Here is a 224,042-nt window from a genome sequence, read left to right on the forward strand (position 1 = left end):
ACCCATCTTACTTCCTCTTCGCCTTCTTGTCCGCCGCGTGGCCGTGGAAAGTGCGGGTCGGCGAGAACTCGCCGAACTTGTGACCCACCATTTCCTCGCTCACGAGAACGGGAATGTGCTTCTGACCATTGTAGACCCCGAACGTGAGGCCCACGAATTGCGGGAGGATCGTGGAGCGACGGCTCCAGATCTTGATGACCTCGTTGCGGCCCGAAGAACGGGCAGCCTCGGCCTTCTTGAGGAGGTAACCGTCGACGAACGGACCCTTCCAAAGCGAACGTGCCATGACGTGCCTCTATCCTTACTTCTTCCGAGCGTGACGGCTCGACACGATGAACTTGTCGGTCCGCTTGTTCGAACGGGTTTTCTTGCCCTTGGTGGGAACGCCCCAGGGCGTCACCGGATGACGACCACCGGAGGTACGGCCTTCACCACCACCGTGCGGGTGGTCGATCGGGTTCATGGAAACGCCGCGGTTATGCGGACGCTTGCCAAGCCAGCGGTTGCGACCGGCCTTGCCGACCGAGGTGTTCATGTGGTCGGGGTTGGACACTGCGCCGACGCTGGCGAAGCACAGGCCGTGGACCAGGCGCTGCTCGCCGGAGTTCAGACGGACCGTCACGTAGCCCTGGTCACGACCCACGATCTGAGCGTAGGTGCCGGCAGAGCGGGCGAGAGCGCCACCCTTGCCGATCTTCAGCTCGATGTTGTGGATGATCGTTCCCACCGGCATGTTGCCGATCGGCATCGCGTTGCCCGGCTTAATGTCGACCTGCTCGCCGGCCGACACCTGGTCGCCGGCAGCCAGACGCTGCGGAGCCAGGATGTAGGACAGCTCGCCATCGGCGTAGCGGATGAGCGCGATGAAGGCGCTGCGGTTCGGATCGTACTCGATCCGCTCCACGGTCGCCACATCGCCCATACGGCCGCGACGCTTGAAGTCGACCAGGCGCAGGGTGCGCTTGTGACCACCGCCACGGAAGCGGACGGTCACGCGACCCGTGTTGTTACGGCCGCCGGAGGAGCTCTTGCCCTCCGTCAGCGTCTTGACCGGCTTGCCCTTGTAGAGCTCGCTGCGGTCGACGATCACCAGCTGGCGCAGGCCGGGGGTGATTGGTTTGAAGGTTTTCAAAGCCATCGGATCACTCTCTCAACCGATCAGAGGCCCGTCGTGACATCGATGGTCTGGCCCTCTTCGAGGGTCACAACCGCCTTCTTCACGTCCGACCGCTGGCCGCGGGTGCCGCGGAACATCTTCACTTTGCCCTTGGTGACGAGCGTGTTGACGCTCTTCACCTTGACATCGAACAGCTTCTCAACCGCTTCCTTGATCTGCGGCTTCGTCGCTTCCGGGCGCACCTTGAACACGACCTTGTTCTGTTCGGACAGAGCAGTCGCCTTCTCGGTGATGACCGGGCTTACGATCACATCGTAATGGCGCGGGTCCAGGCTCATTTGAAGCGCGCCTCCAGCGCATCGACAGCTGCCTTCGTGAGAACGAGCTTCTCGCGACGCAGAATGTCATAGACGTTGATGCCCTGCACCGGCAGGACGTCGATGTTCGGGATGTTGCGAGCAGCCCGCTGGAAGTTGACCTCGATCTCGGCGCCCCCGATGATGAGGGCATTGCCGAGGCCGAGCTTGCCGAAGCGCTCGACGAGAGCCTTCGTCTTGGGCTCCGACAGCGTCGCGTCGTCGAGAACGACGAGCGAGGCGCCCTTGGCCTTGGACGAGAGCGCATGCTTCAGGGCAAGCGCGCGGACCTTCTTGGGCAGGTCGTGAGCATGGCTGCGAACCTGCGGGCCGAAGGCACGACCGCCGCCCCGGAACTGGGGAGCGCTCGCGGCGCCGTGACGGGCGCTGCCGGTGCCCTTCTGCTTGTAGACCTTCTTCGTCGTCCGGTCGATATCCGAACGGTTCTTGACGGCGTGCGTGCCGGCCTGGCGCTTTGCGAGCTGCCAGCGGACGCAACGGGCAAGAAGGTCGGCGCGCGGCTCGAGGCCGAAAATGGCCTCGTTCAGCTCGACGGAACCCGACGTGTTGCCCTCAAGCGTGGTGACATCAAGCTTCATCACGCATTCTCCTCTTGGGCCTGCTCAGCCTGGGGGGCCGGTGCAGCATCGTTGGCCGAGCGGAACGCGCCGGGCATCGGCACTTCCTTCGGCAGCTTGCGCTTCACCGCGTCGCGGACGAAGATCCAGCCGCCGGCAACGCCCGGAACGGCGCCTTCGACGAGGATCAGACCGCGCTCGACATCGGTCGACACGACACGCAGGTTCTGCGTGGTGACGCGCTCGACGCCCAGGTGACCCGGCATCTTCTTGTTCTTGAACGTTTTGCCCGGATCCTGGCGGCCACCGGTCGAACCGATCGAACGGTGGGAGATCGACACGCCGTGCGAGGCGCGCAGACCGCCGAAGTTCCAGCGCTTCATACCGCCCGCGAAGCCCTTACCCGTCGTGATGCCCGTGACGTCCACGAACTGACCGGCAACGAAGTGATCGGCGGTGATCTCGGCGCCCACCGGGATGACAGCATCCTCGGAGACGCGGAATTCCGCGAGCTTGCGCTTCGGCTCGACCTGGGCGACGGAGAAACGTCCGCGCTCGGCCTTCGAAACGTTCTTTACCTTGGCCTTGCCGACGCCGACCTGCAGCGCGGTGTAGCCGTTCTTTTCCATGGTCCGGTGGGCAACGACCTGACAGTTGTCGACCTTCAGAACCGTGACCGGGACATGTTCACCGGCATCCGTGAAGATGCGGGTCATCCCGACTTTCTGTGCAATGACGCCTGAGCGCATGTGCGTATCCTCTCGGCGTGTCTACCGAAAGCTCCAAGCCTAACGGCTCAGAGCTTGATTTCCACGTCCACACCAGCAGCGAGATCGAGCTTCATCAGAGCGTCAACCGTCTGCGGGGTGGGGTCCACGATATCGAGAACACGCTTATGAGTGCGCATCTCGAACTGCTCGCGCGACTTCTTGTCGATGTGCGGCGAGCGAAGCACCGTAAAGCGCTCGATGCGCGTCGGCAGCGGGATGGGCCCGCGCACCTGGGCGCCGGTCCGCTTCGCGGTCGACACGATTTCGCGTGTCGAAGCGTCGAGGATCCGGTGGTCGAACGCCTTAAGGCGAATACGAATGTTTTGACCGTTCATGGCTTATCCATTCAACAAGGGAAGCGGCCGAGCCGAAACCCGGCCGCTGTCCTTTGATCCTCTCTTGTTAGTCCATCACGGCGGCGACGACGCCGGCCCCGACGGTACGGCCGCCCTCACGGATGGCGAAGCGCAGCTTCTCCTCCATGGCGATCGGCGCGATCAGCTCGACTTCCATCGTGATGTTGTCGCCCGGCATCACCATCTCGGTGCCCTCGGGCAGCTTCACCACGCCCGTCACGTCGGTCGTGCGGAAGTAGAACTGCGGACGGTAGTTGCCGAAGAACGGCGTGTGACGGCCACCCTCTTCCTTGGTCAGGATGTAGGCCTCGGCCTTGAACTTCGTGTGCGGCTTGATCGAGCCCGGCTTGCACAGCACCTGGCCGCGCTCGACGTCCTCGCGCTTCGTGCCGCGCAGCAGCACGCCCACGTTGTCGCCCGCCTGGCCCTGATCGAGCAGCTTGCGGAACATCTCGACGCCGGTCACCGTCGTCTTCACCGTCGCCTTCAGGCCGACGATCTCGACTTCCTCGCCGACCTTCACGATGCCGCGCTCGACGCGGCCCGTCACCACCGTGCCGCGGCCCGAGATCGAGAACACGTCTTCGATCGGCATCAGGAACGGCTGGTCCACCGGACGCTCCGGCTGCGGGATGTAGCGGTCAACCTCGGCCATCAGCTCGAGCACGCGGTCGCGGCCGATCTCCGGCTGACGGTCCTCCAGCGCGCACAGCGCCGAGCCCTTCACGATCGGAATGTCGTCGCCGGGGAAGTCGTACTTCGACAGAAGCTCGCGCACTTCCAGCTCAACCAGGTCGAGCAGCTCCGGATCGTCGACCATGTCGACCTTGTTCATGAACACCACCAGCGCCGGAACGCCGACCTGACGCGCCAGCAGGATGTGCTCGCGGGTCTGCGGCATCGGGCCGTCGGCCGACGACACCACCAGGATCGCGCCGTCCATCTGCGCCGCACCCGTGATCATGTTCTTCACGTAGTCGGCGTGGCCAGGGCAGTCCACGTGCGCATAGTGCCGGTTCGTGGTCTCGTATTCCACGTGCGCGGTCGAGATCGTGATGCCGCGCGCCTTCTCTTCCGGCGCCTTGTCGATCTGGTCGTAGGCCGTGAACGTCGCTCCGCCCGACTCCGCCAGAACCTTCGTGATCGCCGCCGTCAGAGACGTCTTGCCGTGGTCGACGTGACCAATCGTCCCGATGTTGCAGTGCGGCTTATTCCGCTCAAACTTTTCCTTCGCCATCGTGGCACCCGTTCCTTTGATATTCCAATATTCGCTTTAGTGGGTTCAGGCGTATTTCGCCTGAACCTCGGCAGCCACGTTCGACGGCACCTGCTCGTAGTGGTCGAACTGCATGGTGTAGTTGGCCCGGCCCTGGCTCATGGAGCGCAGGGTGTTCACGTAGCCGAACATGTTGGCGAGCGGGACCATGGCGTTGATCACCACGGCGTTGCCGCGCATGTCCTGACCCTGGATCTGGCCACGACGGGAGTTCAGGTCACCGATGACCGAGCCCGTGTAGTCCTCAGGGGTCACGACCTCGACCTTCATCACCGGCTCGAGCAGGACCGAGGCGCCCTTCTGGAGGGCCTCTCGGAGAGCTGCGCGAGAAGCGATTTCGAAGGCCAGAGCCGACGAGTCGACTTCGTGGAAGGCGCCGTCGATGAGCTCGACCTTGAGGTCGACCACCGGGAAGCCAGCGATGACGCCGGCACCCACGACGGACTGAAGGCCCTTTTCGACGCCCGGGATGTATTCCTTCGGAACAGCACCGCCGACGATCTTCGACTCGAACGAGAAACCGGCACCCGGCTCGTTCGGCTGAACGACCAGCTTCACACGAGCGAACTGGCCAGTACCGCCGGTCTGCTTCTTGTGGGTGTAGTCGATCTCGGTCTTCTTCGTGATCGTCTCACGGTAGGCCACCTGAGGTGCGCCCACATTCGCGTCGACCTTGTAGGTACGCCGCAGAATGTCGACTTTGATGTCGAGGTGAAGCTCACCCATGCCCTTCAGGATCGTCTGTCCCGACTCCTGGTCGGTGGAGACGCGGAAGGACGGATCTTCAGCGGCGAGCTTGGCGAGAGCCAGGCCCAGCTTCTCCTGGTCGGCCTTCGACTTCGGCTCGATCGCGATCTCGATGACGGGTTCGGGGAACTCCATCTTCTCGAGGATCACGGACTTGATCGGGTCGCAGAGCGTGTCGCCGGTGCGGACTTCCTTGAGGCCGGCGAGAGCGACGATGTCGCCCGCAAAGGCCTCTTTGATGTCTTCGCGGTTGTTCGCATGCATGAGCAGCATGCGGCCGACGCGCTCCTTCTTGTCGCGGGTCGAGTTCAGGATCGAGGAACCGGCCTCGACCTTGCCCGAATACACGCGGCAGAAGGTGATCGTGCCCACGAAGGGATCGTCCATGATCTTGAAGGCGAGCATGGAGAACGGATCTTCGTCGAGCGGCTTGCGGACGATCTCTTCCTCGGTCTTGAAGTCGATGCCCTTGATCGCGCCACGGTCAACCGGGGACGGCAGGAAGTCGACGACTGCGTCGAGGAGCGGCTGAACGCCCTTGTTCTTGAACGCGGAACCGCAGAGAACCGGGTGGAACGCGCGGCGCTGCACGGCCGTGCGAACCAGGCGGCGGAGCGTCTCGTCGTCCGGCTCCTGTCCGTCCAGGTAAGCCACCATGGCGTCGTCGTCCATCTCGACGGCGGCCTCGACGAGCTTGCCACGATATTCCTTGGCCTGGTCGAGCAGGTCGGCAGGGATTTCCTCTTCGCCGAAGGGAGCGCCGGGGCCTTCACCGGACCAGACGATCGCCTTCATCTTCACGAGGTCGATCACGCCCTTGAAGTCCGACTCGGCGCCGATGGGCAGCTGGAGGCAGACGGGCTTGCCGGCGACGCGGTCGATGATGTCGGCGACGCACTTGAAGAAGTTCGCGCCGATCTTGTCCATCTTGTTGACGAACACGACACGCGGAACGTCATACTTGTCGGCCTGGCGCCAGACGGTCTCGGTCTGGGGCTCGACGCCCTGGTTGCCGTCGAGAACGCAGACGGCGCCGTCGAGGACACGCAGCGAACGCTCCACCTCGATGGTGAAGTCGACGTGGCCGGGGGTGTCGATGATGTTCAGACGCTTGCCGTTCCAGAAGCAGGTGGTGGCAGCGGACGTGATCGTGATGCCACGCTCCTGCTCCTGTTCCATCCAGTCCATGGTGGCGGAACCCTCGTGGGTCTCGCCGACCTTGTGGGACTTGCCGGTGTAGTACAGGATGCGCTCGGTCGTCGTCGTCTTGCCGGCATCGATGTGAGCCATGATGCCGAAGTTACGGTAGTCCTCAATCGCGTGCGTGCGGGGCATCGCTTAAGCTCCTTACCGTTACCAGCGATAGTGCGAGAACGCACGGTTGGCTTCCGCCATCCGGTGGGTGTCTTCGCGCTTCTTCACGGCGTTGCCGCGGTTGTTCGAGGCATCGAGCAGCTCGGCGGAGAGACGCTCGACCATGGTCTTGTCGTTGCGGCCGCGGGCAGCCTGGATGATCCAGCGGATCGCGAGGGCCTGACGGCGCTCGGTGCGGACTTCGACCGGGACCTGGTAGGTCGCACCGCCGACGCGGCGGGAACGGACCTCGATCGCCGGAGCGACGTTGTCGAGGGCCTGTTTGAAGACCTCGAGCGGATTGGCCTTGGCGCGGGTTTCGACGATATCGAGCGCACCGTAGACGATGCGCTCGGCAGCCGACTTCTTGCCGTCGTACATGATGGAGTTCATGAACTTCGTGACGACGATATCCCCGAACTTGGGATCCGGGATGATCTCACGCTTTTCGGCGCTATGGCGGCGGGACATGAGCTAGCTCCGACCTGAAATGATGTTGACGGCTTACTTCGGCCGCTTCGCGCCGTACTTCGAACGACGCTGCTTACGATTCTTCACGCCCTGGGTGTCGAGAACACCGCGGAGAACGTGGTAGCGAACACCGGGAAGGTCCTTCACGCGGCCGCCGCGGATCATAACCACGGAGTGCTCTTGAAGGTTGTGTCCCTCGCCCGGGATGTAACCGATGACTTCGAAGCCATTGGTCAGGCGAACCTTGGCAACCTTACGGAGAGCCGAGTTCGGCTTCTTCGGGGTCGTGGTGTAAACGCGCGTGCACACGCCGCGCTTCTGCGGGCAGGCCTCAAGCGCGGGGACCTTATTCCGGCTCTTTTGCGCCGTCCGCGGCTTGCGGATCAGCTGAGAGATCGTTGGCATCCTGTGCCCTCTTTCACCAGCCACCGATCCGGTGGCCTTTGAGTGTCTTCAACGGTTCAACGCCGCACATGACGCTTCGTGCGAACCAGCGGCTGCACAAAACGAAGCCACGCCATTGGCTTGGAAAAGCCCTTGGCGCGGTGCGATTGCAGAGGACCACGATGATCTGGCACCGCGGTCTTGCCCTAAATCTGACTTGTGTCAGTCAAGGTTGAGTTCGGCAGCGTTTAGGTGGCATCGGTCGAAGCTAGGCGCTTCGACTGGCGGAAACCTACGGCCAGCCGGAAAGTCCGGTTTCTGTAGCGTCCGAGTCGCCGAAAGTCAACAGGTTTCCGCTAACGAACCGGAAAGGAACGATGCCGGAGGCGTGATAGGGGCTTCGTTTCCGGCCTCGCTTCCTATCTGGGAGCGCTTTCGGGTTTCGCAAGGGCGGGGCGCGGCTGAAGCCACGCTTGCCCCTGCCCTTCGCCGTGCAATGGCCAGGCTTGGCGCGTCTCGTGCCGGCAAATGAAAAGGCCGCCCGAAGGCGGCCTTTCCGATTCTCTGTCTGGCAAACCCGCTTATTCGGCTGCCGGCGGGAGTTCGCCGACCTGGGCGGCCGACTCGGACCGCTTCTGCTGAAGGATCAGCTCGTCGCGGTGGCTTGCCACGGCCTTGATCTGAGCCGTGAGAGCGCCCGTGCCGGCCGGGATGAGGCTGCCGACGATGACGTTCTCCTTGAGGCCCTCCAGGGTATCGACCTTCCCGTTGACGGCCGCCTCGGTGAGGACGCGGGTGGTCTCCTGGAAGGACGCCGCCGAGATGAAGGACCGGGTCTGCAGCGAGGCCTTCGTGATACCGAGGAGAACCGGCACGCCTTCGGCGGGCTTCTTCCTCTCGGCAGCCAGACGCTCGTTGGCCTCCTCGAACTCGAGACGGTCGACCTGCTCGCCCGTGAGGAACTCGCTGTCGCCGCCGTCCGTGATCTCGACCTTCTGCAGCATCTGGCGAACGATCACCTCGATGTGCTTGTCGTTGATCAGCACGCCCTGGAGGCGATAGACCTCCTGGATCTCGTTCACGAGGTAGGCTGCCAGCTCCTCGACGCCCTTGATCGCAAGGATGTCGTGCGGGGCCGGGTTGCCGTCGACGATGAAGTCGCCGATCTCGACCACGTCGCCGTCCTGCAGGTGGATGTGCTTGCCCTTCGGGATCAGGTACTCCACCGACTCGGAGCCGTCATGCGGGATCAGCGTCAGGCGACGCTTGCTCTTGTAGTCGCGGCCGAACTGGATCGTGCCGGACTTCTCCGCGATGATGGCGGCATCCTTCGGACGACGAGCCTCGAACAGCTCCGCAACGCGCGGCAGACCGCCCGTGATGTCGCGGGTCTTGGCGCTCTCGGTCGAGACACGCACGAGAACGTCACCGGCCTTCACCTTCGAGCCGGGATCGACCGCAAGGATCGCATCCACGGGCAGGAGGTAACGGGCGTCGCCGCCACGGGCCAGCTTGGCGATCTTGCCGCCCTTGCCCTCGATGATGACGGCCGGGCGAAGATCGGCCGTGCGGACCGAACCGCGCCAGTCGATGACCACGCGCTTGGCGATGCCGGTCGACTCGTCCATGGACTCGATCATCGACGCGCCGTCCACGAGGTCCTCGTAGCCGACGGTGCCTTCGACTTCGGTCAGGATCGGACGGGAATAGGGATCCCATTCCGCGATGCGCTGACCGCGCTTGATCGTGTCGCCCTCGTCGACCTTCAGGCGGGAGCCGTATTGCAGGCGATGGACCGCCCGCTCCGCGCCGTCGGGACCGGTGATCACAACAGCCACGTTGCGGCCCATGACGACGAGATCGCCGTCTGAGTTGCGCGCAATGTTCTTGTTGCGGAAGCCGATCGTGCCCTCGAAGCTCGACTCGATGAAGGACGAGTCGGCGATCTGAGCCGCGCCGCCGATGTGGAAGGTACGCATCGTGAGCTGGGTGCCCGGCTCGCCGATGGACTGCGCGGCGATGACGCCGACAGCCTCGCCGTGGTTGACCGGAGTACCGCGGGCCAGGTCACGACCGTAGCAGGTGGCGCAGACGCCGTTCTTGGACTCGCAGACGAGCACCGAACGGATCTTCACCTCCTGGATGCCGGCGGCGCCGATGGCTTCGAGATGGTGCTCTTCGATCATCGTGCCCTTCGGAACGATCACGGTGCCGTCCTGAGCCAGCAGGTCCTCGGCCGTGGAACGGCCCAGGATGCGGGACGCCAGCGACGCGACCACCTGGCCGGCATCGATGATGGCGCGCATCTTGATGCCCTTGTCGGTGCCGCAATCCGGCTCACGGATGACCGCGTCCTGCGCCACGTCCACGAGACGGCGGGTCAGGTAACCCGAGTTCGCGGTCTTGAGCGCGGTGTCGGCGAGGCCCTTACGGGCGCCGTGGGTCGAGTTGAAGTACTCGAGAACGTCCAGGCCTTCCTTGAAGTTCGAGATGATCGGCGTCTCGATGATCTCGCCCGACGGCTTGGCCATGAGGCCACGCATGGCGGCGAGCTGCTTCATCTGGGCCGGCGAACCACGAGCGCCCGAGTGGGACATCATGTAGATCGAGTTGACCTGCTTGTCGCGACCCTGATCGTCCTTCTGAACGGTCGAGATGCGGTTCATCATCTCGGCCGCGAGACGGTCCGAGCACTTTGCCCAGGCGTCGACGACCTTGTTGTACTTTTCGCCCTGGGTGATGAGGCCGTCCTGGTACTGCTGCTCGTAGTCCTTGGCGAGGGCGCGGGTCTCCTCGACGATCTGCCACTTGTTCTCCGGGATCACCATGTCGTCCTTGCCGAACGAAATGCCGGCACGGAACGCATTGTAGAAGCCGAGGCCCATGATGCGATCGCAGAAGATGACCGATTCCTTCTGACCGCAATGGCGGTAGACGGCGTCGATCATGCCCGAGATCTCCTTCTTGGTCATGAGCTTGTTCACGACGTCGAAGGACAGGGCCGGGTGCTTCGGCAGGAGACGCGAGAGCATGACGCGACCGGGCGTCGTCTCCACGATCTTGGTGTAGGGCTTGCCGTCCTCACCCACGCCTTCCCAGCGGTAGCGGATCTTGGAGTGAAGCGTGATGACCTTCTCGTTGAGGGCGTGCTCGATCTCGCCCATGTCGGCGAAGGCCTTGCCCTGGCCGGGCTGCCCGTCGGACACGATGGAGAGATAGTAGAGGCCCAGAACGATGTCCTGTGACGGCACGATGATCGGCTGACCGTTGGCCGGGTGCAGGATGTTGTTGGTGGACATCATCAGCACGCGGGCTTCGAGCTGCGCCTCGAGCGAGAGCGGCACGTGGACGGCCATCTGGTCGCCGTCGAAGTCCGCGTTGAACGCGGCGCAGACGAGCGGGTGCAGCTGGATCGCCTTGCCCTCGATCAGGGTGGGCTCGAAGGCCTGGATGCCGAGGCGGTGGAGCGTCGGAGCGCGGTTGAGCAGCACCGGGTGCTCGCGGATGACCTCATCCAGGATGTCCCAAACCTCGGGCTTCTCCTTCTCGACGAGCTTCTTCGCCTGCTTGACGGTGGCAGAGAGGCCGCGCGCGTCGAGCTTGGCGTAGATGAACGGCTTGAAGAGCTCGAGAGCCATCTTCTTGGGCAGGCCGCACTGGTGCAGCTTGAGCTCCGGACCGACCACGATGACCGAACGGCCCGAATAGTCGACGCGCTTGCCGAGCAGGTTCTGACGGAAGCGGCCCTGCTTGCCCTTCAGCATGTCGGCGAGCGACTTCAACGGACGCTTGTTGGCGCCGGTGATGACGCGGCCGCGGCGGCCGTTGTCGAACAGGGCGTCGACCGCCTCCTGCAGCATGCGCTTCTCGTTGCGGACGATGATGTCCGGAGCGCGCAGCTCCATGAGCCGCTTCAGGCGGTTGTTGCGGTTGATGACGCGGCGATAGAGGTCGTTCAGGTCGGAGGTCGCGAAGCGGCCGCCGTCGAGCGGCACCAGCGGACGAAGGTCCGGCGGGATTACGGGAACGACCGTCATGATCATCCATTCGGGCTTGTTGCCCGACTGGACGAAGGCCTCGATGATCTTGAGGCGCTTCATGAGCTTCTTTGGCTTCAGCTCCGACGTGGTGACCGCAATTTCCTCGCGGATGTCCTGAGCGGTCTTCTCAAGGTCGAGCTCCTGCAGGATGCGGCGGATGGCCTCCGCGCCGATCATGGCGGTGAAGCTGTCCTCGCCGTACTCGTCCTGAGCGCGGATGTACTCTTCCTCGGTCAGCAGCTGACGGTCCTTGAGGGGCGTCAGGCCGCCATCGACGACGATGTAGGATTCGAAATAGAGGATGCGCTCCAGATCCTTCAGGGTCATGTCGAGCAGCAGACCGATGCGGCTCGGCAGGGACTTGAGGAACCAGATATGCGCGACGGGAGCCGCGAGCTCGATATGGCCCATGCGGTCGCGACGGACGCGGGCGAGCGTCACTTCGACGCCGCACTTCTCGCAGATCACGCCCTTGTACTTCATGCGCTTGTACTTGCCGCACAAGCACTCGTAGTCCTTGATCGGGCCGAAGATGCGCGCGCAGAACAAGCCGTCGCGCTCGGGCTTGAAGGTGCGGTAGTTGATGGTCTCGGGCTTCTTGATCTCGCCGTAGGACCAGGACAGAATCTTCTCAGGGCTCGCGATCGAGATCTTGATCTGATCGAAGCTCTGCGGCTGAGCCGTCTGGTTGAAGAGATTCATGACCTCTTGATTCATCGCCGTCTCCTGGGCTGAAGGGCGCTCACATAAGCACCCTCACCGGCAATTGCATGGGGCCGCGGCGTTTTAGCCGCGGCCTGATGTCATATTCAGAGGCGCTTTCGCGCCTTACTCGGCGGCCTCGGACGGAGGCAGCTGCTCCGCCTCGTTGGCCGCCTTCTTGGAGTTGGTCAGTTCGACGTTCAGACCGAGGGAGCGCATTTCCTTCACGAGAACGTTGAAGCTCTCCGGAATGCCCGACTCGAAGGTGTCGTCGCCACGAACGATGGCTTCGTAGACCTTCGTGCGGCCGGCCACGTCGTCCGACTTGACCGTGAGCATTTCCTGAAGGGTGTACGCGGCGCCGTAAGCCTCGAGCGCCCAGACCTCCATTTCGCCGAAGCGCTGGCCGCCGAACTGGGCCTTTCCGCCCAGCGGCTGCTGGGTGACGAGGCTGTAGGGGCCAATGGAGCGAGCGTGGATCTTGTCGTCCACGAGGTGGTGGAGCTTCAGCATGTAGATGTAGCCCACCGTGACCTTGCGGTCGAAAGCCTCGCCGGTCTTGCCGTCGTACAGCGTGACCTGACCCGACGGGTCGAGGCCGGCCTTCTGGAGCATGGCTTCGATATCCGCCTCCTTCGCTCCGTCGAAGACGGGCGTGGCGAAGGGGACGCCGCGGCGCAGCTTGTTGCCGAGTTCCGCCAGCTCTTCGTCGGAAGCCTGCTCGATCTCGGGCAGGTTGCCGTAGATCGAGACCAGCTGCTCCCGCAGAGCCTGGGACTGACCGCTCCTCATATAGGCGTCGACCGCCTGGGCGACCTGCTTGCCGAGACCGGCAGCAGCCCAGCCGAGATGGGTCTCGAGGATCTGTCCAACGTTCATGCGGCTCGGCACGCCCAACGGATTGAGCACGATGTCGGCATGGGTGCCGTCTTCGAGGAACGGCATGTCCTCGATCGGAACGATGCGCGACACGACGCCCTTGTTGCCGTGACGGCCGGCCATCTTGTCGCCGGGTTGGATCTTGCGCTTCACCGCCACGAAGACCTTGACCATCTTCATGACGCCGGGCGGAAGCTCGTCGCCGCGCTGAAGCTTCTCGACCTTGTCGAGGAAGCGCTGCTCGAGACGCTTCTTCGACTCGTCGTACTGCTTCTGCATGGCCTCGATCTCGGTCATCAGAGCATCGTCTTCGACCGCGAACTGCCACCATTGCGACCGCGGATACTCGCTGAGCAGCTCGCGGGTGATCGGCATGTCCTTCTTGTAGCCCTTCGGCCCGGCCATGCCCTTCTTGCCGCTCAGGATCTCCGCCAGACGCGCATAGGTGTTGCGGTCCAGGATCGCCTGTTCGTCGTCGCGGTCCTTGGCGAGACGCTCGATCTCCTCACGCTCGATCGCCTGGGCGCGCTCGTCCTTGTCGACGCCGTGACGGTTGAAGACGCGGACTTCCACGATGGTGCCGGTCACGCCCGGGGGCACGCGCAGGCTGGTATCGCGAACGTCGGAAGCCTTCTCGCCGAAGATGGCGCGCAGAAGCTTCTCTTCGGGAGTCATCGGGCTCTCGCCCTTGGGCGTGATCTTGCCGACCAGGATGTCACCGGCATGGACCTCGGCGCCGATATAGACGATGCCGGCCTCGTCGAGGTTCTTCAGCGCCTCTTCCGACACGTTCGGAATGTCGCGCGTGATCTCCTCGGGACCGAGCTTCGTGTCGCGGGCCATGACTTCGAACTCCTCGATGTGGATCGAGGTGAAGACGTCCTCCTTCACGATCCGCTCGGAAAGCAGGATCGAGTCTTCGAAGTTGTAGCCGTTCCAGGGCATGAACGCGACGAGCACGTTCCGGCCGAGCGCGAGCTCGCCGTACTCGGTCGACGGACCGTCGGCGATGATGTCGCCCTTGCGGACCACGTCGCCGGCGCGCACCAGCGGCTTCTGCGTGATGCAGGTCGACTGGTTGGAGCGCTGGAACTTCTGCAGCCGGTAGATGTCGACGCCCGGACGGGTCGGATCCGTGTTTTCCGTCGCGCGGATAACGATACGGGTCGCGTCCACCTGGTCGACGATGCCGGTGCGGCGGGCCGCGATGGCGGCGCCGGAGTCGCGGGCCACGACCGCTTCCATGCCGGTGCCGACGAACGGGGCGTCCGCCTGAACCAGAGGCACGGCCTGGCGCTGCATGTTCGAGCCCATGAGGGCGCGGTTCGCGTCGTCGTTCTCGAGGAACGGGATGAGCGCGGCCGCGACGGACACGAGCTGCTTCGGCGACACTTCCATCAGGTCCACGCGATCGGGCGCGGCCACGATGTTTTCACCGGCGCGGCGGCAGATCACCAGCTCTTCGGTGAGCGTGCCGTTGGAGTCCAGCGTCGAGTTCGCCTGGGCGATGTTGTACTTCGCCTCTTCCATCGCGGAGAGGTACACGACCTCGTCCGTCACCCTGCTGTCGCGCACGCGGCGGAACGGCGTCTCGATGAAGCCGTACTTGTTCACGCGGGCGAAGGTGGCCAGCGAGTTGATCAGGCCGATATTCGGGCCTTCCGGCGTTTCGATCGGGCAGATGCGGCCGTAATGCGTCGGGTGCACGTCGCGCACCTCGAAGCCGGCGCGCTCGCGGGTCAGACCGCCCGGGCCAAGCGCCGAGAGACGACGCTTGTGCGTGACCTCGGAAAGCGGGTTGGTCTGGTCCATGAACTGCGAGAGCTGCGACGAACCGAAGAACTCGCGCACGGCGGCGGCGGCAGGCTTCGCGTTGATCAGGTCCTGCGGCATGACGGTGTCGATATCGACCGACGACATGCGCTCCTTGATCGCGCGCTCCATGCGCAGCAGGCCGAGGCGGTACTGGTTCTCCATGAGCTCGCCGACCGAGCGCACGCGGCGGTTGCCGAGGTGGTCGATGTCGTCGATCTCGCCCTTGCCGTCGCGCAGGTCCACGAGCGCCTTCGTGACCGCGAGAATGTCCTCGCGGCGCAGAGTGCGCACGGTGTCCTCGGCGTCGAGGTCGAGACGCATGTTCATCTTCACGCGGCCCACGGCCGAGAGATCATAGCGTTCGGCATCGAAGAACAGCGAGTTGAACATGGCTTCGGCCGTTTCGAGGATCGGCGGCTCGCCCGGGCGCATGACGCGGTAGATGTCGAACAGCGCATCCTCGCGGGAGGACGCCTTGTCGATGGCCAGCGTGTTGCGGATGTACGGACCCACGGTCACGTGGTCGATGTCGAGGACCGGGATTTCCGTGTAGCCCATGTCGATGAGCTCGGCCAGCTTGCCCTTGCGGTCGCCGGACTTGGCATCGATCGACAGATCGAGCTCGTCGCCGGCCTCTGCATAGATTTCGCCGGTCTGCGGATTGACGAGGTCCTCGGCGACGTACTGGCCGACGAGATCCTCGTCCGTCACGCGAAGGTGCGTGAGGCCCTTCTCGGCGAGTTGGCGGGCCGCACGGGCGGTCAGCTTCTTGCCGGCCTCCAGCACCACTTCGCCGGTCTTGGCGTCGATGAGATCGACGCTCGCCTTGAAGCCCTTCATGCGCTCGGCATCGTAAGGAATGGTCCAGCCATCCTTGGCCTTGGTGTAGACGATGCGGTTGAAGAAGGTATTGAGGATCTCCTCGCCGTCGAGGCCGAGGGCGTAGAGCAGCGACGTGACCGGGAGCTTACGCTTACGATCGATACGAGCGTAGACGATGTCCTTGGCATCGAACTCGATGTCAAGCCAGGAACCGCGATACGGAATGATGCGGGCTGCGAAGAGCAGCTTGCCGGAGGAGTGCGTCTTGCCCTTGTCGTGGTCGAAGAACACGCCCGGCGAACGGTGCATCTGCGATACGATGACGCGCTCGGTGCCGTTGACGATGAAGGTGCCGTTGTCGGTCATGAGCGGCATGTCGCCCATGTAGACGTCCTGCTCCTTGATGTCCTTCACGGAGCGGGCGCCGGTATCGGGGTCCACATCGAACACGATGAGGCGCAGCGTCACCTTGAGCGGCGCAGCAAACGTCATGCCGCGCTGACGGCACTCGTCGACATCGTATTTCGGGGGCTCGAACGTGTACTTCACGAATTCGAGCAAAGCAGTGTTCGAAAAGTCCGAAATCGGAAAAACCGATTTGAAGACGGCTTGCAAGCCCTCTTCCGGCCGGCCGCCCTTTGGTTCTTCGACCATCAGGAACTGGTCGTAGGATGCCTTCTGAACCTCGATCAGGTTCGGCATCTCCGCCACTTCCTTGATTTTCCCGAAGAACTTGCGAATGCGCTTCCGGCCGATCAGTGTATTGGCCATCTGGACCTCGTTCCTCATACACGCCTAATCAAGAACCCCGGGGATCGGGACCCTGGATTAGCCGCCCGGCGAATGCGCCGGCTTTGGACAAATCCGGACTCGTTGCGAGCCCTTCGAAAGGCCGTCAAAGAAGCCCGGCCTCTTTGACGACACAACGGCCCCAAGCGAAAATGCCTGGGACCGCGTGTTCTTGTGCCCCGATCTCTCGGGGGTAACCCTGCGGCCCGTAGGCCGCAAAATTACTTAAGCTCGACCTTGGCGCCGACCTTCTCGAGGGTCGCCTTGATCTTCTCGGCTTCGTCCTTGGAAACGCCTTCCTTGACGGGCTTCGGCGCACCTTCGACGAGGTCCTTGGCTTCCTTCAGGCCCAGGCCCGTGATGCCACGGACTTCCTTGATGACCTCGATCTTCTTGTCGCCGGCCGCAGCGAGAACGACCGTGAACTCGGTCTGCTCTTCAGCCGGAGCGGCGGCAGCGCCGGCGCCCGGAGCAGCAGCAACGGCAACGGCCGCAGCAGCGGAAACGCCCCACTTCTCTTCGAGCATCTTCGAGAGCTCGGCAGCCTCGAGAACGGTCAGCGACGACAGATCGTCAACGAGCTTGGCAAGATCAGCCATTTTGTACTTCCTTAAGTTCGGTTCGAACGATTTGATGGTTGAGGTACGGCCTCACGCCGCTTCGCCTGTCTTGGCATAGGCCCCGAATACGCGGGCGAGCTTTGCCGCCGGCGCAGTGCTGAGCTGAGCGATCTTCGTAGCCGGGGCCTGGATGAGGCCGACCAGCTTGCCGCGCAGTTCGTCGAGGGACGGGAGAGTGGCAAGTGCCTTCACTCCGTCCACGTTCAGGGCGGTCGTGCCCATCGCGCCACCGAGGATAACGAGCTTGTCGTTAGCCTTGGCGAAATCGACAGCGACCTTGGGAGCCGCGACCGGATCGCTCGAGTAAGCGATCAGGGTCGGACCTTTCATAAGGCCCGAGATGGACGCGACGTCCTTGCCTTCGAGAGCGATTTTGGCGAGGCTGTTTTTTGCGACCTTCACGGTGGCGCCGGCCTGCTTCATCTGCGCGCGCAGCTTCTGCATGTCGGCGACCGTGAGGCCAGCATAGTGGGCAACGACGACAACGCTCGTGCTGGAGAACACGTCGTTGAGAGTCGAGACGAGCTCGCGCTTTGCTGCTCTTTCCACTGGGCTCTCTCCGGTTGGCGGAAAAGTCCGCCGGTTGCATTTGCCGCTCAAGGCCCGGACTTGCATCCGAGGCATCTTGAACGACGCTCTCGCAAGCCCTGTCCCCCAGATGCGCCGGGCGGCGCAAAGGGTAAGATGGTTCGAACCGAAACTCGCTGCCTGCGTTGAACAGGCATGAAACTCGGCTTCCCCGTCTATGCAGGCCCTCACGAATTAAGCTGGACAAGCCAGCGCCTGCAGTCTCGGACAGGACATAGCCGGAACGCGCCAAAGGTTGCCCTTTGACCCGCCGGCCTGTCACCGCCCCGTTTCCGGGGCGGATTCGCAGCCAGAAGCACGCGCAAAAGCGCAGCTTCGGCATATGTTGGAATCTCAACGCGTTCTAATAAGCCTTCGCGACCCGCTTGCCAAGGGGCAGATGGAAGGATTTTGACGATTTATTCGTAATCCGATATAACAGTTCTTTTCAACCCGGGGCCGCCGCCGCTCCCGGGGAGAATGACCCTGGGCGTTCATTTCCGGCGGGATGCCCGGTTTCCCCTTCCCGTGTGGCGGGCCGACCTCGAGGGCGTCGAGCCGCTGCCGGGACATTCCCACAAAGACGGACAACCGGGGCTTCCCATAACAAAAAGCCCGGCGACAGGCGCCGGGCTCTCTGTATTCCATTCAAGTGGTCGATCAGCCGTTGAGGACCGAAGACGGGTCCACCTTCACGCCGGGGCCCATCGTCGAAGACACGGCGATGCGCTGGATGTAGGTGCCCTTGGCGCCCGAGGGCTTTGCCTTGGAGACGGCGTCGGCAAAGGCCCTGATGTTCTCGACGAGCTTGCCCTCGTCGAAGGAGGCCTTGCCGATGCCGGCATGAACGATACCGGCCTTCTCGACGCGGAACTCGACGGCGCCGCCCTTGGCGGCCTCGACGGCGTTCTTGACGTCCATGGTGACCGTGCCGACGCGCGGGTTCGGCATCAGGCCGCGCGGGCCCAGCACCTTACCGAGACGGCCGACGAGGCCCATCATGTCCGGAGTGGCGATGCAGCGGTCGAATTCGATCGTGCCGCCGTTGACGGCCTCGAACAGATCCTCCGCGCCCACGATGTCGGCACCGGCAGCCTTGGCCTCGTCGGCCTTGGGCCCACGGGCGAACACGGCCACGCGAACCGTCCGGCCAGAGCCGTTCGGCAGGTTGCAGACGCCGCGGACCATCTGGTCGGCGTGCCGGGGATCAACGCCGAGATTCATCGAGATCTCGATGGTCTCGTCGAACTTCGCCTTGGCGCGGTCCTTGATCAGCTTCACCGCATCCTGGATCGGATACAGCTTGTTGGCATCGATGCCCTCGCGGGCGCCGCGGATGCGCTTACCTTCCTTAGCCATCGTGCCCTCCTTACGCCACTTCCATGCCCATCGAGCGCGCGGAGCCCTCGATCATGGCCATGGCGGATTCAACGGTGTCGCAGTTGAGATCGACCATCTTCTTCTCGGCGATCTCGCGGATCTGGTCGCGGGTGACGCGGCCGACGTTTCCGCCCTTGCCGGGGGTCTGCGACCCCTTGTCGATCTTCGCGGCCTTCTTGAGGAAGTACGAGACCGGGGGCTGCTTCATCTCGAAGGTGAAGGAACGATCCTGGTAGGCGGTGATGATCACCGGGATCGGGGTGCCCTTCTCCATCTGCGCGGTCTTCGCGTTGAAGGCCTTGCAGAATTCCATGATGTTCAGACCGCGCTGACCCAGCGCGGGACCGATCGGCGGCGACGGGTTGGCCGCGCCGGCGGGCACTTGAAGCTTTACGTAGCCCGCAATTTTCTTTGCCATAGGACTGCTCCCAATGGACCACCCGCCCGGAGCCAACCGAACAAGGTGGAAGTTGCAGATCGCGGTCCAGCCCATCGCTCCCGGCTGGCGACCGGGTGGACCTCCCGCGGATGAAGGCTCTCAAAAGAGGGCCAAAAGGGGGCGCCCGCGAGGCGCCCTCAGACGGTTCAGACCTTCTCGACCTGACCGTATTCGAGCTCGACCGGGGTTGCGCGGCCGAAAATGGACACCGCCACCTTGAGGCGGGCCCGGGCATGGTCGACTTCCTCGACGACGCCGTTGAAGGATGCGAACGGCCCGTCGGAGACGCGCACCTGCTCGCCGACTTCGAAGCTGACGGACGGCTTGGGGTGATCGACACCTTCAGCGACCTGCCCCTTGATCCGCTCGGCCTCGCGGTCCGGGATCGGAACGGGCTTGGCCTTGTCGGCGCCCAGGAAGCCCGTCACCTTCGGGGTATTCTTGATGAGGTGGTAGACCTCGTCGGTCAGATCGCACTTCACCAGGACATAGCCCGGGAAGAACTTGCGCTCGGCGTCGACCTTACGGCCGCGGCGCACTTCGACGACCTTCTCGGTCGGCACCATGACTTCGTCGAACTTGTCCTCCAGGCCGCGCTGCGCCGCCTGGTCCTTGATCGACTGAGCCACCTTGTTTTCGAAATTCGAGTAGGCGTGGACGATATACCAACGCTTCGTCATGCCATCCACCCCTTAACCGCCAAGTCCGAGGATTACCGAGCGAACGCCCCAGCCGATCGCCTGGTCGACGACAAGAAAGAACACGCTTGCCAGTACGACCATCACGAAGACCATCGCGGTCGTGATCATGGTTTCCTTGCGCGTCGGCCAGGTCACCTTCGAGGCTTCCGAGCGGACCTGCTGTATGAAATCGAACGGGTTCGTCTTCGCCATTTCGCTTACGTCCACGGGCGTTGAGAGGGACTGCAAGCGTCCCCTAACGGCACGCTTGAGCCCAAATTGAAGGGGCGCGAGGCTGTTTCGCAAGCCTCGCGCCACCTGATTAAACCATCTTGAGGACGCCTCTTAATCGAAAACGTCCGTCTTGTCGACCCGCTGGCAGGAGTGGAGGGACTCGAACCCCCAACCCCCGGTTTTGGAGACCGGTGCTCTAGCCGATTGAGCTACACTCCTACGAGCGGGTCGACAGGTGGCGGCGAACCGCCACCCGATCGTCTTAGTCCATCACGGCGGCGACGACGCCGGCCCCGACGGTACGGCCGCCCTCACGGATGGCGAAGCGCAGCTTCTCCTCCATGGCGATCGGCGCGATCAGCTCGACTTCCATCGTGATGTTGTCGCCCGGCATCACCATCTCGGTGCCCTCGGGCAGCTTCACCACGCCCGTCACGTCGGTCGTGCGGAAGTAGAACTGCGGACGGTAGTTGCCGAAGAACGGCGTGTGACGGCCACCCTCTTCCTTGGTCAGGATGTAGGCCTCGGCCTTGAACTTCGTGTGCGGCTTGATCGAGCCCGGCTTGCACAGCACCTGGCCGCGCTCGACGTCCTCGCGCTTCGTGCCGCGCAGCAGCACGCCCACGTTGTCGCCCGCCTGGCCCTGATCGAGCAGCTTGCGGAACATCTCGACGCCGGTCACCGTCGTCTTCACCGTCGCCTTCAGGCCGACGATCTCGACTTCCTCGCCGACCTTCACGATGCCGCGCTCGACGCGGCCCGTCACCACCGTGCCGCGGCCCGAGATCGAGAACACGTCTTCGATCGGCATCAGGAACGGCTGGTCCACCGGACGCTCCGGCTGCGGGATGTAGCGGTCAACCTCGGCCATCAGCTCGAGCACGCGGTCGCGGCCGATCTCCGGCTGACGGTCCTCCAGCGCGCACAGCGCCGAGCCCTTCACGATCGGAATGTCGTCGCCGGGGAAGTCGTACTTCGACAGAAGCTCGCGCACTTCCAGCTCAACCAGGTCGAGCAGCTCCGGATCGTCGACCATGTCGACCTTGTTCATGAACACCACCAGCGCCGGAACGCCGACCTGACGCGCCAGCAGGATGTGCTCGCGGGTCTGCGGCATCGGGCCGTCGGCCGACGACACCACCAGGATCGCGCCGTCCATCTGCGCCGCACCCGTGATCATGTTCTTCACGTAGTCGGCGTGGCCAGGGCAGTCCACGTGCGCATAGTGCCGGTTCGTGGTCTCGTATTCCACGTGCGCGGTCGAGATCGTGATGCCGCGCGCCTTCTCTTCCGGCGCCTTGTCGATCTGGTCGTAGGCCGTGAACGTCGCTCCGCCCGACTCCGCCAGAACCTTCGTGATCGCCGCCGTCAGAGACGTCTTGCCGTGGTCGACGTGACCAATCGTCCCGATGTTGCAGTGCGGCTTATTCCGCTCAAACTTTTCCTTCGCCATTGATCTCTACCTTACATAGGCCAGGAACAAAAAACCTAGGGCGTCCGATATTGTGGTTGCGCCAAATGCGCAAGGGGCAATTTCAGTCTTGCAGAACGTAATTATCGGCCCAGCCATTCAAAAGTCCCGTCGAGAGGGGTCCTCGAGACTTGCCTGACCGCGGATCGGCGCCCTTAAAGCCAACCTTTGCGCCCAAAGCAACATAAAACTTTCGATCCCGTCAGGGACGAGCGAGACGATGGGGCGGGAGCGGGGCGGGTGAAGGGAACCGAAGCCCGGATTCAGCCTGGAAGACCGATGAGGCGGGGCCAGGCCCACGGCCGCGGCGACTTGCCGCCTTAAAGTCTGATAAAGCCTCGACTTTTTCCTCTCGACATGGATGCATCCCCTTTCGGCATCTGGAACGGGTACTGGACCGGCATGGATCAAGGGAAACGGCGTCGATCCACGCCCGGCAAGCCGAATGCCGGGCCCATTGGGCCCCGAACCCGCCTGACGGCCGCATCAACCCGAAGGGCCGTGACCCCGATTCCCGCTCGCCAGATCCCGGGAGCGGGCTCGGGTGGGCCGGCCTCGCGCTGCGCCCGACCCGGCGCCCCGGGACACGGTCCCTCCGTCTGCGCGGGCGAATCATGCGAATCGGCAGCATCGAAACCAAGTCCCTTGCAGCGTCCCTTGCACCCGCCCACGCCACCGTCCGGACGGCGTCCGACGAGAAGCGCGGACGCAACGGGCCCTGGGAAGGACCCGCCCCCTCGACGCATTCCTCGAAGAGAAGAAAGCCAGGCTGGGTCCGCGGCCCCTCCCCGACCATGGGCATTGTCTGGGGCATTGTCTGGGGCATTGTCTGGGGCAGCCGGCCTTTGCCCCCATCGTCTGCTGCCCGCCGCCCTCCTCACCATCGAGTATCTGGAGCCGGTCCGCGGAGATTTGCTCGCGTGCTGCGTTCCTCCCCCGGCCGAGCAGCTCGTCGGCCAGCCGAAGGCCGCCCTGACCTACGCGCCTCGCCGTGGCTGTTTCCGACGGTTCGCGGTGGCCCCGTCTCCGCCAGGTCCGCACGGTTCCTGATGCTCTTATAGACGAATGAGATTGAGGCCGGTCTCCGGGTCCTTTCTCCGCTGGAGATGGATCGGCGACTCGGTGATGATGACCTCGAGGGTCGGTCGTACATGTCCTCTGGCCAGATGCCCGGCTATGGCGCTGCAATCACGCTTGCCCAGAACCAGGTGAATGTGAAGGGCAGGCTTGCCTGCCTCGTCAAGGCCGATATCGCCATTCAGAGAAGCGACCTCGACCTGCTCGGCAATCGGGATTTCCAGATATTTCTTGGTCTCCCAATCGAAATAGGACACCACCGCATCGCTGAGAGCGCCGATGGCGGTGATCTGGGCGGCGGACAGGCTCTGTTCGCGGGCCAGGGCGTTGAGGCTGGCCACGATTTCGTCCCCGGTTTCGAGAACAGCCACGAAGGTTCTCTGGCCCTCGTCCTCATGAAGGAGCTTGCTCTTCATCGGTCTTGCTCGCTGCCAAGGCCGGGACATTCTCTCCCGACCCTTCGGCATCCTCAACCGGATGAGCGCCCTTCCGTTCCAGGGAGCGCCGCGGGAAGCGCCTGGATCCTGCAATCCGCCCCAGAGCGGGTCGGGTTCGGAGCTCGACCTGATGAAGCCGCACGGCGGCGCGTCGCCGCTCGTGAGCGGGCCGTCGTTCGGAGGAGCCTTTCACGGCATGACGAGTCATTCAGGTGTCCAGGTCACGACGACCTTGAATGCTGTCGATAGGGGCCCGCTCGTCCTGGAGAACGGCTTCGCCGGGGATGACCGTGGTTTCTCCAAGTGTCTCGCGCACGTAGAGCTTCTTGACGAATACGAAGACCACGACCGTGAGGGGCGCGGCAAACAATATGCCCGTTGCCCCGTAGACCGTTCCGAACGCCACGAAGGTAAAGACCAACAGCGCCGGCGGCAGCGAGACGGCCGCCCGGGTGATCAAGGGTTGGATCAGATGCGCTTCGATCTGCTGGATGACGACGAACGCGATGGCAACCCATAGAGCCTTTGCCGGGCCCAGGGTGAGGGCAATTAGAAGCGCCGGAACGGCGCCTAAAAATGGCCCGAGCAGCGGGATGAACTCCGTGACGCCGGCGATCAGACCCAGTCCGGCCGCCGAAGGCAGGCCCAGCAGCCACATGATGAACCAGGTCAGCGTTCCGGTCGTGAGCATCGAAAAGAACTGGCCGAAGAGCCACAGCCTGAGAGCGCTCCCTGACGTGTTCAGGGCATCGGCGATCAGCGGGCGAGCCGCGCGTGGAAACAGCATCACGACCCCGTCCCGGTACAAATCGGGGCTGATCGCCAGATAGATCCCGGCAATGATCACGAGGACGATGTTGGCGACGACCTCTATGGCCGTATAGCCGACGCCGAATGCCCGTTCGGTGTCGAACGCCTGCCGTAAAGCCGTAGCGACATACTCCGAGAGCCCCGTAATCCCGATTGCGTCGCCGACAGCCGGAATCGCGTTCTCGGCCTGCTGGAGCGCTTCCGAGATCTGGGTGCCGACCTGGGCCGCGAAGAGCCATGCCGTGCCGCCGATCACCGCAAGCACGATCAAACCGGCAACAAGCAGGGCCCAATTTCGAGACAGGGCGGTTCTTCTGGCGATCGGGTCTCCGATCGCGTGCAGGATGGTGGCGATCAGGACCGATCCGAACACCATCAGAAGTACGCCCGACAGGCGCCAGATCAAAGCTGCCAGAGCCAGCAAAGCGATCGCGACCAGCACCATCACCATGGTGCGGCGCGCCAGAACGATGTCGGACGACCGGCCCAGGTTCATGTCTCACCTTTGCAACGAGACATTCCTGAAGCGAGGCATCAGGGAGGCTCCTCAGATGGCCGCTTCCCCCTTCTTTGCCTGGATCAATGCAACTGCACTCCAAAAGTGCCGCGCATTACGGTGGCCACCTTCTCCGGAGCTGTTCCGGCACTTGTCCGGCACTTGTCCGGCACTTGCCATCAAACCTTTCCGATCCGTGGCGGCCGTGTCGGTCTGGTGGTTGGACGCGCCCGCCGCTCCCGAATGAGGGCCATCCCCGGCGGTCCTCGCCGCGCCCGCCGTTTACCGCCGGGGCTCGGCCTACTTCGAAAGCAGGATGCGGGCGTCGCCCGCACGCTTCAGCACATTGAGCGTCACGTCTCGCCCATGTGGATGCAATTTCAGATCAAGCTCCGACCGCCCCAGACGCAGCTCTTGGATCACAACCTCATTCAGGAAGTCCGGGAGGATGGGATGATGAAAGCGAACCTCATTGTGTTCCCGGTCAAGGGCCAACCCCAAGGTCGCCGCGAGGGTGGCAAAGGGCGTTGCAGCGGCCCAGGCCTGCGGCGAGCAGGCGGCTGGATAGGTCGTCGGCGCCCGATGGCGACGGCGCGTGAATCGGTTTCCCGATAGTACTCGACGAAACCATCGCCATCGCGATCGCCCAACTCATCGCACCAGCGCAGAGCAGCTTCGATGTTGGGCCCAATCACCTCGAAGCCTTGGCCTGGGCCTGACCCTTGACACGGCTCGCCGCTTCGGAAACGGGAAGTGCTGAAGCAAGCAAGGCGGTCTTTATTTGCCTCTTCGGCGCTGTCATGTCTGGATGGCGAAGCCGCATGCTACCGCCAGACAGGTGGTTGGCGCATGTCCTCGAGCAGGACATTTCGGTTCGGCGGGGATTCGGTCCGGAACTTGAACATCGTCCGAACAGGAAAGAGCCGGTCCGCGTCCGGGAAGGCGTGATGGAAAACCTCGCGGACCCGCGCTCGCACGATTTCCTCATCGACCCCGTAGTGGCTTTTGAGGACACCCGCAACGTAATCGAAGAAGTGGTGGCCGATGAATTGGTCATAGACGAGGCTGTAATGCTGCCTGACGGCCTCGTCCGTGTCGGCCGCCATGCCGCGTCCGAGGAACGGCATCCCGAGACCTGCCCGACGCCTCGCGCCGGGGTCGACCCACACGTCGAAGTCCCGATGGACCACTCTGCGCGGGACGCAGTCCCGGTCGATCTCGAGAAGCGTGTTTTGCGCATGCGACTCAAGGAGGATGCCTCGCTCGCGGGCGGCCCTGGCCCAGCATTCGACGACGGGAGCCAATATCCGGTCGACGACGAACGACACGGGTTCCGCGGCCATCCGGTCGATCATCTGCACGAGCAGGGGCGACGCATCGGGATGGTTCAGGTCGCCCGCGTACAAGGCGAAGCACGGAATGAGAAACCTGCCTGCCGCGAAGGGACGGGCCCGCGTCTCCCTTACCAGAAAGCCCCACGATTTTTCGTTCACACGGAACGCGACGCCGAGTGTGTCGGGCAGATACGCGAATTTCTCGAACTGCAGATTCGCGAGATCGCGAGATACCGCGACGCTGTTGTGAATGTTCTTGAGCCGTAGCTCCCGGTTGAAGCGGGAGATCCGAACCGGGTAGTGAAGCTTGAGGAAGTATCCGGGGACATTCTCCGGGTGCTCCAATGCCAGTACGGTTCTGGTCGAGGCGGTCGGGGCGACCCGGATGGGCATGGTCCGCGGGAGTGCGCGGATGTCACCGAGACCCTCGACGGCATCGTTCGCCCATGTTTCCGGATGTACCGCAAACAGCACTCCTTGCGGCCTGACGAAATGTTGCAGAAGTCCAGGAGACGGATCGGCCCGGAAAACCGAGACGCGATCCCGTGGGGCATCGACGGCCACGAGTTCGAAAGCCGGCGTGTCGCGTTCTGGCCGATAGCGCGGTGCCGCCTCGGTCTGGCCCGCAAGCGAGCTGTAGGTCCTGGCGCCCTCGTCCACATATCTCTCCATGTAAAGGAGCGCCTGTTTTCCCTGGAAGACGGCTGCAAGATCCAAGCGATGTCTCCCCGTCTCGTGTGCCATGTCCCACATCCCGTCGCGTGACGGACACGCGCCGGGGCGCCCCTGTTCCGCTCAGGGATCCGGCCTGTAGACCCAGATCGCCGCCGGCTCGTGAGCGCTCGCACGCACAGCGAGGAACAGGCGGTCGAGTTCGGGGACGAACAGCGCCGTCCGCGCTCCGGAGGCAGTGGGGATGCGAGCCAGCCGGCGGAACGTGCCCGCATCCTGGAACACGTCCAGATGGCCGTCACCGCAGCTCACGTAGACCCGGTGCCGTTTCGCATCCACGAACACGTCGTCGGCGTCCCCGCATGTTCTGGCGCTCGCGACGGGAACCCCATCCTGCATGGAATACGCCGTCAGCATCGCCGGGTTCCGGAACACCACGAGGACCTGCCGGGACGTCTCGTCGAGCGCCATCGGAAAGTTCGCGCTCGACCGGACCGTCGGCCATCGGGCAGTTACCGTCCCGCTCCCGCCGTCCGCCACCTCGACTGCGTGCGCATCGGGGACGTTCACGAAGATCCGGCTCCCGCCGCTCTCGAGCCTGAAGCTCTCGGGATGACCATGCAATGCGATCTGGGCGACCGTTCGGTTTTCCCGGGCGTCGGTGATGGCGAAGGAGCCTTGGCCATAACCGACGATCACCCGGTTGCCGACGCTGTCGACGCGGATGTTGTCCGCGTCTTGGCCGAGTTCCAGGCGTCTTTCCTCCTCGAGATTCTCTCCGTGGAACAGCCGCACCGATCCGTCGCCCGCGCAGGCGACATAAAGGGTGTCGGTCGAAGGGACATAACCGACACCCTGCGGCTCCTTGAATCCTTATCCGACCCGACACCCGCGAGGCGTTCAGGTCGACAATGCCGACGCTGTCGTTGCCGAGTTCCGCCACGAAGAGGCGCTGCCTGGCAAGGTCAATCGCCATATGGTCGATCCGACCTTCGACGTCGCCGAGCGGGATCTTCGTCGCGAGCTGGAGGGGGACGGCCTCCCCTGCGCCTGCGGGCGAGGCCGTCGCGCCCGCCGCCGACAGGGCAGCTCCCACGAGGAGGCTCAAGGCCGGCAGGGAGCACGCTCTCATCGGTTCCTCCTAGTCCTTCGCGGTCTCCACCTGGTCGAGCGCGGCCCGCAGCCCGTTGGCGAGCTTATGGGCATCGTTGTTGGCCCAGAAGTGCATGAAGAACAGGCGCGGCTCATCCATGAGCATGTGGTTGTGCACTGCCGCCACCTCGATCCCGTTCGATTGCAGGGCCTTGATGACCGGATTCACCTCGTTGGCGGTGAGCACGAAATCGCCCGCAATAGCGGCTTTGCCGGATCCGGTCGGCTGGAAGTTGATCGCAATGGCCGAACCCATGGCTGCGGGCACCTCCATGCCATTGTCGCGAACCGCCTCTGCCCGGGACACGCTGACCTGATAGACGCCGCCATTCATCTTGCCCTTGCGCCCGAGGGCCCGGTCGATGGCGGCCGTGTCAAGGTCGAGTGCCGATCCGGTGGATGCCGTTGTGCTCGCCTGCGCGGCCGCCTGGGGCGAGATGCCGGCGGTCTCCGCCCCGAACGGCGTCCTGCTGGCGTTGAGCGCCTCCCGCAGGATCGCGGCAAGCTTCGCGGGTTCGCCCTGGCCGTGGACGTGCATGTACATCGTGGCCGGCGAGGAGCGCAGGAGGTGGCTGTGAAGCGCCGTGATCTCCACCCCGCCCTGCTCCAGCCGCGTCAGCACCGGATTGATCTCCTCCTGCGTCAGGACGAGGTCACCCATGACCGTGACCTCGTTCCCCATCGGCTTGAACGCGAGCCAGGAGCCGAGGGCCAGGGCCGGCTTGATCGCCACGCCGTCGAGGGTGACGTTGAGATCGGTCCGGGGCAGGCCGATCCGATAGACGCCGCCGGGCATTTCCGTGCCCTGCTTGCCGAGGCCGCCGGCAATCTGCTGCTGCCAACCTTCGGCGCCCAAGATTCGGCGCCCAAGACGGGTGTTCCGACAAGGAGCCCAAGGACTGCAAAGCTGGTCAGGATCCGCATGTCACTCTCCTGTGTCGCCCCCGTTCTCCCGCTCTTGGTCAGGCTCTCATTGCCGTTTCTGCGGCTTTTGCGGATGGGCCTCCTCGGGCAGGGAGGTCCCGCATAGAATCTGGACCTTCCGGCCGGACGCCCATACCCCATGGCAACGCGGATCGCCGGGCCGCCGATTCAGACAGAGGTCGTCCGCTTCGATCTTGCAGGATCCCTGGCCCGCCTTGCCCATCGAAAAGGATCGGACGTGACATCGACCCCACATCCGATGCCGTCAGTCGAGGTCTTCGAGCGCCTTTTCACGCGAAACGGGTTCCCGCTGTCGCGTTCGATGCTCTCAGCCGGAGGCAACAGGCGGCGCTCCCGCGTGAACGGAGCCGGACCTCGGGCGTTGGACAGCGGAGACTTGATCCCGTCCCCTGAGCTTGCGAGGCACAATGGACCCACAGGCGATCGATCAGACATTGCGAGATTTTGTCCGGGGCTCGCGCTTTATCCAGGAAGGGGCCGTCGTCACCGACCTCGACGGCACGGCCGTGCACGAATTCGAGGGACGCATCGTTATCCCCGATGCCGTCTCCCATAGCCTCAAGCGCCTGCGAGATCATGGCCGACCCGTGATCCTGAACTCGCTGCGCTTTCCCCTGAACGTCATCCGCACCTTCGGGCGCGAGTGGTACGCGATCTCGAACGCCCCGCTGCCGCTCGTCTCCCTGAACGGCGGCCTCATGGGCCGCCTCGTCGAGACGCGCGAGGGCGAGATTGCGTTCGAGGAGATCCATGCCTTTCCGCTGACGGCAGCCGAGCTCGACGAGGTGCTGGTCGGGGTGCAGGGTCTCGTCGACGGCGGAATCGACGACCTTGTCCTGTTCTACTACCCCCGCGATTGGACCCAAGGCGAACTCATCTGGACGCCGGTACCGGAGAAGGTCGGGGAGATCCGGGCCAAGTACCTTAGCGCCACCCGGGTCACATCCTCTCCGGTCGGAGCCCTGAGGAATGACCTTCACGCGCACGAGATCTGCATGATCTTCCTGCTGATCAACGCGGAGGAGGATCAGCTCATGGCGTACCAGCACGCCAAGCGCTCCAATTTCGTCACGCATGACGGAATCGACAAGCTGTCGGGCCTGGAGGCGCTGGCCGGGCAGCTCGGGCTCGATCTCGCGCAGGCGGTCGGCGCCGGCGACACCCCGATGGACAGCTTTCTCAAGGGCGTCGGCCTTGCCGTCCACGTCGGCGATCTCGCCCTCGAGTACAAGGGCCTGACCGCGACGGTAAAGGTCCGGGGCTCCCGGGAGCTCGGAGGCCTTTTCACCCGGCTCGCCACCCTGCTCGAAGGAGGATTTCGTTGAACGAGATGATGCCGCAGCCGCCGACCGTCAGCGAGCGCCAGGCCCGAGCCATGGCCCGGGCGATCATCATCCACCATTTCGGCTCCAAGCCCAGGCGGGTCAGTCAGAAGGGCGGCGGCCTCACCAACTTCGTCTACGAAGCCAACCACGCGGAAGGCGATTTCATCGTCCGGATGAGCCCGCAGCCGTCCAAGGTGAAGGAGTACCTGAAGGAGCAATGGGCCATGGCCCGAGCGCACGAGGTGGGCGTTCCGGTGCCCGAGGTGCTGGAGGTCGGCGCCGACGTGGTGCCGGTCCCGTACATGGTCTCACGCAAGGTCGCGGGCCGCGAGGCGACGCATCATCCTGAGCGGATGGCGGTGCTGCGGGAGATGGGGCGCCTGACGGCCTTGATCCACACCATTCCGACCAGCGGATTCGGCCATACCTTCGACTGGTCGAGCAACCAGCTCTCGCGCAAGGAGACCTGGGCCGAGTACCTCAAGCGCGAACTCCACATCGAGCAGCGGCTGAAGGTTCTGGAAGCGAACAGGATGCTGTCGAAGCCCCAGCTCACGGCCCTTCGCGCGACGCTGCACGAGATCGAGAGCCTCGAGGAGGACACGGTCCTGAACCACGGTGACATGCGACTGAAGAACGTAATGGTGAACGACACGGGGAACATCACGGCGGTGATCGATTGGGAGTTCTGCTCCTCCAACGTGGCGCCGCACTGGGACCTGGCGCTGGCGCTGCATGACCTCTCCGTCGACGCCAAGCAGGCCTTTCTCGGTGGCTATGGCGTGAGCGAGAAGGAGGTGCGCGCCATGGCGCCTATCCTCAAGGCGCTCAACGTTATCAACTACGCTCCCTTTGTCGAACGGGCCGCGGAAGAACAGGACGAGCCACGGCTGGAGCAATACCGGACCCGGTTCAGCGGCGCCCTGGACCTCTATTCGCTCTGAAAGGTGGGGCTCGGCACCGACATCGACCTCCTGGACCGCAACCCAGCGCATCGTGCGGACCCTGCGGGCCGCGCCAGCGAATAATGGACCGGTTTCCGCTCAAGCGGCGGGCTCTTTCCAAGAAGAGAGCATCGAATTGATCCCATAAGTGGATTCCACCTTTGACGTCCGATGCTCCAGCGCGGTGATCCCCTTTCGGGCTGATCCGATGTTCGCTCGCGTGGATGCGGTCAGAGGTATCCGAATTGTTATCGAACCTGTCGTCCCCTGATGCATTGCCTCCTCGACGCCAGTGCCGGACGCAGGTCGCGCGCCGAGCCCAGAATGAGAGGAGGCGATGTGGTTGCCGTATCAAGCCCAGGTCCTCTGAGGCCGCTCCATCCCCTTCACGCCATCCTTCTCGCATTTCCATTTCCGCTCTTCCTCGCTGCGCTGCTTAGCGATCTTGCCTACCGGTCGAGCTTCCATGTGCAGTGGGCGAATTTCTCGTCCTGGCTTATTGCCGGCGGGCTGCTGGTCGGCGCCTTCGCCGTGCTCTGGGCGCTGGTCGATCTCTTTCGCCGAGCGACAGCCCGCAAGGGGCGAGCGATCGCCTATTTCGTTGTGCTGCTCGCCATGTGGGTGCTCGGGCTCGTCAACGCCCTAGTCCATGCGAAGGATGCCTGGGCGACCATGCCGGAGGGCCTCTACCTGTCCGCGGCCACCGCCCTCCTGGCCCTTGTCGCGGCCTGGATCGGCTATTCCGGATTCAGAACCGGAGAGGTCGCATGATCCGCCCGTTCCTCCTGATCGGAGCCCTCGCCATCACCCTGGCCGCCTGTAATGGCGACCCCGGGCCGGAGCAATACGGCCCTAATCCGACTCTGCCCGAACCGCAGCGCGGCCTCTTGCCCTCCATGAAGATCCCTCGGCCGGCCAACTGGGGCAACGATCTTCCGAAGGTGCCGCAGGGCTTCAAGATCCAGCCCATCGCCACGGACCTCAAGATCCCGCGTCAGACCCTGGTCCTCCCCAACGGCGACATCCTGGTTGCGGAGGGGTCCGGCGGCAACGCGCCGACCCTGCGCCCGAAGGACGTGATCGCGGGCTTCATCAAGAGTCTCGGTAAGAGTTCCGTGAAAGGTGGCGATCGGTTGACGCTGCTGCGCGATGCCGATGGCGACGGCACCTACGAGATGCAGGGCGTCTTCGCCGACAACCTCAATGCACCCTACGGCCTCGCGTTCGTCAACGGCGCCATTTACGTCGCCAACCAGGATGCGCTGGTGCGCTTCGACTATCGGGACGGACAGACCCAGGCGAGCGGGCCGCCGACCAAGGTGACGGATCTGCCCGCAGTGATCAATCATCACTGGACGAAGGCGATGACCGCCAGCGCCGATGGACGCTTTCTCTATGTCGGCATCGGCTCCAACAGCAACATCACCGAGCGCGGGATGGACGCCGAGGAAGATCGGGCGATGGTCTGGCAGATCGATGTCCAGACGGGAATGCACAAGCCTTATGCCACCGGCCTTCGCAACCCCACCGCTCTCGCCGTCCAGCCGGGAACGGGCCAGCTTTGGGCAGTGGTGAACGAACGGGACGAGATCGGCCCCAACCTCGTTCCGGACTACCTGACCTCCGTGCGGGAAGGCGGCTTCTACGGCTGGCCCTATAGCTATTGGGGCCAGAACGTCGATCCGCGCGCCCAACCGCAGGATCCGGAGAAGGTCGCCGCGGCGATCCGTCCGGACTACAGCCTGGGATCGCATGTGGCGGCGCTCGGCCTGGCATTCTCGACCCCGGCCATGGGCGCGGACTTCGCCGAGGGTGTGTTCGTCGGACAGCATGGCAGTTGGAACCGCAGCGTGCCCGTGGGCTACAAGGTGATCTTCGTGCCGTTCCGCGACGGCCGGCCCGCCGGTGAGCCGGTGGACGTCGTCTCCGGCTTCCTCGTCGACGACGGCAACACACGGGGACGGCCCGTCGGGGTGACGGTGGATCCGCGCGGCGCCGTGATCATTGCCGACGACCTGTCGAACACGGTCTGGAGAGTCACGAGAGACTAGAGCATCGGACGCAAAAGTGGGAACCGGTTTTGCGTGAAAAGCTGCTCGAAACATAGGCTTAGCGCATCGTGCGGACCCGGCAGGTCCACTTTTCGCACGATGCGCTAGACATTCAAGGCACGACAGTCCGGACCTCTCGGACATGCGCGATGGAGCGATCACGCAGGGCCGCTCGTGCGGGATTCGCGTCAAGCGAGTGTTCAGCCCTCATGGCCTCAGCCAGCGTCTTGATCAAAGCGTCATCCAGGGCACCGCTCGCGTTTCGCTCCTTTGCGACCTTTTCAAAGATGCCGCCATAACGTGAAAGATAATCGGCAATACCGCCGGGAGCATTGAGGTCCATGGCGGCGAACGGCCCCATGCACGCCCAGCGCAGTCCAAACCCCTGTGTGATGATCGTGTCCACATCCTGCGGCCGGATGACCTCCTCCCGCACAAGGTGGAAGAACTCATTGAGCATGGCACCCAGGACCCTGTTTGCGACGAAACCCGGCGTTTCACGGAGCAGCCGGACCGGCGTCTGGCCGACTTCCGTCATGAACGCGCAGGCGTGCTCGACCACCTCTTCCGACGTGAACGGGCTCGGGACGACTTCCGTCAGCGGCAGGAGATGTGGTGGCGTCAGGGGGTGAACGACGAGGAAACGCTCCCTCGCTGCCACACCATCGGCGAGCTCCGAGGGACGAAGGCCGGACGTGCTGCTTGCAATAATGGTTCCTGGATCCGCCGCATCGGCGATCTGACGAAGCAGCTCACGCTTGAGTGCGAGGACTTCCGGAGCCGACTCTTGCACGTAGCGTGCCCCACGCAGAACGTTCCTCAGTTCACGATGGACCCGTATGCGATCAAACGCCTCCGGAGGCACTGCGCAGTTCGTGCCGATCAGGCTTGTCGCCGATGCCTGCAAGTCCGAAATGATCTTTGCTTCACCGAGGCCAGCTCTGTCCCAGATCGAGACGCCGAGTCCCGCCCGGGCAAACACGAGAGCCCACGAAGTCCCGATGATGCCTCTTCCGACAATAGCGACACCGTCCATTTGTCTCTTCCTCGGTGGTGTGTAGGCCGCCCAGAGATGCCTTCCGATGGTAGAGCCGTTTCTGTTCAAATCACAGACCAGGGCATGCAGGCGAACGCAGCTTTCCACGACAACCCATGGAACGTATCACTCCGGCAAGGTCTCGATCAGGTATCCAAGCTGACCTCTGGAGCGTCGGACGCGGATCATGGGGAAGCAACAGTGATATCGGCCTTGAAGCCGAACAACTTCTGAGGCACCGCCCACTCGACCGACAACCATCGGAAACGTTGATGAAACGGTCTGTCCTGATGACAAGGACGAGCCGCCGCTCTTCGTTATCCGTTGCCGAAGCGCTCAGAACTTCCACATGAAGTTGCCCTTGAGGGCGTGCTTCTGCGCCTGCAATCCGATCTGGCCCGCATAGGCGGCACCGAGCAGCATGTCCGGAGCGATCTGCTAGAGCATCGGACGTGAAAAGTGGACCCGGTTTTCGCTAGCGCGGCCCGCCGGGTCCGCACGATGCGCTAGTCGAGACCAGCTTCCGCCACCAGCGCATTCCGGCCGATCGGCGTGCCGGCCGTTGTGAAGGCCGGCGCGCCACCGCTGAGGGCGAGCAGCGCCCGGGGCGCGACATCGCCATAAGCATAGCGCCAGCCGACTTGCCCCAGGAGCCGAAGCCTTCCCCCACGGGGTGAAGCGGCGCGGATCGGGCATGAACAGGTTGATCGCGACCGGCTCAGGTGCCGCCCCAGGGGCATCGGGTGCATAAATCGCCGGATAGGGACCCTGCACCTGAGCAAAGCCGGATCTTGCCTGTTGCCGATCGCTTCCGGTTCAAGTCTTGCCCCTTCGCCGGTGACGGCGCTGCCTGTTCAGCGCCGGTTCGAGCATTGTTCGCTGTCGCTGCTCGGCAACGGAGAGGCGACGAACGGCTCATTGCCGTATTGCATAGGTTCCTTGTCGGCTATTGCCTGACCGTCTCATCCCGCCTGCCCCAGTGTCCTGATCTTCAATCCATGGGGGCAAAGCCGAACGGGGTTGCGTTGAGGCCATCCATGTCCGGATCGATACGGCCCTTGGTTCCCGTCGCGCTCCTGCCTTGCTTCATGGCAACTCACCTCGGTGACCTGCCTCGCAACGGAATATGCCCCCCCCGGCTCCAGCATCGGACGTGACATCGAACGCACATGCGGTGCTGTCAGCCTGTGGTCTTGAGCATCTTTTCCCGCAAACCCGGTACCCGCTTTTGCATTCGATGCTCCACGAGGGGGCATCGGACGGAATCCCAAAGGGGATTCCACTTCTCACGTCCGAAGCTCTGGCCCATTGTATCGAGGTTGCACCGCCCGAAACGAATGCTCCGCCTGGCCCTGATGGCCGCCTCAGAATACCTTGATCTCGAAGGGAAGAAGAGTTGGAGCGGGTGAAGGGAATCGAACCCTCGTATTCAGCTTGGAAGGCTGCTGCTCTACCATTGAGCTACACCCGCGTGCTCTGCCGGTTGGATGGTGGGGGAAGTAGGACTCGAACCTACGAAGGCATAGCCAGCGGATTTACAGTCCGCCCCCTTTGCCGCTCGGGACATTCCCCCTTGCCAACCCTGACGCAGCGCGCCGAGGTCTTCACCCGAAGCGTCCCACAGGGTGGGGCCGCTCGGTGGCGCTCTTATGGTGACCTGGATGCCTGGTGTCAACAGCAAAGAGCAATCTTTGTGAGAGAGATCGTGTCTGCGCTCCGCCTGTGGTATGGGCGTGCCTCCATCAGACGAGATCGAGACCCATGAGCGACCGCCCCTTCAATTCCCGCAAGCCCCGTTTCCAGCGCCCGCAGGGCAAGAAGCAGGGTCGTCGGGACGCCCAGAGCTGGCGGCCCGCCCATGAGATCGACACGACGGTTCTGTACGGCTGGCATCCGGTCGTCGAGGCGCTGCGCAACAACCGGCGCAAAATTCGTCGGCTCCTGGCCACCGAGAATTCGCTGCGCCGCCTGCAGGAGGAATTGGGAGCGCCCCTGCCCCTGGAGCCCGAAATGGTGCGCCCGGACGAGATCAATCGCCTCCTTGAGCCCGATGCGGTCCACCAGGGCCTCTATGCGGAGGCGGATCCCCTGCCCTCGCCGTCCGTGGAGACCTTGAGCGGCCAGCGTGTGGTTCTGGCCCTCGATCAGATCACCGATCCCCACAATGTGGGCGCCATTGTCCGCACGGCGGCCGCCTTCAACGTGGAGGCCATCATCACGACCGCCCGCCACAGCCCGGCCGCCACCGGCGTGCTGGCCAAGTCCGCCTCCGGCGGCCTGGAGCATGTTCCCTTCATGATCGTGAAGAACCTGGGCGATACCCTGACGGCCCTGGGAGAACGCGGCTTCCAGCGAATCGGCCTCGATTCGGAGGGTGGGGCCAATATCGACGAGCTACAGCTCAGGTTGCCCCTGGTTCTCGTCCTCGGCTCGGAGGGGAAAGGCCTGCGCCAGAGAACCCGTGAATGTTGCGATGCGATCGGCCGGCTCGACATGCCCGGGGAAATCAAGAGCCTCAATGTCTCCAATGCCGCTGCCATCTCGCTTTTCGCAGTAACGAAAGCGGTTTCGAAAACCTCGTGATCCGCACCGGTATAATACAAGTATCTGAAATATCTATTCTTTCTAATTCAATTCGGAATTCTTAGACGGAAGTCGAAAATACGAATTGGCAATTGTGGAGAGTCGCGGCGGCGCTAGCCTCATCTTCCATGGGATTCCTGGCCATCCACCATGGCCACGACGCCTCAGCTCAACCGAGCAGCCCTCGGCTTGATGCGACAGACCCGGACCACCGGGCTGACCAAAAATGGAAGGGAACGCTATGGCAACAGCAGCCACCACAGCGCGTTCGGCCGCCGCAAGCCGGCCGATGACGCGCGAAGAGCGGAAGGTGATTCTCGCCTCCTCGCTCGGTACCGTCTTCGAATGGTACGACTTCTATCTCTACGGATCTCTCGCCACCATCATCGGCGCGCAGTTCTTCTCCGCGTTCGACGTGACGACCCGTAACGTCTTCGCGCTCCTCGCCTTCGCGGCGGGATTCCTGGTGCGCCCCTTCGGGGCCATTGTGTTCGGCCGGATCGGCGACCTCGTCGGCCGCAAATACACCTTCCTCGTCACCATTCTGATCATGGGCTGCTCGACCTTCTTCGTCGGCCTTCTGCCCAGCTACAGCCAGATCGGCTGGGTCGCGCCGGTGGTCCTGATCGCGCTCCGCATGCTCCAGGGCCTCGCCCTCGGCGGCGAATACGGTGGCGCGGCCGTGTACGTGGCCGAGCACGCCCCCGTCGGGCGGCGCGGCTTCTACACCAGCTTCATCCAGATCACGGCCACCTTCGGCCTCCTCCTCTCGCTCGTGGTCATTCTCGTGCTTCGCACCTGGATGGGCGAGAAGGGCTTCCAGACCGGCGAAGGCTTTGCCATCGCGGGCTGGCGCATTCCGTTCCTCCTCTCCGTCGTGCTTCTCGGCATCTCGGTCTGGATCCGGATGCAGATGCAGGAATCGCCTGCCTTCAAGAAGATGAAGGAGGAAGGCACCCAGTCGAAGGCTCCGCTGAAGGAGGCTTTCGGCCAGTGGCGCAACATGAAGATGGTGCTCATCGCCCTTATCGGCCTTGCCATCGGTCAGGCCGTGGTGTGGTACACGGGCCAGTTCTACGCCCTGTTCTTCATCCAGAGTATCCTCAAGGTCGACCTGCTCACCTCGAACGTGCTCATCGCGTGGTCGCTGATCATCGGCACCGCGGGCTTCGTGATCTTCGGCGCCCTCTCGGACAAGATCGGCCGCAAGCCGGTCATCCTCGGCGGCTGCCTCCTCGCGGCGATCACCTACTTCCCGCTCTTCCACAGCCTCACCAGCGTCGTCAGCCCGAATCTCGAGCAGGCTCTGGAGACCGCGAAGGTCCAGGTCGTGGCCGATCCCGCCACCTGCGGCTCGGTGTTCGACCCGGTGGGCATCCGCAGCTTCACGGCTCCCTGCGATGTCGCACGCGTGGCTCTCGCCCGCGCCGCCATCAAGTACGAGCTCGTTCCGGCGGCCGCCGGAACGCCCATGAAGGTGACCTTCAACGGCAAGGAAGCCCCGGTGGCCGCGGACGTTCCCGGCAGCATCGCGGCCTTCACGAGCGCCGCCGCCGAGGTCGGATATCCCAAGGCCGGCGACCCGAGCATCGTGAAGGTCGGCGGCTTCTTCGAAGCTCTCGGCAACACCCAGGCTCTCAAGGCGATCGGCATTCTGACCATCTTCGTGATCTACGTCACGATGGTGTACGGCCCCATCGCGGCGGCCCTGGTCGAATTCTTCCCGACCCGCATCCGCTACACCGCAATGTCGCTGCCCTACCACATCGCCAACGGCTGGTTCGGCGGCCTGCTGCCTCCGACCGCCTTCGCGATGGTGGCGGCGACCGGCGATATCTATTACGGCCTGTGGTATCCGATCGTGATCGCCCTGGTGACCTTCGTGGTCGGCCTGCTCCTGGTGCCGGAAACGAAGGACCGCGACATCATGACCTATGAGGGCGCCCGGTAAGCGCGCCTGAACGGCTCAAGAATGGAAAGCCCCGCCTCAGGCGGGGCTTTTCGTATCTGCGGTGCTCACGATCGGCGGTCAGTAGCAGGTCGTGACCCGCCGCACGATCCAGCCTTCGCCCTTGACGAAGAGCCGCTTGCGGGAACGATCGCAGGTCGAGGTGTCGACCGACCCCGTCTGGAGGGAACCGGTCTCCTCGATATCCTTGGCGGCCACGGTCGCCCCTTTGGCCTTCACGGATTGGGCGACAGGGGCCTCGCGTGACGCGCGCGCAGCTTCCGCAGGCAGAGGCGCCAAGGCAAACCCAACCGCGATCCCGAGAGCAGCGGCGAATACAATCCTGCTCTCAAGAAGAGACTTACCGCTTTCAAATGAAGCACTTAGACGTTTCACAGCACCGTCTCCTTAGCCATCCTTTCCCAGACAATTCCACAATCCGGGGATGGTTGCGGTGCGCTGGAACACTTAATTTTTCCCACGTGATGGAACTTGCGTCCCGGGCAGGCTGCTGCTACCTCACGGACGACACCAGAGCCGGTGTAGCACAGCGGTAGTGCAGCGGTTTTGTAAACCGAAGGTCGGGAGTTCGATCCTCTCCACCGGCACCATTTTCCTTCCACCACACAGATGCACCGCGAAGGATCTGCCCAAACCTCGGCAGGTCCGCTCCTTGCCCCAATTCTCGCGGCCCCAATTCTCATGCGCGCCGCGCGAGCGATACAGCACGGAAAGGACGACCGATGCCGATTGCCATTTCCGATCCGGACGATCCTCGGATCGAACCGTATCGCGCCGTGCGCGAACGGGATCTGGTAGGGCGGCAGCACCGTTTCATCGCCGAGGGCGAGGTGGTCCTGCGCGTGCTGCTGAAGCAGCGGCGCTTCGTGATCGAATCCCTGCTGCTCGCCGAGAACCGGCTCGAGAGCTTAGGCGACGCGGTCGAGGGCCTGCCTGAGACCGTGCCGGTCTATACGGCCGGCCGTCAGGTCATGGACGCCATCGTGGGCTTTCCGATTCATCGCGGGGTCCTGGCCGTCGCGCGTCGCGAGCCGCTTCCCTCCATCGAGAATTTCCTGGCCGGGATGCCGCCGGACGCGCTCGTCGTCGGCCTCGTCGGATTGGCCAATCACGACAATGTCGGGGGCATTTTCCGCAATGCCGCCGCCTTCGGAGCGCAGGGCGTTCTGCTCGACCCGGAAAGCTGCGATCCGCTTTACCGGAAGGCGATTCGCGTGTCCGTCGGCGGCGCCCTCGTGGTGCCCTTCGCCCGCGCGGCCTCGGCCGATGCGATGGTGCGGGCCCTCCAATCGGCCTCCTTCGAGATTCTCGCCCTCTCTCCCTCCGGCAAGGAGATTCTCTCCCAGGTGAAGCCCTCGTGCCGGACGGCGCTGCTGCTGGGCGCCGAAGGCCCGGGCCTTCCGCCCGATCTCCTGGATCGGACGCGCACCGTCTCCATTCCGATGAGCGGCGGCTTCGATTCGCTGAACGTCGCCACCACGAGCGGCATCGCCCTGCATCATCTTACCTCCAGGCTTCCCTGAGGGGCCTGGACCCACCCTCGGGAGGCTGCAGGAACCCTTGCCCGCTCGCCGAGTTGTGAAGAACCGTTCTCTTGCCCGGAACCTTGGCCGTTCTACGCTTAAAGGGTCTCTGTCGAGAGGACCCGACTCCATGACCATCACGCGCCGCACCATTCTGGCCGGCACTGCTCTTGCCGCCGCTCCGATCGGAGGATCCATCGCCTTGGCCCAGACCAACACCGCCACGCCCGCCACTCCGCCCTCCACTCCCACGACGGGTCCGCGTCAGGCCCCCGGCTTTTATCGTTACAAGGTCGGCGACATCGAGGTGACGGCCGTCAATGACGGCTTCGCGCAACGCCCGCTCGAAGGGTTCGTCAAGAATGCGGAGCTCAAGGACGTTCAGGCCGCTATGCAGGAAGCCTTCCTGCCAGGCGATGCCCTGCCGATCACCTTCAACACACTCGTCCTGAACCGGGGCGGACGGCTGACCCTGATCGACACGGGCAACGGCGACATGGGCGCCCCGACCTCCGGCCGCTGGATGGAGAACTTCCGCGCCGCGGGCTTCGATCCCTCCCAGGTGGATACGGTCGTGATCAGCCATTTCCACGGCGATCACATCAACGGCCTCCGTCTGAAGGACGGCACGGCGGTATTCCCCAACGCCGAGGTGATGGTGCCCGAGCCGGAATGGGCCTTCTGGATGGACGATACCCGCATGAACCAGGCCCCGGAGGGCATGAAGGGCGCCTTCCAGGGCGTGCGCCGGGTCTTCGGCCCCATCGCGGAAAGCGTCAAACGCTACGGCATGGACAAGGAGATCGTGCCGGGCCTCACGAGCGTCGCCGCTCCTGGCCATACGCCGGGTCACACCGCGTATATTCTGTCCTCGGGCTCCGGGCGGCTGATGATCATGTCGGACATCACGAATCACCCGGCCCTGTTCGTGCGCCATCCGGACTGGTCCGCCGTCTTCGACATGGATGCGGATCAGGCTCGCGCCACACGCCACCGCATGCTCGACATGGCGGCTTCCGAGCGCGCGCAGGTCGCATTCTATCACGCCCCCTTCCCGTCGACCGGCCATATCGCCAAGGAAGGGAACGGCTATCGCTTCGTGCCGGTTCAGTGGAGCCCGGCGGTCTGATCCGCCGCGCGGGTGGCTTCAGCCGCCCGCCGTCTCGGCCAGAAGCCAGCCGAGGGTGGCCGCGTCGGCCCCCGCAGGCTCGATGAAGAAGATGACCGGCGTCTCGTAGGGATGCCGGTCCTTCAGGGCCTCATGAACCCGATCCCGCAGGCCGGTGCGGGTCTTGAGGATCCCCACGGCCTCCTCTCCCCGCTCGACGGCACCCTTCCAGGCGTAGACCGAGCGCATTCCCGGCAGCATGTTGATGCAGGCGACCAGGCCGTCGCGCACGAGGCTTTCCCCGATCGCGAGCCCGGTATCCACATCCGGAAACGTCGTATAGACGAGAAGTGGGCGTTCCATGGTATGCCTGTGCCTCGTAGCCCTTTTCACGAGCAGCGAGGGTATCTGGGCATGGCCCGTCGTTTCAACAAGATTGCATTCGTGGCCAGCTCGGCACCGGAAGCGCGGAGCGCGCTCGCGGCTCTGGCGGGCAGCTACGAGAACGTCGTCCCCGAGGAGGCGGACGTGATCGTGGCTCTGGGCGGCGACGGGCTGATGCTGCAGACGCTCCATGCCACCATGGGCTCGTCCAAGCCCATCTACGGCATGAACAAGGGCACTGTCGGCTTCCTGATGAACGAATTCCGGGAGGACGAGTTGTTCGATCGCCTGGAGAATGCCGAGCGCAGCGTCGTTCACCCGCTTCTCATGGTGACCTGGGATGTGCACGGCGTGGCTCACACGGCCCGCGCCATCAACGAAGTCGCGATGTTCCGGCAGACCTACCAGGCTTCCAAGCTGCGCATCAGCATCGACGGCAAGGTGCGGATTCTGGAGCTCATCGCCGATGGCATTCTGGTCGCCACGCCGGCCGGATCGACAGCCTATAACCTCTCCGTGGGCGGCCCGATCCTGCCCCTGAACTCGCCCCTGCTCGCATTGACTCCGATCTCCGCATTCCGCCCGCGCCGCTGGCGCGGCGCGCTGCTGCCGGACTACGCCAAGATCGAGATCGAAGTTCTGGAGGCCGAAAACCGCCCTGTGAGCGCGGTGGCCGACCACACTGAGTACCGCAACGTCTCTCGCGTGCATGTCTCCATGGACAGGAGCGTCGATCTCGTGATGCTGCACGATCCCGGACACAGCCTGGACGAACGCATTCTGCGGGAGCAGTTCGGCTATTGATGTCGACGAGCGTGATCACCCTGCCCTTTCCGGCTAAAAGAGGATGGCATGATGAACGATGAAAACAGGCACCCGCGCGGCGGCCTCTATTACGAGGATTTCGTGGTCGGCGCCATCATCAAGCACCGTCTGACCCGGACGGTGACACAGATGGACAACATGCTGTTCTCCAACATGACGCTGAACCCGCAGCCGCTCCACATCGACGCGCATTTCTGCGCGACCGAGACGGAGTGGGGCCAACCGCTCATGAACTCCCTGTTCACGCTCGGATTGATGATCGGGATCTCCGTCAACGACACGACCGTGGGCACGACGATCGCCAATCTGGGCATGACGGACGTGAAGTTTCCCGCCCCCCTCTTCGAGGGCGACACCGTCAGCGCGACGACCGAAATCGCCGACAAGCGCACGTCGAAATCGCGCCCGAACGCAGGAATCGTCGAGTTCATTCATCGCGCCTACAAGCAGGACGGCACTCTCGTGGCCGAGTGCCGCCGCCAGGCCTTCATGCGCAGGAGGAGCGCCTGATGCGCTCGCTTCTCTTCGTTCCCGGCGACAGTTACAGAAAGCTCGGCAAGGCACTCGGATCGGGCGCCGATGCCCTCCTGGTCGACCTTGAGGATTCCGTCGCCCTCGACGCCAAGGACGAGGCACGGCGCGTCACGGCCGAGTTCGTCGCGGAGCATCGTTCGGATAGCCGCCGTCCCCGCCTCTACGTGCGCGTGAACGGCCTCACCACCGGCATGATCGACGCCGATCTCGACCATGTCATGAAGGCCGCGCCTGACGGCATCGTCCTGCCGAAGGCCGTGGGCGGCTCGGACGTGGCGCATCTCGGCGCGAAGCTCGCCGTGCGCGAGGCCGAGTTTGGGCTGGGCGACGGGGCCACCCGCATCCTCGCCATCGCGACGGAAAACGCCGCGGGCGTCTTCGCGCTCGGCACGTTCGGCGGCGCGAGCCATCGCCTCATGGGGCTGACCTGGGGCGGCGAGGATTTGTCCGCCGACCTCGGAGCGGAAACCAATCGCGACGAAAGCGGCGCGTACACCGATCCCTACCGTCTCGCCCGCTCGCTGACCCTTTTCGGCGCGGCCGCCGCAGGCGTCGACGCCGTCGATTCGGTCTTTACCAACTTCCGCGACATGGCGGGTTTGGCGGAGGAATGCCGCGCGGCCCGCCGCGACGGTTTCGTGGCCAAGATGGCGATCCACCCGGCACAGGTGCCCGTGATCAACGAGGCCTTCACGCCGTCGCCGGAAGCGGTGGCGCGCGCGCAGGCCGTGATCGACGCCTTCAGGGCCAATCCGGGCTCGGGCGTCGTCGGCGTGAACGGCGAGATGCTCGACCGCCCGCATCTCCTGCGCGCGGAGCGGCTCTTGAAGCGGGCCGGGACGCTCCCTTCTTAGACGAGCGCATCGTTCTGGCGAAAAACCGGAGCCACTTTTTCGCACGATGCTCCCTTCCTAGGCGAGCGCATCGTTCTTGCGAAAAACCGGGGCCACTTTTTCGCACGATGCGCTAAAACCAGACAATGCGGGAGGGGTCGACAATGAAGACGTCAACGGCGGGAGCAACGGGTTTCGACGCGCAGCCGAGGCTCGTCTCGCCTGTGCTGGAACTCAGGCCGTTGAGACGGGACGACTTCGACGGGCTGTTCGCGGCAGCGGCCCATCCGGAGGTCTGGGCGGGCCATCCCGCGAAGGACCGCCATCGGAGGGACGTCTTCGAGAAATACTTCGAATTCCTCATCGGGACGCGAAGCACGCTGGCCATCATCGATCGCCCATCCGGAAAGATCATCGGCTGCTCGCGCTACTACACGTCTCCGGACCGGCCGGACGACATCGCGATCGGCTTTACCTTCCTGAACCATGCCTATTGGGGCGGTGAAGTGAATTTCGAGCTGAAGCGCCTGATGCTCGACCACGCTTTCGAAACCTATCCCGAGGTGTGGTTCCACATCGGCCCCGACAACGTTCGCTCTCAGAAAGCGACGGCCAAGCTCGGCGCGGAGTTTGTTGCCGAGGCGACGTTGGACCTGTCCGGCACCGCTGCGCCCTATCTGTGCTTTCGGCTGACCCGGGATGCCTGGAGGCGCATGCCCGAAGCAAGGGGCGCCCCGAGCATGGATACAGAAGCCTAGCGCATCGTGCGGAAAAGTGGATCCGGTTTTTCGCCAGAACGATGCGCTCTTTCCAGGAAGAGAGCATCGGACGCGGGAAGTGGATCTGCGCTTCCGGGATCAATGCGATGCTCTCACGAAAGAACAGCGCATCGCACGACGCGCTAGCCGCCCGGCCGCGTCATCGAGAACTTCGTCTCCGGCGTGGCGACGAAATAGTCGCGGTAGCCCGCCCGGGCGATGGGATGCATGGCCGCCGTATCGACCAGTCCGTCCACGATGTAGCGGTCGTCGATATAGACCCCGACCACTTGGCCGATCACCATGAAGTAGGACGGCTCGCCCCCTCCGAGCGGCACCAGCGGCACGGTCTGCAGCCACCTGCATTCGAGGGCCGCCGGGGCCTCGGCCACGCGTGGGGGCCGCACGAGGCGGGAGGGCGCGGCCGTGAGCCCCGCATGATCGAGCTCGCTTTCCCCGCGCGGCAGAACCTTCGAGGTCGCATTCACCTGCTCGCGCAGGTCGAAAGCCGCGAGATTGCAGACGAACTCCTTCGTCTCCTCGATGAAGGTGAGCGCATCCTTCCTTCCCGCCGACGAGAACATGACCATCGGTGGGCGCTCGGACACCGCGTTGAAGAAGGAATAGGGCGAGAGGTTGATCTCGCCCTTCCCGCTCATCGCCGTGATCCAGCCGACGGGACGGGGCGACACGATGGCCTTGAAGGGATCGTGCGGCAGGCCATGGGCGTTGCCGGCGGTTTCGTAATGCATGCGCTTAGAACCGGGTTACGATATCGGCGAGGTTCGGGCGATCGCGATCCGTGGGCTTTTCCTTGGCCGTTCCGATATGGACGTACCCAGCCATGCGCTCCGTGGGGGCGAGGCCCAGCGCATCGAGCACCCGTCGGTCGAAGCAGGCCCAGCCCGACAGCCAGGACGCGCCATAGCCCAGAGCCGTCGCCGCGTTCAGGAGATTCATGCACACGGCACCGGCGGAGAGAACCTGCTCCCATTCGGGGATCTTCGCATGAGGCGCTGCCCGGGACACCACCCCGACCACGAGCGGCGCCTTGGCGAACCTCTCCCGCTCGGCGGCAATCTTCTCCGGATCGGCGTCCGGATTGTCTGCCTGGAAAGCCTGCGCGAGAAGGTCGCCCATCCGCTGCCGGGCGTCCCCTTCGATCAGGATGAAGCGCCAGGGCACCAGCTTGCCATGGTCCGGCACCCGCGCCGCCGCGGTCAACATGGCCTCGATCTCCTGAGCGCTCGGCCCCGGCTCCCCCAGCCAGCGCGGCGGAACGGAACGGCGGCTCAACAGACGGGAAAGGCTTTCATTCATGGGATCTTCATCCAAGCTGAATATTGTGGAACAATGCTTGCGAATGTCCGTGAAGGATAGGGCGGACGGTGTGGGCCTGCCTTGGTCTCGCCGCCTTGCTGCTGTTGAGAACACGGGCGTTCCGAGACGCGATCCGTTGCACAGCCAACAATCGGCAACGGATGTATAGGGGGAGTGCGACGATACGCCAAGCCGGTTTCCGTCCTGCGGCAGCTCAGGGAAGCTGGCTGAGGATGGAACTGCCGCTTACGCGCAGCGCCGCTTGTAAAACATGCAGACATCCGTACCCGGATCTCACACTTCCATACCGACCCTGGAATGGTCCAGGCGCCAGACCTTTCTGGCCCTTGGTCTCATTCTCGCGGTCTGGGCCCTGGCGGCCGCCATCTGGCCCCTGACCGGCTCCGTCGTTCCCTGGGATTCCAAGAACCAGTTCTACCCGACGCTGCGCTATCTCGGAGCCGCGCTCTCCAACGGCGAACTGCCCCTCTGGAATCCATACCATTTCGGCGGCCACCCCTCGGCGGCCGACCCTCAATCGCTGCTGTTCACCCCGACCATGCTGCTGTTCGGATGGCTCGTGCCCGAGCCCTCCATGCAGCTGTTCGACCTCGTGATCTTCGCCCATTTCCTCCCCGGCGCCCTGGCCTTCATTCCTCTTTTCCGGCGGCGCGGATGGCATTGGTCCGGTGCCGTGGTGGCGGCCATCGTGTTCATGCTCGGCGGCTCGGCCAGCGCTCGGCTGCAGCATACGGGCATCATCCTCAGCTACGGCTATTTCCCCCTGGCTCTCTGGCTTCTCGAAGAGGCCATGGACCGGCGGTCCTATCGCTATGGCGTGCTCTTTGCGGTCTCGGCCATCCTGATGGTGATCGGCCGCGATCAGGTGGCCTTCCTCTGCGCCCTTACCCTGATCGGAGTGGCCGTCCATCGCATCTGGTCGGCTCCCCGTCGGCTCGCCTATCTGCGCTCGCGTTTCGGCCTCCTTATCGTCATGGGCCTGATCGGCGCTGCGCTTCTGGCGGTTCCGGTCATCCTGACCATGCAGTTTCTCGCCACCTCGACGAGGCCCTCCTTCGGCTTCGGCGTCGCCGCCATGGGGTCCCTGCCGCCGGAGAGCCTGGCGACGGTCCTGTTCGGCAACATTTTCGGCTCCCTGCGCTGGACCTACGATTACTGGGGGCCGGACTGGCACAGCCTGGCCGAAGGGACCTGGACGGACAGGGCGACGAACTATCTCTTCATCGGCACGATCCCGGCCCTGTTCCTTCTCTGGCACGGCATAGCGGGCGGCAGGCTCTTCGCCCGGGAGTTCCGGTTCTTCCTGATCCTGGGCCTGCTGGCGCTGTTCTACGCGCTCGGCCGGTACACTCCCGGCTTCGAGATGATCTTCGATCATCTGCCGGGCGTGAACCTCTATCGCCGCCCGGCGGACGCCACCTTCCTCATCAATATCGTGCTCGCCTTCTCGTCGGGCTACCTCGTTCATCGCTACGCGGCCGAGGGCATGCCGAGCTGGAGTAATGCCGTGCTCGGCCAGGGCCGCATCGCCCTGACGGCTCTGGCATTCGCACTGGTGATGGCCGCCATCGCCAGCGGCATCGCCTTTTCCATCGAGGGCGGCCATGTTCTCTCGTCCCTGACCGAGGCGGGAGGCGGACTGCTCGCGGCGGCGCTCGTCATGGCGCTCGTCGCGAGGTTCGGCGCCAGTCCACACCGCCGCGAAGCCCTGGTGCTCGCTCTCATCGTTCTGACGGGCGCGGAACTGGTCGGCCGTCACGCCGCCTCGGCGCTCAATGCCGAGCCTGCGGAGCGGTACACGGTGTTCGCCAAGCTGCCGCCGGAACAGCTTCAGGGATTGCAGATCCTCAAGCGCGAACTGGCGGAGCGACACAACGAGGGAGAGTACCCGCGCGTGGAAATTCTCGGCTTGGCGGGCTCCTGGCAGAACGCTTCCATGGTGCTCGAGATCGAGGACATCATCGGCTACAACCCCTTGCGCCTCGCCGATTACGAGCGGGCCATCGGCCCCGGGGAGAATGCCGAGGATCCGAACCTGCGCCAATTCCCCGCCTCGTTCCGGGGCTATGAATGCGAACTGGCGGGCCTGCTCGGGCTCGACTACCTCGTCCTGGACCGTCCGGTCCAGAAGCTTCCCCGCCATTTCCCTCATCTGGCGGACGCGGAGGTCGTCTACGGAACGGGCAAGATGTGGATCTACCGCCTCAACACCAGCGGCCGGCGCGCCTATGTGGCCCATCATGTCCAGGCCGTGGACTCGGAAGAGTTCATAGGGGCCGACGAGCTGCCCGATTTCGACCGCGAGACGGAGGTCCTGATCGACCAGGCGAGCATGCGCCTGCTCAAGGCCCATTATGCTCCGGTCCGTCCCGGCGCCGAGAAGCCCGTGGACAAGGTCAAGATCGTCAGCTACCGACGCAACTCGGTAACGCTCGACGTCGAGAGCGCGGAGCATGGCGTGCTCGTGCTGCACGACATCTACTATCCGGGCTGGGAGGCGCGCGTCGACGGAGAGCGCCGCCCGGTGCTGCGCGCCAACCTGCTGTTCCGGGGCGTGGAAGTCCCGGCCGGGACGCACCGCGTGGAATTCTCCTTCCGTCCCCTGTCCATCGAGAATTTGGTTGCCGCGGCTTCCGATCTCGTGGAAACCGAGGAAGCGCCGATCCAGACCGCCATCGCGGCTCCCGTGCGATAGCGGGATTTTTGAACCTATTTCGATGATGACGTTCCTGAACTCCCGCCTCTCCTTTGTGAGCCTTCTGATGGGGCTGACGGTTTCGGCCGCCTCGGCTCAAACCTTGCCCCAGCCCCAAACCTTGCCGCAGCCGTTCGGGCCGGCCGTTCCCGGCGTGCCCTCTCTCTCCCAGAGCCCTCCCCCTTCGGTCGTGGCGAAGCAGGTGGCGGTCAATACGCGGGCAGTCTTTTCCGAGACCAACGAGCCGATCCGCTCGGGTCTCGTCTGGCGTGTCTTCGAGGATCGGGGCGATACCTCTCAACCGAATATCGTCGCCCGCTCCAACAGTCCTGTCCCGAGCTTTACCCTGTCTCCGGGCAACTACATCGTGCATGTGGCCTACGGCTTCGCCAGCGCCTCCAAGCACATCAGCGTGCAGGCCGGCAATCTGAACGAGCGTCTCGTGGTCAGCGCGGGAGCGCTCAAGCTGAAGGGCGCGGTCGGCGACACCCCGATCCCCGCCAGCCGCGTGACCTTCTCGGTCTATGTGCCGGAGGCACAGAACTCCGAAGGCCGCCTCGTGATCGCCAATGCCAAGCCCGACGAGGTCATCCGCCTGCCCGAGGGCACCTATCACGTGGTGTCGACCTATGGGGACGCCAACGCCATCATGCGCAGCGACCTGAAGGTGGAAACCGGAAAGGTGACGGAAGCGACACTCAATCACCGCGCCGCCACGGTGACGCTCAAGCTCGTGGCCTCCGAAGGGGGCGAGGCATTCGCGGGAACCGCGTTCAGCGTCCTGACCCCCGGCGGCGACGTCATCCGGGAAGCCATCGGCGCATTCCCCTCCGTGACCTTGGCGGAAGGCGAGTACGTCCTGATCGCCCGCCATGAAGGCAAGGTCCACACGAAGGACTTCAAGGTCGAGAGCGGGCTCGACCGGGACATCGAGGTCCTCGTCACCGACAATCCCTGAACCTTTTTCACTCTCGCGGCATTGACCGGACACCAATTCGGTCGCGCCGGGCATGCGCCCGCACCTCCCGTGCATCGTGGATTCCCCTTCCGGATCCGGTGCCGGGGCGTGACCCTGCGAGGGATGAAGCTCATGAGAATTTCAGACATCATGACCCGCAACGTGCGCGTGGTCTCGCCCGACAGAACCGTCCAGGAAGCCGCCCGGCTGATGGACGAGATGAATGTCGGCGTGCTGCCCGTCTGCGATGGGCGCCGCCTGCGCGGCATGATCACGGACAGGGACATCACCGTCCGGGCGACGGCGGCGGGTCTTCCGCCCGATACGACACGCGTGCGCGACGTCATGTCGGATAACGTCTGGTGGTGCTTCGACGACGATGATGTCGGCCACATCGTGCAGCTGATGAGCGAGCACCAGATCCGCCGCCTGCCCGTCGTCGATCACGACAAGCACCTCGTCGGCATCGTCGCGCTGGGCGACCTCGCAACCGACAGCGAGGGCGACGCTTCCCGCGCCCTGAACCGCATCTCCACCCCGTCCGAACCCGACCGCACGGGCACTCCGACCTCGGCCCGCGCCGATCAGACCCGTCAGGGCGGCCAGGCGCGATTGAGCAGCGACGAGCGGCGGGAGCTCGATCAACGCCTGAGACACGGGGACGACGACTGGCGCCACCGTCCTCACGATTACCATGATGCCGGCACCCGATATCCGGAGCGCGACAGACGGCGCGGCGGCGTCGAATTCCGGTACCGCGACGAGGACGATGTGCGCGCCGCCTTCGGCAGCTTCGGCTATCCCGGCGAGGAAGGCATGCGCGATGCGCGGATGCGCGGCGGGTTCGGCGGCGAGGGCTACCAGAACTACGGCGACGAGTATGCGGGTCGCGGCTCCGCCGGGCGCGGCTATCGTCCGAAGCGCTACGGCGCCTCCACCATCACGGGCGAGCGCGCACGTCCCGGCGACGACAGCAGCGATGAGGACCGCCGCATGCAGGATCGCGAGCGCGCCTGGAGCCTCGTGAACGAGCGGCGCGACCACAGCAATTACGGCGTCGGCCCCGGCAACACGCGCTTCGACAACGACGCCACCGCGAGCCGGGGCGAAGTGCGCCGCGAGGACCATCGCGGGCGCGGACCCCGCAACTACCAGCGCTCGGATGACCGCATCCGCGAGGACGTGAACGAGCGCCTCAGCGACGATGCGCGCCTCGATGCATCGGAAATCGAGGTCACGGTGCAGAACCGGGAGGTCACCCTTACCGGCACCGTGCGGGACCGGAACGAGAAGCGCTGGGCCGAGGACATCGCCGAATCCGTCTCGGGCGTCACGCATGTGCAGAACAACCTGCGCGCCGGCCAGCGGCAGGGCGAGCACAGGACGGGCACGGAATCAGGCGATGCCGCCGCGATGAGCCACAATCCCGGCAGCGGCACGGCGGGAACGACGGCCGGCACGGCTCCGGGCGGACGCAAGAGCGGGCGCCAGCGGCAGACGACGTGACCCCAGGCATGAAAAAGGCGGCGCCTCCCTTGGGGAGGCGCCGCCTTCGCTTGTACTAATCAATGTTATGCCACGGTGCGTGCGACCACGTGATGGCCGTCGAGGGTGGCATGCGCATCGGGCTCCGCGACGGCCTCGGCGGCCCGTCTGCGGTCTGGCGTGATCGCCTCCATGGCGAGCGCTCTCAAGGCATCGTCGAGCGTCATGGTCTGCTGATTGGGGCTGCCGAGCCGGCGGATCGACACCGTGCGCTCGGCGGCCTCCTTCTTGCCGACCACGAGAAGCACCGGCACCTTCACCAGCGAGTGCTCGCGGACCTTGTAGTTGATCTTCTCGTTACGAAGATCGGGCTCGACCCGCAGGCCCATGGCCTCCGCCGCCCGCACCACTTCCATGGCGTATTCGTCGCCCTCGGACGTGATGGTGGCGACGACCGCCTGCACGGGCGCGAGCCAGAGCGGGAAGTGACCGGCGAAGTGCTCGATCAGGATGCCGGTAAAGCGCTCCATCGAACCGCAGATCGCGCGATGCACCATGACGGGCGTCTTCTTCTGGCCGTCCGCGTCGACATAAAACGCGCCGAACCGCTCCGGCAGGTTGAAGTCGACCTGCGTGGTGCCGCATTGCCAGTCGCGGCCGATGGCGTCGCGCAGGACATACTCGAATTTGGGTCCGTAGAAGGCGCCTTCGCCCGGGTTGATCGCGGTCTTGATGCGTCCGCCCGACTGCTCCTCGATCTGCTTCAGAACGCGGGTCATCACCTCCTCGGCGTGGTCCCACATCTCGTCCGTGCCGACACGCTTCTCAGGACGTGTCGAGAGCTTCACGACGATCTCGTCGAAGCCGAAATCGGCATAGGTCGAGAGAATCAGGTCGTTGATCTTCAGGCACTCGGCGGCGAGCTGATCCTCCGTGCAGAAGATATGCGCATCGTCCTGCGTGAAGCCGCGCACCCGCATGAGGCCGTGGAGCGCGCCCGACGGCTCGTAGCGGTGCACGTTGCCGAACTCGGCGAGGCGCAGCGGCAGGTCGCGGTAGGACTTCAGTCCATGCTTGAAGATCTGCACGTGGCCCGGGCAGTTCATGGGCTTGATCGCGAAGACCCGGTCGTCCTCGGTCTGCGTGGCGAACATGTTCTCGCGATACCAGCCCCAGTGCCCGGAGGTCTCCCACAGGGCCTTGTCGAGGATCTGCGGCGCGTTGACCTCCTTGTATTCGCCCTTCAGGCGGCGGCGCATGTAGGAGATCAGCTCCTGGAACACCGTCCAGCCCTTCGGGTGCCAGAAGACGACGCCCGGCCCCTCCTCCTGGAAGTGGAACAGGTCCATCTCGCGGCCCAGGCGGCGGTGATCGCGCTTCTCTGCCTCCTCGAGTTGCCGGATGTAGTTGTCGAGGTCCTCCTGGTTCACCCAGGCGGTCGCGTAGATGCGGGTGAGCATCGCGTTCTTCGAGTCGCCGCGCCAATAGGCGCCGGCCACCTTCATGAGCTTGAAGGCATTGCCGATCTTGCCCGTGGAGGTCATGTGCGGACCACGGCAGAGATCGAACCAATCGCCCTGGAAGTAGATCTTGAGGTCCTGGCCTTCCGGGATCGCGTCGACGAGCTCGACCTTGTAGGCCTCGCCTTTCTCCTTGAAGACCTGCTTGGCCTTGTCGCGGCTCCAGACCTCCTTCGTGAAGGGTTTGTCGCGCGCGATGATCTCGCGCATCTTCGCCTCGATGGCCGGGAAATCCTCCGGCGTGAACGGCTCGTTGCGGGCGAAATCGTAGTAGAACCCGTTCTCGATCACGGGACCGATGGTCACCTGCGTCCCCGGGAAAAGCTCCTGTACGGCCTCCGCGAGCACGTGCGCGCAATCGTGCCGGATCAGCTCGAGCGAACGGGGATCCTCACGATTGAGGAATTCGATCCTGGCGTCCTTCGCGATCGGATCGGCGAGATCCGTCACGGTGCCGTCGAGAGCCATCGCGACGGTGCGCTTGGCGAGCGACTTGGCAATGCCTTCCACGATCTCGCGGCCAGTGGTGCCGGGGGCATATTGGCGCTGGGCGCCATCGGGAAATGTCAGGGTGATCATCGTCAAATTATCTCCTGGCTCACTCCTGCCAACGGAGCAGGTAAGCGGGGGCCGACGGATTGTTGGACAGGGGCGGGATCAGTCGCCGTCAGGTTCGGCTGCCTCGCAGGTGATCGCAGAGGGATTTTCCGGCGCGTTCACGCCCCGCCAGCGACCATAGGTCCACGGCTTATACCAGCCGGAGCCTTCGGGCAATGTTTCGGGAACATTGTCGATGCCCCGGGTGCCGAAGGGGCCGCAGCGGCAGATGCGGGCGAAACCCATCCAGCCCCCGGGCCAGAAGCCATGCCGCTGGATCGCCTCGTCGGTATATTCCGAGCAAGACGGCAAATGGCGGCACTGACGGCCGACGAGGCCCGAGAGGCTGAGCTGATAGCCCCGGATCGCCCAATGGGCCGCCTGCTGGACGGGATTGGGCATCAATCCTCGCCCCGGGAACGGCGCGCCTCGATCCGGTCGAGGGCATCGACCACCGCGTCGAAGGTGAGAAGAATCGACGCATGGCGGGCCTTGTAGTCGCGCAGAGGCTCGAGGACCTTCAGGTCCTCCCACTTGCCCTGCGGCGTCTCGCCGCCCGCCTTGAGGAGCCGGGTGGCCGCCTCCCGCACCTGCCGCAGCTCGCCGGCGGTCGAGCCGATCACATGCCGCCCCATGATGGCGGAGGAGGCCTGGCCGAGCGCACAGGCCTTCACGTCATGGGCGAAGGCCGTCACGACGTCCCCATCGAGCTTCAGATCGACGGTCACGGTCGAGCCGCACAGCCTGGAATGAGCCGTCGCGGACCCATCCGGCTCGGGCAGCCGCCCGAGATGTGGAATATTTGCCGCAAGCTCCAGGATGCGGCGGCTATAGATATCATTCAGCATTCCGGTCTATTGAGTTCCTGATGGGAATGTGCTCCGCTCTTCCTGTCTACCTATATAGAGATCATGACCGAACTCCGCGATAGGGCTGCGTGTTGGCTCCAGGACGGAAGACGGAAATGGAAACGCCGGAAGCACACCTCGCTTCCATAAAGTTCTAGAGTGAGAAAGAGGCTCCACGTGAGTGATGTGGTTAAGTCCTTGTCCCCGCGCCTGAATCCAGTCGCCGACAAGCCCAAGGAACGGCCTACCCGCGAAGAGGCCGAAGCGGCTGTTCGCACCCTGATCCGCTGGGCCGGGGACGATCCGCAGCGGGAGGGCCTCCTCGAGACCCCCAAACGCGTCGCGAAGGCATTCAAGGAATTCTACGCGGGCTACGACGACGATCCCAAGGATGTTCTGAACAAGATCTTTGCCGAGGTCGAAGGCTACGACGATATCGTTCTCGTGCGCGACATCCCCTTCTACTCGCATTGCGAGCACCACATGGTGCCGTTCTACGGCATGGCGCACATCGCCTATTATCCCACAAAGGGTGTGGTCGGCCTGTCCAAGCTCGCGCGCCTCGTCGAGGTCTATGCCCGTCGCCTCCAGACCCAGGAGACCATGACGTCGCAGATCGCGACCGCCATGGAGCAGGCCCTCGAACCGCGTGGCGTGGCCGTGATGATCGAGGCCGAGCATATGTGCATGTCCATGCGCGGGGTGCAGAAGGCCGGGGCCATGACGCTCACGACGCAGTTCACGGGCGCCTTCAAGGACGATCCCGCGGAGCAGGTCCGCTTCCTCACGCTCGTGCGGCACGGTAAGGCTTGAGGCAATCTCCTCAGCCCTAAAGAGACTTTTGCCATGTGCGCGTCCTCACCCAGCTCGTTCCCGGCTCCAGGCCCGAAGGCCGACCTCGAGGAGGGAGCCGCCCTCACGCCCCGCTTCAACGCGGACGGGCTCGTCACCTGCGTCACGACGGATGCGGAGACGGGAGAACTGCTGATGGTCGCGCACATGAACGCAGAGGCGCTCGCCAGGACCCTCGGGACCGGCGAGGCCTGGTACTGGTCGCGCTCGCGCGGCGAGCTCTGGCACAAGGGCGCCACCAGCGGGCAGGTTCAGACCGTGGTCGAGATGCGGGTCGATTGCGACCAGGACGCCCTCTGGCTCAAGGTGCAGGTCGCGGGCGACGGCGGCTGCTGTCATACCGGCCGCCACTCCTGCTTCTACCGCAAGGTGGAAACGGCGGACGGGAAACCCGTGCTGGTTCGGGCCTAGCGCATCGTGCGAAAAAGTGGATTCCACTTTGGATCCGATGCGCCAGGCACCCAGCCATAGGCCAGCCCTGCAGGATTGAAGGCCTCGCCCAAGGCTTTCGGCGGGTTTCAAATCACCCGATACCCGCTAAAAGCCCAGGAATGACACGACGCGAACTCATTCCAGCCCGCGCGGCCGCCAGCGCTGCCTTCTTCGGTAACGGTTTCGGCATTGGCATCTGGGCGGCGCAGCTGCCCCGGTTCAAGGCGGCGCTCGGCCTGTCGGACGGACAGCTCAGCCTCGGCCTGCTCGCCTTCTCCATCGGGGCGGTCGCCCTCATGCCCATCGTCGGTTGGGCCGTCACGATCGTCGGGAGCCGGGCTGCGACCCTCGCGTCGGCCTTCGCGTTCACGCTCACCCTCCTGCTGATCGGACTGGCGCCCTCGCTTCCCCTCTTCATTGCCGCCGCTCTCCTGGCCGGAGGCTGCAACGGCACCATGGATATTTCCATGAACACCAACGCCACGGTGGTCGAAAAGGCCTGGGGATCGGCGATCATGTCCTCGTTCCATGCCTTTTTCAGCCTCGGCGGCTTGGCGGGGGCGGCCATTTCGGGGCTTCTGATCGCGCTCGGCCTCTCGATCTCCGGAACATTGCTCGTCGCCTGCCTCGGCATGGCCGCGCTCTTCGCCGCCACGGCCTTCGGAATGATGAGCGAGGCGAAACCGACGCACGGTGGCGAAGGCCACGGCTTCGCCCTGCCACGGGGGCCCGTCGTCCTCGTCGCCGTGCTGGCCATGTTCTGCTTCGTCGTCGAGGGCGCGATGGTCGATTGGACCGCCATCTACCTTCAGACCGTCACGGGCGCGGACCTTCAGGCCGCAGTGACGGGTTTCGCAGCCTTCTCCCTGACGATGACCATATGCCGCTTCCTCGGGGATGCCGTGGTGCGCGCCCTGGGTCGCACGCGAACGGTGCAGCTCGGCGGCCTGCTCGCCGCCGCCGGCCTGTCCCTCGCGATCCTGGTGCCGCAGCCGGTCCCGGCCACGGTCGGGTTCGCCCTGGTGGGCTTCGGCCTCGCCAATGTCGTGCCGGTGCTCTTCAGCACCGCCGCGCAGATGGAAGGAATCCCGCCGAGCGTGGGCGTGGCGATGGTCGCCACGCTCGGCTATGGCGGCTATCTCACGGGTCCACCGCTCATCGGCTTCGGCGGCGACCTGTTCGGACTGCGCGCTATGCTGGGCGTTCTGATCGTCTTTTCCATCACCATCATCATCTTGTCGCAGCGGGCCCTGCGCCCTTCGGCTGTTCAGTTTTCGGCAACGCGACCTAAGTGAAACTTAAGGGCAGCATTCATGCGCTTTTCACGAGCTCGGCGCATGATCGGGCAAAGCGGCCTTGGAGTTGAGCGATGTTGTGGGATGGAATAGCCCGGCGTAACGCCGGTGGGGGCAGCGGGAGCGACGTGGAGGTCAGGCCGCCCGTGGAGCGTATGCCGCGCACCAAGGTCAGGATCGGCCTGGCTCTCGGGGGCGGCGCAGCCAGGGGCTGGTCCCATATCGGTGTGCTGCGGGCTCTCGACGACGCCGGAATCGTTCCGGACGTGATCGCCGGATGCTCCATCGGGGCGGTCGTCGGCGGCTGCTACGCGGCCGGCAAGCTCGACGAGCTCGAGGCTTTCGCCCTGTCTCTCACGAAGCGACGCGTCATGGGGCTGCTCGATTTCCATTTCAGCGGAGCGGGCCTGATCGCGGGCGGGCGCCTGCAGCGCCTCCTGGACCAGGACCTCACCGACCGGCGCGTCGAGACGCTGCCGATCCGGTTCTGCACCATCGCCACCGAACTCACGAGCGGGCACGAGATCTGGCTGACTCGGGGACCGCTCGTCCAGGCCATGCGGGCCTCCTACGCCCTTCCCGGCGTGTTCGACCCCGTCCTCGTGGGCGGCCGGTGGCTCATGGACGGAGCCCTGGTGAACCCGATCCCCATCACGGCGGCGCGCGCCCTCGGGGCGGATCTCGTGATCTGCGTGAACCTCAACGGCGAAGTGCGCGTCCGGGGAACGGTGATCCAGTCCTACGATGCGGATACGAGCGACGAGAAGGAGATCGAAGAGGTCATCGAGGAGGCGCCGCGCAGATGGGCCCTCTTCTCGGGAACGCGCGCGGACCGGTCCCGGAAGCCCAACGCGCCGGGCATGGCGACCGTCATGGTCGATGCCTTCAACATCACCCAGGACCGGATCGCGCGCTCGCGCCTCGCGGGCGACCCGCCGGACGTCATGATCGCGCCGAAGCTCGCCAAGATGGGCCTGTTCGAGTTCCACCGCGCGCAGGAATGCATCGGTCTCGGACGGCAGGCCACCGAGCGCGCCCTGCCGGATATCCTGGAGCTCATCCAGGAATCGCAAGGCGCCTGATCAGGCGGTCGCGATGTATTCCTTGATCGCCTGACTTTCCGCCTCGACCGCCTCGACGTGCTGCTTCACCACGTCTCCGATGGAGATGATGCCGACAAGCTGCCCGCCCTCGACGACGGGCACATGCCGGAATTTCTGCTGCGTCATCAGCTCCATCAGCTCGTTGACGGAGTGCAGGCACGTGCAGGTCACGACCTCTCCGGTCATGAAGCGCGACACGGGTTCGTCGAGAGCCCGCGCGCCCTGCGCGGCGATCGCGCGGACGATATCGCGCTCCGAGAGAATGCCGGAAACGGGCTGCCGGCCGTCCACCACCACGACAGCGCCGATCCTCCGCTCGGAGAGAAGCCGCGCCGCTTCGCCCAAGGAGCGGTCCGCTTCGATGGAGACGACATTGCGTCCTTTCAGCAAAAGGATCTGATCGACATTCATGCTTTTCCTCCCGTTACGCGGAGGCAAGGACCATCGGCCCTCGCGACCGCCAAGCTGGCGGGAAAGCCTCCCAGGCTGGAGACATGCCCGCCATCAGCCAAAAGGATGATTGGGCGGAAAAGGGCGCTTTCAAGCCGAAAGACGATTTCGGCGCGCCGGCAGCGGGTCGAGCCATGGAAAAACGACAAGGCCCACCAGGAAGCCACCCACATGAGCCTCCCAGGCGATGGTGCCCTCTCCGATCCCGATCGGCTGAGCAAAGGCGAACAGGTAATTGGTGGCGAACCACACGCCGAGAAAGATCAGGAAGGACCGGTTGCGGATGAGGTCGGCCAGACCCTGGCGGGGTCTCTCGTGCGGTTCGGAGAGCCGCCCCTCCCACAGCCATGCCGCCGGCGCGAACATGAACCACGAAGCGGCCGCCATGAGGCCGGACACCGCCCCCGAGGCGCCGATCAGCGGAAAGACCTGCATCGGGTTCATCGCCGCGTAGAGCACGGCCCCGCCAACCGCCGCCAGCGCCGAGAGCAGGTAGAACCGGCCGGCCCCGCATCGCCGGGCGATGGGCGTGCCGAAAGCCGCGAGCCAGATGCTGTTGATGAGCACATGGGCCCAGGACCCGTGGAGCAGCGTATAGGTCAGCGCGGTCCAGGGACGTCCCTCGCTGTCGCCGAGGACGTATTGGGCGTAAGCCGCGATCGGCCCCATGGCATCCGCCGGGGCGCCGTCCTGCAGCATCCGGACGATCTCCTGGCCCTCCACCCCGCCATAGGCGACGGCCCAGCGGGCGGGTATCACGGCCCAGTCGATCACCACCTGAAAATCGGTCTCCTCCGAAAGGAGGAACATGCGCAAGGCATGGATCGCCACGAGAGCGACAATGCTGGCGGTCACGACCGACGGAAGGTTGAAAATCGGCTCGCGCGCACGGGGCTGAGGCAGGGGCATGGACAACTTTTTCTTGAGCTGGCAGCATGAAGGAATCGGGGCAGTCAGCCGCGGTGACGTTTCACGTACAGCATCGGACGTGAAATCGAACCCACATCCGATGCTTTGACAGTTTGGTTTTGAGCATCTTTCCACGCAAAACCGGTTCCCACTTCCCGCGTTCGATGCTCTAAGCCTTCTATGTGGCCTGCAGCGCAAGCAAAACCAAGCGCTTAGCGCATCGTGCGGAAAAGTGGTCCCGGTTTTTCGCAAGAACGATGCGCTCTCTCCAAGAAGGGAGCATCGGATGGATCCCGGAAGTGGATCCCACTTCCCGCGTCCGGTGCCCGAGCTCGACGCTACGCTCCGTTGAGGAAGCTTTTCCTCTTGCCGCCCGGCACTCCACTTTTTTGTTAACCATGAAGGAACCGTTTTAGGGCGCGACGCGTTAACTCACCTTTTACTTTCTGCTTGAGCCCGTAATCCAACCATGTCAGTTTGGTTAAAAGAACATTAACCGGCTGGTGGGGCATGCGGCAGGCTTCTTTCAAAAACGGCTTTTTCAACGGTCTGACCGGGACGTTTTCCGTCTCACGCACTGTCATCACAGCAGCTTTCGTCTCGACCCTCCTGACCTTCGCAGGACAGGCAGCCCAGGCTCAGACCCTTGCGTCCCTTCCCACCTCGAGCAACCCGCTCGTGAGCATGGGCTCGGCAAAGCCCCTTCAGGCCTGGACGAAGTTCTGCGACAGCAATCCCACCGAATGCGCCGTCGATGTGGCGGAGCCGGAAGTGATCGAGCTGACCCCGCAGATCTGGAAGACCATCGTTTCGGTCAACCAGCGCGTGAACTCCACGATCCAGGCCGTCACGGATGCGGATCACTGGGGCGTCGTGGACGTCTGGGATTTCGCCGAGGACGGCCGCGGCGACTGCGAAGACTTCCAGCTTCTGAAGCGCCGCATTCTCGCCGAGAGCGGCCTGCCCCGCCGCGCCATGCGCATGACCGTCGTGATCGACGAGCTCGGCGAAGGCCATGCGGTGCTGCTGGTACGCACCAATCGCGGCGATTACGTGCTCGACAACAAGACGTCGTCGGTCCTCCCATGGACCCGCACCGGCTACGTGTACATCAAGCGCGAGAGCCAATATCAGGTGGGCTGGGTCTCGCTGGGCGGCATCGCCACCTCGCCGACCACGACCGCGAACCGCTAAAACGAAGCCGGCGCCTAGAGCATCGTGCGAAGAAGTGGGAACCGGTTCTTCGCGAAAAGCGATGCTTCGCCAAAGAGAAAGAGCAAGCATTCTGATCCCGGCAGAATGCAATTTGCTCTAGGGCGCCGGTCCGTATCGTCCAAATCAATCGGAGGCGGGTCAGTCGATCCGCCTCATTCCTTTTGAAAAGCGTTTCCAGTTCGCGACATAAATCTGCGCCGACCAGCGCAGTGTCTCGATCATGTCCTCGTCGAGCACACGGACCACCCTGGCCGGGGCGCCGACGATGAGGGAATTGTCCGGAAATGCCTTGCCTTCCGTCACGAGCGAATTGGCGCCCACGAGGCAGTTCCTGCCGATCCGCGCATAATTGAGCACCGTGGCCCCCATGCCGATCAGGGAATTCTCCCCGATGGTGCAGCCATGCAGGATCGCGCCGTGGCCGATGGTGCAGCCGGAACCGACGCTGAGCGGCGCCCCCATGTCCGTATGGAGCACGGCCCTTTCCTGGATGTTGCTGCCTTCGCCGATGTCGATCAATTCGTTGTCGCCGCGCAGAACGGCCCCGAACCAGATGCCCACATCGGGCCCCAGCCGCACCTTGCCGATCACATGGGCATCCGGGGCGACCCAGAGCCTGCCCTCTTCGGGAAGAATGGGCGCAACATCGTCGAGGCTGTAGATCGGCATCGCTGGTTCCGGACATGAAAGCGGCAGAACCTGCGAGAGCTCTGCCGTGAGGAGTACCCTAGCGCATCGTGCGGACCCAGAGGGCCGCGCTCGCGAAAAGTGGATCCGGTATTCGCTGACGCGGCCCTTCGGGTCCGCTTGCAACGACGCGCCACTGAAGGCGTGGAGCATCGGATTGGATCCCAAAAGTGGGTCCACTTTTCACGTCCGATGCTCTAGTCTTCGAGATCCGTATCGAGGATCGCCATCGTGAAGTTGAACGAGCGGTCCCCGTCCTCGTCGTCGACGAAGAGCACGCCGACGAATTCCTCACCGATGTAAACTTCCGCCGAGTCGGTCTTCTTCGGGCGACCGACCACCCGGATCGAGTGGTTCGCAAAGGTCTGGCGCAGGTAGCGCTCGACTTTCGCCATCTCCGTTTTGTCCACTACAGGTCCTTTCTGAATATGTCCGGCCTCAGCCATTGCCATGCCGTGGCAACGCGAGCAAGCGGGGTTGGGTCCGTGCTCCCCCTTTTCTCCCCGTCAGATCCCGTCAGCTTCCGAGATCAGATGATCCATGGCCCGGGCGGGCTCGTCGCATCCGGCCGTTCCGACCACCTTGGCCGGAACGCCGGCGACGGTCGCGTTGTGCGGCACCGGCTTGAGAACCACGGAACCCGCGGCGATTCTCGCGCAATGGCCGACCTCGATATTGCCCAGGATCTTGGCTCCGGCTCCGATCAGCACGCCGTGCCGGATCTTCGGATGGCGGTCGCCGCGCTCCTTGCCGGTGCCGCCGAGGGTCACGTCCTGGAGCATCGAGACGTTGTCCTCGATAACGGCGGTCGCGCCGACGACGAGGCCGGTGGCGTGATCGAGGAAGATGCCGCGCCCGATCCGGGCCGCCGGATGGATGTCCGTCTGGAACGTGTCGGAGGACCGGCTCTGGAGATAGAGCGCCAGATCCTGCCGCCCGCGGTTCCACAGCCAATGGGCGAGGCGATGTGTCTGAATGGCGTGGAAGCCCTTGAAATAGAGCACGGGCTCGATGGCCCGGGTCACGACGGGGTCGCGATCAAGCACGGCGCTGATGTCGGCGCGGAAACCCTGGCCAATGCCTTTGTCCTGCTCCACGGCCTCGAGAAACACCTGTTCGATGATATCGGCCGGCAAGGCCGCATGGCCGAGGCGCGAGGCGACGCGATGGATCACCGCCGCTTCCAGGCTCGGCTGATGCAGGACGGCGCTCAGCACGAATCCCGCCAGGACGGGCTCGCTCTGGACGATCGCCTCGGCCTCGGAACGGAGGCGGCTCCAGATCGGGTCGACCTTGCCGGCGAGGAAATCCGGGCCCCCGGACTTCAAGCGGGTCTGTGTCATGATAATCTCCTGCCGGCTCGCCCTTTCAAAGGGCATACATAAGAAGTCCCCGCCCCTTACCATAGATCCCGGGATGCCATGAACGCCTCTTTTTCGCCTAGCAGCTCCAAGCTCCATGCATCCGTCGACGGTCCCGTTGCGACGCTCTCGGTCGACAATCCGGCGAAGCACAACGCCCTCGATCTCGGCATGTGGCAGGCCCTGCCGGGCCTTATCGCGGATCTGGAGCGGGACAAGCGCGTGCGCGTGATCATCCTGCGCGGGGGTGGAAAAGGCTCCTTTGCCTCGGGCGCCGATATCGCGGAATTCGAGACCGTGCGGGCGGATGCCGAAGGCGGGCGGCGTTATGAGGCCGACAACGAGGCGGCCTTCTGGGCCGTGGCCCATTGCGCGAAGCCGGTGATCGCCATGATCCGGCGCTTCTGCCTCGGGGGCGGGTTCGGGCTCGCTCTCTCCTGCGATCTGCGCATCGCCTCCGAGAACGCCACATTCGGCGTGCCCGCCGCACGGCTCGGCATCGGCTATCCCCCGGGAGCCGTGAAGCTGGTGACGGCCGCAGTCGGCGCACCGGCAGCCAAGGACCTGTTCTATACGGCGCGCCGCATCGGGGCCGAAGAAGCGCAACGCCTCGGCATCGTTCAGAGAATCGTGCCCGACGGCGCGCTGGAGGAGACCGCGCTTGCGCTTGCGCACGACATTGCGGCCAATGCGCCCCTGACGATCCGCGCCGCGAAGGCCGCCATCGACGCAGCCGTGGGCCTTGCGCATCCCGACATCGATCCGGCCGGGCTCGCCGATCGTTGCTTCGACAGCGCGGACGCCGTGGAAGGACGCAAAGCCTTTCTCGAGAAACGCAGGCCCGTCTTCACCGGGCGGTGAGTTTCAGCGCCGGCAGACGAAGTAGCGGCCTTCTGCGATGCCGGTCCGGGACGAGATGTCCGTGCATGAGGGAAGGTCGAAGGCGCGGTCCGCGAGGAGTAGGCCACCCGGCTGGAGAAGCGTTTCGATAAGCGGCGACAGGCGTTTCGCAAGGCTTCTGTTGGCCTCTTCGTCGCCGGTTCCGATGTCGCTGTGAATCAGCGCGGCGGAGCCTGCCCCGAAGCGCTCCGTGAACAGGGGCAGGGTCTCGAAGATGTTGCCGACGATCAGGTGCCCGTCCGGAGGAATGCAATCGGGATGGGCGGCGGGCGAACGCTCGAACACGTAGATCTCGCGCCCGGGCAGACGGGTCCGCAAGTGATCGTATGTGCGTCCGTTGCCGAGGCCGAGTTCGAGCACGAGCCCCTGCGCGGAAATTTCGCGTGCGGCCCAGTCCAACAGATCGCGCTGTGCCGTCAGGCGCCTGATCACGCTATCGAGTCTTGTCATCCATGCCTCCTGCCGGAGCGAACATGGAGGAAGCGGACGCGAAATCAACGAAACAGGTCGCCGATTCACGACGGCGCATCGGGCGCCGGAGGTTTGACATCCGGCCCTCTCGATCGGGAGAGCGCAGCACTCAGGGACGTTTGGCGAGAAATTCCAGTACGCCCTGCTTGTGAACCTTGTCGCCGACCGCAAGATTGTGGTCGCGCCCGGGGATGTCGAGCGCGATTGCGTTCGGCATCAGCTTCACGAGTTCCGGACCCGACCCCGCGACGTCGTCATTGGTGCCGACCGCGACGAGCGTCGGCAACGAGATCGAGGCCACCTCCTCTTTCGTCAGGGCCTGACGGGATCCGCGAATGCAGGCGGCAAGCGCCTTCAGGTCGCTTCCGGTCTGTTCCGCGAAGGCACGGAACATGCGCTGCATGGGATCGGTCAACTCGTCGAGCGAGCGCACTTCCATGGCATCGGCGATGCCGAGCGGAAGACCGACGCCCTCGACGAGATGGATGCCAAGCCCTCCGAGAATCGCGGAACGCATGCGCCCGGGAGACGCCAGCGCCATATGGGCCGTAATGCGCGCGCCCATGGAATAGCCCATCACGTCCGCGCGCTCGATGCCGAGATGATCGAGCAGGCGGCATCCATCCTCCGCCATGCGATAGGAGTGATAGCTTTCTGGATCGTAGAGCTTCTCGCTCTCGCCATGTCCGCGATTGTCGAGCGCGATCACGCGGTAGCCCTCGCGCGTCAGCGTCTTCACCCACAAGGTGTTGACCCAGTTCACGGCATGGTTCGAGGCGAAGCCGTGAATGAGCAGAACCGGCTCGCCTTGGCCCTCATGAGGAGGAACGTCGATATAGGCGATGCTCACGCCGTCGGAATTGAAATAGCGCATGGACAGACCGGAAAGCTGGGATCGGTTGCGGCGCAACCTAGCGCATCGCGCGAAAAAGTGGACCCGGTTTTTCGCAAGAGCGATACGCTCTTTCCAAGAAGGGAGCATCGGATGGAACCCCAAGTGGGCAAGTCCACTTCCCGCGCCCGATGCTCTCAGCACCCGCCCTCTCCAATAGGGTCGCCTTGGAACATCCGGTGACGCCCCCCACCTTGGCCGGACCTTTCGGGCCCCCTTATCCCAGCGCAGGCATGACGGTGAGGGGCCTGGCCTCCAGGCCTGGGGCGGCAGGCGGAACAAGGGTTATTTTTGCTCTAGGCGCATGGCCGTTCGGCCATTATGGTGCGCGAAAATTTCACCGTTTCAGGCAAGGGCAATGGCTGACAAAGGCACACCCCATTTTCACAACGATCCGGGCGTTCCCGTCATTCATGTGGGCTCCAAGGAGTTCATGTGCATCGGAGCCACGCCGCCGTTCGATCATCCCCATATCTTCATCGACATGGGTTACGATACCGAGACGATCTGCTCCTATTGCTCGACCCTGTTCAAGTACGACCCGTCCCTGAAGGCCGACGAGGCCCGCCCGGCCGAATGCGTCTGGGAGCCGGATTTCGCAACCGATCCGTCTTCACGTTAAGGTGCCCCACCTCTCCATCGCCATCGTCGGCGCGGGAATCGGCGGCCTGACGGCCGCCTTGAGCTTCGCCCGCCAGGGCCATTCGGTGACGCTGATCGAGCGCCGCACGGGGTTCAGCGAGGTCGGCGCGGGGCTTCAGCTCTCGCCCAATGCCAGCCGGATCCTGATCAAGCTGGGGCTCGCCCCTGCCCTGCGCCGGGTCGCCACGGTGCCCGAGCGCGTGGTCGTGCGCGGCATTTCGTCCGGTCAGCCCATCGGAGAGGTTGCCCTCGGCGCCTATGTGCTGCAGCGCTACGGCGCTCCCTATTGGGTCATTCACCGGGCCGATCTGCAGACGATCCTGCTCGACGCCGTACGGTCGGAATCCTCGATCCGCATCATGACCGGGCGGAAGGTCGAGGAGGTCCGGGACGGCCCAGAAGGCGTGGAACTCGCCTGGACCTCCTCCAACGGGACGCGGGAGACGCTGAGGGCGGATGCCGTGATCGGCGCGGACGGGATCTGGTCCAAGGTCCGCCAGGTCATCGGCGATAGAGCCCTTCCGACGTTCCACGGCTATGTGGCCTGGCGCGCGACCTTCGAGCGCAAGCTCGCTCCGCCGGAGCTGGCCCGCAATGAGACCGGCCTTTGGCTCGGCGCCAAGGGCCATGTCGTTCACTACCCGATCTTCAGCGGCAACCTGATCAACGTGGTTGCCATCGAGAGAGCCCGGGACCCTGTCGAGGGCTGGGCCGCCCCGGGACGTCCGGACGAACTGCTCTCTCACTATACCAGGGCGGCTCCCGCCCTGCGCGAGCTTCTAGGCAGGCCGCAGGAATGGCTGCGCTGGTCCCTGTTCCGGCATCCCATCAAGCGTCTGGCGCAGGGCCGCATGGCCCTGATCGGCGACGCCGCTCACCCGGTTCTGCCGTTTCTGGCGCAGGGCGCGGCGCTCGCCATCGAGGACGCGGCGACGCTCTCGGCCGTCCTGGCCCGTCATCCTGGAGACATCCCTCAGGCCATGTCCGCCTATGAGAGCCAGCGTCTCGAGCGGGTAAGCCGCATTCAGGCCGAAGGCCGCCGGAACGGACGAATCTATCATTCCGGCGCCCTCGTCGCATTCGGCCGGGACAAGATCATGCAATTGATCGGACCCGAGAGCATGTCGAACCGCTACGACTGGATCTACGGCTTCCGCACACCCGAATGAGCTTTCGTGACATGCAGCGGACTTGCGCTGCAGGCCCGAGACCGATAACCCTCATCACAGCGCGGACGTGGCGAAACCGGTAGACGCAAGGGACTTAAAATCCCTCGGGCACTGCCCGTGCGGGTTCGACCCCCGCCGTCCGCACCAGATTCGACGGCCGTCGCGATATGCCGTTTATTCCTAGCCGTCCGATTCCGGTTCGCGCGGCTCCGATAGCCTCCGACGATTTTGGATGAGGGGCATCGGCGGACCGGACGGATTACATGCCGTGTCTCCACACCTCCTTGAAATCGAGAGCGCATTCCAAGATGCGTTTTCGGTCATAGGCCGTTTGGTCTAATTGCCCGACTCACGAGGCCTCCGTAAACAGATTCTATTCGTGAAGCTGTTGATCTTTGTAAGCATATAGTAATTATTCATCGAGACCTGCCGTAATTTTCCATATGCACGGCAATAGCCGCGATCAGCCCAAATTCTGATCGCGGCTATTCTTTTAATAACGATGCCTATCGAGAATAATAAGAGCCGCGTTCGTTTATTTTTATTAAGATACGAAGCGCGGCTCTTCTGACGGAGATGCCCCTGACGGCAAGCTAAGCACTAGCTGATCCGACTTCGTGCGATCAACACTGAAAAAGTGCGAAGCACCACTTAAGGATAGGACCCTTGGAGGTAATGCTTATGAACCTGCAAGGCAGGATGGCATTTTTGGAAAGAATCAATACCTAGGAGGAACGATCCTTTATTTGCCCCTACGGATCGCAACTCGAGCGCCCCACCGGGCGCTCTTTTCTTATCACCTCCGGTTACCGTTCAGGGCGTGCCGGAAGCCCTCGACAAGGCCCGTGGCGGAGAATGGCCGGCAATGGAATCCGACCGCGGTCCCCTTCCGCAGCACGCTTTGGATCGAGGCCGAAGAACATGGCAAAGGCTTCGTTGGCATAGATCCGGTTGTCGACGACATCCCAATCCAGTTGCCGACCCCGCCTCCGGCTTCGAAGACGAACCGGAAGCGCTCGCGGCTCTCGCGCAGAGCCGTCTTGGCCCAGTCGCGCGCCTGCTCGCGTTCGCGCAGGCTCGAGGAAGCAGCGGCCAGGGCATTGCCGATCTTCGCCATCTCCCGCGAAGGCGTCTTCAAGTAAACCCCACTCTCGCCCCGCCCAAGAGCGGCCGCCCGCGCCGCGAGCCGTTCCATCGGTGTGGTGCTGTGCCGTCCGAAGAGCCGTGCGAGCATGGCCGAGAGGACAGCGAGGCAAGCCGAGGGCGCAGCCGGCCGCTCAGCGGCTGCTCCAGGCTTTCAGCGCGAGAATCGATGTGAAGATCGGCCACCCGAAGGCGGCGATAATGATGTGATCGAATCCGACCCGCTCGTCACCGTCGATTGTGGTGCAGACGGCCAGAACCAGAATGACCCCGCACAGATAGACCCCCAAGACTTCACGCATTTCACACTGCCCCCGCCGTCATCGGCAAAGTCGAGCTTGTGAACGAGAGACTGCGCGAAACCAATGCGACCGGCAGTCGCCTTCCGCCGCTTTCAGGAGGCGGCCGCACTTCGTCGCCGCTGGAGCATCGGAAGTGGGAACCGGCTTTGCGTTCGATGCTCAAAAACCGAGACGTACAGCATCGGATGTGGGTTCGGTGTCACGTCCGATGCTCTGGCTCATCGTGCGAAAAAGTGGCCCCGGTTTCTCGCAAGAACGATGCGCTCTTTCCAAGAAGAGAGGCATCGGAGGTGAGACGTGCAAGCCTGCTGCCCACGTCCGATGCTCTAGGAGTCTTGTCTCTTCAGATGACCAACTACCTCCGAGTAGTCAAAAAGTTAATTTTCTCCAGAAACTTAACTGAAACCGAAAGCGGCCTGCCCCGTTCTTAGGCTCAGGACAGGTCAATGGAGGAGGTATGAATGCCGAAGCGGTTCCACCAAGCCGATGGACCGCCCTTTTCCGCGAACAAGCACGCGGCTTGGAGCGTCGGCTCCAATCGACTGACGGCGGCTGGCCAGAACGAATTGCTGAAGCAAATCGGGCGTCGCCTCCAAGCCGATTACCAGGGAATCTTGAAAGAGCCCGCTCCGGACAGCATCAAAGTTCTACTGGAGAAGCTGGAAGCTCGCACCACTCCGCCGGAGCCTGGGCCGGACGACGAGGAATTTTGAGCGCCTTCTCCTCCCCCAACACCTGCCTTAACGAACACCTGCCTCAACGGTGGGCGCCGCGCGTGTTGCGTCCCGAGCGTGTAGCCGGTTGCCTGCGTTGCGGGGATTCCTGCGAGGCGGAGCGTGGAATCAGATTGTAGAGAACGAAGCCTGCGAGAAGTCCGGCCCCCAGCATGACGAGGGGATGCGCTCGTGCGCTCTGCACGGCTCCGGAGGCGGCGCGCCCCATATTCACGGCGGACAAGGGCGAAGAGGCATTGATGAGCCGCTTGGCGCGACGGACGTTTTCCGGCCGGGTCCGAATCTCGAGATCGTAGCCGTCGTCGTCCTCATGACGGTGAAGTTCGATGCTGTTGCGGGCAAACCCGCTGGAGACAAGGCGTTGAACCGCCTGGCTGGCCTCCTTGCGGGACGGGAAGGTTCCAGTGGCAACATTCGTGTGCGGCATCGGTGAGTTCCTTTCTGCTGACGCCAATTCCCAGCAAGCGCCAAGGTTCCCTGAACCGGGAATGCAGAAAGAGGAACGGGCCGCACATCCGCGTCAATGATGGCGATAGCCTTGCGCCGCGGCCCTCTCGGCCTCCATCAGAACTTCCAGGGCTCGCCAGGGCTTCGGCATGAAGCGCACATCCCGTGGCATGTCGCCCAGGCCGTCTTCCGGAGAAAGGCCCGATGTCAGGACGGTGCGGACCCAGGGCCACTTGATGCGCACGGTCCGGGCCAGATCGACCCCGGACATGAGGCACGGCAGTCGAACGTCCGCGAACAGGAAGGCCACCTCCTCCGCGTGTCCACGAAGGAAGTCCAGAGCCTCTTCGGCACTGGACGTCTCCACGACCCGCAGATCGGTCTCTTCCAGGAGAGCGGCCGCCAGTCCCCTGACCTCAAAATCATCCTCGACGATCAATGCAATGCGGCGTGCCTCAACATTCTGTCCCATGCGGCATCTCCATCTACCCGCCCTCTCCTTCGGCAACCGCAGCACCTGGCGTCTCATTTGCCCAAATCGCGGACGATTGCGAAACCTGACGGCCGCGGGGCCGCGCAACGCAACCGTCCGGCTACAGTTGATTGCAGCTTCACGGTCCTACGCATCACTCATGGAAGCAGCACACAAGACCCCAGGCGGGGCCGTTGATGAGATCCCCGCGCTGCAGGCCATTGATCACAGAACGGTAAGGAGAGTGAACTGTTTCAGCTTGGCCGTCGAGAAAAGTGCTTCCTTTGCGTCTTTTATGCCTGGAGGAACCGGGCCGACCCATGTAGTTTTAGCTCAAGGGCCTGCTTCGCATACGGGATTCAATGGTGTTCAAGGAGAGCCAGCTACATCAGGAATTCCTGGACCTGGAGCGGACCATGCGGCTCCTGGACATGCAGTTGGCCGATGCCCTTCAGCGAATCCGCCATGGCTCGTCCGAAGACCTCATCGAGAAAGCCAGGCAGGACGAACAGGTTCTTCTCAGGGAGCTGGATCGCCTGATGACCCGCATGCGCGCGATCGAGGGGCAGCTTCTGCAGATTCAGAAAACCGCGACACGGCATTAGCGCATCGGTCTTGCGACAAACCGGGACCACTTTTCGCTAGCGCGGCCCGCCGGGTCCGCACGATGCGCGAATAGCCTGAAATCAAGGAAATTGGGCTGCGAGGTGCGAAAACGCACCTCCCTTCCGCGCGAGCAGGCTCAAGGTACGAACGCTCTCCCGGAGAGCTGTTTGTGGAGATGAGCAATGGTGAACCAGCGCTCTCGTCTTTCGTCTCATGTCGGACATGTGGAGGACGAAGACCGGCAGCCACAATTGCGGATTCCGGTCATACCAACTCTCGTCGGAGCGTTGGCGCTCGTGAACATCGCCGCCACGATCCTGGCCCTCATCGAGTGAGGTAGGACAATTCCGAGCAATGCCCCCCCTGGTGCAGGAAAGGCTGCAGGGCAGCCCTGGGCTGCCCTTCCAGCAAACGAGCGGCGCCTGAGCGCATGGTGCGGCCCCGAAGGGACCGCATCGATGAATAGTTGACCTGCCGCATCTTTAGGTGAAGTGGCTCCGGTTCACCGTCAGAAATGCGCGCGGGCCATAGGAAAGAGCCGATTCCATGCAAGGGGAAACAGCTCCCGTTGACCGCCCTCCACGACGTGCAGTCCGGGGATTGGTACGTCGGGTGCCTCCCAGATAATGCAGCCCACTTTTCGCGCGTCGTGCGGACCCGGCGGGCCGCGCTAGCGAAAAGTGGACCCGGTTTTCACGAACGTGGCCCTTCGGGTCCGCTTAAACGATGCGCTGATCTAAGAAGGGAGCATCGGATTCAATCCCAAAAGTGCAGGTCCACTTTTCACGTTCGATGCTCTAGCGCAGCCCCAGGAAGGAGAGAATTGCAAGGACGACCACGATAGCGCCGATCAGCCAAATGATGTTGTTCATGATGATGTTCTCCTGACGAAGCATTGACGCTATGCCAACTGCCACGGTGGGCGTTCGTTCCCTCACCGTGCGAGCGCTCGCCCGGGCGCCATGCCCCTCTCCAGGGGACGAGGTGGCTCATCACGTCTCGGAGGAATCGTCTTGTCCGGACTGCCTCGATTGGGTCCCGGGCGCCGCCCTCCGGATCGCGCAGGGCGATGCTCAGGCCGTCAGGCGGCGCGTCGTTCGCATCCGAGAAGCAGGCCGGGTTCTTCGTAACGATGCGCAGGCGCACTGTGCGGATTGGGTGGGCCGCTTCGGCGGAAACAGGACCTTCCTTTTTACATCATGCGCTGCAGCATCGGACGTGGAATCGCACCTACCTCCGATGCTTTCCTCCGATGCTTTGACATTCTGGTTTTGAGAATCCTTACACGCGAAAGGGCTCCCACTTTTGGGATCCAATTCGCTGCTCCCTTCTTGGAAGGAGCGCATCGTTTGGACGAAAAACCGGGGCCACTTTCTCGCACGATACGCTAGTCGCAAACGGTCTCTTCCGCAGAGGATAGCCTTCCGAACGCATCGGCCTGCCGGTGCATCACCGTACGGCAGTTCTCGGCCCCGAATCCTTGCTGTGTATCTCCGTAGACGCGGCTTTCATAGACACGACCGGATTGGTAGCCCGGTCCAAACTGATAGGAACCGTAGGAGACATCGGCCGAGGTCGAACAGCCTGCGAGGGCTGTGCCGATGATGCTCCCAAGGACCGCCACGACGAGGCGAGCTTCCGAACGCCGGTTCCTCTGCCACTGCATCAATTCCCTCCCGGTTGCCATGGGGTACGGAACGCCGCCCGTACCGTTCGAGGAGACATATAGAGCAGCGCGCGAAGAAGTGGGAACCGGTTCTTCGCGAAGAACGGGGGCCACATTTTCGCGCGCTGCGCTAGAGCATCGGACCTGAAATGTGGGAATCGGTTTTGCGTGAAAAGATGCTCGAAAGCGGTGGCTTACAGCGCCGGTTGTGCGTTCGATTCCACGTCCGGTGCTGTAGTCTGCTGCGCGGTTTCCTTTCCAGAAAAACGAAAACCCCGGCGTTCGCCGGGGTTTCCTTTCAACAGGTGGAATGAGCCGATCAGAAGTCGCGCTGCACGCGCAGACGGCCTTCCCAAGCGTCGGACGTACGCTCGCCGGGAGCGCGCGGGTTGACGTTGGCGTAGAGCACCTCGACGCCGAGGTCGAGGCCTGCAACCGGCGACCAGATCACGTTCGAGCCTGCGCGCCACTCGGTGAAGTCGCTGCCGGGAATGCCGGCGCCCAGCTCGACGCGAGCGTACGAACCGAACAGGTTCTGGCGGATCTCGGGGGTCCAATAGTGACGCAGACCGCCGGCGACCGACCATGCACGGGTCTTGTCGATATTCCCGTTGACGTCATAGCCGGCATCCGCAACGCCCTCGCCATCGCCATAACCGACATAGCCGGGAGCACCGTTCGCGTAGGTCGCGGCAATCCACAGCGCGTCGCCCGGAGCGAGCATGGGCAGTTCCAGATTGAGCTGACCGGTCACGGCGAAGCCATACTCGGTATCAGGAGTGACAGTGGTGAGAACGCCGCCGACCGTCGCCAGGATCGGCATGCCGCGGAGCTGGTGAAGAGCGCCAGCCACGGTCGCCGATCCCCAGGTGCCGGTATAGGTCAGGTTTCCGACGACGTCGGGAGCGCGCTGACCGGCCACGAAGCCGGCGCCTTCACCGGGGATGGTGCCGGCGAGAGGGAAGCGATCCGTGAAGCGGCCTTCTTCGAGCGACAGGGTGGCCGCGAAGCCGTTGCCGAACGTGAAGGTGTAGGCCAGCATGTTGACGTTCGGCTGATCCGACCAGCGGAGCGTGCCGAAGGCCTGGGAGTCGATGTCGCCGTTGTCGAAGAAGGTCTGGGCGCGACCGGCGGTCAGGCCGCCGAATTGCACGAACGCCTGGTCGACGTCAGGCGACGTGGTGACAATGCCGGGAACGCTGTTGAAGGCGCCGGTGTTGCGGGTGATCTCGAAGCGGACGAACGTGCGCAGCAGGCCGTAGGCCGTAGCGGTACGAGCGTCGAGCTGGATGCGGCCACGGGCGCGGAAGCCGATCGCATCGTCGGCGCGGTCGCTCGGCTCGACATAGATGTAGTCAGCGCGGACGCGGCCGCCGACGCGGAGGCAGGTTTCCGTGCCGGGGATGTAGAAGAAGCCCGCGCCATAGGTGGAGCAGACGCGAACGTATTCGACAGGCGCGGCCTTCGCGACGGGAAGGTCAGCAGCCTGAGCCCCTGCAACCGCGGCGAAACCAGCAACCGATCCGAGGAGAAGGCTCTTTGCGAGCTTCATGATTGATCTCCGAACTTCAAAACGTCTGAGTCCCAGGACCCATATGCAATCGCGACAATACTCAGCTCGCGGCCTCAGGCAACAATCCGCCGTGCCGGTTTTGCCTAGTAAGTATCCACAATGCACAATAGATAGGCAATTTTCGAGGTACCTCGAAGGTTTCTCGCTCGGTGTGTCATATTCTCCACATATCGGAGCGCCTTCGAACCGCCGACGGCACGGTAGAGGCCCCACCCGTTCCAGGCGAGGCTGCGGAACCCGGCGCTGCGGGACCCGGCCAAGAGTATCGGACGCGGCAAGTGGATCTGCACTTTTGGGATCCATCCGATACCCCTTCTTCGAAAGAGCGCATCGTTCTTGCGAAATCCGGGTCCGCTTGTCGCGCGATGCGCTAGAGCATCGGACGCAAAAGCGGGAACTGGTTTTGCGTGAAAAGATGCTTAAGACCATAGACTTACAGCGTCGGACGTGAGTTCGATTTCACGTCCGATACGCTAGTCGTCGAACCAATTGCTCTGGGTCTTGCATCGATACCCGATCGGGCATTGCGGCGTGTCTCGGGTCGGCACCCATGCGAGTTCGAGAAACTCGTCGAACTGGCAGAAGCTCCGGTCGACGACGAAGCGATCATAGGTATAGGTGCCGGTGCTCAGCACGGCGGCGCCTCTCGAACGGATGACCTGCTGGGCCTGGCCGCAGGTGAGATTGAGCGTCGATAGACGCTGCTGTGCGTGCACGCCCGAGGCCAGGGCGAAGAAGGCCAAAGCGAACGCGAGCCGTTTCATCGTGCCACCCATCCGTGTTGCGCTGCCCCTGGGCAGCCCTGGTGACGGGATAACGCGAAAGCGGCGGCTTTGTTACGTTCTCTGGGAGATCGGTCCTAGGACCGATACCTCAGAGCATGGCCTGCAGGCGGCGCGCCATCTCCACCGTGGCGGGGTAATCGGTCTTGCCGGAACCCAGGACGGGAATGGCGGAGACCAGGATCGCTTTCGGGATCCAGAGCTCGGGGAAGCCCTGCCCGCGGGCATGGGCCAGCAGCACGTCACGATCGGCATCGGGCTTGTCGGTCACCAGCACGAGCTGCTCGCCTTTGCGGGGGTCCGGCAGGGAGACGACCACATGGTTGAAGTCGGGCCAAAGGGCCTGGATCATCGCCTCGATGGCCGCGAGGGACACCATCTCGCCGCCGATCTTGGCGAAGCGCTTCGCCCGGCCGCGGATGGTGACGATGCCGTCGTCCAGCGTGACGATGTCGCCCGTGTCGTGCCAGCCGCCGGGAGGCGGAACGATCTGTCCGGGGACGGCAGGATCGAGATACCCCCTCATCACGTTCGGGCCGCGCACATGAAGGCGGCCGCCTTCATGGATGCCCTCGACCGGATCGAGACGGCTTTCGATTCCCGGCAGGAGCGGCCCGACTGAACCCGGGCGATTGCGGCCCGGCAGGCTGACGCTGATCACCGGCGAGCATTCGGTCGCGCCGTATCCCTCGAGAATGACGGCACCGTGCTTGGCCCAGAGCGCGCGCGTCTCGTCCTTGACCCGTTCGGCCCCGGAGATCACGTAGCGGACGCTCGAAAGGTCGTTCTCGCCCGCCGCGCGGGCATAGCCCTGGAGGAAGGTGTCTGTTCCCAACATGAAGGTCGCGCGCGTGCCGGCGACGAGCTTCGGAATCTGCCGGTAATGGAGAGGGCTCGGATAGAGCACCGATTTCATGCCGTTGAGGATTGCCGTCAGGAGCCCCGCCGTCAGACCGAAGGAATGGAAGATCGGCAGCGGATCGAAGAACACGTCGTCCGGGGTCAGGATGTCGCCCGCCAGCGCTTTGACCTGATAGGCGTTCGCCACCAGATTGGCGTTCGACAGCACCACGCCCTTAGGGACCCCTTCGGTGCCCGACGTGAACAGCACGACGGCCGGATCGTCCGGGGCGACCTGCGCCCGGGAGTGAACCCCGCGCGCCCTCCATGAATCCCAGACACCCCGCAGCTTGTCGAAGCTCGTCAGCGTGGCGCGCACGTCCTCGAGCCAGAGGATCCGCCTCCCCTCGCCCAGCGACGCGACGATCTCGTCGAGCTTGCCCTGCTCCACGAAGCGGCGGGACGTGACGATGGTCCTGATCCCGGCGATTTCGCAGGCGGCCTTCAGGTTCTTGAGACCGGACGTGAAGTTCAGGAAGGCCGGAACGCGCCCGAAGGCGTTCAGGCCGAACAGCGTCACCACGATGGCCTGGACGTTCGGCAGCAGCACGCCGATCGTTTCCCGGGGCTCCGTCAGGCCCGCGAGCTTGCGTCCGAGAACCAGCGACCCGAGGGCGAGCCGCCCGAAGGTGACGGGCTGCCGCTCCAGATCCTCCAGAGCGACCTTGTTCCGCCCGAACCGGTCGCGGGCATCGAGCAACGCTCCGAACAGGCTTTTGCGCGTCCGCGCGATGTCGAATTCCGCCACGGGCGCTCCTTCTCTGCCTCAGCCTGCGGAACCTTCGCGGATCGGCGCCTGATAGGCGAGGCCCATGTCCCAGGGGAAATAGATCCAGGTGTCCTGGCTGACCTCCGTCACGAAGGTGTCGATCAGCGGGCGCCCGGCCGGCTTGGCGTAGACGGCCGCGAAATGGGCGTTCGGCAGCATGTCGCGAACGATCTTGGCGGTCTTGCCGGTATCGGTGAGGTCGTCGATCACGAGCACGCCCTTCCCTTGGCCGTCGCCGATCGCCTTGACGGAGGGCGCGATGTCCTTGAGCACCCTCAGCTCGCCCTGGTTCTTGTAGTCGTGATAGCTGGCGATGCAGACGCTCTCGATCAGGCGCAGATCCAGCTCGCGGGCTACGATGGCGGCCGGCACGAGGCCGCCGCGGGTGATGCAGATGATCGCCTCGAACGGACCGGCCGAGGCGAGGCGCCAGGCGAGCGCGCGGCAATCGCGGTGAAACTGGTCCCAGGAAACGGGGAAGGCTTTCGGTGAGGTGGGAGACATCGGTTCGCTCGTGTGGCTGTCGTGATGAAGTCGGGTTACAGGGGAGCCCGGTCGCCTTTCAGACGGCCGAGCAGATCGTGAATGGCGGCGGTGGCGGAGGCAACGGCGGCGGGTTCCTTGCCCCGCACGACGATCTGGTTGCGAAAGCCGCTCGCGGAGAACGAGGGATAGGAGCCGATGGAGAGGTCCGGATGCGCGGCCGCGATCCGGCTCAGGCCTTCGGCATAGAGGCCCTCGGCCAGGCCCTCGGCCTCGATGGTTTCGATGATCATGCGGGCCCCGGCCTGAAGCGTCGGCGCGACGATGTCGAGCATGGCCTGCATGATCGCGGGCACGCCCGCCATGACGTACACATTGCCGATCCGGAAGCCCGGGGCCTTGGAAATCGGGTTCTCGATGAGATCGGCTCCGTCGGGGATGCGGGCCATGCGCATCCTCGCCTCGTTCAGCTCGCCCGGCGCATAGCGCTCCTGCAGCATGGCGACGGCGCGCGGATCGTGGCCGATGCCGACGCCGAAGGCCCTGGCCATGGAATCGGCCGTGATGTCGTCATGGGTCGGGCCGATGCCGCCCGTGGTGAAGAGATAGCTATAGCGGCTCCGCAGAGCGTTCACCGCCGAGACGATCTCCTCCTCCACATCCGGAACGATGCGGACCTCGCGCAGGTCGATGCCGATCCCGGTCAGGTACTCGGCAATATAACCGATGTTCTTATCCTTGGTGCGGCCCGTGAGGATCTCATCGCCGATGATGAGGAGGGCGGCTGTGACGGAGACGGCCATGTGCATCGATCCCTTTTGAGGGCCTTTAACTTCAGAAACGGCAATTCTCAAGCAAGGGTTCAGTTGAAGACGGCGCTTCTCCCCTGCTACGGGGATCTTCTTCAGCAACGATGGATGTCAATGCGTTTTCAGGAAACCCTGCTCGAAGGCCGCCTCATCGAGCGCTACAAGCGATTTCTGGCCGATGTGGAACTCGAGACCGGCGAGGTGGTGACGGCCCATTGCGCCAATCCGGGCGCGATGATGGGTCTCAAGGAGCCCGGCAGCCGGGTGTTCCTCTCCAGGGCCTCCAACCCGGCCCGCAAGCTCAAGTACAACTGGGAATTCGTCGAGGTCGCCGCCGGCGGCGGACCCCTTCAGCTCATCGGCATCAACACCTCCCGCCCCAACCTGCTCGTGGCGGAGGCCCTGCGCGAGGGCCGTCTCGCCCCGTTCGCCCAATACGACCGGGTCCGGCCGGAGGTGAAATACGGCCGGAACAGCCGGGTCGATTTTCTCCTGGAGACGGACGGGCAGCCCCCCTGCTATCTCGAAGTCAAGAACTGCCACCTGATGCGGGAGGCGGGCTTCGCGGAGTTCCCGGATTGCGTGGCGGCCCGCAGCGCCAAGCATCTCTATGAGCTGGCCGATATGGTCGCGGCCGGAGCCAGGGCCGCCCTCGTCTACGTGATCCAGATGGATGCCGCCCGCTTCGACGTGGCCCGCGACATCGACCCGGCCTACGACAAGGCCTTTCGCCACGCCCTCGCGTCGGGTGTCGAGTCCTACGCCTATGTCTGCCGGATCACGCCGGAGGAAGTCGTGATCGACCGGCCGGTGGAGATCGTCACGCCGCGGTAGCGCCGGCGCTCATCCCGGAGTCCGTTTCCCCGCAGTCGCCCCGGGGCCGCGCAGGAGAGCGCCGCCTGCGCAGGGATGACAAAGAGGGCGGGGATGGCGACAGGACGACGGCGACCTTACGCCCGCTCGAAAACGAGGTTCATGCGGGTCTGAAGGATCTTCCGATAGCCCTTTTCCTTCAGCAGCTGCGGCACATCCACCTGCCAGCGGTCCGGCACGTCGGGAATGATGAGGAGCGCGGGATGGAGCGAGGCCGGAGCGTCGCGGAAGAAGGGATCGAGGATCAGGTCCTCGGCTCCCTCCACGTCGAGCTTGACCGCGTCGAGATGGGCGAATCCTTCCTGCCTCACGAGATCGAGCAGGGTCACGGCGGGCACCCGAATCGCGTCCGTCTGGCTCGAATTCACGATCTTGAGGCTCGCCTCCCCCTTGTTCAGGGGGTCGAGGAAGAGCGTCAGCTCGCCGGTCTTGTCGGCGATGGCGCAGGCGACCGCCTTGACCGTTCCGAAGGGGTTCAGGCGGATATTGTGGATGAGCCGGTCGAAGATCTCGGGCTGCGGCTCGACGGCCAGGATCCGGGATGACGCGTCCACCTTCCGGGCCACGAGGAGCGAATACCAGCCCACATTCGAGCCGACATCCACGAAGGTGAAGCCCTGCCTGTCGAGGGCGGCGATGTGTTTGATTTCCTCGAGGTCGAAAAGCTGCGGGGTGAAGAGAATCCGCCGCTCGCAGACGTTCTTGTGGGGAACGAGCCGCATGCGCACCCCGAAGGTCTCCAGATCGAGGGGCCGGTCCTTGAGGGACCGCATGACCACCCGGCGCAGCATCATGGCGATGCGCCGCCCCACCCAGCCGCCCGGCAGACCGCGCGTGCGATCGATCACCCAACGGGTGAGGCCCAAAGGCGCAAATGTCCCGAAGGGACGGGGGTCATTCATTACGGAAGTATCCAAAGCCCAAACCGGATGAACAGGGTTGCTCATGACACCCCTGAGGCTTATTCGCAAGCCATCGAAGCAGGATCCTTGCTTGCGCCGGGCGAGATGATCCTTACATTCTGGCTTGAAAGCAAGGATCGAGAATGACCGAGACCGAGATTGCCGAGCGCAGGCGCTCAGGCGATATTCCGCTTCATGGATCTGAGGATTTCGAGGGAATGCGGCGCGCCGGACGAATGGTGGCCGAATGCCTGGACATGCTCGGCTCGCACGTGCAGCCCGGCGTGACGACCGAATATCTCGACCGGCTCGCCTTCGACTTCATCCGCGACAACGGCGCCTACCCGGCCTGCCTGCACTATCGCGGCTATACCAAGACGATCTGCACCTCGATCAACCACGTCGTCTGCCACGGCATCCCCAACGACAAGCCGTTGCGGGATGGCGACATCATGAATATCGACGTCACCCTGATCCTGGACGGGTGGCACGGTGATTCGAGCCGCATGTACTACGTGGGCGAGGTGCCCCGCCGGGCGCAGCGCCTCTGCGAGATCACCTATGAGTGCCTGCTGCGCGGGATCGCGGCCGTGAAGCCCGGCGCCACCACCAACGACATCGGGGCCGCCATCCAGGCCTATGCGGAAGACGAGCGCTGCTCCGTCGTGCGGGATTTCTGCGGCCACGGTATCGGCAAGACCTTCCACGCCTCCCCGACGATCCTTCATTATGTGGAGCCGGCCTACAACGTGGTGCTGGAACCCGGCATGTTCTTCACGATCGAGCCCATGATCAATCTGGGCCGTCCGCAGGTGAAAGTGCTCTCCGACGGCTGGACCGCCGTGACCCGCGACCGCTCCCTCTCGGCGCAGTTCGAGCACATGGTGGGCGTGACGGAAACCGGGGTGGAGGTCTTCACCTACTCGCCCAAGGGGCTGGACAAGCCGCCGTACAATCTCGCCTGAGGGCGGGGCGGAAAAAGCTACTTTGTATCTTTTCCGCCGCTGAGCTAAAGCTTCTTCGTTCCTTTGTCCGAGAGCGAAGATTCATGCCAGCATGAGCGGCGACGACACTCCCCATTATCACGGCCATCGCGACCGCCTGCGCGCCCGTTTCATGGAAATGGGCGGGGATTCCCTGCCGGATTACGAACTCCTGGAGCTCGTGCTCTTCCGCTCCATTCCCCGCCGGGACGTGAAGCCGCTGGCCAAGGACCTCATCCGGCGCTTCGGCACCTTCGCCGAGGTTCTGGCAGCCGTCCCTGCGCGGCTTCTGGAGGTCGAGGGCATCAGCGAGAAGGTCGTCGCCGACCTGAAGATCGTCGAGGCCTCGGCCCGGCGCCTCGCCAAGGGCGAGGTGGCGAAGCGGACGGTCCTGTCCTCCTGGGCATCGGTGCTCGATTACTGCCGGACGGCCATGGCCTTCATGGACAAGGAGCAGTTCCGCCTGCTCTTCCTCGACAAGCGCAATGCGTTGATCGCCGACGAGGTACAGCAATCCGGAACCGTGGATCATACGCCCGTCTATCCCCGCGAGGTGGTGAAACGGGCCCTCGAACTCTCCGCCTCCGCCCTGATTCTCGTCCATAATCATCCCTCGGGAGATCCCACCCCGTCCGCCGCCGACGTCAAGATGACGCGGGAGATCATCGAGGTGGCGAAGCCCCTGGGCATCACGGTTCACGATCACATCATCGTCAGCCGCGAGGGACACGCGAGCCTGAAGGGGCTGCGCCTGATCTGAGTTCCGGAAAGCGGAAGGGCCGTTTCTAGAGCCTTTTCCATGAACTTCGGTTCACGGAAAAGGCATTTGTTGTTTGAGAAAGACGCCTTTTCTTCGCAAAACCGGCATCCACTTTTGCGGAAAAGGCTCTAGCGCATCGTGCGAAAAGTGGCCCCGGTTTTTCGCAGGAACGATGCGCTCTCTCCAAGAAGGGAGCATCGAATCCGATCCCAAAAGTGCAAATCCACTTTTGGGCCCGATGCTCTAGAGAAACGTGTCGAGCCCCGTGAAGATGGCGTAGACGAAGCCCAGGCTCAGCACCATGCCGATGGAGCCGATGATCAGCCCGCCGATGATGACCAGGCCGTCCCGCTCCACGAGGCCCAGGCCCACGAGGCAGACGGCCAGGCCGAGCGGGATCTGGCCCACGAAGGGGGGAGCGAAGAGGAGCCCCAGGGCCAGCACCAGGATAATCACCCCCATGACGCGCATGGCGAGCGGCGTGTCGAGGAAGGTCATGCGCGGGCGCGAGAAGCGCTCCAGCCTTCGGAAGGCCGGCATGGCCCGGCCTACGGCCCGCTCCACGTCCGCGCGGGCCAGAGAGCGATTCATCAGCGTCCCGGGGAGCCAGGGAGCGTCGCGGCCGAACACGATCTGGATGGCGACCAGGGCCAGGAGCAAGCCGCAGACCAGCGGGATCGGCGGCGGCATCGGCAGGCAGTTCGGCAGGCCGAGCAGGACGATGAGCAGCGCGAAGGCCCGGTCCTGCAGGACGGCCATGATGTCCCGTACGGTCAGGCGATCACCCGGCTGGGATGCAAGGGCAAGCAGGATTTGCGATGTTCGAGCGTTGGAAAACAAGGAGCCCTGGCCAGTTCGAGGCGACGAGCCTCTCTATCGCATCGGGCCCGAAAGTGAAATGCACTTTTGGGCACCGTCCTATGCGCGCTCTCGAGGAAAGGACGGGATCCGGAGGCGATCCGGCAGTCCCGTCGGCGAAAACCCTCAGCCCCCTATCTGCGCAGGATGCTCCCTTCTTGGAAAGAGCGCATCGTTTGAGCGGACCCGAAGGGCCGCACGATGCGCTAAGGTGCGCGGCCCGCCGGGTCCGCACGATGCGCTAGTGAATGTTGATCTCCCCTGAAACGGCCCTGAACTCGGCTGGGCGGATCAGCTGCGCATGGGTGATCGTCACCGAGTGAAGGGGACCGGCCAGCTCCCGCTTCCAGAAATCCAGGAAGTCGATGAGAACGGGGAAGCGGGGAGCCAGATCGTAGTCCTGCCAGATATAAGTCTGGAGGAGCGCCGGATGGTCCGGAATCCGGTAGAGAATCTGGGCAGTCGTCAGCCCGTAGCCTTCCATTTGTCGGATGAAGTCCTTGGATGCCATGCGAACTCCTTCTCTCCTTGAGGAGGCAGGCAGGCACCCGATCAGAGGGCCATGTCCCGCCCTATGCTCAAGGCTCAACCTTGCTCGCAAACTCCAGTTCCCGCAAGACGCCGAAGAATGCCCGGCCGAGAGCATCGGACGTGAAAAGTGGAAACCACTTTTGGGATCGCATCCGATGCTCCCTTCATAGATGAGCGCAGCGTTGCAAGCGGACCCGGCGGGCCGCGCGATGCGCTAGGGTCGGGCAGGCGCGATCTGCTTGTGGAAATAGGTCGTGTCGCACAGCCCCCCTTGCGGCCACAGGGCATAGTTCGGGATGACGCCGACGCGCTGCCAGCCGAGACGGGTATAAAGGCGCTCCCCGTCGCTTCCGGTCACGGTATCCAGCACGAGCACCGACTTGCCCGCCATCCTGGCCGCGTCTTCGGCGGCCCGCATGAGAGCCGCGCCGACGCCCCGCTTCCGGGCCCTGCGACGCACCAGCATCTTGGCGATGTCCGCCCGATGAGGCTGATTTTCCGGCTGATCGAGGATCACCTGCACGGTGCCCACGATGTCTGCGCCGTCCTCCGCCACGAGCAGGATGCGCTCCCCCGCGGCGACGCCTTCAACCACCCGGCCCCAGAAGGCCCCGGCCTTGTCCCGCGTCATCGGCAGCATGAAGCTGACGGACGCGCCGCCCTCCACGCAATCGATCAGAACATCGGACAATGCCCCGAGCTGCAGGGTCGCCTCGCGCGGCGACAGGATACGGATCGCGACGGTTTCGCTCATGAAAACTCCCTCACCGGATCGGGGGTTTGGCCCCGGCGGTCAATGCCACAAGATAACGGGCCTGCTCCCCGGACGGATTGCGGAAGATGGTCGGCTGCTCGATGTCCATGCACAGGCAGTCGCCGCCGAAAAGCCGGTAGGTTTCGTCGCCGAGCCCGACCTCGATCTCGCCTTCGACGATCCAGATCTGCTGGCTGACGCCGACCGTGCGGCGGCCGGTGTCGTAGGCCACGCGCGCTCCGGCGGGCAGGATCACCTCGGCGAGTTCCAAGAGAGACGGAAAGCCCGGAGGCGACAGGTTGCGCCGCAGATATCCGCTGTCCGGATCGCGCCAGACGCGCTGGTCGGCCCGGCGCGCCAGCGGCGCGGCGACGGCGCTCGCCCTCTCGGCGAACAGGGACGCGAGAGTGACGCCCAGGCCCGCAGCGAGCTTGTCGAGAACCGCCGCCGTCGGGCTGCTCTCCTCGCGCTCGATGAGCGAGATCATGGAGCGGCTGACGCCCGTGCGCTCGGCCAGAGCATCGAGCGTCAGGCCTTGCTCGGTTCTCAATCCACGGAGCCGTTCGGCGAGATGCGCGTTGATGCTGGGGGCTTCTTCCATGAAAATAGAATGCATTTCCATTATCCTGGAGTCAATGCTATCCGGCCGGAACCCGCTTGACGATTACGACTTGCATGAACACACGAACCTGCCTCCATGAGGCCCGATCGGAGAGGAGATGACCCGGAATGCGCTTCGCCTTTGCGGGAATCGATTTTCTCGGGGACGTTTTCGAAACCCTGATCGGCAGGGGCTGGAGGCCCCTGAAACTGTTCAGCCGGCCCTGCGACGGCATCTACGATTTCAACGAGACCACCGTCTCCCGCGCCAGAGCCTTGCGCATCCCGGTCCAGATGTCGCGCATCGCCCCCTCCGACATAGCGGGGCTGAAGGCGATGGGCTGCGATGCCCTGATCGTGGCGGGCTATCCGTGGCTCGTGAAGGGCTGGGAACAGCACCTCCCCTACGCGCTCAACTTCCATCCCTCGCCGCTTCCCGATGGGCGGGGTCCCTACCCTCTCTTCAAGGCGATTCTCGACGGGCTTCCCGAATGGGGCGTCACGGCCCACGCTCTCGCGCCCGCCTTCGACACCGGTGCGATCCTCACTCAGAAGCGCTTCGCCCTGAGCCCGCGGGAAACCCACGACACGCTCCTGGCCAAATGCCAGATCGCCGCGAAGGAGATCGCCGCGCAGGTGGCCGAGGACCTTCCCGGGCTTTGGCGGGAGGCGCGCCCGCAGGGTCCGGGCACCTATTGGCCGAGGATCACCCAAGCCGAACGGACGATCGACTGGACGGGGAGCGTCGAGGACGTGCTGCGCACCATCCGGGCCTTCGGGTCCATCGAGGCCTTCGGTCAGGTCGATTCCCGCTACGTCTATGTCTGGGAGGCCGCGGGCTGGCGCGAGGAACACCCCTACAGACCGGGAACCCTCGTCCACAGGCACCGCAGGCACATGGTGGTGGCGGCGAGCGACGGCCTCGTGCAGATCACCGGCTGGAGCCCATTTGCGCCGGGACCGGCGCGCGGATCCTGAGGAGCGGGCTCACAGCCCGTGATAGAGCCGCCCCTGATAGGCGAGCGCCGGCTTCGTCTCGCCCAGCCGGACGCTCACGATCTCGCCGATGATGACGTGATGCGTGGCGACCACCCGGGCGTCGCACAGGCGGCAATCGAAGGAGACGAGACTGGTGGCAAGGGCGGGCGCGCCGGTGACGAGCTTGCCCCACTCGCCCTTCGAGAAGCGGGCCGGGCCGTGCAGCTCGGTGCGTCCGGCGAAGACATCCGCCAGATCCTGATCCGACGCGGCCAGGACGTTCACGCAGAAGGCCCGGTTGGTGAGAAGCGCCTGCGCCGAGCGGGCCGCCGTGTTCACGCAGACCAGAAGCGAAGCGGGACTGTCGGTGACCGGCGTGACGGCGGTCGCGGTGAACCCGGCCGGGCCCGAGGGCCCGTCGGTGGTGACCACGTGAACGGCTGCGGCAACGCGGCTCATGCCCTCACGGAAGAGGACGGGATCGACGCCATGTGCACCGGTTTCGGCGAGGGGGGGAGCAGGAGTCTTCAACATTTTATTCCAGGAAACCTCTCCCACTCTTTCGAGCGGAGCACAAGGCCGTACCGGACCATATGGGGCTCGCGGAAAGGCTTTAAAAGCCACCCTTTGCGCCCTGCCTCCCGTTAGGTCAATCGCTGCCGCGTATTCCATCAAAGTTGTAGATCCGATCCATAACTCTGCGTTGTCGAACGAAAAAGCGTTTGCTAGAGACGCGCTTAAGCAAACGTCCGGCTTGGCCTCGCACCCGCATCGTGCTTTGCTGAGACGTGTTCCCAAGCAAAGACCCGCTTCCAGAGGGCTAAGGGTAGGACATGGAAATTTTTGTGCAGCAGCTCATCAATGGGCTGACGCTGGGGTCGATCTACGGCCTCATCGCCATCGGCTATACGATGGTCTTCGGTATCATCGGCATGGTGAACTTCGCCCACGGCGACGTCTTCATGCTTTCCGCATTCATCGCGCTCATCTTCTTCCTGATCCTGACGACATGGCTCGGGATCTCGTCAGTCGCGCTGGCGCTCTTTCTCGTGCTCATCATCGCGATGGTGCTCACCTCCCTGTGGGGCTGGGCCATCGAGCGGGTCGCCTATCGGCCCCTCCGCGGCTCGTTCCGCCTCGCGCCGCTGATCTCGGCCATCGGCGTCTCGATCTTCCTCTCCAACTTCGTTCAAGTCGCCCAGGGCGCGCGCAACAAGCCGACTCCGCCCATGATCCGCGACGTGATCGTCCTATTCCAGGGGGAGAGCGGGTACAACGTAGCCATCTCCTACAAGCAGATCATCATCATGGCGGCGACCGCCGTCCTGCTCTCGATCTTCTGGTACGTGGTCCAGAAGACGTCGCTGGGCCGCGCTCAGCGAGCCTGCGAGCAGGACCGCAAGATGGCCGCCCTCCTCGGCATCAACGTCGACCGCACGATTTCGCTCACCTTCGTGATCGGTGCGTCGCTGGCGGCGGTCGCTGGCACCATGTATCTTCTGTATTATGGCGTCGTGAGCTTCGCCGACGGCTTCGTGCCGGGCGTCAAGGCCTTTACCGCGGCCGTTCTGGGCGGAATCGGCTCGCTGCCGGGCGCCGTTCTCGGCGGGCTGATCATCGGTCTCATCGAGACCTTCTGGTCGGCTTACTTTTCGATCGAGTACAAGGATGTGGCCGCCTTCTCGATCCTGGCCATCGTCTTGATCTTCATGCCCTCCGGCATTCTCGGACGGCCTGAGGTCGAGAAGGTTTAAGGAGCCGCGAACATGAACGCTCCTTCCATCACCACCTCGTCCCAGACGCAGGCCGTCACGAGAACCTTCGACCTGAAGGCCGCCCTCAAGGACGCCTTCAAGACGGCCCTGATCACCTTCGGCCTGTGCATTCCGATCCTGTCCTTCAAGACGGAGCAGAGCGGAGCCGACCTGTTCCTGGTCTCCCGCTGGGGTCTGGCCCTGACGATCACGGCCATCGTGTTTGGCATGCGCCTTCTGGTCCACGCCTTCACGGCGTCGCGCGCCTACCGGCAGGCCACGCCCAGCCCCAAACAGGCGACGGAACTCGTTCACGCCCAGCCGAGCGCGTTCCAGCACGTCTCGAAATTCGCCATTCCGTTCTTCCTCGGCGTGGCGATCGCCTTCCCGATCCTGATCTATCTCGTCCAGGGCGGGCTGAACGAATCCCGCTACTGGATCGACCTCGGCATCCTGATCCTCACCTATGTGATGCTCGGCTGGGGCCTCAACATCGTGGTGGGCCTCGCGGGCCTGCTCGACCTAGGCTATGTCGCCTTCTACGCGGTCGGCGCCTATTCCTACGCTCTCCTGTCGACGACCTTCGGGCTGTCGTTCTGGATCTGCCTGCCGCTCGCCGGGATCCTGGCCGCGTTCTGGGGCATGATCCTGGGCTTCCCGGTGCTGCGCCTGCGCGGCGACTATCTTGCCATCGTGACGCTGGCCTTCGGTGAGATCATCCGGCTCGTTCTCATCAACTGGGTGGACCTCACCAACGGGGCCGCGGGCATTTCCTCGATCCCGCGCGCGAGCTTCTTCGGCATCCCGTTCACCGCAGGCGAAGGCGGCTTCGCGGCGACCTTCGGGCTCGAATTCAACGGCATGCACAGGATCATTTTCTCCTACTACCTGATCCTGGCGCTCGCGCTTTTGACGAACTTCGTCACCATGCGCCTGCGCAAGCTGCCCGTGGGACGCGCCTGGGAAGCCTTGCGCGAGGATGAGATCGCCTGTCGCTCGCTCGGCATCAACACCACCAACACCAAGCTGACGGCGTTTGCCATCGGGGCCATGTTCGGCGGCTTCGCGGGATCGTTCTTCGCGGTTCGTCAGGGCTTCGTCTCCCCGGAAAGCTTCAACTTCCTGGAATCGGCGATCATTCTGGCCATCGTGGTCATGGGCGGCATGGGCTCCCAGATCGGCGTCGCCATCGCGGCCATCGTGCTCGTCGGCGGCCCCGAGGTTCTGCGTAATCTGACCTTCCTGAAGGCCGTGTTCGGCGAGGGCTTCGATCCGAACGAGTACCGCCTGCTGATCTTCGGCGCCGGCATGGTGGCCATGATGGTCTGGCGTCCGCGCGGACTGATTTCGGAACGTGAACCCTCGGTGATCTTGAAAGAGCGCAAGGCCATTTCCGGCTCGCTCGTGAAGGAAGGACACGGCTAATGCGCTGGCACCAGGATCCCATCCTCGACGTGCAGCATCTCACGATGCGCTTCGGCGGCCTCGTCGCCATCAACGACCTCTCGTTCCAGGCCGGGCGCGGCGACATCACCGCGCTCATCGGCCCCAACGGCGCCGGCAAGACGACGGTCTTCAACTGCATCACCGGCTTCTACAAGCCGACCGAAGGCATGCTCGCGCTGCGCAAGCCCGACGGCTCCCACCTGTTGCTGGAGAGGCTTCCAGGCTTCGACATCAACTGGAAGGCCAAGGTGGCCCGCACCTTCCAGAACATCCGCCTGTTCTCCGGCATGACCGTGCTCGAGAACCTGCTGGTGGCGCAGCACAACCCGCTGATGATCGCTTCGGGTTTCACCTTCCTGGGCGTTCTCGGGATCGGCGGCTATCGCAAGGCCGAACGGGAGGCGATCGAGAAGGCGAAGTTCTGGCTGGAGAAGACCCGGCTCATGCACCGGGCCGACGATCCGGCCGGCGACCTGCCCTACGGCGATCAGCGCCGTCTGGAGATCGCCCGCGCCATGTGCACGGACCCGCTCCTGCTCTGCCTCGACGAGCCGGCGGCGGGCCTCAATCCGCGCGAGTCGCTGGAACTGAACGAACTCCTGCTCTCGATCCGGAAGGATCACGGCACCTCGATCCTCCTGATCGAACACGACATGTCCGTCGTCATGGAGATTTCGGATCACGTGGTGGTGCTCGATTACGGCACCAAGATCTCGGACGGCCTGCCGGCCGAGGTGCGCAACGATCCCAAGGTCATCGCCGCCTATCTGGGCGTGGCCGATGAGGAAGAGATGCAGCAAGTCGTAGCGGAGATCGGCGCATGACCGCTGGAGCAAGCATTCAACAGACCGCGCTCGACGCGGGCCGTCAGCCGCTCCTGAGCGTGCGCGGCATCAAGACCTATTACGGCAACATCATCGCCCTCAAGGGCGTGGACATGGACGTCCATGAAGGCGAGATCGTCACGCTGATCGGCGCCAACGGGGCCGGCAAGTCGACCCTGATGATGACGATCTTCGGCAACCCGCGGGCGCGGGAAGGCACGATCACCTATGGGGGCCGCGACATCACCAGGATGCCGACCCACGAGATCGCCCGGCTCTCGATCGCCCAATCCCCCGAAGGGCGGCGCATCTTCCCGCGCATGACGGTCTTCGAGAACCTGCAGATGGGAGCCTCGATCAACGGCTTCGCCCATTTCGATCAGGACCTGGAGCGGGTCTGCACCCTGTTCCCGCGCCTGAAGGAGCGCCTGCAGCAGCGCGGCGGCACGCTGTCCGGCGGCGAGCAGCAGATGCTGGCCATCGCCCGCGCGCTCATGAGCCGTCCCAAGCTGCTGCTGCTGGACGAGCCGTCCCTGGGCCTCGCCCCCCTGATCGTGAAGCAGATCTTCACGATCATCAAGGAACTCAACGAGAAGGACGGGATGACCGTCTTCCTGGTGGAGCAGAACGCCTATCACGCCCTGAGGCTCGCTCACCGCGGCTACGTGATGGTGACGGGCAACATCACCATGAGCGGCACCGGCAGGGAGCTTTTGGAAGATCCGCAGGTCCGGGCGGCCTATCTCGAAGGAGGGCATCACTGATGCAGGGCATTCTCTACGAAGAGCCTTCGTTTGGGCTCTTTCTCCTCATCACCGTGCTGATGGGCGGCTGGGCGGCCTGGATGACCGGGCGGGCCATCGCCCTGACTTGGCGCCCGTTCTGGACGCTCCTTCTGTACCTGTTCATCCTCGGGGCGGCGGTGCGCTTCATTCACTTCGCCCTGTTCGGCGGGACGCTGCTGTCGGTCCACTACTACGCGGTGGACACGATCGTGCTGCTGATCATCGGCGCGCTCGGTTTCCAGTACCGCCGCGCCCGCATGATGACCACCCAGTACCGCTGGCTCTACGAGCGGAGCGGCCCCTTTTCCTGGCGGGAAAAGGCTTCTGCGACAAAGGGCTAAGCGCAAAAGATTCCCAGGTGACAACGGTTCAAAAAACGGCATGATGTTACCTTGGATGACGGGTTTCCCGTCAAACCGGCCCCACGAGGAAGAGGGGCCTAATAAAACCACCCAGAGGAGTGACCTCATGAAAAAACTGCTGTTGACCAGCGTAGCGCTTGGTCTTGGCCTCGCCTTCTCCAGCGCGGCCAGCGCGCAGATCAAGATCGGCGTCGCTGGTCCCATCACCGGCCCGAACGCGACCTTCGGCGCCCAGCTGAAGAACGGCGTCGAGCAGGCTGTGGCGGACATCAACGCCGCTGGCGGCATCAATGGCCAGAAGCTGGAACTCGTCGTCGGCGACGACGTGTCCGATCCGAAGCAGGGCGTGTCGGTGGCGAACAAGTTCGCGGCCGAAGGCGTGAAGTTCGTCGTCGGCCACTTCAACTCCGGCGTCTCGATCCCCGCCTCCTCGGTCTATGAGGAAGCCGGCATCGTCCAGGTTTCGCCCGCTTCGACCAACCCGACCTTTACCGAACGCGGCCTGTGGAACACCTTCCGCACCTGCGGTCGCGACGACCAGCAGGGCGGCGTCGCCGGCGCCTACCTCGCCGACCACTTCAAGGGCAAGAAGGTCGCGGTCATCCACGACAAGACCCCCTACGGCAAGGGCCTCGCCGACGAGACGATGAAGGCCATGAACGCCAAGGGCCTGAAGGAAGTCGTCTATGAAGGCATCAACCCGGGCGAGAAGGACTATTCGGCTCTCGTCTCGAAGCTGAAGCAGGCCGGCGTCGACGTCGTCTATTACGGCGGCCTCCACACGGAAGCCGGCCTCATCATCCGCCAGATGCGCGACCAGGGCCTGAACGCCCCGCTCATGTCGGGTGACGGCATCGTGTCGGCGGAGTTCACCTCCATCGCCGGTCCGGGCGCCGAAGGCACCCTGATGACCTTCGCTCCCGATCCGCGCAAGAACGCGGCCGCTAAGGACGTCGTCGCGAAGTTCCGCGCGAAGAACTACGAGCCCGAAGCCTACACCCTGTACTCCTACGCTGCGACCCAAGTTCTGGCCGAGGCCGCCAAGCAGGCCGGCAGCACCGACGGCAAGAAGGTCGCCGACGCCCTCAAGGCCGGCAAGCCCTTCAAGACTGTGATCGGCGATCTCACCTTCGACAAGAAGGGCGACATCACCCGTCCGGACTACGTCATGTACGTCTGGAAGAAGGGCGCCGACGGCAAGATCGATTACACCGGCAACGAAGTCGGCATGTAATCAATCGTTTGATCGGTCGGCTTCGCGCCGATCGAACGGACCCGCCCTGGCGACAGGGCGGGTTTTTTCATGGGAAGCACTGCCCATTTTTGCATTCGATGCTCTAACACTTTGGCTCGCGCATCTTTTCACGCAAAACCGGTGCCCACTTTTGCGTTCGATGCTGTCAGTTTATGTTTTGGAGCATCTCTTCACGCAAAACCGGTGCCCACTTTTGCGTTCGATGCTCTGGCACGGAACCGATCATGCCCGCCCTGACCCTGCACCTTCTCGAGAGCCCTTATGCGGTCTGCCGCCTGCCGGCGGGTGCCGCCGCCCCTTCCCCTCAGCCCGGCTCCTTCTCCCTGCTTATCCAGGCGGTCGAGGAAACGACCCTGGTCTGCCCTCTCGACCAGGCTCCCAGCCACGCCGAGATCGATTCAGGGTGGCGGTGCTTTCGCATCCTGCAGGTCTTCGACTTCAGCACCGCCGGAATCCTCGCCTCCGTCCTCGCCCCTCTCGCACGATCGGGCATCGGCATCTTCGCCTCCTCCACGTTCAGCACCGATTACGTGCTGGTGAAAGCAAGCGACCTGGACGGTGCCGTCGAGGCCCTCACTGCTGCCGGGCACACGGTCACGGCCTGAATTCAGGCGCGCTCGATCCGGGCCGCGAAGCAGCCGCGGCGCGCGAAATGGGCATCCACATGGGCGACCTGCGGATCGGCCAGGAAGCGTTCGATCACCCTTATAACCGCATCTCCCTCCGCCACCTCGGCATCGACGATCAGGTGCGCCCTGTCATAGGCGCGCAGGGACAAGAGACTGTTCCGCAGAATCGGAGCCAGCTCACCCCGGTAATGCCCGGTCGCGCCCGAGCGACTGACGAAGATCGGCCCGCTGGCGCGATAGGGCGAGGAGGGATCGGGCTGGTGGACATGATTCAGGAGGATCAGCTCCTCGCCCACGGCCACCCGCGTCAATGAGATGCGGCAGGGATAGGCGTCGGCCTCGTCCGCATGGACGCGCTGCGCGCCAATGGCCTGAAGCTCATCGTCGCTGAGCCGGAAGAGCGGAGCGAAAGTCTCGGCCTCGAGGCCGCGCATCTGGAAGGTCATGAATGATCTCCTTGGTCTGGATCATTCCATGTGCGCTCTTCGTCGCCAGGAGCGCGACCCGTTTCCTGTGACGGCCTCTCCCATACCGGCCTCGTTCGTCAGGGCTCGCCCGTCATGGTCGCACGAGTTGCGGCCATCCACGTCTTGGGAACCACGGGCGCACCGTGCGAAAAAGTGGATCCCGCTGTTCCCGTCCGAAGCGCTAACCCAAGGTGCCCAGGACCGGGAATGTTTCGAGGAGCCAGAACGACATATTCGTGATCCAGCCGGTCAGGAAGGCGATCCCGGTGAGGATCATCAGGATGCCCATGACCTTTTCCACGAGCCCGAACCGGGATCGCATGCGCTTGAGAAGGGCCACGAAGGGCTTCATGGCGAAGGCCGCGAGGAGGAAGGGAATGCCGAGGCCAGCCGAATAGGCGGCGAGCAGCATGGCGCCGTAGGAGACGCTGTTCTCAGATCCGGCCACCGCCAGGATGGCGGCCAGAACCGGCCCGATGCAGGGCGTCCAGCCGAACGCGAAGGCGAGGCCCATCACATAGGCGCCCCAGAGGCCCACCGGCTTCTCGACCGAGAACCGCGCCTCCCGGTAGAACAGGCCGATCCTGAAAACCCCGAGGAAGTGCAGGCCCATCACGATGATGGCGATCCCCGCGACGGTGCTCAGCACGTCGAGATATTGCCGGATCACCTGCCCCAGCGCGGATGCGGTCGCGCCCAGGAGCACGAACACGGTTGCAAACCCTGCGACGAACAGCAGGGCGGCCAGGATCGCGCGGCGGCGGACCGCCCTGTCGTCGCCCGCGTGGAGCTGGTCGAAGGTGGTGCCTGCGAGGAACGACAGATAGGGCGGCACCAGCGGCAGAACGCACGGGCTGAGAAAGCTGATGAGGCCGCCGAGGGCCGCGGCAGGAAAGGACACGCTGAGCATGACGCCTTCTAGCCCTTTCCGGACAGAGGAGAAAGCCGGTGGATGCAGAGCTCGCCTGCTTGTGAAGCCGCGCGTTTTGGAGTTGCCTTGGGGAATGACGGATTTACGCAATCTCATCACCGACGTCGCGGGCCTTCGGGTCGGCAACACCCATGACGCGGCCCTCGCCTCGGGCGTCACGGCCGTGCTGTTCGACGAGGCCGTCGTGGCGTCCTACGCCGTCAACGGCGGCGCTCCGGGAACGCGGGAGACGGATCTGCTCGAACCCGACAAGGCCGTGGCCGGCGTCAACGCCATCGTCCTGTCGGGCGGGTCCGCCTTCGGCCTCGATGCGGCCGGCGGCGTGCAGGCGTTCCTGCGAGAAAAGGGCATCGGCTTCGCGGTCGGCTCCGCGCTCGTGCCTCTCGTCCCGCAGGCGATCACCTTCGACCTGCTCAATGGCGGCAACAAGGATTGGGGCCGTTTCCCGCCCTATCGCGAGCTCGGCTACGAGGCCGCCCGGGCTGCGGATCTCGACTTCTCCCTCGGCACGGCCGGTGGTGGATACGGCGCCACGACCGTCGACCTGAAGGGAGGTCTCGGCTCAGCCAGCGCCGTGACGGAGGCGGGACATACGGTCGGCGCGCTCGTCATCGTCAATGCCCTGGCCTCGACCCTGATCGGCGACGGGCCGCATTTCTGGGCGGGGGCCTACGAAGAGGACCGGGAGTTCGGAGGGCTGGGCTTTCCTTCCAGGATCACGCCCGAGATGCGAAGGCTCGACTGGAAAGGCCGCGTCCGGCAGACGCCCCCGCCCCTCTCGACGACCATTGCGCTCGTGGCCACGGATGCTCTCCTCACCAAGGCGCAGGCCAAGCGCCTCGCGGTCGTCTCCCATGACGGCCTCGCCAAGGGCCTGCGTTTCGCTCATGCGCTCTTCGACGGCGACACGGTCTTCTCGGCCGCGACCGGGCGCAGGCCCCTGAGGGACGAGGCGGCGGATTTCATCGAGATCGGGGCCGTCGCGAGCGACTGCCTCGCCCGCGCCATCGCCCGCAGCATCTACGAGGCCACCGCCCTGCCCTTTACCGGCGCGCTGCCCGCCTGGAAGGACAGGTTCGGCGGGCTCGTGGGGGATTAGGATTGCAGCTCGTCATCCCCGGGGCTTGACTCGGGGATCCACGTCTTCTGACGTTGCGCCTCCAAAACGTGGATGGCCGGGACGAGCCCGGCCATGACGTGCGGGATACCGCAGGAACCCTTTAGCGCATCGTGCGGACCCAGCGGGCCGCTCGCAACGATCCGCTCCTCCAAGAAGAGAGCATCGGACCCAAAAGTGGTGTCCACTTCCCGCGTCCGAGGCTCTAGAACCGATCGACGCGGTAGGGCTTCGGATCCACCACCGGCGTTTCGCCCGTGATCATCTCGGCCAGCAGGCGGCCCGTGACCGGGCCGAGGGTCAGGCCGTGATGGGCGTGACCGAAGCCGAACCACAGGTTCTTGTGGCGGGGAGCCTTGCCGATGATCGGCATCATGTCGGGCGTGCAGGGGCGCATGCCCATCCACGGCTCCGGATCGACCCGCCCGCCGAGCGGGAAGAACTCGCGGGCGATCGGCTCGGCGCGGTCAAGCTGCACCGGTGTCTTGGGCGCATCGCGCACCGCGAATTCGGCGCCCGTGGTGAGGCGGATGCCCTTGAGCATGGGGGCCAGGAAGTAGCCGCGGTCGAAATCCAGGGTCGGCCGGTTCAGCACCGCATTGCCTTCCGGCTGGTAATGCATGTGATAGCCGCGCTTGACCGCGAGCGGCAGGTCGTAGCCCAGGCGCTTCGTCACCACGTCCGCCCAAGCGCCGAGGGCGATGACCACCGCGTCCGCCTCCACCGGGCCGTTCTCGGTCTGGACGCGCCATCCGGTCGGGGTTTCCTCCAGGGTCTTGGCGTCGCCCGCCGCCAGCTCGCCGCCGAGGCGCTCGAACAGGCCCACATAGCCCATGGTGAGCAGGTGGGGATCGCTGACCGAAGCCGGATCCGTCCAATGGATGCCGCCCTTGGTCGAAACCTTGATGTGCGGTTCGCGCTCCGCCACGCCCCTGGTGTCGAGGGCATCGAAATTCACGCCGAAATCGCGCTTCACGGCCTCGGCGTCGCGGAACTGCTGGTCCCGGGTCTTCTCGTCACGGAAGACCTTCATCCAGCCCGTCGGGCGGATCAGATGCGTCGAGCCCGATTCCTCGGCCAGCGCCATGTGCTCGGTGACGCTGCGCTCGATGAGCGGCGCGTACATGCGCGCGATCGCCTTGTGCTGGGCGGGACGGGAATGCATCCAGTACTGGAGCAGGAAGGGCGCGATCTTCGGAAGCGCGCTCCAGTGATAGTGGGCGTCGATGGTGTTGTTCAGCGCATAGCGCAGCAGCGCCCCGAAATCGTGCGGAAAACCGTAAGGATATACGCCCTCGCGCTGGATGAGGCCGGCATTGCCGAAAGAGGTTTCCTCACCGGGCTTGCGCTTGTCGACGAGGAGAACCGAGCGGCCGCGCTTCTGCAAATGCACGGCAATCGACACGCCGACAATGCCGGCGCCAAGAACAATCACATCCTTACGCATGAAGCCCTGCCTGTCTTGTTTCCTCTCGCGGGGAGAGCGGAGCTTTCCGCCCCGTTGCAGACGGAGTTGTACCCTTGTTCCATCGAGGCCGTCCACGCAATTCGTGCGGCAAAAACGCCTCTCCCCAGGCAAGTGGTATTCAATTGGATCATGACATTCGCGAAAGCCCGTTGCGGCCGAAGAGGACGCATGGTACCGCGCCTGCCATGACACGCCCGCTTCTCATCGCCCCCTCCATTCTCGCCTCCGACTTCTCGAAGCTCGGCGAGGAAATCCGCGCCATCGACGCCGCTGGCGCCGACTGGATCCACGTCGACGTGATGGACGGCCATTTCGTGCCCAACATCACCATCGGTCCCGACGTTGTGAAGGCCCTGCGGCCGCACACCTCGAAGGTGTTCGACGTTCATCTGATGATCGCCCCGGTCGATCTCTATCTCGAGGCCTTCGCCAAGGCGGGAGCGGACATCATCAGCATCCACGCGGAGGCCGGACCGCACCTGCACAGGTCCCTCCAGACCATCCGCAAACTCGGCAAGAAGGCCGGCATCGTCCTCAACCCGGGCACTCATGAGGCCACGATCGAGCCGGTGCTGGACGAGGTGGACCTGATCCTCCTCATGACGGTCAATCCCGGATTCGGCGGTCAGGCCTTCATCCCGTCCGTCTGCCCGAAGCTCCGGCGGATCAAAGCCATGGTCGGCGACCGGGACATCGACATCGAGATCGATGGCGGCGTCACGCCCGAGACGGCCCCTCTGGTCGCGGAAGCGGGAGCCAACGTCCTGGTGGCCGGCTCCGCCGTCTTCAAGGGCGGCCCCGACGCCTACGCCCCGAACATTACCGCCATTCGCGAGGCCGCCGCGAAGGCACGTTGAGATCGACAGGGGATCGTGCTACCGCGCGGGCACATCACCCGCGTGGAAGTTGAAGAGCCATGATCCCCCGTTACAGCCGTCCCGAGATGGTGGCCATCTGGTCGCCCGAAACGAAGTTCCGCATCTGGTTCGAGATCGAGGCCCATGCCACCACGGCGCTCGCCAATCTCGGCGTGGTGCCCAAGGAAGCGGCCGAGAAGGTTTGGGAGCTGGGCTCCAAGGCCACCTTCGACGTGGAGCGCATCGACTCCATCGAGCGCGAGGTGAAGCACGACGTCATCGCCTTCCTGACGCATCTGGCCGAGATCGTCGGTCCCGAGGCCCGCTTCGTCCACCAGGGCATGACATCCTCGGACGTGCTCGACACCACCTTCAACGTGCAGCTCGCCCGGGCCACCGACATCCTCCTGCGCGACATGGACGAGCTGCTCGCCGCCATCAGGCGCCGCGCCTTCGAGCACAAGATGACGCCGACCATCGGCCGCTCGCACGGCATCCATGCGGAGCCCACCACCTTCGGCCTCAAGCTCGCCCAGGCCTATGCGGAATTCGAGCGCTGCAAGCTGCGCCTGATCGAGGCGCAGCGGGAGATTTCCACCTGCGCCATCTCGGGGGCGGTCGGCACCTTTGCGAATATCGACCCGAGCGTGGAGGAATACGTGGCCGAGCGGATGGGCCTGCAGGTCGAGCCGGTCTCGACCCAGGTCATTCCCCGCGACCGTCACGCCATGTATTTCGCGACACTGGGCGTGATCGCCTCCTCCATCGAGCGGCTGGCGACGGAAGTCCGCCACCTGCAGCGCAGCGAGGTCCTTGAGGCGGAGGAGTATTTCTCGGCGGGCCAGAAAGGCTCCTCGGCCATGCCGCACAAGCGCAACCCGGTGCTCACGGAAAACCTCACCGGCCTTGCCCGGATGGTGCGCGCCTATGCGATCCCGGCCATGGAGAACGTGGCGCTCTGGCACGAGCGGGACATCTCGCATTCGTCCGTCGAGCGCATGATCGGCCCCGATGCGACCGTCACGCTCGACTTCGCCCTGGCCCGGCTCACGGGTGTCATCGACAAGCTCGTGGTCTACCCTGAGAACATGCAGAAGAACCTGGACCGCCTCGGCGGCCTCGTGCATTCGCAGCGCGTTCTGCTGGCGCTCACCCAGAAGGGCGCCTCCCGCGAGGACGCCTATCGCCTGGTCCAGCGCAACGCCATGCCGGTCTGGCGCGGCGAAGGCGACTTCCTGACCCTTCTCAAGAACGATGCCGACGTGACCCGGTATCTGAAGCCCGAGGACATCGAGGCCTGCTTCGATCTGGGCTACCACTTCAAGCACGTGGACACGATTTTCACGCGGGTCTTCGGTTCCGCCAAGTCATAGCTCGCCCTCTGGACATTTTTGCCTAGCGCGCGACAATCCCCCCGTCGGAAGATCAACGGCAGGGGGATTGTATCCATGCTGTCAGAGAAGATCCTCGCCGCCGCCTTTGCGCAGGCCGTGAAGCGGGGCACCCTCAGAATGACCACCGCCAAGGGCCAGACGTTCACCTTTGGCGATGGCGGGCTCCCGGAAGTCGCGATCCGGTTCACGGACAGCGCGGCCGAAACGGCCCTTTGTCTCCACCCGGAACTGAAGCTCGGCGAATTGTTCGTAGAGGGCAGGCTCGTCATCGAGAAGGGCGATATCCTGGGCCTTCTCCAGCTCCTGCTTCAGGACACCCACGGCGAACTCGACGACCTGCCCCTCCACCGCCTGCGCAAGATCCGGCAATGGCTAACCCGGCGCGGCGAGAACGACGCCACCCGGTCCAAACGGAACGTCGCCCACCATTACGACCTCGACGGGCGGCTCTATTCCCTCTTTCTCGATAGCGACAAGCAGTATTCCTGCGCCTATTTCGATCATCCGGACGCGAGCCTCGAAGAGGCCCAGGCCGCCAAGAAACGGCACATCGCCGCGAAGCTCCTGGTGGAGCGGGGCCACAGCGTGCTCGATATCGGCTCCGGCTGGGGCGGCATGGCGCTCTACCTCGCACGGGTGGCGGGCGCGGGCCCGGTCAAGGGCGTGACCCTGTCGGAGGAGCAGCTCGACGTCTCGCGCAAGCGCGCCGCCACCGCGGGCATCGGGGAGCGGGTGAAGTTCGAGCTCGAGGATTACCGCGCCACGACCGGGCACTTCGACCGCATCGTCTCGGTCGGCATGTTCGAGCATGTTGGGCTGGCGTCCTACGACGATTATTTCCAGACCTGCCGCAAGCTCCTCAAGGACGATGGCGTGATGCTGCTGCACACCATCGGCCGGACCGGAAAGCCCTATCCGACCAATCCCTGGATCGCCCGCTACATCTTCCCGGGCGGCCACCTGCCGACCCTGTCGGAGATGATGCCTGCCGTCGAGCGCGCCGGGCTGGTGGTCACGGATGTCGAGATCCTGCGCCTGCACTACGCCTATACACTCCAGGCTTGGCGGGAGCGCTTCATGGCCCATCGGGACGAGGTCCTGAAGCTCTACGACGAGCGCTTCTGCCGGATGTGGGAGTGCTACCTCGCCATGTCGGAATCGGCCTTCCGCTGGCAGGACGCGGTGGTCTTCCAGGTCCAGCTGGCCAAGCGCAACGACGTGGTGCCCGTGACCCGCGACTACATCGCGGAGCGGGAAGCCGCGCTGAAGGAGGCCGAGAGAATGGAGCTGAAGCGCAGCGCGTGAGCGGGCGCGGGCGGGCCGCTCGAACGGCCCTCCGGCGTCGGATCCGATGCTCTGACCGCGCTTCGCCTTGTGGGAAGCCCCGGCACTCGCACAAGGTCTGTGCGGGCGCGCCTGCGTCATGAAAATTCCAGCCTGTATCCATGAAAGCCCTGACCTGCCACGGGCACAGGGATGGAGGATGCATATTGCTTCCGGCTGTCGTGGCGGAGGAAAGCACCGTGCATACGCCCGTGCGAAGCAACGACGGTGGAGAGGCCATGGCTGGAATCGCCGCTGGGAGCGGCAATCCCGGTTCCCTCGGCATTGCAACTCTCCGCATGCCCCGGCACGGCTTCATTCCACTTGCGGAAACCCGAGTAACTCCAATGGAGCCGCCATTCCCGAGACGACGATACACTCCTTCATAAAGGCGCGGAAAACTGTGGTTCCATCGGCAAGTTCATTCCAAAATGGCGGGGAGCGCTTGAAGACACGTCCTGGGGCATCTACCTCCGGCCTATGAAAACCTCCGATTGCGATATCCTCATCGTCCCCGGTTATGAAAATTCCGGCATCGACCACTGGCAGAGCCGGTGGGAGCGTCAGCTCTCGACCGCATCGCGCGTCGAGCAGGAGAACTGGGGCGCTCCCGACAAGGACAAATGGGCCGAGCGGATCGCTCGGGATGTGCAGCGCGCCGAACGGCCCGTCGTGCTCGTCGGCCACAGCCTCGGTGTCCTGGCGATCGTCCATGCCGCTCCTCTTCTTGCCCCCGGCAAGGTGAAGGGGGCCTTTCTGGTGAGCATGCCGGATGTGGAGCGGCCCGGTTTCATGCCCGCCATCGACCGCTCCTTCGCGCCGATCCCGCGCGATCCCCTGCCCTTTCCCTCGGTGCTGGTGGCAAGCCGCACGGATCCCCATTGCGACTACGAGAAGGCGGAGGACATCGCCTATGCCTGGGGCTCGTCCATCGTCGATGCGGGGGATGCCGGGCACCTGAACACCGAGAGCGGACACGGCCCCTGGCCCGAAGGCCTGATGCGCTTCGCAGGCTTCCTCAAGCGGCTGGCATAGAAACAGGCGGCTAGAGCAAATTGCATTCTGGCGGGATCAGAATGCTTGCTCTTTCTCTTTGGCGAAGCATCGTTTTTCGCGAAGAACCGGTTCCCACTTCTTCGCACGATGCTCTAGCACATCGTGCGGACTCGGCGGGCCGCGCTCGCGAAAAGTGGATCCGGTTTTTCGCGAACGTGGCCCTTCGGGTCCGCTCGCAACGATGCGCTCATCTAAGAAGAGAGTATCGGAGGGAATCTCAAAAGTGGGTTCCACTTCCCGCGTCCGATGCTCTGGCGCCAAAAAAGGCCCGACATCCGGGAGATGTCGGGCCATAATGGGGACAGACTCCGCAGGCTCACTCCAGAGCTTTTCCCCTTTGCGTGGACCGGCCCTCGTCCGAACCTTGCCGCGTTTTTGGGCGGCGGACCGGACCCACTTCACGAAAGTACAGGTTCTCCAGCGTTGGACGTGAGATCGAACCTGCGCCCGATGCTGTCAGTCTATGTTTTTGAGCATCTTTTCACGCAAAACCGGTCCCCACTTCCCGCGTTCGATGCTCTAATGAGGCGCCATGACGGGATCCGGCACCTTGTTCTTAACCGGCGGGATCTGGCGCAGATAGGCGAAGATCGCCTTCAGGTCTCCGTCCGTCATGTTCTTGAATGCGGGCCACGGCATGGGCGGAAGGATCGGCCGGCCCTGACCCTGGTGCTTGCCCGTGCGGATCGCCTGGATGAACTGCTGCTCCGTGAAATCCCTGAGAACGCCAGTCTCCGGATCGGGCGTGAGATTGGCCGAGTAGGACATGCCCCACGGCCCCGACCAGGCCGTCAGGGGCGCCGCATGAACGACCCAGGGACCGGAGGACGCGGGAGCCGGCGGCACCTGCATGCCCTGAGGATGGCCCGAGAGCATCCGGGTCATGTCGGGCTCGGGGCCATTGGCCCCCATCTTCATCGGCGTGTGGCAGTCATGGCAGCCCACGGCGTTCACCAGGTATTCCCCGCGCTTGACCTGCTGACTCTTGGCGGGTGCCTTGCTCTGCGCGAAGGCGCTTACAGGGGCCGACAACACGACGGCTGCTGCGAGCAGGACGATACGGCTTGACTTCATGGTTCCCTCATTCTGGTTGGGCGGTTTTCCTGGGCACTCCGGCAGACGATGCCGGGGGCTCCAGATCTCGAATCCACTGGGTGACGAGGCGGATGGCTTCCTCGTCCGTCATGGCGGTGGCTACGGGTGGCATCTGGACGATCGGATTGCGCGAGTTCATGCGCTGCAGCAGCACGCTGCGCTCCGGGTTTTGAGCTTCGACGCGCAGCGTCGCATCGGGCGCCTGCCCCGGGACATGGCCTTTGACCGGCCGTCCGACGGCCGTCGCCATGGCGCGTTCGGGCGTTCCCGCTGCGGGGCTCTCCACATGCCGCAGCGAAAATCCGAGATTCCTCAGGGACCCCGCATCGTTGTGGCAATGGCTGCAATTGCCGTGGAGATAACCCAGCGCGGCCCGCTCGACGGGCGTCGCGCCCTGGATGACGGGCGGCTTGTCACGCAGGGCCTGCGGGAGCCGCTTCAGCAGCTTGTTGTCGACGAGGTAGTTCAGGTCGACGCCGGGCGCGGGCACGGGCTCGCCGTGGATGGCGTTCGAATCGCGCGCGGGCGACAACTGGAGCGCGCTGAAACCGAGCACCTGCGCAGGATGCCCCTGATGACAGGATTTGCAGTCGTTGACGCCGGGAATGAAGTGCGACCGTCCCCCGCCGAAATCATAGGCCCTTGCCTGGCCCTTCTCCGAAACGAGGCGGGCCTCGTCCTGATCCGCGTTCCAGGCATAGGTGGCGTAGAGCCAGGTGCCGTCCTCCTGCAGCTCCATGAATCGGGTCTCGATGCGGCGGCCGCCGAAGGAGAATTCCTTCCAGAACCGTGTTCCGACCGGGAACACCCACGCATCCGGATTGGAGCCGTTGATAGCCGCATGCGCCGGCAGCGAAATCCAGCGCTTCTTGGCCGCGCCGTCCGACCAGAGCGGATATTGCGGCGAAAATTCCAGATGACGCGGATCCACCCGATGCTCCGCGAAATCCGCGTAGAGTCCCGTCTCCTGCAGCAATTCGGGAGCGGACTTGACGGCCGGCCTGCGCGCGAGGGCGGAGTTGCCCAGAAGAGCCAGGGCCAGGAGAGCCGTAGCGGCGAGCACGGAGACGGCAGCCAGCGCCCGAGGCCTGGTGCGCGGCTCACGCATGTCCGGCAGGGCTGGCGCGGCGGCTCCTTCCACGATCGGCTCCTTTCTCCGGTTACGCTGTCGTTGGCGTTTGCCGTGCAGGGCATCGGACTCTCGATGCCTTCATCTCACGTGCATGATTCACGCTCTATATAACATTTCTAAATCAAATGGTATAGCCTTGCGAAGTGTTGCGTTCGCCTCTTATCATCGGCTACAGCGTCGGACGTGAAATCGAACTCACGTCCGACGTTGCAAGTCTGTGGTCTTGAGCATCTTTTCACGCAAAGCCGGTTCCCACTTTTCACGTCCGATGTTCTAGATGACCGCCAGTTTGGATGATGGTCTGCCGAGCGACGGTGCGAAGCCACACGCCGTCGCCATCCGGCATCGGCGTCATTTCCCGGAAGATGACGAAAAGTTCATGCGCGGGTCATGCCGATGATAGCGGGGCCGGTGCATTCTCCTCTCATCGGTGTTCAAGGAGGATAACCGCATGAAAAAGATCACCACCCTCGCCACTGCCGCCGCTCTGCTCGTCGGCGTCGGAAGCTATGCCTTCGCCCAGGCTCCGGCCGCCACGACTCCTCCAGCCGCCGCGCAGGATCAGGGGCGGCAGGGTCGCCCCCGCCTGTCCCAGGATGATTTCAACCGTCTCGTCGACGCCCGCGTTGCCGCGATCAAGGCCGGCCTGAAGCTCAACGGCGACCAGGAGAAGCTCTGGGCTCCGGTGGAAACCGCCATCCGCGACGCCGCCGGCCAGCGCTACGCGCGGATGACCCAGTTCCGGGAGAACCGCGAGCAGCGCCGTTCGGAAGACTTCATGCAGCGCCTGGAGCAGCGCAGTACCATGCAGACCGAGCGCGCGCAGGCCTCCACGGCCGTCGCGAAGGCCCTGCGTCCCCTCTGGGACTCGTTCAACGAAGATCAGAAACGCATCGCGCCGCGTCTCCTGCGGGAGGCCTTGAACGACGGCATCGGTCGGCAGGAACGAGGCGGCCGTCACGGGCGCCAAGGCGGGATGATGCGCCATCACGGCCCCATGGGTCCGGGAGGAATGGGTCCCGGTCCGCGCGGCCCTGCCCCTCAGCAGTAAGAGAGGCTGGAGCATCGGACGCGGGAAGTGGAATCCACTTTTGGGGCCGATGCTCTCTTGTTGGAAAGAGCGCATCGTTCTGGCGAAAAACCGGATCCACTTTTCCGCACGAGGCGCTCGCGCGGCCCGCTGGGTCCGCATGATGCGGTAGAGCACTTTTCGGTGAAGCGGATCCCGTTCCCCGGCAAAAAATGCGACCGCACCAAAGAAAAGAGCGGCTTCCACGCATGAAAAAGGGCCCGGGACATTGCCCGGGCCCATTCTTTGACGACAAGGCGTCTCAGTAAGTGCCGAACTTGAAGTTGAGCTTGGCACGCGCGACGAAGAAGTCGTTGTCGTTGTTGTTCCGGAAATCCGGCGCAAAGACATTGACCGTCGGGCCGCCGGCGGGTGTGAAGGTCCCGACGAAGCCGTTAAAGTCGTTGTTGTCGTTATTGTCGAAGCCGAGCCACAGGCCTTCGATACCGAAGGTGACCGCAGACGAGCCGAACCAGTTGACCGGAAGCGCCCATTCGACGCCGCCGCCGGCGACCCACCCGGTGTCGTTGTCCGTATAGGCCAGACCACCGGTGGCATAGATCAGGACGCGGTCGAACGCGACACCGACGCGACCGCGGACGGTGCCGAACCAATCCGACAGGTCATTCCTGAACTCGCCGGGGATGAAGGTTCCGCCAGCCCCGACCGGCTGGAATCTGACCCGCACGTCCTGATTGGTGTCGGCCCACTGGATGTCCGTCTCGAGACCGATCACGAACGAGCCCATCTGGTAGTTGTAGCCGATCTGGCCACCGCCGGTGAACCCGCCGTCATTGTTGTTGTCGAAGAACAACGTGCCCGGCACCGCGCCCGCGCCGATGACCACGGATTGGCTGTTATCGTTGCGCCAACCCCAACCCGCGTTCACACCGGCATAGAATCCGGTCCATGTGAAGATCGGAGGGGCCGCGATGATCGGTGCCGGAGGAGCGGGACGGGCGAGGTCTGCAGCAGAGGCAGTCGCTGCAGCCAAGGTGACACCTGCAACTCCTGCAATAAGGCTCAATACGCATTTTTTCATAACCGTAACCCCTGTTTGAGGATCCACGGCAAGAACTTAAGCGTTTCCTAGTAGAAATTACTATTGCGCGAAAGCAACACCGATTTACAAGCACACGAATATCTTACATGCAAAGGTAGTAGCACTTTTGTATAATGCTCCCCATTAGAGGTATAAATTCTAATACTAAGAGAAACTGTGCCATATTAATTTGACATTAACTTTTCGGCATGCCCTAATAATCGTGTTTTCGGGTTAGCAACCGAAGGCGAGGAGACAACTATCCACCCTGCCCACCGGGCAGGGTTTTTTCTGGGCGAATCACTTGAGAGCGTCGGACGCGGGAAGTGGATTTGCCCTTTTGGGTTTTCATCCGATGCTCCGCTCTTGGAGCGAGCGCATCTTTTCACGCAAAACCGGCCACCACTTCTGCGTTCGATGCTCTGGCCCTACAGGTCCCCGAGATTCAGCTGAGCCTGAGGAACGGGCTTGCGCTTCGGCCGCTTCTCGGAAGCGGCGCTCCTGGATAAGCGATTGCGGCCGCCTTCGTCCTTCATCCGGGCCTTGGCCTTGTCACGCGCCACCGCTTCGGGCGAGGTCGGATCATCCTCCAGCCACTTGCCGCGCTTGATGACCTCATTGACGCGTCCCTGGTTGACGCCCAGCTCGAAGGCGATTTCCTGCTGGGTCATCTCCGTCGTCGCGTGGAGCTCGAGGATGCGCCGGGCAAGTTCGGGCGTCATTTTGCGGCCCGCGATCCGGCGCGCAGGAGCGGCCGAGCGTTTCCCGCGATCCCTCTCGCGCAGCTTCTCCAGAATCGCGAGCGCCATGTGCATGCCCTGCTCGCGTAGCGCGTCCTCGAACTCCTTGAGTGTCGTCACCTGGATCTGCTCCTGGAAACTGCCGGTTCGGGCCGATGTGTCTCAATGAATAGGTCTCAACGAAAAACAACGGTCAAGCTGGCGTTTGGTTGCAAAGGCGCAGCGTCTCAATCCTCGTTTCCCGTGCAGGGCCAGGCTTGCGGCACCGTCAGTCCGGCGGGAAGCTTGGTCTGCGCATCGCCACAGGCGATATCGATCTGCGCCTGGGTGAGCCCCTTCACGGAAGACAGGTCCGCGCCGCCGAGCTGCGTCAGGTACAGGTAGCTCCCGACCATGGAGACGTCCTGAAGCACGGCTCCCTGCAGCTGCGCCCGCGAGAGATTGGAATAACTGAAATCGACGCCCGTGAGCTTGGTCTGCTGAAAGATCACCCGCGAGAGTTCGGCCTTCGTCATGTTGGCACGTTCCAGATTGGCGCCGCTGAAATCCGACCGGTTCAGCTCCGCCTTCTGGAAATTGGCCCCCGAGGCCTGAACCTGCGCGAAATTGGAACGGTTCATGTCCGCGGACGCGAACTCGGCGTCGGACAGGATGGCTTCGGCGAAATTCGCCCGCCACCCGAGAGCCTTGGTGAAATTGGCCCTCGTCAGATTAGCCTTCTCGAATCGCGTCCGGCTGATCTCGGTCTCGCTGAGGTCGGCCTCGATCAGCTTCGAGCCCGCGAAATCGCTCAGAGTCAGGAGGGACCGCTGAAACTTCGTGCCCGACAGATCCTCTCCGTTCAACATGAGACGCGCCTTGGAACACCCGGCCCAATCGACACCGGGACCGGGCGAATCCTGACATCTCGCCTCGGCCGCGCCGCTACAGACGGCCAGCATCAGCGCGGCGCCGACAATCCGGATACCTCGGCCGCCAAACGGCCGTGTCCTCACCTTCAACCAATCGGGTTCCATGATCTCCTCTTCGACAGGCGGCAACGGACCTCTTCATAAAGCTAGGTCTCAACATTCGCGAGAGGAGCCCTTCCCTAGGAATTTAGGCGATTGATCACTCGACTTGCGGCCGGTATGGCCTAGCTCTACAGCATCGGACGTGAAAAGTGGATTTGCACTTTTGAGATTGAATCCGATGCTCCCTTTTTGGAGAGAGCGCATCGTTCCGGCGAAAAATCGGCCCCCCTTTTTCGCACGATGCGCTAGCGACGAATATCGAGGACTTATGCATGCGTCAGATCGTGATTCTTTCCCTTCTTGCGGTGGCGGGCCTGTCCCTCGGCGGCTGCTCGGCCTCGTCGAAGCCCGAAGGCGTGCTGCCGCGCATGGATCTCCCCCCGCCGCCGTCAGTTGGCGGCAGCGCACCGGCGCGAGCCGCCGTCCGTGCTCCCGCCGGCGCACAGCCGCAGCGTCGTGGCCTGAGCGTGCCCGACAGGCTCGTTCCGCCCACTCCCTCGGCGCAACCCTGAATCAGGGCGCGCCAGTGATCGTGCCTCAATGGTCAAGGCCCCGGACGGGGCCTTTTTTCATGGTTTAGCGGGTCAACTGAGCTACTACGAGATGCGGATAGGCTCGGCTGTGGTATTTGCGTCGTGGAATGGTAGGTATATGACGTTACGGAACAAAATGGGGAATGAATTCCGATGGCTTGGCTTCACGGCTTGACCTGGCTCGACGCACTGGCATGGCTGGCGGCCGTTCTCGCCATCACCGGCAGTGCGATGCGGACGATCATTCCCCTGCGCTGCATCGGGATCGCGACGAATGCCGTGTCGCTCACCTATGCGTCGGCGATGCGTCTTTATCCCAGCATGACGGTCAACCTGATCCTTCTCCCGCTCAATGCGGTGCGCCTCTATCAGATGATCCGCCTGATCCGCCAAGTGAAACAGGCCTCCAAGAGCGACCTCTCGATGGAATGGCTCAAGCCCTTCATGACCCGCCGCAAGGTGAAGGCGGGCGAGATCCTGTTCGCCAAGGGCGATAGCGCCGCCTGCATGTTCTACACTCTTTCCGGGCGTTATCGTCTCAGGGAACTCGACATCGAACTGCGGCAGGGACAGGTCGTCGGCGAAATGGGCTTCATGTCGCCCGAGAACCGGCGCACGCAGACACTCGAATGCATGGAGGACGGTGAAGTGCTGAACATCTCCTACGACGAGGTGCGTCAGCTCTATTTCCAGAATCCCGAATTCGGCTTCTATTTCCTGCGCCTGACCAGCGAGCGCATGTTCAAGAACATGGAGCGGCTCGAGGCCGAACTGGCGCGCCTGAAGGCCGCTGCGCCGGATCATGCGCCTGTGCGCCAGGCCGTATCAGCTTAGAATGCCTCTAATCAGGTCCAGTTTAGAAATCCTATAAGCTATTGTTCTAACTGACATTTTCCTTGACCGAACGTCACTATCCATGATTGTTGCATCATCTTCGGGTTGGGCTTGCCCCTGCTCGACGCCGCCGGTGAAGGAACTTCATAATGCTGACGACGACATTCACGCGCACTCTCCTGCTGGGCGCCGCCGCTCTTTGCACCATGGCCGGATCCGCCATCGCGGCGGAATCCCTGAACATCTACACCACCCGTGAGCCCGGCCTCATCAAGCCCGTCCTCGACGAGTTCACCAAAGAGACGGGCATCAAGGTCAACACCATCTTCATCAGCAATGGCCTCGAGGAGCGCATCCGCACCGAGGGCGAGAACAGCCCTGCGGATCTGATCCTCACCGTCGATATCGGGCGCCTGCAGGCCGCCAAGGATTACGGCGTGACGCAGCCCGTGAAGTCCGAGGCGCTGGAGAAGGTCATTCCCGCGGCCTACCGCGATCCGGAAGGCCACTGGTTCGGCATGGCCCTGCGCGCCCGCGTCGTCTATGCCTCGAAGGACCGCGTGAAGCAGGACAAGTTCACTTACGAAGAGCTCGCCGATCCCAAGTGGAAGGGCAAGATCTGCAGCCGTTCGGGCCAGGCCCTTTACAATATCAGCCTCTTTGCCGCCGCCATCGCCCACATGGGCGAGGACAAGGCCGAGCAATGGTTGAAGGGCGTCAAGGCGAACCTCGCCAGGAAACCCTCCGGCGGCGACCGCGAACAGGCCAAGGACATCCTGGCGGGCGTTTGCGACATCGGCATCGGCAACACCTACTACGTCTCGCTCATGCGCAACGGCAGCGACGAAGAGCAGAAGAAGTGGGGCGAGGCGATCAACGTGATCCTTCCGACCTTCGAAGGCGGCGGTACCCATGTGAACGTCTCTGGCCTCGCGCTCGCCAAATATGCGCCGCACAAGGCGAATGCCGTGAAATTCATGGAGTACATGGTCTCCGACGAGTCGCAGCGCATTCATGCCGAAGCCAATTCCGAATATCCGATCAAGGCCGGCATCGCGATCCACCCGACCATCGCGTCCTTCGGCGAGCTCAAGGCGGACAACGTGCCGATTGCCGAAATTGCGAAACTGCGCAAGAAGGCCAGCGAAATGGTCGACAAGGTCGGCTTCGATCAGTAACCGGAGAGCAGTCCTTGACGCCGCTCTCCTAGCAGGAGGCGCTGCCGGCGACGGCAGCGCCATTTCACATTGAAAGCGACCGCCGAATCCCGCCTCCTGTTTCGCCCGGCCTCCTGGCGGGCGGTCAAGCGCATCCCGTGGTGGCTCTCCGTCGCCGTCGCCGCGGTGGGGCTGCTCGTGCTCATGCCGATCGCTGCGCTCGTCGGAATCGCCGCGCAGGGCGATGCGGAGATCTGGCCTCATCTCATTCGGAACGTGCTGCCGTCGAGCGTCGTCGACACGCTCGCCCTTCTTGCCGGCATCGCTCTCGTTGCGGGTTCGATGGGCATCGCCTCCGCCTGGCTCGTCACCGCGCATCGCTTTCCCGGCCGCAATATCCTCGTGTGGCTTCTGCCCCTGCCGCTCGCGGTGCCCACCTACATCACGGCCTACATTTACGTGGAGCTTTTCGACTCCGCCGGCCTCGTGCAGATGGCTCTGCGCGACGTGATGGGCTGGAAGTCGCGCACCGAATACTGGTTTCCCGAGGTCCGCTCCCTCTATGGCTGCATCATCGTGATGTCCGCTGTGCTTTACCCTTATGTCTACATCGCCGCTCGGGCGATGTTCCTGACGCAGAGCGCGAGCATGCTGGAAGTCGCGCGGGTTCTCGGAGCAAGCCGCCTGAAGCTGTTTCGCGTCATTGCGCTGCCGCTTGCCCGCCCTGCCCTCGCGGTCGGCCTGTCTCTCGCGCTCCTCGAGGCCCTGAACGACATCGGCGCCAGCGAGTATCTCGGGGTCCGCACCCTCACCGTTTCGGTCTACAACACTTGGCTCAATCGCGGCAGCCTCCCGGGCGCGGCGCAGATCGCCTGCGTGATGCTGGCCATCGTCGTCGGGCTGATCCTGATCGAGCGTTATGGGCGCAGGGACCGGCGCTATGCCACGTCCGCGAAGCGCTCGCGCGTCGTGCACCCGGCGCCGCTCTCGGGCGGACGCGCGTGGCTGGCGAGCGTCCTCTGCGCCATTCCGGTTTTCCTCGGCTTCGCTCTTCCCCTCGCCTTCCTGGTGCGGGAGGTTCTGCGCGGAAGCCTCGTCTCGCAATTCGACGAGGAGTTTCTCGAACACCTGCTCACGACAATCGGCCTGTCGGTGACCGCGACGCTCGCGGTCCTGGCGCTCGCCACCCTGCTCGTTTCCGCCGCGCGCATCTCGAAATCCTCCCTGACGACGAGCACGCTGTTCGTGGCCGGATTGGGCTATACGGTGCCCGGCACGGTGCTCGCGCTCGGGCTCATGACGCCGCTGGTGAAGATCGACGGCCTGATCGGCATGGCATGGCGCAGCTTCACCGGCGAGCGGCTGGGGCTGCTTCTCATGGGCACCGCGGGCGGCATCATCATCGCCTATGTGCTGCGGTTCCTGTCGATTGCGACGGGCTCGCTCTCGGCGGGCCTCGATCGCGTCTCGCCGAGCCTCGAGGATGCGGCGCGCACGCTCGGCTCATCGCGCAGGGAAATGGTCTGGCGGATTCAGGTTCCCCTCATGCGTCCCGCGCTCGCGAGCGCGGCCCTGCTGATCTTCGTGGATTGCATCAAGGAATTGCCGGCCACCCTGCTGCTCCGGCCGCTCAACACGGAGACTCTCGCCACGCAGGTCTATACCTATGCGTCGCGCGGACGCTTCGAAGACGGATCGCTCGCAGCGCTCGTCATCGTCCTCATCGGCCTGTTGCCCGTGATCCAGCTGGTGCGCAGCGCGGAAGCGCGCCCGAAACCTCCGGAGACCTCGGGCTCCTGATAAAGAAGCGGCCGAAAGGCCGCTTCGCGATAGGCGCATAGAGCATCGAACGTGAAAGGCGGGTCCACTTTTCACGTCCGATGCTCTAGCGCGGCCCGCTGGGTCCGCACGATGCGCTAGCCCGCCGGTTCCGGCGGGCTTCGGTTCTCATGCGAGGGCGACCTTGAACTCGGCCTGGGTCTTGGCCCTGATCTCGTCGACCGTGACGCCGTCGGCGAGCTCGATCAGGCTCATGCCCGTGCCGCCCTTCTTGTCGATGGAAAAGACGCCGAGATCCGTGATCACCAGATCGACGACGCCCGCGCCCGTCAGCGGCAGGGTGCAGGCCTTCAGGAGCTTCGGCTCCTCCGTCCCATCCTTGGCCTTGGCCACGTGCTCCATCACCACGACGACGCGCTTGACGCCCGCCACCAGGTCCATGGCTCCGCCCATGCCCTTGACCATCTTGCCCGGGATCATCCAGTTCGCGAGATCGCCATTCTCCGCCACCTGCATGGCTCCGAGGATCGACAGGTCGATATGGCCGCCGCGGATCATCCCGAAGGAATCCGCCGAGGAGAAATAGCTCGTCGTCGGCAGCTCGGTGATCGTCTGCTTGCCGGCATTGATCAGGTCGGCATCCTCCTCGCCCTCATACGGGAACGGGCCCATGCCGAGCATGCCGTTCTCAGACTGGAGCTGCACGTGGACCCCTTGCGGAATGTAGTTCGACACCAGCGTCGGAATGCCGATGCCGAGATTGACGTAAAAGCCGTCGCGCAGCTCCTTCGCGGCGCGGGCCGCCATCTGGTCACGGGTCCAAGGCATCAGACGGTCTCCTCGCGCTTGCGGGTGGTGCGTTGCTCGATGTGTTTGACCGGGTTTTGCACATGAACCAGGCGTTTGACGAAGATGCCCGGCGTGTGGATGCAATCCGGATCGATCTCGCCGGCGGGCACGAGATGCTCCACCTCGGCGACGGTCATGCGCGAGGCGGTGGCCATCATCGGGTTGAAGTTGCGGGCGGTCTTGCGATAGACGAGGTTGCCTTCCGTATCGCCCTTGAAGGCATGAACCACGGAGATGTCGGCAAACAGCCCCGTCTCCATGACGTATTTCTCGCCGTTGAACTCGCGTACCTCCTTGCCCTCGGCGATCAGGGTGCCGACCCCGGTCCGAGTGTAGAAGGCCGGGATGCCCGCGCCGCCGGCCCGGATGCGCTCGGCGAGCGTACCTTGCGGGTTGAACTCGAGCTCGAGTTCGCCGGACAGGAACTGCTGGGCAAAGGTCTTGTTCTCGCCCACGTAAGAACTGATCATCTTGCGGATCTGGCGGGTCTCCAGGAGGCGTCCCAGTCCGACCCCGTCGATGCCGGCATTGTTGGAAATGAAGGTGAGGTCCTTGGCCCCCGAGTCCCGGATCGCCTCGATGAGAGTCTCCGGAATGCCGCACAGGCCGAACCCGCCGGCCATGATGGTCATCCCGTCCTTCACCAGACCAGCCAGCGCGGCGCGCGCATCGCTGTAAACCTTGTTCATGAATGCTTCCTCCCGGGCATATCCCTATCCCCTCGCATCATTGCAACGATATAAGCCGATACGGTGCAATCTGGCCTCAATTTAGACAATCCCTTCCTATGGATATATGAGATCAATTGCTTATTCGCCCCGCCGCCCACAGAACGCTTATTTTTCAGCCCTTGCGGGACGGAGCACAAGGTTTAAACACTACAAAGCTATGTCCCGCCGCGTCACCCTCCTCATCGCGCTGTTCGCCCTTGCCCTCGTCGGAGCAGCGGCCGCCCCCTGGACCCTGAGGGAGAACGGCCTGTCGTCCGCCCTCTCCGACCATATGAAGAAGCGCTACGGACTGGACCTGACGGTGAGCGGCCGCAGCACCTTCGCGGTTTTGCCGATCCCGCGGGTCAAGTTCGAGAACGTGACGCTGCATTTCCCCGATCAGGCGCTCAAGGCCGAAGGCGGAACCCTGCGCGGCGAGATCCGGATCCTCCCCCTCTTGTTCGGGCGGGTCGAACTGTCCGATTTCGACCTGAGCGACAGCAGGATCACAGCCTCCGCCCAGGCGCTTCAGGGCCTGAATTGGGGCGATGCGTTCAAAAGCCGCTCTCGTGCGCTGCATGCCCGGCGCTTGGTCCTCAATCACACCAAGATCCAGTGGGCCGACCTGAAGAACGCCGATCTCGACGTCGCGGAACTCGTGATCCGCTGGGTCGGCGAGAACGAGCCGCTGACGGCTTACGGCAACGCCACATGGCGTGGCGAGCGGGTGATCCTGTCGGAAGCCTCCATTCATCCCGACCGCCTCGCCTCGGGCGGCATCAGCCCAGTCAGATTAGCGATTGCCGCTCAGTCCGCCCGCCTGAACCTGGAAGGCGACGCTCAGCTCGGCGTCAATCCGGGAATGACCGGCGAAGGCGCCATTGAAGCGCGATCCGTGCGGGACTTCGCCCGCTGGAGCGGCGTGAAGCTGCCCTTCGGGCCTCTCGTCCGGGCCTTTTCCGTCAAAGGGGACTTCTCCTTCGACCGCCGTCGCCTGTCCTGGCCCTCCGCCACGGTGAAACTCGGCGATGACAAGCTGGAAGGCACCATGGCGGTTCATTTCGACACGGAGCGCCCCGTAATCACGGGAACCCTCGCGGCGGACGACCTGGATCTGACCGACCTCTTCGCGCCCTTCGCCCAGGCCCGCACCTCGTCGGGAGGCTGGAGCGAGGATCCCCTCGACCTCACCGGAGTGACCGGCAGCGATCTCGATCTGCGTCTGTCGGCATCCTCGGCCCACCTGGGCAAGCTGCGCGTCGAGGACATGGCGGCGAGCGTTCTCGTCCGCCCCGGGGAAATCGAGGCCTCGATCAGTCGCGCGGGCTTTCACGACGGCAGCCTGAAAGGCCGCCTTTCGCTCGCCTCCGCCGACGGAGCCACCGAGTTCAAGAGCCAGGGCACCTTCACGGGAATCGAGATCGCTCCGTTCCTGAGCAGCGTCGGGGAGCCGCGCTGGATCACCGGGCAGGCTCAGGGACAGTTCGCCTTCGAGGGCCGAGGCAAGAACCCGGTCGAAGTGGTCCGGCAGGCTCAGGGGCGCAGCACGATCACCGTGCGCGATGGCGAGCTCGTCGGCATCGCCCTGGGCGATGCCCTGAAGCGCGTGGAGAAGCATCCCCTCCTCGCCTCCCTCAACTGGAAGGGCGGACGGACTCCGTTCAAGGAGGCCCAGGCGCAGATCGTCGTGCAGGACGGCATCGGCGAAGTCATGGAAGGCAAGCTCAAATCCGCCGACCTGACCGCGGAGCTCAAAGGCGAGGTGCTGATGGTGGACCGCACGCTCAACCTGAAGGCGGAGGTTTCATCCACCGCTTCCCCATCCTCCGCCCTCGCATTCGACATCGACGGCGGATGGGACGATATCAACGTCATGCCCGACGCCCGTTCCCTCATCGAGAGATCGGGCGCCGCGAAGCCCCTGCTCCCGATCCACGCACCGGCTGACCGGCTGGCGCCGGAGGCTGCCGCTCACTGAGCATCGGACGTGCAATCGAACCCACATCCGATGCCGTCAATCTATGGTCTCGAGCATCTTTCCACGCAAAAGTGGAATCCACTTTTGAGATTGGATCCGATGCTCCCGTCTTAGAGGAGCGCATCGTTTGAGCGGACCCGAAGGGCCGCGTCAGCGAATACCGGGTTCACTTTTCGCTAGAGCCTTTTCCGCAAAAGTGGATGCCGGTTTTGCGAAGAAAAGGCGTCTTTCTCAAACAACAAAGGCCTTTTCCGTGAACCGAAGTTCATGGAAAAGGCTCTAGAGCATCGGGCGCGGGAAGTGGATTTGCACTTTTGGGATCGATCCGATGCTCTCTTCTTGGAATGAGCGCATCGTTCTGGCGAAAAACCGGGTCCACTTTTTCGCACGATGCGCTCGCGCGACCCGCTGGGTCCGCACGATGCGCTAGGCCTCGCGCCGGGAGCGCAAGGCCGAGCGCTTGCTGATCAGGGTCGCCGAAATCACGCCGAGCGTCACAAGGCCGATCAGGATCGTCGAGGCCGCATTGATCTCCGGAGAGAGACCGAGACGGACCTGGCTGTAGATCTTGATCGGCAGCGTCGTCGCGCCCGGCCCCGTGTTGAAGCTCGCGATCACGAGATCATCGAGCGACAGGGTGAAGGCGAGCAGGAAGCCCGCCACGATGGAGGGAGCGATCAACGGCAGCGTCACGGCGAAGAAGGTGCGCAGCGGAGGCGCGCCGAGATCCATCGCGGCCTCTTCGAGCGAGCGGTCGAAGGTCGCAAGTCGCGCCTGAACCACGACCGTGACGAAGCACATGGTGAGCGTGGTATGGGCGAGCGTGACGGTCCAGAAACCGCGATCGAGATCGACGGCCACGAAGAACAGCAAGAGCGACAGGCCTGTGATGACCTCCGGCATGACCATGGGCGCGTAGATCATGCCGGTGAAGAGCGTTCGCCCCGGAAAGCGTCCGTAACGCGTCAGAGCCAGCGCCGCGAGGGTACCGAGCACCGTCGCCATGCTGGCGGACAACAGCCCGATCCGGAGCGTGACCCAGGCCGCCCCCATGAGGGCTTCGTTGCGGAACAGCGCTCCGTACCATTGCGTCGAGAAGCCGCCCCACACGGTCACGAGCCGCGACCCGTTGAACGAATAGACGACGAGCAGCAGGATCGGCAGGTAAAGGAACGCGAAGCCCAGAACCAGGGACGTGACGTTGAAGACACTCAGGCGCCGGGTCATGGCCGCGCCTCCATGCGGCGCGCCTCGACATCGCGATAGATCACGATGGGCACGACGAGAATGATGAGGAGCAGGATGGCGACGGAAGAGGCCAGCGGCCAGTCGCGATTCGAGAAGAATTCGCTCCAGAGCTGGCGCCCGATCATGAGCGTTTCCGAGCCGCCGAGCAGATCGGGAATCACGAACTCGCCAACCGCCGGAATGAAGCAGAGAAGAGATCCGGCGATGATGCCGGGCATGGCGAGCGGCACCGTGATCGTCCAGAAGGAGCGCCATGGCGGGGAGCCGAGGTCGAGCGCCGCCTCCAGCAGCGTGTCGTCCATCTTCTCCAGCGTGGCGTAGAGCGGCAGCACCATGAAGGGCAGATAGGCGTAGACGATGCCGATATAGACCGCCCATTCCGTGTTGAGGATCTCAAGGGGCTCGGAAATGAGCCCGATGCCCGTGAGCGCCTGCGTGAGCAGGCCCTCGGGCTTCAGGATCGCGATCCAGGCATAGATACGGATCAGGAAGCTCGTCCAGAACGGCAGAATGACGAGGGCTACCAGAATCAAACGATGCCGCTCCGGAGCTCGCGCCATCCCGTAGGCGACGGGGAAGCCGACGAGCAGCAGCAGCACCGTCGAGATCGCGGCGATGCGGACGGACGACAGCGTCGCCCGGAAGTAGAGATCGTCCTGCGTCAGCATCTCGAAATTCTCGAGATCGAGCGCGCTGAAGAAGCCCGCGATGTCGCTCCATTCGAAGATCGGTTTGTAGGGAGGCTGGGCGACGGCCGGATCCGACAGGCTGATCTTGAACACGATCAGGAAGGGCACGAGGAAGAACACGCCGAGCCAGAGATACGGCACGGCGGGCACCAGACCTGCGGCCAGCCGCTTGGTGAAGGAACGTTCTTTCATGGCTATTCCGCCAGAATGACCGCCGCCGCCGGCGCGAACGTGACATAGACCTGCTCGTCCCAGTCGATGGGGTTCTCCACGAATCGGGAGACGTTCGCGCAGGAGACGCGCAGGATTTCGCCGGTCGCGAGGCGGATCCGGTAGACAGTCCAGTCGCCGAGATAGCCGATATCCCAGATTTCGCCGGTGAGCACGTTCACGGCCTCGGGGCCCGGCTTCTCGCGCCGGACGGTCATTTTCTCGGGCCGCACCGCGATGGCGACCGCCTGACCGGAATGCAGCACCTCGTCGGGATCGTCGATGGTCAGCGGCATGTCCGCGGAAGGCGATTTCACGTGCCAGAGGCCGTTCTCCTGTCCCTGCACATGGCCTTCCAGGATGTTCACGTCGCCGACGAATTCCGCGATGAAGCGCGTCTTGGGCTGCTCGTAGATCTCGCCCGGCGTCGCCACCTGAACGATGCGGCCGTGATCCATGACCGCGATGCGGTCGGCCATGGTCATCGCCTCCTCCTGGTCGTGCGTCACTACCACGAAGGTCATGCCGAGCTCGTGCTGGATGTCCATCAGCTCGAACTGCGTCTCCTCGCGAAGCTTCTTGTCGAGAGCGCCGAGCGGCTCGTCGAGCAGGAGAACCTTCGGCCGTTTCGCGAGCGCGCGGGCGAGCGCGACGCGCTGACGCTGGCCGCCGGACAGCTGGCTCGGGTAGCGCCTGGCGAGCTTCTCCAGCTGCACGAGGCGCAGCATCTCGCCGACCCGGTCGGAGATCTCGGATTTGGACAATCCGTCCTGCTTCAGACCGAAGGCGATGTTCTTCTCCACGCTCATGTGGGGAAAGAGCGCATAGGACTGGAACATCATGTTCACGGGACGGCGATAGGGAGGCACGCCTTCCAGGCTCTGACCCGCCAGGGTGATGAGGCCCTCGGTCGGGAACTCGAAACCGGCGAGCATTCGCATCAGGGTCGTCTTGCCGCAGCCCGAGGGGCCGAGCAGACAGAAGAATTCGCCTTCGAAGATGTCCAGCGTCAGGTGATCCACCGCCACGGCGTCGCCGAAGCGCTTCGTCACGTTCTCGAAGCGGATCAGCGGCTTGGCATCGGGATCGGCCCAGGGAGCGAAGGTGCGGCGCACGGCGCCGACGGAAGCGGATTGGCGGACTGGAGGAGGCAAGATGTTTGTACTTCGGCCTTTGGTTGGAAAGATCCGCGCAAGCTATGACGTTCGGCGCGCAAGAACAACAACTTAAACACCGGATTTCCACCACTCGGACCCGCGCCGGGCGGTGTACGGGCAACCGCAACGCCGCAGCCGGGAGCTTGAAATCGAACCGAGATAAGTTTATAGAGTGCGCATATTATTAGCACCCTATCAATATGCCCCCTAACGAAGCGCAACCATGACGGCGAAGACGACGTTCTCAGAGGAACTGTGGAAGGTCAGCCGGAAGATGCGGACCCTGTTCGACGCCCGGGTCCGCGCCGAGGGACTGACCCTGCCCCGTGCCCGCACGCTGATGTTCCTCGGCAAAAAAGACTGCATGACCCAGACGGAGCTTGCGGATGCACTGGAGATCGAGGGACCGACCCTTGTTCCCCTTCTCGACGGGCTGGAAAAGCAAGGCCTCATCGAGCGTCAGCCCGTCGATGGAGACCGGCGGGCAAAGCAGATCGCCCTGACCCCGACGGGCCAGGAGCAGGCCGCTCACGTCAACGGTCTCGTCAGAGACTTCCGCTGCGACATCCTGAAGGATGTCAGCGATGCCGACCTGAAGGCCGCCATCCGCGTGTTCCACGCCATGTCGCGGAACATCGAAGCCGCGAGCTGATGGTGGTGCATCTCCCATGACAGCGGTTCCCAGCAATCGCAGGTTCGGTCCTTCGCTGCCTGACACCGAAGACTCCGAGACCGTGCCCCCGCCGGAGCCTGCCGAGCGTCAGGAGCCGCAGGCGCCGCCCACCCCTCCGGCGGCACCTGCTCCCATGCCGGCGTATCGGGCAGCCCTCTACTTCATCACGTCGGTGCTCCTGTCCCTGACACAGGGCCTGGGAATGAACCTGATCACGGCCAACCTGCCTCAGATCCAGGGCAGCCTCGGCGCGACGACGAACGAATCCATGTGGCTGGTCGCGGCGTATCTGGCGCCGAATGTCAGCCTCTCCGTCATCCTCATCAAGGTGCGCAACCAGTACGGACTGCGCCGGTTCGCCGAGCTCGGCATCCTGGGCTTCGTGCTCGTGGCCGCGATGCATCTTTTCGTCAGCGACATGCAATCGGCGCTGATCGTCCGCTTCTTCAGCGGCATCGTCGCCTCCCCGATGTCGTCGCTCGCCTTCTTCTACATGCTGGAGCCCCTGCCCCAGGCGAAGAAGCTCGGCCTCGGCCTCAGCCTCGCGCTGACGAACACGACACTCGGCGCGCCCATCGCGCGCCTGGTCGCACCGGGCCTGCTGGAAATCGGCCAGTGGCACGGTCTCTATCTGCTGGAGGCCGGACTGGCCATGATGGCCTTCGCCGGCGTGTATACGCTGCCGCTGACGGCTCCTCCCCGCGCCAAGGTGCTGCATTGGCTCGACTTCGTCAGCTATATCTTCCTGGCCATCGGATTCGGCCTGACGGCCATGGGCCTGACGGTCGGGCGATTCTACTGGTGGTTCGAAGCTCCCTGGCTCGGCGCCATGTTCGCCTGCGCGATCGCGGCCCTGACCGTTGCCGTTCTCATCGAACTCAACCGGGAAAGCCCGTTCCTCGACATCCGCTGGCTCACCAGCAAGCAGACGCTCCACCTCGCGGGGGTGCTTCTGCTGTTCCGGTTTGCCCTGTCGGAGCAGACCAGCGGCGCCTACGCTTTCTTCCAGGCCCTGGGCCTGCAGAACGAGCAGCTCGGCACCCTCGCCTGGGTCATCCTGGCCGGCGGCATGGCCGGCGGCGTTGCCTGCGCGGCATTCCTCAAGCCGGGGCGCGAACCCCTGCTCCACATGCTCGCCCTCTGCTTCCTGACGATCGGCGCCTACATGGACAGCCAGGCCACCAATCTGACCCGGCCCGAGGAGATGTATGTCAGCCAGGCGCTCATCGCGGCCGCAGGCACGCTCTTCCTTCCGCCCGCCATGGCGGCCGGCATGGTGTCGGCGCTGCAGAAAGGGCCGAACTACATCCTCAGCTTCATCGTGGTGTTTCTGGCGACCCAAAGCCTCGGCGGCGCGCTTGGTTCGGCGGCGCTCGGTACCTTCGTCACCTGGCGCGAGAAGTTCCACTCCGCGGCCCTGGTCGAGCACATCACGCTGACCAATCCCGTCGTCGCCCAGCGCATCAGCCAGCTGTCCGGAGCCTATGGCCGCGTCCTGACGGACAAGTCGCTTCTGAACGCGGAAGGCTTGGCGCTGCTGAGCCAGCAGGCGACGAAGGAGGCCTATGTCCTGGCCTATAACGATGTCTTCCTGGTGATTTCCGTCCTGTCCGGCGTCGCCCTGGCGATCCTGGCGATACACCTTGCGATCCTCTCCATCGGCAGGCGGCTTTCTCCTGCTCCTCAACCCTCTGCCGGCTAACAGCCGTCCCGATTGACACCGATGCTCAAACTGTTTCGATCCGCCGCTTCCATTGCCGCCCTGATCCTTGGCATCGCCGGGGTCTTTCTGGTTCTCTATGCGTGGCGCCTTCCACCCTTCACGGGCACGGTGCAGACCACCGACAACGCCTATGTGCGCGGGCAGGTCACGATCATCAGCCCCCAGCTTGCGGGTTATCTCGCCGAGGTGGCCGTGCAGGATTTCCAGCATGTGAAAGCCGGACAGGTGCTGGTGAAGATCGACGACCGGATCTTCGAGCAGAAGCTGCAGCAGGCGAAAGCGACGCTCGCCAGCCAGCAGGCGGCGCTCGCCAATTCGGAGCAGAAGCGCCGGTCGGACGAAGCCCGCATCGCTTCGAGCAAAGCGCAGGTCGACAGCGCGAAGGCCGCCCTGACGGCGGCGGAAGCGAACTGGAAGCGCATCGAGCCGCTTTTGGAGCGCGGCGTGACCACCCAGAGCCAGGCCGATCAGGCGCGCGCCTCTCTCGATCAGGCGACGGCGGCCCTGCATCAGGCCGATGCGGCCGAGGAGGTGGCGCGCCAGGACCTGACCTCGACCCTCGTCAACCGTCAGTCGCTCGAAGCGGCGGTCCAGAGCGCGGAGGCCGCGGTTCATCTGGCCGAGATCGATCTTCAGAACACCCGCATCGTCGCTCCGCAGGACGGCCGTCTCGGCGAAGTCGGCGCGCGCGTGGGCCAATACGTGGCGGCAGGCACGCAGCTCATGGCCCTCGTGCCGGAGAAGGTCTGGGTCATCGCCAATTTTAAGGAAACGCAGCTTGCCGGAATGAAGGTCGGCCAGCCCGTCACTTTCACGGTGGATGCCCTCCAGCATGCCGAGCTCACCGGCCATATCGAGCGCTTCTCGCCGGCGGCCGGCTCGGAATTCAGCGTGCTCAGGGCCGACAACGCCACCGGCAACTTCACGAAGGTGGCCCAGCGCGTACCGGTTCGCATCGCCATCGATCCGAACCAGCCTCTCGCCGAGCGCCTCGCGCCCGGCATGTCGGTGATCGTGAGTGCCGACACCTCGACCGCAGCCTCCGATGTGCCCGCGACCGGGACGGCTCCGGGAGCCACGCCGCCGGCCCAGGTTTCGGAACAGTAAGGGCGGTTCACAAGGGCGAATCGCCACGCAAGAGGTCAGGACGCCGGGCCGAGTTTTTGACTCCTTTCAAGGCGATCGCCCGGGAACAACCCTTTGCCTGCATCGTTCCGGGATCATCGGCGGAAGGAGTTTCCAGATGCCCGGCAACCCCGACACCAGGCGCGACCCGATCGCCGGCGGCGATCCGGCTCGAAAGGCCGCGCAACGGGGCGACGTCTCGAAGGGATCACAGGGTCCAGCGCCCTCCGCCGAAAAGCAGAACTCCAACTCCAGCGCCACACCTTAAGTCCAGCGCGGGTTGACGCCGGCGGGCGCCGGGACCCGTCGGCGATTGGGACGATGGAGGTTCGCCATGAGCGCGACTGGTCTCGAAGTCTTCGACAAAACCCTTCACACGACGAATTCCTGGCTCAAGGAAATCATGAAGGCGCTCGGCACGGACCGGCATGTCGCCTGGCATGTCCTGGGCTCCGTTCTGCGGGCGCTCCGCGACCGGGTTCCCTTGGAGCTTACGGCCCATCTCGGCGCGGAATTGCCGCTTCTCGTGCGTGGGCTGCTCTATGACCGGTGGCATCCGGCTTCTTCGCCGGAGCATTACCGGTCGCTCGACGAGTTTCTCCAGCGCGTCGGGGAAGACCTGCGCTCCACCCGCCCGGTCGATCCGGAAGACGCGTGCCGCGCCGTCTTCGCCGTCCTGACGCGGCATCTTCCCGAGGGACAGGTGGAAAAGGTGCGGCATGCCCTGCCGGAGGACGTTCGCGCCATCTGGCCCACGAAAGCAGCGCTCGGCGACCGAACCCGCGTCGAGATCGAAATCGACGAGGCACGCCTTTCGCGCGAAGCGTAGGCCACGAATGCGATCGTGGAGAGTGCCATGAAGCCTGGCACGGAACAGAGGCCCGATGTCGCAAGCGGCACGGACAGGGCCAAGCCCGGAGAGGGCCGCCCGCCTCGGCTGGAAACCGATCGGCAGGCGGAATGGACTGTCGAGGACAGCGGCCACTTCGTCCTTCGCCTCGACCGGACGACCGGCGAGTGGTCCGGGGAACAAAGGAGGCTCGATGGCGGGGGGAGCACCAATCCGCTGTCCCCGCATGAGGTTTCCCTCATGGCGCGCCCACAATCTCCGGTTCAGGGATGGCACGCGGGCCGGATGACGGACGCAAACCAAGCTCATGAGGCCGGAGCAGCGTGCCGTCGAGGAGAGCCTTTACAGGCAATGGATCAGGCTGAAAAAAAGCCCGGCTCAAAGGCCGGGCTGGAGTTTTGGAGGTTCGACTGGAGCATCGGCGTGAAATCGAACTCACGTCGGACGCTTCAATATTCTGGTTGTGAGCATCTTTTCACGCAAAACCGGTTCCCACTTTTGCGCTCCGAACGATGCACCATCGAAGGAGTGGAGCATCGAATTGGATCCCAAAAGTGCGTCCGCTTCCCGCGTCCGATGCTCTAGTGCCCTCCGCCCCCCGAGGCGGCCGCGCGCGGCTTCTTGATGAAGGGCAAGGCAAGGATCAGGCCCAGGAACAGCACCGTCAGCAGCAGGAACACATCCGCGAAGGACATGACCATCGCCTCGCGCCGGACCATGTTGGACAGGCTCTTGATCGCCGCCATGCCGGCATCGGCACCGAGGGACTGGTACTTCAGGGTCATGGCGTTCATCGTCTCGACCGCCGTCGAGCGGCCCCAGTTCACGTTCTCGCGCAGCCGCTGGAGATGCAGGTCCAGGCGGTTGTTGAGAACCGTGTTGATGAGCGCGAGACCGACCGCGCCACCCAGATTGCGGGTGAGATTGTAGAGGCCCGATGCATTCTTGATGCGCTCCGGCGGCAGCGTGCCGAGGGCGATGTTGTTGATGGGCACCATGCAGATCATGAGGCCCACGCCCCGGAAGATCTGGGGCACGAACAGCTCCCAGAAATCCCAGTCCTTGGTGAGCCCGCTCATCATCCACGTCCCGAAGGCGAAGGCCGCAAAGCCGATGCCCATCATGACGCGGGGATCCATCTTGCGCGACAGGATGCCCGCGACCGGCGCCATGAAGAACATGGTCGCGCCCGACACGAACATGGTCTCGCCGATCTGCAGGGAGGAATAGCCGCGCACGCGACCGAGATAGACCGGGTAGAGATAGGTCAAGCCATAGAGGCCGATGCCCATGACGAAGCTGAAGGAGGAACCCGCCAGGAAGTTTCGGTCGGCGAAGGCGCGCAGATCCACGATCGGCTGCTTGGCCGTGAACGCCCGATAGAAGAAGCCCACCGCGCCGACGACGCACACGATGGTGAGGACGAGGACCAGCTCGTCCTGGAACCAGTCGTTGGTCGGGCCTTCCTCCAGTACGTATTCGAGGCTGCCGAGGAACGCCGCCATGAAGCCGAGGCCCGCCCAGTCGAAGCTCTTGAAGAGATCGAGATTGGGCTCGTCGAAATCGACCAGGATGAAGGTGGAGATCGTGACCAGGATGCCGGGCACGATGTTCACGAGGAACAGCCAATGCCACGAGAACAGGTCCGTCAGATAGCCGCCCAGGGTCGGGCCGATGGTGGGCGCGAGCGTCGCCACGAGGCCGATGATCGGCGAGATCACGGGCCGCTTCTCCGGCGGGAAGACCGTGAACGCCGAGGCGAACACGGTCGGGATCATGCCGCCGCCGATGAAGCCCTGCAGCGCACGGTAGACGATCATCTGGTCGATGTTGCTGGCAGTCGCGCACAGGAAGCTCATGAGCGTGAAACCGCCCGCCGAGATGACGAACATCCAGCGCGTGGAGAGCACCCGTGAGAGCGTGCCCGAGAGCGGGATCATGATCACTTCGGCGATCAGATAGCTCGTCTGGACCCAGGAGATTTCGTCGGAGGATGCGGAGAGACCCGCCTGGATCTCGGACAGCGATGCCGAGACGATCTGGATGTCCAGGATCGCCATGAACATGCCGAAGACCATGCAGAAGAATGCAAAGGTCCTGCGCGCGCTCACGGGCGCAGGCTTTGCGGCCGGGATGCCCGGCTTCATGGTCGTGACGGCGGCGGAAGCGGCCATGTCGGCTTGCTCTGATCTTATCGGGTGGCGTTGACGGTCTTCTGCGGCTCAGCGGATGTGCGCGTATCCACGTCGACGACGACCGAAAGACCGGGGCGCAGCAGACCCTGCTGGGCGACCTCGGGGCTCACGGTCACCCGCACGGGCACGCGCTGGACGATCTTCGTGAAGTTGCCGGTGGCGTTCTCCGGCGGCAGCAGGCTGAACACGGCGCCGGAAGCGGGAGACACGCTCTCCACCGTGCCGACGATATTCGCGTTCGGGAAGGCGTCGACCTCGATCTTCACCTTCTGGCCGGGCTGCAGATAGGAGAGCTGGGTTTCTTTGAAGTTGGCGTCCACATGCACGCTAGTCAGGGGCACCAGAGCGGCCAGGCGCGCGCCCGGCTGGACGAAAGTGCCGACCTCGACCGCCTTGTTGCCGACCACGCCGTCGGCCGGCGCGCGGATTTCCGTGAAGGAAAGGTCGCGCTGGGCCTTATCGACCGAAGTCTGCAGCTCGTCGGCGACGCGCCGAGCCTCGTTCTGCTGGGCAGCGAGAACTTCGACATTCGCCTTGGCGGCCGCGAGCGCCGCCTCGGCGCTCTTGACCTTCGCCTGGGCGCTGTCCCGGGAAGCCTTGGCGTTTTCGAGCGAGGCGCGGCTGGTGTAATCGGAACGGGCGAGCTGCTGCTGGCGCGCATAATCGCTCTCGGCGCGCTCGAGCTCCGCCTGCTCTGCCAGGATCTGTGCCTCGGCCTGCGTCGCGGAGGCGCGGCCCGCCTCGATCTGGCGGCCGATGCGCTCGATGGCGCTCTCCTGAGTGGCGAGCTTGTCCTTAGCCGCCTGCAGGGCGAAGCGATAATCGCCGTCGTCGATCTTGGCGATCAGATCGCCTGCCTTGACGCTCTGGTTGTTCGTGACGGCCACGGAGGAGACGTAGCCGGAGACCTTGGCCGACAGGATGGTGATATCGGCCTGAACATAAGCGTCGTCGGTCGAAACCATGAAGCGGCCGTCCGTCCACCAGTGATAGCCCTCGTAGCCGCCGAACGCCAAGGCGCCCAGCAGCACGACCGCGATCACCGGCTTCTTGCGGGACCTTTTCTTCGCGGGCGCAGCCGTATCCTGGGCCGGAGCACCTCGCCCCGCCTCGATCGCCTGTTCCGCTTCCTGAGCTTGGGCGGGCTGTCGATCCATGACGGGACCGGACATGCCCTGTCCGCCCTTCTCGAACTCATCCCGATAAGCCATCGAACCCTCTTCGCGACAACGCAAACCGCTCCGGCCGAAAGTTTCGATCCGTTCTTGCGGCATTAACTTATAATGACTAAGTGAGCCACATATGATTTGACCGAACCGTTCGGTCAATAGCCTGGAGGTGACAAAACGCACATGAGCGACCTGAAAGATTTCGCTCGCGCCGAAGCGGCCGTTCCCAGCGTCTCCCCGTCAACGGAGGAAGGACCGGAGAGTGCCAAGCGTCGCCAGATTCTGGAGGGTGCGCGCCGGGTTTTCCTGGCGAGCGGCTTCGATGGCGCCAGCATGGGCGAAATCGCGAAGGCGGCAGGCGTTTCCAAGGGCACGCTCTACGTCTACTTCGACAGCAAGGAAAGTCTGTTCTCTGCCCTGACGCTCGAGGAGAAGCAGGGTCTGGCGGAAGTTCTCTTCAAGCTGGACGCAGAGGATCCCGACGTGCGCTCCGTGCTCACGCGGCTCGGCCATACCTACCTGAGCCTTGTCGGCAACCCAGAGCATATTTCCTCCATCCGCATGGTCATCGGGGCCGCCGACAAGTTCCCGGCCCTCGGCCAGGCCTTCTATGAAGCCGGCCCCTGCCAGGGCGCGGCCCGTCTCGCAGCCTATTTCGACCGCCAGGTTCAGGCCGAGCGTCTGGCAATCGAGGATACCGGCATCGCCGCGCAGCATTTCCTCGACCTTTGTGTTTCCGGCATTCTGCGGCGCCTGCTCTTTGCCGTCAGCGGCCCGCCGACGCAGGACGAGATCATAACCAATGTGGAGAACGCCGTGCGCGTATTCTTCGCAGCCTATGGACCGGACGTGGGGAAGAGAGGCTAGAGCATCGGACGCGGGAAGTGGCATTGCACTTTGGGTTCCGATGCTTCCTACTTCGAAAGAGCACATCGTTCCTGCGAAAAACCGGGGCCACTTTTTCGCACGATGCGCCCGTGACCTAGTGATCCGCCCTCATGGCCTCGGCGACGCGGGCCTTCAGAACGTCCGGCTGGCGCAGGATCAGGGCTCCCCTCGTCCGCTCGATCAGCCCTTCGTGGGTCAGCATCGAGAATTCCCGGGTGATCTGCTCGCGGCGGCAGCCGATGCGGGCCGCGACGATGTGGTGGAAGGGCGGCGGGGTGATGACCCGTTCGACGCCCTTGTCGCCGCGCGGCACCGAAAGGCGCAGCAATTCCGAGTAGAGCCGGTGTCTCAGGTCGAGCACCGTCTGCTCCATGAACTTGGCGTTGAGCTCACGCAGGCGGGACGCCATGAGGCAGAAGAGACGTTCTGCGATGGGGCGATTCGCGAAGAGCAGTTCCTTGAACACTGTCGCCGGCATCACGCAGGCCTCGCCCCGTGTGAGCGCCGTCACATTCGCCGAGCGCTTGATTCCATCGAGGGCAGCCAGCTCGCCGAAGACCTCGCCCGGCTTCATCTCGTTGAGGATCACCTCCTTGCCCGAGGCCGTGCGCATGAGGACGCGCACCTCGCCCGACAGGAGGAAGTAGACGTCGGTCGAGAGTTCGTCGAAATCGACCAGAACCTCGTCCGGGTCGAAGCGACGCCAGTTGGAACGCGCCTCGAAGGGCGCCAGATCGAGATCCAGCCCCTTGAACAGATGAACATTGGCAAGTCGCGCCATGCCTTTTCCCCGACAGCGAACCCTGGCTATAACTATGTCACATTCTCGGACCGTCCAGGCCTGACGCTCAGCTTATCAGGCTTTGACGGTCCGGTCATTCGCAAGCCCGGCTTTTGCAGGGCAATTGCGCGTATCGACGACGAGACGGGCGACTGGGGCGGAATCGATGTCGGAGCCCAGGCCCCGAAAACCCATCCTGTCCGCCAGCATGAGAGCTCCATCGCTCTTCGGTTTACTGACAGGCCATCCCAAATCAACCCGCCCGAAAAGCCCAAGCTCGCTTTCCCGGCACCAAGCACCTTGCCAGCGCCATCGTCGCGGGCCAAAAGGCGGCATGCTCCACGTCAATGACCTGACCTATCGCATCGGCGACCGCCTGATCCTCGACCATGCCACGTTCAACCTGCCTACGGGCAGCAAGGTGGGGCTCGTCGGCCGCAACGGCGCGGGCAAGACCACCCTGTTCAAGATCATTCAGGGCGACCTGCCCACCGAAAGCGGCGCCATCACCCTGCCCCGCGGAATGCGGATCGGCGCCGTGGCCCAGGAGGCTCCGGGCGGCCCCGAACGCCTGATCGACGTGGTGCTGGCCGCCGACAAGGAACGCAGCGCCCTTCTCGCCGAGGCCCAGACGGCCGAGGGCGTCCGCCGCGCCGAGATCGAGATGCGGCTCACCGATATCGGGGCGCATTCCGCCCCCGCCCGCGCCGCCGCGATCCTGCACGGCCTCGGCTTCGACGCGGAGGCCCAGGAGCGGCCCTGCTCGGATTTTTCCGGCGGATGGCGCATGCGCGTGGCGCTCGCCGCCGTGCTGTTCACCGAGCCGGACCTGCTGCTCCTCGACGAGCCGACAAACTATCTCGATCTCGAAGGCACGCTGTGGCTCTACGACTATCTCGGGCGCTATCCGCATACGGTTCTCGTCATCAGCCATGACCGTGAGCTGCTCGACACCTGCGTCAATCACATCCTGCATCTCGACCGCGGCAAGCTCGCGATCTATCGCGGCGGCTATACGTCGTTCGCCAAGCAATATGCCGAAAAGCGCGAGCTCACCGCGAAGGCGGCGGCCAAGCAGGAGGCCGAGCGCAAGCACCTCCAGGCCTTCGTGGACCGCTTCAAGGCCAAGGCCTCGAAGGCGCGCCAGGCCCAGTCGCGCGTGAAGCGGCTCGCCAAGCTCGAACCCATCGCCACCATCATCGAAGACGATGTGCTGCCCTTCAACCTTCCAGGTCCCGAGCGTCCCGCGGCGCCCCCGCTGATCACCGTGGAGAGCGGCGCGGTCGGCTATGGCGAACGCATCGTGCTCGACCGCCTGAACCTCACGATCTCGCCCGACGACCGGATCGCGCTGCTCGGCTCCAACGGCAACGGCAAATCCACCTTCTGCAAGCTCATCGGCGGCCGGCTCGAGCCGATGAAGGGCGAGATGCGCACACCCTCGCGCATGGATGTCGCCTATTTCGCCCAGCATCAGCTCGACGAGCTGAATCCGAAGGCGACGGCCTATGACCATGTGGCCGAACGCATGCCGGAGGTGCCCGTCGCCAAGATCCGCGCCCGCACCGCCCAGATCGGTTTTCCGGGCGCGAAGGCCGATACGCCCGTCTCGGCCTTGTCGGGCGGCGAAAAGGCACGCCTTCTCATGGGATTGGCGGCCTTCAACGGCCCTCACCTTCTCATCCTCGACGAGCCGACGAACCACCTCGATATCGACAGCCGCACCGCGCTGATGGAAGCCATCAACGACTATACCGGCGCCGTGATCCTCGTCAGCCACGACCGTTTCCTGATCGAAGCCTGCGCCGAACGTCTTTGGATCGTCGGCAACGGCTCCGTGAAGCCCTTCGAGGGCGACATGGACGATTACCGTCAGCTCGTGCTGTCGGGGGATCTCGATCCGCAGAAGCAGAGCGACAGGCCGCTGGCTCCTGCCGCATCGAAAATCGACGAGCGCCGCGCCGCCGCGGAAAGACGCGCCGCCCTCGCGCCCCTGCGCAAGAAGCTGGAAGCCATCGAGGCGCGCATGGCCAAACTCACCGAGGTCATCGGGAAAGTGGATACGGCGCTCGGCGACGGCACCGCCTTCCTGAAGGATCCAGCGAAGGCCACGGAGCTTTCGAAGATGCGCGCCGAGGCGGCCGAAACGCTCGCCTCTTTGGAAGAGGAATGGCTGAGCGTGAGCGGAGACATCGAAGAAGCGAGCGCCTGATCATGCCGAACGAGGCGAAGCCCGGAACCGGGGTCGTACGGACGGCTCCATGGAGAGAAATCCCCAGCGGCGTCTGGGCTCTCGGCTTCGTCTCGCTGCTCATGGACATCTCGTCCGGGATGATCCACGCCCTCCTGCCGGTCTATCTCGTGACGGGCCTCGCGCTTCTGGCGGCCAGCGTGATCGCCGGGATTTTGTCGGACAAGGTCGGTCCGCAAGGCACATTCCTGGCCGGCGCGGCCTTCGCCGGAATGACGCTGGCCGGCCTGCTGCCGATTCGAGGGCGATTGAGGACGCAGAAGAGCCCTTAAGGCTTCACCATGCGGTCGAGCTTGTTGTTGACGAACATGTACAGCTCACGTCCGCCGGGCTCCGCATAGAGCACCTGTACCTCGCGCTGCCCCTTGCCGCTTTCGCCGACGAGCACGTCCGTGGCGGGCTTGCCCTTGAGACGCACGAGATCGCATTCGCCGATGCCGGGTTCGATGGCGGTGGCCGTGCCCGTCGACGGACCGGTGCAGCGGCCATCAGGGCCCAGCAGGGGTCCGTCGAAGGTGGGGCCCGACGGGGCCATGGCCACAGGAGCGGATGCGACGGGCGCTGCGATCTGGGGTGAGGAACTCGTGCCGTTGCAGGCGGACAGCCCCAGGGCGGCGAGAGCCGCGCATGCCAAAACCTTCAGACGCATCGATCACTCCCCATTGGCGGCGGCCCTGGCCTGCAGGGCTTCTTCGAAGAGCCGCTGCGCGTCCGTGCGGAACGCCTGCCGCGACGCCTGTCGCGAATAGAACATGTGGCCGCCCTCGTAAACACTCAAAGCCACACGCTTCTGAGGACCGAGATCGGGGAGCTGATCGAGGAGAAGCTGCGAGGCATAGTAGGGGGTCACGAGATCCGTGAAGCCGTGCGCGACGAGCACGCGCATCTTGCCGTCGAGGGCCAGAGCCTGCCGGAGCTCCTGGAGATTTTCCGGACCCGTCCGCCCATTGCCCCAGCGCCAGGACCCGCTGAGCGCGCCGTTCAGCAGATTGTAGCGCCCTTCCGCCTTGTAATTCAGCGTATCGGTCAAATGATGGATGATGGCGCTCGACAGGGGCGCGGTCATCGCATCGAGCACGGGATCCGCAAAACGGGGATACTGGCTGGTCGGGTTCGGGTCGGCAGCAGCCACATTCGTGTCGTAGGCGCTGACGATCTCCGATGCGCCGCGCCGCATTTCCCTCTGGACCGTACGCATGTCGATGCGGCCCGCCAGGCGCCGGACCAGGTCCGGATTGAGACCGCTCAGCTCCGCCACCCGGCGACTGATGCGCTCGACGGCCGCCTTGTCCTGCAGGCCGCGCACGAGATCCGTCAGGTACTCGCCGGACGCGTAGGCCTCGGCCTCCTGGAGCATCTGTCTGGAGACCGGTCCCTTTCGCGACAGCGCGGCCGCCGCGAGCGACGGCAGACGCGACGCGTCCGTCCACGGCGCGCCGGGGCCGCCTTCGAGCCAGTCGAAATCGAGAACCGGCGAGATGAGGACCAGCCCGCTCAGGCCGACGCCCTGGTCGCTCTGCAGTTTATGCGCCAGCAACGGCCCTCGAAAACCGCCATAGCTCTCGCCGACGAAGAACTTCGGCGAGGTGAGCCGGTTCTTCTCTTTCAGCCAGCGCATGACGAACGCCGCCAGCCCGTCGATGTCGCCCTGAACGGAATAGAACCGATCCCGCACCTGATCGCCACCGACCACGCGGCTGTAGCCCGTGCCCGGGGGATCGATGAAGACGAGATCCGTGAAATCGAGCCAGGTTTCCGCGTTGGGCACGAGGGACGGCGGCGCGGACGGGCTGATTGTCGGTCCATCGAGCGGGAGAAGCCACGGCCCGATGGCGAGAAGGTGCAGATAGGCGGAGGATGCGCCCGGTCCGCCATTGATCGCGAATGTGATGGGCCGGGTCGCGACATCGGCGCCATCCTTCGCATAGGCAACGAACCCGATCTCGGCCTGCGGCGCACCCTGCTGGTCCGTGAGCGTCAGGTGCCCCGCCGTGGCTGTAAACTGAAGCGTCCGTCCCGGAAGCTCGAGCGTGTGACGTGTCACCGATTCCGGCGGCAAGCTCGGAGCCGGCCCCTCGGGCCGTGACCTGCGCCCGTCCTGTTGGCCTCCCTGCTGCTGCTGCTGCTGTTGCTGCGGCTGGTGCTGCTGTTCCTGCGCCATGGCGGAGAGAGGCGCGGCGAGAGGCACGGCGAGCGACAGGCAAAGGGCGGCTGCGGTGGGCAGGCAAAAGGCTCGAAGCATGGCGGTCATCCTTGTGGCCTTCGGGAAACTGGAGAGTGGGCCGGCGGTTGCAAGCCGCCGGACGATGAACATGTCGTGTTCGCCTTCAGGCCTTGCGCTGCCACCGGCCGTGATCGTCCTGCTGCCAATAGGTGGCATCGTGTCCGCCCTCCTTCACCGCGCGCCACTGGTCGCGCGCGATGGCAAGCGCCTGCCGATCGTTGCCGTCGAACAGGATCGCGAGCCGCTGATAGGAGGCGATGTCGCCCGGAAGGTCCGCTCCCTCCACGAGGAAGCGGATCGCGGCTCCATTGGGGTTGTCGCCGCTCAAGGTGATCAGGATCGGCTGATCCGCCGCATGGGCCTCGCGGTCCGTGCCATGCGGCAGGAAGCTCTCGTCGGAAAAGGTCCAGAGATGATCGTCGAGCGCGGCCATGCGCTCTTCGGTCGTCACCTGCACCACGGCGCGCCAGCCCCGCTCCAGGGTCTTCATGAGCAGCGTGGGCAGCACCGCTTCGAGCGGCTGCTGCTGGAGATGATAGAAGAGGACCTCGGCCATCGACGCCTACATCCCGTTGCAGATCAAAATATTTGCGGGAAACGCGAGGTCCTCAAGCACCGTTAACCCTCGTAATGGTCGCGCACGAGACGGTCGAGCAGGCGCACGCCCCAGCCCGAAGCCCATCCGCGGCTGATCTCGGTCTGCGGCGAACCCATGGCCGTGCCCGCAATGTCGAGATGAGCCCAAGGCACATCGTTGACGAAGCGCTGGAGCAGAGCGGCCGCCGAGCTCGACCCCCCGAAACGGCCGCCCGCGTTCTTCATGTCGGCGAATTTGGACTCGATCAGCTTGTCGAATTCCGGGCCGATGGGCATGCGCCACACGCGCTCGCCGGTCGCCTTGCCGGCCGCGGTCAGGCGCTCGGCCAATTCGTCGTTGTTGGAGAACAGACCCGCGTATTCCTGCCCGAGCGCGACGAGGATCGCCCCGGTCAGGGTCGCAAGGTCGATCATGAATTTGGGCTTGAACCGGTCCTGCACGTACCAGAGCACGTCCGCCAGCACGAGACGGCCCTCCGCATCCGTATTGATGATCTCGATGGTCTGTCCCGACAGGGTGGTGACGATATCGCCAGGACGCTGGGCGTTGCCGTCCGGCATGTTCTCCACAAGGCCGATGGCTCCGACCACGTTCGCCTTCGCCTTGCGGCTCGCCAGCGCATGCATGAGGCCGACGACGCAGGCCGCTCCGGCCATGTCGCCCTTCATGTCCTCCATGCCGGCCGCAGGCTTGATCGAGATGCCGCCGGTGTCGAACACCACTCCCTTGCCGATGAAGGCGATGGGCTTGTCGCCGGCCTTGCCGCCGTTCCAGCGCATCACTGCCACGCGCCCGCCGCGCGCCGAGCCCTGCGCCACGCCGAGAAGGGCCCCCATGCCGAGCTTTCTCATGGCCTTGTCGTCGAGCACCTCGACCTCGACGCCGAGCTTCGTGAGCTCCTGGGCCCGGGCCGCGAACTCCTGGGGTCCGAGCACGTTCGGCGGCTCGTTGACGAGATCGCGCGCCAGCGTGATGCCCTGCAGGGCGCCCTCACGGGACTTGTAGACCTTCTTGACGGCGGCGGGATCGGCGACGCTCAGGACCAGGCGGGCCGCGCCTTTTCGATCGTTGTCGTCCTTCTTCGTCTTGTAGCGGTCGAAGCTGTAGCGGCGAAGCTGGATGCCCAGAGCGATATCGGCCACCGCCTCGGGTGAAACTTCGATCCCGGGCAGACCGACCATGACGGTCGCGGCCTTGCCGTTGACCTTACCGGAGACGAAGCCGCCCAGCTGGACGAAATCCACATCCGCCCGGTCCTTTTCACCCCCGACCCCGATCACGATCAGCCGGTCGACCGAGAGGCCGTTCGGCATCACGATCGTCATGGCGGATTTGGGCTTTCCCTTGAAATTCTCCGCAGCCGCGGCCTTGGCGATGAGGTCGACAGCCTTGGAGCCGATCTGCTTGGCAACCGCCGGCATCGGCTGGAGATCGTCCCCGACGAAGATGATGAGATCGCCGGACTCGACTTTACCGTACGGCTGGAAGTCGATCTTGAAGCTGTCGGCCATGAAACCCTCTTGCTTTGATAGGAGCGCCGGACTCGGGACGGCGCGCTCTTGGTGACCGCCATCATATAGGGCATGCCGGGGCCCGCCGTGAAATAGGCGCAATCTCAGGCTGTTGAAAACAGCCGTCTTGCCTTAAGACGAAGCGACAGGGTAACCCAGGACCTTCCCGCCGGGGGGCTGAAGGGCTTCATGACACTTCTCGAACGTTACATCCTGAAAATCGCATTCAGCGCTTTCACGGCCTGCCTGATCGCCCTCACGGGCGTCATCTGGATCACGCAGGCCCTGCGCGAACTCGATCTTCTGACGGGCAAGGGCCAGACGATCGTCATCTTCCTGACGGTCACCGGGCTGTCGCTCCCGGCCCTCATCAGCGTCATCGCCCCGGTCGCCCTGTTCATGGCGACGATCTATACACTGAACAAGCTCAATGGCGATTCCGAGCTGATCGTCATGAGCGCGGGCGGCATGGCTCCGCAACGCCTGCTGCGTCCGTTCATCGCGCTCGCTGTCTTCATCAGCCTGGTCGTCGGGATGATTTCCCTCTATCTCATGCCCGCGAGCCTCCAGGAGCTGCGCCTGCTGTTCACGCGCATCAGGGCGGACTTCGTGGCCACCATGGCCAAGGAAGGGCAGTTCATCTCCTTGGACAACGGCATCACCTTCCACTACCGCGAGCGGTCGGGGGACGCCCTGCTCGGCATCTTCATGGAAGACCAGCGCGACAAGACCAAGCCCATCGTCTATCTGGCCGAACGCGGCCAGACCGTCGAGCAGAACGGGCAGGCCTACCTCGTGCTCGAGAAGGGCAGCGTGCAGCGCAAGGACCCTAACCCGAAGAGCAGAGATTCCTCCATTGTCGCCTTCGAGCGCTACGCCGTGGATCTGGCCGCCTTCAACCAGGAGGGTGGCGAGGTCGTCTACAAGCCGCGCGAGCGCAGCACCACGCAGCTCCTCTTCCCCGACGAGGGCGACGCCCTCTATCAGGCCCAGACGGGTCGTTTCAGGGCCGAGCTGCACGACCGGCTTTCCGCCTGGCTCTACCCCATGGCCATGATGATCGTGGCCTTCGCGGCCCTGGGCGAAGCCCGCACCACCAGGCAGGGACGCGGTCTGGCCATCGCGATGGCCATCGCCGGGATCGTCCTGCTCAGAGTGCTGGGCTTTGCCGCGTCCAGCGCCGTGGTCCGCTCGCCCACGGCGGTCGCCGCCGTTTACGGCACTCCGCTGGGAGCGATCGCCATCTCCCTGCTGCTGATCTTCCAGGGTCCGAGAGTGCGAGCCGCCTACGCGAGGATCCGCTCGGCCCTCGGCGGTCTTCGCCCGGCGCGCAAACCGGCCACCCAAGGGGCTTGAGCATGCTGATCGGCCGGACGCTCGGACTTTATTTCGCGCGACAGTTCATCAAGACGATCTTCATCGTCTTCGCCACTGTGTTCGCCCTCGTCTACACCATCGACTTCGTGGAGCTGATGCGCCGGGCGGGCGATGCCGAGCACGCGACGCCCGGTCTCATCGCCCGGCTGACCCTGTTTCGCACGCCGGCCATCGCCGAGCAGGTCATGCCCTTCGCGGTGCTCTTCGGCAGCATGGCGGCGCTCCTGCAGCTCAGCCGCAAGCTCGAACTCGTGGTGGCCCGCGCCGCCGGGATCTCGGCCTGGCAGTTCCTCCAGCCGGGGCTTCTCGTGGCCCTGCTCATCGGCGTCGGGTCGGTCACGGTCTACAATCCGGTTTCCGCCAGCCTGAAGCAGCGGGCCGCGAACCTGGAGACCAGGATCTTCTCACGCACGACCCAGACTTCGGGCAAAACCATCTGGCTGCGGCAAAAGAGCCAGGACGGACATGCAATCTTCCGCGCGGACGGGTCCCGCACGGACACCACGACGCTCGTCGGCGTCACCGTCTATACGTTCGACCTGGAAGGCCGCTTCACCCATCGAATCGAGGCCAAGGAGGCCACGCTCCACGAAGGCTTCTGGGAGCTGAAAAGCGCCCGCGTTCTGTCGGCCACCGAAGAGCCGGAGAATCACGACCGATACCTGATCGCGTCTCTTCTGCAGCCGTCCCAGCTCAAGCAGAGCTTCATCGCCCCTGATTCCGTGCCGTTCTGGGACCTCCGGCAGACCATCGACCGGATGGAGCGGTCGGCGATCAACACCACCGCCTACAGGCTCCATTACGACCTTCTTTTGGCCCGCCCCCTGCTGTTCATCGCCATGGTCTTCGTGGCGGCGTCAGTGTCGTTAAGATTCTTTCGATTTGGCGGTGTAGCGATGATGGTTCTGGGTGGCGTCGCCGCCGGGTTCATGCTTTATGTCGCCACTGAGCTAATGGCGGAGCTTGGGGCCTCCGGGATCATCAGCTCGGTTGTTGCGGCCTGGCTCCCTGCTGTAGTAGGCAGTCTTTTAGGAACCTTGGCGTTATTGTACCAAGAGGATGGCTGAGCCTGTCCTCATATAAGAACTGAGTTGAGGAGTGGGGATGCAGAGGCTCAAGGCATCGATCGCAATGTCTGCGGTCGCAACGGCACTTTTCTTCGCCGTTGGATCAACGCCTGTGCTGGCCCAGTCGCTCAACGACGCTATCAGCTCGCGCCTGCAGTCCAATCCGAACCAGGACCGGCTGTTCGTCGACGCCAAGGAAATCGTCTACAACAACGACAAGAACACCATTTCGGCCACCGGCGACGTCCAGATGAACTATCAGGGCAAGACGCTTCAGGCCGATCGGGTCACCTATGACCGGAATACCGGCCGGGTCTATGCCGAAGGCAATGCCCGCCTCACCGATGCCAGCGGCGCGGTCGTGACGGGCGACCGTTTCGAGCTGACGGACGACTTCAAGAACGGCTTCATCGATTCGCTGCGGGTGGTCCAGACCACGGTCGACAACGGCCGGCCGGTCACGACCCGCTTCTCTTCGCCGCGGGCCGAGCGTGCGGAGGGCGAAACCACGGTCTTCGAGCGCGGCACCTATACGGCCTGCGAACCCTGCAAGGAGCATCCGGAACGGCCGCCCCTCTGGCAGGTCAAGGCCGCGAAGATCATCCACAACAACAGCGAGCAGACGATCTATTACGAGGACGCGACCCTCGAGATCCTCGGCCTGCCCGTCGCTTACCTGCCCTATTTCTGGACACCGGATCCGACGGTCAAGCGCAAGACCGGCTTCCTCGCGCCCCGCTATGTGATGTCGAACACCCTCGGCTTCGGCGGCTCGATTCCGTTCTTCTGGGCGATCGCACCAAACTACGACCTGACGGTTGCCCCCACCTTCCTGTCCCGCCAGGGCGTTCTCGGTGAAGCGGAGTGGCGGCATCGGCTCGAGACAGGCTCGTACAACCTCCGCGTGGCCGGAATCTCGCAGCAGGATCCGGGCGTCTTCCTCCCCGGCCCCCGTGGCGGCGGCGATCGCGACTGGCGCGGCTCGCTCGAATCGGCAGGCCAGTTCAATCTGAACGAGCGCTGGAAATGGGGCTGGGACATCACCCTCGTCTCGGACAAGTGGTTCCTCGACAACTACAACATCCGCAACGAGAACCTCACCTCGCTCTACCTGAAAGAGGCGGTCTCGACCCTCTATCTGCAGGGGCAGGGAGACCGGTCCTTCTTCGACGTGCGCGGATACTACTTCCAGGGCCTGTCCACGCAGGACTGGCAGAAGCAGCAGCCCGTCGTTCACCCGGTGCTCGATTATGACAAGCGGACCACGCCGTCGAGCATCGGCGGCGAATTCGACCTCAACGTGAACGTAACCAGCCTCTCGCGAGAAGCTGCGCAGTTCGAGCCGCTGTCCAAACTGAACAAGGCCCGGTACGGCATTTTCCAGACCTGCCGGATCTTCGAGCAGGAGGAGTGCCTGGTTCGCGGCACCAGCGGATCCATGTCCCGGGCGTCGGTCCTCGCCTCATGGCGCCGGGAATTCGTCGATCCCGTCGGCCAGGTCTGGACACCCTTCGTCTATGTCCGGGCCGACAATTTCTGGATCGCGCCCGATTTCGAAGGTTATCAGAACCCCTATCTGCGCAATTATCTCGACGGCGACAGCGACTATCTCTTCCGCGCCATGCCGGCCGTGGGCATCGATTACCGCTATCCCTTCGTTGCCGATATCGGCACCTCGGGCCGTCAGGTGATCGAACCGATCGCGCAGATCATCGCCCGCCCCAACGAAACCCGGATCGGCAATCTTCCCAACGAGGATGCGCAGAGCCTCATCTTCGACGACACGTCCCTGTTCGATTGGGACAAGTTCTCCGGCTACGATCGCGTGGAGGGCGGCGTTCGCGCCAATCTGGGTGTTCAGTACACCGTCACCGGCGCCGACAATTTCTACGCCAACGTGCTCTTCGGCCAGTCCTATCAGGTCGCGGGCCGCAACTCGTTCCGCCAGCCGGACTTGGCCAATGTGGGCCTGGATTCCGGCCTCGACACGCGCGCTTCCGACTATGTGGGCCGCATCCAGATCGCGCCGAACAGGAACTTCTCCTTCGTAACCCGCGCCCGGTTCGATCAGGAGGACTTCGGCGTCAACAGTATCGAAGCAGGCGTCCGCGCCGACTTCTCCCCCTATCTGCCAGTCTCGACCTCGCTGACCTATGCGCGGTACGGGAAGCAGCCGGACATCGGCTTCCTGAACCCCCGCGAGGGCTTCCTGGGCACGGCGACCTGGAACGTAACCCCGAACTGGCGCATTTCAGGGTCAGTGCTCCTGGATCTCGACCGGTACCTGGCGGAGCCGGTGGAACGGGCCTATGTGAGTTCCATGTCGGTTGGTGTCGGTTATATCGACGAGTGCACGACCTTCTCGGTCCGGTACATCATGAGGCCGCGGTCCCTGACCACCAGTTCGGGCGAGAGAGATCAGAACCATACGGTGATGCTGAGCCTGGAACTGAGGACCCTCGGCGGTGCCTCGATTACCCAACGCATCGACGGCTCTTCCTCCGAAGAAGGTGTAGCGAGATAGTGAACGGGCTGACGCGCCCTCTCCTTCTGACCCAGGGCGACCCGGCTGGAATCGGGCCCGAGCTGACCCTGCGGGCCTGGCTCCAGCGCGAGCGGGACGCGCTGCCACCCTTCGCCGTCCTGGCGGACTCCAGCTCTCTCGAGCGCCTGGCGAAGGCTCTGGGCTGGACCGTGCCGATGGCGGTCGTGGACGTCTCGCAGGCCGTGTCGGCCTTTCCGCACGCTCTCCCGGTCATCCCGTTGAAGGCGATGGTATCGGCCGAGGTGGGTAAACCCGACCCCAAATCCGCCCCTTCCGTCATCGAGGCGATCGAAACGGCGGTGGAGTTCGTCCGCAACGGCTCGGCCGGTGCCGTGGTCACCAATCCGATCGCGAAGCACGTGCTTTACGATGCTGGTTTCCGCCACCCCGGGCATACGGAGTTCCTGGCCGCCCTCGCGGGCCGGGACGGAAACACCTATCACCCGGTGATGATGCTCTGGAGCCGAGACCTCGCCGTGGTCCCGGTGACCGTCCATATTCCCCTCTCGTCCGTGCCTGAGGCCCTGACGAGCGAGCTGATCGTGGCCACGGGACGCATCGTGGCCCGGGAACTGAGGGAACGGTTCGGGATTGCCGATCCGCGCCTTGCCCTCGCGGGCCTCAACCCTCACGCTGGGGAAAGCGGCGCCATGGGCAAGGAAGACGGGGCCGTCATCGCGCCCGCTATCGCGACCCTGCGAGCCGAGGGCATCGCGGCCTCAGGCCCCCTCCCGGCCGACACCATGTTCCACCCGCGGGCCCGGAAGGGCTATGATGCGGCGCTCGCCATGTATCACGACCAGGCCCTCATCCCGATCAAGACCATCGCCTTCGACGAGGCGGTGAACGTGACGCTCGGCCTGCCCTTCGTGCGCACGTCGCCCGATCACGGAACCGCCTTCGACATCGCGGGCAAGGGCATCGCACGCCCCGACAGCCTGATCGCCGCGATCAGGCTCGCGGCGCGGCTCGGTGCGGGGGCGAGGTCTCCATGAGCCAGATCGACACCCTTCCTCCCCTGCGCGAGGTCGTCCGGACCCACGGGCTCATGGCCAAGAAGTCGCTCGGCCAGAACTTCCTGTTCGATCTCAATCTGACGAGCCGCATCGCCCGGTCCGCCGGGCCTCTGGAGGATGCGACGGTGATCGAGGTCGGCCCCGGTCCGGGCGGGCTCACCCGCGCCATCCTGGCCGCCGGAGCCAAGAAGGTCATCGCGATCGAGCGGGACAGCCGCTGCCTGCCCGCCTTGGCCGAGATCGCCGATCATTACCCGGGGCGTCTGGAGGTCATCGAAGCCGACGCGCTCGAATTCGACCCCCGGCCGATGGTTGGCGAAGGGCTCGTGCGCATCATCTCCAACCTGCCCTACAACGTCGGCACGGCGCTTCTCACCGGCTGGCTGACCGGAGAGGCATGGCCGCCCTGGTGGGCCTCCCTGACGCTCATGTTCCAGCGCGAGGTCGCCGAGCGGATCGTCGCCACACCGGATGATCCTAAGGATTACGGACGTCTCGGCGTGCTCTGCGGCTGGCGGACCGATGCACGCATCCTCTTCGACGTACCGCCCTCGGCCTTCGTGCCGCCGCCGAAGATCACCTCGAGCATCGTGCACCTCACGCCGAGACCCTCGCCCCGCCTGTGCCGCATCGGTGCCCTGGAGACGGTCACGCGTGCGGCTTTCGGACAGCGGCGGAAGATGCTGCGCCAGAGCCTGAAGGCGATCGCTCCCGATCCGTCCGCACTGATTGCCACCGCCGGTCTCGAAGAGACGGCTCGTGCCGAGAACGTGCCCGTGGAAGGTTATGTAGCCCTGGCCAATGCCTTCGACGCCACGCACGGCAGGAGCTAGAGCATCGGACGCGGGAAGTGGGAACCGGTTTTGCGTGAAAAGATGCTCAAGACCATCAACTTATAGCGTCGGACGTGAGTTCGATTTTTACGTCCGACGCTGTAGCGCATCGTGCGGACCCGATGCGCTTAATCGATCTTCTCGGCCAGCAGGCCCTCGACGAACTCCTGAAGTCCCACGAGCCGGTCCCGCTTGAGGCGCTCCGCCGTCTGGATGGCCTTGAGCTTCTCGAAAGAGTCGCCCAGATCCTCGTTGACGATCACGTAATCGTATTCGACCCAGCGCTCCATCTCGATCCGGGCATTGGCGAGGCGCTTGGCGATCACGTCGGGGGCATCCTCCGCCCGGCGTTCCAGGCGAGCCTTCAGCTCCCTGAAGCTCGGGGGAAGGACGAAGACGGTCACCACATCGTCCGGCAGCTTCTGCCGGACCTGACGGGTGCCCTGGTAATCGATGTCGAAGATCATGTCCTGGCCGGCCGCGAGGGTCTTCTCGACGAGCTTGCGCGGCGTGCCGTAGAAATTCCCGTGCACCTCGGCCCATTCCAGCAGTTCGTCGCGCTCGCGCATCGCCTGGAACTCGTCCACGCCGATGAAGTAATAGTGCTTTCCCTCGATCTCCGACGGCCGCTTGGGGCGCGTGGTGACGGAGATGGAAAGCGCGCCCGCGCGATCCTCCACGAGGCTGCGGGTGAGCGTGGTCTTTCCGGCGCCCGACGGCGAGGACAGGATCAGGATGAGGCCGCGACGTCCGACCAGGGGCTTCGAATCTTGGCTCACCACATTACTCCACGTTCTGAACCTGCTCCCGGAATTGCTCGATTACGGCCTTCAATTCAAGACCAATCCTGGACAGAGACACATCATTGGCCTTGGCGCAGAGCGTGTTGGCCTCGCGGCCGAACTCCTGCGCCAGGAAATCGAGCCGGCGTCCGACCGGACCACCCTCCTGCAACAGAGCGCGGGCGGAATCCACATGGGCGCGCAGGCGGTCGATCTCCTCGCGGATATCGGCGCGGGCAGCAATGAGCACCGCCTCCTGGTGCAGACGCGCCGGGTCGAGGGCAGCCTTGCCGTCGAGGAGCTCTGCAACCTGCGCTTCGAGGCGCGCGCGAATGGCATCCGGCTGCCGTGCCGGGCATGCTTCCGCATCACTCACGAGCCCGGCGATCGAATCGAGCTGCCGGTTCAGGACGGAGGCGAGCGCCTGGCCTTCGTTCAGCCGGGCGGCTTGCAGGGCCTGGATCAGATTTGCGACGCCGCCCCTGAGCGCGTCCGTCAGCGCCTCGTCCCGCCCCGGATCCACGGCATCCTCGTCGAGTTCCACGACGCCGCGAACGGCGAGAAGACCGTCGAGGGAGGCCGGTTTCACATTGTCCGGAAGGGACAGCCCGCCGACGGCGGAGAGAAGGGATTGCAGCACCTCCTGATTGACCCGCAGCCTGGGGGCGGTCGATGCCCTCGACATCGAAAGGTTGAGCTGCCCCTGCCCGCGAGTGAACGCCTTGAGGATCAGGCCGCGAGCCTCCTCGCCCACGGCGTCGAGCCCGGACGGAGTCCTCACGCGCACTTCGAGCCCCCGTCCATTGACGGTCTTGAGCTCCCAGGCCCATTGGTAAGGACCGGTCACACCGGCTTCGCGGGCAAAGCCGGTCATGCTTGCAATCGACATGCACTGAACCTCAGGCGTCATTCGTAACGAAAATCGGCGCGACCATAACGCATCGCGCAAAAAAGTGGATCCGATTATTGGTGCCCGGGGCTTCGAGGCGCGACCCGCCGGATGCAGGGCCCGAAAAGCGGCAGGAATGCCGAAGCCTGTGGCCGGCCCGGTCGCGAAGGGTCAGGGCTGGGTGAGGGTCGGAACGTTCTTCGGGTTCGTCAAATCGAAGGTCTTGTTCTTGAGCGGATCCTTGTCCGTGCCCTCGCTCGCATCGAAACCCCGGGCTCGCTTGCCGCCGGCGCCGGTCGCGGTACGCCCCCCGGACGGCAGGGCACTGGCCGTCCCGCGCAGTGCGGACAGCCCATCGTCGAGCGCACCGGATTGCCCCGGAGCCGAAGGCTGGACGGGGGCATCCGGATCCACGATCCGGTCGACCGCATCGCTGTCGGTCGCAGGCTTGTTCTTTTCGATCTGGCGCCAGCGGCTCACGTTGCGCTGGTGCTGCTCGTAGGTCTCGGCGAAGGCATGGCCGCCCGAACCGTCGGCGACGAAGTAGAGATCCTTGGTTCGCGACGGATTGGCCACGGCCTCGAGCGCCGCGCGTCCCGGATTGGCGATGGGTCCGGGAGGCAGGCCCTCGATCACGTAGGTGTTGTAGGGCGTTGCCGTCTCGATCTCGGTGCGCAGGATTCCGCGCCCCAGAGTGCCTTTGCCCCCGACCAGCCCATAGACGATGGTGGGGTCGGACTGGAGCTTCATGCGTTTCAGGAGGCGGTTGATGAACACGCCCGCGACGCGGGTGCGCTCGTCCGCGCGTCCCGTTTCCTTTTCCACGATGGAGGCGAGAATCACGAGTTCCTGCGGCGACCTGATCGGCAGATCCGAGGACCGGCGCTGCCAGATCTGATTGAGCATCTGCCGCTGGGCCGCCTGCATGGTGTTGATGATCTGCTGACGCGTCGTGCCGCGCTCGAACTTGTAGGTGTCCGGGAGCAGGGTTCCCTCACGCGGGGTCTCGGCAACGTCGCCGCTCAGGATCTCGTTCTCGTAAAGCCGGGCGACGATCTGATCGCTCGTGAGGCCCTCGGGAACGGTGACCGCGTGAAGAATCGCCTTGCCCTGGACGAGAGTGTCGATGGCATCCTGGATGCTCGCGCCCGCTTTGAACTGGAATTCGCCGGCCTTGAGCTGACCGCGCTGGCGGTTGATGAGCGCATAGGCTTCGAACAGCAGCGGCTGATTGATGACGCCTTCCTCCTTCAGGATCGAGGCGATGTCGCTCGTGCCGGTATTGCGCGGGATCAGCACCACCTTGTCGTTCTGAAGCGGTCCCTGGGCGGTGATCTCGCGCTCCAGCATCGTGAAGCCGAACACGCCCGCCAGGGCCAGGGCCACGATCAGCGTCAGCAGGCCGCTCATGAGGGCCAGCATGCCCCCGCGGCGCCGGCGGATCCGCGGCGGCGGAGGCGGCGCGAGCGACGGCTTCAGCGCCTCGCTCGGGGAACGGGGTGCCAGGCGCGGCTGTTCCTGCCCCTGAAGCTCGGCCTCATGGTCAGAAATCAGGGTGCGTCTCTTTTTACGTCCGAACATCACGATGCTTTTCTGGTGCCGGCCGGGCCTCCCCCGACTCGTCCGACACCCTAGTGGGGATTATGGCGAAAAGCCGTAACGCAGAAGCGTTGTCCTCAGGCAACGCGTCGGAAGATCAGGGAAGCATTGGTTCCGCCGAAGCCGAAGGAGTTCGACAAGGCTACATCGACTTGCTTGCGCTTGGCCACCTTCGGCACGAGGTCGATCGCGGTTTCGACGGACGGATTGTCGAGGTTGATGGTCGGGGGAACGATCCCGTCGCGCATGGCGAGGAGCGAGAAGATCGCCTCCACGGCCCCCGCCGCGCCCAGCAGGTGCCCGATGGCCGACTTGGTGGACGACATGGTGAGCTTGCCCGCCGCATCGCCCATGATGCGCTCGATGGCCTTGAGCTCGATCTCGTCGCCGAGCGGCGTCGAGGTGCCGTGAGCGTTGACGTAGTCGATCTCGGAGACCTTGATGCCGGCGCGCTTGACGGCAGCCGACATGCAGCGATAGGCGCCGTCGCCGTCCTCCGACGGGGAGGTGATGTGATAGGCGTCGCCCGACAGGCCGTAGCCGATGACCTCGCCGTAGATCTTCGCGCCGCGGGCCTTGGCGTGCTCGTACTCCTCCAGCACGACGACGCCGGCGCCCTCGCCCATGACGAAGCCGTCACGGTCCTTGTCGTAGGGGCGGGACCCTTTCTCGGGGCTGTCGTTGAAATTGGTCGAGAGCGCCCGGCAGGCGGCGAAGCCCGCGAGGGAGAGGCGGTTGACGGGCGATTCCGTTCCGCCGGCCACCATCACGTCGGCGTCGCCGAGCGCGATCAGGCGGGCCGCGTCGCCGATGGCGTGGGCGCCCGTGGAGCAGGCCGTCACCACGGCATGGTTCGGGCCCTTGAGGCCGTGCTCGATGGACACGTAACCGCCCGCGAGGTTGATCAGGCGGCCGGGGATGAAGAAGGGCGAGATGCGGCGCGGGCCGCGCTCGATCAGGGTTGCCGAGGCCTCGTAGATGCCGCCGATGCCGCCGATGCCGGAGCCGATCAGCACGCCCGTGGCGCATTGCTCCTCATAGGTCTTCGGGGCCCAGCCGGCATCGCGAAGAGCCTGCGTCGAGGCCGCCATCGCATAGACGATGAAGGGATCGACCTTGCGCTGCTCCTTGGGCTCCATCCACTCATCGGCATTGAACGTGCCGTTGCTGCCGTCCCCGACCGGGATCCGGCAGGCGATCTGGCAGGCAAGATCATCGACCTGGAAGTCCGTGATCTTCTTCGCGCCGCTTTGCCCCTCCACGAGGCGGGACCACGTGGCATCGACACCGCTGCCCAGCGGCGTGACCATGCCAAGACCTGTAACAACAACCCGGCGCATAACGTTCTACCCTATCGTTAAATAAAAATCGGGCGTCGGGTGGTTCACCCGACGCCCGCCGAAAGTTTAGGCTGCGTTCTTCTCGAGGAAGCGGATCGCGTCGCCGACCGTGACGATGGTCTCGGCGGCATCGTCCGGGATCTCGACGTTGAACTCTTCCTCGAAGGCCATCACCAGCTCGACCGTGTCGAGGCTGTCCGCGCCCAGGTCGTCGATGAAGTTCGCGTTGTCCGTCACCTTGTCGGCCTCAACGCCCAGATGCTCGACAACAATCTTCTTCACGCGATCAGCGACGTCACTCATCGTTTTCTTCCTCAGTGGCTGCCGCCTCAGTAACGGGCGGATTAAAAAATCGAAATCGGATCAGCTGCTCAGCTGACAACGCTGAAACGGCTACCTTGCGCCGTGCAAAGCCGTATTTTTGTGCGCCGGTCAACCCCTTTGGCGTGATCGGGCTCATGCTTAACACAAGCTTATCCTGTCTGGCGAGAGGCGAGCGGCACCTGCGAACAGTTTCCGCCAGCCCAGCTAAGTGCCTTTAGAACATCGCCATTCCACCGTTCACGTGCAGGGTGTGCCCTGTCACATAGCCGGCTTCGCTCGACGCGAGATAGACCACCGAGGACGCGATTTCATCGCCCTGGCCCAGCCGTCCCATGGGAATAGTGCCCAGGATGCCTTCGCGCTGCTTTTCATTGAGCACATCCGTCATCGGAGACTCGATAAAGCCCGGAGCGACCAGGTTCACGGTGATGTTGCGGCTCGCGACCTCGGCGGCGAGCGCCTTGGTCATGCCGATGAGGCCGGCCTTGGAAGCGGCGTAATTGCCTTGCCCCGGATTGCCGGTCGAGCCCACCACGGAGCCGATATTGACGATGCGGCCGTAGCGGCGACGCATCATGCCCTTCACGGCGGCGCGGGAGAGGCGGAACGCGGCCGTCAGGTTCACGGCGATCACCGTGTCCCATTCCTCGTCCTTCATGCGCATGAACAGGTTGTCCTTGGTCACGCCCGCGTTGTTCACGAGGATGTCGAGACCTTCCATCGCGGCTTCCGCGGCGGGAACGAGAGCTTCGACGGAATCCTTGTCGCCGAGGTTGGCCTCGACCACATGGACCCGCTCGCCGAGCGAGGCGGCAAGCTCGTCGAGAGCGGCGCGGCGGGTGCCGGAGAGCGTCACGGTAGCGCCCTGGGCGTGCAACGCGCGGGCGATGGCGCCGCCGATTCCGCCGGTGGCTCCGGTGACGAGAGCCTTGCGGCCGGTCAGATCGAACATGGAGGCTCTCCTCTATTAGCCTTGCAGGGTAGCTTTGAAGGCGGCGACATCCTCGGGCGTGCCGATGGCGCTGGCGGCGGCGCCCGCGGCGATGCGCTTCACGAGACCGGTCAGGACCTTGCCCGATCCGACTTCATGAAAGGCCTCGACGCCCTGAGAGGCCATGAAGGCCACGCATTCGCGCCAGCGGACCGTGCCGGTGACCTGGCGGACCAGGGCATCGCGGATCGCATCCGGATCGGTGATCGGCGCGGCCTCCACATTGGCCACCACGGGGATTGCGGGAGCATTCACTGCCACTCCGGCCAGCGCCTCGCGCATGGCGTCGGCGGCGGGCTGCATGAGGGCGCAATGGAAGGGGGCGGACACGGCCAGCATCACGGCGCGCTTGGCCCCCTTCTGCTGGGCGATCGTCACCGCGCGCTCGACAGCGGCCTTATGGCCCGAAACCACGACCTGGGCGCCGCCATTGTCGTTGGCCGCATCGCAGACTTCGCCCTGAGCCGCCTCACGGGCGACCTCGAGGGCCGTGTCGTATTCGAGGCCGAGAAGGGCCGCCATGGCGCCCTGCCCCACCGGCACGGCGTTCTGCATGGCGTTTCCGCGAATCCGCAGGAGGCGCGCCGTATCGGCGATCGAGAGGCTGCCGGCGGCGGCGAGCGCCGAATATTCGCCGAGCGAGTGTCCGGCGACATAGGCGGCATGCTCCTTGAGCCCGAGCCCGGCTTCCGCCTCCAGCACGCGCATGGCGGCGAGGCTCACGGCCATCAGAGCGGGCTGCGTGTTCGCGGTCAGGGTCAGCTCCTCGGCGGGTCCCTCCCACATGAGAGTGGACAGCTTCTGCGAGAGGGCCTCGTCCACCTCGTCGAATACGGCTTTGGCCGCGGGGAAGTTGTCGGCGAGGGCTTTGCCCATGCCCACGGCCTGGCTTCCCTGGCCCGGGAAAATGAATGCGCGCTTCATCGGGAGCGGAACCTTTATTGCGTCGAATCCGCGCGGAACTGGCACCCGCAAGCCTCGGAGTCAAGGCAAAGAGGTCGTTTGAGAGTCTCGCGCGGCCTCAGATGTGCCGCCTCCATCCCTTGAGAAGACTGCGGTCGATCTTCGATCGGCTGAAGAAAAACCTGCTCCAGAGGAGCTTGCCCCGGCGCATAGCCCCCCGCAGAAAACCATTCAAATAATGCATTCGCCCCTCGCAACCAATACGTTACAACATAATATAAAGGTCCTTGCGAAAACGTGCGCCTCCGCACGTGGCGGGAGGTTTCGGGTTTAAGTCCCTGTTTCGGAACGCATCCTCTTGTGGTCTTGCTCTTGTATTCTTGGAGCATCCGTTGTATCCGGTCACCCTTCCGATATTCCTTTGAACCTGAAGAAGGAGCCCCTGCATGGCTCGCGTGACCGTCGAAGACTGCATCGACAAGGTCGACAACCGGTTTGAGCTCGTGCTGCTGGCCAGCCACCGCGCCCGCCTGATTTCCTCGGGCTCGCCGCTCACCATCGACCGCGACCGTGACAAGAACCCCGTCGTGGCTCTCCGCGAGATCGCGGACGAGACCATCGCTCCCGACGACCTGAAGGAGCAGCTCATCCACTCCATGCAGAAATATGTCGAGGTGGACGAGCCGGAGGCCGAGGCCGTTCCCATGCTGGGCAACACCGCAGCCGCCACGGGCAGCGACAACGACGCCGATGTCCAGTTCGACCGCATGAGCGAGGAAGACCTGCTTCGCGGGCTGGAGGGCCTCGTGCCCCCGAGCAACAACAGCTCGGACGACGACGAGCGTGAATAACGGCTCGAACCTGTAATTATCCGAAAAGCCCGGCCCTCAGCCGGGCTTTTTTCATGCCTCTTAACCACGGCGTGGATTTGCCGCCTGCGGCAAGGTATTCAGCTTGCGGTCAGAAGTGCTGGTACAATATTCTTTAGTATTGCCCGATTTCAGCCTGACAGACCGATTTGAGGAGATGGCGGCCGCATGATGCGCCAGTACGAACTTGTCGAGCGGGTGAAGCGCTACAACCCCTCGGCTGACGAGGCGCTGCTCAACCGCGCTTACGTTTATGCCATGATGGCGCATGGCAACCAGAAGCGCGCATCCGGCGACCTGTTCTTCGGCCATCCCCTCGAAGTCGCCGCGATCCTCACCGACATGAAGCTCGACGAGGCGACCATCGCGGCAGCCGTGCTCCACGACACGGTGGAAGATACCGAAGCGACCCTGGAGGAGATCAACAAGACCTTCGGCACGCAGATCGGGGCACTCGTCGACGGCCTGACGAAGATCAAGCGCCTCGACCTCGTCTCCAAGCGTGCCGCCCAGGGCGAGAACTTCCGCAAGCTTCTGCTCGCCATCGCGGACGATGTGCGCGTGCTTCTGGTCAAGCTCGCCGACCGCCTGCACAACATGCGCACTCTCGGCTTCATGCCCCCGGAGAAGCGCCAGCGCATCGCGCAGGAAACCCTGGAGATCTACGCCCCTCTCGCCGGACGCATGGGTATCCAGGAGATGCGCGAGGAGCTGGAGGAACTGGCCTTCCAGAACCTCGACCCTGAAGCCTATGAGGCCATCAACCGGCACCTGCACGAACTGACGGCCAAGAGCGAGAAGCTCGTCGAGGAGATCGAGCGGACGCTCACCACCAAGCTGAGGGCTCAGGGCATCGACGCGCAGGTGACGGGGCGTCAGAAGCGCCCCTATTCGATCTGGCGCAAGATGGAGCGCAAATCCGTCTCGTTCGAACAATTGTCCGATATCTTCGCCTTCCGCATCATCGTCGGCACCGTCGACGAATGCTACCGCGCGCTCGGCATCGTCCATACCAGCTGGCCCATGGTTCCGGGCCGCTACAAGGACTACATCTCGACGCCCAAGCAGAACGACTACCGCTCGATCCACACCACGGTGATCGGCCCCGGCAGCCAGCGTGTCGAGCTTCAGATCCGCACGGAGGTGATGGACCAGGTCGCCGAATACGGAATCGCGGCCCATGCCCTCTACAAGGAGGGCGTGAACGACAATTCCCGCCTCGCCACGGAAAGCCGCGCCTATCAGTGGCTGCGGCGCACGATCGATCTCCTTGCGGAAGGCGACAATCCCGAAGAGTTCCTCGAGCATACGAAACTCGAACTCTTTCATGACCAGGTTTTCTGCTTCACGCCGAAGGGCCGCCTCATCGCCCTTCCGCGCGGTGCGACGCCGATCGATTTCGCCTATGCGGTGCACACGGATGTCGGCAACACGGCGGTCGGCTGCAAGATCAACGGACGCATGTCGCCGCTGCTCACCGAGCTTCAGAACGGCGACGAGGTGGAAATCGTTCGCGCCGAAGGGCAGACGCCGCCCGCAGCCTGGGAATCCCTCGTGGTCACCGGCAAGGCCCGCGCCTCGATCCGGCGTGCCACGCGCGCGGCCGTCCGGCGGCAGTATACGGGCCTCGGCCATCAGATCCTGGAGCGCGCCTTCGAGCGCGCGGGCAAGACCTTCTCGGACGAAAAACTCAAAGGCGCCCTGCCCCGGCTTGCGCGCGTTTCCGTGGAGGACGTGCTGGCGGCGGTAGGCCGGGGCGAGATGTTCTCCGGCGACGTGGTGCGCGCCGTCTATCCCGACTACAAGGAGGAACGCCGCACCGGAACGGACGGCAGGGCCATGGGCCAGCCGGACGGCATGGGCACGCGACCGACCGGCGAACAGACGGACGGCATCCCGATTCGCGGCCTCAACAGGGACATGCCGATCCGCTTCGCCCCGGAAGGCGGGGCCGTGCCGGGCGACCGGATCGTCGGCATTCTGACCCCCGGCCAGGGAGTCACCATCTATCCCATTCAGTCCCCTTCGCTCGCCGATTTCGACAACGAGCCGGATCGCTGGATCGACGTGCGCTGGGATCTCGAAACCGGCTCGACGCAGCGCTTTCCGGCGCGCATCAAGCTGCAATCGATCAACGAACCGGGATCGCTCGCGCAGATCGCGCAGGTCATCGCGGATCACGACGGCAACATCGACAACGTGAACATGAAGCGGCGCACGCAGGACTTCACCGATATCACCATCGATCTGACCGTCTGGGATCTGAAGCATCTCAATGCGATCATCGCGGAGCTTCGCGCCAAGCGCGTGGTCAGCCGTGTCGACCGCGTGACCGGATAATCGCCCATGCCGGCCAAGCCGCGCATCGCCGTCATCATGGACGAGAACACCAGCGTCGACGGCACGCGCTACGACATGACGAAGAAGTATTTCGTCGCCGTTCACCGTGCCGGCGGCCTGCCTTTCGGCATTCCGTATGTCATGGACATGGTCGAATCCGTGGTCGACGCGTTCGACGGCTTCATGAGCGTGGGCGGCCGCTTCGCCTTTCCGAACGAATGGTTCGCCGAAGGCCAGGTTTCCAAGGCCCCGCATTCCGAGCGGCTCGACGTGGAGCTCGCGCTCATGCGGGGCTTCCTCGAACGCAACAAGCCGGTGCTCGGAATCTGCAACGGCATGCAGGTTCTCGCAGGCCTGCACGGCTGCCGCCTCTCACCGGACGTGCGCGCGATGGGGCCGCATATCCTGGAGCACGACAAGCGCGATCACCTGCATCCGGTCGCCATCGAAGACAATACCCGGCTGTTCCAAATTGTCGGGCGGCGCGAGCTTTCCGTGAACACCTTCCACCGGGAAGCCGTCATCGAGCTTTCAGACCGTGTCGTGGCGAGCGCCCATGCGGCAGACAGCGTGATCGAGGCGATCGAAGTTCCCTCCCGCCGTTTCGCGCTTGGGGTGCAATGGCATCAGGAACTGTTCGCAGACCAGGACCACCCGGGCAATACGATCTTCACGGCGCTCGTTCAGGCGGCAGGACAAAGCCGATAAGCACTAGCGCACCGCGCGGAAAAGTGGCCCCGGTTTTTCGCCGGAACGATGCGCTCTTTCCAAGAAGGGAGCATCGGAATCGATCCCAAAAGTGGATTCCACTTTTCACGTCCGATGCTCTAGAGCAAAGTCAATGACGGCTTTGTCAGCATGAGCCAGACGATGCCGAGAACGGCGAAGAAGGCTGGGATTCCACAAGCAAACCAGATCGGAAACAGCCGATAATAAAGATCGGGAAGAGGTTGGCCTTTCGCAGCCGCAGCCCGTGCCAGATCGCGCATGCGGATTTGGATCCAGACGACAGGTAGCCAGAATAAGCCGGTTATCACATAGAGGCCGAGCGACAGGATAAGCCACCCCTCTGTCAAAGACCAACCGATCATATAGGCGAGACCGGCTCCGGTGATCGGTTGCGCAACGACGGCCGTTGCCGTGAATAGCATGTCTGCAATGACAACGCTCGAGGCAACATGAGCGATCAGTACGGGACGATGCGTTCTGTGCGCCATCAGCATGAAGAACGCAATGCCGGCTCCAGTTCCGAGAAGCACCGTCGCGCCAATGACATGAAGCCAGCGAAGAAGATCGACAAAGTCCATCAGCGTTCATCCGCGATGGCGAGCGCCACCAGAGCAAGAACAGCCCCGGGGGGAGTTTTGACGAAGGCTCCTAAAGGATCGAGCCAGAGATCGGGCGTGAGCGCTGTGCCGGCCACGAGATAGGCCAGCGTTACCATAATCATTCCGAAGGCAGCGGTTTTGTGCAGAGAGCGCACGAGCAATAACGTACCGAGAACGATATCGACCATGCCGCCGCCGAGAACGGCAGCCCTTGCAAGCTCCGCACCAAGACCTCTCTGTGTAAGAATGGCAGCAGCCCTCTCCATTTCAATGAGCCCTACGATCCCAGACGCCAGCCAGAACATGCTGAGGGTTACGACGATGGGTGGCTTTAAAAGCCACAGCCTCGCAAACCACCTTTCCTGAGCGTTTGCAGGCATATGGCTCAAGATCGTCGATAGACTTGACGGGAGACGACCGCTTGCCCGCAGCCAGGCCTCAGGATTTCCCCTCACGCCTGTCGCGAGTTGACGGAGAACGGTCGTGCGCACAGGCGGACGCCATCCGAGAAAGCTGACAGCATCACCGATCTTGAAGATAGCCTGACCGATCACTCTTGGCACAGGAACAGTTCGAACGGGCGGGAAGCCGAGCCAGGACCGAAACGCGAGCACAATTTCCTTCAGTGAATGAACCTGCGTCTCGACGAGATCATAGGCAGTTCTGGCCTCGACATGTCCTTCGACGCACGCGAGCACGGCATCAGCGACATCGTCGACGCCGACAGTCTGGATGGGCTCCCGCTCTTGGAGCATCGGAAGAATGAACGGGAATGAAGCAAGAGCGCGAATAAGAGCCGTGCCGCCATATGCAGCTCTCGCGATGACGAGCCCTGGTCTCAGAACAAACCACTCGAGATCGGATGTCATCAACGCCTCGTCGGCTTCCGCTTTCGTGCGAAGGAACGCTGTGTCCGCATCGCGAGAAACGCCGACAGCCGACACCTGCACGACCCTCGCGCACCCGGCGATCCGACAGGCTTCGAAGAGAGCCTTCACGGCATCTGCCTGCAAAGCCTGAAGATTGTCCCGAGGGCTGTCCTGCAAGGCGCCCGAGCAGTTTACGACAATCTGAATGCCGGAGAGAATCGGTAGCCAATCCTGTAGATGGGTGAGAGAAGCAATGTCTCTTTCAACCCAATCCGCGCCGGGGCATATCCTGCGAGCAAGGCTGACGGAACGTCCCAAACCCGTGACCTGATGCCCGGATTCCAGCAGTCGCGAAACGACAGGATGCCCTATTAAGCCATACCCGCCCAGCACAAGAACATGCATTTGCATCGCCTCTTGAGGTTTATGGCATCGTTTGGAGAGATACCCCGCCCTCGCGGGAACCCTGTTACACTTCCATGTGCGCTCTTGCATCTGAAAATCGAGCCTACGCAACCGCCGGGTATAGGATAATCAGCCCCTGCCATGACGACAGGTGCTCCATGACCCCGAACGAAGTTCTCGAAGAATTCCGCTCTGTCGGCGCTTTGCTGGAGGGGCACTTCATTCTCTCGCCGGGGCTGCATAGCCCGGTTTTCCTGCAGAAGATGTTCGTGTTCCAGGACCCCGCCCGCACGGAGCGGGTCTGCCGGGCGCTGGCCGAGAAGATCAAGGAAAAGTTCGGGGCCGTCGATTACGTGGTCTCCCCGGCCGTCGGAGGAATCGTCCCCGGCTATGAAACGGCCCGGCATCTCGGCGCCAAGGCGATCTTCGAAGCGTTCATGCGGCCAGCCGGGAAGAGCGGAGCCCCCCGTTCCCGTCACGACCGTTGCGTCTGAATATGCATCGACGCCCAAAGTGCGGCCTGCGTGCGGTTTTTCGCCCGGACCTTGCGCAGGATGGACTTGACGTGGACCTTGACGGTGGCCTCGGTGATCTCGAGCCTGCGGGCGATGAGCTTGTTCGATGCGCCCTCCGTCAGGCATTCGAGAACGGCTCTTTCGCGGGAGGACAGCTCTTTTCTCCTGTCGAGATCTTGGGGAAGGCCGGGCCTTCGGAGGGCAGTCAGGACCGTCGCCGGGACAAGCCTTTCGCCCAGCATGACGAGGTCCAGCATCTTGAGGAGCGCTTCATGCGAGGTCGATGTGTCGAGGCAGGCCGCCGCCCCCGCATCGAACGCGATCAACATCTGCTGCGGATCGCACCGCTCGACGAACATGACGATCCGGGCGGATGGATTCTGCGCCAAGAGCGCCCGCACCTGCCGGCATGTTTCCGAATACTCCTCACCCGCGTTCATGATCAGGAGAAGCGCCGCTCTCTGCCCTCCGAGCAACGACCGTGCGTCGTCGAGGCTCGCGATGGAGAGAACGGGAGAATAGGCGCTCCCTGTCAGGATCCGCCTCATCCCCTCACGGAGCAGGCCATTCGGCTCGACCAGGAGCGTCAGGACCTGCTCCGCGCCGCCGCGCTCTCCGGCTTTTCCTGCCGCCTGACTGTAACGGAGCGGCGAGCGGCCGGCGGCATGGCCGATCCGGACATGGGCGCCCATGATGACGGATGCTCTGGTCGCCTGAAAGCCGCCGGGTTCATCGCCCCTCTTTCCAGTCCCCGAACCTGCAGGGGGTTCGACACTTCGTATTCTCATGGCTCTGGTCCTCATATCCGGCCGCAGGAAAGGCGGGCAGACCCGTATGACGCCTCGAAACCGGATCCCGCCCGGTTGCCTGGAACAGGCCCCCTTGGCGTCGTGTAGATGGAACGTCATATCGTTTTTCAAGTGCGCTTCCACACAAGGTCTATAGGCACCGGGAGGCTGATCCCGCGTTGTTCCCGGCGCGAACGCCCTTGCGTCTCGGCAACTCACCTGCCACACAGCGCTGACGCAGGAGACCTGAGCCATGACCCCGAACGACATCCTCGACGAATTCCGCTCCGCCGGCGCCTTGCTCGAAGGGCACTTCGTCCTCTCGTCGGGCCTGCACAGCCCGGTCTTCCTGCAGAAGATGTTCGTGTTCCAGGACCCCGCCCGCACGGAGCGGGTCTGCCGGGCGCTGGCCGAGAAGATCAAGGAAAAGTTCGGGGCCGTCGATTACGTGGTCTCCCCGGCCGTCGGCGGAATCGTCCCCGGCTATGAAACGGCCCGGCATCTCGGCGCCAAGGCAATCTTCGTGGAGCGGGAGAACGGCGCCTTCACCCTGCGGCGGGGATTCACGATCCCGGAAGGAGCACGCGTCGTGATGGTGGAAGATATCGTGACGACCGGCCTCTCGTCGCGGGAATGCCTGGCGGCCCTCAGGGACTATCCGGGGACCCTCCTGGGCGCCGCTTGCCTGATCGACCGTTCCGGCGGCAAGGCGGATCTCGGCGTGCCCCTCGTCTCCCTGGTCCAGCTCGACATTCCGGCCTACGAGCCCGACAAGCTGCCCCCGGAACTCGCCGCTCTTCCGGCGGTCAAGCCCGGCAGCCGAAGCCTCAAATCGTAAAAATTGTTGATTTTTCAGTAGAAGGCTTGACGGCCCCCTTTCCGCCACCTTGACTCTTTTCTTTTACTCACCATTAAGTATTCGAGCTTGTGGTTTTTACTCGTCTAAAGGGTTGATAACAGCCTGTTCTCGGGCACGTCCTGTTCTTGTTGCGCAATTGTATTGTCCGCATAAATAATAGATGTCGCTGCGACCGATTGGGTTGTTATGCTGCCCAGGCAGACACAAAAAGAGAATACTTATGTCAGGCCAGCAGCGGATCGCACTCTTCATTGACGGAGCGAACCTTTACGCTACGACAAAGACACTTGGGTTCGATATCGACTACAAGCGTCTTCTGAAGGAATTCCAGGGTCGGGGCACGCTTGTGCGTGCGTTCTACTACACGGCGCTCGTCGAAGATCAGGAATACTCCTCTATCCGCCCGTTGATCGACTGGCTCGATTACAACGGCTATCGGGTGGTGACGAAGCCCACCAAGGAGTTCGTCGATTCGGCAGGTCGCCGTAAGGTGAAGGGCAATATGGATATCGAGCTCGCGATCGATGCGCTCGAGCTGTCGCCCTATATCGACCACATGGTGCTGTTCTCCGGCGACGGGGACTTCCGCTCCCTGGTCGAGGCGATGCAGCGCCGGGGCGTTCGCGTGTCCGTGGTCTCCACCATCACCACGCAGCCCCCCATGGTCGCCGACGAACTGCGCCGTCAGGCGGATGAGTTCCTCGACCTTTCGCAACTGGCCTCCCGGATCGGCCGCGACCCCTCGGATCGACCGCAGCGCGTGGCCGGCGAAGGCAGCGACCGTCCCCGCCAGCAGCATCAACAGCAGCAGCCCCGCAACGGAGCCCTGGAGAGCCGCTACGGCATCCGGCAGGGCCAGGACGACGAATTCGATCTTTGAGGTCGCCGCTCCTACAGCATCGGACGTGAAGTCGAACCCACGTCCGATGCTGTAAGCTTCTGTTTTTGAGCATCTTTTCACGCAAAACTGGTGCCCACTTTTGCGTTCGATGCTCTATCTCTTTGATGGAGCATCGTTTTTCGCGAAGAACCGGCTCCTACTTCTTCGCGCGATACTCCAGGAAAACGATGAAGCACGGCCGGGTGCGTCCCGGCCGTCGTCCTGTGCCTTGACGGTCAAAGCGTTCCCGCCTCGACCTCGCAGTCCAGGCCGAGCGCGCCGGCGGTATTGCTGACCGTCGCCAGGCATAGGTTGACCTGGCTCTCCGGAATGAACACGGCGAAGCGGGTCACGTAGAGACCGCCTTCCGCGCTCCCGAGCTTGCGGGCCTCCAGGCGCACAATGTTGGAATCGTATTGCTTGAAGACTTCGGCGAGCCGCGCCACGAGGCCGAGCTGATCGCCGCCGCTGATCGTGATGCGGTGCGTGATGGTGCCCGCAGGCCCCGGGCTGGGATCGAAGGCGTAAGGAACGGCGCGAATCTCGGCGCCGGCGAGATCCGGAAGCCGACTGAGGCCCGCCTCGATGTCGCCCGCTTCCAGGCCTGCAGGAAGCTCGCACAGGGCCACAAACTCCGCCCCGGAGCCTAGAGCCGAGAAGGTCGTATCTCTCAGGTTCACGCCGACGTCGAACAGGTGCTCCGCAATCGCGGCGACAAGCCCGACACGGTCGGGGCCGAGAACCGAGACAAGAGCGACGGACGCCATACCAGATCCTCCCAGACAAAGGGGGACTTAGAGCATCGGACCCAAAAGTGGATTCCACTTTGGGATCCGTTCGATGCTCCCCTTATAGAAAAGCACATCGCTCTGGCGTCCTGTCAGCCCTTCTCGCGCATCAGGCGCGCCTTCTCGCGATTCCAGGTACGCTGTTTGTCGGTCTCGCGCTTGTCGTGGAGCTTCTTGCCCCGGCCGAGCCCGAGCTCCACCTTCGCCCGCCCCCGATCGTTGAAATAGATCTTGAGCGGGACCACGGTGAAGCCCTCGCGCTGGGTCGCGCCGATGAGCTTGTCGATCTGGCGCTTGTGCAGCAGCAGGCGGCGCGGACGACGCGTCTCGTGGTTGAAGCGGTTTGCCTGGAGGTATTCCGGGATATAGGCGTTGAAGAGAAAGAACTCTTCGCCCGACGGACCGGCATAGGCCTCCCCGATGGTGGCCTTGCCGGTGCGCAAGGACTTCACCTCCGTGCCGGTGAGCGCAATGCCCGCCTCGTAGGTATCGACGATCTCATAATTGAACCGCGCCTTCCGGTTGTCCGCGACGACGCGGTTGGCGCTCTTCGGAGCTTTGGACATCGGTTCTTCAGGTGTTGATCAGACCCGCGTGAACCATCGCCGAATGCACCGCCTGCTTCGTTCCCTCGGAAACGGGAATGAGCGGCAGGCGCACATCGTCCTGCATAAGGCCGAGAATGGAAGCGGCGTGCTTCACGGGCGACGGATTGGTCTCGAGGAAAAGGTTTGTGTGGAGCGGCATGAGGCGGTCCTGGATCTTCAGGGCCGTTGCATAGTCGCCCTTCAGGCAGGCCTCCTGCATGTCGGCGCAGAGGCGTGGAGCCACGTTGGACGTGACGGAAATGCAGCCGTGGCCGCCGTGCGCCATGAAGCCGAGAGCCGTCGCGTCCTCACCCGAGAGCTGGATGAAATCGGGGCCCATGACCTGACGCTGCTGGCTGACGCGGGCAAGATTCGCGGTCGCGTCCTTCACGCCCGCGATGTTCTTGAGCTCGAAGAGACGCGCCATGGTCTCGACCGACATGTCGATGACGGAGCGGCCGGGGATGTTGTAGATGATGATCGGAATGCCGATCGCGTCGTTGATCGCCTTGAAGTGCTGATAGAGGCCTTCCTGCGTCGGCTTGTTGTAATAGGGCGTGACGATCAGCACCGCGTCGGCGCCGACTTTCTCGGCATGCCTGGAGAAGCCGATGGCCTCGTCCGTGCTGTTGGAGCCCGCCCCCGCGATCACGGGCACCCTGCCCTTCACCTCGTCGACACAGATCTCGACGACCCGGTCGTGCTCCTTGTGGCTGAGCGTCGGGCTCTCCCCCGTGGTCCCGACCGGAACGAAGCCGTGGGCGCCCTGATCGATCTGCCAGTTGATGAAGGCCCTGAAGGCGGCCTCATCCACGGCGCCATCCTTGAAGGGGGTCACCAGAGCCGTGATGGAGCCTTTGAAGCGGGTCATGATAGTCCTCGAATAGAAGCGGCAAATCTGAAGCGGGCCGGTCGGTCACACATAAGGGCTGCGGCCCATCGGCGCAAACGAACCTTTGAGGTGTTGTCCTAACGCGGCACTTGGTGTTTCCTCAAGAGAAACGTCGTCATAACGAGAGGCGACGACACGGGGGTGAGCGGGTGATCCTCACAATGCGCCGTTCGATGGCTCTTCTGGCGTCTGTCGCCGTGTTCCAATTGTCCGCTCTCCCGGTTCACGCCGGCGAATTGCCGGCCGGCTCGCCTGTCCCCCCTGCCCTGGAGAGCTTCAGGCCCCTTTCCACGGCCATGGGAGACCTGGAACAGCTGCCGCTGATCTTCAAGGCCTACCGGGCCGAGGATCCGGCCGAAGCGGCGATCCTGCAGTCGAAACTCACGGATCCGGCGGCGCAGGCCGTCGCCGAATGGTTCGCCATCCGCATCGGCCTCCCCCTCGGTTACGAGCGGATCATGGCCTTCCGGCGGGATTTTCCGGACTGGCCCATGACGTCGCAACTCCGCCGGCGGCTGGAGATCACCTTCCTGGCCGAGCGCCGCTCGAATGCGCAGATTCGCGACTTTTTCGACAAGCGCCCGCCCGTCACGCCAGCCGGACGCATCGCGCTGGGCCTCGCACTCAAGGGCGACGGTCTCGATAAGGAAGCTGCGGATCTGATCCGCTTCGCGTGGCGCGAAGATACCTTCGGAAGCGACACCGAGCGCCGGATCCTCGACCGGTTCCCGGACCTCCTCACCCGGGCCGACCACCGCTACCGCATGGAGCGCCACCTCCTGAAGGAGAACTGGAGCGCCGCCCAGCGCGCCGCCGAGCTCGCCGGCCAGGACTACGTCACCCTGGTCAAGGCCCGCATGGGCCTGTTCCAGGGCAAGAAGAAGGCCGACAAGGCCTTCGCGGCGGTCCCCGCCTCGCTCAGGACCGATCCGTCCTACCTGTTCTCCCGCGCGCTCTTCCAGCGCAGGGCGAACAACATGGCGGAGGCGGCCAAGATCATCATGCAGGCCCCCCGCGATCACGAGCTTCGCGTGGACGGGGATGAATGGTGGGCCGAGCAGCGCCGGATCGCCCGGGAGCTGCTCGACAAGGGCGACGCCAAGACCGCCTACATGGTGGCGAGTCACCACTCGGCCGAATCTCCCGCGGAGCAGATCGAGGCGGAGTTTCATGCGGGCTGGATCGCGCTTCGCTTCCTGAACGACCCGGAAACGGCCGCGAAGCACTTCGCCACCGCGTCGCAGGCCGCCTCCACGCCGATTTCCCTGTCCCGCGCCGCCTATTGGCAGGCCCGTGCGGCGGAATCGGCAGGGGCCGCCGAAGACGCCAAGCACTTCTACATGCGGGCAGCCGGGTACCCGACCACTTATTACGGCCAGCTCGCGCGCGACAAGCTGGGTGAAAGCGTGTCCCTGCGTTCCGTCGAGCCCCTGAAGGATGATGAGCACAAAGCCTTCGATGCGCTCGTTCCCGTGCGCGCCGTGCGCCTCCTGAACCAGATCGGCGAGCCGGAGCTGGCCATCGGCCTCTATGCCGACCTTGCCCAGGTCCTGAACGATCCTGGACAGCTCGATGCTCTCGCGGCGCTCGCCACATCCCAGCACAATCCGCGCGCGGTCCTGGCGGTGGGCAAGATCGCCCTGCAACGGGGGTTCCCGCTCGATCAGCACGCCTACCCCATCGCCGCCATCCCGGATTTCGAACCGGTCGGCGACGAAGTCGAGGCGGCCATGGTCTATGCCATCGCGCGCCAGGAAAGCGCGTTCAATCCCAAGGCGGTCTCGAGCGCAGGCGCGCGCGGTCTGATGCAGCTCATGCCGGCCACCGCCAAGCGCACCGCGCAGCGTTTCGGCGTCGGATTCGACCTGAACCGCCTGGTGGATGACCCCTCCTACAACGCGAAGATTGGCTCCGCCCATCTCGGAGAGCTGATGGAGGACTGGAAGGGCTCCTACATTCTCGCTTTCGCCTCCTACAATGCGGGCGGCGGCAACGTGAAGAAGTGGATCCGGAGCTATGGAGATCCCCGCCAGCCCGACGTGGACATGATCGACTGGGTCGAGAGGATCCCGTTCTACGAGACCCGGAACTACGTACAGCGGGTCATGGAAAACCTGCAGGTCTACCGGGCGCGACTGAAGGAGAAGCCTGTCTCGGGAATTTCCGAGACAGCGGATGCGGCGAAGACCGCCTATTGAGGCGAGCCGAGCATTCGCGCCTCGCCATCATCGACCTTCTGCAGGATCCAAAGGGGCCTCCCGAAGGCATGCCCCTGAACTCCGTCCGTCATCCCTGCTTTTCATGTGTCATCCTATCCCTCCAGTCGGGATCCCCTGCGAGCAGGGACCCATCAACACGACCGGGAAAGGAAAATGCGCAGCGACATCCGTGCGCCTCATTCGGCATCGCGATTGCCACAGCCCTGCGCTGGTTCTCCGGGCGCTCAGGTCGCTTTTCGACAAATCGTGACACCCTCGAACGTCATGCCCGGGCTTGAGCCGGGCATCTAGAGCATCGAATTACCGGATCAACTTTTTCGCACGATGCGCTAGGTCTTGTCGGCGCGGCGTTTCCCAAGGCGTGGATGGCCGGACCAAGTCCGGCCATGACGACCGGTCGCCAAGACGAGCCGGGGGCGAACAATGGCCCCGAACCTTACCGACCTGGCTGTGCAGGACTGTTCGAATGATGCGGCCACCAGCATCGGACGAGACATCGGACCCGCATCCCATGCTGTCAGTCTATGATCTTAAGCATCTTCTCACGCAAAACCGAATCCGCTCTCCCGAGCGATGCACGAACGTGAAAAAGAAAACCCCGGTGTTGCCACCGGGGTTTCCTCTCGCCAATCGGGTTGAGCCGATTAGAAGTCACGCTGAACGCGCAGACGGCCTTCCCAAGCGCTGCGGTTGTCGCGCACGCGGCTATCGATGACCACGGGCTGTTCCGTATTGATGTTCGCGTAGAGGACCTCAGCGCCGATAGTCAGACCGGAGACCGGCGACCACAGCAGGTTCGTGCCAACGCGCCACTCGTTGAAGTCGAACAGGTCGCCCACATCGCCGCCGTAGTTCACGCGAGCGTACGAACCGAACACGTTCTGGCGGAGTTCAGGGGTCCAGTAGTGACGCAGGCCAGCGGCGATCTGCCAGCCGCGGCCGGTGTCGATCTCGCCGTCTTCGTCGATGAAGGCATCGACGACAGAACCGGAAACGCCACGGATGCTGGAGGAGCTGCCGAAGCCGAGATAGCCGAGAGCGCCGTCAGCATAGGTCGCAGCGAGCCAGAAGGTGTCGCCAGCGCCGAGCATCGGGAGGTTGAAGTTGAACTGGCCCGACACGGCGAAGCCGTAATCGGTGTCCGGGATGATCACGTCAGCAGGAGTGACGCCGGCGATCGCGGCGCTGCGGAGCTGATGAACAGCACCCGACAGCTGAGCCGAGCCCCAGGTGCCCGTGTACTTCACGTTCGCGACGACGTCGGGAGCGCGCTGACCGGCCGGGAAGAAGGCAGGCACAGCACCAAACGCCGTGCCGGCAAAGCGGCCTTCTTCGAGCGACAGCGAGGCCGAGAAGCCATTGCCGAACGAGAAGGTGTAGGCCAGCAGGTTGACGTTCGGCTGGTCCGACCAGCGAATCGTGCCGAAGGACTGGGTGTCGATGTCGCCGTTGTCGAAGAAGGTCTGAGCGCGACCGGCGGTCAGGCCACCGAACTGCACGAAAGCCTGGTCGACGTTGGGATCGGTGGCCTTAGGGCCATACGAGCCGGTGTCGCGGGTCATCTCGAAGCGGACGAACGTGCGCAGCAGGCCGTAGGCCGTGGCGGTACGAGCGTCGATGTTCAGACGGCCACGAGCGCGGAAGCCGATCGTGTCGTTGGCGCGAGTAGCCGGCTCAAGATAGCGGTATTCAGCGCGGACACGGCCACCAACGCGGAGGCAGGTCTCCGTGCCGGGGATGTAGAAGAAGCCTGCGCCGTAGGCGGAGCAGACGCGAACGAACTCAACAGGAGCAGCCTTCTTGACGGGAAGGTCAGCAGCCTGAGCCCCGGCAACAGCAGCAAAACCAGCAGCCGATCCGAGGAGAAGGCTCTTAACGAGCTTCATGGTAAACCTCCAAAGTTTCGAGACCCTTGGGGGGTCGGGTTTTTGTGCTTTGAAGGCCAAAGCCCCAAACACCTCCCTTTTCCCCTAGTGATCTGATGGCCCGCCTTTTGGCTGGAGCCGATCAAATGACGACTGGGGTGCCCCCGTCGCTGGAGCCACATTAGCCAGAGCGATCCGCCAAGCAACCGAATGAAGGCATAAACTGGGCAACCTGGAGGGCTTTTCACCGGCATGTTGCACAAAGGCAACGTTTTCATTCCCGGCTGTTTACTGTTCGTAAAACTTTGAGGCCAAACCCTAACAAACCCTTAATTTGCAAGGGTTATTGGTTGAAGCACGGTGGCTGCAATCATCGTCGCCCGATCCGATTTTGCGGCATCACGAAGGGGTGAGCCTGTGAATAAGTCTGTCCGCAATTGGGGCGAAGACGGGCGTCTTACGTCAAAATTGAGAAGGCCGGGACATGCCCGGCCTTCCAAGAATCGCGTCGATGTCGGCCGTCTCAAGCGGCGCTTGGTTTCAGGACGCCGCGACGAATCTGGTCCTCCTCGATGGATTCGAAGAGCGCCTTGAAGTTGCCTTCGCCGAATCCCTCGTCACCCTTGCGCTGGATGAACTCGAAGAAGATCGGTCCGATCGCCGTCTTGCCGAAGCGCTGAAGCAGCACCTTGGTGAAGCCGCCTTCCACGACGCCCTCGCCGTCGATGAGAATGCCGTTCGTCTGCAGCCGCTCGATCGGCTCCTCGTGGCTCGGAAGGCGCTTGTCGATGCGAGAATAATAGATGTCGTTCGGAGCGGGCATGAATTCGAGCCCGTTCGCGATCAGGGTCTCGATGGATTCGTAGAGATCGTGCGAACCCAGCGCCACATGCTGGATGCCCTCGCCCTTGTATTCCTGCAGATACTCCTCGATCTGCCCGGTCTCGCCCGCATCCTCGTTGATCGGGATGCGGATCTTGCCGTCGGGGCTCGTCATGGCGCGCGAATGCAGGCCCGTCAGCTTGCCCTCGATGTCGAAGTAGCGGATCTGGCGGAAGTTGAAGAGGCGCTCGTAGAAACCCGCCCATTCGCTCAACCTTCCGCGATAGACGTTGTGCGTCAGGTGATCGATGTAATAGAGGCCGACGCCCTTGGGCTTCGGATCCTTCTCGCCGAGCCATTCGAAGTCGACGTCGTAGATCGAGCCCTTCGCGCCGTAGCGGTCGACGAAGTAGATCTGCAGCCCGCCGATGCCTTCGATGGCCGGAATCTCGAGCTCGTTGGGGCCCCGTTCCGTCTGCACGGGCTTGGCGCCCATGGAGAGCGCACGGTCATAGGCATATTTCGCGTCGACCACGCGGAAGGCCATGGCCGGAGCCGAGGGACCGTGCTGGCTGGCGAAGCGCTCGGCGAAGGAGCCGGGCTGCGCGTTGACGACGAAGTTGATGTCGCCCTGCCGGTAGAGCAGCACGTTCTTCGAACGGTGCCTGGCGACCAGGCTGAAGCCCATGGTCTTGAACAGCCTGTCGAGAGCCTGCGGGTCCGGGTGACAGAACTCCACGAACTCGAAGCCGTCGGTTCCCATCGGGTTGTCTTCGCTGATGGCCGGCGGCGGTGCGTCATGCGGGAACGGTCCCATGGCTTTCCTCCTGTTGCGGATGCAGTCCCTCGTAGGGCTGCTCCTCTTCACCACGCGCAGGACCGCGGGCGGTCCTTGCGCCCATTCATCGAACCGCGTCCGGCTGGCGTTCCGGCGCGGCATCCTGAAAGGCGCGGAGTTCGGCGCAGGCCGCATCCACCGCGACGATCTTCGGATAGGCATCGAGCGAGATGTTGAAGCGCCGCGCATTGAAGACCTGCGGCACGAGATAGAGATCGGCGAGCGAGACCTGCGTGCCGAAGCCATAGGGGCCGGGTTCGATCAGAGCCTCGATGGCGTCGAAACCGTCGCGCACCCAATGGGCATACCAGGCATCCACGGCGGACTGGTCGTGCCCCAGGGTTCGCTTGAGATAGCGCAGGGGTCCGAGATTGTTCAGAGGGTGAATATCGCAGCCGACGATGGCCGCGATGGCGCGCACCTTCGCGCGGCTCAGCGCATCGGCCGGCAGCAGGGGCGGATCGGGGTAGACCTCGTCGAGATATTCGAGAATGGCCGGGGACTGGATGAGGACGGGGCCGCCGAGATCCAGGGCCGGCAGGCGCCGCTGCGGATTGACGGCGCCGTATGCCTCGTCGCGCTGCTCGCCATCGAGAAGGTTCACCGGCACGGATTCGTAAGGCACGTTCTTCAGGTTGAGTGCGATCCTGACCCGATAGGCCGCCGAGGAGCGGAAATAGGTATAGAGCTTCACTCTCGAGCCTCCCCCTCCGGCGTCAGCTGCCGCGCGTGACCGCTCAGGCGGTCGATGAGCGAGCCGAGGAGCTTCTGCTCCTCCTCCGTGAGAACGGACACGAAGCGCTCCTCGAAAGCGAGAGCCTCGGGAGCCAGGGCCTCGTAGATCCCCCGTCCCTCCCCGGTCAGTTCGAGCAGTTCCTCGCGCCGGTCGTCCTGGTTGGGGCGCCGGGCGATCAGCCCGCGCTGCTCCAGGGCGGCGACGGCTCGCGAGACGGTGGATTTGTGCATGACCGCATGGGCCGCGATGTCCCGGGCCGTCCGGAACTCGTACTGCCCGAGGGTCGCAACCACCCGCCAGGCCGGGATCGAGAGGCCGAAGCGCTCGGCATAGATCTGCGCCAACGCATTGGAGGCCAGGCTCGCCAGCACGTTGAGGCGGTACGGCAGGAAGCGCTCCAGGATGACCATGGAGCTGGAGGCGGGCTGTGTCTTCGCTGCGGATTGCCGGGTCATGGTTGACAATAATTCGTTGCGCATGCAACTAATAGGTCAAATTCGTTGCACAAGCAACTAGATTTGCGGACCGAGTGGTCAATATCCATTCCACCGATCGGTTCCATTCCAGGGAGAGCGCTCATGAACGTTCAGAAGGTCTCTGGCTTCGAATCCCAACAGCCCCGCCGCAGCGCCATCGTGCCCGGCTACATGTCCGGCTTCGGCAATTCCTTCGAGACCGAAGCGCTCGAGGGGGCGCTCCCCCTCGGGCGCAACTCGCCGCAGAAGATCAACTACGGCCTCTACGCGGAGCAGCTCTCCGGCTCGCCCTTCACCGCGCCCCAGGCCACGAACCAACGCTCCTGGCTCTACCGCATCAGGCCTTCGGTGAAGCATTCCGGCCGCTATGTGAAAGTCGACAAGGGCCTCATGCGGACCGCCCCCGGTGCTCGCGACGAAAGCGACCTTCCCGTCGGACAGCTGCGCTGGGACCCGACGCCGATTCCGGACGAGGCTCTGACCTTCGTGACAGGCCTGCGCACCATGACGACGGCCGGCGATTCCGACACGCAGGTCGGGATGGCCGCGCATGTGCTGCTCGTCACGCGTTCCATGGAGAACGACTATTTCTTCAACGCGGACGGCGAATACCTCGTCGTGGCGCAGCAGGGGCGCCTGCGGTTTTTCACCGAGTTCGGGATCATCGACATCGAGCCCGGGGAGATCTGCATCATTCCCCGCGGCGTGATCTTCAAGGTCGAGCTCCTGGACGGTTCCGCGCGCGCCTATGTGTGCGAGAATTACGGCGGTTCCTTTACCCTTCCGGACCGCGGTCCCATCGGAGCGAACTGCCTCGCCAACCCGCGCGATTTCCTGACGCCGGTGGCGGCCTACGAGGACAAGGAGGCCCCCTCCTTCCTGTTCGTGAAATGGGGCGGGGAACTCTACCGCACGGAGATCGGTCAGTCCCCGCTCGACGTCGTGGCATGGCACGGCAACTACGCGCCCTACAAATACGACCTGCGCCATTTCTCGCCGGTCGGCGCGATCCTGTTCGACCATCCGGACCCGTCGATCTTCACCGTGCTCACGGCGCCCTCCGAGACGCCGGGCACGGCGAATGTGGATTTCGTGATCTTCCCCGAGCGCTGGTCGGTGGCCGAAAACACTTTCCGCCCGCCCTGGTATCACCGCAACCTGATGTCGGAATTCATGGGGCTGGTCTACGGCGTCTATGACGCGAAGCCCGAAGGCTTCGTGCCGGGCGGCATGTCGCTCCACAACCAGATGCTTCCGCACGGACCGGACGCCACCGCCTTCGAGCATGCGAGCAATGTCGAATTGCAGCCCGTGAAGCTCTCCGGCACCATGGCGTTCATGTTCGAGACCCGCTTCCCGCAGCGCGTCACGCGATACGCCGCCCAATCGCCAACGCTTCAGGACAATTACATCGATTGCTGGAAGGACCTGCAGAAGCACTTCGATCCGAACCGGCGGGAGCCGGAATGAGAATGGCGTGCCTTTCCGCGAGCCGGAGAGGCCGCGCCGCAATCGTCGCATTGTCGGGCTCAGAGCCCTGGATCGAAGGTCAATCCATCGCCGATGGCGTCGAGAGTGAGAGGGGCACGGCGAGGCAGCGTCCTCCAGGTCGCCCTGGTCGGGACGTCCCTGGAAATATGCCCCACCGCTGTTCTCACCTTGCGGGTGAGATAATTGGCGCTGATATCCGTGGTCCTGCCGCTGGCGCGATGCGTGTTGAAGCGGTCGAACCCGATGAGCTCGAACCGGCCGTTTCGATACTGAAACTTGTGAGTGGCCGTGAACATATCCCATCCGCCTGCGGTCATGAACAGGTGGAGAGTGACCGCGAGCACGCCGCGTTCGACCGCGATGCCACCGTTGTCCTCGCCAAATGGATCCTCCTGCACCGGATCCCCACGGCGCGGAATGAGCGTGTGGTTCTCCAATCCCAGGACGTAGTCTCCCGAAGGACCACTGCGAAACGCCACCGCCAGAATGCGCGGGTTCGTGTCGAACGGGTTCTCGCCGAGCCCCGTGTTCTCGAGCACGTTCTTCGGATCGTCCTGCCGAAGCAGGAAGGCCAGGTCGTCGATGCCGTCCCGGTCGAGATCGCCGGATGCTCGCGCCTCGATCCTCCAGCCCTGAGGCACGAATCCTTCCGCGGACGCCGCCTGCTTCGGCAGGCTCGGATAGGTGACCTCAGGAACCGCAAGCTCCTGCGCAGCGGCGAGGTCGCTCCCGCCGCCGCATGCGAGGCAGAGGAGAAGCGCCGATGAAAATGCTCTTCTCCCCTGCGGCTTCATCGGACTTACGACCGGCCGCGCGTGCGGATCATGAAGGTGTCGAAGGCGTATTCGTTGAGCTGCCACCAGGGCAGGACATCGTTGCGATAGGCCACCATCGAGTCGTAGGCCTTCTTGAAGTTGGCGTTCTTGGCCGAGAGCTCGTCGTAGAGCTCGTTGGCGGCCTTGAGCGAGGCTTCCATGATTCCCTGCGAGAAGGAGCGCAGCTCCGCGCCGCCGCCGACCATCCGGCGCAGGGCCTGGCCGTTCACGGCATCGTACTTCGCCAGCATCCAGTTGTTCGCGGCCTCGGCGGCGTTCGACATGATGGCCTGGTAGTGCTTGGGCAGCTCTTCCCACTTCTGCTTGTTGATGACGAGGTGCAGCATGGCGCCGCCCTCCCAGAAGCCGGGGGCGTAGTAGTATTTGGCGACCTTCAGGAAGCCGAGCTTCTCGTCGTCGTAGGGGCCGACGAACTCCGCCGCGTCGAGGGTGCCGCGCTCGAGAGCCGGATAGACGTCGCCCGGCGCGATCTGCTGCGGGACGACGCCGAGCTTCGCCAGCACCATGCCGCCGAGGCCGCCGATGCGGAACTTGAGGCCCTTCAGGTCGTCGACGGAGTTGATCTCCTTGCGGAAGAAGCCGCCCATCTGGGCGCCGGAATTACCGCAGACCAGCGAGGTGCAATTGTATTTCGCCAGGATCTCGTTGATGATCTCCTTGCCGCCGGCGAAGTGCCACCAGGAATGGGATTGGCGCGCGTTGAGGCTGAACGGCAGGCCGGTGGCGACGCCGAGCGCCGGCTCGCGGCCGATGTAATAATAGGTCGGCGTGTGGGCGCATTCGACGGAGCCGTTCTCCACCGCGTCCATCGCCTGGAGGCCGCCCACGATCTCGCCGGGCGCGAAGACCTGGATCTGGAACTTGCCGTCGGTCGCGTCCGCCATGTACTTGGCGAAGGTCTGGGCCGTGCCGAAAATCGTGTCGAGCGACTTGGGGAAGCTCGAGGTCAGGCGCCAACGGATCTCCGGCATCGACTGCGCGATGGCGGGAGCCGCCACCGTCGTGGCCGCAGCCGCAAGGCCGGCCCCCTTCAGGAAGTTTCTTCTCTTCAACGTTGTCATTGGCGTTTCCCAGCAGACTCTTTCGTTGCAAGCTCGATAAACCACGAACAACCAGGTGGGTGGCTATGAAGCTTTCCTCGCTCAAACAGGGCCGTGACGGCCGGCTCGTAATCGTCTCGAGGGACCTGACCCGCGCGACGGACGCATTTTTCATTGTTCCGACGCTTCAGCAAGCCCTTGATGATTGGGAAAAAGTCGAGCCACGCCTGCGCGACCTCGCGGAACAGCTCGAACACGGGTCCGTGCCCTCCTTCCGGTTTCACGAGCACGACTGCGCTTCGCCCCTGCCCCGCTCTTACCAGTGGGCGGACGGCTCGGCCTATGTGAATCACGTAGAGCTGGTGCGCAAAGCCAGGGGAGCGGAGATGCCGGCCTCCTTCTGGACCGATCCGCTCATGTATCAGGGCGGCTCGGATTCCTTCCTCGGCCCCCGCGATCCGATCCCCGCCCAGGACGAGGCCCACGGCATCGATTTCGAGGCGGAGATCGCCGTGATCACGGCGGACGTGCCCATGGGCGCGACCCGGGAGGATGCCGCCGAGGCCATCCGCCTCGTGGTTCTGGTCAACGACGTGTCCTTGAGGAATCTCATTCCCGGAGAGCTCGCCAAGGGCTTCGGCTTCTTCCAGTCGAAACCCTCCTCGGCCCTGTCGCCGATCGCCGTCACGCCCGACGAGCTCGGCGACGCGTGGGACGGCGGCCGCCTCCATCTGCCCCTGCTGTCCAGCCTCAACGGCAAGCCCTTCGGCAAGCCTGATGCCGGGGTGGACATGACTTTCGACTTCCCGACCCTGATCGCCCACGCGGCCAGGACCCGGCCTCTCGGGGCGGGCACGATCGTCGGCTCCGGCACCGTCTCCAACAGGGGCGCGGACGGTGGCCCGGGCCGGCCGGTTTCCGACGGGGGCCTTGGCTATTCGTGCCTTGCGGAGCAGCGCACGGTCGAGACCATCCTGCACGGCGAGGCCCGGACGCCCTTCTTGCGCGTCGGAGACCGTGTCCGCATCGAAATGAAGGACAGGGCTGGCCATTCGATCTTCGGCGCCATCGAGCAGGAGGTGGAGGCCTATCGGACGGACCGCTGACGAGCCCCAGGCGAGGGACGCCCGAACGCCGGCCTGGGAAATTCGGCAACTGGGAAAATCGGCGAGACGCTCTACGTCCATGCCTGCGACATGGCATGGAGCCCCTAATGAACGATCACGTCTACAAAGTCGTCGAACTCGTCGGCTCGTCGGAGACGAGCATCGAAGATGCCATCCAGACGGCGATCAAGCGCGCCAGCCAGACGTTGCGAAAGCTGCGCTGGTTCGAGGTCCTGCAAACCAGGGGCCACGTGGAGAACGGCGAAGTGCGCCATTATCAGGTGCTTCTGAAGGCCGGGTTCACCCTGGACGAAGGCGGCTAGAGCATCGGACGTGAAAAGGGGAAACCGGTTTTTCGTGAAAAGATGCTCAAAAACATAGACTTGGAGCATCGGAGGTCGGAAGTGGTTTTTCCCATTTGGGATTCCATCCCCATCCATCGTCTTGCCTCGACGGCATTCCCGAAGCCGCGGATGCCCGGCTCAGGGCCGGGCATGACGATGACGAGGAGTCTTCAGTCGTCCGCCCGCATGTCGAAGAGGTTGGGATACTGGCGCGGCTGCGAGCGCAGATACTGATCGGGCGCCTTGACGGCGGCTCCGAAATGGGCGGCCGCGTGCCACGGCCAGCGCGGATCGTAGAGAATGGCGCGGGCCAGGGCGATGAGATCGGCGTCGCCCGTGGCGAGGATCGCCTCCGCCTGGACGTAGTCGGTGATCAAACCGACCGCGATGACGGGCATCTTCGTGGCGGCCTTGACGGCGCGGGCCAGCGGCACCTGGTAGCTCGGCCCCACAGGGATCTGTTGCGCCGAGGTCAGCCCTCCGCTCGAAACGTGGATCGCATCGCAGCCGCGGGCCTCGAGCGCCTGTGCAAAGGCGACAGTCCCCTCGATCGACCAGCCGCCCTCGGCCCAGTCGGTGCCCGAAACGCGCACGGTCACGGGCCGCTCCGCCGGGAAGGCCGCGCGGGTCGCCTCGAAGACTTCGAGCGGGAAGCGCATCCGGTTTTCCAGCGAACCGCCGTATTCGTCCGTGCGCTGGTTCGACAGCGGCGACAGGAACTCGTGCAGCAGATAGCCGTGAGCCGCATGGATCTGGACCGCCTCGATCCCGAGGCGGGCCGCGCGCTTCGCCGATTCGGCGAAGGCGTCACGCAGGCGCGCGAGTCCGTCCCGGTCCAGAGCGGCCGGCGAAACGTCGCTTGGAGCATAAGCGACCGCCGACGGCGCTTCCGTCCGCCACCCGTTGGAATGATCCGGCGAGATCTGGTGTCCGCCCTTCCACGGCACCTCCGTGGATGCCTTGCGCCCGGCATGGGCCAGCTGAATGGCGAGCGGCATGTCGGACCATCTTCGGACACTGTCCAGGACCCGGCCCATGGCGGCTTCGGTTTCATTCGAATAAAGGCCGACATCCCCATAGGTGATGCGCCCTTCGGGCACGACGGCGGTCGCCTCGATCGTCAGGAGCGCCGCACCGGACATAGCCAGATGCCCCAGATGGATCACGTGCCAGTCGGTCATGCACCCGTTCTCGGCCGAGTACTGGCACATGGGGGCGATCACGATCCGGTTGGCAAGGTCGAGCTTTCCCACCCGGAGGGGTGTAAACAATTTCGCAGGCGCCATCGGCAATCTCTTCTTGTGTAGCGGGTGAATGCGGGCTTGTGGCCGTCCGGGCTAAAACGCGCGACGGCTCCAAAAGATCTGAATGAAACGCGATCGGCCGCAGCAGGCGACGGCCGCCGCTGCGGGCCGGGCTCGACCGGGCTGGGCCGCTACTTGACCTCGGCCTCGTAGATATAGAGCACGGACTTGTCGTCCTCGGGCATGAAATAGCCCCGGATCCCCGCCTCGCTCGCCTCCATCCAGACCGGATTGTGGGTCATGTCCATTCCCCCGGCCGTCCAGAGCAGCACCGGGGTCTGGAAGATCGGGCGGCCGTCGGTGAGACTGACGAGATCGAGCCCGCCGAGCCGGAACGGCCCCGCATCGGGCGTGATCCGCATCTCGGTGACGCCGGAGCACAGCATCCGGTGCTCGCCCGCATATTTGCAGTCCTGATAATCAAGGTAATGCGACGTGTTGAGGGTTCTGAGCTTCTCGGGCGCCTCGTCCCCGTTGGTGGGTTTGCCGTCGGAGCCGAGAGTCCAGCGGTAGAACCGGCGCGAACCCCAGCTCACCCCGTGCAGGGAATTGTCGTCGGTGTCGTGAACCAGGCCGCCGATATGGTCCGCGAAGCGGAACATCTCCTCCGCCTTCATGGTCTCCGGATCGACCCGGTAGATGATGGCGCGGCTGTTGGGCCGGTATTCCGCCACCGGCACCCAGATGTAGCGCCCGTCGTAATCGATCCCGCCCGGATGATAGACCGAGCCCTCCCCGAGGGTGATCTCGGACACGAGGTTGCCCTTCATGTCGATCTTGAAGAGATGACCGACGCCCGCGCCCGTGTCCCGGTCGTAGCCGTCCACCGGCTGCGGAAAGCGCTTGGTCGGTTCCTTGATCTCCACCGACGAGACGAACAGCGCATCGCCGATCTTCACCATACCCTGCGGATGATGGGTCACGAAATTGATCGGCACGGCCGTGACGGGCTTCCACTGCGTCCCGCGGGACAGCTTCGTGACCCGTTCGGCCAGGACGTTCCGGTCGAGATCGGCGGCCTGCAGGATCGAGGGCATGACCGCCACTCCCAGCATCGTCAGAAACACGCTCAGGCAACGTCGTGAAAAGCGATCCATCGCACTCCTCCGTGGTGGCGATCCGCTTCTAGCGAGCGGGTGATGTCACTTTAGTGTCGAGTCCCGATCCTGAGCAATGCCGCTGGGTCATGCTGACCACGCGGGATGATTCGGAGCGCGATGGCTGGGTCCTACCCCTCCAGCTCTTCCCTCAGCATCTCCAGTTCGAGCCATCGCTCCTCCGCCGCGTGCAGGTCCGCCTGGAGCTGCGAGAGCGCGTCCATGGCCTTCTGGAAGCGGGCCGGATCGCGGGAATAGAGCTCGGGATCCGCGAGGATCTCCTGGACCTTCGCGATCTTGGCCTCCAGCTCCTCCATGCGCTTCGGGAGCGTCTTCAGGTCATGCTGCTCGTTGAATCCGAGCTTGCGCTTGCCCTGGGCCGGAGCCGCCGCCGGCTTGTCCGCCTTGGGCTCGCCGTTCCTGGGTTTCGCCTCCTTGTCGACGGTGCGGGCCTGCACGCCCTGGCCGCGCTGGGCCACCATGTCGGAATAGCCGCCCGCATACTCGATCCAGCGCCCCTCGCCTTCAGAGACGAGGACGGAGCTGACCGTGCGGTCGAGGAAGTCGCGGTCGTGGCTGACCAGGATCACGGTGCCGGAATAATCCGTGATCATCTCCTGCAGCAGGTCGAGGGTCTCGAGATCGAGGTCGTTGGTCGGCTCGTCGAGGACGAGAAGGTTCGAGGGCTGCGCCAGGGCCCGGGCCAGCATGAGCCGGTTGCGCTCGCCGCCGGAGAGCACGCCGACCGGGGTGCGGGCCTGCTCGGGCGAGAACAGGAAGTCCTTCATGTAGCCGATGACGTGCTTCGTCTGCCCGCCGATGGTGACGCTGTCGCCGCGCCCTCCGGTGAGGGTCTCGGCCACGGTGGCGTTGGGATCGAGGCTCGCCCGGCGCTGGTCCAGTGTGACCATCTGCAGGTTCGCGCCGAGCCGGACCCGGCCGGAATCCGGCTCGAGCTGGCCCGTCAGCAGGTTGATGAGGGTGGTCTTGCCCGCCCCGTTCGGCCCGATGATGCCCAGGCGGTCGCCGCGCAGGATGCGTAAGGAAAGGTTCGCGACGATGGGGCGCTCGCCGTAGGATTTCGAGACGCCCTCCGCCTCCACCACGAGAGTGCCGGACTGCTCGGCTTCGGCGAGGGTCATGGAGACCGTACCGACCGCGCGCGTCCGGTCCCGGTACTGCTGGCGCATGGCATGCAGGTTGCCGAGGCGGCGGACGTTGCGCTTGCGCCGCGCCGTCACACCGTAGCGCAGCCAGTCGGCCTCGGCGACGAGCTTGCGGCCGAGCTTGTGATGTTCGGCCTCCTCCTGTTCCAGGACCTGATCGCGCCACTCCTCGAAATGGGCGAAGCCCCGGTCCATGCGCCGGGTGCGGCCCCGGTCGAGCCAGACGGTGGACTGGGACAGGCTTTCCAGGAACCGCCGGTCGTGGCTGATCAGCACGAGTGCCGAGCGCAGGCCCTTCAGCTCGCCTTCGAGCCATTCGATGGCCGGCAGGTCGAGATGGTTGGTGGGCTCGTCGAGCAGCAGGATATCGGGCTGGGGCGCAAGGACATGGGCCAGGGCCGCCCGGCGGGCCTCGCCGCCCGAGAGATCGGCAGGCTTCTCCTCGCCGGTCAGGCCCAGCTGCTCCAGCAGATAACGCGCCCGGTAGGGATCGTCGCCCGGGCCGAGCCCTGATTCCACATAGGCCAGCGTATTGGGATAGGCGCTCAGGTCCGGCTCCTGAGCCAGGTAGCGCACCGTGGCGCCCGGCTGCACGAAGCGCTTGCCCCTGTCGGCCTCGATCTGGCCTGCGGCAATCTTGAGCAGGGTCGATTTGCCCGAGCCGTTGCGGCCGACGAGACAGGCTCGCTCGCCTGGTGATACGGAGAGGTCCGCGCTCTCGATCAAGGGCGTTCCGCCGAAGGTGAGCGCAATGTCCTGGAGGTGGAGAAGAGGAGGAGGAGCCATTCCTGCTCCCCTGACACCTCTTGCCTGAGGATGCAAGCACGCTTGTCGTCCTTACGGGGTGGACGCTCAACAATCTTTATGGTCCCCTGCACCTCTCAGACTAGGCATCTGCATGACTCTGACGAGACGTTTGCTCCTCCTGGCCTTGATCTCCGTTCTGCCTGCACTCGTCATCTGGGCATTTACGGAAGTCTCGCTGAGACGTGCCCGGCAGGCCGAAATCAGCGAACTCGTCATCCGCCAGGCGACGCTGGTGGCCTCGGAGGTCGGCCACATCTTCGATGGCGTTCACAGCCTTCTTCTGGCCATGGACGAGACCCCTTCCATCCGGTCCTTCGACATGCCGGCCTGCAACGCCTATCTGCGCTCCGTGCATCAGAAGGTTCCGCACATCATCGCCTTCGTGGTGCTCGACCTCGACGGAGCCGTCCGCTGCAACGACAGAGGATTCATCAACGCCGACCTGCGCTTCCGAGACCGACCCTATTTTCAGGACAGCATTGCCAAGAGAGCGTTCGCCATAGGAACCTATACGGCCGAATTCACCGAAGCCGGACTCGGCGCCTATTCGGTCATTCCCCTGTCGCTGCCGATCTGGGGAGACGACGGCCACATCATCGGCGTCATTGCGGCCGCCATGGACCTGCGCTGGCTCGACAGGGAATTGAAGGAGCGCGTGCTCGCGACCGGCGGCTCGCTCACCCTCGCCGACAGGAACGGCATCATCCTCTCGCGGGAACCCTATCCGGACAGGTTCATCGGAACCAAGCTTCCCGACGAATTCTCCAGGCGCCTGTCGGCCAAGGATACCGGCAGCTTCACGGCGAACAGCCTCGACGGGGTGAATCGGATCTTCGGCTTCATTCCCGTGGGCCGCCCTCCCGCCGAGGACATCTATGTGAGCGCGGGCCTGTCGTCGAAGGTGGCGTTCGCGACCATCAACGAGGCGGCGAAGCGCGGCTTCCTGCTGATCGCGGCGGCGCTCGTGCTGGCCCTCTCGCTCTCTTGGCTGGCCAGCCGCGCCTTCATCACGAAACCGTTCGAGATCATGACCAACGCCGTTCGGGACTGGCGGCGCGGCGACTATCAGGCCCGCATCGACCTGCCGAGGAATTCGGGCGAACTCGGTCTCCTCGCAAAAGCCTTCAACGATCTCATGGATGACGTCGGCGAGCGCCAGGAGGCCCTGAAGGCGAGCGAGGAGCGGGCCCGCCTTGCCCTCGAGGCCGGGCACATGGGCACCTGGTGGTACGATCATCGCAAGCGCATGGGTGGATGGTCGAACCAGGCGGCCGTCCTCCTGGGCCTGCCCGTGTCGCAATCGCTCAACAACGTGCAGGAGTGGAAGTCGATCGTTTACCCGGACGACATACAACGGGTCCTCGAGAAGCTGCGCGCGGCCGTTCTCGGCAACGGCAACTACGAGGACGAGTACCGCGTGCGGCGCCCCGACGGAACGGTGCGCTGGATCGGATCGAGGGGAAAAGTGTCCTTCGACAGCCGGAAAAAACCCGCCTTCTTCGTCGGGATCATTCAGGACATCACCGAGCGCCGACAGGCGGACGAGCAGCAGCGCTTCTTCCTCGACGAGCTGAACCACCGGGTGAAGAACACGTTGGCCACCGTCCAATCCATCGCCTCCCAGACCCTGCGCTCATCCAAGAGCCCGGCCCAGTTCAAGGACTCCTTCGAGGGGCGGCTGCTCGCCCTTTCGATGACCCACAACCTGCTGACCCTGAAATCCTGGCGCGAAGCCGATCTGCACGATCTCATCGAGCAGGAGCTCGCCCCCTACAAGCGGGAAGCGGACGAGAGGGTCGTACTCAGCGGCCCGAAGGTGAACCTGCCTCCGCGCTATGTCATCAATCTCGGCCTCGTCCTGCACGAGCTTGTCACGAACGCCGCCAAGTACGGCGCACTCTCCATCCCGGCGGGACGGCTCGAACTGTCCTGGGCGGTCGTGGAATCCGAGGACCGGCCGGCCCATCTGCGCATCCGGTGGTCCGAGACCGGAGGTCCGCCGGTGCAGCCCCCCAAGCGCCAGGGCTTCGGATCGCGCCTCATCCGCCGCAGCATCGAAAGCGAACTGAACGGCACCATGGTGCTCACCTTCGGCCCGACAGGCGTCTCCTACGACATCTCCATTCCGCTGCCGTGACCGGCTTCATCGCAGCAGGAAGGACAGCATGCGCTCCACGCGGCGGCCGTAGGGCGGCCTCGTCATCCCGGCGCCGTTGACGCGGCCCTGGCGAAAGACGGAACGGGCATGGCTGAAGGTCCTGAATCCCGCCTCGCCATGATAGGATCCCATGCCGCTTGCCCCGACGCCGCCGAAGGGCAACTCTTCCTGCACGCAATGGAGCAGGGTCTCGTTGACGGCGACGCCGCCGGACGAGGTCCGATCGAGCACCCGCTTCACGAGCCCCTTGTCGCGGCTGAACAGATAGAGCGCGAGGGGATGCGGACGATCGTTGACGAAACCGATCGCCTCCCCGATCGTGCCGTAGGAGACCACGGGCAGCACGGGGCCGAAGATTTCCTCCTGCAGGACGGCGGCATTCGCGCTCACCCCGGTCAGGACCACCGGTTCGAGCTTGCCCGCGGCAGGATCGAACCTTTCCCCGGCCGGATTGATCGCGTGTAGGACGGCTCCCTTCGCCTCGGCGTCCGCCACGAGGCCGCGCAGGCGCTCGCCGTGCCGTTCGCTGATGATGGCCGTGTAGTCCGGATTGGCCGCGAGCGTCGGATACAACCGGCCCACCGCGTCCCGGAAGGCACGGAGGAAGGCTGCCTCCTGCTCTCGTGCAACCAGCACGTAATCGGGCGCGATGCAGGTCTGGCCCGCGTTGAACAGCTTGCCCACGGCGATCCGCTCGGCGGCCGCCGGAATCGGGTAATCGGGCGCGATGATCGCCGGCGACTTACCTCCGAGCTCCAGCGTCACCGGGACGAGGTTCTCGGCGGCCGCCTTCATCACGTCGCGCCCCACGGCCGTCGAGCCGGTGAAGAACAGGTGATCGAAAGGCAGGCGCGCGAAGGACCCGGCCACGTCCGCGCCGCCCTGCACGACCGCCGCCTCGCTCTCGTCGAACACCTCTCCGATCACCTGCGCCAGGAGCGCCGAGGTGCGGGGCGTCAGTTCCGAGGGCTTGACCATGATCCGGTTGCCGGCCGCCAATGCGCCGGCGAGCGGCGACAGGGCGAGCTGCACCGGATAATTCCAGGGACTGATGATCCCGACGACGCCGAGGGGCTGATAGTGGATGCGGCCCGAGGCCATCTGAAACATCATCCGAATCGGCTGTCTCCGAGGCTTCATCCAGCGGCGGAAATGCTTTCGGGCATGACGCAGCCCGGCCACGACGGGATAAAGATCGGCGAGCTTCGTCTCGTGCGCGGAACGATGTCCGAAATCCTGAGCGACCGCGCGCGCGAAATCGTCCGCATGGCGGACCAGCGCGGCCGCGAGCGCCTCCAGAGCCTCGTCACGCCGGGCGACCGAGAGAGCCCCGTGCTCGGCCAGGGCGCGCCTCTGCCCGTCGAACACCTCCCGGAGCCGCCGTTCGGAAGGCGCCACGCCCGCAGACGAAACGCTCGGAGATGAAACGCTCGGAGATGAAACGCTCGTAGATGAAACGCTCTCTTGCACCGGGCACGAACTCCGCCTGAACCATGGCCAGGATATGGGAGCAGCGGGACGCTTCTCAACCGAGCGGGTTTTCAAGTCCCAAAGACTTGTGACGGATTGACGAAGGGGCCGTGGGGCGAAGATGCTGCCGTCCTTGTCGGGTTTCCTTGGCCCGCAGCAGGAGATTCTGAGTGAACGGCCCCTCCCCCGTGCTGTCGATCGAGAACCTGTCCATCGGACTGCCCGCCCGGTCGGACCGGCAATATGCGATCAGGGACCTGTCGCTGACGATTCGGCCGGGACAGACGCTCTGCGTCGTCGGGGAGTCGGGGTCCGGCAAGTCCATGACCGCCATGGCGGCCATCGGCCTGCTGCCGCCGGCCGTGAGCGTTCTGTCGGGCGCCGTCAGGCTCGACGGGCGCGATCTTCTCGCCCTCGACGAGGCGGGATGGTGCGACGTGCGCGGACGGGACATCGGCATGGTGTTCCAGGAGCCCATGACGTCGCTGAACCCGGTCATGCGCGTGGCCGACCAGATCGCCGAAACCTTCCGGGCCCATGGCCTGCTGAGCCAGGCCGACCGCGCCAATCGCGCCCTCGAGCTGCTGACCGAGGTGAACCTGCCCCATCCCGAACTCATCGCCCGGGCCTACCCGCACGAACTCTCTGGGGGCCAGCGGCAGCGGGTGATGATCGCCATGGCACTGGCCCTGGAGCCGAAACTCCTCATCGCGGACGAGCCGACGACCGCGCTCGATGTCACGACGCAGGCCCAGGTGCTTCGCCTGATCGACAACCTGCGCCGGAAAAGGGGCACGGCGGTTCTCTTCATCACGCACGATTTCGGCGTCGTCGCCGAGATCGCCGACCGGGTCGCCGTGCTTCAGAACGGCGAGCTGGTGGAACAGGGAACCGCGACCGAGGTGCTGACGAGCCCCCGGCACCCTTACACGAAACGTCTGCTCGAGGCCGTGCCGTCGCTCACGCCGCCGCCTGCGAAGCCCCTTCAGCACGAGCCCATCACCCTGAAGGTGAACGCTCTCACCAAGACCTATGGCGGCCGCGGCCTCTTCGGCAGGAGCCGCGAGGTCAAGGCCGCGAACGCGGTGACCTTCGACATCCGGCGCGGCGAGACCTTGGGCCTCGTGGGCGAGTCGGGCTCCGGCAAGTCGACGGTCGGGCGCTGCGTGCTGCGCCTGATCGAGCCCGACGGCGGAAAGATCGAAATCGGGGATCTCGCCTTCAGCTCCCTGTCGCAGCACGATCTGCGCCCGCATCGGCGCAGGATCCAGATGGTGTTCCAGGATCCCTTCGCGTCCCTCAATCCACGGCGCAAGGCGGGCTATCTCATCGCGGAAGGTCCGATCACGCAAGGGGTGGATCCCGAGCAGGCCTTTCAGGACGCGCGAAACCTGCTCGAGAAGGTGGGCCTGCCCGCGCAGGCCGCCGAGCGCTATCCGCACGAGTTTTCCGGCGGCCAGCGCCAGCGCATCGGCATCGCCCGGGCTCTCGCCATGAAGCCCGATGTCCTGGTGGCGGACGAGGCGGTATCCGCCCTCGACGTGTCCGTGCAGGCCGAGATCCTGAAGCTGCTCAAGGGCCTTCAGGAGGAACTGGGTCTGTCCATTCTCTTCATCACCCACGATCTGCGGGTCGCCGCCCAGATCTGCGACCGCGTGGCTGTCATGCAAAAAGGTCGAATTGTCGAAATGGCCGAAACCGCACATTTGTTTGCGAACCCGCGCGATGCCTATACGCGCCAGCTCCTGGCCGCCGTGCCGGGACAGACCCGAACGATTGCCCGAATGATTGACGGAGCCTAGACCGGTGAACGACCAGCTCAACCCGCATATCGCACCCGACATGATTTTCGGGCATCTCATCGGCGGCAAGGAGGTTTCAGCCTCCGACGGCATGATGCTGGACGTCGTCTCGCCGGTGGACGGCGCCCTCTTCGCCAAGATCGCGTCCGGCACGGCGCAGGACGTCGATGCCGCGGTCAGGGCCGCGCGCAGCGCCCTCGAAGGACCCTGGGGCAAGCTGACGGCGACCGAGCGCGGGCGCCTGCTGATGAAGCTCGCCACCATCGTCGAGGCCTATGCGGACGAGCTTGCCGCCCTGGAGAGCCGCGACAACGGCAAGCCCCTGCGCCAGTCGCGCGCCGACGCCATCGCGCTCGCCCGCTATTTCGAGTTCTACGGCAGCGCCGCCGACAAGCTGCACGGCGACGTGATTCCCTATCTCAACACCCATTTCATCGGCGTCGAACGGGTGCCGCACGGGGTCACGGGACACATCGTCCCGTGGAACTATCCGATGCAGATCTTCGGTCGCTCCGTGGGCGCGGCCCTGGCGGCCGGCAACGCGACCGTGGTGAAGCCCGCGGAGGACGCGTCCCTCACCATTCTGCGGGTATCGCAGTTCGCCCGCGAGGCGGGCTTCCCCGACGGCGCGCTCAATGTCGTCACGGGCCTCGGCCGCACGGCGGGCGCCGCGCTCTCGGCCCATCCGGGAATTGACTTCCTGTCCTTCACGGGCAGCCCGGAAACCGGCACCGCCGTGCAGACGGCCGCCGCGAAGAACCATGTAGGTGTGACCCTCGAACTCGGCGGAAAATCGGCCCAGGTGGTCTTCGACGATGCGGATCTCGAACGCGCCCTGCCGACCCTCGTCAACGCGATCATCCAGAACGGCGGTCAGACCTGCTCGGCGGGAAGCCGCCTGCTGATCCAGCGCGGCATCTTCGACGATGTCGTGAACGCCGTCGCGGAGCGCTTCCGGGCGCTGCGCGCGGGCCATCCCGAGCGCGAGCCCGATCTCGGCCCGATGATCAACCAGGCCCAGCAGCGCCGCGTCGTCGGCTATCTGGAACGCGCCCGCAACGAGGGCCTTCGCATCATGGGCGAAGGGGTCGTGGCGCTCGATGCGCCGGCCGAGGGCTTCTACGTTCCGCCCGTCTTCTTCGCGCCGGTGCCGCATCAGAGCCTCCTCTCCCAGGAGGAGGTGTTCGGTCCGGTTCTCGTGGCGACGCCGTTCGAGGACGAGGCCGAGGCGGTCCGGCTCGCCAACGGCACGCCCTACGGCCTCGCGGCTGGGGTATGGACGCGCGATGCCATGCGCTCGACCCGCGTGGCCCGCGCCGTGCGGGCCGGCCAGGTCTTCGTGAACTGCTACGGCGCCGGCGGCGGAATCGAGCTGCCCTTCGGGGGCTTCGGCCGCTCGGGCCACGGACGCGAAAAGGGCTTTGAAGGTCTGATCGAGTTCACGACCACCAAGACGCTCGTCATCGCGCACGGATAGAGCATTGTTCGGCGAAGGGCATCGGCTTCGCCGTTCAAGAACGCAGCCCGCCGAACAAGGGAGCTGTTGCCGCGCAAGCGCATCGTGCGAAAAAGTGGCCCCGGCTTTTCGCCAGAACGATGCGCTCTTTCCAAGAAGGGAGCAGCCTGCGGGCGCTGCATTCGATGGCCGACGTGAAAGGAACAGATCTTTGCCGTTGCGTCTTTCCTTCAGACTTGCCTCCAGACTTTCAGCTCCTCTTCTTGCTTTCCTCCTCGGCGGCCTGTCCTATGCGCTCGGCGCCGAAGCAGACCGGGACGCCGAGGTGCGGCAGGTCGTCGACGAGGCGATGAAGCCGGTCATCGCGCAATATGACATCCCCGGGCTTGCCGTCGCCGTGACGCTCGATGGAACGCGCCATTTCATCGAATATGGCGTCGCCTCGAAGGAGCCTCGGGTTTCCGTGACCCGCGACACGCTCTTCGAGCTGGGCTCCGTCAGCAAGACCTTCACGGCCACCCTGGCGGCCTATGCGGAGATCGAGGGAAAACTGTCGCTGAACGATCCCGTCAGCCGGCACATGCCCGAGCTGCGGGGAAGCGCGCTCGACAAGGTGCGGATTCTGGATCTCGCGACGCATACGGCAGGCGGTTTCCCGCTCCAGCTTCCCGCTCACGTGAAGAACGAGAGACAGCTCGTCGCCTATTATCGCGACTGGAAGCCGCAATTCGCTCCCGGAAGCTCCCGCAGCTATGCCAATCCGAGCGTCGGCCTTCTCGGCTTGATCACCGCGCGGGCCATGGATGAAGCCTTCGGGACTCTCGCGGAGCGCCTGTTTCGCGAACTCGGGCTCCGGCGCACTTATGTGAACGTTCCCGCGGCGGAGATGAAATCATATGCCTGGGGGTATGGCCGCAACGGTCAGCCGGTCCGCGTTTCGCCCGGTCTTCTCGCGGCGGAGGCCTACGGCGTGAAGTCGAACACGGCGGACATGATCCGCTTCATCGAAGCGAATATGAGCATCGGCCCGGTGCCCGCGAAGATCGCCCGCGCCATCGGGAGGACGCAGACCGGGTATTTCCGGGCAGGCGACTTGATCCAGGACATGATCTGGGAGCAGTACCCCTACCCCGTCCCGCTTGAGACGATCATTGCCGGCAACTCCTCGACAATGAGCATGAACGCCGTCCCGGCGACCGCGATCGATCCGCCCATGGCCCCGCGCGGGGACGTGATCCTCAACAAGACGGGATCGACCAACGGTTTCGGCGCCTATGTCGCCTACATTCCCGAGAAGAAGACCGGAATCGTCATGCTGGCGAACAAAGCGTTTCCCAATGATGCACGGGTGAAGGCCGTCTATCACGTGCTCTCGCGCCTGGCGCGATAGCCGCGCCCCTCTCCGGCGGGTCGCTTTTCGAGAAATTCAGGCGTTCGAAAGTCCGCCGATCCTTCAAAAATCGACGGGGAACATCTTCCATCCGCCGTCACACTGCGTAAGCTGAGGGCCAATACGACCCTCGCTCCTTGCTACCGGATGGAGTTCCGCCTTATGTCGAAGCGTTTCCTGGCCGCCGCCCTTCTGCTTTCCGTGAGCGCCTTTCCAGCCTTCGCGGCCAAGAGCTCCCTGGTCGTCGGCATGCCCATCGAGCCGCCGGGTCTCGATCCGACGATCGCCGCGCCTGTCGCCATCCGCGAGGTCACCCTGGCCAATCTCTACGAGGGCTTGGTGCGCATCGACAGAAACGGAAAGGTGCAGCCGCTTCTCGCGAAAAGCTGGGAGATCTCGCCCGACGGGCTCACCTACACGTTCCATCTGCACGAGGGCGTGAAATTCCACGACGGCACCGCCTTCGATTCCGGCGACGTGAAATTCGCCTTCGACCGCGCCCGCGATCCGAAATCCACCAACGCCCAGAAGCAGATCTTCGCGCCCATCGACAGCATCGAGACGCCCGATCCCGCGACCGTGGTGATCAAGCTGAAGGAGACCTCCGGCAACTTCCTCACCTATCTCGGCTGGGGCGATGCGGTGATCGTGGCGCCCGAATCCGCCGCCGGCAACGCGGCCAATCCGGTCGGCACAGGTCCGTTCAAATTCAAGTCCTGGACACGCGGCGACAAGGTCGAACTCGTCAGGAACCCGGATTACTGGCAGAAGGACAAGGTGAAGCTGGAGAGCGTCACCTTCCGCTTCATCAGCGACTCGCAGGCACAGGTCGCGGCCCTGCGCGCGGGCGACATCGACGCTTTTCCGAACCTCGCCGCGCCGGAGCTTTTCGCCGAGTTCCAGAAGGATCCGCGCTTCAAGGCCGTGGCCGGCAACACGGAGGGCGAAACGGTCGCCGGCATGAACAACGCCAAGAAGCCGTTCGACGACGTGCGCGTGCGCCGCGCCCTCATGCATGCCATCGACCGCAAGGCGCTCATCGAGGGCGCCTATTCCGGCTTCGGCACGCCCATCGGCAGCTTCTTCTCGCCCAACAATCCGGCCTATGTGGACATGACCGGCGTCATTCCCTACGATCCCGAGAAGGCCAAGGCTCTGCTCAAGGAAGCGGGCTATGGCAACGGCCTGTCGATCTCGATCAAGACGCCGCAGATGGCCTATGCGAGCCGCTCGGCCGAGCTGATGGCGGCCATGTTCGCGGAGGTGGGAGTCGAGCTGAAGATCATCCCGACGGAATTCCCGGCGAAGTGGATCGAGGAGGTCTTCAAGAACAAGGATTACGATCTCACCATCGTGTCCCACACGGAGCCGCTCGACATCGATATCTTCGCTCGCGACAACTACTATTTCAATTACAAGAACGACACGTTCAAGGCTCTGATCGCGGACGCCGCCAGGACCACGGACGAGAAGGCGCGCTTCGCCAAATATGCGCAGGCGCAGAAGATCCTGGCCGAGGACGTGCCCGCCCTCTTCCTGTTCCAGTTGCCGAAGCTCGGCGTATGGAACGCGAAGCTCCAGGGCATGTGGGAAAACTCGCCGATCCCGATCAACGACGTAACGGAAGCGTCGTGGACGGAGTGAAGCACGCACTCACCCCTCTTCCCTCCCCCTCGCGGGAGGGATTAGGGTGGGGGTGTCGGCGCGAACGCGCATAGGCTACCGCTCACACCCCACCTCCATCTCCCTCCGCAAGGGGGAGTGTCGATCGGCATTCCATGAATCGCTTTCTCGTCAAGCGCGTGACTCGCACAGGGCCCATCTAGGCCATGCTCCGCCTCATCACCTCCCGCCTGATATCCCTCGCCGTGACGCTTGTGCTGGTCTCGCTGGCGATTTTCCTGATCCTGGAAGTACTGCCGGGCGATCCGGCCGCGATCATGCTGGGCACGGCCGCGCGGGAGGACACGCTGGCGGCATTGCGGCAGGAACTCGGGCTCGATCAGCCCGCCCTCGTCCGCTACGTTCACTGGATCGGCGGCCTTCTCCATGGCGATCTCGGCACGTCCATCACCTACAAGATGCCGGTCTCGACGCTCGTGGCCGAGCGCATGAGCGTCACGCTGCCGTTGAGCCTGCTCGCGATTCTCATCTCGACCGCGCTCGCCCTGCCGCTCGGGGTCGCAGCCGCCGCGCGGCGGGACGGACCGGTGGATCGCGCCGTCCTGGTCTTCAGCCAGATGGGAGTCGCGGTGCCGAATTTCTGGATCGGGCTCTTGTTCATCCTGTTCTTCTCGACCCGCCTGGGCTGGTTTCCCGCCGGCGGCTTTCCCGGCTGGGAGGCAGGATTGTGGCCGGCCTTCCAGGCTCTGCTTCTGCCCGCCGTGGCGCTCGCCCTGCCCCAGGCCGCCGTGCTGACCCGCGTCACGCGCTCCGCCACGCTCGAGGTCATCGCGGCTGATTTCGTGCGCACGGCGCGGGCGAAGGGCGTGAAGCGGGGGGCTACCCTGCGCCGGCACGTGGTGCCGAACGCCCTCATTCCCGTCACCACGATCCTCGGTCTTCAGCTCTCGTTCTTTTTCGGCGGCGCGATCCTGGTCGAGAACGTGTTCAACCTGCCGGGGCTCGGCCGTCTCGCGTATCAGGCTCTCAACCAGCGCGATCTCGTGGTGATCCAGGACATCGTGCTGATCTTTTCCGGCCTCGTGATCGTGGTCAATTTCCTCGTCGACATCGGCTACACGTTTCTCGATCCGCGCCTGAGGAGCCGGGCATGACGCTGCGTTCCCCCATCCGGCTCAACACCGCCCTCGTGGTCGGCGGCATTCTCACGGCGCTTCTCATCGCCACCGCCCTGCTGTCCCTCGTCTGGACGCCGGAGGTGCCCACCCGCGTGCGGATCGCCATGCGCCTGAAGGCGCCGCTGGAAGCGGGCCTTCTCGGCACCGATCACTTCGGTCGGGACGTGACGTCGCTGCTCATGGTCGGAGCCTGGAACTCGCTCGCCATCGCGTGGCCCGCGGTTCTCCTTGGCGCCGCGATCGGCACGGCCATCGGCACCAGCGCGGCCGCGTGGAAAGGCCTCGCCGACGAGATCGCCATGCGCGTGTCGGATGTCGTCTTCGCCTTTCCGGCCGTGCTCTCGGCCATCATGATCGGCGCGCTCGTGGGGTCCGGCCCGCTCGCCGCCATCCTGGCCATCGCGGTCTTCAACGTGCCGGTCTTCGCGCGGGTCTCGCGCGGCGTGGCGCTGCAGGTCTGGGCCCTCGACTACATCGCGTCGGCCCGCGCCATCGGCAAGCATCCTTTGCGCATCACGTGGGAAGACGTGATGCCCAACATCGCGGGAGCGCTGATCGTGCAGGTCACGATCCAGCTCGCGCTCGCCATCCTGACCGAGGCGGGCCTGAGCTATCTGGGCCTCGGCGTGCGCCCGCCCAATCCGAGCTGGGGGCGCATGCTGAGCGACGCGCAGACCTATCTTTCGCAGGCCCCTCACCTCGCGATCGCGCCGGGCGTCGCGATCGCGCTCTCGGTGCTCGGTCTGAACCTGCTGGGCGACGGCCTGCGCGACGCGCTGGATCCTACGCTCAAGGACCGTGGCGCGACGGCTTGATCCGCATCAAGCATCGGACGTGGAATCCAACCCACATCCGATGCTCGGACATTGTGGTTCCGAGCATCTTTTCAGGCAAAACCGGGGCTCGCTTCCCGCGTTCGATGCCCTACCCCATCGTCTCCTGCACATCCGCCAGGATCTCGTAGGAGCGCAGGCGCTTTCCGTGATCGTAGATGGCCGAAGCGACGATCAGCTCGTCCGCGCCCGTCTGCTCGAGGAAGCCTTCGAGTCCTTCGCGCACGGTCTTCGCCGAGCCGACGAAGGAGCAGGCCAGCATGGCGGAAGCCTGCGCCTTCTCGGCGGGCGTCCAATAGGTCTCGATATCGTCGATGGGCGGCTGCAATTTCCCGCGCGTGCCGCGGAACATGTTGGTGAAGGCCTGCTGCGCCGAGGTGAACAGAACCTTCGCCTCCTCGTCCGTATCCGCCGCGATGACGTTCACGCCCACCATGGCATAGGGCTTGTCGAGCTGGGCGGAGGGCTGGAAGCGCTCGCGATAGACCTGAAGGGCCTGAAACAGCGCGTTCGGGGCGAAATGCGACGCGAAGGCATAAGGCAGGCCCAGCATGGCGGCGAGCTGGGCGCCGAAGAGGCTGGAGCCCAGAATCCAGATCGGCACGTTGCTGTCGGTTCCGGGCACGGCCTGGATCGCCTGCCCCGGTTGCAGCGGCCCGAGCAGCGCCTGCAGCTCCAGCACATCCTGCGGGAAGGTGTCCGCGCTCGTGGGGTCGCGGCGCAGCGCCCGCATGGTGCGCTGGTCCGTGCCGGGAGCCCGTCCCACGCCGAGATCGATCCGGCCCGGGAAAAGCGCGTCGAGGGTGCCGAACTGCTCGGCGATGATCAGCGGCGCATGGTTCGGCAGCATGATGCCGCCCGCGCCCACGCGGATCGTCTTCGTGCCGCCGGCCACATGCGCGATCGCGATGCTCGTCGCGGCGCTGGCAATGCCAACCATGTTGTGGTGCTCGGCCAGCCAGAATCGGCGATAGCCCCATCGCTCCGCGTGCTGCGCCAGGTCGAGGGAATGGCGCAAGGCATCGGTGGGCGTGGCCCCTTCGGGAACATGCGCGAGGTCGAGGATGGACAGCGTAGGCATGGGCACGTCTTTCTGAGGCTTTTCGGGCAAGGATCAGGTCGGGCAAGGATCAGGTTGCCCTCAGATCAGCACTCGGCCCGCGCGATGCAAGCCCTCAAGCTCTCCGCTCGGAGCGTGGCAGCCCTGCAAAGGGAAAACCCGGCGCTTGGGGCGCCGGGTTTCGCGAGTTTCCGTCCGGTTCGGGCTCAGCCGCGGGTACGGGCGCGGATCATGTAGCTGTCGAACGCGTATTCGGCGACTTGGAACCAGAGATATTCCTCGTTCCGGAAGGCGCGAATCGAGTCGATGATCTTCTTGAAGTCCGCGTTCTCGGCCGAAATTTCCGCATAGACCTCGTTGGTCGCCTTGTAGGCGGCGTCGAGGATCTCCTGCGAGAACGGACGCAGCTGCGCTCCTCCGCCGACGAGGCTGCGGAGCGCCGCCGGGTTCTTGGCGTCATACTTGGACAGCATGTCCATGTTCGTGGCCATGCAGCCCGCCTGCAGGATCGCCTTGTAGTTCTTCGGCAGCGATTCCCACTTGGCCTTGTTGAACATGAAGTGGATCGTCAGGCCGCCTTCCCAGAAACCTGGATAGTAGTAGAACGGCGCGACCTTCTGAAAGCCGAGCTTCTCGTCGTCGTAAGGGCCGATCCACTCGGCGGCGTCGATGGTGCCGCGCTCGAGCGACGGGTAGATGTCCCCGCCCGCCACCTGCTGCGGAATGACGCCGAGCTTCGCCATGACCTGACCGGCGATGCCGGCGATGCGCATCTTGAGGCCCTTGAGATCCTCGACCGTCTTGATTTCCTTGCGGAACCAGCCGCCCATCTGGGTGCCGGTATTGCCGCCCGGAAGAGCGTAGAGGTTCTGCTTGGCCATGAACTCGTTCACGAGGTCGATGCCGCCGCCGTGGTAGTTCCACGCGTTCAACTGGCGGGCATTAAGGGTGAACGGAAGCGCAGCCGCAGCCGCATAGGTCGGGTCCTTGCCGACATAGTAATAGGCGGCCGTATGAGCCATTTCGACCGTGCCCGAGGACACGGCATCGGCTGCCTGGAAGGTGCCGACGATCTCGCCTGCGGCAAACGGCTGGATCTGGAACTTGCCCTCGGTCGCCTCGGCCACGTACTTCGACAGGAAGTCCGCGCCGCCATAGATCGTGTCGAGGGACTTCGGGAAGCCCGACGTCAGACGCCAGCGGATTTCAGGGTTCGACTGAGCGATGGCCGGCTTGGCTATGGCGCCGGCGGCGATGCCCGCACCGGCCGTGGCAAGAAAATTGCGGCGTTTCATGGGTCCCTCATCGGTCTTGGTATCTGTGTTGGTTACGCAACGTTAGCTTGTCAGGCAATTCGCCGTAAGAATAATGCATCAAATACGGTGCTTCCCACTTTGGCAGACTGTCATGAGCGCCTCCCGAGGCAGGTGCGGGATCTCCGGAAAATGTCGGAAAGAAGACACCTGTTGCGGCGAGGGATTACCTCGCATTCGCCAAGCATAGTGAGAGAATACCCCTAGCTCGCTGCCAGCAACTTCCTTTATTTCATAGAGTCGCCACATTTTCTTAACTGAATTTTATCGTAGCAAGGGGAAGGGCCAGAAGGCTCTTGGATGCCGATGAACAGGATGAGAGTTTTACTCGGCTCAGTCATCGCGCTTGCGGTCGTAAGCAGCAGTGCCGAAGCCCGGAAAGTCTATTACGATATCAACGGCAAGCGATATTCCTACAGTACGAACAATCGCGCGGAGGCGGTGCGAGCGAAAGAACGGATCGCAGCCGCCAAGGCCGCGAAAGCCGCGAAAGCGAAAGCCGACGAGGAGATCGCCAAGCACCCCCTGGTCAAGGCCCTGGGCTCGACGACGCAAAGAGAAGCCAGGCTGGCCCAGGAGAAGCTCGACCAGCTCCTCGACGGCCCGTCCACGACGGAAACCCGGAAATCCTCTCCCGAGCACTGGGCCAATCTGAAGGAGAAGCGGAAAGACGACGGGACGGACGAGCAGGCCAGCAAGGCGGCAGCGCCCGCGCCAGTGCCTCATGTCACCGCCGCCGTTCTTCAGGAGTCCACGCGCACGCCCCCGACCCTGGTCGCGGCCCCGCTTCCGCCTGTCGCCGAGCCGGTCGGTCCTTCGTTCCGGACGAAGGTCAGATCCATCTCCTTCGATGTCGAGACAGGCATCAAGACGACCGTCATGATCGACGGAGCGGTCGAGGAGGAACCGTTCGACAGCGGCGTGCTGGCCCATATCGCATCCGAGCAGGGACAGGCCAGCAGCCTGGTGGCCTTCGTGAAGAGGTTGCGCAAGATCGCATCCGACGAGGCGACGGGCTCGATCATGGCCGGGGCCGCACAGCCGGGCCCCTGAAACGCTAGAGCATCGAACGCAAAAGTGGGAACCGGTTTTTGCGTGAAAAGATGCTCGTGCAAGGAGAGCATCGAACGCAAAAGTGGGAACCGGTTTTGCGGGAGAAGATGCTCAAAGACAGAGACTGACTGCATCGGATGTGGGTTCGATTTCACACCCGATGCTGCAGGTCGTTCGGGCCCTCGTCAAAGACCCGCGCCGAGGCCGAGCGGCGCGGGCTCTGTCGTTTCAAGGCTCGACGATGATCTCCCCCGTCATGGTGGGATGATAGCGGCAGATGTAATCGAAGGTGCCAGGAACCTTCATCACGGCGCCCCCGCTCCGACCGGGCATCAGGTCGACATCCCAGCTCTTGTCCATCGCCGTCGCGGTATGAGCGACGATGTCCTGGTTCTGCCATTCCACCACATCGCCCACATGCACCCTGATCTGCTTCGGACCGTACGCGACCTCCTTCATGACCACGCGATCGACCTCTCCCGCGGCCGAGGCGGGCCCGAGCAACAGGAGGGAGACGGCGAGGGCCTTGATCGGTCTCGCAACCGTCATGGTCATTGCAGGGCCGCTCCGGATTGCGTGGAGAGATCGTGCACCAGATGCTCCGCATGCTGCTCATGCCCCTGGAAGATCTTGAGCCCGGTGGAGAGCAGATCCTTCAATTCGCCGTTGGTCGCGGACGGGATGAGCGTATTCTGAAGCGCGCCGTTCACCTGCTGGTGAAAGGCGACTTCGTTCTGCGCGTAGGCTTTGTCGAAGGCTGCGCCCTTCAGGCCTTCCAGTTCTTTGCGCTTCGCATCCGCCTGCTGCACGAGAGCGCGGCTCGTATCGTTGTCCTCCGGCTTGACGTTCAGCTTCTTGACGAGCGCCAGAGCCTTCTCGTTCACTGCTTTGTGGTCACGCACCATGTCGTCCGCGAAGGTGCGCACCTCCTTGTTCTTGGAGTGCTTCAGGGCGAGTTCCGCGGCTTTGATGTCGATCTCGCCCGCCGTGTAGGCAATGTGCGCGATCTGGGGGTCGGTGGGGCGAGGTCCCTGCTGGGCGAGCGCTTCTTGAGAGGCGAGACAGAGGCAGGCCCCCAGCAGGGCCATGGGAAGTCTGGACATGCGATCCTCCTGTAGCATCCGGCATGAGCGGGACATCCGGGAGAATGTCCTTCATGTCCTGGGATTGGATGCGGCAGGGACGAGCGGGGTTCCCGACGAAAGGCACCGTACCGCGAGATCAGCCCTGCGCCTGTTCCAGGCGGCGCATGACGCGCTCCGCGATCCGTGCGCAGCGCTGGCCGTCGAAGGGAAAGGCGTCCTTCAGGGTCGAGACGAGCTGCGCCGCCAAGGCCCGCCGCAGCAGCAGCCGCGCCCGGTGCAGGCGCGTCTTCACCGTCGCTGGATTGATCCCGAGCTGGGAGGCGGTTTCCTCGATGCTCATCTCCTCGATCTCGCGCATCATGAAAACTGACCGGAAATCCGGCGGCAGGCCATCCACAGCCCGCTCGAGCATCCGGCGAAGCTGGGCGCGCCCGGCATCGTCTTCCGGATCGGTCGAGTTGGAAGGACCGGAAAACATCAGCACCCGCGCCTGCCCGTCCTCCATCCGATCCAGCAGGCTCAGATCCACGAGGTCCCGTCGCCTCCGCACGCGCCCGAGCGCCTCGTTGATCACGATGCGCGTCAGCCAGGTGGACAGGCGGGCATCGCCCCTGAAATCCCGCAAATGGGAAAACGCCTGGAGATAGGCTTCCTGCACCGCATCCTCGGCCTCCGTGTCGTTCCCGAGGATCCCGCGCGCAACCCGGTAGAGGCGCCGGTTGTGACGCTGCATGATGGCTCTGAACGCCTGGCCCTCTCCGGCCAGGGCATGCCGGACGAGCCCGGAATCGTCCAGGGCTCCCGGATCGGCGACGGCTTCCATCCTGATCCGCATGCGACACCTGCCTGAAGCGACACTGCCTTCGGGATCTTGGATGCTAGCATGTCCGAAAAGGTTCCCGCAGCCTCGGCGCAGGCGCGCATGAAAAACGGCGCCGCGATCGCGGCGCCGTCCTGTCCGATTGACGATTGGAAGCGGGTTCAGAAGTCCATGCCGCCGGGCATGGCGGGCGCTGCGGCTTCCTTTTTCGGCTTCTCGGCGATCATGGCCTCCGTCGTGATGAGGAGCCCCGCGATGGAGGCGGCGTCCTCGAGAGCCACGCGCACGACCTTCGCCGGATCGATGATGCCGAATTTGTAGAGGTCGCCGTATTCGCCGGTCTGGGCGTTCCAGCCAGACGCGTAATCGGCGGCCTCCGCCACCTTGCCGACGATCACCGAGCCGTCCTCGCCCGCGTTGAGGGCGATCTGGCGGGCCGGAGCCTGGAGAGCGCGGCGCACGATCTCAACGCCCGTCTTCTGATCGGCGTTGACCGACGTGACGCCGTCGAGCGCCTTGAGGGCCCGCAGCAGCGCGATGCCGCCACCGGGCAGGACGCCCTCCTCGACCGCAGCCTTGGTGGCGTGCATGGCGTCGTCGACGCGGTCCTTCTTCTCCTTCACCTCGACTTCGGTCGCGCCGCCGACGCGGATCACCGCGACGCCGCCGGCGAGCTTGGCCAGGCGCTCCTGGAGCTTCTCACGGTCGTAGTCCGAGGTGGTCTCCTCGATCTGCGCCTTGATCTGGCCGACGCGGGCCTCGATGTCCTTCCTGTCGCCCGCGCCGTCGACGATGGTGGTGTTTTCCTTCTCGATCACCACCTTCTTGGCGCGGCCGAGCATATCGAGGGTGACGTTCTCGAGCTTGATGCCGAGGTCTTCGGAAACGACCTGGCCCTTCGTGAGAACGGCGATGTCCTCGAGCATGGCCTTGCGGCGGTCGCCGAAGCCCGGCGCCTTGACGGCGGCGATCTTCAGGCCGCCACGCAGCTTGTTGACCACGAGGGTGGCGAGCGCTTCACCTTCGACGTCCTCGGCGATGATCAGCAGCGGCTTGCCGCTCTGCACCACGGCCTCCAGCACGGGCAGCATGGCCTGGAGACCGGAGAGCTTCTTCTCGTGGATGAGGATGTAGGGATCCTCCAATTCCACCCGCATCTTCTCGGCATTGGTGATGAAGTACGGCGAGAGATAGCCGCGGTCGAACTGCATGCCCTCGACGACTTCGAGCTCGGTCTCGAGCGACTTCGCCTCCTCGACGGTGATCACACCCTCGTTGCCGACCTTTTGCATGGCTTGGGCCAGCATGCGGCCGACCTCCGCGTCACCATTCGCCGAAATGGTGCCGACCTGGGCGATCTCGTCGTTGGAGGTGACCCTCTTGGCGTTCTTCCGGAGATCCGCGACGACCGCCTCGACGGCCATGTCGATGCCGCGCTTGAGGTCCATCGGGTTCATGCCGGCGGCCACGGCCTTGGCGCCCTCCTTCACGATGGCCTGGGCGAGCACGGTCGCGGTCGTGGTGCCGTCGCCGGCGCGGTCGTTCTGCTTCGAGGCCACTTCGCGCACCATCTGGGCGCCCATGTTCTCGAACTTGTCCGAGAGCTCGATCTCCTTGGCGACGGTGACGCCGTCCTTGGTGATGCGCGGCGCGCCGAAGGACTTTTCGATCACCACGTTGCGGCCCTTCGGACCCAACGTGACCTTCACCGCGTCGGCCAAGATGTCGACGCCGCGCAGCATCTTCTCGCGCGCATCGGATGAGAATTTGACTTCCTTAGCAGCCATTGTTCGTCACTCCTTCGAGACGTAACGATATGTGACTCGTGAATTGCCTGGCCTCAGGCGGCCTTCTTCTGGGCGGCGGCCTCTTCCAGCACGCCCATGATGTCGCTCTCCTTCATGATGAGGAGATCCTCGCCGTCGATCTTCACTTCCGTGCCGGACCACTTGCCGAAGAGCACGCGGTCGCCGACCTTCACGTCGAGAGCGACGAGCTGTCCCGCCTCGTTCCGGGCCCCGGGACCCGCGGCGACGACCTCGCCCTGCTGGGGCTTCTCCTTGGCCGTGTCGGGGATGATGATGCCCCCCGCCGTCTTCTCTTCCGCATCGATCCGCTTGACCAGGATGCGGTCATGCAAAGGACGGAACTTCATGAAGCTTCCTCCAATGTTTTCAGTGCGTTAACTGCCACAAACGGAGCCTCTCGGGGCCTCCGCGAGCGGAAATTTGGTCGAACAAGCTTCACCGTTCAAGAGGGGTGATGAAAATTTTTTGGCACTTGGGCAGGTGGAGTGCCAAGCAAGTCGGTAATCGTCCCGATGGACAAAGGATTGGCCCGGCAGCTATGCCCCATCCGACATGGCGCACGAGATACCCGGGAGACCGATATGACCGATAGCATTGTCAGGGACAGCAATGGAGCCACGCTCAGCGAGGGCGATTCCGTGCAGGTCATCAAGGACCTGAAGGTGAAGGGTTCGTCCACGACCCTCAAGCGGGGCACCGTGTTCAAGAACATTCACCTGACGGGCAACGAGGAGGAGATCGAGTGCCGTTCGGCGCAGATCAAAGGCCTGGTGCTCAAGACCTGTTTCGTGAAGAAGGTCTGACGGTCGTCCGCCCGGCTCGACCGGGCGGAGCTTCATCCTGACCTCTCTCAGGCCGGCATCCGCTGGTCGTATTCGTCCTTCAGGCGGGACCAGCCTTCCCAGAACGGCTCCGGCTCCTCGCCTCTTACACGAGCGGCCAGTATGTCGAGATGCATGTGCCAACCGGCGCTGACGTTCAGCAAGGTCGAACGATCCGGCACGCGGCGGTGGATGACTGTGAGCAGCACCTCGTCGCCCTCCGGCTCCAGTTCGAAAGTGACTCCGCCTGTGCTTCCCCAGGTGATGGCGATCTTGCGCGGCGGATCGAGCTCGGTGATGCGGCACTCCATCCTCTGCTCTTCCGAAAAGCCGGCAGGACGCCGGCTCGGCGGATTGTTGAGTTCGTCATTGCGCCAGACGAGTTCGACCGAGGCTCCCGCCCGCATCTCCATCGGACCAGCCGCCAGCCACTGACGACGCAAGTCGCTCTCCGTGAGATAGGCCCAGATGCGCTCGATGGGACCGGGCAGAAGGCGCTTGATCGTCAATGTGGCAGGCTCGGTCAGCATGCCATAGGCGTCAAGGGTCGCAAGATCAGTCATCGCAAGATCAGTCATGGGGCGTCTCCTTCGAGGGTGGGTTTTTGCGGGCATCCTCTTCACGGAGGAGCCGCTCCAGCACATCCAGACGTTCTGTCCAGAAGTGTTCGTAGAATGTCAGCCACTCGTGAGCGCCCGCGAGCGGTCCGGGGTCGAGGCGGCACACGTGGGTGCGTCCCCGCACCTCGCGACGGATCAGGCCCGCGTTCTCCAGCGCCTTGATGTGCTTTGAAGCCGCGGCGAGCGAGATCGCGAAGGGCTCTGCCAATTGACTGACGGTCCGCTCGCCCGCGGCGAGGTTGCGGAGCATCCGCCGTCGCGTGGCATCGCCCAGGGCGTGAAAGACGGAGTCCAGTCGAGATGTCTGTAATTCAACCATGTGGTTGAATGTATGCGCGCGCGTTCAGATAGTCAACCATCTGGTTGAATGATAAACCTGCGGGTCTCAATAATGCGGCGGCGGAGGCTCCGGCGCGCGAGGCCCGGCCGAGCCGTCCTCGACCTCCTGGACCCGGTCGAGCAGTTCGGCGAGTTGGCGCTTCAACGCGTCGATCTTCTTCCACTGGTCGATGACGGTCTGGTTCAGGTCCTCGATCACCTGATCCTGATAGGCGGTTCGCACCTCCAGGGCTTCCAGGCGCGCCTCGACGGATCGCACATCACTCATCGGTCAACAGGCTCCTGTCCTCCGGACGCTCGGCGAGACCATGGCCGAGGGACACGCGCTCGTCGAACACGAAGCAGCCGCCGCTCCAGCGGCTTTCGGCCTCCGGCACATTCTCGAGATATTTCAGGATGCCGCCCTTCAGGTGATAGACCTCCTCGAAACCCTGGCCCAGCATGTAGGAGCTGGCCTTCTCGCAGCGAATTCCGCCGGTGCAGAACATGGCTACCTTCCGGTGCCGGGCGGGGTCGAGTTCCTTTCGCACGAATTCCTTGAATTGGCTGAACGTCCCGATCCGCGGATCCACCGCGCCCTCGAAGGTCCCCATCGCGACCTCGAAATCGTTGCGGGTATCGAGCAAGATGACCTCGGGATCGGCGATCAGCGCATTCCAGTCGGACGGCGAGACATAGGTGCCGACCTGCCGGGTCGGATCGGTCTGCGGGTCGCCGAGCGTCACGATCTCCTTCTTCAGGCGCACCTTCATGCGCTTGAACGGCATCTCGGAGGCGGTCGAGAACTTCAGCTCGAGATTGTCGAGCCGGCCCCGAAACAGGGCTCCCTCGCGCAGCTCCGCGATGAGGGCATCGATCCCCTCCTCCGTTCCGGCCACGGTGCCGTTGATTCCCTCCCCGGCGAGCAGGAGCGTGCCCCTGATGCCGAGATCGGAACAGACAGCATGGAGCGGGTCGCGGATCTCCCGGAAATCGGGCAGCGCGACGAACTGATAGAGAGCGGCCACTTTGTACGTCATGGCCGTTCTCTACCAGCGGTCGGCCTTCCGGAAAACCCGGTGCGACGATCCGTGGTGCCATACATCGCCACGTCATGCCTCGCGTCTCGAGCAGCGTGCGAAGAAGTGGCGAACCGGCTCTTCGCGAGGAACGATGCTTCATCAAAAAGAGAGAGCAAGCGTTCTGCTCCCGTCAGAATGCTTGCTCTTGGCCGGACATGAGCCGGCCCCCACGCCTTCAGAACGGCTGAGCCTGAAGGGCATGGCTTCCGGGCCAGACCCGGGATGACAACGAGGCCGGCACGGACGGGAGGGGCTGCCTTCACGGCGTCGGCCAAGGCCGCCTGTCGGAGCACATCTCCTCCCAGGCCCGCGAGAGCCTGAGAACCCCGACGTCGTCGAAACGGCGGCCGATGATCTGCAGGCCGATCGGCAGCCCGGCTTTCGTGAAGCCCGCATTGACCGAGGCCGCGGGCTGATCCGACATGTTGAAGGCGACCGTGTAGCCGATATGCTCGAAGGGCCTTTGGGGATCGTGGATCGGGGAAGCGAGCTCGGCCTCGTATGCCACGTTGGGAGCCACCGGCGAGAGGACGAAATCGAAGCCGTGGGTGGCCGCCACGGCCGCATGGCGCATCGTCATCATCTGGTTCATGCCGGAATAGACCCGCGCTCCGGTCAGGTCCTTTCCACCCTCGGCCCAGGACAGGATATAGGGCAGGACCTTGGCGCGCTCTTCCTCGCCTAGGGGAGAGATGTCCATCCAGGCGCGCTGGCGCCAGAAATCGTCGAGGCCGTCGAGCATCTCGCGGGAGACGAAAGGCTTCATCTCCTCGACAATGGCCCCGGCCTCCCTGAATGCCGTAGCGGCCCTCTCCACCGCGGCGCGCACCTCGAGATCGAGAGGCAAGCCGATCCCGGCCTCCATCATGAGGCCGAGCCTCAGCCCTGTGACGTCGATCGCGAGATCGAGCCAGGGCAGGTCCTGATACGGCAGGCTCATCGGATCGCGGGCATCCGGCCGCGTCAGGCTCGTCATCATCAGGGCGGCATCGTGCACGGTGCGCGTCATCGGCCCGGCGACGCGTCCGTAATAGGTCGGGTCGATGGGCACGCGTCCGAAGCTCGGCTTCAATCCAAACACGCCGCACCACGAGGCCGGCAGGCGAATGGAGCCGCCGATATCCGTGCCGATGTGAAACGGGCCGTAGCCCGCAGCGGCAGCAGCCCCCGCGCCCGCCGAGCTGCCGCCCGGATTCTTGGATGGGTCCCAGGGATTGCGGGCCAGCGGATGAAAACTCGACAGGCCGGAAGAGAGCATGCCGTAATCCGGCATCGTGGTCTTGGCGAGAATGACGACGCCGTCCTCGCGCAGGCGCGCCGCCGCGGGCGCATCCGCCTCGGCGGGCGTGAGCGGCCGCGCCGCCGTCCCGAGGGGCACCGGCGTGCCCCGGGTCGCGATGTTCTCCTTGATGGTTGCGGGAATGCCGTCGAGCGCCCTCGCCTCTCCCCGGGCCCAGCGCCGTTCAGATTCCAGGGCACTCTTCAGCGCCTCGTCGGGATCATACGCGTAGAGGGCCTGAAGACGGGGCTCGCAAGCCTCGATGCGCGCAATCACGGCCTTGGTGACGTCGACGGGCGAAACAGCCTTGGCGGCATAAGCCTCGAGCAGATGCGCAGCCGGCCAGTCGGCCAGATCGGAGGAGAGTCGAGGAAAGGGTCTTGCACTCACGTGAATGGTCCCGAAGCAGCATGGAATCGCGTTATTGCCATGCTGCGCCATCGCCTTCCCAAGGTAAACAGGGGTAATCCCGAAGAGAATGCCGGAATCGCGATCCGGACCTGCCTTGACGAAAGGGGCATGAAATACCTCCTTTTCACCATTCCTCTCTCCGTTAGGCGAATGAACCTATTGGATCGGGGCGGATTTTCAGGGTCACCCCGTGCGACAATCCGGCTCGCAGCGGCGGCCGATCGATTGACACCTCAGGTTGCACTAGGATCTTGTACGTCGATCGGCTCCAAACCGAGCCGGCATCGATTCAGATTGGTACGCCTCGATATGCCGCCTTGTTCCGACGCGGTCCCCCATCGCAAGAATCGGCTCCTTGCAGCCTTGGAGCCCGAGGATTTCGGTGTCCTCGAGCCGCATCTCGAAATTGTAGACCTTCCGAAAGGCGGGCTCGTGTACGATGCCGGGGAGTTCATCCGGTATACGTACTTCCCCCACAACGCCATCGTGTCCCTGTCGACCATCCTGAAGGACGGCGGCACCGTGGAGATGGCCCTGTTCGGGCGGGAGGGCATGTTCGGCCTCGTGAGCGCGCTCATGACGCGCCAGTCCTTCGGGCGCTATGTCACGCAGGTCGCCGGCACGGCTTCGCGGGTCGTGGTGGATCGCCTGATCGATGTCGGGCGCGAGCGTCCCCGGGCCCTCGAACTGATGTTCAGGTTCACGGAAGCGCTTCTGGCGCAGACGCTTCAAACCGTCGCCTGCAATGCCGTTCATAGCGTCGAGGCCCGCTGTTGCCGCTGGATCCTGACGACGCGCGACCGCGTCGATCGCGACGCTCTCCCCCTGACCCACGAAACGCTCGCCGAAATGCTGGGTGTGCAGCGCTCGACCGTCAGCAGTGTCACACGGGCTCTGCAGACGGCTGGTTTAATCCAGCAGGGCCGAGGGGTGATCACAATCATCAACCGCGCCGGGCTCGAGCAGATGTCCTGCGAATGCTACCGCAGGATCCGCAGGAGCTTCGAGCGGCTGCTCCCCGGCACCTATGGATTGGCGGAGCAAGCATGACCGTAAGTATCCGCTCGCCTCAAAAATGAGGCCAGCTATGCAAAGGCACCGCTTCGCCAAAAGATGAGGCCAAAAATTTCTCGGTTTTGTCGGAAACACAACAGACGGAGTACTCAGGCGTCAGTACCATTAATGTCGTTAACCTAAGTTAATATGGAGCAAGGGATGAAGGAAACCGAGTTCTGTAATAACAATCCACATATCTCGCAAGGCAATCACAGAATTTACTCTCCGGCTACTCAACCCTTACTTCAGTCTCTCCTTTCAACCTTGGCTGATATAGACGTCGAGTACGAACGTCAGAGAGAGAGGGTCAACAAACGCTCGACGGATCTCAACCTGAAAATCCGCGTGCTCGAAAGACTCAAGGCGCAGCACCAGGAACGGCGCCTGCCGTATATCCAGCAATTGGCCATCTTACAGGAACGTATGATCCCGCACAGATAACCGGCGCATTCAAGGCTATCTGCAACCCAACAATCAACACAGGATCGCACGCATCTATGCGAAGCGACTTCGGGGCCCATAACAATGCATCAGGTCACGGCACGCCACCGTCAGATCTGAGCGTCACTCCTGTTTTCTCAAGGGAATGAGCCCATGACTGAAGAAGAAATTGAAATCGTCGCGGAGGAACTGGCGAAAATCGGCGGCGTCTCCTGGTATCCTGGGCGCGAACAGGGCACCCTGATGAGACTGGTCACCGACCGCTATCGCGACCGGGCCCGTGTCGCGATCGAAGCTCTCGACCGCTACCGCGCAGGCCGAAGCGCCTCCGTCGTTCAGGACAACGGCCATCAAGAGCGTTGCGCACAAAGCAAACCGCCTCACGCGGCATCCGGAGAGATCAAGCCCGGCAGCACGGTGGTCTATCGGCCTCCCGGGGATCGGCGGGCCTATCCCTGCCGCGTGGTCGAGATCGAAGGCAGCCGTGCCTATCTCGCTCCGATCCTCAGGGCGTGCACGGATTGGGTGTCGATCGAATACCTCACCCCGCAGAGCGAGGTTCAGTCGCTCGCATCGCGGGATCAGAATTGACGCCGTGGCCCTGTCCCGGCGCGAGAGCGCGGCAGCGCCGGGGCACTTGGCTGCGCACGATCTCCTTCGCTACAATCTAGCCCGGGTGCTGCGCGGGGTCGCCAGCAGCAGATTGGTCTCCGATGCGATCACGCCGGGGATCAGACGGATGCGCCTGAGGATGCCGTCGAAATCGGACAGGTTGGCCGCCCCCAGCTCCACGATGAGATCCCACTTCCCGTTCGTCGTGTGAATGGCGCTGACTTCGGGAAAACCGCCCAGGGCATCCACGACCCGATCGGCCGCGCGTCCCTCCACCTCGATCAGCATGATGCCCCGCACCGGCAGGGACACCGCGTCGGCCCGCAGGATCACCGTATAGCCGACGATATCCCCCGAGCGCTCCAGCCGCTCCATGCGCGACCGCACGGTCGCGCGGGAGACATCGAGCTCGAGCGCGAGATCCGAGACGCTGCGCCGGCCATTGTGACGCAGAAGCGTGATGAGGCGCTGATCGAGATCGTCCATGGCCGCCACTTTGCAAAATAATAGCTTCCAGATTGGTCGATTATGTTTCTCGAATTGTCAAACTGCCTTGTTCAAAACGCCAAGCCCATCCCCTAGCTTGGCTCATGAGATGTGGAGAAACCGATGACGCAAAAACGCTGCCTTCTTATCGGGGTGCCCGTTCAGGAGGGCTCGGGCCGGCTCGGCTGCGATATGGGACCGAGCGCCTTTCGCACGGCCGGCCTTGCGACCGAACTCGCCGGCCTGGGCTACGAGGTCGAGGACCGGGGCAATCTCGCGCCCGCCCGCCAGCGGGCGCTGAAGCACGAGAACCCGGCCGTCAAGGCGCTGCCTGAAACGGTCGCCTGGACCGAGGCCATCGCCGAGGCGGCCTTCGCGGCGAGCGGAGAAGGCATTCCGATCTTCCTCGGCGGCGATCACAGCCTGTCGGCGGGCTCGATCACGGGCCTCGCCCGGCGCGCCGCAGAACAAGGCCGCGAGTTCTTCGTGCTCTGGCTCGATTCGCATCCGGACTTCCACACCCTCGAGACCACGACGAGCGGCCACCTGCACGGCGTTCCCATGGCCTATGCTACGGGCCGCCCGGGCTTCGACGGCTATTTCCCGAAGGTTTCTCACCCGGTGAAGCCGGACCATGTCTGCATGATGGGCATCCGCAGCGTCGACCCGGCGGAGCGCGCAGCGCTCGCCCCCTCGGGCGTCACGATCCACGACATGCGCGCCATCGACGAGAACGGCGTCGGCCCCCTCCTCGACGCCTTCCTGAAACGCGTCGCCATGGCGGACGGCATTCTTCACGTGAGCCTGGACGTGGACTTCCTCGACCCCGGGATCGCGCCGGGCGTCGGCACCACGGTTCCGGGCGGCGCCACCTTCCGCGAGGCCCATCTGATCATGGAGATGCTGCACGACAGCGGGCTCGTGAGAAGCCTCGACCTCGTCGAGCTCAATCCCTTCCTGGACGAGCGGGGCCGGACGGCTCTGCTCATGGTCGATCTCGCCTCGAGCCTCATGGGCCGGCGCGTTCTCGACCGTCCGACCCAAAGCTACCGCCACACCCCAAAGTGAAAGCACCATGACCCCGAAGCTCAACATCGTCCCCTTCGTCAGCGTCGATCACATGATGAAGCTCGTTCTCGCCGTCGGCGTGGAGCGCTTCCTGATCGAGCTCGCCGAGTACATCGAAACCGATTTCCGCCGCTGGGAGCTGTTCGACAAGACGCCGCGCGTGGCCTCGCACAGCCGCGAGGGCGTGATCGAACTCATGCCTACCAGCGACGGCGAGGTCTACGGCTTCAAATACGTGAACGGCCATCCCAAGAACACGCGCGAAGGACGCCAGACCGTCACGGCCTTCGGCGTGCTGGCGGATGTAGGAACCGGCTATCCCGTGCTCCTGACCGAGATGACCATTCTGACCGCCCTGCGCACCGCCGCGACATCGGCCGTCGCCGCCAAGCATCTGGCGCCGAAGAACGCCCGCACCATGGCGATCATCGGTAACGGCGCGCAGGCCGAGTTCCAGGCCGTCGCCTTCAAGGCGCTGCTCGGCATCGACAGGCTGCGCCTTTATGACATCGACCGTTCGGCAAGCGCCAAGTGCGTGCGCAATCTCGTCGGCCACGGCTTCGACATCACGGTGTGCGGCACCATCGAGGAAGCGATGGAGGGGGCCGAGATCGTCACCACCGTGACGGCCGACAAGCAGAACGCCACGATCCTCACCGACAACATGGTCGGCTCGGGCCTGCACATCAATGCGGTCGGCGGCGACTGCCCCGGCAAGACGGAGCTGCATGCCGACATCCTCAAGCGGTCGGACATCTTCGTCGAATACCCGCCCCAGACGCGCATTGAAGGCGAAATCCAGCAGCTCGCGCCCGATTATCCGGTCAAGGAGCTGTGGCGGGTCATCGCCGGCCAGGAGCCGGGCCGCGCCAGCGACCGCCAGATCACCCTTTTCGATTCCGTAGGCTTCGCCATCGAGGATTTCTCCGCCCTTCGCTACGTGAAACGGCAGATCGAGCAGACCGGCCTTTACGACGAACTCGATCTCCTCGCCGACCCGGACGAGCCGCGCGACCTCTTCGGCATGCTCCTGCGTGCCGCCGTCGCGGCCCCGACGGCTGCGTAAAGCCGCAGCCTCGACCCCGGGCAGTCGTGTCCCGACCGGCCATGACGGGGAAGCGATGACGTTGGCGTCGAAGCGGGCGCGGCCTTCGGTTCGCGCGCGCTGCTCTACAGCATCGGACGTGAAGTCGAACCCACATCCGATGCTGTAAGCCAGTGCTTTTGAGCATCTTTTCACGCAAAACCGGTACCCACTTTTGCGTCCGAGGCGCTAAAAGCGATCCGCGCGGTACGGCGACGGATCGCAGAACGGCTCCTCGCCCGTCATCATCTCCGCGAGCAGGCGGCCCGTCGCGGGGCCGAGGGTCAGTCCGTGATGGGCATGGCCGAAGCAGAACCACAGTCCCGTATGGCGAGGAGCCGGTCCGATGACGGGACGCATGTCCGGCAGGCAGGGTCTGCGCCCGAGCCACGGCTTCGGATCGACGCGCTCGCCGAGAGGAAACAGATCGCGGGCGAGCGTCTCCGCCTGATCGAGCTGCCGGGGGTCGTCAGGCGCATCGAACCCGGCAAGCTCCACGCCCGTGGTCAGCCGGATGCCCCTGGTCATCGGAGCGAGAACGTATCCGCCCTCGAAATCGAGCACCGGCTGGTTCAGGCGCGCCTCTCCCCTCGCGCTGTAATGCATATGATAGCCGCGCTTGAGCGCCAGCGGGATCCTGTATCCGAGCGGCTTGAAGATCCGGTCCGACCAGGGGCCGAGGGCGACGACGACCTGCCCAGCCGTGACGATCCCGTCTTGCGTCGCGACGGTCCAGTCGCGCCCGCTTCGTGTCAATGTCCGGGCATCGCCGGACGCGAAGCGACCGCCCTGGGACGTAAAGAGCCTTGCATATCCCTTCGTGAGCGCCGCCGGGTCCGTTACCGTCGTGGGATCGCGCCAGTGGATGGCCCCGATGGGCGCGCCCAGCAGATCGGGTTCGCGCTGCTTGAGTTCCGCGACGTCGAGCACGTCGTATCGCAGTCCGTATTTCTCCACGTCGGCTGCTGCGGCCAGGGCCTTCTTTCGTCCCTCCAAGGTCCGGAATGTCTCGATCCACCCGCTGCGGCGCAGAAGATGCGTCATGCCGGCCCTTTCGATGAGCCGGTCGTGCTCTGCCACGCAGCTTTCGATGAGCGGCAGCATGGCGTCGGTGGCCTCGCGCAGACGCTCCGGCGAGGAGTGCCGCCAGTACTGGAACAGCCACGCGCCCATTTTCGGCAGATGGGACAAGCGGTAGCGCACGTCCGGAGAGCGGTTCAGTCCGTAGCGGAGCAGAGCCGGGAGCCGGCGCGGCATCGCATAGGGAATGACGCTCGCCCGCTCGATGAGACCGGCATTGCCGTAGCTCGTCTCCTCGCCCGGCGAGCGGCGGTCCACGAGACAGACGGAGCGGCCGCGCGACTGGAGGTGGAGGGCGGCGGACACACCGACGATTCCTGCGCCGAGCACGACGACGTCATAACGCATGATGAGCAATCTTTACTGAGCGTTGGGTTTGAGAGCGGTCTTCGCCGGACGGGTGAACCAGGCCCGACGCGTCGGTTGAGGCAGTTCCCCCACCCGCAGATGACGGGTCAGCCGCCTTTCGAGCAGCGCCCAGAGCCGCCTGATGCATTCGACGATCACGAGGTAGAGCACGGCCGCCCACAGATAGAGCTCGAAATTGTACGAACGCGAGAAGGCGAGCTTGGTCACGCCCATGAGGTCGTAGATCGTGACGAGCGACGCGATGGCGCTGGCCTTGATCATGAGGATCAGTTCGTTTCCGAGCGGCCGCAGACAGACGATCATCGCCTGTGGAAAGATGACCTTCACAAAGGTGATGGCCTTGTGCATGCCGAGCGCCGCAGCAGCCTCGCGCTGCCCGCGCGGCACGGACTGGATGGCGCCCCGGAAGATCTCCGCCTGATAGGCGGCCGTGTTCAGGGTGAACGCGAGCAGGGCGCAGTACCAGGCCTCGCGGAAGAACCACCAGAGGCCGAGATCGGTCCAGAAGGCACGCAGCGATCCGAGGCCGTAATAGAGCAGAAACAGCTGCGCGAGCAGCGGCGAGCCGCGGAAGAAATAAATATAGGCGCTCGTGAACCAGCGAAGGAAAGCCTTGTCCGAGAGGCGCGCCAGGGCCAGCAGCAGCCCGAGGATGCCGCCGAGCGTGAAGGAGATCGCCACCAGCTGCGCCGTGACGCCGACGCCTTCGACGAAGCGCCAGCCGTAGCGATCGAGAAGATCGAGATCGAGAACGAGGCCAACAAGATCGCGAAACGTCATTCTAGCCTCTCGCATGGCCGCGATTGGCGCGGCGTTCCAGAACCGTGAAGGCGAGCCCCGATCCCGCCGAGAGCACCAGGTAGATGACGCAGGCCGCGAAATAGAACACCACAGGCTGCTTCGTGGCGCCCACGGCGAGGTTCGTCTGCCGCATCAGGTCGACCAGCGAGATCGTCGAAATCAGCGACGTGTCCTTCAACAGGGTCAGCCAGTTGTTGGACAGCCCCGGCAGCGCCGCCCGCAGGAGCTGCGGAAACACGATCAGCCGGAAGGTCAGGAGCCGGGACAGCCCCAGCGCGCTTCCCGCCTCGTACTGCCCGCGCGGAACGGTGTTGAGCGCGCCCACCCAGACCTCGCTGGAAAAGGCCGCGAGAACCAGGCCGAAGGCCACGACTCCGGCCAGGAAGGCGTTGATCTGCAGCTGCCCTCCGTAGCCCATCGCCGCCATGAGGCGCTGGATCAGGATCTGGCCGCCGTAATAGACCATCAGCAGGGTCAGGAGCTCCGGCAACCCACGAAAGACCGTCGTGAAGAGAGTGGCCACGGCACGTGCCCGCGTGCTGCGGGAGCGTGCCATCAGGGCGATGGCGAGGCCCAGGAAAATGCCGACGGGCAGAGTGGCGAGCGCGAGCGACAGGGTCACGGCGGTTCCTGCCGCGAGCGCGCTGCCCCAGCCGCCATCGGAAAAGGAAAGAAGCGACAGAATATCCTGCAACGGACCGTCCTTTGCGCAGGGATCGCGGCAGGCGCCGGCGCGATGAGCCTGCGCCTGCCGACAGTGAAGCGTTGTTCCTGACGATTTAATAGATGTCGAATTCGAAGTATTTGTCCTGGATCTTCTTGTAGGTGCCGTCCGCGACGATCTCCTTGATCGCCTTGTTGAACTTCTCCTTCAGATCCTTGTCTTCCTTGCGGATCGCGATCCCGGCCTCGGACATGGTGCCCTCGATGTCGCCCAAGAGCTTGCAGCAATCCTTGCCCGCGTTCTTCAGCCATTCGACCAGAACGAACTTGTCGGCGACAGAAGCATCGAGCCGTCCGTTGGCGAGATCGGCATTGGCCTCGTCCTGCGTCGGATAGAGCTTCGCCGAAGCGCCCGCCTTCCCGTACACGTCCTCGGCATAGATCGCCTGGGTCGTGGACGATTGCGCACCGACCGTCATGCCTTTCATGGTGGCGGCAGTGGTGTCCTTGATCTTCGAGTCGTTCGGAACGGCGACGGACAGCGGCGTGCGGTAGTAGCGGTCCGTGAAATCGATCTGCTTCTTGCGCTCGTCGGTGATCGTCATCGAGGCCACGACCGCATCGAATTTCTTGGCGAGCAGCGCCGGGATCATGCCGTCCCAATCCTGGGCCACGACGGTGCACTTCACCTGCATCTTGTCGCACAGCGCATTGGCGATTTCGACGTCGAAGCCCTGCAGCTTGTTGTTGGAATCGATGAAGTTGAAGGGCGGATAGGCACCTTCCGTTGCGATGACGATCTCCTTCTTGTCCTGCGCGAACGCCAGCGACGTCATGCCCAGGACGCAGATGCCTGCCGCGAGAAGTGTCTTGTACATTCTTGTACCCTCTGTTGTTTCGACCTGACCGGTCCTCTCCACGCCTGACCTCACGGGCTCTCCGTGTAGCCGACGAATTCGTGATAAAGCGCGGCCGTCGCATTCAGCCGCTCTTCGACCTGCGGGCCGAGCTCGTTGAAGACGGCATTCAGCAAAAGATGCACGAGAGACAGCATCGGCGCGGTCGATTCCCAGAACAGATTGAGATCGGTCGGGATGCGGAACACCTCGCTCGTGCAGCCATCCGCCCAGTCGCAATAGATGTCCGTGACCAGGGTGACCGGAATGCCGCGCCGATGCGCCTTCAGCGCCAGAAGTTCGGCGTGCCTGGAATAGCGGCGCGCCTCGAAGATCACGAGCGCCGATGCCTCCTCGCCTCCGAGCAGCGCCTCGGCGAAATGGCCGGAGCCCGCGTCGAGCAGATGCACGCCGTCGCGCAAATACTGAAGGTTATGGACGAGCGAGGCGGCGATGCCCCTCTCCGTCTGGAAGCCGGCCACATGGACCCGCGACGCCGTCGCCAAGCGGTGACTTACCGCCTTGAAGGCCGCCGATTGCGCATATTCGTAGACCCGGACCAGGGCCGCGATCTCCAGCTCGAAGCTCTTCGTAAGCTCGCCGAGATCGTGGCGGCTGCGCCTGCGGAATTCCTTGAGCCGGTCGCCCAGGAGCCAGGGGCTTCCGCCCAGATCTGTCCTCAGGTGATCCTTGAGGTCCTTGAGGTGCCGATAGCCGATGGCACGGCAGAAACGCCCGACCGTAAGCTCGCTGACGCCGATCTTCTGGGCGATGGTGGCCGAGGTCTCGAAGGGCAGCTCGTTCAGGTTCGCGAGCATGTAGCTCGCCACTGCCCTGCCGGACGCCGTGGCCCTCTCCAGGCTCTCTTCGAGGCGCTGCTTTACGTGCTGGCTCAAGACCGCTCTCCCCCGGGCCATTAAGACAGCTCTCTGACATAAAAGCAATCATTGCTATCTTTCTGTCATTGAGAGGCTGACAGGGCGTATGCGTCTGGCCCATCGTCCGGGAGAAGCCGAAGGGCCGCGACAGCCAGCCACGTCGTCACACCGCAAAGACGTGGATCCCCGGGTCAAGCCCGGGGATGACGCCCCATGATGTCATGTCGGACGGACACACCGCGTCATGGCCGGGCGCGACCCGGCCATCCACGTCGTCATGAACCGCGGCGACGTGAAGACGCGGGCTTCCTTGCGGAAAACCGGGTTCACTTTTCGCGAGCGCGGCCCGCCGAGGCTGCACGATGCGCTAGAGCATCGGACGTGAAAAGTGGAATCCACTTTTGGGATCAATCCGATGCTCCCTTCCTAGAGGAGCGCATCGTTCTCGCGAAAAACCGGGGCCACTTTTCCGCACGATGCGCTAGCGGGTCGGAGGCGGCCCTCCGGGAGGTGTTCCGCCCGAGCCGCCACCTCCTCCGCCACCTCCGCCCGGCATCGTATTGCGGGCGCGTTCCAGAAGCGTCGTGGCGGCATCAACGCAGGCCCTCATGGAATCCCGCGGATCGCAGCGCACGGCGAGAGTCGCATCGCCTGAGCGAAGCAGGAACCCGGCGCCGCGCTGCGAGCCCCGGCTTGCCATGCCGCCGCCATCGTCGATTCCGCGCAGGAGATCCTCGAGTCCGCGATCACGGCGACCGTAGCCTCCACCACGGTCGTCGGAGTCGTTCGAGCTTTGGCTGAAGGCGGGCAGCGAGATCAGCATCAGGCCGGCCGCCATAACAAGGACCTTCTTCATCTCAGTTCTCCCATGGGTCAGGACATTCGGTTCGGATCAGTCGCGGCAGATGCGCCTGCGCACCACGACCAGGAGGCTCCAGTCCTGCTCACGCAGGATTCGGGTGAAGAAGAAGCAGCGGCCTCCCGAGCGATCCGCAATCCGTTCGCGCAGACGGTCGCGCAAGCCGCCGCCTCCGCCGCCGCTCTCATCCTCCCACCGTGAGGCGAGGCGTTCGCGCAGGCGCTCGCGCAGCTCCGGATGATCCTGCAGAAATTCCCTCAACTCGGCTCGGCGATCCATGCGATCACGCCTCATGTCCATGAGTTCGTCGCGCCGGTCGCGGCGCTCCTGAATCATGTCCATCAGCATGTCGCGGCGGTCAGGGCGTTCGTCGACCCAGCTTTGGATGAGATCGCGCAGGCTGCCGCCCCCGACATCGGTTTCGCTGTTGCTCCAATCGTCGTCCTGCGCCGCCGCCGGACCGGTCGTCGCCAGGAAGAGTGTCGGTGACGCGACGAGCGTGAACGCCGCTACCGCCAAAACGGACAAACGGGTCATGATGTTTCTCCAGTTGTGAACGAAACGCTTCAACTCGGACGCACATCCGCGCCGTTCAGCGAGCCTTTCGCGCCCCACACGACAGCGGGGCGGGTTCGGCGCGGGAACCCAGGCTTTGCCGTGAAAAACCAGTGTCGTCGCAAGGCTGGAGCTCGAAGCGCATGGCTTGAAAGCTGCACTCTTCAAGGCACCGGCTGATCGGCATGCTCATTCTAGCGAGCATGGTGTCCTGATTGAGTCCGCCCCCTCGCTCTCGAAGGGTCGCCCGCGAGAATTAAGCGGTAGTCCTTTCCCACTTCCGAGAGCTCCGACAAAGCATCGGCCCCAAAAGTGGAATCCCCTTTTGGGATCGGATCCGATGCTCTCTTCTTTGAAGGAGCGCATTGTGCGGATCCGGCGGGCCGCGCGATGCGCCAGGGCTCGTGTCACAAAGTGTTCAGCCCTTGTCCCAATGAATCAAGCGGCTTCCGGCCGAACCTGCTCTCATCGAAAGGCCCCGAATGCGCGAGCATGGGCAGCAGCTCGCAGACCCCTCGCGGGCCCTTGGAGGAATGACGCAATGAAAGCCGTCTTGACCGCAACGATGCTTGCGATCGCACTCGCAGCCTCACCGGCCCTGTCGCAGCAGTCCCGGGACCCGTTCGAGGCTTCGGGCGAAATCCGGATTCCGTCCCAAGAACAGCTCGAGCGGGAGGTGTTTACGCAGCCGCGAAACGACTTCTCGTCCATCGACACTGTGGCCGACGGCGAGATGGACCGCATGGACCGCCGGATCGATAGCCTCGTCGATCGCGGCATCTGCAGCGGCTGCTGATCCGGAAATTCGAGCATAGTCGGAGCAGAGACGTCACTTTTCGATACGCGATATCGTACCGCTTTCGATGTCGCCGACAGCCGAACAGCCGCAATATCCCCAGTCTTGTCCGAAGTAGTCGCCCCGCTTTCCAGCGGGCGCGAAGGGGGAGCCACATTCTGGCCTTACTGCCAAGCAAGCTTTGTCCGCATGCCCTTAGGGCAATCTAGAGCATCGTTCGAAGAACCGGTTCTTCGAACGATGCTCCATCAAAGAGATCGAGCAAGCATTCTGGTCCCGTCAGAATGCAATTTGCTCTCGTCGGAAGGAACGAGGACCCATCACCCGATGCGAGACAGCACACTATCAACCTCATCGCCTGACATTTCCCCCGCTCTGCGCCAGCTCGAGCGGACGATCGTCGCATCGATCGCCCTGATGAAGCGCATGCGGCGCGAGCGGCGGCGATCCCTGCGCCCGGACACGGCAGCTGAGAGCGCGAAGCCCTAGCGCATCGTGCGAAAAAGTGGATCCGGTTTTTCGCAGCAAACGATGCGCTCATCGAAGAAAGGAGCATCGAATTGACCCCAAAAGTGGATTCCACTTTTGGGTCCGATGCTCAGGAGCATCGTGCGGACCCAGCGGGCCGCGCCAGCGCATCGTGCGAAAATCCGCGACCGATTTTGCCTGGAAAGAGGCTCACAATCAAAATGTTGAGGCACTGGACGTGAGTTCGACGACACGCCCAGTGCTCTCGCGTCATGCACGCGAAGCCGGCCGACTTGCCGGCCGACTTGCGGACGATTTCAGGGCCCCGGCGCTGTAGACCGCGAGCGCCGTCCAGATCGCCGAGAACGCCATGGCATCGATCCATCCGAATGCCTCGCCGTAGACGAGAACGCCGAGGGCGAGCTGGCCGGTCGGCGCCAGATATTGCAGCAGACCCAGCGTCGATAGTGTGAGCCTCTGGGCGGCTGCCGCGAACCAGATCAGCGGCGCTGCGGTGGTCAACCCCGTCAGGACGAGGAGAACGTCGCGGCTCCAGTCGCCCTGGAACGCGGTGGCGGTGCCCTGCCCGAATGTGAACGCGCAATAGCTCAGCGCCAGAGGGCTCAGCAGAAGAGACTCGACGCAGAAACCGACCAGCGGGCCGACCTGCACGGTCTTTCGCACGAGGCTGTAGAAGCCGAAGCTGAAGGCGAGCGTCAGCGCGACCCAGGGGACTTCGCCAGACGAGACGGCAAGCGCCACTACGCCGGCGCCAGCAAGCCCGCAGGCAATGACCTGCGCCGGATGGAGACGCTCTCTCAGAACGAGGACGCCGAGCGCGACATTGATCAGCGGATTGATGAAGTAGCCAAGGCTCGTCTGGACGAGGTGTCCGTTGTTCACGGCCCAAATATAAACGAGCCAGTTCATGCCGATCAGGCCAGCCGACACGCACAAGAGCCCCAGCCTGCGCCCGAACGTCAAAACCTCGATGAGATGCGCGAGCTGCCTGCGGAACGCGATGAGGCCGAGCGCGAACAGCGTGGCCCAGACGATGCGGTAGGCCAGAATCTGAAACGGCGGAACGGACGAAAGAAGTTTGAAGTGGAGCGGGACGACCAGGCCCCACGTGAAGAATGCGGCCAGCGCGTAAAGGATTCCCGTCCCGGCGGTTCGCGCCTCGGGCTGCTGGACCGGATCCAGCGCAATCGTGTCCTGGTGCTTCATGAGGTGCTGTACGGAATGGATCCACTGGGGCGGCCAACCGGGTCGTAGCGGAATTCGGGCCGGAGGGATAGCCGTCCGCCGCAGACCGGAACGCCCGTTGGCCCAGAGCGCGGTGCCCCGGATGGACATTCGCGCCCGTCATCGGACGCGCCTGTCTTACGGCCTAATCCTCGAAGCGGCTCGTGGGATCGCGATCGCGCTCGTAGCAGCGCGTGAACGGAAACGGCGGCACCCAGGACTCGCGGCGGACGGTCCAGAGTTCGTAAGTAGGCACCAGCTGGTCCGGAGCATCCAGGGATCCCAGATGCACTTCGACTTCGTCCGCCGTGCGCGAGAAGACGGGCGAACCGCAGCGGGGACAGAAGAACCGCCCGGCGTAGTCGCGTGTTTCGCCGTCGATCGTCACCGCGTCCTGCGGGAACACCGCGGAGGCATGGAAAAGAGCCCCATGATGCTTGCGGCAGTCGAGACAATGACAAAGGCCGACCCGGTACGGCAGTCCCGACGCCACGATTCGAACGTTGCCGCACAGGCAGCCGCCCGTGAAACGGTTCATGCCGCGTCTCCTCTGGTTGGGCAGTCCGTGGAGTCTGGGGTTATCAGATCCGGCAACTCGATCGGAGGCCGAGTTATCCCCAGAGTTGTCCTTGTACTATGCACCTGATTCACAGGGAAATATCCCCCGAATATCCCCGGCGCGCAGAAGTTCTAGTGATGCCTGGGTGATATGGCGGAGACGGAGTCCGCCAGTTCACGTTTATCGTGATCCACTAACAACCAAAAATCCTTTTCCCACAAAACAAACTACGCGCTTTTGGGATCAAAGTAGGGCATAGCCGGCATCCCTGAACCAGCCATTGTCATACTTTCGGTGATGGTGTGAGGGCTGGTTTGAGTTCCGCCTGCAGGGCCTGGAGCGTGCGGCTTTCGCCTTGAGCCGCTCTTTCGTCGTGGCCCGGGCGTGCTCAGTCGGGTTGAACTCGGGCGAATAGCGCGGCAGGTACAACAGCCCGATCCAAGCCTGAGCGAGAAGTTCACCAACCTCCATCACCCGATTCAGGAGTAGGTTGTTCATGACCAGAACGGCCTCGGGCTTCATCTGCCGGACCTTGGGCACCAGCATCTGGGTGGCGGTGGATGTCTCAATGCTCATCGTAGCCACTAGCCCCCCGTTAACGCACAACTCACCCGAACGGATTCAACCACAGCGCAAAAGCACATTCGCGTCACAATATCGCGCGTTTACGTAGTCAGAGAGCGGGTTTCGTCCCCTCTTATGTTATTGATATTGAGTTGTTTTTCTAAGGACAGCAACGCCACATTCGCTCATGTTACTCGAGTAGGTGACATTTCCTGAAACAGTAGGAGAAACAGCGATGCGATAGCAGGAGGACGGCCAATATGCAGCACTAGGGGACAGCAAGGGGACAGGTTATCCAGGCTTAGCCTACGCAACGAGCCAAAAAGGCCCGTCAATGCGTTCTTCCTCGTCATCCTGCGCGGCATATTGCGACTTAGGTCACACCCTGATGTTAGCGCCCAACGGTTCTCTCGAACAAACTCTCAATATCACGGTCGGATGTCGGGGGCTGCAGCATCTCGCGCGAGAGCGTACGTTTTGCGGAAAGCAGCTCGTCCAACGTCATATCGAACGATGCTTCTGCATGCGGCTCGAAGACGGCGATTGGCAGGTGAATCGTAACAGGTTTCGTCTGGCCAATCCGAAAAGCGCGATCGTTGCACTGGTCCTCGACCGCCGGGTTCCACCAGCGGCTGAGATGGATCACGTGATTGGCTGCCGTGATAGTGAGACCCACGCCCGCTGCCTTGGGGGAGAGAACCAACAGATCGAACCCGGGTGGACGGGACTGAAACTCATTCACGATCCGCTGGCGATGTTCGCCTGGAGTGCCGCCGTTGATGATCGCGGGCCGCCTTTCCATGTCGAAAAGCTGCGCCAAGCCCTCGGCGAAAAGAGTCTGCATCGCCAAGCTCTCAATGAACACAAGCGCTTTCTCGCCTTTCGAGTCGATGTCCCGCAGGATCTCGAGCGTCTTTGTCGTCCGGGCGGAGCGATCCGCAAAGGTTCTGAAGTTCAGGCTTGGTGAAGCAGCTGCGTTCTCAAGCCTGTCGGGATGAAGAGATATACCACGCAAGTCATGAATGACTTTCAACATCTGGCCTGGCTTGTCGCTTCGGCTGCTTTGCGCTGCCGATACAATGCGCTCGTATGCCCTCTGCTGCTCCGGCGGCATCGGCACGGGGTAACGGATCTCACGCTTTTCCGGCAGGCCTTCCAGAACGTCGTCCTTCATGCGCCGGAGCATGATCGCGGGCGCACCATCCACCGGCTGATCAAGTTTTCGCTTCAGGGCCGCCAACTGGTCGCCCGCATCTTCCCGGTAGGTCGTTGAGAACGTCTTGAGATCACCGAGATAGCCGGGAACCAGCCGGTCCATGATACACCATAGATCTTCCAGCCGGTTCTCGATTGGCGTGCCCGTGAGCCCGAGCACAAAATCGGCATTCAGCGTCTTGGCTGCCTTGGTGTTGAGCGTGTCGGGCGCTTTGATCTTCTGCATCTCGTCGAACAGAACGAGAGAATATCGGATTGGCGCGAAGGCCTGCTCGTGATCCGTGAGCGCTTCGTAGGTCGTCAGGATCCAGTCGGCCTGCCGGAGACGGGCGCGGTCCAGCGTTTCGCCGGAATCAGAGCGCCGCTCCGGCGCCACCTTGAGGAGGCGCAGGCCCTTTCCGTAGGCATCCACCCGTTCACCGAGTCCCTCGGCCGCGAGGTGCCTTTCGCTTTCCTCCTCCCAGTTCTTGAGCAGAGCCGTCGGCGCCACGACGAGCATTGGCCCGCGACCAATGCGGGCATCTCCAGCCTTGCGGGCAGCCTCCTGATTGCTCCTGACCCACGCCAGGAAGGCGAGTGCCTGGAATGTCTTGCCGAGCCCCATATCGTCCGCGAGCAGCACTCCGGGCCACCCGGCGCACCATGCGGAGACAAGCCACGTGAAACCGGTCTCCTGATGTGGCTTGAATCGCGTTGCTCCTATGCGGTCGGCCGGAGGCTCCGGCGGCAGCAGGGCTATGCGGCGACGAAATTTCTGCTCGTACTCGACTCCCTCGTAGTTGTTCTTAATCAGGAGGACCTGCTTCTGCTCCGACTCGGGCGCCTCGCGATCCTCACTTGCCTCGTCCGCCTCGGGGGCTTCGTTGGCCCCAAGAAGGCGCTCGGCCTCCTCAATGGGGGCGAATGCGCCTTTGACGAGCACTTCCTTCTGGCCTTCGCGGCGCGCGCGCTCGATGGCATGCGCTAGCTCGTCGCGCTCACCGTCCGTCAGGACCGGCGGCTCCACCGGGGCACCGCTGTCATCGACCCAGCCCCACTCCGGAAGCCAAGTGTGCGACTTGCGCGTGAGCCAGGGCAGCTTCGGGCGTTCCCACACGCCGAGTTCGAGGACGCGATCGGAATATTGCTGGGTCTCGACGAACAGGGAGGCCACGTCCTCCACCGCATCCGCGAGCGCCGCCCGTGGGTTGCGGATGAACCGGCGGCGCTCCTCGGCGGGCGCATGGCGCTTCTGCTTGACGATGTCGAGGGCCGTCTTGAGCTGAGGGTCGATCAGCACGTAGCGATTTCGCCCCAACACGTAAGCGTCCCGCGTCGAGCCGGGTCGGGACACGGCTTGCGCCAGAAATTCACGGTGATCATCCGGAACGAGGAGCGCCTCGGCATCGGCATTGCGCAGATCCTCCGTTGGAAGCTCTTCGTTATCCTCCGGCGCCGGCGCGTCGTCTTCCCGGCTGGCCGTCTTCGAGCGCGCCATCAGGATCGGGGTGAAATCAACCCCCGCCGGCGTTTCGCGGACATCGAGAGCGAAAGAGCCAGCCTGATGGATCGTGAGGCTTGCGGCATAGCCATCCGCCTGAACCTCATGGCCGAGCGTCGAGTGCAACGCTTCTTGAACCGGCATCCAGGTCGAGATCCGCTCCTCGAGCGGTCTTCCCTGGCTGCCATTGTAACGCTCAATCGCCTCGACAAGATGCAGCAGAGGCGAGGTCAGCCGCCCTCGCCTGTCACCCCATTCCAGGATGAGCCCAGTGCGGCGCGGCCTGACCTCATGGTGACCCTGATCAGCCCAGTGCAGCCGGATCGCGCCCTCAGGTGTCTCGACTCGCCCGTCGAAGGCAAGCTTCAGACTCACCGGGACAAGGTCTGGGAGTCCGACCGCATCAGCGATGCCTGCTGGCAGCATGGCGGCCTCCAGATGCGATAGGTGCACGCTCGTTTTATCCGAGGCCGCACGTCCCTCCGTGACAAGCGCAGACAGCGCACGGGCAGCCGCGCGTACACCATTGACGGCTGGCCATTGCGCAACCTCGATTTCGCGCCGACGCCCCAGGAGGGGTCGATCCACAAGGGTGATTACGACGCCACTGGGTTGAACATCGGTTTGAAAGCGCACAGCCATCGATCCGAACTCTCTTCCACAAATTCTACCGGACCGGGACGCGGCGGCCGGTCATAGCCTGAAGACGGGCTGCAACGCGGTTCTGCCAGACGAAATTTTCCGAGCCATTGTGCGTGAAGACGTCCATGGTGTTCAGTTGGGCTTCGGTTCTGATGCGGGACGTATCTCGGCGAACGTCGTCCGTGGTATAGGACATCCTGAACAGCTGCGGGGCATCGCGTGCGCCAACATCACGCCAGATGTTGCAGCGGCCATTGTGGCTCCAGTCTGCAATGACGCCATTACCCACTTGCATGAGCAGGACAGCATGATGGTCGTCCAGCTGCTTCGAGCCGCCCGAGCTAAACTGACCGAAATTCCCTTTTCCTAGGTAGGCCTGAGCATTCCTGATATGGCCGCGACCAAAGATGACCCATGCCTCATTGATGAGCCCCTCATCGAACACGCCCATCCAGAATGACCGGCGAAACCTCCACGTTCGATCACCGACCCCGGAGTCGATAATATCGAAGAAGGCCCGAAGCGAATACTCCGTCAACCAGCGTCTGACGACACGGGCGGCTTCCTCCGCACCAATCCAGGCGCCGGGACGTGTGCGTGGATCGCCGAGCCTGTCGATCAGGAAGCGGGACAAAGTTTCCCGTCCGTCGGGTCTGCTATCCGCAAAGGGCCGGATGAGCGCGTTCGCCACCGCTGCCCGATGAGCTGCGTAGATGAAGTTCTGGCTTTCGTTCAGGCTCCAGCGATGAATACGCGCCAGATGCGTTCCGGTTGAAACGCCACTGCCCTGTCCGAGCCTATGCAATCCGGCCAGGAAGGCGGCCTCGGCGAAGCCCGCCTCGCTGCCGATCGTCCCGAGCCGGCTCGTCGCCAGAAGAGCAGGGACGGTCATGTTCCTGTCGAGCGCGGCCTCGGCGACGCGGCGAACACCCACCTCCCCCTCGAAGAGTCCGAAATCCCGCTGCAATGCGTGCCAAGGATCCCCCGCCCGCTCGGCGCAGGCTGCAAGGGTGCGGGCCACGACATCAATCCGCGGCAGCTCGGGCGCGTAGTCGAGCAGATAGGTGGATGCAAGGCGACGATAAGGCTTCCGCTGCTCCATACGGCTCACCTCCTCGATCAGGCGGCTGAACGCCCGGTCGTGCAGGGCAAGCGACGGTGTGGGCTTCCAAAGGCACCAGGCCGCATAGCGCCAATCAGCGGGCTCAGGCGTGTTCCCGGCATCCAGAGCACCGATCACGCGCTGGGCCACCGCGTCCAAGTCGAGAGCATTCGTTTCTTGTACAAGCCCGTCGATTGCCGGCCAGGCCCGCACCAGCCGCTCCACGTCGCTCATGATCGGCAGCGCCCGAGGGGCTCCGGCCGAGAGCGATTTCAGGGCATCCCGGAGGCTCATCGCTTCAGCTTCTCGATCTCGCTGCGCATCCCGTCCACCAGGGTGCGGATATCCTGGAGTCCGGCGCCGCCGTCCACCTCCATGACGAAGCGCAGGTCGATCCGGCGATTCTTCTGGTAGGCCGCCGGACTGCGGCTTGGATCGATCTGCCGTGTGGAGGAATAGCCGGAGACGGACAGGATCTCCTCGCCACTGCGGTTGCGAAGCCTGCGAAGGTCTGGAGAGACCGCGGTCAGTTCCCGATATGTGTTGACCGCTCGTTCGGTCGAAAGCGTCCAATTGCGGTCGTCGCTCCCGCTCTGATCTGTGTGCCCCTCGATGAAGACCGTTTCGACGGCACTCTGCGTCGAACGGCGGCACGGGGCCACCTGCCCTTCGGAGCAAACGCTATAGCCAGGGAGCACTCTGGCCAATACGCGGGCGATCTTTCCGACATTCGCCTTCGGGGTATTGTCCTTTCCGACGTCCGGCTTTGGAGTATTGTCCAAGAACGATTCATTCGATGGGAACTGCACCGCGGCCTCCGTGAGGCGCAGCACGCCGTTGGCCTCGTCGATTTCGACCACAAGGCCTTCCGTGACCAGAGCCTCGCGCAGGTCGCGCAGGAGCTTGCTTCTTAAAGCGGAGGCTTCACGGATTTCGTCGATCCGGCTCCGAACCTGGTTCTCCAGTTGGCCGAGCTTCTCTGCCACCTCCTTGGCGACGTTGATGTTTTCTTCCTGCCGGTCGGTCTGCTGCTGGAAATTCAGGGCGAACGCCATGAGCATGATGATGAACACGAAGAGAACGCCGACCATCATGTCGGTCATGGAGACGAAGTAGTTCTCGCCCTCCCCCGCCTCATCGCCGGCATGTGCGTCTTGGATAGCCACAGTTCAGTGCTCCTTGGTCTATGCCAGCTCACGCCTGCCGACGGCCTTGAGGAGCGCATCCGCCAGTTCCTCATTGGTCTGGCTCAGCTCACCAACCGAGCGCTGGAGGTTGTCGGCCGCCTGCTTGAAGTGGGTGTCGATCTGGAGCACGAAGGCCTGTGTCGCGTCTTGCTGCTTGCGGACCTCCTCGCCGAACCGCAGGACAGCCGCCTCCATCTCCTGATCGACCCGACCGAACCGCTGCTCGTACTCGGCCCAGATCCGCCGGACCTCCTCGACTTGGTCGCGCAGGGACCCTGCGAGCGCGGCCGCCGCCTGATGGCTGTTTTCGAGCGCGCCGACGGAGCCCTGCACGGCGCTCGCCATCCGGTCGGAGGCACTTGCGATGGTCTGCGAGGATGCGAGCAGCGGCTGGCTTGCGGCGCGCAAACCTGCGGCCACCTCGCCGAACGCATCGGCCGTTTCCCGTGAACGGGCCGACACGGCCTCGACATGGCCGATCTGCTGAGCCATCGAGGCCTCCGTCCGGCGCAGGGTGGCGGCCAGTTCCTCGACGCTGGCGCGCATTTCGCCGGCAACCGAGGCAACGCCCCCGCGCAGGATCTCGGCAGCCTCCTGAGCCGCCGAGGCGGAGGCTGAGGCCGCGGCCGAGGACGCCTCGCGCGCAGCCCGGGCCATGGCGTCCGCCTGCTCGCCGGAGCTGCGCTGCATTGCCTCGATGGCCTGTGAGAACGCGGCGGCTTGGCTCTCCAGCTTCGTCGTGATGCCCGAGATCGCGTCCTCGAGCGCTCCGGCTGCGCCGCTCGCCGAGGTGGCGAGCGTCTTCGTGATCTGCTCGTTGGCGACGGCGAAAGCCGTCCGAAGCTCGCCCACGACCTGCTCAAGCATGGAGCGGCTCGCCTCGGCCGAGCCCCCGAGTTGCTCCCCGGCCTGGGCCACGAGGCGGTTGAGGGTCTCGGCGGATTCGTTGAGGCGGCGGGAAAAGTCCTCTCCCGAGCCCGAGAGATTGCGCTGCACATCGGCAAGCGTGCCCTGCATGGCGCCAAGGCTGCCCGCGAGCTCTCGCAGCTCGGATCCGGCTCCGTGATGAAGTCCCTCCTGGAACTTGCGCAGCATATCCTCGATCCCGGATTGGCTGGTCTGCGTGATCTGCCCCATGGCAGCGTCCAGACGTTCCGCCATCGGCGCCACGGCGCTCGTCATGGCGGATTGCAGGCTTGGCGCCACGCTCTCGCCCAGGCGTGAGAAGAAGCGGTCGCTGTTGATTTCTTTGAGTTGATCCCGGCTTTGCGCCATGATCTCGTTGGCCTCGGCGGCGATCTTCTGCGGCGGGAAGAACACCAGCCTGCGCTCCAGTTCACGGCACAGGCCATCGAACGCGCCTTCGATCCAGATCGTATAGGTCCGGAAGGCGAGGGAAAGCACCAGGGACGAGCCGAGCCCTGCAATCGAGGTCGAGAACTTGAAGGTGGCAGCGGCCAGGAGCTTGCCCAGCGCCCCCAGCATGAGCCCCGAATCCTTCGCGCCCGTCGCCGATGCTGCCTCGTGAAGCGCGAAAGCAAGGCCGATAAAGGTAAGGAGCAGCCCGAGCCCGACGAAAAAGCCCGGCACCGAGCCGATCATCTTCAGACCGAACAGGTGCTCGCGGGCACCTCCGATATTGATGAAGGCCTGCGGGCGCATCGTATTGCGGACCACATTGTCTTCCCGCACCAGCGTCTCGGCGAACTCGCCCCAGGCGTGGCCTACCAGGGCATGGCGGCGCATGCGATCGTGGATACGGTCGTACTCGGCGGCGAAATCCTCGAAGCTCCTGGCCCTGCGGGCGATCGAGCGCGCCGACCACATGGCAAGGCGGATCAGGACGACATGCGCAACAAAGTAAGCCCCGCCGAGGGCCGCGGCCGCCTGGACAATCAGGGAGGCCAAAGCAAAGGCGAAGGCCTGTTCGCTGATACGCTCGAAATGACCCTGGAAGGCCTCAGCGAAGACATCCCAGATCAGAAGCGGCTGCGAGAAGGGAAAAACCAGTGCCGCCGCATAGCCTAAGCTGGCGGTCAGAGCCCAGAACAGAACGATGCGCGTCGACCAATGCCAGAGCACTGGTGAGCCGAACAGGCGCGACATGGCGAAGAAGCCCCCTTACTCGCTTGTCGTAATATTTCCTACGATTCGGTTAATTTCCCTTAGGGTACAAGACTCGTCAACTGTGGCTCGCACGGCATATTGTCCCATAACTCGAAGGTAACCCCTCGACGGCCTTGCGGAGTCCTCCCCCGATCGGACATGAAGAGAGCAACACGTCAGGGGGCATCATGCTGGTTGGTGAGATTCGAAGTCAGATCAAGTCGATCTGGGATGACTTCTGGGCGGGGGGCCTGTCGAACCCGCTCGCCGTCATGGAGCAGATCACGTACCTGCTCTTCGTCAAGCGGCTGGACGAGCTGCACACCCTGGAGGAGCGCAAGGCCGCCACCCTGAAGATCCCTATGGAGCGGCGCATCTTTCCCGAAGGGAAGGACAGGCGTGGCGAGGATGGCGGGCGGGCCTATGACGACCTGCGCTGGTCCCGGTTCAAGGCCTTCGAGCCCCGCGAGATGTTCAAGGTGGTGGACGAGCACGTATTTCCTTTCATCCGCGATTTGAACGGGCGGGACTCCGCCGTCGGTAGGCACATGAAGGATGCCCGCTTCGGCATTCCGACCCCTGCCCTCCTCGCCAAGGTGGTCGAGAAGCTCGACGCCGTGAAGATGGACGACCGCGACACCAAGGGCGATATCTATGAATACATGCTTGGAATGATCGCGAGCGCCGGTCAGAACGGACAGTTCCGCACCCCGCGCCACATCATCAAGCTCATGGTAGAGCTGACCGAGCCTAATTCGAAGGACGTAATCTGCGATCCCGCAGCCGGGACATGTGGCTTCCTGGTCGCGGCAGGCGAATACCTGCGCAAGCATCACCCGGAAATCTTCCGTGATCCGGTCCTGCGCAAGCATTTCCACGAGGACGCCTTCCACGGCTTCGACTTCGACCCGACCATGCTGCGCATTGGCTCGATGAACATGATCCTGCACGGCATCGAGAACCCCGCCATCGTGGCGCGGGATTCCTTGGCCGAGGACAATGCCGGTGAAGCGGGCCGCTACAGTCTCATCCTCGCCAATCCGCCCTTTGCTGGTTCGCTCGATTACGAAGCGACCGCGAAGGACCTGCAGCGGATCGTCAAGACCAAGAAGACCGAACTCCTCTTCCTTGCCTTGTTCCTGCGCCTCATGAAGACCGGAGGACGCGCGGCGGTGATTGTGCCGGACGGCGTTCTCTTCGGCTCCTCTACAGCGCACAAGGCTCTGCGCAAAATGCTGGTGGAGGAACACAAACTCGATGCCGTCATTAAGCTGCCCTCCGGCGTCTTCCGCCCCTATGCGGGCGTCTCCACCGCCATCCTGCTCTTCACCAAGACCGGCGTCGGAGGCACGGATCACGTGTGGTTCTATGATGTGGAGGCTGACGGCTGGTCCCTCGACGACAAGCGCCAGCCGCTCCTGCCCGAGGACAAGCTCGGCCCCTCGCCGGAAACGCCGCTGACGGAAGACGAGCATGCCAGGAACAACCTTCCGGACGTGGTGATGCGGTGGGAGGAGCGCAACGGCGCGGAGCGTGAGCGCGCCCGTACGGCGCAGAGTTTCTGCGTGCCGAAAGCCGACATTGCCAAGGACGGCGCTTATGACCTCTCACTCAACCGCTACAAGGAGGTCGAGCACGAGGAGGTACAGCACGAGGCTCCAGCGGACATCATCCGCGAGTTGAAGCGGCTTGAGGCGGAGATCGCTAAAGGGCTGGCGAAGCTGGAGGAGATGGTGGGATGAAATGGCCGACAATCCCGCTTGGTGAACTAGTTAAAGTCCGCGGGGGAGGTACTCCCAAACGCAATAATCCCTCGTTCTTTCGCGGCGACATCCCGTGGGTCACACCTAAGGACATGAAGTCCTGGGACATCAAAGACGCTCAAATCAAGATAACGCAAGAGGCTATTGAAAATAGCGCAGCCAATCTTCTGCCCGCCAACACAGTCTTGCTGGTCGTTCGCTCAGGAGTTCTCAAACACACTGCGCCTGTGGCGATCAACAGAATTCCCGTTGCCATCAATCAGGACATGAAGTCACTGGAATGTAGCCGGCACATTCTGCCCGAATTTCTTGCGCGCTTTTTGAAATCTTCTGAGCCCATTATTCTAAGCTGGGTTCGAGCAACCACAGCCGACAACTACCCTATAGACAATCTCAAAGAATTAGAGATCCCTCTCCCACCGCTAGATGAGCAGCGGCGGATTGCGGCGATCCTCGATCAAGCCGACGCGCTGCGCCATGCCCAGAATGTAGCGCTTACAAAGTTGAGCAGCCTCAAGCAGGCAATCTTTCTCGAAATGTTCGGGGATCCAGTTCAGAACAGGCAGAGATGGCAACGGGTTCCTCTTGGAGAACTCCTTTCCGGAATTGAAAGCGGCTGGAGTCCAACTTGTCTGGATCGACCAGCCAGATCGGAAGAGTGGGGTGTTCTGAAACTGAGCGCAGTAACAAGCTGTGCCTTTAATGATAACGAGCATAAGGCTCTTCCTGATTCTGTTGAACCACGCCCATCAATTGAGGTTCGCCCAGGCGATGTTCTGTTCACGAGGAAGAATACCTACGATCTTGTTGCTGCATGCGCACTTGTCCGCGCGACGAGATCGCGGTTGATGTTGTCGGACTTGATCTTCCGGTTGCGAATCGCAGATCTTGGAATCCTCGTGCCTGACTATCTTCAAGCGTTATTGGCGTATCCAACAAAGCGTAAGGAAGTACAAAGGCTCGCAGGTGGATCGGCAGGCTCAATGCCTAACATTTCCAAGGAGCGTCTAAGGGGCGTCGACATTGAACTTCCTCCGCTGCAGCTGCAGCAAGCTTTCGCGGAGAAGGTTTCGTACGTCGAAGAACTGTTTGCTGCCCAACAATCCCAATTCGCCCAACTCGACACCCTCTTCGCCTCCCTCCAACACCGCGCCTTCCGCGGCGAGCTTTGAGCATGTCGGCGTCAACCCATGTGCTGACTCTCCCCGGCCCCATGCTGAAGCGCGGGTTCTGGCTCTATGTCTGGCGCGTGGAGACGCCGAAGGGCGAGATGCTTTACGTCGGACGCACCGGCGACAATTCGAGCCCTCATGCGAGCGCCGCCTACACGCGCATGGGTCAACATCTGGGTTCCGCCAAAACCCAGAACGCCCTTCGCCAGCATCTTCGCAAGGAGGGCCTTGAGCCGGAGGACTGCGCGGCTTTCCACCTCGTCACTCATGGGCCGATCTACCCGGAGGTCGAGCACGCTCCCGGGCTGGATCGCGCCGCCTTGATGGCAAAACACCTGCCCCTGCGTGATCTCGTCGGCGCCATGGAAAAGGCGCTGGCGGAGGAACTGAAGCACGCAGGCTACTGGGTTCTCAATACCGTGAAGTGGAAGCACCCCCACGATCCCGTCATCTGGGAGACGGTCCGGTCCGCCTTCGCGGGTCATTTTCCTAAACTGTCAGGAACATATGCTTTGGGAGATCTCGACAGACTACAAGTTGCGAAATAGCATCACGCCATCCTCCAGGACAGCGCCTTCTCCGGCAACGTGAGCCCATGCAGCAGCAAAACATCCCGATCAGCACGCTCGTCGACATGTACAAGCGCGGTGAACTGCGCCTGCCCGAAATCCAGCGCCACTACGTCTGGCGGGCAACGCGGGTGCGCGATCTTTTCGACTCGCTCTATCGTGGCTATCCCAGCGGCTCCATTCTCATGTGGGAAACGGATGAAGCCGTGCCGACGCGCGACTTTGCCGTCGCGCAGGACACGACCGCTTTCGCCGGGCGCAAGCTGCTGCTCGACGGGCAGCAGCGGCTGACCTCCCTCACGGCCGTGTTGAGCGGCGAGCCTGTGACGGTACGCGGGCGCAAGCGTCCCATCGAAATCCTCTTCAATCTCGATCATCCCGATGGTCCCCCCACGGATCAGGCCGAAGTGGAGAGCGACGAGGACACGCCTCTGATGGCGGATGATGAAGTCGTGGATGACACCGATGATCTGGACGAGGCAGACAGCGCCTCGGCCCTTGCCGACCGGTTCCGGCGCCGTACTTTCGTGGTC

At 64.0% G+C, this 224,042-nt stretch carries 214 protein-coding genes, 5 tRNA genes and 5 pseudogenes (2 of these 224 running past the window's edge); 92 read left to right on the forward strand and 132 right to left on the reverse strand.

Features of this window, described 5'->3' with window-relative positions:
* The 26 genes from rplV to AB8841_RS22860 all read right to left on the reverse strand — a co-directional run.
* Positions 1-6, reverse strand: the start of a protein-coding gene (gene rplV / locus AB8841_RS22735) for a 50S ribosomal protein L22 (protein ID WP_161724274.1). It extends 375 nt beyond the left edge of the window; the window shows 6 of its 381 coding nt (coding positions 1-6); the start codon lies at positions 4-6; its stop codon lies beyond the left edge, outside the window.
* A 1-nt stretch (position 7) separates the two neighbouring features.
* Positions 8-286: a 30S ribosomal protein S19 gene (gene rpsS, locus AB8841_RS22740; protein WP_047186987.1), complete on the reverse strand. Its 279-nt coding sequence runs from the start codon at positions 284-286 to the stop codon at positions 8-10.
* Positions 287-301: 15 nt separating this feature from the next.
* Positions 302-1,138, reverse strand: coding sequence for a 50S ribosomal protein L2 (gene rplB / locus AB8841_RS22745; protein WP_370438048.1), 837 nt, complete (start codon positions 1,136-1,138; stop codon positions 302-304).
* 20 nt (positions 1,139-1,158) lie between these two features.
* On the reverse strand, positions 1,159-1,455 hold the full coding sequence (locus AB8841_RS22750) for a 50S ribosomal protein L23 (protein ID WP_370438049.1): 297 nt from the start codon (positions 1,453-1,455) through the stop codon (positions 1,159-1,161).
* Positions 1,452-2,072 (reverse strand): 50S ribosomal protein L4, encoded by a 621-nt coding sequence (gene rplD / locus AB8841_RS22755; RefSeq protein ID WP_370438050.1) that lies wholly within the window; start codon positions 2,070-2,072, stop codon positions 1,452-1,454. Before rplD ends, AB8841_RS22750 begins: the two co-directional genes overlap by 4 nt.
* Complete coding sequence (rplC, locus tag AB8841_RS22760) at positions 2,072-2,800, reverse strand: 50S ribosomal protein L3 (protein WP_370438051.1); 729 nt, start codon at positions 2,798-2,800, stop codon at positions 2,072-2,074. Before rplC ends, rplD begins: the two co-directional genes overlap by 1 nt.
* Positions 2,801-2,847: 47 nt before the next feature.
* Entirely contained in the window at positions 2,848-3,156 is a 309-nt protein-coding gene (gene rpsJ / locus AB8841_RS22765) for a 30S ribosomal protein S10 (protein ID WP_009764298.1), read from the reverse strand.
* Between the two features lie 67 nt (positions 3,157-3,223).
* Positions 3,224-4,414, reverse strand: a complete 1,191-nt coding sequence (gene tuf / locus AB8841_RS22770) for an elongation factor Tu (protein WP_370438052.1) — start codon at positions 4,412-4,414, stop codon at positions 3,224-3,226.
* A gap of 45 nt (positions 4,415-4,459) precedes the next feature.
* The gene (gene fusA / locus AB8841_RS22775) at positions 4,460-6,535 is read right to left on the reverse strand and encodes an elongation factor G (RefSeq protein WP_370438053.1); all 2,076 of its coding nucleotides are present in this window, start codon (positions 6,533-6,535) and stop codon (positions 4,460-4,462) included.
* 18 nt (positions 6,536-6,553) lie between these two features.
* Positions 6,554-7,024, reverse strand: a complete 471-nt coding sequence (rpsG, locus tag AB8841_RS22780; RefSeq protein ID WP_370438054.1) for a 30S ribosomal protein S7 — start codon at positions 7,022-7,024, stop codon at positions 6,554-6,556.
* A gap of 33 nt (positions 7,025-7,057) precedes the next feature.
* Positions 7,058-7,429 (reverse strand): 30S ribosomal protein S12, encoded by a 372-nt coding sequence (rpsL, locus tag AB8841_RS22785; RefSeq protein ID WP_019400023.1) that lies wholly within the window; start codon positions 7,427-7,429, stop codon positions 7,058-7,060.
* 560 nt (positions 7,430-7,989) lie between these two features.
* On the reverse strand, positions 7,990-12,165 hold the full coding sequence (gene rpoC / locus AB8841_RS22790) for a DNA-directed RNA polymerase subunit beta' (protein WP_370438055.1): 4,176 nt from the start codon (positions 12,163-12,165) through the stop codon (positions 7,990-7,992).
* A gap of 111 nt (positions 12,166-12,276) precedes the next feature.
* The gene (gene rpoB, locus AB8841_RS22795; protein WP_370438056.1) at positions 12,277-16,437 is read right to left on the reverse strand and encodes a DNA-directed RNA polymerase subunit beta; all 4,161 of its coding nucleotides are present in this window, start codon (positions 16,435-16,437) and stop codon (positions 12,277-12,279) included.
* A 239-nt stretch (positions 16,438-16,676) separates the two neighbouring features.
* Complete coding sequence (rplL, locus tag AB8841_RS22800) at positions 16,677-17,054, reverse strand: 50S ribosomal protein L7/L12 (protein ID WP_370438057.1); 378 nt, start codon at positions 17,052-17,054, stop codon at positions 16,677-16,679.
* A gap of 51 nt (positions 17,055-17,105) precedes the next feature.
* On the reverse strand, positions 17,106-17,624 hold the full coding sequence (gene rplJ / locus AB8841_RS22805; RefSeq protein WP_370438058.1) for a 50S ribosomal protein L10: 519 nt from the start codon (positions 17,622-17,624) through the stop codon (positions 17,106-17,108).
* Between the two features lie 678 nt (positions 17,625-18,302).
* On the reverse strand, positions 18,303-19,001 hold the full coding sequence (rplA, locus tag AB8841_RS22810; protein WP_370438059.1) for a 50S ribosomal protein L1: 699 nt from the start codon (positions 18,999-19,001) through the stop codon (positions 18,303-18,305).
* Positions 19,002-19,011: 10 nt separating this feature from the next.
* The gene (rplK, locus tag AB8841_RS22815) at positions 19,012-19,440 is read right to left on the reverse strand and encodes a 50S ribosomal protein L11 (RefSeq protein ID WP_370438060.1); all 429 of its coding nucleotides are present in this window, start codon (positions 19,438-19,440) and stop codon (positions 19,012-19,014) included.
* Between the two features lie 167 nt (positions 19,441-19,607).
* Entirely contained in the window at positions 19,608-20,141 is a 534-nt protein-coding gene (gene nusG, locus AB8841_RS22820; protein ID WP_370438061.1) for a transcription termination/antitermination protein NusG, read from the reverse strand.
* Positions 20,142-20,153: 12 nt separating this feature from the next.
* Positions 20,154-20,354 (reverse strand): preprotein translocase subunit SecE, encoded by a 201-nt coding sequence (gene secE / locus AB8841_RS22825; protein ID WP_370438062.1) that lies wholly within the window; start codon positions 20,352-20,354, stop codon positions 20,154-20,156.
* 163 nt (positions 20,355-20,517) lie between these two features.
* A tRNA-Trp gene (locus AB8841_RS22830) sits at positions 20,518-20,594 on the reverse strand.
* Between the two features lie 43 nt (positions 20,595-20,637).
* A complete protein-coding gene (gene tuf / locus AB8841_RS22835; RefSeq protein ID WP_370438052.1) occupies positions 20,638-21,828 on the reverse strand; it encodes an elongation factor Tu in 1,191 nt (396 codons plus the stop codon).
* Positions 21,829-22,901: 1,073 nt separating this feature from the next.
* Positions 22,902-23,339 (reverse strand): PPC domain-containing DNA-binding protein, encoded by a 438-nt coding sequence (locus AB8841_RS22840; protein ID WP_370438063.1) that lies wholly within the window; start codon positions 23,337-23,339, stop codon positions 22,902-22,904.
* Positions 23,340-23,568: 229 nt separating this feature from the next.
* Positions 23,569-24,666, reverse strand: a complete 1,098-nt coding sequence (locus AB8841_RS22845) for an AI-2E family transporter (protein WP_370438064.1) — start codon at positions 24,664-24,666, stop codon at positions 23,569-23,571.
* 824 nt (positions 24,667-25,490) lie between these two features.
* Positions 25,491-26,717: an IucA/IucC family C-terminal-domain containing protein gene (locus AB8841_RS22850; RefSeq protein WP_370438065.1), complete on the reverse strand. Its 1,227-nt coding sequence runs from the start codon at positions 26,715-26,717 to the stop codon at positions 25,491-25,493.
* Positions 26,718-26,795: 78 nt separating this feature from the next.
* Complete coding sequence (locus AB8841_RS22855; RefSeq protein ID WP_370438066.1) at positions 26,796-27,467, reverse strand: YncE family protein; 672 nt, start codon at positions 27,465-27,467, stop codon at positions 26,796-26,798.
* Positions 27,468-27,813: 346 nt separating this feature from the next.
* Positions 27,814-28,620, reverse strand: coding sequence for a DUF1259 domain-containing protein (locus AB8841_RS22860; RefSeq protein ID WP_370439346.1), 807 nt, complete (start codon positions 28,618-28,620; stop codon positions 27,814-27,816).
* A 556-nt stretch (positions 28,621-29,176) separates the two neighbouring features.
* Here AB8841_RS22860 and AB8841_RS22865 point away from each other — a divergent pair.
* The 4 genes from AB8841_RS22865 to AB8841_RS22880 all read left to right on the forward strand — a co-directional run bounded on the left by AB8841_RS22865 (position 29,177) and on the right by AB8841_RS22880 (position 33,089).
* On the forward strand, positions 29,177-30,094 hold the full coding sequence (locus AB8841_RS22865; protein WP_370438067.1) for an HAD family hydrolase: 918 nt from the start codon (positions 29,177-29,179) through the stop codon (positions 30,092-30,094).
* Positions 30,095-30,099: 5 nt separating this feature from the next.
* Positions 30,100-31,038 carry a phosphotransferase family protein gene (locus AB8841_RS22870; RefSeq protein WP_370439347.1) on the forward strand — a complete coding sequence of 313 codons (939 nt, stop codon included), beginning with the start codon at positions 30,100-30,102 and terminating at the stop codon, positions 31,036-31,038.
* Between the two features lie 339 nt (positions 31,039-31,377).
* Positions 31,378-31,809: a DUF2231 domain-containing protein gene (locus AB8841_RS22875; protein ID WP_370438068.1), complete on the forward strand. Its 432-nt coding sequence runs from the start codon at positions 31,378-31,380 to the stop codon at positions 31,807-31,809.
* Entirely contained in the window at positions 31,806-33,089 is a 1,284-nt protein-coding gene (locus AB8841_RS22880) for a sorbosone dehydrogenase family protein (RefSeq protein ID WP_370438069.1), read from the forward strand. The genes AB8841_RS22875 and AB8841_RS22880 overlap by 4 nt, the downstream gene beginning before the upstream one ends.
* Positions 33,090-33,201: 112 nt before the next feature.
* On the opposite strand, the gene AB8841_RS22885 is transcribed toward AB8841_RS22880, so the two are convergent.
* From AB8841_RS22885 to AB8841_RS22900, 4 genes are all read right to left on the reverse strand, one after another.
* Positions 33,202-34,125 carry a 3-hydroxyacyl-CoA dehydrogenase NAD-binding domain-containing protein gene (locus AB8841_RS22885; RefSeq protein WP_370438070.1) on the reverse strand — a complete coding sequence of 308 codons (924 nt, stop codon included), beginning with the start codon at positions 34,123-34,125 and terminating at the stop codon, positions 33,202-33,204.
* Positions 34,126-34,631: 506 nt separating this feature from the next.
* Positions 34,632-34,874 carry an autotransporter domain-containing protein gene (locus tag AB8841_RS22890; RefSeq protein ID WP_370438071.1) on the reverse strand — a complete coding sequence of 81 codons (243 nt, stop codon included), beginning with the start codon at positions 34,872-34,874 and terminating at the stop codon, positions 34,632-34,634.
* A gap of 648 nt (positions 34,875-35,522) precedes the next feature.
* A tRNA-Gly gene (locus AB8841_RS22895) sits at positions 35,523-35,596 on the reverse strand.
* A 17-nt stretch (positions 35,597-35,613) separates the two neighbouring features.
* Positions 35,614-35,698: transfer RNA gene (locus AB8841_RS22900), tRNA-Tyr, on the reverse strand.
* Positions 35,699-35,886: 188 nt separating this feature from the next.
* Between AB8841_RS22900 and AB8841_RS22905 the strand changes: the two genes are divergently transcribed.
* Together AB8841_RS22905 and AB8841_RS22910 are read left to right on the forward strand one after the other, a co-directional pair.
* Positions 35,887-36,708, forward strand: a complete 822-nt coding sequence (locus AB8841_RS22905; RefSeq protein ID WP_370438072.1) for a TrmH family RNA methyltransferase — start codon at positions 35,887-35,889, stop codon at positions 36,706-36,708.
* 241 nt (positions 36,709-36,949) lie between these two features.
* Complete coding sequence (locus AB8841_RS22910) at positions 36,950-38,659, forward strand: MFS transporter (RefSeq protein ID WP_370438073.1); 1,710 nt, start codon at positions 36,950-36,952, stop codon at positions 38,657-38,659.
* Between the two features lie 78 nt (positions 38,660-38,737).
* Here the strand turns inward: AB8841_RS22910 and AB8841_RS22915 are convergent, their stop codons facing one another.
* Entirely contained in the window at positions 38,738-38,956 is a 219-nt protein-coding gene (locus AB8841_RS22915) for a hypothetical protein (RefSeq protein WP_370438074.1), read from the reverse strand.
* 236 nt (positions 38,957-39,192) lie between these two features.
* Between AB8841_RS22915 and AB8841_RS22920 the strand changes: the two genes are divergently transcribed.
* The 3 genes from AB8841_RS22920 (at position 39,193) to AB8841_RS22930 (ending at position 41,329) form a co-directional block, all read left to right on the forward strand.
* Positions 39,193-39,267 (forward strand) — tRNA-Thr (locus AB8841_RS22920).
* Positions 39,268-39,399: 132 nt separating this feature from the next.
* On the forward strand, positions 39,400-40,200 hold the full coding sequence (locus AB8841_RS22925) for a TrmH family RNA methyltransferase (protein ID WP_370438075.1): 801 nt from the start codon (positions 39,400-39,402) through the stop codon (positions 40,198-40,200).
* Positions 40,201-40,330: 130 nt separating this feature from the next.
* Positions 40,331-41,329 carry an MBL fold metallo-hydrolase gene (locus AB8841_RS22930; RefSeq protein WP_370438076.1) on the forward strand — a complete coding sequence of 333 codons (999 nt, stop codon included), beginning with the start codon at positions 40,331-40,333 and terminating at the stop codon, positions 41,327-41,329.
* An 18-nt stretch (positions 41,330-41,347) separates the two neighbouring features.
* Here the strand turns inward: AB8841_RS22930 and cutA are convergent, their stop codons facing one another.
* The gene (cutA, locus tag AB8841_RS22935; protein ID WP_370438077.1) at positions 41,348-41,671 is read right to left on the reverse strand and encodes a divalent-cation tolerance protein CutA; all 324 of its coding nucleotides are present in this window, start codon (positions 41,669-41,671) and stop codon (positions 41,348-41,350) included.
* A gap of 51 nt (positions 41,672-41,722) precedes the next feature.
* Here cutA and AB8841_RS22940 point away from each other — a divergent pair, with 51 nt between their 5' ends.
* From AB8841_RS22940 to AB8841_RS22955, 4 genes are all read left to right on the forward strand, one after another.
* A complete protein-coding gene (locus AB8841_RS22940) occupies positions 41,723-42,496 on the forward strand; it encodes an NAD kinase (protein ID WP_370438078.1) in 774 nt (257 codons plus the stop codon).
* Positions 42,497-42,547: 51 nt separating this feature from the next.
* Complete coding sequence (locus AB8841_RS22945; RefSeq protein ID WP_370439348.1) at positions 42,548-43,027, forward strand: MaoC family dehydratase; 480 nt, start codon at positions 42,548-42,550, stop codon at positions 43,025-43,027.
* Positions 43,027-43,905, forward strand: coding sequence for a CoA ester lyase (locus AB8841_RS22950; RefSeq protein ID WP_370438079.1), 879 nt, complete (start codon positions 43,027-43,029; stop codon positions 43,903-43,905). Before AB8841_RS22945 ends, AB8841_RS22950 begins: the two co-directional genes overlap by 1 nt.
* Before the next feature lie 143 nt (positions 43,906-44,048).
* Positions 44,049-44,642: a GNAT family N-acetyltransferase gene (locus AB8841_RS22955; RefSeq protein ID WP_370438080.1), complete on the forward strand. Its 594-nt coding sequence runs from the start codon at positions 44,049-44,051 to the stop codon at positions 44,640-44,642.
* Between the two features lie 143 nt (positions 44,643-44,785).
* Here AB8841_RS22955 and AB8841_RS22960 read toward each other — a convergent pair whose 3' ends face one another.
* Positions 44,786-45,394, reverse strand: coding sequence for a flavin reductase family protein (locus tag AB8841_RS22960; protein WP_370438081.1), 609 nt, complete (start codon positions 45,392-45,394; stop codon positions 44,786-44,788).
* A gap of 4 nt (positions 45,395-45,398) precedes the next feature.
* Positions 45,399-45,962 carry a nitroreductase gene (locus AB8841_RS22965; RefSeq protein ID WP_370438082.1) on the reverse strand — a complete coding sequence of 188 codons (564 nt, stop codon included), beginning with the start codon at positions 45,960-45,962 and terminating at the stop codon, positions 45,399-45,401.
* Positions 45,963-46,233: 271 nt separating this feature from the next.
* Here AB8841_RS22965 and AB8841_RS22970 point away from each other — a divergent pair, with 271 nt between their 5' ends.
* The 3 genes from AB8841_RS22970 (at position 46,234) to AB8841_RS22980 (ending at position 51,142) form a co-directional block, all read left to right on the forward strand.
* Positions 46,234-48,678, forward strand: coding sequence for a YfhO family protein (locus AB8841_RS22970; protein WP_370438083.1), 2,445 nt, complete (start codon positions 46,234-46,236; stop codon positions 48,676-48,678).
* A gap of 67 nt (positions 48,679-48,745) precedes the next feature.
* The gene (locus AB8841_RS22975; RefSeq protein ID WP_370439349.1) at positions 48,746-49,636 is read left to right on the forward strand and encodes a hypothetical protein; all 891 of its coding nucleotides are present in this window, start codon (positions 48,746-48,748) and stop codon (positions 49,634-49,636) included.
* 132 nt (positions 49,637-49,768) lie between these two features.
* Positions 49,769-51,142 (forward strand): CBS domain-containing protein, encoded by a 1,374-nt coding sequence (locus AB8841_RS22980; protein WP_370438084.1) that lies wholly within the window; start codon positions 49,769-49,771, stop codon positions 51,140-51,142.
* A 65-nt stretch (positions 51,143-51,207) separates the two neighbouring features.
* On the opposite strand, the gene thrS is transcribed toward AB8841_RS22980, so the two are convergent.
* From thrS to AB8841_RS22995, 3 genes are all read right to left on the reverse strand, one after another.
* Positions 51,208-53,220: a threonine--tRNA ligase gene (gene thrS / locus AB8841_RS22985; RefSeq protein ID WP_370438085.1), complete on the reverse strand. Its 2,013-nt coding sequence runs from the start codon at positions 53,218-53,220 to the stop codon at positions 51,208-51,210.
* A 78-nt stretch (positions 53,221-53,298) separates the two neighbouring features.
* Positions 53,299-53,640: a membrane protein insertion efficiency factor YidD gene (gene yidD, locus AB8841_RS22990; protein WP_370438086.1), complete on the reverse strand. Its 342-nt coding sequence runs from the start codon at positions 53,638-53,640 to the stop codon at positions 53,299-53,301.
* Entirely contained in the window at positions 53,640-54,086 is a 447-nt protein-coding gene (locus AB8841_RS22995) for an iron-sulfur cluster assembly scaffold protein (RefSeq protein WP_370438087.1), read from the reverse strand. The genes yidD and AB8841_RS22995 overlap by 1 nt, the downstream gene beginning before the upstream one ends.
* 177 nt (positions 54,087-54,263) lie before the next feature.
* On the opposite strand from AB8841_RS22995, the gene folE reads away from it, so the two are divergent.
* The 4 genes from folE to AB8841_RS23015 all read left to right on the forward strand — a co-directional run bounded on the left by folE (position 54,264) and on the right by AB8841_RS23015 (position 57,747).
* Positions 54,264-54,899, forward strand: coding sequence for a GTP cyclohydrolase I FolE (gene folE / locus AB8841_RS23000; RefSeq protein ID WP_370438088.1), 636 nt, complete (start codon positions 54,264-54,266; stop codon positions 54,897-54,899).
* A gap of 33 nt (positions 54,900-54,932) precedes the next feature.
* Entirely contained in the window at positions 54,933-55,349 is a 417-nt protein-coding gene (gene hisI, locus AB8841_RS23005; protein ID WP_370438089.1) for a phosphoribosyl-AMP cyclohydrolase, read from the forward strand.
* 140 nt (positions 55,350-55,489) lie between these two features.
* Complete coding sequence (locus AB8841_RS23010) at positions 55,490-56,665, forward strand: MFS transporter (RefSeq protein ID WP_370438090.1); 1,176 nt, start codon at positions 55,490-55,492, stop codon at positions 56,663-56,665.
* A 74-nt stretch (positions 56,666-56,739) separates the two neighbouring features.
* Positions 56,740-57,747 (forward strand): patatin-like phospholipase family protein, encoded by a 1,008-nt coding sequence (locus AB8841_RS23015; RefSeq protein ID WP_370438091.1) that lies wholly within the window; start codon positions 56,740-56,742, stop codon positions 57,745-57,747.
* On the opposite strand, the gene AB8841_RS23020 is transcribed toward AB8841_RS23015, so the two are convergent.
* Both AB8841_RS23020 and AB8841_RS23025 read right to left on the reverse strand, forming a co-directional pair.
* Positions 57,748-58,179, reverse strand: coding sequence for a CBS domain-containing protein (locus AB8841_RS23020; RefSeq protein WP_370438092.1), 432 nt, complete (start codon positions 58,177-58,179; stop codon positions 57,748-57,750).
* A 129-nt stretch (positions 58,180-58,308) separates the two neighbouring features.
* Positions 58,309-59,127 (reverse strand): rhomboid family intramembrane serine protease, encoded by an 819-nt coding sequence (locus AB8841_RS23025; RefSeq protein WP_370438093.1) that lies wholly within the window; start codon positions 59,125-59,127, stop codon positions 58,309-58,311.
* A 510-nt stretch (positions 59,128-59,637) separates the two neighbouring features.
* Between AB8841_RS23025 and AB8841_RS23030 the strand changes: the two genes are divergently transcribed.
* Entirely contained in the window at positions 59,638-60,321 is a 684-nt protein-coding gene (locus tag AB8841_RS23030; protein WP_370438094.1) for a transglutaminase-like cysteine peptidase, read from the forward strand.
* A gap of 321 nt (positions 60,322-60,642) precedes the next feature.
* On the opposite strand, the pseudogene AB8841_RS23035 reads toward AB8841_RS23030, so the two are convergent.
* The 3 genes and pseudogenes from AB8841_RS23035 to cysE all read right to left on the reverse strand — a co-directional run.
* Positions 60,643-61,182 (reverse strand): annotated as a pseudogene (locus AB8841_RS23035) (gamma carbonic anhydrase family protein); the annotation flags it as partial.
* 44 nt (positions 61,183-61,226) lie between these two features.
* A complete protein-coding gene (locus AB8841_RS23040) occupies positions 61,227-61,439 on the reverse strand; it encodes a DUF3126 family protein (protein ID WP_027315475.1) in 213 nt (70 codons plus the stop codon).
* A 96-nt stretch (positions 61,440-61,535) separates the two neighbouring features.
* Positions 61,536-62,372 (reverse strand): serine O-acetyltransferase, encoded by an 837-nt coding sequence (gene cysE / locus AB8841_RS23045; RefSeq protein ID WP_370438095.1) that lies wholly within the window; start codon positions 62,370-62,372, stop codon positions 61,536-61,538.
* Positions 62,373-62,450: 78 nt separating this feature from the next.
* Between cysE and AB8841_RS23050 the strand changes: the two genes are divergently transcribed.
* Complete coding sequence (locus AB8841_RS23050) at positions 62,451-63,251, forward strand: enoyl-CoA hydratase (RefSeq protein WP_370438096.1); 801 nt, start codon at positions 62,451-62,453, stop codon at positions 63,249-63,251.
* A gap of 3 nt (positions 63,252-63,254) precedes the next feature.
* On the opposite strand, the gene AB8841_RS23055 is transcribed toward AB8841_RS23050, so the two are convergent.
* Together AB8841_RS23055 and AB8841_RS23060 are read right to left on the reverse strand one after the other, a co-directional pair.
* The gene (locus AB8841_RS23055) at positions 63,255-63,740 is read right to left on the reverse strand and encodes a class I SAM-dependent methyltransferase (RefSeq protein WP_370438097.1); all 486 of its coding nucleotides are present in this window, start codon (positions 63,738-63,740) and stop codon (positions 63,255-63,257) included.
* A gap of 130 nt (positions 63,741-63,870) precedes the next feature.
* Positions 63,871-64,635, reverse strand: a complete 765-nt coding sequence (locus AB8841_RS23060) for an alpha/beta fold hydrolase (RefSeq protein ID WP_370438098.1) — start codon at positions 64,633-64,635, stop codon at positions 63,871-63,873.
* 376 nt (positions 64,636-65,011) lie between these two features.
* On the opposite strand from AB8841_RS23060, the gene AB8841_RS23065 reads away from it, so the two are divergent.
* The 3 genes from AB8841_RS23065 to AB8841_RS23075 all read left to right on the forward strand — a co-directional run bounded on the left by AB8841_RS23065 (position 65,012) and on the right by AB8841_RS23075 (position 66,611).
* The gene (locus AB8841_RS23065; RefSeq protein WP_370438099.1) at positions 65,012-65,275 is read left to right on the forward strand and encodes a zinc-finger domain-containing protein; all 264 of its coding nucleotides are present in this window, start codon (positions 65,012-65,014) and stop codon (positions 65,273-65,275) included.
* A gap of 1 nt (position 65,276) precedes the next feature.
* On the forward strand, positions 65,277-66,464 hold the full coding sequence (locus tag AB8841_RS23070; protein WP_370438100.1) for an FAD-dependent oxidoreductase: 1,188 nt from the start codon (positions 65,277-65,279) through the stop codon (positions 66,462-66,464).
* Between the two features lie 61 nt (positions 66,465-66,525).
* Positions 66,526-66,611, forward strand: a tRNA-Leu gene (locus AB8841_RS23075).
* Positions 66,612-67,260: 649 nt separating this feature from the next.
* Here the strand turns inward: AB8841_RS23075 and AB8841_RS23080 are convergent.
* Positions 67,261-67,659 carry a hypothetical protein gene (locus tag AB8841_RS23080; RefSeq protein WP_370438101.1) on the reverse strand — a complete coding sequence of 133 codons (399 nt, stop codon included), beginning with the start codon at positions 67,657-67,659 and terminating at the stop codon, positions 67,261-67,263.
* An 82-nt stretch (positions 67,660-67,741) separates the two neighbouring features.
* Entirely contained in the window at positions 67,742-67,909 is a 168-nt protein-coding gene (locus tag AB8841_RS23085) for a hypothetical protein (RefSeq protein ID WP_370438102.1), read from the reverse strand.
* 461 nt (positions 67,910-68,370) lie between these two features.
* On the opposite strand from AB8841_RS23085, the gene AB8841_RS23090 reads away from it, so the two are divergent.
* On the forward strand, positions 68,371-68,622 hold the full coding sequence (locus AB8841_RS23090; protein WP_370438103.1) for a NepR family anti-sigma factor: 252 nt from the start codon (positions 68,371-68,373) through the stop codon (positions 68,620-68,622).
* 43 nt (positions 68,623-68,665) lie between these two features.
* Here the strand turns inward: AB8841_RS23090 and AB8841_RS23095 are convergent, their stop codons facing one another.
* The gene (locus AB8841_RS23095) at positions 68,666-69,070 is read right to left on the reverse strand and encodes a hypothetical protein (protein WP_370438104.1); all 405 of its coding nucleotides are present in this window, start codon (positions 69,068-69,070) and stop codon (positions 68,666-68,668) included.
* A gap of 93 nt (positions 69,071-69,163) precedes the next feature.
* Positions 69,164-69,562: a response regulator gene (locus tag AB8841_RS23100; RefSeq protein WP_370438105.1), complete on the reverse strand. Its 399-nt coding sequence runs from the start codon at positions 69,560-69,562 to the stop codon at positions 69,164-69,166.
* A gap of 416 nt (positions 69,563-69,978) precedes the next feature.
* Here AB8841_RS23100 and AB8841_RS23105 point away from each other — a divergent pair, with 416 nt between their 5' ends.
* Together AB8841_RS23105 and AB8841_RS23110 are read left to right on the forward strand one after the other, a co-directional pair.
* On the forward strand, positions 69,979-70,167 hold the full coding sequence (locus AB8841_RS23105; protein ID WP_370438106.1) for a hypothetical protein: 189 nt from the start codon (positions 69,979-69,981) through the stop codon (positions 70,165-70,167).
* A gap of 183 nt (positions 70,168-70,350) precedes the next feature.
* Positions 70,351-70,503, forward strand: coding sequence for a hypothetical protein (locus AB8841_RS23110; RefSeq protein ID WP_370438107.1), 153 nt, complete (start codon positions 70,351-70,353; stop codon positions 70,501-70,503).
* Between the two features lie 1,052 nt (positions 70,504-71,555).
* Here the strand turns inward: AB8841_RS23110 and AB8841_RS23115 are convergent.
* The 6 genes from AB8841_RS23115 to AB8841_RS23140 all read right to left on the reverse strand — a co-directional run bounded on the left by AB8841_RS23115 (position 71,556) and on the right by AB8841_RS23140 (position 77,144).
* Entirely contained in the window at positions 71,556-71,834 is a 279-nt protein-coding gene (locus tag AB8841_RS23115) for a hypothetical protein (RefSeq protein ID WP_370438108.1), read from the reverse strand.
* Between the two features lie 319 nt (positions 71,835-72,153).
* The gene (locus AB8841_RS23120) at positions 72,154-73,386 is read right to left on the reverse strand and encodes a porin (protein WP_370438109.1); all 1,233 of its coding nucleotides are present in this window, start codon (positions 73,384-73,386) and stop codon (positions 72,154-72,156) included.
* Between the two features lie 494 nt (positions 73,387-73,880).
* Entirely contained in the window at positions 73,881-74,171 is a 291-nt protein-coding gene (locus AB8841_RS23125) for a hypothetical protein (RefSeq protein ID WP_370438110.1), read from the reverse strand.
* Between the two features lie 109 nt (positions 74,172-74,280).
* Positions 74,281-75,837, reverse strand: a complete 1,557-nt coding sequence (locus AB8841_RS23130; RefSeq protein WP_370438111.1) for an AMP-binding protein — start codon at positions 75,835-75,837, stop codon at positions 74,281-74,283.
* Between the two features lie 18 nt (positions 75,838-75,855).
* Positions 75,856-76,362, reverse strand: coding sequence for a xanthine phosphoribosyltransferase (gpt, locus tag AB8841_RS23135; protein WP_370438112.1), 507 nt, complete (start codon positions 76,360-76,362; stop codon positions 75,856-75,858).
* A 35-nt stretch (positions 76,363-76,397) separates the two neighbouring features.
* The gene (locus AB8841_RS23140) at positions 76,398-77,144 is read right to left on the reverse strand and encodes a competence/damage-inducible protein A (protein WP_370438113.1); all 747 of its coding nucleotides are present in this window, start codon (positions 77,142-77,144) and stop codon (positions 76,398-76,400) included.
* A gap of 120 nt (positions 77,145-77,264) precedes the next feature.
* On the opposite strand from AB8841_RS23140, the gene sfsA reads away from it, so the two are divergent.
* Positions 77,265-77,984: a DNA/RNA nuclease SfsA gene (gene sfsA / locus AB8841_RS23145; RefSeq protein ID WP_370438114.1), complete on the forward strand. Its 720-nt coding sequence runs from the start codon at positions 77,265-77,267 to the stop codon at positions 77,982-77,984.
* Positions 77,985-78,100: 116 nt separating this feature from the next.
* On the opposite strand, the gene AB8841_RS23150 is transcribed toward sfsA, so the two are convergent.
* Positions 78,101-78,925, reverse strand: coding sequence for an FkbM family methyltransferase (locus tag AB8841_RS23150; protein ID WP_370438115.1), 825 nt, complete (start codon positions 78,923-78,925; stop codon positions 78,101-78,103).
* Between the two features lie 143 nt (positions 78,926-79,068).
* Between AB8841_RS23150 and map the strand changes: the two genes are divergently transcribed.
* Together map and radC are read left to right on the forward strand one after the other, a co-directional pair.
* On the forward strand, positions 79,069-79,890 hold the full coding sequence (gene map / locus AB8841_RS23155; protein ID WP_370438116.1) for a type I methionyl aminopeptidase: 822 nt from the start codon (positions 79,069-79,071) through the stop codon (positions 79,888-79,890).
* Between the two features lie 91 nt (positions 79,891-79,981).
* Complete coding sequence (radC, locus tag AB8841_RS23160; protein ID WP_370438117.1) at positions 79,982-80,668, forward strand: DNA repair protein RadC; 687 nt, start codon at positions 79,982-79,984, stop codon at positions 80,666-80,668.
* A gap of 243 nt (positions 80,669-80,911) precedes the next feature.
* Here radC and AB8841_RS23165 read toward each other — a convergent pair whose 3' ends face one another.
* From AB8841_RS23165 to AB8841_RS23180, 4 genes are all read right to left on the reverse strand, one after another.
* On the reverse strand, positions 80,912-81,508 hold the full coding sequence (locus AB8841_RS23165) for an exopolysaccharide biosynthesis protein (RefSeq protein ID WP_370438118.1): 597 nt from the start codon (positions 81,506-81,508) through the stop codon (positions 80,912-80,914).
* 259 nt (positions 81,509-81,767) lie between these two features.
* On the reverse strand, positions 81,768-82,037 hold the full coding sequence (locus AB8841_RS23170; protein ID WP_370438119.1) for an usg protein: 270 nt from the start codon (positions 82,035-82,037) through the stop codon (positions 81,768-81,770).
* A gap of 234 nt (positions 82,038-82,271) precedes the next feature.
* Complete coding sequence (locus AB8841_RS23175) at positions 82,272-82,811, reverse strand: N-acetyltransferase family protein (protein ID WP_370438120.1); 540 nt, start codon at positions 82,809-82,811, stop codon at positions 82,272-82,274.
* A gap of 10 nt (positions 82,812-82,821) precedes the next feature.
* On the reverse strand, positions 82,822-83,427 hold the full coding sequence (locus AB8841_RS23180) for a helix-turn-helix domain-containing protein (protein WP_370438121.1): 606 nt from the start codon (positions 83,425-83,427) through the stop codon (positions 82,822-82,824).
* Positions 83,428-83,540: 113 nt separating this feature from the next.
* Between AB8841_RS23180 and AB8841_RS23185 the strand changes: the two genes are divergently transcribed.
* Positions 83,541-84,389: a methionyl-tRNA formyltransferase gene (locus AB8841_RS23185; RefSeq protein WP_370438122.1), complete on the forward strand. Its 849-nt coding sequence runs from the start codon at positions 83,541-83,543 to the stop codon at positions 84,387-84,389.
* A gap of 9 nt (positions 84,390-84,398) precedes the next feature.
* On the opposite strand, the gene AB8841_RS23190 is transcribed toward AB8841_RS23185, so the two are convergent.
* Complete coding sequence (locus tag AB8841_RS23190) at positions 84,399-84,923, reverse strand: flavin reductase family protein (RefSeq protein ID WP_370438123.1); 525 nt, start codon at positions 84,921-84,923, stop codon at positions 84,399-84,401.
* A 299-nt stretch (positions 84,924-85,222) separates the two neighbouring features.
* On the opposite strand from AB8841_RS23190, the gene AB8841_RS23195 reads away from it, so the two are divergent.
* From AB8841_RS23195 to AB8841_RS23225, 7 genes and pseudogenes are all read left to right on the forward strand, one after another.
* On the forward strand, positions 85,223-86,143 hold the full coding sequence (locus AB8841_RS23195) for a branched-chain amino acid ABC transporter permease (protein ID WP_370438124.1): 921 nt from the start codon (positions 85,223-85,225) through the stop codon (positions 86,141-86,143).
* Positions 86,144-86,155: 12 nt separating this feature from the next.
* A complete protein-coding gene (gene livM, locus AB8841_RS23200) occupies positions 86,156-87,568 on the forward strand; it encodes a high-affinity branched-chain amino acid ABC transporter permease LivM (protein ID WP_370438125.1) in 1,413 nt (470 codons plus the stop codon).
* Positions 87,568-88,377, forward strand: a pseudogene (locus AB8841_RS23205) (ABC transporter ATP-binding protein); the annotation flags it as partial. The gene livM and the pseudogene AB8841_RS23205, both read left to right, overlap by 1 nt.
* A 32-nt stretch (positions 88,378-88,409) precedes the next feature.
* Complete coding sequence (locus tag AB8841_RS23210) at positions 88,410-89,177, forward strand: ABC transporter ATP-binding protein (RefSeq protein ID WP_370438126.1); 768 nt, start codon at positions 88,410-88,412, stop codon at positions 89,175-89,177.
* Positions 89,177-89,539, forward strand: coding sequence for a DUF6867 family protein (locus tag AB8841_RS23215; protein ID WP_370438127.1), 363 nt, complete (start codon positions 89,177-89,179; stop codon positions 89,537-89,539). Before AB8841_RS23210 ends, AB8841_RS23215 begins: the two co-directional genes overlap by 1 nt.
* A gap of 127 nt (positions 89,540-89,666) precedes the next feature.
* Complete coding sequence (locus AB8841_RS23220; RefSeq protein ID WP_370438128.1) at positions 89,667-90,794, forward strand: ABC transporter substrate-binding protein; 1,128 nt, start codon at positions 89,667-89,669, stop codon at positions 90,792-90,794.
* A 245-nt stretch (positions 90,795-91,039) separates the two neighbouring features.
* Positions 91,040-91,420, forward strand: coding sequence for an ACT domain-containing protein (locus tag AB8841_RS23225; RefSeq protein WP_370438129.1), 381 nt, complete (start codon positions 91,040-91,042; stop codon positions 91,418-91,420).
* Positions 91,421-91,422: 2 nt separating this feature from the next.
* On the opposite strand, the gene AB8841_RS23230 is transcribed toward AB8841_RS23225, so the two are convergent.
* Positions 91,423-91,890, reverse strand: coding sequence for a DUF1203 domain-containing protein (locus tag AB8841_RS23230; protein WP_370438130.1), 468 nt, complete (start codon positions 91,888-91,890; stop codon positions 91,423-91,425).
* Between the two features lie 202 nt (positions 91,891-92,092).
* Positions 92,093-92,821, reverse strand: coding sequence for a cytochrome c biogenesis CcdA family protein (locus AB8841_RS23235; protein ID WP_370438131.1), 729 nt, complete (start codon positions 92,819-92,821; stop codon positions 92,093-92,095).
* A 94-nt stretch (positions 92,822-92,915) separates the two neighbouring features.
* Between AB8841_RS23235 and AB8841_RS23240 the strand changes: the two genes are divergently transcribed.
* Positions 92,916-93,941, forward strand: a complete 1,026-nt coding sequence (locus tag AB8841_RS23240) for a P1 family peptidase (RefSeq protein ID WP_370438132.1) — start codon at positions 92,916-92,918, stop codon at positions 93,939-93,941.
* A gap of 223 nt (positions 93,942-94,164) precedes the next feature.
* On the opposite strand, the gene AB8841_RS23245 is transcribed toward AB8841_RS23240, so the two are convergent.
* Entirely contained in the window at positions 94,165-95,406 is a 1,242-nt protein-coding gene (locus tag AB8841_RS23245; protein ID WP_370438133.1) for an NAD(P)/FAD-dependent oxidoreductase, read from the reverse strand.
* Positions 95,407-95,612: 206 nt separating this feature from the next.
* On the opposite strand from AB8841_RS23245, the gene rpe reads away from it, so the two are divergent.
* The 4 genes from rpe to AB8841_RS23265 all read left to right on the forward strand — a co-directional run bounded on the left by rpe (position 95,613) and on the right by AB8841_RS23265 (position 100,036).
* Positions 95,613-96,284: a ribulose-phosphate 3-epimerase gene (gene rpe, locus AB8841_RS23250; protein ID WP_370438134.1), complete on the forward strand. Its 672-nt coding sequence runs from the start codon at positions 95,613-95,615 to the stop codon at positions 96,282-96,284.
* A gap of 59 nt (positions 96,285-96,343) precedes the next feature.
* Positions 96,344-97,657 (forward strand): adenylosuccinate lyase, encoded by a 1,314-nt coding sequence (gene purB / locus AB8841_RS23255; RefSeq protein ID WP_370438135.1) that lies wholly within the window; start codon positions 96,344-96,346, stop codon positions 97,655-97,657.
* Positions 97,658-97,732: 75 nt separating this feature from the next.
* The gene (locus tag AB8841_RS23260) at positions 97,733-98,983 is read left to right on the forward strand and encodes a class I SAM-dependent methyltransferase (RefSeq protein ID WP_370438136.1); all 1,251 of its coding nucleotides are present in this window, start codon (positions 97,733-97,735) and stop codon (positions 98,981-98,983) included.
* 498 nt (positions 98,984-99,481) lie between these two features.
* Positions 99,482-100,036, forward strand: a complete 555-nt coding sequence (locus AB8841_RS23265) for an RBBP9/YdeN family alpha/beta hydrolase (protein ID WP_370438137.1) — start codon at positions 99,482-99,484, stop codon at positions 100,034-100,036.
* A gap of 540 nt (positions 100,037-100,576) precedes the next feature.
* On the opposite strand, the gene AB8841_RS23270 is transcribed toward AB8841_RS23265, so the two are convergent.
* Entirely contained in the window at positions 100,577-101,131 is a 555-nt protein-coding gene (locus AB8841_RS23270; RefSeq protein WP_370438138.1) for a cytochrome c, read from the reverse strand.
* A 7-nt stretch (positions 101,132-101,138) separates the two neighbouring features.
* The gene (locus AB8841_RS23275; RefSeq protein ID WP_370438139.1) at positions 101,139-102,293 is read right to left on the reverse strand and encodes a hypothetical protein; all 1,155 of its coding nucleotides are present in this window, start codon (positions 102,291-102,293) and stop codon (positions 101,139-101,141) included.
* 442 nt (positions 102,294-102,735) lie between these two features.
* Between AB8841_RS23275 and AB8841_RS23280 the strand changes: the two genes are divergently transcribed.
* Complete coding sequence (locus AB8841_RS23280; RefSeq protein WP_370438140.1) at positions 102,736-103,335, forward strand: Spy/CpxP family protein refolding chaperone; 600 nt, start codon at positions 102,736-102,738, stop codon at positions 103,333-103,335.
* Positions 103,336-103,615: 280 nt separating this feature from the next.
* Here the strand turns inward: AB8841_RS23280 and AB8841_RS23285 are convergent, their stop codons facing one another.
* From AB8841_RS23285 to AB8841_RS23295, 3 genes are all read right to left on the reverse strand, one after another.
* Positions 103,616-104,347: an outer membrane protein gene (locus AB8841_RS23285; RefSeq protein ID WP_370438141.1), complete on the reverse strand. Its 732-nt coding sequence runs from the start codon at positions 104,345-104,347 to the stop codon at positions 103,616-103,618.
* A gap of 476 nt (positions 104,348-104,823) precedes the next feature.
* A complete protein-coding gene (locus tag AB8841_RS23290) occupies positions 104,824-105,255 on the reverse strand; it encodes a sigma factor-like helix-turn-helix DNA-binding protein (protein WP_370438142.1) in 432 nt (143 codons plus the stop codon).
* A gap of 107 nt (positions 105,256-105,362) precedes the next feature.
* A complete protein-coding gene (locus tag AB8841_RS23295) occupies positions 105,363-106,151 on the reverse strand; it encodes a pentapeptide repeat-containing protein (protein WP_370438143.1) in 789 nt (262 codons plus the stop codon).
* A gap of 269 nt (positions 106,152-106,420) precedes the next feature.
* Between AB8841_RS23295 and AB8841_RS23300 the strand changes: the two genes are divergently transcribed.
* The 4 genes from AB8841_RS23300 (at position 106,421) to AB8841_RS23315 (ending at position 110,472) form a co-directional block, all read left to right on the forward strand.
* On the forward strand, positions 106,421-106,660 hold the full coding sequence (locus AB8841_RS23300) for a hypothetical protein (RefSeq protein WP_370438144.1): 240 nt from the start codon (positions 106,421-106,423) through the stop codon (positions 106,658-106,660).
* 174 nt (positions 106,661-106,834) lie between these two features.
* A complete protein-coding gene (locus tag AB8841_RS23305; protein ID WP_370438145.1) occupies positions 106,835-107,515 on the forward strand; it encodes a Crp/Fnr family transcriptional regulator in 681 nt (226 codons plus the stop codon).
* Between the two features lie 149 nt (positions 107,516-107,664).
* The gene (locus AB8841_RS23310; RefSeq protein WP_370438146.1) at positions 107,665-108,693 is read left to right on the forward strand and encodes a Fe(3+) ABC transporter substrate-binding protein; all 1,029 of its coding nucleotides are present in this window, start codon (positions 107,665-107,667) and stop codon (positions 108,691-108,693) included.
* 69 nt (positions 108,694-108,762) lie between these two features.
* The gene (locus AB8841_RS23315; protein WP_370438147.1) at positions 108,763-110,472 is read left to right on the forward strand and encodes an ABC transporter permease; all 1,710 of its coding nucleotides are present in this window, start codon (positions 108,763-108,765) and stop codon (positions 110,470-110,472) included.
* Positions 110,473-110,619: 147 nt separating this feature from the next.
* Here the strand turns inward: AB8841_RS23315 and AB8841_RS23320 are convergent, their stop codons facing one another.
* Positions 110,620-111,279 (reverse strand): 3-oxoacid CoA-transferase subunit B, encoded by a 660-nt coding sequence (locus AB8841_RS23320; protein ID WP_370438148.1) that lies wholly within the window; start codon positions 111,277-111,279, stop codon positions 110,620-110,622.
* Complete coding sequence (locus AB8841_RS23325) at positions 111,279-111,989, reverse strand: CoA transferase subunit A (RefSeq protein ID WP_370438149.1); 711 nt, start codon at positions 111,987-111,989, stop codon at positions 111,279-111,281. Before AB8841_RS23325 ends, AB8841_RS23320 begins: the two co-directional genes overlap by 1 nt.
* 199 nt (positions 111,990-112,188) lie before the next feature.
* Here AB8841_RS23325 and AB8841_RS23330 point away from each other — a divergent pair, with 199 nt between their 5' ends.
* Positions 112,189-113,988 carry an AsmA-like C-terminal region-containing protein gene (locus AB8841_RS23330; protein ID WP_370438150.1) on the forward strand — a complete coding sequence of 600 codons (1,800 nt, stop codon included), beginning with the start codon at positions 112,189-112,191 and terminating at the stop codon, positions 113,986-113,988.
* Positions 113,989-114,414: 426 nt separating this feature from the next.
* On the opposite strand, the gene AB8841_RS23335 is transcribed toward AB8841_RS23330, so the two are convergent.
* The 3 genes from AB8841_RS23335 to AB8841_RS23345 are packed head-to-tail and all read right to left on the reverse strand — an operon-like array spanning position 114,415 to position 117,289.
* On the reverse strand, positions 114,415-115,215 hold the full coding sequence (locus tag AB8841_RS23335; RefSeq protein WP_370438151.1) for an ABC transporter permease: 801 nt from the start codon (positions 115,213-115,215) through the stop codon (positions 114,415-114,417).
* Entirely contained in the window at positions 115,212-116,117 is a 906-nt protein-coding gene (locus AB8841_RS23340) for an ABC transporter permease subunit (RefSeq protein WP_370438152.1), read from the reverse strand. Before AB8841_RS23340 ends, AB8841_RS23335 begins: the two co-directional genes overlap by 4 nt.
* A gap of 2 nt (positions 116,118-116,119) precedes the next feature.
* On the reverse strand, positions 116,120-117,289 hold the full coding sequence (locus tag AB8841_RS23345; RefSeq protein ID WP_370438153.1) for an ABC transporter ATP-binding protein: 1,170 nt from the start codon (positions 117,287-117,289) through the stop codon (positions 116,120-116,122).
* 226 nt (positions 117,290-117,515) lie between these two features.
* Between AB8841_RS23345 and AB8841_RS23350 the strand changes: the two genes are divergently transcribed.
* The 5 genes from AB8841_RS23350 (at position 117,516) to AB8841_RS23370 (ending at position 121,642) form a co-directional block, all read left to right on the forward strand.
* Positions 117,516-117,944 carry a MarR family winged helix-turn-helix transcriptional regulator gene (locus tag AB8841_RS23350; protein WP_370438154.1) on the forward strand — a complete coding sequence of 143 codons (429 nt, stop codon included), beginning with the start codon at positions 117,516-117,518 and terminating at the stop codon, positions 117,942-117,944.
* A 154-nt stretch (positions 117,945-118,098) separates the two neighbouring features.
* Positions 118,099-119,667: an MFS transporter gene (locus AB8841_RS23355; protein WP_370439350.1), complete on the forward strand. Its 1,569-nt coding sequence runs from the start codon at positions 118,099-118,101 to the stop codon at positions 119,665-119,667.
* Between the two features lie 21 nt (positions 119,668-119,688).
* The gene (locus AB8841_RS23360; RefSeq protein WP_370438155.1) at positions 119,689-120,795 is read left to right on the forward strand and encodes an HlyD family secretion protein; all 1,107 of its coding nucleotides are present in this window, start codon (positions 119,689-119,691) and stop codon (positions 120,793-120,795) included.
* A 136-nt stretch (positions 120,796-120,931) separates the two neighbouring features.
* The gene (locus AB8841_RS23365) at positions 120,932-121,081 is read left to right on the forward strand and encodes a hypothetical protein (RefSeq protein WP_370438156.1); all 150 of its coding nucleotides are present in this window, start codon (positions 120,932-120,934) and stop codon (positions 121,079-121,081) included.
* A 66-nt stretch (positions 121,082-121,147) separates the two neighbouring features.
* Positions 121,148-121,642, forward strand: coding sequence for a DUF2267 domain-containing protein (locus tag AB8841_RS23370; protein ID WP_370438157.1), 495 nt, complete (start codon positions 121,148-121,150; stop codon positions 121,640-121,642).
* A 602-nt stretch (positions 121,643-122,244) separates the two neighbouring features.
* Here AB8841_RS23370 and AB8841_RS23375 read toward each other — a convergent pair.
* Both AB8841_RS23375 and AB8841_RS23380 read right to left on the reverse strand, forming a co-directional pair.
* Positions 122,245-123,837, reverse strand: a complete 1,593-nt coding sequence (locus AB8841_RS23375; protein WP_370438158.1) for a DHA2 family efflux MFS transporter permease subunit — start codon at positions 123,835-123,837, stop codon at positions 122,245-122,247.
* A 17-nt stretch (positions 123,838-123,854) separates the two neighbouring features.
* The gene (locus AB8841_RS23380) at positions 123,855-125,069 is read right to left on the reverse strand and encodes an HlyD family secretion protein (RefSeq protein ID WP_370438159.1); all 1,215 of its coding nucleotides are present in this window, start codon (positions 125,067-125,069) and stop codon (positions 123,855-123,857) included.
* A 141-nt stretch (positions 125,070-125,210) separates the two neighbouring features.
* Between AB8841_RS23380 and AB8841_RS23385 the strand changes: the two genes are divergently transcribed.
* Positions 125,211-125,894 carry a TetR/AcrR family transcriptional regulator gene (locus AB8841_RS23385; RefSeq protein WP_370438160.1) on the forward strand — a complete coding sequence of 228 codons (684 nt, stop codon included), beginning with the start codon at positions 125,211-125,213 and terminating at the stop codon, positions 125,892-125,894.
* Positions 125,895-126,009: 115 nt separating this feature from the next.
* Here AB8841_RS23385 and AB8841_RS23390 read toward each other — a convergent pair whose 3' ends face one another.
* Together AB8841_RS23390 and AB8841_RS23395 are read right to left on the reverse strand one after the other, a co-directional pair.
* Complete coding sequence (locus AB8841_RS23390) at positions 126,010-126,696, reverse strand: Crp/Fnr family transcriptional regulator (protein ID WP_370438161.1); 687 nt, start codon at positions 126,694-126,696, stop codon at positions 126,010-126,012.
* Positions 126,697-126,771: 75 nt separating this feature from the next.
* Positions 126,772-126,906 (reverse strand): hypothetical protein, encoded by a 135-nt coding sequence (locus tag AB8841_RS23395; RefSeq protein WP_370438162.1) that lies wholly within the window; start codon positions 126,904-126,906, stop codon positions 126,772-126,774.
* A 124-nt stretch (positions 126,907-127,030) separates the two neighbouring features.
* Here AB8841_RS23395 and AB8841_RS23400 point away from each other — a divergent pair, with 124 nt between their 5' ends.
* Together AB8841_RS23400 and AB8841_RS23405 are read left to right on the forward strand one after the other, a co-directional pair.
* Positions 127,031-128,908, forward strand: a complete 1,878-nt coding sequence (locus AB8841_RS23400) for an ABC-F family ATP-binding cassette domain-containing protein (protein ID WP_370438163.1) — start codon at positions 127,031-127,033, stop codon at positions 128,906-128,908.
* Positions 128,909-128,910: 2 nt separating this feature from the next.
* Positions 128,911-129,102, forward strand: a pseudogene (locus tag AB8841_RS23405) (MFS transporter); the annotation flags it as partial.
* 113 nt (positions 129,103-129,215) lie between these two features.
* Here the strand turns inward: AB8841_RS23405 and AB8841_RS23410 are convergent.
* The 4 genes from AB8841_RS23410 to AB8841_RS23425 all read right to left on the reverse strand — a co-directional run bounded on the left by AB8841_RS23410 (position 129,216) and on the right by AB8841_RS23425 (position 133,280).
* Positions 129,216-129,596, reverse strand: a complete 381-nt coding sequence (locus AB8841_RS23410; protein WP_370438164.1) for a hypothetical protein — start codon at positions 129,594-129,596, stop codon at positions 129,216-129,218.
* A gap of 3 nt (positions 129,597-129,599) precedes the next feature.
* Positions 129,600-131,189, reverse strand: a complete 1,590-nt coding sequence (locus AB8841_RS23415; RefSeq protein ID WP_370438165.1) for a S10 family peptidase — start codon at positions 131,187-131,189, stop codon at positions 129,600-129,602.
* 85 nt (positions 131,190-131,274) lie between these two features.
* Entirely contained in the window at positions 131,275-131,727 is a 453-nt protein-coding gene (locus tag AB8841_RS23420; protein WP_370438166.1) for a DNA polymerase III subunit chi, read from the reverse strand.
* Between the two features lie 62 nt (positions 131,728-131,789).
* Positions 131,790-133,280, reverse strand: a complete 1,491-nt coding sequence (locus AB8841_RS23425; protein ID WP_370438167.1) for a leucyl aminopeptidase — start codon at positions 133,278-133,280, stop codon at positions 131,790-131,792.
* 189 nt (positions 133,281-133,469) lie between these two features.
* Here AB8841_RS23425 and lptF point away from each other — a divergent pair, with 189 nt between their 5' ends.
* Genes lptF through rsmA form a run of 5 tightly spaced genes read left to right on the forward strand, consistent with a single transcriptional unit; the run spans position 133,470 to position 140,118 of the window.
* Entirely contained in the window at positions 133,470-134,636 is a 1,167-nt protein-coding gene (gene lptF / locus AB8841_RS23430) for an LPS export ABC transporter permease LptF (protein ID WP_370438168.1), read from the forward strand.
* Positions 134,637-134,638: 2 nt separating this feature from the next.
* On the forward strand, positions 134,639-135,724 hold the full coding sequence (gene lptG, locus AB8841_RS23435; RefSeq protein WP_370438169.1) for an LPS export ABC transporter permease LptG: 1,086 nt from the start codon (positions 134,639-134,641) through the stop codon (positions 135,722-135,724).
* A 37-nt stretch (positions 135,725-135,761) separates the two neighbouring features.
* Positions 135,762-138,248, forward strand: a complete 2,487-nt coding sequence (locus AB8841_RS23440; RefSeq protein ID WP_370438170.1) for an LPS-assembly protein LptD — start codon at positions 135,762-135,764, stop codon at positions 138,246-138,248.
* Entirely contained in the window at positions 138,248-139,264 is a 1,017-nt protein-coding gene (gene pdxA / locus AB8841_RS23445; RefSeq protein ID WP_370438171.1) for a 4-hydroxythreonine-4-phosphate dehydrogenase PdxA, read from the forward strand. The genes AB8841_RS23440 and pdxA overlap by 1 nt, the downstream gene beginning before the upstream one ends.
* Complete coding sequence (rsmA, locus tag AB8841_RS23450; protein ID WP_370438172.1) at positions 139,261-140,118, forward strand: 16S rRNA (adenine(1518)-N(6)/adenine(1519)-N(6))-dimethyltransferase RsmA; 858 nt, start codon at positions 139,261-139,263, stop codon at positions 140,116-140,118. Before pdxA ends, rsmA begins: the two co-directional genes overlap by 4 nt.
* 128 nt (positions 140,119-140,246) lie before the next feature.
* On the opposite strand, the gene gmk is transcribed toward rsmA, so the two are convergent.
* From gmk to fabD, 8 genes are all read right to left on the reverse strand, one after another.
* Positions 140,247-140,897, reverse strand: coding sequence for a guanylate kinase (gmk, locus tag AB8841_RS23455; RefSeq protein WP_370438173.1), 651 nt, complete (start codon positions 140,895-140,897; stop codon positions 140,247-140,249).
* Positions 140,898-140,901: 4 nt separating this feature from the next.
* Complete coding sequence (locus tag AB8841_RS23460; protein ID WP_370438174.1) at positions 140,902-141,789, reverse strand: YicC/YloC family endoribonuclease; 888 nt, start codon at positions 141,787-141,789, stop codon at positions 140,902-140,904.
* Between the two features lie 171 nt (positions 141,790-141,960).
* Positions 141,961-143,370 (reverse strand): endolytic transglycosylase MltG, encoded by a 1,410-nt coding sequence (gene mltG / locus AB8841_RS23465; RefSeq protein WP_370438175.1) that lies wholly within the window; start codon positions 143,368-143,370, stop codon positions 141,961-141,963.
* Positions 143,371-143,465: 95 nt separating this feature from the next.
* On the reverse strand, positions 143,466-144,728 hold the full coding sequence (gene fabF / locus AB8841_RS23470; RefSeq protein WP_370438176.1) for a beta-ketoacyl-ACP synthase II: 1,263 nt from the start codon (positions 144,726-144,728) through the stop codon (positions 143,466-143,468).
* A gap of 66 nt (positions 144,729-144,794) precedes the next feature.
* Positions 144,795-145,031: an acyl carrier protein gene (locus tag AB8841_RS23475; RefSeq protein WP_009764365.1), complete on the reverse strand. Its 237-nt coding sequence runs from the start codon at positions 145,029-145,031 to the stop codon at positions 144,795-144,797.
* Positions 145,024-145,188: a hypothetical protein gene (locus tag AB8841_RS23480; protein WP_370438177.1), complete on the reverse strand. Its 165-nt coding sequence runs from the start codon at positions 145,186-145,188 to the stop codon at positions 145,024-145,026. Before AB8841_RS23480 ends, AB8841_RS23475 begins: the two co-directional genes overlap by 8 nt.
* Before the next feature lie 78 nt (positions 145,189-145,266).
* Positions 145,267-146,004: a 3-oxoacyl-[acyl-carrier-protein] reductase gene (gene fabG / locus AB8841_RS23485; RefSeq protein WP_370438178.1), complete on the reverse strand. Its 738-nt coding sequence runs from the start codon at positions 146,002-146,004 to the stop codon at positions 145,267-145,269.
* Positions 146,005-146,019: 15 nt separating this feature from the next.
* Positions 146,020-146,967: an ACP S-malonyltransferase gene (fabD, locus tag AB8841_RS23490; RefSeq protein WP_370438179.1), complete on the reverse strand. Its 948-nt coding sequence runs from the start codon at positions 146,965-146,967 to the stop codon at positions 146,020-146,022.
* Between the two features lie 425 nt (positions 146,968-147,392).
* Between fabD and rpoZ the strand changes: the two genes are divergently transcribed.
* The 3 genes from rpoZ (at position 147,393) to AB8841_RS23505 (ending at position 150,863) form a co-directional block, all read left to right on the forward strand.
* Positions 147,393-147,797, forward strand: coding sequence for a DNA-directed RNA polymerase subunit omega (gene rpoZ / locus AB8841_RS23495; RefSeq protein ID WP_370438180.1), 405 nt, complete (start codon positions 147,393-147,395; stop codon positions 147,795-147,797).
* 186 nt (positions 147,798-147,983) lie between these two features.
* A complete protein-coding gene (locus tag AB8841_RS23500) occupies positions 147,984-150,155 on the forward strand; it encodes a bifunctional (p)ppGpp synthetase/guanosine-3',5'-bis(diphosphate) 3'-pyrophosphohydrolase (protein ID WP_370438181.1) in 2,172 nt (723 codons plus the stop codon).
* 6 nt (positions 150,156-150,161) lie between these two features.
* Positions 150,162-150,863, forward strand: a complete 702-nt coding sequence (locus AB8841_RS23505; protein ID WP_370438182.1) for a gamma-glutamyl-gamma-aminobutyrate hydrolase family protein — start codon at positions 150,162-150,164, stop codon at positions 150,861-150,863.
* A gap of 119 nt (positions 150,864-150,982) precedes the next feature.
* On the opposite strand, the gene AB8841_RS23510 is transcribed toward AB8841_RS23505, so the two are convergent.
* Both AB8841_RS23510 and AB8841_RS23515 read right to left on the reverse strand, forming a co-directional pair.
* Positions 150,983-151,462, reverse strand: coding sequence for a DUF2269 family protein (locus AB8841_RS23510; RefSeq protein ID WP_370438183.1), 480 nt, complete (start codon positions 151,460-151,462; stop codon positions 150,983-150,985).
* The gene (locus AB8841_RS23515; protein WP_370438184.1) at positions 151,462-152,847 is read right to left on the reverse strand and encodes an SDR family oxidoreductase; all 1,386 of its coding nucleotides are present in this window, start codon (positions 152,845-152,847) and stop codon (positions 151,462-151,464) included. Before AB8841_RS23515 ends, AB8841_RS23510 begins: the two co-directional genes overlap by 1 nt.
* Before the next feature lie 68 nt (positions 152,848-152,915).
* Between AB8841_RS23515 and AB8841_RS23520 the strand changes: the two are divergent.
* A pseudogene (locus AB8841_RS23520) lies at positions 152,916-153,185 on the forward strand (orotate phosphoribosyltransferase); the annotation flags it as partial.
* A gap of 47 nt (positions 153,186-153,232) precedes the next feature.
* Here AB8841_RS23520 and AB8841_RS23525 read toward each other — a convergent pair.
* A complete protein-coding gene (locus tag AB8841_RS23525; RefSeq protein WP_370438185.1) occupies positions 153,233-154,060 on the reverse strand; it encodes a LuxR C-terminal-related transcriptional regulator in 828 nt (275 codons plus the stop codon).
* Between the two features lie 253 nt (positions 154,061-154,313).
* Between AB8841_RS23525 and pyrE the strand changes: the two genes are divergently transcribed.
* On the forward strand, positions 154,314-154,898 hold the full coding sequence (gene pyrE, locus AB8841_RS23530; RefSeq protein ID WP_370438186.1) for an orotate phosphoribosyltransferase: 585 nt from the start codon (positions 154,314-154,316) through the stop codon (positions 154,896-154,898).
* A gap of 241 nt (positions 154,899-155,139) precedes the next feature.
* Positions 155,140-155,799 (forward strand): NYN domain-containing protein, encoded by a 660-nt coding sequence (locus tag AB8841_RS23535; protein WP_370438187.1) that lies wholly within the window; start codon positions 155,140-155,142, stop codon positions 155,797-155,799.
* Between the two features lie 236 nt (positions 155,800-156,035).
* On the opposite strand, the gene AB8841_RS23540 is transcribed toward AB8841_RS23535, so the two are convergent.
* From AB8841_RS23540 to dapA, 3 genes are all read right to left on the reverse strand, one after another.
* Positions 156,036-156,566 (reverse strand): glycine cleavage system protein R, encoded by a 531-nt coding sequence (locus AB8841_RS23540; RefSeq protein WP_370438188.1) that lies wholly within the window; start codon positions 156,564-156,566, stop codon positions 156,036-156,038.
* Between the two features lie 113 nt (positions 156,567-156,679).
* Entirely contained in the window at positions 156,680-157,153 is a 474-nt protein-coding gene (smpB, locus tag AB8841_RS23545) for an SsrA-binding protein SmpB (protein ID WP_370438189.1), read from the reverse strand.
* Positions 157,154-157,160: 7 nt separating this feature from the next.
* Complete coding sequence (gene dapA / locus AB8841_RS23550) at positions 157,161-158,045, reverse strand: 4-hydroxy-tetrahydrodipicolinate synthase (protein WP_370438190.1); 885 nt, start codon at positions 158,043-158,045, stop codon at positions 157,161-157,163.
* Positions 158,046-158,227: 182 nt separating this feature from the next.
* On the opposite strand from dapA, the gene AB8841_RS23555 reads away from it, so the two are divergent.
* Positions 158,228-160,264 carry a lytic transglycosylase domain-containing protein gene (locus AB8841_RS23555; protein WP_370438191.1) on the forward strand — a complete coding sequence of 679 codons (2,037 nt, stop codon included), beginning with the start codon at positions 158,228-158,230 and terminating at the stop codon, positions 160,262-160,264.
* Between the two features lie 665 nt (positions 160,265-160,929).
* On the opposite strand, the gene AB8841_RS23560 is transcribed toward AB8841_RS23555, so the two are convergent.
* The 4 genes from AB8841_RS23560 to AB8841_RS23575 all read right to left on the reverse strand — a co-directional run bounded on the left by AB8841_RS23560 (position 160,930) and on the right by AB8841_RS23575 (position 165,001).
* Positions 160,930-162,171 carry a porin gene (locus AB8841_RS23560; protein ID WP_370438192.1) on the reverse strand — a complete coding sequence of 414 codons (1,242 nt, stop codon included), beginning with the start codon at positions 162,169-162,171 and terminating at the stop codon, positions 160,930-160,932.
* A 502-nt stretch (positions 162,172-162,673) separates the two neighbouring features.
* Positions 162,674-163,789 (reverse strand): 4-hydroxyphenylpyruvate dioxygenase, encoded by a 1,116-nt coding sequence (gene hppD / locus AB8841_RS23565; RefSeq protein WP_370438193.1) that lies wholly within the window; start codon positions 163,787-163,789, stop codon positions 162,674-162,676.
* An 85-nt stretch (positions 163,790-163,874) separates the two neighbouring features.
* Positions 163,875-164,504 carry a maleylacetoacetate isomerase gene (gene maiA / locus AB8841_RS23570; protein ID WP_370438194.1) on the reverse strand — a complete coding sequence of 210 codons (630 nt, stop codon included), beginning with the start codon at positions 164,502-164,504 and terminating at the stop codon, positions 163,875-163,877.
* Positions 164,501-165,001 carry a MarR family winged helix-turn-helix transcriptional regulator gene (locus AB8841_RS23575; protein WP_370438195.1) on the reverse strand — a complete coding sequence of 167 codons (501 nt, stop codon included), beginning with the start codon at positions 164,999-165,001 and terminating at the stop codon, positions 164,501-164,503. Before AB8841_RS23575 ends, maiA begins: the two co-directional genes overlap by 4 nt.
* A gap of 123 nt (positions 165,002-165,124) precedes the next feature.
* On the opposite strand from AB8841_RS23575, the gene hmgA reads away from it, so the two are divergent.
* Positions 165,125-166,492: a homogentisate 1,2-dioxygenase gene (hmgA, locus tag AB8841_RS23580; protein WP_370438196.1), complete on the forward strand. Its 1,368-nt coding sequence runs from the start codon at positions 165,125-165,127 to the stop codon at positions 166,490-166,492.
* A 59-nt stretch (positions 166,493-166,551) separates the two neighbouring features.
* On the opposite strand, the gene AB8841_RS23585 is transcribed toward hmgA, so the two are convergent.
* Entirely contained in the window at positions 166,552-167,307 is a 756-nt protein-coding gene (locus tag AB8841_RS23585; protein WP_370438197.1) for a hypothetical protein, read from the reverse strand.
* A 5-nt stretch (positions 167,308-167,312) separates the two neighbouring features.
* The gene (locus tag AB8841_RS23590; RefSeq protein ID WP_370439351.1) at positions 167,313-168,401 is read right to left on the reverse strand and encodes a TRAP transporter substrate-binding protein; all 1,089 of its coding nucleotides are present in this window, start codon (positions 168,399-168,401) and stop codon (positions 167,313-167,315) included.
* Positions 168,402-168,475: 74 nt separating this feature from the next.
* Here AB8841_RS23590 and AB8841_RS23595 point away from each other — a divergent pair, with 74 nt between their 5' ends.
* Entirely contained in the window at positions 168,476-169,495 is a 1,020-nt protein-coding gene (locus AB8841_RS23595; RefSeq protein ID WP_370438198.1) for a fumarylacetoacetate hydrolase family protein, read from the forward strand.
* A gap of 107 nt (positions 169,496-169,602) precedes the next feature.
* A complete protein-coding gene (locus AB8841_RS23600; protein WP_370438199.1) occupies positions 169,603-169,818 on the forward strand; it encodes a dodecin in 216 nt (71 codons plus the stop codon).
* Between the two features lie 191 nt (positions 169,819-170,009).
* Here AB8841_RS23600 and AB8841_RS23605 read toward each other — a convergent pair whose 3' ends face one another.
* The 3 genes from AB8841_RS23605 to AB8841_RS23615 all read right to left on the reverse strand — a co-directional run bounded on the left by AB8841_RS23605 (position 170,010) and on the right by AB8841_RS23615 (position 174,192).
* Positions 170,010-171,125, reverse strand: coding sequence for an NADH:flavin oxidoreductase/NADH oxidase (locus AB8841_RS23605; RefSeq protein WP_370438200.1), 1,116 nt, complete (start codon positions 171,123-171,125; stop codon positions 170,010-170,012).
* Positions 171,126-171,274: 149 nt separating this feature from the next.
* A complete protein-coding gene (locus tag AB8841_RS23610; protein WP_370438201.1) occupies positions 171,275-172,240 on the reverse strand; it encodes a DUF6454 family protein in 966 nt (321 codons plus the stop codon).
* 131 nt (positions 172,241-172,371) lie between these two features.
* A complete protein-coding gene (locus tag AB8841_RS23615) occupies positions 172,372-174,192 on the reverse strand; it encodes an ABC-F family ATP-binding cassette domain-containing protein (protein WP_370438202.1) in 1,821 nt (606 codons plus the stop codon).
* 112 nt (positions 174,193-174,304) lie between these two features.
* Here AB8841_RS23615 and AB8841_RS23620 point away from each other — a divergent pair, with 112 nt between their 5' ends.
* On the forward strand, positions 174,305-176,350 hold the full coding sequence (locus AB8841_RS23620; protein WP_370438203.1) for a sensor histidine kinase: 2,046 nt from the start codon (positions 174,305-174,307) through the stop codon (positions 176,348-176,350).
* 6 nt (positions 176,351-176,356) lie between these two features.
* Here the strand turns inward: AB8841_RS23620 and AB8841_RS23625 are convergent, their stop codons facing one another.
* Positions 176,357-177,769, reverse strand: a complete 1,413-nt coding sequence (locus tag AB8841_RS23625; RefSeq protein WP_370438204.1) for a coniferyl aldehyde dehydrogenase — start codon at positions 177,767-177,769, stop codon at positions 176,357-176,359.
* A gap of 242 nt (positions 177,770-178,011) precedes the next feature.
* Here AB8841_RS23625 and AB8841_RS23630 point away from each other — a divergent pair, with 242 nt between their 5' ends.
* The 6 genes from AB8841_RS23630 to AB8841_RS23655 all read left to right on the forward strand — a co-directional run bounded on the left by AB8841_RS23630 (position 178,012) and on the right by AB8841_RS23655 (position 186,105).
* Positions 178,012-179,643 carry an ABC transporter ATP-binding protein gene (locus AB8841_RS23630; protein ID WP_370438205.1) on the forward strand — a complete coding sequence of 544 codons (1,632 nt, stop codon included), beginning with the start codon at positions 178,012-178,014 and terminating at the stop codon, positions 179,641-179,643.
* Positions 179,644-179,683: 40 nt separating this feature from the next.
* Positions 179,684-181,120 (forward strand): aldehyde dehydrogenase family protein, encoded by a 1,437-nt coding sequence (locus AB8841_RS23635; RefSeq protein WP_370439352.1) that lies wholly within the window; start codon positions 179,684-179,686, stop codon positions 181,118-181,120.
* 196 nt (positions 181,121-181,316) lie between these two features.
* On the forward strand, positions 181,317-182,489 hold the full coding sequence (gene ampC / locus AB8841_RS23640; RefSeq protein ID WP_370439353.1) for a class C beta-lactamase: 1,173 nt from the start codon (positions 181,317-181,319) through the stop codon (positions 182,487-182,489).
* A 162-nt stretch (positions 182,490-182,651) separates the two neighbouring features.
* Positions 182,652-184,133, forward strand: a complete 1,482-nt coding sequence (locus AB8841_RS23645) for an ABC transporter substrate-binding protein (protein WP_370438206.1) — start codon at positions 182,652-182,654, stop codon at positions 184,131-184,133.
* Between the two features lie 185 nt (positions 184,134-184,318).
* Positions 184,319-185,266, forward strand: coding sequence for an ABC transporter permease (locus tag AB8841_RS23650; RefSeq protein WP_370438207.1), 948 nt, complete (start codon positions 184,319-184,321; stop codon positions 185,264-185,266).
* The gene (locus AB8841_RS23655; protein WP_370438208.1) at positions 185,263-186,105 is read left to right on the forward strand and encodes an ABC transporter permease; all 843 of its coding nucleotides are present in this window, start codon (positions 185,263-185,265) and stop codon (positions 186,103-186,105) included. The genes AB8841_RS23650 and AB8841_RS23655 overlap by 4 nt, the downstream gene beginning before the upstream one ends.
* A 109-nt stretch (positions 186,106-186,214) precedes the next feature.
* On the opposite strand, the gene AB8841_RS23660 is transcribed toward AB8841_RS23655, so the two are convergent.
* The gene (locus AB8841_RS23660; RefSeq protein WP_370438209.1) at positions 186,215-187,204 is read right to left on the reverse strand and encodes an LLM class flavin-dependent oxidoreductase; all 990 of its coding nucleotides are present in this window, start codon (positions 187,202-187,204) and stop codon (positions 186,215-186,217) included.
* Between the two features lie 185 nt (positions 187,205-187,389).
* Positions 187,390-188,478 (reverse strand): TRAP transporter substrate-binding protein, encoded by a 1,089-nt coding sequence (locus AB8841_RS23665; RefSeq protein ID WP_370438210.1) that lies wholly within the window; start codon positions 188,476-188,478, stop codon positions 187,390-187,392.
* 333 nt (positions 188,479-188,811) lie between these two features.
* On the opposite strand from AB8841_RS23665, the gene AB8841_RS23670 reads away from it, so the two are divergent.
* On the forward strand, positions 188,812-189,549 hold the full coding sequence (locus AB8841_RS23670; RefSeq protein ID WP_370438211.1) for a hypothetical protein: 738 nt from the start codon (positions 188,812-188,814) through the stop codon (positions 189,547-189,549).
* A 228-nt stretch (positions 189,550-189,777) separates the two neighbouring features.
* Here the strand turns inward: AB8841_RS23670 and AB8841_RS23675 are convergent, their stop codons facing one another.
* From AB8841_RS23675 to groES, 5 genes are all read right to left on the reverse strand, one after another.
* Positions 189,778-190,104, reverse strand: coding sequence for a cupredoxin domain-containing protein (locus AB8841_RS23675; protein WP_370438212.1), 327 nt, complete (start codon positions 190,102-190,104; stop codon positions 189,778-189,780).
* Positions 190,101-190,637: a DUF4142 domain-containing protein gene (locus AB8841_RS23680; RefSeq protein WP_370439354.1), complete on the reverse strand. Its 537-nt coding sequence runs from the start codon at positions 190,635-190,637 to the stop codon at positions 190,101-190,103. The genes AB8841_RS23675 and AB8841_RS23680 overlap by 4 nt, the downstream gene beginning before the upstream one ends.
* A 133-nt stretch (positions 190,638-190,770) precedes the next feature.
* Entirely contained in the window at positions 190,771-191,469 is a 699-nt protein-coding gene (locus tag AB8841_RS23685) for an RNA polymerase sigma factor (RefSeq protein ID WP_370438213.1), read from the reverse strand.
* A gap of 146 nt (positions 191,470-191,615) precedes the next feature.
* Positions 191,616-193,241 carry a chaperonin GroEL gene (groL, locus tag AB8841_RS23690; RefSeq protein ID WP_370438214.1) on the reverse strand — a complete coding sequence of 542 codons (1,626 nt, stop codon included), beginning with the start codon at positions 193,239-193,241 and terminating at the stop codon, positions 191,616-191,618.
* Between the two features lie 53 nt (positions 193,242-193,294).
* A complete protein-coding gene (gene groES, locus AB8841_RS23695; RefSeq protein ID WP_370438215.1) occupies positions 193,295-193,609 on the reverse strand; it encodes a co-chaperone GroES in 315 nt (104 codons plus the stop codon).
* 234 nt (positions 193,610-193,843) lie between these two features.
* Here groES and AB8841_RS23700 point away from each other — a divergent pair, with 234 nt between their 5' ends.
* Positions 193,844-194,065, forward strand: a complete 222-nt coding sequence (locus tag AB8841_RS23700) for an alkylphosphonate utilization protein (protein ID WP_370438216.1) — start codon at positions 193,844-193,846, stop codon at positions 194,063-194,065.
* Between the two features lie 47 nt (positions 194,066-194,112).
* Here the strand turns inward: AB8841_RS23700 and AB8841_RS23705 are convergent, their stop codons facing one another.
* The 5 genes from AB8841_RS23705 to AB8841_RS23725 all read right to left on the reverse strand — a co-directional run bounded on the left by AB8841_RS23705 (position 194,113) and on the right by AB8841_RS23725 (position 197,772).
* Positions 194,113-194,646: an SRPBCC family protein gene (locus AB8841_RS23705; protein WP_370439355.1), complete on the reverse strand. Its 534-nt coding sequence runs from the start codon at positions 194,644-194,646 to the stop codon at positions 194,113-194,115.
* Positions 194,647-194,653: 7 nt separating this feature from the next.
* Positions 194,654-195,022 carry an ArsR/SmtB family transcription factor gene (locus tag AB8841_RS23710; RefSeq protein ID WP_370438217.1) on the reverse strand — a complete coding sequence of 123 codons (369 nt, stop codon included), beginning with the start codon at positions 195,020-195,022 and terminating at the stop codon, positions 194,654-194,656.
* A gap of 66 nt (positions 195,023-195,088) precedes the next feature.
* Positions 195,089-195,310, reverse strand: a complete 222-nt coding sequence (locus tag AB8841_RS23715; RefSeq protein WP_370438218.1) for a SlyX family protein — start codon at positions 195,308-195,310, stop codon at positions 195,089-195,091.
* Positions 195,303-196,061, reverse strand: a complete 759-nt coding sequence (locus tag AB8841_RS23720; protein ID WP_370438219.1) for a rhodanese-related sulfurtransferase — start codon at positions 196,059-196,061, stop codon at positions 195,303-195,305. The genes AB8841_RS23715 and AB8841_RS23720 overlap by 8 nt, the downstream gene beginning before the upstream one ends.
* Before the next feature lie 301 nt (positions 196,062-196,362).
* On the reverse strand, positions 196,363-197,772 hold the full coding sequence (locus AB8841_RS23725) for an amidase (RefSeq protein WP_370438220.1): 1,410 nt from the start codon (positions 197,770-197,772) through the stop codon (positions 196,363-196,365).
* 330 nt (positions 197,773-198,102) lie between these two features.
* On the opposite strand from AB8841_RS23725, the gene AB8841_RS23730 reads away from it, so the two are divergent.
* From AB8841_RS23730 to AB8841_RS23740, 3 genes are all read left to right on the forward strand, one after another.
* Entirely contained in the window at positions 198,103-198,843 is a 741-nt protein-coding gene (locus AB8841_RS23730) for a Crp/Fnr family transcriptional regulator (protein ID WP_370438221.1), read from the forward strand.
* 165 nt (positions 198,844-199,008) lie between these two features.
* On the forward strand, positions 199,009-199,290 hold the full coding sequence (locus tag AB8841_RS23735) for a hypothetical protein (RefSeq protein ID WP_370438222.1): 282 nt from the start codon (positions 199,009-199,011) through the stop codon (positions 199,288-199,290).
* 153 nt (positions 199,291-199,443) lie between these two features.
* Positions 199,444-199,881, forward strand: coding sequence for a hypothetical protein (locus AB8841_RS23740; protein WP_370438223.1), 438 nt, complete (start codon positions 199,444-199,446; stop codon positions 199,879-199,881).
* A gap of 69 nt (positions 199,882-199,950) precedes the next feature.
* Here the strand turns inward: AB8841_RS23740 and AB8841_RS23745 are convergent, their stop codons facing one another.
* Positions 199,951-200,388, reverse strand: a complete 438-nt coding sequence (locus AB8841_RS23745) for an Lrp/AsnC family transcriptional regulator (RefSeq protein ID WP_370438224.1) — start codon at positions 200,386-200,388, stop codon at positions 199,951-199,953.
* A 123-nt stretch (positions 200,389-200,511) separates the two neighbouring features.
* Between AB8841_RS23745 and rocF the strand changes: the two genes are divergently transcribed.
* Both rocF and AB8841_RS23755 read left to right on the forward strand, forming a co-directional pair.
* Entirely contained in the window at positions 200,512-201,456 is a 945-nt protein-coding gene (gene rocF, locus AB8841_RS23750; RefSeq protein WP_370438225.1) for an arginase, read from the forward strand.
* 7 nt (positions 201,457-201,463) lie between these two features.
* Entirely contained in the window at positions 201,464-202,522 is a 1,059-nt protein-coding gene (locus tag AB8841_RS23755) for an ornithine cyclodeaminase (RefSeq protein ID WP_370438226.1), read from the forward strand.
* Between the two features lie 207 nt (positions 202,523-202,729).
* On the opposite strand, the gene AB8841_RS23760 is transcribed toward AB8841_RS23755, so the two are convergent.
* The 7 genes and pseudogenes from AB8841_RS23760 to AB8841_RS23790 form a co-directional block, all read right to left on the reverse strand.
* Positions 202,730-203,977: an NAD(P)/FAD-dependent oxidoreductase gene (locus AB8841_RS23760; RefSeq protein WP_370438227.1), complete on the reverse strand. Its 1,248-nt coding sequence runs from the start codon at positions 203,975-203,977 to the stop codon at positions 202,730-202,732.
* Between the two features lie 84 nt (positions 203,978-204,061).
* A pseudogene (locus AB8841_RS23765) lies at positions 204,062-204,769 on the reverse strand (ABC transporter permease); the annotation flags it as partial.
* Position 204,770: 1 nt separating this feature from the next.
* Positions 204,771-205,484, reverse strand: coding sequence for an ABC transporter permease (locus AB8841_RS23770; RefSeq protein WP_370438228.1), 714 nt, complete (start codon positions 205,482-205,484; stop codon positions 204,771-204,773).
* Between the two features lie 85 nt (positions 205,485-205,569).
* Entirely contained in the window at positions 205,570-206,331 is a 762-nt protein-coding gene (locus tag AB8841_RS23775) for an ABC transporter substrate-binding protein (protein WP_370438229.1), read from the reverse strand.
* Positions 206,332-206,381: 50 nt separating this feature from the next.
* Positions 206,382-207,245 (reverse strand): MurR/RpiR family transcriptional regulator, encoded by an 864-nt coding sequence (locus AB8841_RS23780; RefSeq protein ID WP_370438230.1) that lies wholly within the window; start codon positions 207,243-207,245, stop codon positions 206,382-206,384.
* A 463-nt stretch (positions 207,246-207,708) separates the two neighbouring features.
* Complete coding sequence (locus AB8841_RS23785) at positions 207,709-208,083, reverse strand: hypothetical protein (RefSeq protein ID WP_370438231.1); 375 nt, start codon at positions 208,081-208,083, stop codon at positions 207,709-207,711.
* Positions 208,084-208,119: 36 nt separating this feature from the next.
* Positions 208,120-208,623 carry a hypothetical protein gene (locus AB8841_RS23790; RefSeq protein ID WP_370438232.1) on the reverse strand — a complete coding sequence of 168 codons (504 nt, stop codon included), beginning with the start codon at positions 208,621-208,623 and terminating at the stop codon, positions 208,120-208,122.
* A gap of 559 nt (positions 208,624-209,182) precedes the next feature.
* Here AB8841_RS23790 and AB8841_RS23795 point away from each other — a divergent pair.
* Complete coding sequence (locus tag AB8841_RS23795; RefSeq protein WP_370438233.1) at positions 209,183-209,437, forward strand: hypothetical protein; 255 nt, start codon at positions 209,183-209,185, stop codon at positions 209,435-209,437.
* Positions 209,438-210,175: 738 nt separating this feature from the next.
* Here AB8841_RS23795 and rarD read toward each other — a convergent pair.
* The 7 genes from rarD to zorA all read right to left on the reverse strand — a co-directional run bounded on the left by rarD (position 210,176) and on the right by zorA (position 220,005).
* Complete coding sequence (gene rarD / locus AB8841_RS23800) at positions 210,176-211,132, reverse strand: EamA family transporter RarD (protein WP_370438234.1); 957 nt, start codon at positions 211,130-211,132, stop codon at positions 210,176-210,178.
* Positions 211,133-211,295: 163 nt separating this feature from the next.
* A complete protein-coding gene (locus AB8841_RS23805; RefSeq protein ID WP_370438235.1) occupies positions 211,296-211,688 on the reverse strand; it encodes a GFA family protein in 393 nt (130 codons plus the stop codon).
* A 264-nt stretch (positions 211,689-211,952) separates the two neighbouring features.
* Positions 211,953-212,285, reverse strand: a complete 333-nt coding sequence (locus AB8841_RS23810) for a transposase (protein WP_370438236.1) — start codon at positions 212,283-212,285, stop codon at positions 211,953-211,955.
* Between the two features lie 379 nt (positions 212,286-212,664).
* The gene (locus tag AB8841_RS23815; RefSeq protein WP_370438237.1) at positions 212,665-215,394 is read right to left on the reverse strand and encodes a DEAD/DEAH box helicase; all 2,730 of its coding nucleotides are present in this window, start codon (positions 215,392-215,394) and stop codon (positions 212,665-212,667) included.
* A 241-nt stretch (positions 215,395-215,635) separates the two neighbouring features.
* The gene (locus tag AB8841_RS23820; RefSeq protein WP_370438238.1) at positions 215,636-217,006 is read right to left on the reverse strand and encodes an EH signature domain-containing protein; all 1,371 of its coding nucleotides are present in this window, start codon (positions 217,004-217,006) and stop codon (positions 215,636-215,638) included.
* On the reverse strand, positions 217,003-217,878 hold the full coding sequence (locus tag AB8841_RS23825) for a flagellar motor protein MotB (protein ID WP_370438239.1): 876 nt from the start codon (positions 217,876-217,878) through the stop codon (positions 217,003-217,005). The genes AB8841_RS23820 and AB8841_RS23825 overlap by 4 nt, the downstream gene beginning before the upstream one ends.
* A gap of 18 nt (positions 217,879-217,896) precedes the next feature.
* On the reverse strand, positions 217,897-220,005 hold the full coding sequence (gene zorA / locus AB8841_RS23830) for an anti-phage ZorAB system protein ZorA (RefSeq protein ID WP_370438240.1): 2,109 nt from the start codon (positions 220,003-220,005) through the stop codon (positions 217,897-217,899).
* A 188-nt stretch (positions 220,006-220,193) separates the two neighbouring features.
* On the opposite strand from zorA, the gene AB8841_RS23835 reads away from it, so the two are divergent.
* The 4 genes in view from AB8841_RS23835 to AB8841_RS23850 are tightly spaced (at most 47 nt apart) and all read left to right on the forward strand, a layout consistent with a single transcriptional unit that may run on beyond the window.
* Positions 220,194-221,747, forward strand: coding sequence for an N-6 DNA methylase (locus AB8841_RS23835; RefSeq protein WP_370438241.1), 1,554 nt, complete (start codon positions 220,194-220,196; stop codon positions 221,745-221,747).
* Positions 221,744-222,940 carry a restriction endonuclease subunit S gene (locus tag AB8841_RS23840; RefSeq protein WP_370438242.1) on the forward strand — a complete coding sequence of 399 codons (1,197 nt, stop codon included), beginning with the start codon at positions 221,744-221,746 and terminating at the stop codon, positions 222,938-222,940. Before AB8841_RS23835 ends, AB8841_RS23840 begins: the two co-directional genes overlap by 4 nt.
* 2 nt (positions 222,941-222,942) lie before the next feature.
* A complete protein-coding gene (locus tag AB8841_RS23845) occupies positions 222,943-223,488 on the forward strand; it encodes a hypothetical protein (protein ID WP_370438243.1) in 546 nt (181 codons plus the stop codon).
* Between the two features lie 47 nt (positions 223,489-223,535).
* A protein-coding gene (locus tag AB8841_RS23850) for a DUF262 domain-containing protein (protein ID WP_370438244.1) crosses the window boundary here: on the forward strand, positions 223,536-224,042 show its 5' portion. It continues 1,260 nt past the right edge of the window; only the first 507 of its 1,767 coding nucleotides appear in the window; it begins with the start codon at positions 223,536-223,538; the stop codon falls past the right edge of the window.

Origin of the sequence: Microvirga sp. TS319 (genome assembly GCF_041276405.1) — a bacterium.
In the GTDB taxonomy this organism is placed as follows: domain Bacteria; phylum Pseudomonadota; class Alphaproteobacteria; order Rhizobiales; family Beijerinckiaceae; genus Microvirga.

Excerpts from the sequence above, each read along its gene's own strand:
- rpsS (WP_047186987.1), bottom strand. The coding sequence starts at position 286 with ATGGCACGTTCGCTTTGGAAGGGTCCGTTCGTCGACGGTTACCTCCTC.
- rplB (WP_370438048.1), bottom strand. The coding sequence starts at position 1,138 with ATGGCTTTGAAAACCTTCAAACCAATCACCCCCGGCCTGCGCCAGCTG.
- AB8841_RS22750 (WP_370438049.1), bottom strand. The coding sequence starts at position 1,455 with ATGAGCCTGGACCCGCGCCATTACGATGTGATCGTAAGCCCGGTCATC.
- rplD (WP_370438050.1), bottom strand. The coding sequence starts at position 2,072 with ATGAAGCTTGATGTCACCACGCTTGAGGGCAACACGTCGGGTTCCGTC.
- rplC (WP_370438051.1), bottom strand. The coding sequence starts at position 2,800 with ATGCGCTCAGGCGTCATTGCACAGAAAGTCGGGATGACCCGCATCTTC.
- rpsJ (WP_009764298.1), bottom strand. The coding sequence starts at position 3,156 with ATGAACGGTCAAAACATTCGTATTCGCCTTAAGGCGTTCGACCACCGG.
- tuf (WP_370438052.1), bottom strand. The coding sequence starts at position 4,414 with ATGGCGAAGGAAAAGTTTGAGCGGAATAAGCCGCACTGCAACATCGGG.
- fusA (WP_370438053.1), bottom strand. The coding sequence starts at position 6,535 with ATGCCCCGCACGCACGCGATTGAGGACTACCGTAACTTCGGCATCATG.
- rpsG (WP_370438054.1), bottom strand. The coding sequence starts at position 7,024 with ATGTCCCGCCGCCATAGCGCCGAAAAGCGTGAGATCATCCCGGATCCC.
- rpsL (WP_019400023.1), bottom strand. The coding sequence starts at position 7,429 with ATGCCAACGATCTCTCAGCTGATCCGCAAGCCGCGGACGGCGCAAAAG.
- rpoC (WP_370438055.1), bottom strand. The coding sequence starts at position 12,165 with ATGAATCAAGAGGTCATGAATCTCTTCAACCAGACGGCTCAGCCGCAG.
- rpoB (WP_370438056.1), bottom strand. The coding sequence starts at position 16,437 with ATGGCCAATACACTGATCGGCCGGAAGCGCATTCGCAAGTTCTTCGGG.
- rplL (WP_370438057.1), bottom strand. The coding sequence starts at position 17,054 with ATGGCTGATCTTGCCAAGCTCGTTGACGATCTGTCGTCGCTGACCGTT.
- rplA (WP_370438059.1), bottom strand. The coding sequence starts at position 19,001 with ATGGCTAAGGAAGGTAAGCGCATCCGCGGCGCCCGCGAGGGCATCGAT.
- rplK (WP_370438060.1), bottom strand. The coding sequence starts at position 19,440 with ATGGCAAAGAAAATTGCGGGCTACGTAAAGCTTCAAGTGCCCGCCGGC.
- nusG (WP_370438061.1), bottom strand. The coding sequence starts at position 20,141 with ATGACGAAGCGTTGGTATATCGTCCACGCCTACTCGAATTTCGAAAAC.
- secE (WP_370438062.1), bottom strand. The coding sequence starts at position 20,354 with ATGGCGAAGACGAACCCGTTCGATTTCATACAGCAGGTCCGCTCGGAA.
- tuf (WP_370438052.1), bottom strand. The coding sequence starts at position 21,828 with ATGGCGAAGGAAAAGTTTGAGCGGAATAAGCCGCACTGCAACATCGGG.
- AB8841_RS22840 (WP_370438063.1), bottom strand. The coding sequence starts at position 23,339 with ATGAAGAGCAAGCTCCTTCATGAGGACGAGGGCCAGAGAACCTTCGTG.
- AB8841_RS22845 (WP_370438064.1), bottom strand. The coding sequence starts at position 24,666 with ATGAACCTGGGCCGGTCGTCCGACATCGTTCTGGCGCGCCGCACCATG.
- AB8841_RS22860 (WP_370439346.1), bottom strand. The coding sequence starts at position 28,620 with ATGCCCGGCGGCGTCTATCGGATCGGCCTGCCCCGGACCGATCTCAAC.
- AB8841_RS22865 (WP_370438067.1), top strand. The coding sequence starts at position 29,177 with ATGGACCCACAGGCGATCGATCAGACATTGCGAGATTTTGTCCGGGGC.
- AB8841_RS22870 (WP_370439347.1), top strand. The coding sequence starts at position 30,100 with ATGATGCCGCAGCCGCCGACCGTCAGCGAGCGCCAGGCCCGAGCCATG.
- AB8841_RS22880 (WP_370438069.1), top strand. The coding sequence starts at position 31,806 with ATGATCCGCCCGTTCCTCCTGATCGGAGCCCTCGCCATCACCCTGGCC.
- AB8841_RS22885 (WP_370438070.1), bottom strand. The coding sequence starts at position 34,125 with ATGGACGGTGTCGCTATTGTCGGAAGAGGCATCATCGGGACTTCGTGG.
- AB8841_RS22890 (WP_370438071.1), bottom strand. The coding sequence starts at position 34,874 with ATGCACCCGATGCCCCTGGGGCGGCACCTGAGCCGGTCGCGATCAACC.
- AB8841_RS22905 (WP_370438072.1), top strand. The coding sequence starts at position 35,887 with ATGAGCGACCGCCCCTTCAATTCCCGCAAGCCCCGTTTCCAGCGCCCG.
- AB8841_RS22910 (WP_370438073.1), top strand. The coding sequence starts at position 36,950 with ATGGCAACAGCAGCCACCACAGCGCGTTCGGCCGCCGCAAGCCGGCCG.
- AB8841_RS22925 (WP_370438075.1), top strand. The coding sequence starts at position 39,400 with ATGCCGATTGCCATTTCCGATCCGGACGATCCTCGGATCGAACCGTAT.
- AB8841_RS22930 (WP_370438076.1), top strand. The coding sequence starts at position 40,331 with ATGACCATCACGCGCCGCACCATTCTGGCCGGCACTGCTCTTGCCGCC.
- cutA (WP_370438077.1), bottom strand. The coding sequence starts at position 41,671 with ATGGAACGCCCACTTCTCGTCTATACGACGTTTCCGGATGTGGATACC.
- AB8841_RS22940 (WP_370438078.1), top strand. The coding sequence starts at position 41,723 with ATGGCCCGTCGTTTCAACAAGATTGCATTCGTGGCCAGCTCGGCACCG.
- AB8841_RS22945 (WP_370439348.1), top strand. The coding sequence starts at position 42,548 with ATGAACGATGAAAACAGGCACCCGCGCGGCGGCCTCTATTACGAGGAT.
- AB8841_RS22950 (WP_370438079.1), top strand. The coding sequence starts at position 43,027 with ATGCGCTCGCTTCTCTTCGTTCCCGGCGACAGTTACAGAAAGCTCGGC.
- AB8841_RS22955 (WP_370438080.1), top strand. The coding sequence starts at position 44,049 with ATGAAGACGTCAACGGCGGGAGCAACGGGTTTCGACGCGCAGCCGAGG.
- AB8841_RS22960 (WP_370438081.1), bottom strand. The coding sequence starts at position 45,394 with ATGCATTACGAAACCGCCGGCAACGCCCATGGCCTGCCGCACGATCCC.
- AB8841_RS22965 (WP_370438082.1), bottom strand. The coding sequence starts at position 45,962 with ATGAATGAAAGCCTTTCCCGTCTGTTGAGCCGCCGTTCCGTTCCGCCG.
- AB8841_RS22970 (WP_370438083.1), top strand. The coding sequence starts at position 46,234 with ATGCAGACATCCGTACCCGGATCTCACACTTCCATACCGACCCTGGAA.
- AB8841_RS22975 (WP_370439349.1), top strand. The coding sequence starts at position 48,746 with ATGGGGCTGACGGTTTCGGCCGCCTCGGCTCAAACCTTGCCCCAGCCC.
- AB8841_RS22980 (WP_370438084.1), top strand. The coding sequence starts at position 49,769 with ATGAGAATTTCAGACATCATGACCCGCAACGTGCGCGTGGTCTCGCCC.
- thrS (WP_370438085.1), bottom strand. The coding sequence starts at position 53,220 with ATGATCACCCTGACATTTCCCGATGGCGCCCAGCGCCAATATGCCCCC.
- yidD (WP_370438086.1), bottom strand. The coding sequence starts at position 53,640 with ATGCCCAATCCCGTCCAGCAGGCGGCCCATTGGGCGATCCGGGGCTAT.
- AB8841_RS22995 (WP_370438087.1), bottom strand. The coding sequence starts at position 54,086 with ATGCTGAATGATATCTATAGCCGCCGCATCCTGGAGCTTGCGGCAAAT.
- hisI (WP_370438089.1), top strand. The coding sequence starts at position 54,933 with ATGTGCGCGTCCTCACCCAGCTCGTTCCCGGCTCCAGGCCCGAAGGCC.
- AB8841_RS23010 (WP_370438090.1), top strand. The coding sequence starts at position 55,490 with ATGACACGACGCGAACTCATTCCAGCCCGCGCGGCCGCCAGCGCTGCC.
- AB8841_RS23015 (WP_370438091.1), top strand. The coding sequence starts at position 56,740 with ATGTTGTGGGATGGAATAGCCCGGCGTAACGCCGGTGGGGGCAGCGGG.
- AB8841_RS23020 (WP_370438092.1), bottom strand. The coding sequence starts at position 58,179 with ATGAATGTCGATCAGATCCTTTTGCTGAAAGGACGCAATGTCGTCTCC.
- AB8841_RS23025 (WP_370438093.1), bottom strand. The coding sequence starts at position 59,127 with ATGCCCCTGCCTCAGCCCCGTGCGCGCGAGCCGATTTTCAACCTTCCG.
- AB8841_RS23030 (WP_370438094.1), top strand. The coding sequence starts at position 59,638 with ATGCGGCAGGCTTCTTTCAAAAACGGCTTTTTCAACGGTCTGACCGGG.
- cysE (WP_370438095.1), bottom strand. The coding sequence starts at position 62,372 with ATGACACAGACCCGCTTGAAGTCCGGGGGCCCGGATTTCCTCGCCGGC.
- AB8841_RS23050 (WP_370438096.1), top strand. The coding sequence starts at position 62,451 with ATGAACGCCTCTTTTTCGCCTAGCAGCTCCAAGCTCCATGCATCCGTC.
- AB8841_RS23055 (WP_370438097.1), bottom strand. The coding sequence starts at position 63,740 with ATGACAAGACTCGATAGCGTGATCAGGCGCCTGACGGCACAGCGCGAT.
- AB8841_RS23060 (WP_370438098.1), bottom strand. The coding sequence starts at position 64,635 with ATGCGCTATTTCAATTCCGACGGCGTGAGCATCGCCTATATCGACGTT.
- AB8841_RS23065 (WP_370438099.1), top strand. The coding sequence starts at position 65,012 with ATGGCTGACAAAGGCACACCCCATTTTCACAACGATCCGGGCGTTCCC.
- AB8841_RS23080 (WP_370438101.1), bottom strand. The coding sequence starts at position 67,659 with ATGGAACGGCTCGCGGCGCGGGCGGCCGCTCTTGGGCGGGGCGAGAGT.
- AB8841_RS23085 (WP_370438102.1), bottom strand. The coding sequence starts at position 67,909 with ATGCGTGAAGTCTTGGGGGTCTATCTGTGCGGGGTCATTCTGGTTCTG.
- AB8841_RS23090 (WP_370438103.1), top strand. The coding sequence starts at position 68,371 with ATGCCGAAGCGGTTCCACCAAGCCGATGGACCGCCCTTTTCCGCGAAC.
- AB8841_RS23095 (WP_370438104.1), bottom strand. The coding sequence starts at position 69,070 with ATGCCGCACACGAATGTTGCCACTGGAACCTTCCCGTCCCGCAAGGAG.
- AB8841_RS23100 (WP_370438105.1), bottom strand. The coding sequence starts at position 69,562 with ATGGGACAGAATGTTGAGGCACGCCGCATTGCATTGATCGTCGAGGAT.
- AB8841_RS23105 (WP_370438106.1), top strand. The coding sequence starts at position 69,979 with ATGCGGCTCCTGGACATGCAGTTGGCCGATGCCCTTCAGCGAATCCGC.
- AB8841_RS23110 (WP_370438107.1), top strand. The coding sequence starts at position 70,351 with ATGGTGAACCAGCGCTCTCGTCTTTCGTCTCATGTCGGACATGTGGAG.
- AB8841_RS23115 (WP_370438108.1), bottom strand. The coding sequence starts at position 71,834 with ATGCAGTGGCAGAGGAACCGGCGTTCGGAAGCTCGCCTCGTCGTGGCG.
- AB8841_RS23120 (WP_370438109.1), bottom strand. The coding sequence starts at position 73,386 with ATGAAGCTCGCAAAGAGCCTTCTCCTCGGATCGGTTGCTGGTTTCGCC.
- AB8841_RS23125 (WP_370438110.1), bottom strand. The coding sequence starts at position 74,171 with ATGAAACGGCTCGCGTTCGCTTTGGCCTTCTTCGCCCTGGCCTCGGGC.
- gpt (WP_370438112.1), bottom strand. The coding sequence starts at position 76,362 with ATGTCTCCCACCTCACCGAAAGCCTTCCCCGTTTCCTGGGACCAGTTT.
- AB8841_RS23140 (WP_370438113.1), bottom strand. The coding sequence starts at position 77,144 with ATGGCCGTCTCCGTCACAGCCGCCCTCCTCATCATCGGCGATGAGATC.
- sfsA (WP_370438114.1), top strand. The coding sequence starts at position 77,265 with ATGCGTTTTCAGGAAACCCTGCTCGAAGGCCGCCTCATCGAGCGCTAC.
- AB8841_RS23150 (WP_370438115.1), bottom strand. The coding sequence starts at position 78,925 with ATGAATGACCCCCGTCCCTTCGGGACATTTGCGCCTTTGGGCCTCACC.
- map (WP_370438116.1), top strand. The coding sequence starts at position 79,069 with ATGACCGAGACCGAGATTGCCGAGCGCAGGCGCTCAGGCGATATTCCG.
- radC (WP_370438117.1), top strand. The coding sequence starts at position 79,982 with ATGAGCGGCGACGACACTCCCCATTATCACGGCCATCGCGACCGCCTG.
- AB8841_RS23170 (WP_370438119.1), bottom strand. The coding sequence starts at position 82,037 with ATGGCATCCAAGGACTTCATCCGACAAATGGAAGGCTACGGGCTGACG.
- AB8841_RS23175 (WP_370438120.1), bottom strand. The coding sequence starts at position 82,811 with ATGAGCGAAACCGTCGCGATCCGTATCCTGTCGCCGCGCGAGGCGACC.
- AB8841_RS23180 (WP_370438121.1), bottom strand. The coding sequence starts at position 83,427 with ATGCATTCTATTTTCATGGAAGAAGCCCCCAGCATCAACGCGCATCTC.
- AB8841_RS23185 (WP_370438122.1), top strand. The coding sequence starts at position 83,541 with ATGCGCTTCGCCTTTGCGGGAATCGATTTTCTCGGGGACGTTTTCGAA.
- AB8841_RS23190 (WP_370438123.1), bottom strand. The coding sequence starts at position 84,923 with ATGTTGAAGACTCCTGCTCCCCCCCTCGCCGAAACCGGTGCACATGGC.
- AB8841_RS23195 (WP_370438124.1), top strand. The coding sequence starts at position 85,223 with ATGGAAATTTTTGTGCAGCAGCTCATCAATGGGCTGACGCTGGGGTCG.
- livM (WP_370438125.1), top strand. The coding sequence starts at position 86,156 with ATGAACGCTCCTTCCATCACCACCTCGTCCCAGACGCAGGCCGTCACG.
- AB8841_RS23210 (WP_370438126.1), top strand. The coding sequence starts at position 88,410 with ATGACCGCTGGAGCAAGCATTCAACAGACCGCGCTCGACGCGGGCCGT.
- AB8841_RS23215 (WP_370438127.1), top strand. The coding sequence starts at position 89,177 with ATGCAGGGCATTCTCTACGAAGAGCCTTCGTTTGGGCTCTTTCTCCTC.
- AB8841_RS23220 (WP_370438128.1), top strand. The coding sequence starts at position 89,667 with ATGAAAAAACTGCTGTTGACCAGCGTAGCGCTTGGTCTTGGCCTCGCC.
- AB8841_RS23225 (WP_370438129.1), top strand. The coding sequence starts at position 91,040 with ATGCCCGCCCTGACCCTGCACCTTCTCGAGAGCCCTTATGCGGTCTGC.
- AB8841_RS23230 (WP_370438130.1), bottom strand. The coding sequence starts at position 91,890 with ATGACCTTCCAGATGCGCGGCCTCGAGGCCGAGACTTTCGCTCCGCTC.
- AB8841_RS23235 (WP_370438131.1), bottom strand. The coding sequence starts at position 92,821 with ATGCTCAGCGTGTCCTTTCCTGCCGCGGCCCTCGGCGGCCTCATCAGC.
- AB8841_RS23240 (WP_370438132.1), top strand. The coding sequence starts at position 92,916 with ATGACGGATTTACGCAATCTCATCACCGACGTCGCGGGCCTTCGGGTC.
- AB8841_RS23245 (WP_370438133.1), bottom strand. The coding sequence starts at position 95,406 with ATGCGTAAGGATGTGATTGTTCTTGGCGCCGGCATTGTCGGCGTGTCG.
- rpe (WP_370438134.1), top strand. The coding sequence starts at position 95,613 with ATGACACGCCCGCTTCTCATCGCCCCCTCCATTCTCGCCTCCGACTTC.
- purB (WP_370438135.1), top strand. The coding sequence starts at position 96,344 with ATGATCCCCCGTTACAGCCGTCCCGAGATGGTGGCCATCTGGTCGCCC.
- AB8841_RS23260 (WP_370438136.1), top strand. The coding sequence starts at position 97,733 with ATGCTGTCAGAGAAGATCCTCGCCGCCGCCTTTGCGCAGGCCGTGAAG.
- AB8841_RS23265 (WP_370438137.1), top strand. The coding sequence starts at position 99,482 with ATGAAAACCTCCGATTGCGATATCCTCATCGTCCCCGGTTATGAAAAT.
- AB8841_RS23270 (WP_370438138.1), bottom strand. The coding sequence starts at position 101,131 with ATGAAGTCAAGCCGTATCGTCCTGCTCGCAGCAGCCGTCGTGTTGTCG.
- AB8841_RS23280 (WP_370438140.1), top strand. The coding sequence starts at position 102,736 with ATGAAAAAGATCACCACCCTCGCCACTGCCGCCGCTCTGCTCGTCGGC.
- AB8841_RS23295 (WP_370438143.1), bottom strand. The coding sequence starts at position 106,151 with ATGGAACCCGATTGGTTGAAGGTGAGGACACGGCCGTTTGGCGGCCGA.
- AB8841_RS23300 (WP_370438144.1), top strand. The coding sequence starts at position 106,421 with ATGCGTCAGATCGTGATTCTTTCCCTTCTTGCGGTGGCGGGCCTGTCC.
- AB8841_RS23305 (WP_370438145.1), top strand. The coding sequence starts at position 106,835 with ATGGCTTGGCTTCACGGCTTGACCTGGCTCGACGCACTGGCATGGCTG.
- AB8841_RS23310 (WP_370438146.1), top strand. The coding sequence starts at position 107,665 with ATGCTGACGACGACATTCACGCGCACTCTCCTGCTGGGCGCCGCCGCT.
- AB8841_RS23320 (WP_370438148.1), bottom strand. The coding sequence starts at position 111,279 with ATGCCTTGGACCCGTGACCAGATGGCGGCCCGCGCCGCGAAGGAGCTG.
- AB8841_RS23325 (WP_370438149.1), bottom strand. The coding sequence starts at position 111,989 with ATGAACAAGGTTTACAGCGATGCGCGCGCCGCGCTGGCTGGTCTGGTG.
- AB8841_RS23330 (WP_370438150.1), top strand. The coding sequence starts at position 112,189 with ATGTCCCGCCGCGTCACCCTCCTCATCGCGCTGTTCGCCCTTGCCCTC.
- AB8841_RS23335 (WP_370438151.1), bottom strand. The coding sequence starts at position 115,215 with ATGACCCGGCGCCTGAGTGTCTTCAACGTCACGTCCCTGGTTCTGGGC.
- AB8841_RS23340 (WP_370438152.1), bottom strand. The coding sequence starts at position 116,117 with ATGAAAGAACGTTCCTTCACCAAGCGGCTGGCCGCAGGTCTGGTGCCC.
- AB8841_RS23350 (WP_370438154.1), top strand. The coding sequence starts at position 117,516 with ATGACGGCGAAGACGACGTTCTCAGAGGAACTGTGGAAGGTCAGCCGG.
- AB8841_RS23355 (WP_370439350.1), top strand. The coding sequence starts at position 118,099 with ATGCCGGCGTATCGGGCAGCCCTCTACTTCATCACGTCGGTGCTCCTG.
- AB8841_RS23360 (WP_370438155.1), top strand. The coding sequence starts at position 119,689 with ATGCTCAAACTGTTTCGATCCGCCGCTTCCATTGCCGCCCTGATCCTT.
- AB8841_RS23365 (WP_370438156.1), top strand. The coding sequence starts at position 120,932 with ATGCCCGGCAACCCCGACACCAGGCGCGACCCGATCGCCGGCGGCGAT.
- AB8841_RS23370 (WP_370438157.1), top strand. The coding sequence starts at position 121,148 with ATGAGCGCGACTGGTCTCGAAGTCTTCGACAAAACCCTTCACACGACG.
- AB8841_RS23375 (WP_370438158.1), bottom strand. The coding sequence starts at position 123,837 with ATGGCCGCTTCCGCCGCCGTCACGACCATGAAGCCGGGCATCCCGGCC.
- AB8841_RS23380 (WP_370438159.1), bottom strand. The coding sequence starts at position 125,069 with ATGGCTTATCGGGATGAGTTCGAGAAGGGCGGACAGGGCATGTCCGGT.
- AB8841_RS23385 (WP_370438160.1), top strand. The coding sequence starts at position 125,211 with ATGAGCGACCTGAAAGATTTCGCTCGCGCCGAAGCGGCCGTTCCCAGC.
- AB8841_RS23390 (WP_370438161.1), bottom strand. The coding sequence starts at position 126,696 with ATGGCGCGACTTGCCAATGTTCATCTGTTCAAGGGGCTGGATCTCGAT.
- AB8841_RS23395 (WP_370438162.1), bottom strand. The coding sequence starts at position 126,906 with ATGCTGGCGGACAGGATGGGTTTTCGGGGCCTGGGCTCCGACATCGAT.
- AB8841_RS23400 (WP_370438163.1), top strand. The coding sequence starts at position 127,031 with ATGCTCCACGTCAATGACCTGACCTATCGCATCGGCGACCGCCTGATC.
- AB8841_RS23410 (WP_370438164.1), bottom strand. The coding sequence starts at position 129,596 with ATGCGTCTGAAGGTTTTGGCATGCGCGGCTCTCGCCGCCCTGGGGCTG.
- AB8841_RS23415 (WP_370438165.1), bottom strand. The coding sequence starts at position 131,189 with ATGCTTCGAGCCTTTTGCCTGCCCACCGCAGCCGCCCTTTGCCTGTCG.
- AB8841_RS23420 (WP_370438166.1), bottom strand. The coding sequence starts at position 131,727 with ATGGCCGAGGTCCTCTTCTATCATCTCCAGCAGCAGCCGCTCGAAGCG.
- AB8841_RS23425 (WP_370438167.1), bottom strand. The coding sequence starts at position 133,280 with ATGGCCGACAGCTTCAAGATCGACTTCCAGCCGTACGGTAAAGTCGAG.
- lptF (WP_370438168.1), top strand. The coding sequence starts at position 133,470 with ATGACACTTCTCGAACGTTACATCCTGAAAATCGCATTCAGCGCTTTC.
- lptG (WP_370438169.1), top strand. The coding sequence starts at position 134,639 with ATGCTGATCGGCCGGACGCTCGGACTTTATTTCGCGCGACAGTTCATC.
- AB8841_RS23440 (WP_370438170.1), top strand. The coding sequence starts at position 135,762 with ATGCAGAGGCTCAAGGCATCGATCGCAATGTCTGCGGTCGCAACGGCA.
- rsmA (WP_370438172.1), top strand. The coding sequence starts at position 139,261 with ATGAGCCAGATCGACACCCTTCCTCCCCTGCGCGAGGTCGTCCGGACC.
- AB8841_RS23460 (WP_370438174.1), bottom strand. The coding sequence starts at position 141,789 with ATGTCGATTGCAAGCATGACCGGCTTTGCCCGCGAAGCCGGTGTGACC.
- mltG (WP_370438175.1), bottom strand. The coding sequence starts at position 143,370 with ATGTTCGGACGTAAAAAGAGACGCACCCTGATTTCTGACCATGAGGCC.
- fabF (WP_370438176.1), bottom strand. The coding sequence starts at position 144,728 with ATGCGCCGGGTTGTTGTTACAGGTCTTGGCATGGTCACGCCGCTGGGC.
- AB8841_RS23475 (WP_009764365.1), bottom strand. The coding sequence starts at position 145,031 with ATGAGTGACGTCGCTGATCGCGTGAAGAAGATTGTTGTCGAGCATCTG.
- AB8841_RS23480 (WP_370438177.1), bottom strand. The coding sequence starts at position 145,188 with ATGAGCCCGATCACGCCAAAGGGGTTGACCGGCGCACAAAAATACGGC.
- fabG (WP_370438178.1), bottom strand. The coding sequence starts at position 146,004 with ATGTTCGATCTGACCGGCCGCAAGGCTCTCGTCACCGGAGCCACCGGC.
- fabD (WP_370438179.1), bottom strand. The coding sequence starts at position 146,967 with ATGAAGCGCGCATTCATTTTCCCGGGCCAGGGAAGCCAGGCCGTGGGC.
- rpoZ (WP_370438180.1), top strand. The coding sequence starts at position 147,393 with ATGGCTCGCGTGACCGTCGAAGACTGCATCGACAAGGTCGACAACCGG.
- AB8841_RS23500 (WP_370438181.1), top strand. The coding sequence starts at position 147,984 with ATGATGCGCCAGTACGAACTTGTCGAGCGGGTGAAGCGCTACAACCCC.
- AB8841_RS23505 (WP_370438182.1), top strand. The coding sequence starts at position 150,162 with ATGCCGGCCAAGCCGCGCATCGCCGTCATCATGGACGAGAACACCAGC.
- AB8841_RS23510 (WP_370438183.1), bottom strand. The coding sequence starts at position 151,462 with ATGGACTTTGTCGATCTTCTTCGCTGGCTTCATGTCATTGGCGCGACG.
- AB8841_RS23515 (WP_370438184.1), bottom strand. The coding sequence starts at position 152,847 with ATGCAAGAGCGCACATGGAAGTGTAACAGGGTTCCCGCGAGGGCGGGG.
- AB8841_RS23525 (WP_370438185.1), bottom strand. The coding sequence starts at position 154,060 with ATGAGAATACGAAGTGTCGAACCCCCTGCAGGTTCGGGGACTGGAAAG.
- pyrE (WP_370438186.1), top strand. The coding sequence starts at position 154,314 with ATGACCCCGAACGACATCCTCGACGAATTCCGCTCCGCCGGCGCCTTG.
- AB8841_RS23535 (WP_370438187.1), top strand. The coding sequence starts at position 155,140 with ATGTCAGGCCAGCAGCGGATCGCACTCTTCATTGACGGAGCGAACCTT.
- AB8841_RS23540 (WP_370438188.1), bottom strand. The coding sequence starts at position 156,566 with ATGGCGTCCGTCGCTCTTGTCTCGGTTCTCGGCCCCGACCGTGTCGGG.
- smpB (WP_370438189.1), bottom strand. The coding sequence starts at position 157,153 with ATGTCCAAAGCTCCGAAGAGCGCCAACCGCGTCGTCGCGGACAACCGG.
- dapA (WP_370438190.1), bottom strand. The coding sequence starts at position 158,045 with ATGACCCGCTTCAAAGGCTCCATCACGGCTCTGGTGACCCCCTTCAAG.
- AB8841_RS23555 (WP_370438191.1), top strand. The coding sequence starts at position 158,228 with ATGCGCCGTTCGATGGCTCTTCTGGCGTCTGTCGCCGTGTTCCAATTG.
- AB8841_RS23560 (WP_370438192.1), bottom strand. The coding sequence starts at position 162,171 with ATGAAGCTCGTTAAGAGCCTTCTCCTCGGATCGGCTGCTGGTTTTGCT.
- hppD (WP_370438193.1), bottom strand. The coding sequence starts at position 163,789 with ATGGGACCGTTCCCGCATGACGCACCGCCGCCGGCCATCAGCGAAGAC.
- AB8841_RS23575 (WP_370438195.1), bottom strand. The coding sequence starts at position 165,001 with ATGACCCGGCAATCCGCAGCGAAGACACAGCCCGCCTCCAGCTCCATG.
- hmgA (WP_370438196.1), top strand. The coding sequence starts at position 165,125 with ATGAACGTTCAGAAGGTCTCTGGCTTCGAATCCCAACAGCCCCGCCGC.
- AB8841_RS23585 (WP_370438197.1), bottom strand. The coding sequence starts at position 167,307 with ATGAAGCCGCAGGGGAGAAGAGCATTTTCATCGGCGCTTCTCCTCTGC.
- AB8841_RS23595 (WP_370438198.1), top strand. The coding sequence starts at position 168,476 with ATGAAGCTTTCCTCGCTCAAACAGGGCCGTGACGGCCGGCTCGTAATC.
- AB8841_RS23600 (WP_370438199.1), top strand. The coding sequence starts at position 169,603 with ATGAACGATCACGTCTACAAAGTCGTCGAACTCGTCGGCTCGTCGGAG.
- AB8841_RS23605 (WP_370438200.1), bottom strand. The coding sequence starts at position 171,125 with ATGGCGCCTGCGAAATTGTTTACACCCCTCCGGGTGGGAAAGCTCGAC.
- AB8841_RS23610 (WP_370438201.1), bottom strand. The coding sequence starts at position 172,240 with ATGGATCGCTTTTCACGACGTTGCCTGAGCGTGTTTCTGACGATGCTG.
- AB8841_RS23615 (WP_370438202.1), bottom strand. The coding sequence starts at position 174,192 with ATGGCTCCTCCTCCTCTTCTCCACCTCCAGGACATTGCGCTCACCTTC.
- AB8841_RS23620 (WP_370438203.1), top strand. The coding sequence starts at position 174,305 with ATGACTCTGACGAGACGTTTGCTCCTCCTGGCCTTGATCTCCGTTCTG.
- AB8841_RS23635 (WP_370439352.1), top strand. The coding sequence starts at position 179,684 with ATGATTTTCGGGCATCTCATCGGCGGCAAGGAGGTTTCAGCCTCCGAC.
- AB8841_RS23645 (WP_370438206.1), top strand. The coding sequence starts at position 182,652 with ATGTCGAAGCGTTTCCTGGCCGCCGCCCTTCTGCTTTCCGTGAGCGCC.
- AB8841_RS23650 (WP_370438207.1), top strand. The coding sequence starts at position 184,319 with ATGCTCCGCCTCATCACCTCCCGCCTGATATCCCTCGCCGTGACGCTT.
- AB8841_RS23655 (WP_370438208.1), top strand. The coding sequence starts at position 185,263 with ATGACGCTGCGTTCCCCCATCCGGCTCAACACCGCCCTCGTGGTCGGC.
- AB8841_RS23660 (WP_370438209.1), bottom strand. The coding sequence starts at position 187,204 with ATGCCTACGCTGTCCATCCTCGACCTCGCGCATGTTCCCGAAGGGGCC.
- AB8841_RS23665 (WP_370438210.1), bottom strand. The coding sequence starts at position 188,478 with ATGAAACGCCGCAATTTTCTTGCCACGGCCGGTGCGGGCATCGCCGCC.
- AB8841_RS23670 (WP_370438211.1), top strand. The coding sequence starts at position 188,812 with ATGAGAGTTTTACTCGGCTCAGTCATCGCGCTTGCGGTCGTAAGCAGC.
- AB8841_RS23675 (WP_370438212.1), bottom strand. The coding sequence starts at position 190,104 with ATGACCATGACGGTTGCGAGACCGATCAAGGCCCTCGCCGTCTCCCTC.
- AB8841_RS23680 (WP_370439354.1), bottom strand. The coding sequence starts at position 190,637 with ATGGCCCTGCTGGGGGCCTGCCTCTGTCTCGCCTCTCAAGAAGCGCTC.
- AB8841_RS23685 (WP_370438213.1), bottom strand. The coding sequence starts at position 191,469 with ATGCGGATCAGGATGGAAGCCGTCGCCGATCCGGGAGCCCTGGACGAT.
- groL (WP_370438214.1), bottom strand. The coding sequence starts at position 193,241 with ATGGCTGCTAAGGAAGTCAAATTCTCATCCGATGCGCGCGAGAAGATG.
- groES (WP_370438215.1), bottom strand. The coding sequence starts at position 193,609 with ATGAAGTTCCGTCCTTTGCATGACCGCATCCTGGTCAAGCGGATCGAT.
- AB8841_RS23700 (WP_370438216.1), top strand. The coding sequence starts at position 193,844 with ATGACCGATAGCATTGTCAGGGACAGCAATGGAGCCACGCTCAGCGAG.
- AB8841_RS23705 (WP_370439355.1), bottom strand. The coding sequence starts at position 194,646 with ATGACTGATCTTGCGACCCTTGACGCCTATGGCATGCTGACCGAGCCT.
- AB8841_RS23710 (WP_370438217.1), bottom strand. The coding sequence starts at position 195,022 with ATGGTTGAATTACAGACATCTCGACTGGACTCCGTCTTTCACGCCCTG.
- AB8841_RS23715 (WP_370438218.1), bottom strand. The coding sequence starts at position 195,310 with ATGAGTGATGTGCGATCCGTCGAGGCGCGCCTGGAAGCCCTGGAGGTG.
- AB8841_RS23720 (WP_370438219.1), bottom strand. The coding sequence starts at position 196,061 with ATGACGTACAAAGTGGCCGCTCTCTATCAGTTCGTCGCGCTGCCCGAT.
- AB8841_RS23730 (WP_370438221.1), top strand. The coding sequence starts at position 198,103 with ATGCCGCCTTGTTCCGACGCGGTCCCCCATCGCAAGAATCGGCTCCTT.
- AB8841_RS23735 (WP_370438222.1), top strand. The coding sequence starts at position 199,009 with ATGAAGGAAACCGAGTTCTGTAATAACAATCCACATATCTCGCAAGGC.
- AB8841_RS23740 (WP_370438223.1), top strand. The coding sequence starts at position 199,444 with ATGACTGAAGAAGAAATTGAAATCGTCGCGGAGGAACTGGCGAAAATC.
- AB8841_RS23745 (WP_370438224.1), bottom strand. The coding sequence starts at position 200,388 with ATGGACGATCTCGATCAGCGCCTCATCACGCTTCTGCGTCACAATGGC.
- rocF (WP_370438225.1), top strand. The coding sequence starts at position 200,512 with ATGACGCAAAAACGCTGCCTTCTTATCGGGGTGCCCGTTCAGGAGGGC.
- AB8841_RS23755 (WP_370438226.1), top strand. The coding sequence starts at position 201,464 with ATGACCCCGAAGCTCAACATCGTCCCCTTCGTCAGCGTCGATCACATG.
- AB8841_RS23775 (WP_370438229.1), bottom strand. The coding sequence starts at position 206,331 with ATGTACAAGACACTTCTCGCGGCAGGCATCTGCGTCCTGGGCATGACG.
- AB8841_RS23785 (WP_370438231.1), bottom strand. The coding sequence starts at position 208,083 with ATGAAGAAGGTCCTTGTTATGGCGGCCGGCCTGATGCTGATCTCGCTG.
- AB8841_RS23790 (WP_370438232.1), bottom strand. The coding sequence starts at position 208,623 with ATGACCCGTTTGTCCGTTTTGGCGGTAGCGGCGTTCACGCTCGTCGCG.
- AB8841_RS23795 (WP_370438233.1), top strand. The coding sequence starts at position 209,183 with ATGAAAGCCGTCTTGACCGCAACGATGCTTGCGATCGCACTCGCAGCC.
- rarD (WP_370438234.1), bottom strand. The coding sequence starts at position 211,132 with ATGAAGCACCAGGACACGATTGCGCTGGATCCGGTCCAGCAGCCCGAG.
- AB8841_RS23805 (WP_370438235.1), bottom strand. The coding sequence starts at position 211,688 with ATGAACCGTTTCACGGGCGGCTGCCTGTGCGGCAACGTTCGAATCGTG.
- AB8841_RS23810 (WP_370438236.1), bottom strand. The coding sequence starts at position 212,285 with ATGAGCATTGAGACATCCACCGCCACCCAGATGCTGGTGCCCAAGGTC.
- AB8841_RS23815 (WP_370438237.1), bottom strand. The coding sequence starts at position 215,394 with ATGCTGCCAGCAGGCATCGCTGATGCGGTCGGACTCCCAGACCTTGTC.
- AB8841_RS23820 (WP_370438238.1), bottom strand. The coding sequence starts at position 217,006 with ATGAGCCTCCGGGATGCCCTGAAATCGCTCTCGGCCGGAGCCCCTCGG.
- zorA (WP_370438240.1), bottom strand. The coding sequence starts at position 220,005 with ATGTCGCGCCTGTTCGGCTCACCAGTGCTCTGGCATTGGTCGACGCGC.
- AB8841_RS23835 (WP_370438241.1), top strand. The coding sequence starts at position 220,194 with ATGCTGGTTGGTGAGATTCGAAGTCAGATCAAGTCGATCTGGGATGAC.
- AB8841_RS23840 (WP_370438242.1), top strand. The coding sequence starts at position 221,744 with ATGAAATGGCCGACAATCCCGCTTGGTGAACTAGTTAAAGTCCGCGGG.
- AB8841_RS23845 (WP_370438243.1), top strand. The coding sequence starts at position 222,943 with ATGTCGGCGTCAACCCATGTGCTGACTCTCCCCGGCCCCATGCTGAAG.